This window comes from Stenotrophomonas sp. YJH_SMC_101-4, assembly GCF_059370395.1.
Window position 1 is genome coordinate 227279 of the sequence record NZ_JCAFTP010000006.1, and the last position, 194052, is coordinate 421330.

The 194052-nt window shown below is 66.1% G+C and carries 177 protein-coding genes, 1 tRNA gene, 3 pseudogenes and 2 riboswitches (1 of these 183 running past the window's edge); of the genes and pseudogenes, 91 read left to right on the forward strand and 90 right to left on the reverse strand.

The window, feature by feature from the left end; all coding sequences use genetic code 11:
- Both arsN2 and AC5P8D_RS19620 read right to left on the reverse strand, forming a co-directional pair.
- Window positions 1-366, reverse strand: a pseudogene (gene arsN2, locus AC5P8D_RS19615) (arsenic resistance N-acetyltransferase ArsN2); its annotated part reaches 54 nt to the left of the window's first position; the annotation flags it as partial.
- A 1-nt stretch (window position 367) separates the two neighbouring features.
- Window positions 368-697 carry an ArsR/SmtB family transcription factor gene (locus AC5P8D_RS19620; RefSeq protein ID WP_010487154.1) on the reverse strand — a complete coding sequence of 110 codons (330 nt, stop codon included), beginning with the start codon at window positions 695-697 and terminating at the stop codon, window positions 368-370.
- Window positions 698-714: 17 nt separating this feature from the next.
- Here AC5P8D_RS19620 and arsH point away from each other — a divergent pair, with 17 nt between their 5' ends.
- The gene (arsH, locus tag AC5P8D_RS19625) at window positions 715-1443 is read left to right on the forward strand and encodes an arsenical resistance protein ArsH (protein ID WP_029380128.1); all 729 of its coding nucleotides are present in this window, start codon (window positions 715-717) and stop codon (window positions 1441-1443) included.
- A 23-nt stretch (window positions 1444-1466) separates the two neighbouring features.
- On the opposite strand, the gene AC5P8D_RS19630 is transcribed toward arsH, so the two are convergent.
- The 3 genes from AC5P8D_RS19630 to AC5P8D_RS19640 all read right to left on the reverse strand — a co-directional run bounded on the left by AC5P8D_RS19630 (window position 1467) and on the right by AC5P8D_RS19640 (window position 3746).
- Window positions 1467-2153, reverse strand: a complete 687-nt coding sequence (locus tag AC5P8D_RS19630; protein WP_043034949.1) for a L,D-transpeptidase family protein — start codon at window positions 2151-2153, stop codon at window positions 1467-1469.
- A 157-nt stretch (window positions 2154-2310) separates the two neighbouring features.
- Complete coding sequence (locus tag AC5P8D_RS19635; RefSeq protein WP_010487149.1) at window positions 2311-2583, reverse strand: hypothetical protein; 273 nt, start codon at window positions 2581-2583, stop codon at window positions 2311-2313.
- A gap of 212 nt (window positions 2584-2795) precedes the next feature.
- Window positions 2796-3746 (reverse strand): DUF2268 domain-containing putative Zn-dependent protease, encoded by a 951-nt coding sequence (locus AC5P8D_RS19640; protein WP_043400707.1) that lies wholly within the window; start codon window positions 3744-3746, stop codon window positions 2796-2798.
- A gap of 206 nt (window positions 3747-3952) precedes the next feature.
- Here AC5P8D_RS19640 and AC5P8D_RS19645 point away from each other — a divergent pair, with 206 nt between their 5' ends.
- The 5 genes from AC5P8D_RS19645 to AC5P8D_RS19665 all read left to right on the forward strand — a co-directional run bounded on the left by AC5P8D_RS19645 (window position 3953) and on the right by AC5P8D_RS19665 (window position 7451).
- Window positions 3953-4528 (forward strand): OmpO family porin, encoded by a 576-nt coding sequence (locus AC5P8D_RS19645; RefSeq protein ID WP_004134798.1) that lies wholly within the window; start codon window positions 3953-3955, stop codon window positions 4526-4528.
- A gap of 121 nt (window positions 4529-4649) precedes the next feature.
- On the forward strand, window positions 4650-5417 hold the full coding sequence (locus AC5P8D_RS19650) for a helix-turn-helix transcriptional regulator (protein WP_143993692.1): 768 nt from the start codon (window positions 4650-4652) through the stop codon (window positions 5415-5417).
- A gap of 68 nt (window positions 5418-5485) precedes the next feature.
- Entirely contained in the window at window positions 5486-5854 is a 369-nt protein-coding gene (locus tag AC5P8D_RS19655; RefSeq protein ID WP_043400702.1) for a VOC family protein, read from the forward strand.
- 121 nt (window positions 5855-5975) lie between these two features.
- The gene (locus AC5P8D_RS19660; RefSeq protein WP_010487139.1) at window positions 5976-6950 is read left to right on the forward strand and encodes a Dyp-type peroxidase; all 975 of its coding nucleotides are present in this window, start codon (window positions 5976-5978) and stop codon (window positions 6948-6950) included.
- A gap of 84 nt (window positions 6951-7034) precedes the next feature.
- Window positions 7035-7451 carry a hypothetical protein gene (locus AC5P8D_RS19665; RefSeq protein WP_191850430.1) on the forward strand — a complete coding sequence of 139 codons (417 nt, stop codon included), beginning with the start codon at window positions 7035-7037 and terminating at the stop codon, window positions 7449-7451.
- Window positions 7452-7557: 106 nt separating this feature from the next.
- Here the strand turns inward: AC5P8D_RS19665 and pnuC are convergent, their stop codons facing one another.
- The 7 genes from pnuC to AC5P8D_RS19700 form a co-directional block, all read right to left on the reverse strand.
- A complete protein-coding gene (gene pnuC / locus AC5P8D_RS19670; protein WP_019338380.1) occupies window positions 7558-8127 on the reverse strand; it encodes a nicotinamide riboside transporter PnuC in 570 nt (189 codons plus the stop codon).
- An 8-nt stretch (window positions 8128-8135) separates the two neighbouring features.
- Window positions 8136-10325: a TonB-dependent receptor gene (locus tag AC5P8D_RS19675; RefSeq protein ID WP_010487135.1), complete on the reverse strand. Its 2190-nt coding sequence runs from the start codon at window positions 10323-10325 to the stop codon at window positions 8136-8138.
- Between the two features lie 70 nt (window positions 10326-10395).
- Window positions 10396-10491: riboswitch (TPP riboswitch) on the reverse strand.
- Window positions 10492-10534: 43 nt separating this feature from the next.
- Window positions 10535-11659 (reverse strand): phosphotransferase enzyme family protein, encoded by a 1125-nt coding sequence (locus AC5P8D_RS19680; RefSeq protein WP_329763730.1) that lies wholly within the window; start codon window positions 11657-11659, stop codon window positions 10535-10537.
- A gap of 128 nt (window positions 11660-11787) precedes the next feature.
- Complete coding sequence (locus AC5P8D_RS19685; RefSeq protein ID WP_053442358.1) at window positions 11788-12195, reverse strand: glycine zipper 2TM domain-containing protein; 408 nt, start codon at window positions 12193-12195, stop codon at window positions 11788-11790.
- 246 nt (window positions 12196-12441) lie between these two features.
- Entirely contained in the window at window positions 12442-14433 is a 1992-nt protein-coding gene (locus AC5P8D_RS19690) for an XVIPCD domain-containing protein (protein ID WP_495203586.1), read from the reverse strand.
- A gap of 111 nt (window positions 14434-14544) precedes the next feature.
- On the reverse strand, window positions 14545-15315 hold the full coding sequence (locus AC5P8D_RS19695) for a hypothetical protein (protein WP_495203587.1): 771 nt from the start codon (window positions 15313-15315) through the stop codon (window positions 14545-14547).
- A 378-nt stretch (window positions 15316-15693) separates the two neighbouring features.
- Window positions 15694-16332 carry a response regulator gene (locus tag AC5P8D_RS19700; RefSeq protein WP_010487129.1) on the reverse strand — a complete coding sequence of 213 codons (639 nt, stop codon included), beginning with the start codon at window positions 16330-16332 and terminating at the stop codon, window positions 15694-15696.
- Window positions 16333-16406: 74 nt separating this feature from the next.
- Between AC5P8D_RS19700 and AC5P8D_RS19705 the strand changes: the two genes are divergently transcribed.
- Window positions 16407-20003 carry an ATP-binding protein gene (locus AC5P8D_RS19705; RefSeq protein WP_495203588.1) on the forward strand — a complete coding sequence of 1199 codons (3597 nt, stop codon included), beginning with the start codon at window positions 16407-16409 and terminating at the stop codon, window positions 20001-20003.
- Here AC5P8D_RS19705 and AC5P8D_RS19710 read toward each other — a convergent pair.
- On the reverse strand, window positions 19997-20398 hold the full coding sequence (locus AC5P8D_RS19710) for a c-type cytochrome (protein WP_019338385.1): 402 nt from the start codon (window positions 20396-20398) through the stop codon (window positions 19997-19999). The genes AC5P8D_RS19705 and AC5P8D_RS19710 overlap by 7 nt on opposite strands.
- A gap of 65 nt (window positions 20399-20463) precedes the next feature.
- A complete protein-coding gene (locus AC5P8D_RS19715) occupies window positions 20464-22140 on the reverse strand; it encodes an electron transfer flavoprotein-ubiquinone oxidoreductase (protein WP_019338386.1) in 1677 nt (558 codons plus the stop codon).
- A gap of 257 nt (window positions 22141-22397) precedes the next feature.
- Here AC5P8D_RS19715 and AC5P8D_RS19720 point away from each other — a divergent pair, with 257 nt between their 5' ends.
- Complete coding sequence (locus AC5P8D_RS19720; protein WP_043400717.1) at window positions 22398-23561, forward strand: acyl-CoA dehydrogenase family protein; 1164 nt, start codon at window positions 22398-22400, stop codon at window positions 23559-23561.
- A 105-nt stretch (window positions 23562-23666) separates the two neighbouring features.
- Here AC5P8D_RS19720 and AC5P8D_RS19725 read toward each other — a convergent pair whose 3' ends face one another.
- Both AC5P8D_RS19725 and AC5P8D_RS19730 read right to left on the reverse strand, forming a co-directional pair.
- Window positions 23667-24146, reverse strand: a complete 480-nt coding sequence (locus tag AC5P8D_RS19725; protein WP_005407625.1) for a tRNA (cytidine(34)-2'-O)-methyltransferase — start codon at window positions 24144-24146, stop codon at window positions 23667-23669.
- Between the two features lie 69 nt (window positions 24147-24215).
- Window positions 24216-24692 carry an XAC0231 family protein gene (locus AC5P8D_RS19730; protein ID WP_126928900.1) on the reverse strand — a complete coding sequence of 159 codons (477 nt, stop codon included), beginning with the start codon at window positions 24690-24692 and terminating at the stop codon, window positions 24216-24218.
- Between the two features lie 415 nt (window positions 24693-25107).
- Here AC5P8D_RS19730 and AC5P8D_RS19735 point away from each other — a divergent pair, with 415 nt between their 5' ends.
- The 4 genes from AC5P8D_RS19735 (at window position 25108) to AC5P8D_RS19750 (ending at window position 30627) form a co-directional block, all read left to right on the forward strand.
- Window positions 25108-27957 carry a M16 family metallopeptidase gene (locus AC5P8D_RS19735; protein WP_423159261.1) on the forward strand — a complete coding sequence of 950 codons (2850 nt, stop codon included), beginning with the start codon at window positions 25108-25110 and terminating at the stop codon, window positions 27955-27957.
- A 202-nt stretch (window positions 27958-28159) separates the two neighbouring features.
- Window positions 28160-28477, forward strand: coding sequence for a DUF4156 domain-containing protein (locus tag AC5P8D_RS19740; protein WP_495203589.1), 318 nt, complete (start codon window positions 28160-28162; stop codon window positions 28475-28477).
- A 102-nt stretch (window positions 28478-28579) separates the two neighbouring features.
- A complete protein-coding gene (locus AC5P8D_RS19745; protein ID WP_495203590.1) occupies window positions 28580-29596 on the forward strand; it encodes a 3-oxoacyl-ACP synthase III in 1017 nt (338 codons plus the stop codon).
- 140 nt (window positions 29597-29736) lie between these two features.
- Window positions 29737-30627: an alpha/beta fold hydrolase gene (locus AC5P8D_RS19750; protein WP_197577340.1), complete on the forward strand. Its 891-nt coding sequence runs from the start codon at window positions 29737-29739 to the stop codon at window positions 30625-30627.
- A gap of 76 nt (window positions 30628-30703) precedes the next feature.
- On the opposite strand, the gene AC5P8D_RS19755 is transcribed toward AC5P8D_RS19750, so the two are convergent.
- Window positions 30704-31135: a YkgJ family cysteine cluster protein gene (locus AC5P8D_RS19755; RefSeq protein WP_029380125.1), complete on the reverse strand. Its 432-nt coding sequence runs from the start codon at window positions 31133-31135 to the stop codon at window positions 30704-30706.
- A gap of 104 nt (window positions 31136-31239) precedes the next feature.
- Between AC5P8D_RS19755 and oleC the strand changes: the two genes are divergently transcribed.
- The 3 genes from oleC (at window position 31240) to AC5P8D_RS19770 (ending at window position 34125) form a co-directional block, all read left to right on the forward strand.
- On the forward strand, window positions 31240-32898 hold the full coding sequence (gene oleC / locus AC5P8D_RS19760; protein WP_495203591.1) for an olefin beta-lactone synthetase: 1659 nt from the start codon (window positions 31240-31242) through the stop codon (window positions 32896-32898).
- Window positions 32895-33887, forward strand: coding sequence for a 2-alkyl-3-oxoalkanoate reductase (gene oleD / locus AC5P8D_RS19765; RefSeq protein ID WP_164192515.1), 993 nt, complete (start codon window positions 32895-32897; stop codon window positions 33885-33887). The genes oleC and oleD overlap by 4 nt, the downstream gene beginning before the upstream one ends.
- An 82-nt stretch (window positions 33888-33969) precedes the next feature.
- A complete protein-coding gene (locus AC5P8D_RS19770) occupies window positions 33970-34125 on the forward strand; it encodes a DUF1328 domain-containing protein (RefSeq protein ID WP_004153593.1) in 156 nt (51 codons plus the stop codon).
- A 143-nt stretch (window positions 34126-34268) separates the two neighbouring features.
- Here the strand turns inward: AC5P8D_RS19770 and ddlA are convergent, their stop codons facing one another.
- Window positions 34269-35363 (reverse strand): D-alanine--D-alanine ligase, encoded by a 1095-nt coding sequence (ddlA, locus tag AC5P8D_RS19775; RefSeq protein WP_071306525.1) that lies wholly within the window; start codon window positions 35361-35363, stop codon window positions 34269-34271.
- A 374-nt stretch (window positions 35364-35737) separates the two neighbouring features.
- On the opposite strand from ddlA, the gene AC5P8D_RS19780 reads away from it, so the two are divergent.
- The 4 genes from AC5P8D_RS19780 to AC5P8D_RS19795 all read left to right on the forward strand — a co-directional run bounded on the left by AC5P8D_RS19780 (window position 35738) and on the right by AC5P8D_RS19795 (window position 39459).
- Window positions 35738-36373, forward strand: a complete 636-nt coding sequence (locus tag AC5P8D_RS19780; protein ID WP_019337432.1) for a ubiquinone biosynthesis accessory factor UbiJ — start codon at window positions 35738-35740, stop codon at window positions 36371-36373.
- The gene (gene ubiB, locus AC5P8D_RS19785) at window positions 36370-38025 is read left to right on the forward strand and encodes a ubiquinone biosynthesis regulatory protein kinase UbiB (protein ID WP_099559716.1); all 1656 of its coding nucleotides are present in this window, start codon (window positions 36370-36372) and stop codon (window positions 38023-38025) included. The genes AC5P8D_RS19780 and ubiB overlap by 4 nt, the downstream gene beginning before the upstream one ends.
- 5 nt (window positions 38026-38030) lie before the next feature.
- The gene (locus AC5P8D_RS19790) at window positions 38031-38609 is read left to right on the forward strand and encodes an O-methyltransferase (protein WP_057503921.1); all 579 of its coding nucleotides are present in this window, start codon (window positions 38031-38033) and stop codon (window positions 38607-38609) included.
- A gap of 106 nt (window positions 38610-38715) precedes the next feature.
- Window positions 38716-39459, forward strand: coding sequence for a pseudouridine synthase (locus tag AC5P8D_RS19795; protein ID WP_495203592.1), 744 nt, complete (start codon window positions 38716-38718; stop codon window positions 39457-39459).
- 70 nt (window positions 39460-39529) lie between these two features.
- On the opposite strand, the gene AC5P8D_RS19800 is transcribed toward AC5P8D_RS19795, so the two are convergent.
- Window positions 39530-40057, reverse strand: a complete 528-nt coding sequence (locus tag AC5P8D_RS19800; RefSeq protein ID WP_010487093.1) for a DUF2059 domain-containing protein — start codon at window positions 40055-40057, stop codon at window positions 39530-39532.
- 133 nt (window positions 40058-40190) lie between these two features.
- Here AC5P8D_RS19800 and arfB point away from each other — a divergent pair, with 133 nt between their 5' ends.
- The 3 genes from arfB (at window position 40191) to dcp (ending at window position 43497) form a co-directional block, all read left to right on the forward strand.
- A complete protein-coding gene (gene arfB, locus AC5P8D_RS19805; RefSeq protein WP_005420755.1) occupies window positions 40191-40622 on the forward strand; it encodes an alternative ribosome rescue aminoacyl-tRNA hydrolase ArfB in 432 nt (143 codons plus the stop codon).
- 46 nt (window positions 40623-40668) lie between these two features.
- Complete coding sequence (locus AC5P8D_RS19810) at window positions 40669-41229, forward strand: lysophospholipid acyltransferase family protein (protein WP_224329368.1); 561 nt, start codon at window positions 40669-40671, stop codon at window positions 41227-41229.
- A 111-nt stretch (window positions 41230-41340) separates the two neighbouring features.
- Window positions 41341-43497 carry a peptidyl-dipeptidase Dcp gene (gene dcp, locus AC5P8D_RS19815; RefSeq protein WP_019337438.1) on the forward strand — a complete coding sequence of 719 codons (2157 nt, stop codon included), beginning with the start codon at window positions 41341-41343 and terminating at the stop codon, window positions 43495-43497.
- A 135-nt stretch (window positions 43498-43632) separates the two neighbouring features.
- Here dcp and AC5P8D_RS19820 read toward each other — a convergent pair whose 3' ends face one another.
- Window positions 43633-44079 (reverse strand): 3-dehydroquinate dehydratase, encoded by a 447-nt coding sequence (locus AC5P8D_RS19820; RefSeq protein ID WP_004153636.1) that lies wholly within the window; start codon window positions 44077-44079, stop codon window positions 43633-43635.
- A 3-nt stretch (window positions 44080-44082) separates the two neighbouring features.
- Window positions 44083-44484: a hypothetical protein gene (locus AC5P8D_RS19825; RefSeq protein WP_495203593.1), complete on the reverse strand. Its 402-nt coding sequence runs from the start codon at window positions 44482-44484 to the stop codon at window positions 44083-44085.
- A 257-nt stretch (window positions 44485-44741) separates the two neighbouring features.
- Here AC5P8D_RS19825 and lepB point away from each other — a divergent pair, with 257 nt between their 5' ends.
- The gene (gene lepB / locus AC5P8D_RS19830; protein ID WP_495203594.1) at window positions 44742-45368 is read left to right on the forward strand and encodes a signal peptidase I; all 627 of its coding nucleotides are present in this window, start codon (window positions 44742-44744) and stop codon (window positions 45366-45368) included.
- Window positions 45369-45492: 124 nt separating this feature from the next.
- Window positions 45493-46749 (forward strand): MFS transporter, encoded by a 1257-nt coding sequence (locus tag AC5P8D_RS19835; RefSeq protein ID WP_241874508.1) that lies wholly within the window; start codon window positions 45493-45495, stop codon window positions 46747-46749.
- An 80-nt stretch (window positions 46750-46829) separates the two neighbouring features.
- Here the strand turns inward: AC5P8D_RS19835 and AC5P8D_RS19840 are convergent, their stop codons facing one another.
- A complete protein-coding gene (locus AC5P8D_RS19840) occupies window positions 46830-47738 on the reverse strand; it encodes a LysR family transcriptional regulator (RefSeq protein ID WP_329763736.1) in 909 nt (302 codons plus the stop codon).
- A 332-nt stretch (window positions 47739-48070) separates the two neighbouring features.
- Window positions 48071-49039, reverse strand: a complete 969-nt coding sequence (locus AC5P8D_RS19845) for a LysR family transcriptional regulator (RefSeq protein WP_143994093.1) — start codon at window positions 49037-49039, stop codon at window positions 48071-48073.
- A 109-nt stretch (window positions 49040-49148) separates the two neighbouring features.
- Here AC5P8D_RS19845 and aceB point away from each other — a divergent pair, with 109 nt between their 5' ends.
- From aceB to AC5P8D_RS19865, 4 genes are all read left to right on the forward strand, one after another.
- Window positions 49149-50771 (forward strand): malate synthase A, encoded by a 1623-nt coding sequence (gene aceB / locus AC5P8D_RS19850; protein ID WP_262103089.1) that lies wholly within the window; start codon window positions 49149-49151, stop codon window positions 50769-50771.
- A gap of 65 nt (window positions 50772-50836) precedes the next feature.
- On the forward strand, window positions 50837-52138 hold the full coding sequence (gene aceA, locus AC5P8D_RS19855; RefSeq protein WP_019661879.1) for an isocitrate lyase: 1302 nt from the start codon (window positions 50837-50839) through the stop codon (window positions 52136-52138).
- 417 nt (window positions 52139-52555) lie between these two features.
- Complete coding sequence (locus AC5P8D_RS19860; RefSeq protein ID WP_049410007.1) at window positions 52556-53596, forward strand: GGDEF domain-containing protein; 1041 nt, start codon at window positions 52556-52558, stop codon at window positions 53594-53596.
- A gap of 4 nt (window positions 53597-53600) precedes the next feature.
- Window positions 53601-56099 (forward strand): putative peptide modification system cyclase, encoded by a 2499-nt coding sequence (locus AC5P8D_RS19865; protein ID WP_329837432.1) that lies wholly within the window; start codon window positions 53601-53603, stop codon window positions 56097-56099.
- Between the two features lie 7 nt (window positions 56100-56106).
- Here AC5P8D_RS19865 and AC5P8D_RS19870 read toward each other — a convergent pair whose 3' ends face one another.
- Entirely contained in the window at window positions 56107-56403 is a 297-nt protein-coding gene (locus AC5P8D_RS19870) for an NHLP-related RiPP peptide (RefSeq protein WP_109815138.1), read from the reverse strand.
- A 138-nt stretch (window positions 56404-56541) separates the two neighbouring features.
- Here AC5P8D_RS19870 and AC5P8D_RS19875 point away from each other — a divergent pair, with 138 nt between their 5' ends.
- The gene (locus tag AC5P8D_RS19875; RefSeq protein WP_191863735.1) at window positions 56542-57708 is read left to right on the forward strand and encodes a putative peptide maturation dehydrogenase; all 1167 of its coding nucleotides are present in this window, start codon (window positions 56542-56544) and stop codon (window positions 57706-57708) included.
- A gap of 19 nt (window positions 57709-57727) precedes the next feature.
- Here AC5P8D_RS19875 and AC5P8D_RS19880 read toward each other — a convergent pair whose 3' ends face one another.
- Genes AC5P8D_RS19880 through AC5P8D_RS19890 form a run of 3 tightly spaced genes read right to left on the reverse strand, consistent with a single transcriptional unit; the run spans window position 57728 to window position 62521 of the window.
- Window positions 57728-59728, reverse strand: coding sequence for an acetyl/propionyl/methylcrotonyl-CoA carboxylase subunit alpha (locus tag AC5P8D_RS19880; RefSeq protein WP_447907140.1), 2001 nt, complete (start codon window positions 59726-59728; stop codon window positions 57728-57730).
- Window positions 59729-59736: 8 nt separating this feature from the next.
- Complete coding sequence (locus AC5P8D_RS19885) at window positions 59737-61347, reverse strand: carboxyl transferase domain-containing protein (RefSeq protein ID WP_495203595.1); 1611 nt, start codon at window positions 61345-61347, stop codon at window positions 59737-59739.
- A 10-nt stretch (window positions 61348-61357) separates the two neighbouring features.
- A complete protein-coding gene (locus tag AC5P8D_RS19890; RefSeq protein WP_019337659.1) occupies window positions 61358-62521 on the reverse strand; it encodes an isovaleryl-CoA dehydrogenase in 1164 nt (387 codons plus the stop codon).
- Window positions 62522-62682: 161 nt separating this feature from the next.
- Here AC5P8D_RS19890 and AC5P8D_RS19895 point away from each other — a divergent pair, with 161 nt between their 5' ends.
- The 3 genes from AC5P8D_RS19895 (at window position 62683) to AC5P8D_RS19905 (ending at window position 65775) form a co-directional block, all read left to right on the forward strand.
- Window positions 62683-63300 carry a TetR/AcrR family transcriptional regulator gene (locus AC5P8D_RS19895; RefSeq protein ID WP_019337660.1) on the forward strand — a complete coding sequence of 206 codons (618 nt, stop codon included), beginning with the start codon at window positions 62683-62685 and terminating at the stop codon, window positions 63298-63300.
- A 219-nt stretch (window positions 63301-63519) separates the two neighbouring features.
- Complete coding sequence (locus tag AC5P8D_RS19900) at window positions 63520-64038, forward strand: c-type cytochrome (RefSeq protein WP_043400625.1); 519 nt, start codon at window positions 63520-63522, stop codon at window positions 64036-64038.
- Between the two features lie 291 nt (window positions 64039-64329).
- Window positions 64330-65775, forward strand: coding sequence for an ExeM/NucH family extracellular endonuclease (locus AC5P8D_RS19905; RefSeq protein WP_495203596.1), 1446 nt, complete (start codon window positions 64330-64332; stop codon window positions 65773-65775).
- 301 nt (window positions 65776-66076) lie between these two features.
- On the opposite strand, the gene AC5P8D_RS19910 is transcribed toward AC5P8D_RS19905, so the two are convergent.
- A complete protein-coding gene (locus AC5P8D_RS19910) occupies window positions 66077-66934 on the reverse strand; it encodes an EamA family transporter (protein ID WP_159359660.1) in 858 nt (285 codons plus the stop codon).
- A 43-nt stretch (window positions 66935-66977) separates the two neighbouring features.
- On the opposite strand from AC5P8D_RS19910, the gene AC5P8D_RS19915 reads away from it, so the two are divergent.
- Both AC5P8D_RS19915 and zapE read left to right on the forward strand, forming a co-directional pair.
- Complete coding sequence (locus AC5P8D_RS19915; protein WP_049454316.1) at window positions 66978-67649, forward strand: alpha/beta hydrolase; 672 nt, start codon at window positions 66978-66980, stop codon at window positions 67647-67649.
- Window positions 67646-68746, forward strand: coding sequence for a cell division protein ZapE (gene zapE / locus AC5P8D_RS19920; protein WP_029380119.1), 1101 nt, complete (start codon window positions 67646-67648; stop codon window positions 68744-68746). The genes AC5P8D_RS19915 and zapE overlap by 4 nt, the downstream gene beginning before the upstream one ends.
- A 102-nt stretch (window positions 68747-68848) precedes the next feature.
- On the opposite strand, the gene AC5P8D_RS19925 is transcribed toward zapE, so the two are convergent.
- On the reverse strand, window positions 68849-69685 hold the full coding sequence (locus tag AC5P8D_RS19925; protein ID WP_164192485.1) for a DUF2884 family protein: 837 nt from the start codon (window positions 69683-69685) through the stop codon (window positions 68849-68851).
- A gap of 530 nt (window positions 69686-70215) precedes the next feature.
- On the opposite strand from AC5P8D_RS19925, the gene AC5P8D_RS19930 reads away from it, so the two are divergent.
- Together AC5P8D_RS19930 and AC5P8D_RS19935 are read left to right on the forward strand one after the other, a co-directional pair.
- Window positions 70216-72618, forward strand: a complete 2403-nt coding sequence (locus AC5P8D_RS19930; RefSeq protein WP_049409985.1) for a ribonucleoside-diphosphate reductase subunit alpha — start codon at window positions 70216-70218, stop codon at window positions 72616-72618.
- A gap of 430 nt (window positions 72619-73048) precedes the next feature.
- On the forward strand, window positions 73049-74068 hold the full coding sequence (locus AC5P8D_RS19935) for a ribonucleotide-diphosphate reductase subunit beta (protein WP_005407669.1): 1020 nt from the start codon (window positions 73049-73051) through the stop codon (window positions 74066-74068).
- 144 nt (window positions 74069-74212) lie between these two features.
- Here AC5P8D_RS19935 and AC5P8D_RS19940 read toward each other — a convergent pair whose 3' ends face one another.
- A complete protein-coding gene (locus AC5P8D_RS19940) occupies window positions 74213-74848 on the reverse strand; it encodes a LysE family translocator (protein WP_109815145.1) in 636 nt (211 codons plus the stop codon).
- A 153-nt stretch (window positions 74849-75001) separates the two neighbouring features.
- Here AC5P8D_RS19940 and AC5P8D_RS19945 point away from each other — a divergent pair, with 153 nt between their 5' ends.
- The 3 genes from AC5P8D_RS19945 to AC5P8D_RS19955 all read left to right on the forward strand — a co-directional run bounded on the left by AC5P8D_RS19945 (window position 75002) and on the right by AC5P8D_RS19955 (window position 77531).
- The gene (locus tag AC5P8D_RS19945) at window positions 75002-75403 is read left to right on the forward strand and encodes an acyl-CoA thioesterase (protein ID WP_004153688.1); all 402 of its coding nucleotides are present in this window, start codon (window positions 75002-75004) and stop codon (window positions 75401-75403) included.
- Between the two features lie 55 nt (window positions 75404-75458).
- Window positions 75459-76265: an NAD-dependent protein deacetylase gene (locus AC5P8D_RS19950; protein WP_312719860.1), complete on the forward strand. Its 807-nt coding sequence runs from the start codon at window positions 75459-75461 to the stop codon at window positions 76263-76265.
- 165 nt (window positions 76266-76430) lie between these two features.
- Window positions 76431-77531, forward strand: coding sequence for an oxidoreductase (locus AC5P8D_RS19955; protein WP_099559707.1), 1101 nt, complete (start codon window positions 76431-76433; stop codon window positions 77529-77531).
- 3 nt (window positions 77532-77534) lie between these two features.
- Here the strand turns inward: AC5P8D_RS19955 and AC5P8D_RS19960 are convergent, their stop codons facing one another.
- Window positions 77535-78446 (reverse strand): LysR substrate-binding domain-containing protein, encoded by a 912-nt coding sequence (locus tag AC5P8D_RS19960; RefSeq protein WP_049435484.1) that lies wholly within the window; start codon window positions 78444-78446, stop codon window positions 77535-77537.
- A gap of 114 nt (window positions 78447-78560) precedes the next feature.
- Here AC5P8D_RS19960 and purU point away from each other — a divergent pair, with 114 nt between their 5' ends.
- The gene (purU, locus tag AC5P8D_RS19965; RefSeq protein WP_099559752.1) at window positions 78561-79412 is read left to right on the forward strand and encodes a formyltetrahydrofolate deformylase; all 852 of its coding nucleotides are present in this window, start codon (window positions 78561-78563) and stop codon (window positions 79410-79412) included.
- Between the two features lie 207 nt (window positions 79413-79619).
- Here purU and pncA read toward each other — a convergent pair whose 3' ends face one another.
- Window positions 79620-80246 carry a bifunctional nicotinamidase/pyrazinamidase gene (gene pncA / locus AC5P8D_RS19970; RefSeq protein ID WP_071306318.1) on the reverse strand — a complete coding sequence of 209 codons (627 nt, stop codon included), beginning with the start codon at window positions 80244-80246 and terminating at the stop codon, window positions 79620-79622.
- A gap of 56 nt (window positions 80247-80302) precedes the next feature.
- A complete protein-coding gene (locus tag AC5P8D_RS19975) occupies window positions 80303-80989 on the reverse strand; it encodes an epoxyqueuosine reductase QueH (RefSeq protein ID WP_019337787.1) in 687 nt (228 codons plus the stop codon).
- A 161-nt stretch (window positions 80990-81150) separates the two neighbouring features.
- Window positions 81151-81365: riboswitch (cobalamin riboswitch) on the reverse strand.
- A gap of 154 nt (window positions 81366-81519) precedes the next feature.
- Here AC5P8D_RS19975 and AC5P8D_RS19980 point away from each other — a divergent pair.
- Entirely contained in the window at window positions 81520-83367 is a 1848-nt protein-coding gene (locus tag AC5P8D_RS19980) for a patatin-like phospholipase family protein (protein ID WP_049410081.1), read from the forward strand.
- A 350-nt stretch (window positions 83368-83717) separates the two neighbouring features.
- Here the strand turns inward: AC5P8D_RS19980 and AC5P8D_RS19985 are convergent, their stop codons facing one another.
- Window positions 83718-85085: a helix-turn-helix domain-containing protein gene (locus tag AC5P8D_RS19985; RefSeq protein WP_010487019.1), complete on the reverse strand. Its 1368-nt coding sequence runs from the start codon at window positions 85083-85085 to the stop codon at window positions 83718-83720.
- A 115-nt stretch (window positions 85086-85200) separates the two neighbouring features.
- Here AC5P8D_RS19985 and AC5P8D_RS19990 point away from each other — a divergent pair, with 115 nt between their 5' ends.
- From AC5P8D_RS19990 to mmsB, 5 genes are read left to right on the forward strand one after another with little or no spacing between them, the layout of a single operon-like run.
- Entirely contained in the window at window positions 85201-86706 is a 1506-nt protein-coding gene (locus AC5P8D_RS19990; protein WP_495203597.1) for a CoA-acylating methylmalonate-semialdehyde dehydrogenase, read from the forward strand.
- Between the two features lie 14 nt (window positions 86707-86720).
- Complete coding sequence (locus AC5P8D_RS19995; RefSeq protein WP_049435494.1) at window positions 86721-87887, forward strand: acyl-CoA dehydrogenase family protein; 1167 nt, start codon at window positions 86721-86723, stop codon at window positions 87885-87887.
- Window positions 87884-88681, forward strand: a complete 798-nt coding sequence (locus AC5P8D_RS20000; RefSeq protein ID WP_043401857.1) for an enoyl-CoA hydratase — start codon at window positions 87884-87886, stop codon at window positions 88679-88681. Before AC5P8D_RS19995 ends, AC5P8D_RS20000 begins: the two co-directional genes overlap by 4 nt.
- Entirely contained in the window at window positions 88678-89853 is a 1176-nt protein-coding gene (locus AC5P8D_RS20005) for an enoyl-CoA hydratase/isomerase family protein (RefSeq protein ID WP_241888917.1), read from the forward strand. The genes AC5P8D_RS20000 and AC5P8D_RS20005 overlap by 4 nt, the downstream gene beginning before the upstream one ends.
- Entirely contained in the window at window positions 89850-90740 is an 891-nt protein-coding gene (gene mmsB, locus AC5P8D_RS20010) for a 3-hydroxyisobutyrate dehydrogenase (protein WP_043401854.1), read from the forward strand. The genes AC5P8D_RS20005 and mmsB overlap by 4 nt, the downstream gene beginning before the upstream one ends.
- A 231-nt stretch (window positions 90741-90971) precedes the next feature.
- On the opposite strand, the gene AC5P8D_RS20015 is transcribed toward mmsB, so the two are convergent.
- Together AC5P8D_RS20015 and AC5P8D_RS20020 are read right to left on the reverse strand one after the other, a co-directional pair.
- Entirely contained in the window at window positions 90972-91397 is a 426-nt protein-coding gene (locus AC5P8D_RS20015; protein ID WP_004153735.1) for an organic hydroperoxide resistance protein, read from the reverse strand.
- Between the two features lie 111 nt (window positions 91398-91508).
- The gene (locus AC5P8D_RS20020) at window positions 91509-92489 is read right to left on the reverse strand and encodes a cation diffusion facilitator family transporter (RefSeq protein WP_049435502.1); all 981 of its coding nucleotides are present in this window, start codon (window positions 92487-92489) and stop codon (window positions 91509-91511) included.
- A 209-nt stretch (window positions 92490-92698) separates the two neighbouring features.
- Between AC5P8D_RS20020 and AC5P8D_RS20025 the strand changes: the two genes are divergently transcribed.
- Window positions 92699-94153: a SulP family inorganic anion transporter gene (locus tag AC5P8D_RS20025; RefSeq protein ID WP_495203598.1), complete on the forward strand. Its 1455-nt coding sequence runs from the start codon at window positions 92699-92701 to the stop codon at window positions 94151-94153.
- A 56-nt stretch (window positions 94154-94209) separates the two neighbouring features.
- Here AC5P8D_RS20025 and AC5P8D_RS20030 read toward each other — a convergent pair whose 3' ends face one another.
- Together AC5P8D_RS20030 and AC5P8D_RS20035 are read right to left on the reverse strand one after the other, a co-directional pair.
- Window positions 94210-94518 (reverse strand): addiction module antidote protein, encoded by a 309-nt coding sequence (locus AC5P8D_RS20030; protein ID WP_004136660.1) that lies wholly within the window; start codon window positions 94516-94518, stop codon window positions 94210-94212.
- A 38-nt stretch (window positions 94519-94556) separates the two neighbouring features.
- Complete coding sequence (locus AC5P8D_RS20035; RefSeq protein ID WP_019337795.1) at window positions 94557-94847, reverse strand: type II toxin-antitoxin system RelE/ParE family toxin; 291 nt, start codon at window positions 94845-94847, stop codon at window positions 94557-94559.
- A gap of 247 nt (window positions 94848-95094) precedes the next feature.
- Here AC5P8D_RS20035 and dusA point away from each other — a divergent pair, with 247 nt between their 5' ends.
- The 4 genes from dusA (at window position 95095) to AC5P8D_RS20055 (ending at window position 98920) form a co-directional block, all read left to right on the forward strand.
- On the forward strand, window positions 95095-96126 hold the full coding sequence (gene dusA, locus AC5P8D_RS20040) for a tRNA dihydrouridine(20/20a) synthase DusA (RefSeq protein ID WP_049480013.1): 1032 nt from the start codon (window positions 95095-95097) through the stop codon (window positions 96124-96126).
- Between the two features lie 212 nt (window positions 96127-96338).
- Window positions 96339-96713 carry a hypothetical protein gene (locus AC5P8D_RS20045; RefSeq protein WP_010487000.1) on the forward strand — a complete coding sequence of 125 codons (375 nt, stop codon included), beginning with the start codon at window positions 96339-96341 and terminating at the stop codon, window positions 96711-96713.
- A 73-nt stretch (window positions 96714-96786) separates the two neighbouring features.
- Complete coding sequence (locus tag AC5P8D_RS20050) at window positions 96787-97470, forward strand: response regulator transcription factor (RefSeq protein WP_004136763.1); 684 nt, start codon at window positions 96787-96789, stop codon at window positions 97468-97470.
- A 25-nt stretch (window positions 97471-97495) separates the two neighbouring features.
- Window positions 97496-98920 (forward strand): ATP-binding protein, encoded by a 1425-nt coding sequence (locus tag AC5P8D_RS20055; RefSeq protein ID WP_010486997.1) that lies wholly within the window; start codon window positions 97496-97498, stop codon window positions 98918-98920.
- An 84-nt stretch (window positions 98921-99004) separates the two neighbouring features.
- Here AC5P8D_RS20055 and AC5P8D_RS20060 read toward each other — a convergent pair whose 3' ends face one another.
- Both AC5P8D_RS20060 and AC5P8D_RS20065 read right to left on the reverse strand, forming a co-directional pair.
- Entirely contained in the window at window positions 99005-99793 is a 789-nt protein-coding gene (locus tag AC5P8D_RS20060; RefSeq protein WP_029380115.1) for a M90 family metallopeptidase, read from the reverse strand.
- Entirely contained in the window at window positions 99760-100038 is a 279-nt protein-coding gene (locus AC5P8D_RS20065) for a hypothetical protein (protein WP_010486993.1), read from the reverse strand. The genes AC5P8D_RS20060 and AC5P8D_RS20065 overlap by 34 nt, the downstream gene beginning before the upstream one ends.
- A gap of 143 nt (window positions 100039-100181) precedes the next feature.
- On the opposite strand from AC5P8D_RS20065, the gene birA reads away from it, so the two are divergent.
- From birA to AC5P8D_RS20085, 4 genes are all read left to right on the forward strand, one after another.
- Window positions 100182-101150, forward strand: a complete 969-nt coding sequence (gene birA / locus AC5P8D_RS20070; protein ID WP_100447387.1) for a bifunctional biotin--[acetyl-CoA-carboxylase] ligase/biotin operon repressor BirA — start codon at window positions 100182-100184, stop codon at window positions 101148-101150.
- On the forward strand, window positions 101147-101878 hold the full coding sequence (locus tag AC5P8D_RS20075; RefSeq protein WP_043401841.1) for a type III pantothenate kinase: 732 nt from the start codon (window positions 101147-101149) through the stop codon (window positions 101876-101878). Before birA ends, AC5P8D_RS20075 begins: the two co-directional genes overlap by 4 nt.
- Before the next feature lie 9 nt (window positions 101879-101887).
- Window positions 101888-102736 (forward strand): SPOR domain-containing protein, encoded by an 849-nt coding sequence (locus AC5P8D_RS20080; RefSeq protein ID WP_191850470.1) that lies wholly within the window; start codon window positions 101888-101890, stop codon window positions 102734-102736.
- A 40-nt stretch (window positions 102737-102776) separates the two neighbouring features.
- Window positions 102777-102852: transfer RNA gene (locus AC5P8D_RS20085), tRNA-Thr, on the forward strand.
- Between the two features lie 112 nt (window positions 102853-102964).
- Here the strand turns inward: AC5P8D_RS20085 and AC5P8D_RS20090 are convergent.
- The 3 genes from AC5P8D_RS20090 to AC5P8D_RS20100 form a co-directional block, all read right to left on the reverse strand.
- Complete coding sequence (locus AC5P8D_RS20090; protein ID WP_329760910.1) at window positions 102965-103750, reverse strand: hypothetical protein; 786 nt, start codon at window positions 103748-103750, stop codon at window positions 102965-102967.
- Window positions 103751-103887: 137 nt separating this feature from the next.
- Window positions 103888-104292 carry a hypothetical protein gene (locus tag AC5P8D_RS20095; RefSeq protein ID WP_239682761.1) on the reverse strand — a complete coding sequence of 135 codons (405 nt, stop codon included), beginning with the start codon at window positions 104290-104292 and terminating at the stop codon, window positions 103888-103890.
- On the reverse strand, window positions 104292-104699 hold the full coding sequence (locus AC5P8D_RS20100; protein ID WP_414614445.1) for a hypothetical protein: 408 nt from the start codon (window positions 104697-104699) through the stop codon (window positions 104292-104294). Before AC5P8D_RS20100 ends, AC5P8D_RS20095 begins: the two co-directional genes overlap by 1 nt.
- 594 nt (window positions 104700-105293) lie before the next feature.
- Here AC5P8D_RS20100 and AC5P8D_RS20105 point away from each other — a divergent pair.
- Complete coding sequence (locus AC5P8D_RS20105; RefSeq protein WP_329760908.1) at window positions 105294-106064, forward strand: DUF3011 domain-containing protein; 771 nt, start codon at window positions 105294-105296, stop codon at window positions 106062-106064.
- 24 nt (window positions 106065-106088) lie between these two features.
- Here the strand turns inward: AC5P8D_RS20105 and AC5P8D_RS20110 are convergent, their stop codons facing one another.
- On the reverse strand, window positions 106089-106436 hold the full coding sequence (locus AC5P8D_RS20110) for a hypothetical protein (protein ID WP_010486978.1): 348 nt from the start codon (window positions 106434-106436) through the stop codon (window positions 106089-106091).
- Between the two features lie 132 nt (window positions 106437-106568).
- Here AC5P8D_RS20110 and rocF point away from each other — a divergent pair, with 132 nt between their 5' ends.
- From rocF to AC5P8D_RS20125, 3 genes are all read left to right on the forward strand, one after another.
- The gene (gene rocF / locus AC5P8D_RS20115) at window positions 106569-107489 is read left to right on the forward strand and encodes an arginase (RefSeq protein ID WP_049435516.1); all 921 of its coding nucleotides are present in this window, start codon (window positions 106569-106571) and stop codon (window positions 107487-107489) included.
- Between the two features lie 162 nt (window positions 107490-107651).
- On the forward strand, window positions 107652-107789 hold the full coding sequence (locus AC5P8D_RS20120) for an entericidin A/B family lipoprotein (RefSeq protein WP_014035659.1): 138 nt from the start codon (window positions 107652-107654) through the stop codon (window positions 107787-107789).
- A 203-nt stretch (window positions 107790-107992) separates the two neighbouring features.
- Window positions 107993-108214, forward strand: a complete 222-nt coding sequence (locus tag AC5P8D_RS20125) for a CsbD family protein (RefSeq protein ID WP_004137109.1) — start codon at window positions 107993-107995, stop codon at window positions 108212-108214.
- A gap of 73 nt (window positions 108215-108287) precedes the next feature.
- On the opposite strand, the gene AC5P8D_RS20130 is transcribed toward AC5P8D_RS20125, so the two are convergent.
- A complete protein-coding gene (locus AC5P8D_RS20130; protein WP_049409951.1) occupies window positions 108288-109082 on the reverse strand; it encodes a hypothetical protein in 795 nt (264 codons plus the stop codon).
- Window positions 109083-109190: 108 nt separating this feature from the next.
- Between AC5P8D_RS20130 and AC5P8D_RS20135 the strand changes: the two genes are divergently transcribed.
- The 4 genes from AC5P8D_RS20135 to AC5P8D_RS20150 all read left to right on the forward strand — a co-directional run bounded on the left by AC5P8D_RS20135 (window position 109191) and on the right by AC5P8D_RS20150 (window position 113882).
- Window positions 109191-110486, forward strand: a complete 1296-nt coding sequence (locus AC5P8D_RS20135; RefSeq protein WP_010486969.1) for a tryptophan--tRNA ligase — start codon at window positions 109191-109193, stop codon at window positions 110484-110486.
- A gap of 204 nt (window positions 110487-110690) precedes the next feature.
- Window positions 110691-110987 carry a hypothetical protein gene (locus AC5P8D_RS20140; RefSeq protein WP_191863704.1) on the forward strand — a complete coding sequence of 99 codons (297 nt, stop codon included), beginning with the start codon at window positions 110691-110693 and terminating at the stop codon, window positions 110985-110987.
- Between the two features lie 204 nt (window positions 110988-111191).
- On the forward strand, window positions 111192-112124 hold the full coding sequence (locus AC5P8D_RS20145) for an MBL fold metallo-hydrolase (protein WP_159359670.1): 933 nt from the start codon (window positions 111192-111194) through the stop codon (window positions 112122-112124).
- Between the two features lie 105 nt (window positions 112125-112229).
- Window positions 112230-113882: a M28 family metallopeptidase gene (locus AC5P8D_RS20150; RefSeq protein ID WP_313125558.1), complete on the forward strand. Its 1653-nt coding sequence runs from the start codon at window positions 112230-112232 to the stop codon at window positions 113880-113882.
- Window positions 113883-113970: 88 nt separating this feature from the next.
- Here AC5P8D_RS20150 and AC5P8D_RS20155 read toward each other — a convergent pair whose 3' ends face one another.
- Both AC5P8D_RS20155 and AC5P8D_RS20160 read right to left on the reverse strand, forming a co-directional pair.
- Complete coding sequence (locus tag AC5P8D_RS20155; RefSeq protein WP_010486965.1) at window positions 113971-114267, reverse strand: hypothetical protein; 297 nt, start codon at window positions 114265-114267, stop codon at window positions 113971-113973.
- Between the two features lie 67 nt (window positions 114268-114334).
- Entirely contained in the window at window positions 114335-115669 is a 1335-nt protein-coding gene (locus AC5P8D_RS20160; protein ID WP_010486964.1) for an MFS transporter, read from the reverse strand.
- Between the two features lie 223 nt (window positions 115670-115892).
- Between AC5P8D_RS20160 and yedA the strand changes: the two genes are divergently transcribed.
- Together yedA and rarD are read left to right on the forward strand one after the other, a co-directional pair.
- Entirely contained in the window at window positions 115893-116798 is a 906-nt protein-coding gene (yedA, locus tag AC5P8D_RS20165) for an EamA family transporter (protein ID WP_495203599.1), read from the forward strand.
- The gene (gene rarD / locus AC5P8D_RS20170; protein ID WP_010486962.1) at window positions 116795-117688 is read left to right on the forward strand and encodes an EamA family transporter RarD; all 894 of its coding nucleotides are present in this window, start codon (window positions 116795-116797) and stop codon (window positions 117686-117688) included. Before yedA ends, rarD begins: the two co-directional genes overlap by 4 nt.
- A gap of 118 nt (window positions 117689-117806) precedes the next feature.
- Here the strand turns inward: rarD and AC5P8D_RS20175 are convergent, their stop codons facing one another.
- From AC5P8D_RS20175 to AC5P8D_RS20195, 5 genes are all read right to left on the reverse strand, one after another.
- Window positions 117807-120665 carry a TonB-dependent receptor plug domain-containing protein gene (locus tag AC5P8D_RS20175; RefSeq protein WP_010486961.1) on the reverse strand — a complete coding sequence of 953 codons (2859 nt, stop codon included), beginning with the start codon at window positions 120663-120665 and terminating at the stop codon, window positions 117807-117809.
- 359 nt (window positions 120666-121024) lie between these two features.
- Complete coding sequence (locus AC5P8D_RS20180) at window positions 121025-122347, reverse strand: ABC transporter permease (RefSeq protein ID WP_495203600.1); 1323 nt, start codon at window positions 122345-122347, stop codon at window positions 121025-121027.
- Between the two features lie 13 nt (window positions 122348-122360).
- Window positions 122361-123518: an ABC transporter permease gene (locus AC5P8D_RS20185; protein WP_019338655.1), complete on the reverse strand. Its 1158-nt coding sequence runs from the start codon at window positions 123516-123518 to the stop codon at window positions 122361-122363.
- 14 nt (window positions 123519-123532) lie between these two features.
- A complete protein-coding gene (locus AC5P8D_RS20190) occupies window positions 123533-124222 on the reverse strand; it encodes an ABC transporter ATP-binding protein (RefSeq protein ID WP_495203601.1) in 690 nt (229 codons plus the stop codon).
- Between the two features lie 102 nt (window positions 124223-124324).
- Entirely contained in the window at window positions 124325-125578 is a 1254-nt protein-coding gene (locus AC5P8D_RS20195) for an efflux RND transporter periplasmic adaptor subunit (RefSeq protein WP_461295718.1), read from the reverse strand.
- Window positions 125579-125780: 202 nt separating this feature from the next.
- Between AC5P8D_RS20195 and AC5P8D_RS20200 the strand changes: the two genes are divergently transcribed.
- The 4 genes from AC5P8D_RS20200 to AC5P8D_RS20215 are packed head-to-tail and all read left to right on the forward strand — an operon-like array spanning window position 125781 to window position 129276.
- A complete protein-coding gene (locus AC5P8D_RS20200) occupies window positions 125781-126677 on the forward strand; it encodes an ABC transporter ATP-binding protein (protein ID WP_191850484.1) in 897 nt (298 codons plus the stop codon).
- On the forward strand, window positions 126674-127456 hold the full coding sequence (locus AC5P8D_RS20205) for an ABC transporter permease (RefSeq protein ID WP_329837402.1): 783 nt from the start codon (window positions 126674-126676) through the stop codon (window positions 127454-127456). The genes AC5P8D_RS20200 and AC5P8D_RS20205 overlap by 4 nt, the downstream gene beginning before the upstream one ends.
- Before the next feature lie 6 nt (window positions 127457-127462).
- Window positions 127463-128677 (forward strand): sensor histidine kinase, encoded by a 1215-nt coding sequence (locus AC5P8D_RS20210; RefSeq protein ID WP_495203602.1) that lies wholly within the window; start codon window positions 127463-127465, stop codon window positions 128675-128677.
- Window positions 128674-129276, forward strand: a complete 603-nt coding sequence (locus tag AC5P8D_RS20215) for a response regulator transcription factor (protein ID WP_049480028.1) — start codon at window positions 128674-128676, stop codon at window positions 129274-129276. Before AC5P8D_RS20210 ends, AC5P8D_RS20215 begins: the two co-directional genes overlap by 4 nt.
- Window positions 129277-129853: 577 nt before the next feature.
- On the opposite strand, the gene AC5P8D_RS20220 is transcribed toward AC5P8D_RS20215, so the two are convergent.
- The 10 genes from AC5P8D_RS20220 to AC5P8D_RS20265 form a co-directional block, all read right to left on the reverse strand.
- Window positions 129854-130390, reverse strand: a complete 537-nt coding sequence (locus AC5P8D_RS20220) for a cytochrome b (RefSeq protein ID WP_075675584.1) — start codon at window positions 130388-130390, stop codon at window positions 129854-129856.
- Window positions 130387-131490, reverse strand: coding sequence for a catalase family peroxidase (locus tag AC5P8D_RS20225; protein WP_495203603.1), 1104 nt, complete (start codon window positions 131488-131490; stop codon window positions 130387-130389). Before AC5P8D_RS20225 ends, AC5P8D_RS20220 begins: the two co-directional genes overlap by 4 nt.
- Window positions 131491-131625: 135 nt before the next feature.
- Window positions 131626-132993, reverse strand: coding sequence for a leucyl aminopeptidase family protein (locus tag AC5P8D_RS20230; RefSeq protein ID WP_262102732.1), 1368 nt, complete (start codon window positions 132991-132993; stop codon window positions 131626-131628).
- Between the two features lie 3 nt (window positions 132994-132996).
- Window positions 132997-133716 (reverse strand): HAD family hydrolase, encoded by a 720-nt coding sequence (locus tag AC5P8D_RS20235; RefSeq protein WP_029550770.1) that lies wholly within the window; start codon window positions 133714-133716, stop codon window positions 132997-132999.
- 73 nt (window positions 133717-133789) lie between these two features.
- Window positions 133790-134257, reverse strand: a complete 468-nt coding sequence (locus AC5P8D_RS20240) for a hypothetical protein (protein WP_010486940.1) — start codon at window positions 134255-134257, stop codon at window positions 133790-133792.
- A 91-nt stretch (window positions 134258-134348) separates the two neighbouring features.
- The gene (locus AC5P8D_RS20245) at window positions 134349-135458 is read right to left on the reverse strand and encodes an AI-2E family transporter (RefSeq protein WP_019337635.1); all 1110 of its coding nucleotides are present in this window, start codon (window positions 135456-135458) and stop codon (window positions 134349-134351) included.
- Window positions 135459-135525: 67 nt separating this feature from the next.
- Complete coding sequence (locus AC5P8D_RS20250) at window positions 135526-135993, reverse strand: protein sip-5 (RefSeq protein ID WP_312719961.1); 468 nt, start codon at window positions 135991-135993, stop codon at window positions 135526-135528.
- Window positions 135990-136460, reverse strand: a complete 471-nt coding sequence (locus tag AC5P8D_RS20255; protein WP_010486934.1) for a phage holin family protein — start codon at window positions 136458-136460, stop codon at window positions 135990-135992. Before AC5P8D_RS20255 ends, AC5P8D_RS20250 begins: the two co-directional genes overlap by 4 nt.
- 8 nt (window positions 136461-136468) lie before the next feature.
- A complete protein-coding gene (locus AC5P8D_RS20260) occupies window positions 136469-136834 on the reverse strand; it encodes a hypothetical protein (RefSeq protein ID WP_032128158.1) in 366 nt (121 codons plus the stop codon).
- A gap of 101 nt (window positions 136835-136935) precedes the next feature.
- Window positions 136936-138369 (reverse strand): Do family serine endopeptidase, encoded by a 1434-nt coding sequence (locus AC5P8D_RS20265; protein WP_010486930.1) that lies wholly within the window; start codon window positions 138367-138369, stop codon window positions 136936-136938.
- Between the two features lie 491 nt (window positions 138370-138860).
- Between AC5P8D_RS20265 and AC5P8D_RS20270 the strand changes: the two genes are divergently transcribed.
- A complete protein-coding gene (locus AC5P8D_RS20270; protein ID WP_495203604.1) occupies window positions 138861-139721 on the forward strand; it encodes a histone in 861 nt (286 codons plus the stop codon).
- 107 nt (window positions 139722-139828) lie between these two features.
- Window positions 139829-140521, forward strand: a complete 693-nt coding sequence (locus AC5P8D_RS20275) for a hypothetical protein (protein ID WP_159359678.1) — start codon at window positions 139829-139831, stop codon at window positions 140519-140521.
- 15 nt (window positions 140522-140536) lie between these two features.
- Here AC5P8D_RS20275 and AC5P8D_RS20280 read toward each other — a convergent pair whose 3' ends face one another.
- The gene (locus tag AC5P8D_RS20280; RefSeq protein ID WP_005407745.1) at window positions 140537-140896 is read right to left on the reverse strand and encodes a DUF1428 domain-containing protein; all 360 of its coding nucleotides are present in this window, start codon (window positions 140894-140896) and stop codon (window positions 140537-140539) included.
- A 282-nt stretch (window positions 140897-141178) separates the two neighbouring features.
- Between AC5P8D_RS20280 and AC5P8D_RS20285 the strand changes: the two genes are divergently transcribed.
- The gene (locus AC5P8D_RS20285; RefSeq protein ID WP_010486919.1) at window positions 141179-141751 is read left to right on the forward strand and encodes an OmpO family porin; all 573 of its coding nucleotides are present in this window, start codon (window positions 141179-141181) and stop codon (window positions 141749-141751) included.
- A gap of 190 nt (window positions 141752-141941) precedes the next feature.
- Entirely contained in the window at window positions 141942-142619 is a 678-nt protein-coding gene (locus AC5P8D_RS20290; RefSeq protein ID WP_049403468.1) for a response regulator transcription factor, read from the forward strand.
- 6 nt (window positions 142620-142625) lie between these two features.
- On the opposite strand, the gene AC5P8D_RS20295 is transcribed toward AC5P8D_RS20290, so the two are convergent.
- Window positions 142626-143063: a DUF6165 family protein gene (locus AC5P8D_RS20295; protein WP_049403467.1), complete on the reverse strand. Its 438-nt coding sequence runs from the start codon at window positions 143061-143063 to the stop codon at window positions 142626-142628.
- A 130-nt stretch (window positions 143064-143193) separates the two neighbouring features.
- Here AC5P8D_RS20295 and AC5P8D_RS20300 point away from each other — a divergent pair, with 130 nt between their 5' ends.
- Window positions 143194-143892 (forward strand): TorF family putative porin, encoded by a 699-nt coding sequence (locus AC5P8D_RS20300; protein ID WP_329763755.1) that lies wholly within the window; start codon window positions 143194-143196, stop codon window positions 143890-143892.
- Here the strand turns inward: AC5P8D_RS20300 and AC5P8D_RS20305 are convergent.
- Window positions 143889-145037: an MFS transporter gene (locus AC5P8D_RS20305; RefSeq protein WP_495203620.1), complete on the reverse strand. Its 1149-nt coding sequence runs from the start codon at window positions 145035-145037 to the stop codon at window positions 143889-143891. The two genes, AC5P8D_RS20300 and AC5P8D_RS20305, sit on opposite strands and share 4 nt — an antisense overlap.
- A 144-nt stretch (window positions 145038-145181) precedes the next feature.
- Here AC5P8D_RS20305 and AC5P8D_RS20310 point away from each other — a divergent pair, with 144 nt between their 5' ends.
- Window positions 145182-146069: a LysR family transcriptional regulator gene (locus tag AC5P8D_RS20310; RefSeq protein WP_019337642.1), complete on the forward strand. Its 888-nt coding sequence runs from the start codon at window positions 145182-145184 to the stop codon at window positions 146067-146069.
- On the opposite strand, the gene AC5P8D_RS20315 is transcribed toward AC5P8D_RS20310, so the two are convergent.
- Window positions 146038-146505 (reverse strand): YehS family protein, encoded by a 468-nt coding sequence (locus AC5P8D_RS20315; protein WP_005411992.1) that lies wholly within the window; start codon window positions 146503-146505, stop codon window positions 146038-146040. The two genes, AC5P8D_RS20310 and AC5P8D_RS20315, sit on opposite strands and share 32 nt — an antisense overlap.
- Before the next feature lie 84 nt (window positions 146506-146589).
- On the opposite strand from AC5P8D_RS20315, the gene AC5P8D_RS20320 reads away from it, so the two are divergent.
- Together AC5P8D_RS20320 and AC5P8D_RS20325 are read left to right on the forward strand one after the other, a co-directional pair.
- Entirely contained in the window at window positions 146590-147078 is a 489-nt protein-coding gene (locus tag AC5P8D_RS20320) for a hypothetical protein (protein WP_019337644.1), read from the forward strand.
- A gap of 100 nt (window positions 147079-147178) precedes the next feature.
- Complete coding sequence (locus AC5P8D_RS20325; RefSeq protein ID WP_010486904.1) at window positions 147179-147931, forward strand: SDR family NAD(P)-dependent oxidoreductase; 753 nt, start codon at window positions 147179-147181, stop codon at window positions 147929-147931.
- Window positions 147932-148058: 127 nt separating this feature from the next.
- Here the strand turns inward: AC5P8D_RS20325 and AC5P8D_RS20330 are convergent, their stop codons facing one another.
- From AC5P8D_RS20330 to AC5P8D_RS20345, 4 genes and pseudogenes are all read right to left on the reverse strand, one after another.
- Complete coding sequence (locus AC5P8D_RS20330; RefSeq protein WP_010486901.1) at window positions 148059-148961, reverse strand: SPOR domain-containing protein; 903 nt, start codon at window positions 148959-148961, stop codon at window positions 148059-148061.
- A 21-nt stretch (window positions 148962-148982) separates the two neighbouring features.
- Window positions 148983-150671: an arginine--tRNA ligase gene (gene argS / locus AC5P8D_RS20335; RefSeq protein WP_010486900.1), complete on the reverse strand. Its 1689-nt coding sequence runs from the start codon at window positions 150669-150671 to the stop codon at window positions 148983-148985.
- Window positions 150672-150785: 114 nt separating this feature from the next.
- A pseudogene (locus tag AC5P8D_RS20340) lies at window positions 150786-150974 on the reverse strand (JAB domain-containing protein); the annotation flags it as partial.
- Window positions 150975-151041: 67 nt separating this feature from the next.
- Window positions 151042-151266 carry a helix-turn-helix domain-containing protein gene (locus AC5P8D_RS20345; protein WP_336023773.1) on the reverse strand — a complete coding sequence of 75 codons (225 nt, stop codon included), beginning with the start codon at window positions 151264-151266 and terminating at the stop codon, window positions 151042-151044.
- 622 nt (window positions 151267-151888) lie between these two features.
- Between AC5P8D_RS20345 and AC5P8D_RS20350 the strand changes: the two genes are divergently transcribed.
- A complete protein-coding gene (locus tag AC5P8D_RS20350; RefSeq protein ID WP_495203621.1) occupies window positions 151889-152338 on the forward strand; it encodes a cyclin-dependent kinase inhibitor 3 family protein in 450 nt (149 codons plus the stop codon).
- A 198-nt stretch (window positions 152339-152536) separates the two neighbouring features.
- Window positions 152537-152971: an NIF family HAD-type phosphatase gene (locus tag AC5P8D_RS20355; protein ID WP_495203605.1), complete on the forward strand. Its 435-nt coding sequence runs from the start codon at window positions 152537-152539 to the stop codon at window positions 152969-152971.
- A gap of 268 nt (window positions 152972-153239) precedes the next feature.
- On the opposite strand, the gene AC5P8D_RS20360 is transcribed toward AC5P8D_RS20355, so the two are convergent.
- Window positions 153240-153452, reverse strand: a complete 213-nt coding sequence (locus tag AC5P8D_RS20360) for a hypothetical protein (RefSeq protein ID WP_495203606.1) — start codon at window positions 153450-153452, stop codon at window positions 153240-153242.
- A gap of 153 nt (window positions 153453-153605) precedes the next feature.
- On the opposite strand from AC5P8D_RS20360, the gene AC5P8D_RS20365 reads away from it, so the two are divergent.
- Window positions 153606-154454, forward strand: a complete 849-nt coding sequence (locus AC5P8D_RS20365; RefSeq protein WP_495203607.1) for a hypothetical protein — start codon at window positions 153606-153608, stop codon at window positions 154452-154454.
- A 493-nt stretch (window positions 154455-154947) separates the two neighbouring features.
- On the opposite strand, the gene AC5P8D_RS20370 is transcribed toward AC5P8D_RS20365, so the two are convergent.
- Genes AC5P8D_RS20370 through AC5P8D_RS20380 form a run of 3 tightly spaced genes read right to left on the reverse strand, consistent with a single transcriptional unit; the run spans window position 154948 to window position 160197 of the window.
- Complete coding sequence (locus tag AC5P8D_RS20370; RefSeq protein ID WP_495203608.1) at window positions 154948-157386, reverse strand: site-specific integrase; 2439 nt, start codon at window positions 157384-157386, stop codon at window positions 154948-154950.
- Complete coding sequence (locus AC5P8D_RS20375; RefSeq protein ID WP_495203609.1) at window positions 157367-159013, reverse strand: site-specific integrase; 1647 nt, start codon at window positions 159011-159013, stop codon at window positions 157367-157369. Before AC5P8D_RS20375 ends, AC5P8D_RS20370 begins: the two co-directional genes overlap by 20 nt.
- Window positions 159010-160197 (reverse strand): tyrosine-type recombinase/integrase, encoded by a 1188-nt coding sequence (locus AC5P8D_RS20380; protein WP_495203622.1) that lies wholly within the window; start codon window positions 160195-160197, stop codon window positions 159010-159012. The genes AC5P8D_RS20375 and AC5P8D_RS20380 overlap by 4 nt, the downstream gene beginning before the upstream one ends.
- Before the next feature lie 439 nt (window positions 160198-160636).
- On the opposite strand from AC5P8D_RS20380, the gene AC5P8D_RS20385 reads away from it, so the two are divergent.
- Entirely contained in the window at window positions 160637-162619 is a 1983-nt protein-coding gene (locus tag AC5P8D_RS20385; protein ID WP_495203610.1) for an ATP-dependent nuclease, read from the forward strand.
- 23 nt (window positions 162620-162642) lie between these two features.
- Window positions 162643-164523, forward strand: coding sequence for a UvrD-helicase domain-containing protein (locus AC5P8D_RS20390; protein WP_495203611.1), 1881 nt, complete (start codon window positions 162643-162645; stop codon window positions 164521-164523).
- A 261-nt stretch (window positions 164524-164784) separates the two neighbouring features.
- On the opposite strand, the gene AC5P8D_RS20395 is transcribed toward AC5P8D_RS20390, so the two are convergent.
- Window positions 164785-165936: a DUF3800 domain-containing protein gene (locus AC5P8D_RS20395; protein WP_495203612.1), complete on the reverse strand. Its 1152-nt coding sequence runs from the start codon at window positions 165934-165936 to the stop codon at window positions 164785-164787.
- A 556-nt stretch (window positions 165937-166492) separates the two neighbouring features.
- On the opposite strand from AC5P8D_RS20395, the gene AC5P8D_RS20400 reads away from it, so the two are divergent.
- Window positions 166493-167437 carry a hypothetical protein gene (locus tag AC5P8D_RS20400; protein ID WP_495203613.1) on the forward strand — a complete coding sequence of 315 codons (945 nt, stop codon included), beginning with the start codon at window positions 166493-166495 and terminating at the stop codon, window positions 167435-167437.
- A 79-nt stretch (window positions 167438-167516) separates the two neighbouring features.
- Complete coding sequence (locus tag AC5P8D_RS20405; RefSeq protein ID WP_495203614.1) at window positions 167517-168890, forward strand: hypothetical protein; 1374 nt, start codon at window positions 167517-167519, stop codon at window positions 168888-168890.
- 470 nt (window positions 168891-169360) lie between these two features.
- Here the strand turns inward: AC5P8D_RS20405 and AC5P8D_RS20410 are convergent, their stop codons facing one another.
- From AC5P8D_RS20410 to AC5P8D_RS20430, 5 genes and pseudogenes are all read right to left on the reverse strand, one after another.
- Window positions 169361-170407, reverse strand: coding sequence for a reverse transcriptase family protein (locus AC5P8D_RS20410; RefSeq protein ID WP_495203615.1), 1047 nt, complete (start codon window positions 170405-170407; stop codon window positions 169361-169363).
- Window positions 170358-170678 (reverse strand): helix-turn-helix transcriptional regulator, encoded by a 321-nt coding sequence (locus AC5P8D_RS20415; protein ID WP_495203616.1) that lies wholly within the window; start codon window positions 170676-170678, stop codon window positions 170358-170360. Before AC5P8D_RS20415 ends, AC5P8D_RS20410 begins: the two co-directional genes overlap by 50 nt.
- A gap of 52 nt (window positions 170679-170730) precedes the next feature.
- Complete coding sequence (locus AC5P8D_RS20420; RefSeq protein ID WP_336023801.1) at window positions 170731-170964, reverse strand: hypothetical protein; 234 nt, start codon at window positions 170962-170964, stop codon at window positions 170731-170733.
- Window positions 170965-171537: 573 nt separating this feature from the next.
- Window positions 171538-172053, reverse strand: a pseudogene (gene radC, locus AC5P8D_RS20425) (RadC family protein); the annotation flags it as partial.
- A gap of 70 nt (window positions 172054-172123) precedes the next feature.
- Window positions 172124-172750 carry a response regulator gene (locus AC5P8D_RS20430; RefSeq protein ID WP_019338987.1) on the reverse strand — a complete coding sequence of 209 codons (627 nt, stop codon included), beginning with the start codon at window positions 172748-172750 and terminating at the stop codon, window positions 172124-172126.
- Between the two features lie 228 nt (window positions 172751-172978).
- Between AC5P8D_RS20430 and coaBC the strand changes: the two genes are divergently transcribed.
- From coaBC to AC5P8D_RS20445, 3 genes are read left to right on the forward strand one after another with little or no spacing between them, the layout of a single operon-like run.
- On the forward strand, window positions 172979-174241 hold the full coding sequence (coaBC, locus tag AC5P8D_RS20435) for a bifunctional phosphopantothenoylcysteine decarboxylase/phosphopantothenate--cysteine ligase CoaBC (RefSeq protein ID WP_010486895.1): 1263 nt from the start codon (window positions 172979-172981) through the stop codon (window positions 174239-174241).
- Window positions 174238-174711 carry a dUTP diphosphatase gene (dut, locus tag AC5P8D_RS20440; protein WP_021204751.1) on the forward strand — a complete coding sequence of 158 codons (474 nt, stop codon included), beginning with the start codon at window positions 174238-174240 and terminating at the stop codon, window positions 174709-174711. The genes coaBC and dut overlap by 4 nt, the downstream gene beginning before the upstream one ends.
- A 12-nt stretch (window positions 174712-174723) precedes the next feature.
- Window positions 174724-177069: a phosphomannomutase/phosphoglucomutase gene (locus tag AC5P8D_RS20445; protein ID WP_495203617.1), complete on the forward strand. Its 2346-nt coding sequence runs from the start codon at window positions 174724-174726 to the stop codon at window positions 177067-177069.
- A gap of 302 nt (window positions 177070-177371) precedes the next feature.
- Here the strand turns inward: AC5P8D_RS20445 and AC5P8D_RS20450 are convergent, their stop codons facing one another.
- The 8 genes from AC5P8D_RS20450 to pyrE form a co-directional block, all read right to left on the reverse strand.
- Window positions 177372-178085 carry a response regulator transcription factor gene (locus AC5P8D_RS20450; protein WP_019338804.1) on the reverse strand — a complete coding sequence of 238 codons (714 nt, stop codon included), beginning with the start codon at window positions 178083-178085 and terminating at the stop codon, window positions 177372-177374.
- Window positions 178066-180726, reverse strand: a complete 2661-nt coding sequence (locus AC5P8D_RS20455; RefSeq protein WP_329763758.1) for an ATP-binding protein — start codon at window positions 180724-180726, stop codon at window positions 178066-178068. The genes AC5P8D_RS20450 and AC5P8D_RS20455 overlap by 20 nt, the downstream gene beginning before the upstream one ends.
- A 51-nt stretch (window positions 180727-180777) precedes the next feature.
- On the reverse strand, window positions 180778-181428 hold the full coding sequence (kdpC, locus tag AC5P8D_RS20460) for a potassium-transporting ATPase subunit KdpC (RefSeq protein ID WP_143994446.1): 651 nt from the start codon (window positions 181426-181428) through the stop codon (window positions 180778-180780).
- On the reverse strand, window positions 181425-183482 hold the full coding sequence (kdpB, locus tag AC5P8D_RS20465) for a potassium-transporting ATPase subunit KdpB (RefSeq protein ID WP_053442400.1): 2058 nt from the start codon (window positions 183480-183482) through the stop codon (window positions 181425-181427). Before kdpB ends, kdpC begins: the two co-directional genes overlap by 4 nt.
- 10 nt (window positions 183483-183492) lie before the next feature.
- Window positions 183493-185202: a potassium-transporting ATPase subunit KdpA gene (gene kdpA / locus AC5P8D_RS20470; protein WP_414614451.1), complete on the reverse strand. Its 1710-nt coding sequence runs from the start codon at window positions 185200-185202 to the stop codon at window positions 183493-183495.
- Between the two features lie 12 nt (window positions 185203-185214).
- Complete coding sequence (locus tag AC5P8D_RS20475) at window positions 185215-185307, reverse strand: potassium-transporting ATPase subunit F (protein WP_005407770.1); 93 nt, start codon at window positions 185305-185307, stop codon at window positions 185215-185217.
- A 174-nt stretch (window positions 185308-185481) separates the two neighbouring features.
- A complete protein-coding gene (locus AC5P8D_RS20480; RefSeq protein ID WP_043403150.1) occupies window positions 185482-186144 on the reverse strand; it encodes a hypothetical protein in 663 nt (220 codons plus the stop codon).
- Between the two features lie 18 nt (window positions 186145-186162).
- On the reverse strand, window positions 186163-186822 hold the full coding sequence (pyrE, locus tag AC5P8D_RS20485; RefSeq protein WP_014645675.1) for an orotate phosphoribosyltransferase: 660 nt from the start codon (window positions 186820-186822) through the stop codon (window positions 186163-186165).
- Window positions 186823-186984: 162 nt separating this feature from the next.
- On the opposite strand from pyrE, the gene AC5P8D_RS20490 reads away from it, so the two are divergent.
- The 3 genes from AC5P8D_RS20490 (at window position 186985) to AC5P8D_RS20500 (ending at window position 189463) form a co-directional block, all read left to right on the forward strand.
- Entirely contained in the window at window positions 186985-187785 is an 801-nt protein-coding gene (locus tag AC5P8D_RS20490; RefSeq protein ID WP_005420469.1) for an exodeoxyribonuclease III, read from the forward strand.
- Entirely contained in the window at window positions 187782-189155 is a 1374-nt protein-coding gene (locus tag AC5P8D_RS20495) for a muropeptide MFS transporter (RefSeq protein ID WP_049455489.1), read from the forward strand. The genes AC5P8D_RS20490 and AC5P8D_RS20495 overlap by 4 nt, the downstream gene beginning before the upstream one ends.
- 77 nt (window positions 189156-189232) lie before the next feature.
- Window positions 189233-189463, forward strand: coding sequence for a hypothetical protein (locus AC5P8D_RS20500; RefSeq protein ID WP_005407775.1), 231 nt, complete (start codon window positions 189233-189235; stop codon window positions 189461-189463).
- Between the two features lie 79 nt (window positions 189464-189542).
- Here AC5P8D_RS20500 and AC5P8D_RS20505 read toward each other — a convergent pair whose 3' ends face one another.
- Complete coding sequence (locus AC5P8D_RS20505) at window positions 189543-190670, reverse strand: anhydro-N-acetylmuramic acid kinase (protein ID WP_109815133.1); 1128 nt, start codon at window positions 190668-190670, stop codon at window positions 189543-189545.
- 65 nt (window positions 190671-190735) lie between these two features.
- Window positions 190736-192208 (reverse strand): M23 family metallopeptidase, encoded by a 1473-nt coding sequence (locus tag AC5P8D_RS20510; protein ID WP_010486866.1) that lies wholly within the window; start codon window positions 192206-192208, stop codon window positions 190736-190738.
- A 167-nt stretch (window positions 192209-192375) separates the two neighbouring features.
- On the opposite strand from AC5P8D_RS20510, the gene tyrS reads away from it, so the two are divergent.
- Complete coding sequence (tyrS, locus tag AC5P8D_RS20515) at window positions 192376-193587, forward strand: tyrosine--tRNA ligase (RefSeq protein WP_049480350.1); 1212 nt, start codon at window positions 192376-192378, stop codon at window positions 193585-193587.
- Window positions 193588-194052 lie beyond the last annotated feature (465 nt).

Here is a 194052-nt window from a genome sequence, read left to right on the forward strand (position 1 = left end):
CGCTATCTGCGCGCGATCACATCCGGCATAGCCGTGCCGCGCGAACCACGTGCCTGCCGATGTTGTCAGCAGCACCAGTTCCCTGACCTGCATACGGCGGGCCATCTCTTCGGCCGTTGCCAGCAATGCGCGTCCAAGGCCGGCGCCGCGTCGGTCATCAGACACCACCAGGGAGCGGAGCAGCGCCGAGGCGCCGAAAACCTGCAATCCAACGGCGCCCACGGGGACGCCGTCGAGGTCCGCGACGAAAAACACGACCTTGCTGCTTTCCAGATCGGCCACGGGTAACTGCGCCTGCTGCAGAAGGTCCCGGATCGAGGACAGGTCGTCGCGTGTGCCGGCACGAATCACGGGGTCTGGCTTCATCTCAGCACCTGCATGCCGGTTCGCTCACCGCGCACCGCTCGTCCGGCGAGCCCGCGCAGCAGTTGTGCGTCAGGTACTCGATCAAGCCGTTCATGGCATCGAAGTTGGCCCGATAGCAGACATGGCGGCCCTGGCTTTCACTCTCCACCAGCCCGGCCTGCACCAGCTCCTTCAGGTGGAAGCTGAGCGTGGCTGGGGGCACCTGCAGGGCCGTGGCGATGTCGCCCGCCATGCGCCCTGCCGGGCCAGCCTCCACCAGCAGGCGGAAGGCAGCCAGGCGGGTGGCATGACCGAGCGCGGTGAGGGCGGTGATTGCATTTAACGTTTCCATATTTCTAGAATAATCGAATGAATAAGCCAATCACAAGCCCTGACCTGCCCAATCTGGTGGAATCGTCATTGCCCCAGCCCAATCATCACCAGCTCGCCGCGGCAGATCTGGGGCCGCCACGCATCCTCCTGCTCTACGGCTCGCTGCGGCCGCAGTCGTTCAGCCGCAAGCTGGCGCTGGAAGCCGAGCGATTGCTGCGCCATCTGGGGTGCGAAACCCGCATGTTCGATCCGCATGCGCTGCCCATGCTCGACAGCGTGGACACGAGCCACCCTGAAGTGCAGCGGTTGCGTGCGTGGTCGCAGTGGTCGGAAGGCCAGGTCTGGGTCAGCCCCGAGCGGCATGGCACGGTCACCGGCGTGTTCAAGAACCAGATCGACTGGTTGCCGCTGGAAGATGGCAGCGTGCGGCCCACGCAGGGCAGGACGCTGGCGGTGATGCAGGTGAGCGGTGGCTCGCAGTCGTTCAACACCGTCAATACGCTACGCGTGCTCGGCCGGTGGATGCGCATGCTGACCATCCCCAACCAGTCATCGGTGGCCAAGGCCTGGCAGGAATTCGATGACGATGGGCGCATGAAGCCCTCGCCGTACTACGACCGCGTGGTGGATGTGATGGAGGAGCTTGTGAAGTTCACGCTGCTGACGCGAGGGCGGTCGGACTACCTGGTGGACCGCTACAGCGAGCGGAAGGGCGACGCGCATGCCGCGGTATTGGCGCGGGCCGCAGGGGCTGCGGCTTCCTGAATTCCAATCTGCCGACGAGCGTATTACTTGCTTGCGCGCCGCGCGCCCTTCTCGTCTTCGTCCTTCGCATCCCCGCGGCTCTGCGCGAACTCCGGGAAGGTCTTCGCGATCGAATCCTTGTCCGGCAGGATGTAGAACACGCCGCCCTTCTCGAACATGGGCTGCACGATCTGCCCGTAGAACGCGGGCGAGACATTGATGCAACCGTGGGTGACGCGGTTGTCGTCCGGCGTGGGCGATGCCAGTCGTTCGGCACGCTTTTCCTTCGGGCTGCCCGGCGGCAGCGGGTGCATTGAAACCGCGGAATCGTAATCCACCCACAGCACGCGCCCGGCATCGTCGGAGGGGCCGTAGCCACCGATGAAGCGGCCGGCCGGCGTGGTGCGGTCGTGGCCGGGAATCGCGCTCAGTGCGAGCTTGGCGACGCCGGGTGCGGAATGATCGCCGATAGCCGAACCGAACAGCGCCGGTGCCGCGCCACGCAGCTTGCCGTCACCGCTGAAGATCAGAACCTGCGCCGCCGCCTTGTCCATGACTGCAAACGGATAGCCCTGGTTGTCCTTGCTGGCGACGACCCAGCCGGCCAGTTCGATCACCGTTTCGGACACGCTCTGGTCAGCCGGAAGTTCATCAACGGCGGCTACCGGTGATGCAGGTGCGTCCTTGTCCCTGGCGTTGGCTACGCCGCTGCACGCAACGACCAGTGCCATGGCCAGTGCGGCATGGAGGGCGCGGCGTGCAGGGGAGGAGTAGGTACGAATGAGACGGCTCCTTGCAATGCAGTCTTGGGTGGAAGGACGCCAGTGGCCGGCGAAGGCCACTGGTTCCCGATACAGAGATGGATCAATTCAAGCAGTGAGGGAGCGATTACCCGCGCGGCTTGCGGCCGGCCGGTGCCCTTTCAAGCTGCTGCACGCGGCCTTCGATCTGGTCCAGACGCTGGTTGGCCTGCTGTGCGGACTGGTTGGCGGATTCCGCACTCTGCGCAGCACCCTGCACCTTGACGTCGAGCTGATCGAGACGCGAGTTGATGGTTGCAAACTCGTTCTTGTAAGAGGCGCAGGCGCCAAGGCTGACGGTGGCGATGAGCGCTACAGCAAGTGCGCGGGCCGTCTTCATGTGTTGCGGGTTCAGGTTCATTGCACTCCCTCCTTCGTCTGGGGAAGCTGGAATATAGCGGCGTTTGTTCCCGTCGCTACCAAGCGCTTTCAGCTGGAATTTGAGTACGTGGATGGGCTGTGAAGGCCTGTAAATCAACAAACCTTAACAAGCGGGATCAGGCGAGCTGATCTGCGCCGGCCAAGCGCCTTGTGCCTGTTCAATATCACCCATTCACCAGCATGAAGCCGGCATCACGGTATCTGCGCCTGCGCGCTTTCGCCTGCTCCGCACGCAGGTTGCCATCCACTTGCTTCCAGCAGCGCTGCAGCGTTTCCAGGCTGGACATTCAGCAGTTCGGCGATGGCGTTGCGCGTGTCGGGCGCGCGCGCAACGTAGGCATGGGCAATGCGGCAGCCGATCCAGTAGCCGAGATCTCCACGGCGCGCATCGTCGCCGGGGCCGTTGTACAGCCACCTCGAAAGATCGGTGCCCATGCTGTCCTGCAGGAACGCGCGCTCCAGCGCACACTCATGACCCTGCGTCCAACGCTGCAGATGCGCGTTGGCCGGTTGCCCGGAGATCCGTTCGGCCACGTACTCGGCGCCGCCTTCCAGCAGCGTCTGATAGAGCAGGGTGGGCTGCTCGACCTCCACGCGTGCACCAGGCTGTTGCACGTGCACATACTCATGGGCGATCAGATGCACGAAGCGGTCACTCACATCGGCCTGCATCCAGTCGGCGTTGCACAGCGCTTCCAGGCCGATGACCACGCCTGCTTCGGTGGTCACGCCACCACTGTTGCCGCGGCCCACCAGTACGGTGACCGGGGGAAAGCGCGCAGACGGCAACAAGGCGCCCAGCTGATCGACGGCAGCGGCGACGCGCGTGCGGATCGATGGCAATGCTGTCGCGCAGGTTCCCGCTTTCGCAAACAATGCCGGCTTGTCCTGGATGGCCCTGGCCAGCCGCTCCATCGAGCCGATACGGCTGTCGGTGAAGCTGCGCAGGGCATCCGTACCCGCATCCAGATAGCCGTGTTGCAGTTCATCGGCGCTTGGGCGCCCTTGGTTGGCGTCCATCACCTTGAAGAAGCGCGTGACATCGTCTGTCTGCACGACGATGTGCCCGGCAGAAACGATGCGCTCAGCCGCCTGTGCCTGCAGCAGCGCGACCGGCGAGGCGATCAGGATCAGTGCCCACATCAAGCATCGAGCGTGGTGCGTATAAGAAGCCGGCAGCGGTGCCATGCAGAGTTCCCTGAACGCCAGCCTTATTTATACACCAGTCAGTTCAATATTCAGGGTTGATTAGACCCCCTAACGGATAATTCACACCTGTCGACCGCCTCCTTTCTCTCCCCCTCCCGGGAGGCGGTCGACGAAACCAAAATAATTAAAGGTGTGTCCCGATGAACAAGAATTCGCTGCTTGCCCTGGGTCTTCTGGCTGCCCTGCCGTTCGCTGCATCGGCAACCGATGGCCTGTCGTACAACTACGTTGAAGGCGGCTACGTGAACACCGATGCCAAGGGCGGCGACGCCGATGGCTGGAAGGTGAAGGGTTCCGTTGCGGTGCACCCGAACTTCCACGTCTTTGGCGACTACAGCGCCCAGGAAACCGACAAGTTCAAGAATGACGTCGACCAGTGGCGCCTGGGTGTCGGCTACAACTACGGCATCGCACCGAACACCGATCTGGTGGCCCGTGTTGCGTACCAGAAGTACGACGAGAAGCGCGGCCTGGACTTCAACGGCTACTCCACTGAAGTGGGCGTGCGCACCGCGTTCAACCCGTACGTGGAAGGCTACGTGATGGCCGGCTACGAAGATTTCAGCAAGAAGCACGGTTACAACCCGGACGGCGAGTTCTACGGCCGTGTCGGCGCCACCGCCAAGTTCAACCAGAACTGGGGCCTGAGCGGCGAAGTGAAGCTGGCCAAGGCTGGCGACCGCGAGTGGTTCGTGGGCCCGCGCTTCACCTGGTAACAAACGCCTGTCGTTAGTGCGTGTTGTGCTGGCGTGTGACTCTCTCTCTCCCACACGCCAACCGAAGCCCGGCCTCGCGCCGGGCTTCACTTTTATGGGCCCTGTAGCGCGACAATGCGGCATGGGCGACTCTTCCCCCCTCGCAGGTACTGGCACGGCCTACCAGGAGCATCCGGCGCCTGCGCCGCTGCGCGGCCACTTTGGTCAGCTGTGGCAGAGCCAGCTTCCTGACGATGCCGATGGGCACATCACCGTACTGCCCGATGGCTGCGTGGATATCCTCTGGCGCGACGGTGCGTTGTTCGTGGTCGGCCCGGACCGCGTGGCCGCGCACCCGGCGCTGGCACCCGGTGCGCAGGTGCTGGGGGCACGCTTCCGTCCCGGCCAGGCATTGGCCGCGCTGGGCCTGCCCCTGGCCGAGATCATCGGCCAGGCCGTGCCACTGGCCGATCTGAAGGGCGCGTGGGCGAGCAAGGCGGCGGCCTCCATTGGTGACACCGCGCCTGCACAGCGCCTGCAGCGGATGGCGCACTGCCTGCAACAGCATATGGGTGCGTCCGCGCTCGATACCCCGGCGCAGCGTGCACATGCCCTGTTTCAGGCGCTCGCCATTGGTGACGCCACGCTGGATACGCTGGCGGCACGCCTGAGCCTGAGTCCGCGCAGCCTGCGGCGCTTCAGCCAGTCGCAGTTCGGCTATGGGGCGAAGACGCTGGAGCGGATCCTGCGCCTGCAACGTTTTCTTCGCCACAGCCGCGCGCTGCCACAGCACTCGCTGGCGATGCTGGCCGCCGAGGCCGGCTATGCCGACCAGGCCCATCTCAGTCGCGAGGCGCGTGAGCTGGGTGGCATGACCGCACGCGAACTGCGTCTGGAGTGGGGCCAATGATGGCCGTTTCGTTCAAGACCGCGATGCCACGTTGATTGAAGCTGGGGCTCCCACCACGGAGCCACGCCATGAGCCACGTCGCACCCCACGATGCCGAATGCCGCATCGACAACATTGAATTCAACGTCGCCGACATCGCCCGCAGCAAGCGCTTCTATGGCGAGGTGTTCGGTTGGCAGTTCACCGACTACGGCGCGGCCTATACCGAGTTCGACGATGGCCGCCTGAAAGGCGGCTTCGTGGCCGACGCGCCGGTGCGTGCCCACGGCGGGCCGCTGGTGATCCTCTACTGCGCGGACCTGGCCGATGCACAGCAGCGTGTGACTGCCGCTGGGGGCGAGGTGGTGCAGGCGGTGTTCGCGTTCCCCGGTGGCCGCCGCTTCCAGTTCCGCGATCTGGATGGCTACGAGTTGGCGGTCTGGAGTGATGTGGATTGAGGTCTTCGTACCTTCGCTGGTGGACGGAACGAGAACCGCTCCGTCCCCGGTCAGGTGGTTCCGCTATGATCGCCCGCACATCGCCACGCGATGCGCCCGCCTCAAGCCAGCAGGAACCGCCGTGAACTCCCAGCCCGCACCGATCACCGCCCTCAACCACACGCTCGACAACGAGCCGCAGCAGATCACTGCGCCACTGACCCATTCGGCGGCGTTCCTGGTGCTGAAGGTGAAGGACGACGAGGCGTCGATCGCGAAGGCACGCGAGGTCCTGGCCAGCACCGATGACCTGATCAAGAACACCGCCATCCGCGAGATCGAGCGCACCTTCACCTGCAACGTGGCCATTGGTCACCGCGTGTGGAAGCCGCTGGTGGGCACCACGCCGCCGCGTGAGCTGCAGCCGTTCCGCGAGATCAAGGGCGCGACCCACACCGCCGTGTCCACGCCCGGCGACCTGCTGTATCACATCCGCGCACGCACCATGGACCTGATCGTGGCGTTCGAGCGCAACCTGCTGATGGCCTTCGGCGATGCGGTGGAGACGGTCGATGACGTGGCCGGCTTCCGTTATTTCGATGGCCGCGATCTGCTCGATTTCGTCGATGGCACCGCCAATCCGGAAGGGCTGTCGCTGCCGGAAGCCACCATCGTGGGCGAAGAAGATCCCGAACATGCCGGTGGCAGCTATGTGGTGGTGCAGAAGTACCTGCACAACCTTGATGCCTGGCGCGCACAGAAGACCGAGGCGCAGGAAGCGATCATCGGCCGCACCAAGCACGACAACATCGAGCTGGATGATGCGCCGGCCGATGCACAGAAGTCGCACAAGACCCTGTGCACCATTGAAGACGCCGACGGCGAGCACGAGATCCTGCGCGACAACATGCCGTTCGCCAACCCGGGCCGTGGCGAGTACGGCACCTATTTCATTGGTTACACCCGCCGCCTGTGGGTGATCGAGAAGATGCTCGAGCGCATGTTCATCGGCAATCCCGCGCCGCTGCACGACCGCATCCTCGATTTCTCCACCGCCACCACCGGCGTGACCTTCTTCGCGCCCTCGCGCAAAGTGCTGGCCGATCTGGGCGATTGATCGCGCCGGGCAGCGGCGACCGCCATCTGCCTGTCATCTACCGCCCCGACCATCTGCTGTTGGATGCGAGTGCAGGAGCAGGTGATGGCCATGACAGGGAACAGAACCGGCATGCGCCGCTGGTGGCGGCCGCTGGCCGCGTTGTTCGGTGCGCTGGCACTGGGGAGCGCCGCGGTGTCCGCGCAGGAGGCCCCTGCGCACTGGATGGCCTATGCCGCCGCCGTGGGGGGCCAGCTGCAGCAGCGCCTGCAGCAGGAGCAGGAGCCGCAGGCGCAGCGCGTGCTGGAATGGCTGCAGGCACATCCGGACGCACCGACGCCGCTGCCGGTGAGCGTGTGGATCGCGGCGGATGGCCGCATCTCGAAGCTGGAATTCGATAGCCTGGGCGATGCCCAGGTTGACGCAGACCTGCGCGCGACCCTGCAGGCAGCGCCGTTGCAGGCGGCGCCACCGGCCGACATGCGCCAGCCGCTGCGGCTGGGCCTGGTGCTTACCCAGTAGATCCACACCATGCGTGGATATGCCTGGTAGATGCCGACCTTGGTCGGCAGGCACGCCAACCAAGGTTGGCGACTACCGGTGGCCCCCAGCCACGCATGGCGTGGCTCTACTGCGTTGCCACCTGCGGTTCACGCGCGGCCGCGCTCCATGCGCGCAGGCCGAACACGGCCAGGCCGAGGAAGAACACGTACAGCGCGGCGGTCACGTGCAGCGACTTGAACAGGTACGCACCCACATAGACCACGTCCACCGCGATCCACACCCACCAGCAGGCCACGTGGCGGCGTGCCTGCCACCACTGGCCGACCAGGCTCAGCGCGGTCAGCATCGCGTCCAGCCAGGGCAGTGCGGCATCGGTGAAGGTATGCATGGCCGCACCCAGCGCCACGCCACCACACAGGCCGATGGCCAGGTCGCGCAGCAGCTTGCCGCGCGCCAGCGGCACGATGCGGATGCTGCCCTCATCGGCGGCATGCTGCCGCCAGTTGAGCCAGCCGTAGACCAGGAAGCCACCGAAGGCGACCTGCAGCAGGGTGTCCGAGTACAGCTTGGCCTCGGCGAATACCAGCCCGTACAGCGTCACCGACAGCAGGCCCACCGGCCACGCCACCAGCCGGCGCCGGGCCATCAGCCAGACGCCAAGGATGCTGCACAGTGCGGCGGTCCACTCGAGCATCACGCCGCTCACAGCGCGAACGTCACCGACAGGCGGGCCTGTCGCGGTGCGCCGGGGAACAGGTAGTAGTCACCGCCGCTGCTGCCGGTATCGCGCCAGTAGAAGCGGTTGAACACGTTGTCCACCGACAGGTTCCAGGTCACCGCACGCTCGTGCAGGCGATGCTGGAAGCGCAGACCAGCGTCGAACACCGAGTAGTCCGGTGCGCGCACGCCGCCGTCGGCACGTGCGACGTTGGCACCGGCATAACGCCAGCCGCCAGTGACATCCAGGCCCTGCACGAACGGCAGCGCATAGGCCACATGCACGCTGGCCCGCACCTTCGGCACATTCACCAGCTGATGGCCTTCATAAGCCGGCGTGCCGGTGTCGCGCGCACGCGCCTGCAGCACGCTGGCACTGGCCACGATCTGCAATGCATCGGTCAGCTGGCCGTTGGCGGTCAGCTCCAGGCCGGTGTGGGTCTGGGTGCCTTCCTCGACGAAGGTGTAGCCCACGTCGCTGTTGTCCGGCCTGGCGTACTGGTACGGCTGCGAAATGCGGAACACGGCCGCACCCAGGGTCAACGCCTCGACCGGTACGTACTTCACGCCCACTTCCAGCTGGCGCGACTGCACCGACGGCAGGAAGGTGTCGGCATTGCTGGTCCAGAACGGCGCTTCCTGGCCCAGCGAAATGCCGCGCACGTAACTGGCATAGGCGTTGAGCTGGTCGGTGGCCTTCCACACCAGCGCGGTCTGCGGCAGGAAGCGCGACAGGCGGCTGTGGCGCTGCGGGGTGCCGCGCTTGTCGTAGGCGCGCTCGTCGAGGCGCACGAAGCGGCCACCGGCCAGCCACTGCCAGTCGTCACCGAAGCTGATCCGGTCCAGCGCGAAGAAGGCGGTCTGGCGGCTGTCCAGGCGACGTGCGGACGGGCCGGGCATCTTCGGCGACGGCTCGAACACCGGCACCGGTGCCTCGTGGATGTTGGTGGTGCCGACGTACTCGTTGACGCTGGGGCGCTTGTCCACGGTGCGGCGGAAGTAGTCGGCACCGAGGGTCAGCTCATGGCCGACGCTGCCGGTCTCGAAACGGCCGCGCAGCTCGGCACGGGCCTGCTGGTTGCGGCGGGTGTCGTCCGGGCTGCGGTAGTCGTAGACGTCGTAGTCGCCATTGGGTGCGAAGTAGTTGCCCGGCACGCTGCCGTCGGCGCACTGCGTGGCGTAGTAGCAACCGTAGGCGAAGGCGACGTTGTCATCGATCACCGAGCGGCTGTGGCCGAGCGACACGCGCGACTGCCAGGCGTCATTGAAGTCGTAGGTGTGCAGTGCGGTGATGTTGGTGCTGGCGATATCCACCGGGCGCTGCCACGGCTGGTAGCCGAGCAGGTGCTCGCGGTCGACGCCGCGCGGCAGGTCACGCGCGCCCAGCAGCTGGTAGCCGGACACCGAACGCTGCGAGCTGGTCTGGTAGTTGGCATCCACTTCCAGCTTGCCGCGTTCGCCGATCAGCCAGTCGGCCGCGAGCGAGTAGAAATTGCGGCGGCCATCGGCGTGCTCGACATAGGAATTGCTGGAATCCCACGCGGCATTCAGGCGCAGGCCGAAGCGCGGGGTGATCCAGTGGCCGACATCGACGGCGACGTAGCGCGAGCCTTCCGAATCGGTACCGAGCGTGGCGGTGCGCACTTCGGCCGGGCGCTTGCCGATGTAGTTGATGATGCCGCCGGGCGCCATCACGCCTGCGGCCAGGCCGGCTTCACCCTTGAGGATCTCCACCGACTGCACGTTCTCCAGCGCCAGGCGCTGTTCGCCGGCGATGGACAGGCCGTTGAAGCGGTAGCCGGTGGCGGCGTCCAGCGCGAAGCCACGGATGGCGATGTTCTGGTAGTAGCCCACCGGCGCATACGCATCACCCAGCGAGGCATCGTTGCTGGCCAGCTCGGACAGCGAACGCACCTGGCGGCGATCGAGGTAGTCGCGCTCGAGCACGTTCACCGAGGCCGGCGTGTCCTTCCAGCTGCCGCCACCGAAGGCGTTCACGCGTGAGGTATCGGCCTTCGGTTTGCCGGCCTGCACGCGCACCGCTGCCAGTTCGGTCGGCGAGCGTTCGGCGCCATTGGCAGCCGCATCAGGGGACGCCTCGGCCTCGCTGGCGTGCAGCGGCAGCGCGGCGCAGAGGGCGAGGGAGAGCAGGGTGGGGCGAAGGCAGCGGTTCATTCGATTCGTCTTCGGACAACAAGGGAGACGAAGCGACGGCGCGCAGGTGCACCGGCCCATGACGGGGGTGTGGCTGCGGCTCAAAGCTCCCTACGCCGGTGCAAACCGGATCAGGTTCCAAGGGACTCTCTCAGCCTGGCAGATCCAGGCACCCCCGCTTCAGGTGACCATTTCACTACAAATGGTACGGATTTGCGAGCCGGCGCCCTTCAGGCTGCCGCGTGCAGGGCCTGCAGCAGTGCCTGTCCCGGCGCGCTGTGGAACCACGCCGGGTGCCCCAGCATGAAGGGCTGCCACGCCACGTCGGCATTCGCGGTCGAGCCGGTGACACCTTCGAAGTACTCCACTTCGGACAGTGCGAAGTCGAAATGGACCATCGGCAGCAGGTCGGCCAGCAGGTGCACGCGTGCCGCCGACAGCGGCAGTACCTGGCGGTAGCCGTCGAGCAGGGCCAGCGCGATATCGATGCGCACCGCCTCCATGCCGCGCTCCAGCTCCAGCCACGCCACCGCGTTGCGCTCGATCGCGGTGGCGAGGTCGAACAGTGCGCTGGTGGGCGAGGCCAGGCCGAAATCCAGCACGGTGCTGATCTGCCCATCGCGCCACAGCAGGTTGGAAACATGCCAGTCGTTGTGGGCCCACAGCCGCGGCTCGTCGCGCAGGCGCCTGGCCAGGCCGGCATGCCACGGCAACACGTCACGCTGCAGCTGCGCTTCCCACGGAATGCGCGCGAGATAGCGGGCCAGCCCGGGGCGCTCGTGCAGCCCTGCCTTGATGGCCGCGACCGGATCGTCGGCGCGGATCAGATCGTCGCGCGCGACCAGCACATGGGTGCTGCGCTGGGGCGCGTGGTAGCTGGCTGCGGCACGGTGCAGCTGTGCGAGTGCGCGTCCGGCTTCACGGGCCTGCGCGATATCGGTCAGCAGCGACCACGACACCGCGTCGCGATACAGGTCCTCACCGACGCCAACCGCATGCAGCTCGAAGGTCCATTCGCCATGCTCGACGGCAGTGTGGCCATTGGTGGCCGGCAGCACCTGTACTACCGGCACGCCGGCGGCGGCGAGATGGGCGATGAAGTGGTGTTCTTCTTCCAGGCAGGCCGCACTGCGCACGCTGTGGTGGTGGCGCTTGATGAACAGCGCGCCGTCCACGCCGTCGACGATGGCGGCGGCCGACAGCGGTCGGGGGCTGTGCCAGCGCGGTTGGCTGTGCTCGCCCAGCTGCGGGTAACGCCGGCGCAGCCACGCGATGGCCGCCGCGCTGATCGGTGGCCAGTCGGCAGCGACCTCGTCGTTGTTGAGGCCCTGCACGCGGTGGGAAGAAGAATTCATGCCGCAGCCCCGGTGGGGAAAGTCACATCCAAGGCTGCGCATTCAACGCCATGCACGCGGCCAACGCAAACGGGCGGGTCATCGACCCGCCCGTCCGTGCATCAGCTGCGGTGATGCTGCCGCGCTTCTTACCAGCCGCGATGGCGGCCGCGGTCGTGGTAGTAGCGGTTGTCGTAGTAGCGCTCGCGCTGCCAGCGACGATCATTGCCACGGTCGTAGTAGCCGCTGCGGTAGTAGCCACGGTCGTAACGGCGATCGTAGCGGTCGTCGTAACGGCGATTGTCGTAGTAACGACGGTCGCGGCGGTCGGAGGTCGTCAGGTTGCCGATCGCCCCGCCGGCCACGGCGCCGCCCACGGTGGCGGCAGGATCGCCGTTGGAGAGCAGGTTGCCGGCCACGCCACCGACCACGGCGCCGACCAGGGTGCGCTTGTCCTTCCTCGACATCGCGCTGGCATCGCTGACCACGGCCACACTGGCCACCAGTGCCAGAGCCATCGCCAGACCACGGAAGCTGAGTGCGGAAGTACTGAGCATGTTCGTTCTCCTGTGAGGTGCATGCCACGCTGGGCAGGGAGGGCGCGGGGCGCCCCGGCTGCCGTGGTGTCCACGCTGGCGTTCCAACATTGCCGGAACATTGCCTGGTCCACCGTGCGGCTTGCGCATTCATCTAGCGGCAGGTGGCATGAAGCGAGGCTGAAAGCGGCCTCGGCCGCTCAGCTGGCAGAAAGGGAAAAGGCCACGCGGACGTGGCCCTCCCTTCTCTCCCAAGGCGCTGCGGGCTTAGATGCCCATCGCCTTCTGTGCCTGCCGGGCCTGCTCCTGCTGGGCATCCTGCTGCTGGTGCAGCACGTTGGGCGCACCCTGCACGGCACCACTGCTGAGCGCAAGGCTCTGCTCGCTGGCGGCACGGGTATCCACCGCCACGCGGCTGGCGGCGGGGTCACCGATCGTGCCCTGCACGGCAAACAGGCGCTCACCGTTCGGGCTCGGCACCACCGTGTCGATGCGCTGCAGGCCGGCGGCATGCGCCTCCTTGGTCAGGGCCGCAGCGGCGCTTTCCAGCGCGTGGCGATCCTTGAAGGTGCCTGCCGGCATCAGTTCCAGACCCTTGCTGGCCTGGATGAACAATGGATTGCGCGGGTGCCGCTCGTCGTTCAGCAACGGCCGTTCGCGTGCGTCCTTGATCGCCTCCAGAGTCTTCGCCCCGACAATGCCGTCGGCCACCAGGCCGTTGTCCTTCTGCAGCTGGCGCACCGCCGCGTCGGTGTTGCGGCCGAAGCGGCCATCCTCGACCAGCGGCTTGCCGTCGGCACCGACGTAGCCGAGGTGGCCCAGCTGCTCCTGCACCCTGCGCACGCCCTCGCTGTGCGCACCCTGCTTGTACAGTTCGGCGTGCGGGGTGGCAGCGGCCTTGTGCTCGGCCGCAGGCTTGCCCTGTGTCTGCTCGTGCGACTGGGTGCGGTTTTCCAGCAGGTCGCGCGCCTTGGACAGCGGATCGGAGGCGTACAGCTTCCAGTTCGGGTGCTCCTTCACCTGCTTGAGGTAGTCCTCGACCGGCATGGTGTGCACGCCCTTGCTACCGGTGGACTGGCTGATCAGCAGCTTGTCGGTGTTGGGGGCGCGCACCACCATCACAATGTGGTCGATGCCGTTCCAGTGCTCATGGCGGGTCCTGGCCGTATCCAGGCCGATGATCATGCCTTCCTTCAGCGCATCGGGCTTCAGGATCGCGTCGCGGTCCAGCAGCACGCCGGACTGGTCGAACGCCTTGCGCACGATGCCGCCGGAACCCAGGTTGCCCAGGTCGATGCGATCAGCCTTGCTGAACACCGCATGCCCGGCCTTCTGGTTGATCTCGTCCATGGTCCGGTTCTGCAGCGTGCCGACCCAACCGGAACAGTCGATGTAACCCTGCTCCACGTTCTTGCCGGTCTTGCCCGGCACGTACAGCGCGTGACCCGGGATGTTGATGGCGTACTTGACGTGGTCGTACTTCACGCCGGCCTCGTAGGCGGCCTGCAGTTCGATGCCCGGCTTCGGCGCGGCAGCGGCTGTTGCGGTTGCCGCCAACGTGGCAGCACCGGCCGCTACGGCTGCGCTGACCTGTGCGGGCGCTGCCGCGGTCTGGCCCTGGCCCTGCGCCACCGCCTGCGGTTCGATGTTCTTTTCTGGAATGCTGATCGCCGCGTACTTGTGGATGTAGTAGCTGGAGAACGTCCGCGCCAGGTCACCATCGTTCATGCCGCGCATCTCGGCCAGGGTGTGGCCGGTCAGCGCCTTCGCGTCGGAACCGATCTGGTTCAGCACGTTGCGGCGCATGTTGATCTCTTCGCCGTGGCTGTTGCGCACCACGCCGAAGGTGCCGGTGGCAATGGCGGTCTGCACCGAGCCATAGCCGGCGCTGCCCTGCTGGTGGGCCAGGTACAGGTCCAGGCCGGTGGGCGTGTTGCCACCGGACAGGTACGGGTTGCCGGTGCGCTCGTTGCGGCGCGCCATCGAGTCCAGGTTGTCCTGGTACATCTGCGCGGCCGCCTCGGTGTTGCGGGTGGGGTCGAACTCGTGGCCGGTCAGGTGGTACTGGCGCGCGGAGCCGGGCACGAACTGGAACAGGCCCTTGGCGCCGGATGAGGTGTTGTGGGCGCGCTCGTTGAAGGTGCCGCCCGTCTCGATGTGCGCGAAGCGCATGAAGTCATCGACCGGAATGCCTTTCTGCCGGGCGACCTGCTCGACGATGTCCAGGACTTCCTTTCTGCTGTAGTCATGCTGTGCCATGACGTTTTCCTCGGGGTTGATGGAGCGGCGCATGCCGCGAATCGCCAACCGGACTCATCCGTGAGTCAAGAACATGTCGGTCAACAGGGAACCCGCGCGTGGCGGGTGCTATCAGGGCGCGACGTACTGCTGCGTCGCGCTGTCGAAGGTGTAGTGCACGGTGTCGCTGGCACCCAGGGCGCGGCTCTTGCCGGGGCCTTCGATGGTGGTGCCCTTGAAGGTCACGGTCAGGCGCGGCAGGCCGTTGCCCTCGGCAGCGAAGGCCAGTTCGCCATCGCTGCCGGTGCAGGGCATCACGTTGCCTTCGTCGCAGGCCGCGCTGTTGTCCTCACCGGTGCGCACCGAGCCGACATAGCGCCAGACCTTGCTGTCCACGTCGTCTTCGCTGCGCTTGGGGTTGAACAGCAGCAGCGCATAGCCGGTGCTGCTGATGCCGCGGTCGAAGCTGCGGGTCGGCACCGCCAGCAGCAGGCGGCCGTCGGCGGTGCGATGTTCAAGTGGCTTGCGCCGGGTATCGACATCGTCGGCCTTGTCGTACGCGCCCAGTGCGCCGATGGTCCATTCCTGGCCACGGAACTTCCATGGCTTCCTGGCGTCGGTGCCGGCCAGCACGAAGGTGGCCTCGGCGAGGTTGGCGCGGTCATCCGGACCGGCCGGCGTCTGCTCGCCCGGCTTGCCGTAGTGCTCGCGGGTATCCCAGGAGAAACCCGTGTAGTACGTGGTGCCATCGAGGGTGAAGGTGTGGCCGAACCAGAAGGTCGCCACGCTGCCGTTCTGGACCTCATAGGAGGTCGCGCCATCGCCGTCCATCTGGTAGGTGAAATACATGACGGTCGGCGCGTCGGGCGGGGTGACGGCGGCATCGGGGGTGGGGGTCTGCATCGGGGCAACATCCTGTCGGGGCGCATTGGCAGCCTGCGCAGGAGCGCCGGGCTGGGAGGACGAGGGGGCCGGATCGGCGGCGCTGCAGGCGGCAGCGGAAAGAGAGACGAGCAGGCACGCCGCGAATGCGCGCAGGGGTCGCACCGGCAGGGTCCAACGTAGCTTGGGGGAATGATGCATGCGCCTCTCCATGGTCAGCGTTGCCGGGCCAGACGGCCGGCAGGAAACCGCACCCCATCCACCAGGGACGGGAGCGAGGACATGAGCCGGTCGATTCCTTCGACCTCGCATTGAGAACTCATGCCGGGCCATCTTGGCACAGATCGGCGGCGGGTCAAAGAGGGCGGTGGCAGATGCCCTTCTTGTGTGATCTGGCTCTCAGATATTGCCGTCGCGCAGGTAATCGAACAGCTCGGCGTCGCCCTTCAGGCCCAGTTTGAGCATGGCGTCACCCTTCTGCCGGCTGATGGTGCTGACGCTCTTGTGCAGCTGCAGCGAGATTTCCTTCACGGTCATGCCGGTGCCCAGCAGCCGCAGCACCTCCACTTCGCGTGGCGACAGCGGCTTGCCGTCGCCCTCGCGCATGCGCCAGCTGCCGGCGGCCTCGACCCGCTCGCGCAGGCTTCGGCTGATGTAGGGCTGGCCCCGGTAGACCGACTGGATGGCCTGCGGCAGTTCGTCCATCGACGAACTCTTGTCGACCAGGCCGAGCACGCCGCTGTCGAGCACCATGCGCAGGATCGCCAGATTGTTGGAGACACTGAGCATCAGTACCGGCAGGTCGGGATGGCGGCGGCGGATCATGCCGATCATGGCGAAGCCGTCGGCCTGTGGGCTGCCGGGCATGGAGTAGTCGGTCACCAGCAGGTCGCAGGGCTGGCTGCCAAGCAGGGCCATCAGCGCCTGTGCACTGTCGGCTTCGCCGACCACGCGGCCAACCCCGCTCGATTCGATGACGGCGCGGGTACCGATACGGACCACCGGGTGGTCGTCTGCGATGATGATGCGCAAGCTCATGCTCTAGTATGACCACCGGGCAGGCCGGGCCGCGACCATCGCGGCTCCTGGCAGATTCTAGGAGATCGACGCCGATGCGTAGCTGGGCTGTTCGCGGGCTGGTCCTGCTGCTGGCCGTGCTGGCGTTGCCTGCGGCGCTGGCACAGGCGGTGCCTGGACCGTTGCCGCTCACCCCGCTGCAGCGCGAGTACGTTGCCGCGCATCCGAGCATCGTCGTGGGCCAGTATGACAGTGGCTGGCCGCCGTTCGAGTCCCTCCGTGATGGCCAGCAGGTCGGCCTCGGACCCGATTATCTGTCGCTTCTCGCCCGTCAGCTAGGCATGAAGGTCGAGGCGAGGCGCTATTCCGACTGGACATCCGTGCTGGATGCGGCATGTCGTGGTGAGATCGACGTGGTGATGAATGTCGGTCTCAGTGCCGACCGCACCCGCTGCATGGTCTATACCGCCGCCTATGGCGAGGCGCCGCTGGCCCTGGTGGGACGCCCGGATGACCTGCGTGCCTCCGACATCCCCGACCTGGATGGACTGCGGGTGGTGATCGAGCAGGACTTCCTGACCGGCCCGCAGGTGCGGGCGCGCTTCCCCCGGGCACGACAGCTTGTCGCAAACAGCTCGCTGGCGGCGCTGGAGATGGTCAGAGACGACAAGGCTGACGTTTACATCGGCAATGCGTACGTAGCCACCGAACTGATCGCCCGCGAGGACCTGCAGGGGGTCGTGCTGCTGCGCCCCAGCGATCTGCCGCCCGAACGGCTGCACTTCGGCATTCCCAACAGCAAGCAGCCGCTGGCCGAAGCGTTGGACCTGGCGCTGGCCGCGACCAGCCAGGCCCAGCGCGATGCGCTGGTGCAGCGCTGGCTGCCACCTCCGCGGTGGTCGGCATCGGCACAGCTGGCGCTGAGCCAGGCCGAGAAGCGGGTACTGGAGCAGCCGTTGAAGATCGGCTTCGCGCCGAACGCGGCGCCGCTGTCGTTCGCGGACCACGATGGCAGACCCAGCGGCCTGGCCAGCGAATACCTGCGGCGTTTGCTGCAGGCCGGCGCCAACCTGCAGGTGGAAAACAGCCATGACTGGTACGAGGTGCGCGAGAGGGCACGCCGCGGCGAGCTGCAGGCGGTAATGGGCATTCCTGCCGATTCGCGCTACCTGGGCCCGGACTGGGTGTTCAGCCAGCCCTTCATCAGCGTGCCGAACGTGATCGTCAGCCAGCGTGACAGCCCGGCGCTGCTGGGCCTGTCCGACCTGCAGGGCAGGCGGGTGCTGCTGTCCGATCCGGAGCGTGTGCGTGGCTATGTGCTGCAGCAGGCACCGCAGGCCCGGATCATCGCGGCGCGCAGCGCGGAACAGGCCCTGCAGCGCCTGATCAATGGCGACGCCGATGCCTATGTAGGCAATCTGGCCGTGGTGGACCATCTGCTGCGCAGCCGCTTCCCGGGGCGCCTGCAGGTGGCCGCACCGGCTGGCTTCAACGATCAGCTGGTGCTGGCTGTCGAGCGCCGCCATGCCGCCCTGGCCACTACTTTCGACCGCCTGCTGCTGCAGATGACCCCACGCCAGCGCGAGGCCCTGCGCGGCGACTGGCTGGCCGTCGAATATCGCAACGGGCTCGACTGGACCCGCTTGGCGCGCTGGGGCGTGCCGCTGCTGCTGGTGCTGCTCACTGCGCTGCTGGTGCACGCCATCGGGCATTGGCGGCTGCGCCGCGAGGTGGCCGGGCGACGTCATCTGGAACAGCGCCTGGCCGAAGTCACCGACAACCTGCCCGCCGTGGTCTATCAGGCGCGCCGTGCGGCAGACGGAACCCTCAGCTTCCCGTTCATTGCCGGTGACCTGCAGGCGTTGTTCGGAATCAGCCGGCAGCAGGCCGAACAGGATGCAACGTGCCTGCTGGAGCGCATCGAGGAAGACGACCGCGAGCACATCCTGCATGCGGTCGAACAGGCGGCGCGCCAGTTCGCACCGCTCATTCTGGAATTCCGGCTGCGACCTGAAGGTACCGGCGCGCGCTGGGTGCGCAGCCAGGCCCATCCCTATGCGGCCGAAGCAGGTGCGGTGACCTGGAGTGGTTACTGGGTGGATGTCAGCGAGGCGCGTGCGCAGGCCGAGGCCCTGACTGCGGCCAAGGCCGACGCTGAACAGGCCGCGGAAGCGAAGTCGCGTTTCCTGGCAACCATGAGCCATGAGATCCGCACGCCGATGAGTGGCGTGCTGGGCATGCTGGAGGTGCTGGCGCATTCGCCGCTGGATGCCGAGCAGCAGCGCATCCTGGGGGTGATCGAGGATTCGGCGCAGATGCTACGGCAGATCCTCGACGACATCCTCGATTACTCGCGGCTGGAGGCCGGCGCGCTGCGCCTGGAACCGGTGCCGCAGCCGCTGCGGCCATTGCTGGAAAGCGTGTGCCGGTTGTTGTCGGCGCAGGCCAGTGCGCGTGAGCTGGACCTGCACGTGCAGATCGACCCGCAGCTGGCGGCCGCGCACGAAGTGGATGGTGTGCGCCTGCGTCAGATCGTGTTCAACCTGCTCAGCAACGCCATCAAGTTCATCGTGCGCGGCGAAGTGCGGCTGCAGCTGGAAGTGCTGGGGCCGACCGCCGAGGACGGCAGCCAGCCGCTGTGCCTGAGCGTCACCGACACCGGCATCGGCATCGCACCGGAAAAGCTGCAGCACCTGTTTGCGCCGTTCACCCAGGCCGGTGCGTATATCCAGCGCGACCATGGTGGTACCGGCCTGGGCCTGAGCATCTGCCAGCGCCTGGTGCAGATGATGGATGGCGAGCTGGAGCTGCACAGCACGCTGGGTGAGGGCACCCGCGCCGAGGTGCGGCTGTCGCTGGTGGAAGCCAGCAGTGGTGATGTTGAAGCGTTGGTCGCTGAGCAGGAACAAGCGGCGCTGCTGCCGTCGGCGCTGCGCGAGGCACGCGTGCTGGTGATCGAAGATCATCCGACCAACCAGGCGATGATGGCCTGGCGCCTGCAGCAACTGGGCGTGCCGCATGTGCTGGTCGGCGATGGCCAGCAGGGGCTGGATCGGTTGGCGTCGGAGTCGTTCGATCTGGTCATCACCGATTGCCGGATGCCGGTGCTGGATGGCTTCGCATTCACCCGCCTGCTGCGCGAACGCGAGGGCCGCAACGGCCAGCCGCGGCTGACCGTACTGGCGCTGACCGCCAGTGTGCTGGACGACGATGCGCGTCGTTGCCGCGAGGCCGGCATGGACGAAGTGCTGGCCAAGCCGTTGTCACTGGCCACGCTGCGTACCGCGCTGCTGCGCTGGTTGCCGCAGGCGCAGGGACAGTCGTTTGAGGAGCTGGCCGAGTCCGCTGCCGACGATGGTGGGACGCTGCCCGATCTGGACAGCCTGCAGCGGCGCTTCGGCTCGCGCGCGGTGGCCGAGCAGCTGCGCGACAGCCTGTTGCAGGCCAGCGAAGGTGATCTGGCGGGCGTACGGCGCGCCGTGCAGGCCGGTGACCGCATGTCTGCCGCACTGCACCTGCATCGCCAGGCCGGTGGATTGGGTGCGGTGGGGGCGACGGTGCTGGCCGGGCAGGCCAATGCCCTGGTCGAGCGCCTGCAGGACGCAGCCGAGACCGATCCGGAGCCGTTGTTCGAGGCGGTGGCGGGGTTCGTCGCGCGGCTGCAGCAGCAACTGCGGCGCCTGGCTCACTGAGCCGGCTGCTGCTGCAGGTAGGCGATCACCAGCGCGCGGCGTTCGGCGCTGGGGAAAGCGTTGTACATGCGCGTGCCGGGCACCACGTGGGTGGGCGACTGCAGGAACGCATCCAGGGTCTGCGCGGTCCAAGTGATGTCGGCGCGGCGCATGCCCTCGGAGTAGCCGTAGTCGGGCAGGCTGCCGGCGCGACGACCGATCACGCCGTGCAGGTTCGGCCCGAAGCGGTGGATGCCGCCGGGCTGTACGGTGTGGCAGCCGGCACACAGTTCAAACGCGCGCTGCATGGCCTGCTGGTGCGCCTGTTCCGGCGTGGCCGGAGCCGCAGGCGGGCGCTGGCAGGCCGTGGCCGCCAGGGCCACGACAACGGTGATGGGCAGGCAGAAAGCGCGCACGGGCGGGCAGGATAGCGACGCTGCGGGGCAGGCGGGCTGCGACACGCCGTCGCAGCCCGGAGCAATCACATGCCCGAATAGTTCGGGCCGCCGCCGCCCTGCGGGGTCACCCAGACGATGTTCTGGGTGGGGTCCTTGATGTCGCAGGTCTTGCAGTGCACGCAGTTCTGCGCGTTGATCTGCAGCCGCGCGCTGTCGGCTTCGCCGACGAACTCGTACACGCCGGCCGGGCAGTAGCGCGCTTCCGGACCGGCGTACTCGGCCAGGTTCACCTTCACCGGAATGCTCGGATCCTTCAGCGTCAGGTGGCTGGGCTGGTTCTCGTCGTGGTTGGTGCTGCTCAGGAACACCGAGCTGAGACGATCGAAGGTCAGCACGCCATCGGGCTTGGGGTAGGCGATGCGGGTGTGCTTGGACGCCGGTTCCAGGCAGACATGATCCGGCTGGGTGCGGTGCAGCGTCCACGGCGGATTGCGCACGCCCAGCTTGGGCAGCAGCCACTGCTCCACGCCGGTCATCAGCGTGGCCACGGTCTGGCCCTTCTTGAACCACTGCTTGAAGTTCTTGGCCTGCTGCAGTTCGGTGAACAGCCAGCTGGCTTCGAATGCCTTCGGGTAGGCGCTCAGTTCATCGTGCTGGCGGTCGGCGGCCAGCGCGTCGAACGCGGCGTCGGCGCACAGCATGCCGGTCTTGATCGCCGCGTGGCTGCCCTTGATGCGGCTGGCGTTGAGGTAGCCGGCCTCGCAGCCGACCAGTGCGCCACCCGGGAACACCGTCTTCGGCAGCGACAGCAGGCCACCGGCGGTGATCGCACGCGCGCCGTAACCGATGCGGGTGCCACCTTCCAGGTGCTTGCGGATGGACGGATGTGTCTTGAAGCGCTGGAATTCCTCGAACGGGCTCAGCCACGGATTCTTGTAGTCCAGGCCGACCACGTAGCCGATGGCGACCTTGCCGCCGTCGGCGTGGTACAGGAACGCACCGCCGTAGGTATCGCTGTCCAGCGGCCAGCCGGCGGCATGCACCACCAGGCCCGGCTCATGCTTGGCCGGGTCGATCTGCCACAGCTCCTTGATGCCGATGCCGTAGGCCTGCGGGTCCTTGCCTTCGTCCAGCGTGTAGCGGGCAATCAGCTGGCGGCCGAGGTGGCCGCGCGCGCCTTCGGCGAAGATCGTGTACTTCGCCTGCAGCGCCATGCCGCGTTCGAAAGCCGGGCCGATGCTGCCGTCCTTCTCGATGCCCATGTCGCCGGTGGCCACGCCGATCACTTCACCGTTGTCGCCGTACAGCACTTCGGCGGCGGCGAAGCCGGGGAAGATGGCCACTTCCAGCGCCTCCGCCTGCTGCGCCAGCCAGCGGGTCACTTCACCCAGGCTGATGATGTAGTTGCCTTCGTTGTGGAAGCACTCCGGCAGCAGCGCGTTGGGCGTGCTGCGTGCGCCGGTTTCGCTGAGGAACAGGAATTCGTCGCGGGTGACCTTCTGCTTCAGCGGTGCGCCGCGCTCGGCCCAGTCCGGGAACAGTTCGGTCAGCGCGCGCGGGTCCATCACCGCACCGGACAGCACGTGGGCGCCTGGTTCGGAGCCCTTTTCCAGCACGCACACCGACAGCTCGCGGCCGGCTTCGATCGCGCGCTGGCGCAGGCGGATCGCGGTGGCCAGGCCGGCGGGGCCGGCGCCGACGATCACCACGTCGAACTCCATTACTTCACGCGGGGGCAGGGCGTTGGCTTCAGCGCTCATCGATTGCATGACTCGTGGGTAGGGCCGGCATCGGGGCCACCGGCGGTGCCTGGGAATCGCGCGTGCGGCCACGGGCGAAACGGTTGTTTGAATGTGTCAGGGTACCGGGACGCGCGTGATCGAGCTAGATAGACGCCGTTCACCGCACGATTGCTGCAGCGCAGCGTAGTGCCTCAGCCCTGGTGGGGGCTAACCCTGGTCGGCACGCGCTGCCCGGATGACCGACAATGGCCGGGTCCTGACTGCGTGTGAGTGCCATGGCTTTGCATCCGTACGATCTGTTCGATGTCCGTTCCCTGCTCAACGAGGAAGAGCGTGCGGTGCAGGAGAGTGTCGCCCGCTTCACCAACGAGCGCGTGCTGCCGATCATCGGCGATGCCTTCGACCAGGCCCGTTTTCCGTCTGAACTGGTGCCGGAGATCGCGTCACTGGGCCTGCTGGGTGCAACGCTGCCGGCCGAGTACGGCGGCGGTGGCCTCGGCGCGGTCAGCTACGGCCTGATCTGCCAGGAGCTGGAGCGCGGCGATTCCGGCCTGCGCAGCTTCGTGTCGGTGCAGAGCTCGCTGTGCATGTACCCGATCTACGCCTATGGCAGCGAGGAACAGCGCCAGCAGTGGCTGCCGGCGATGGCACGCGGCGAACTGATCGGCTGTTTCGGCCTGACTGAAGCGCACGGCGGTTCCGATCCGGCCAGCATGAAGACCCGCGCCGTGCGCGACGGCAGTGACTGGCGCATCAGCGGCAGCAAGATGTGGATCACCAGCGGCCCGGTGGCCGATCTGGCCATCGTCTGGGCGCAGACCGAGGACGGTATCCAGGGCTTCGTGCTGGAGAAGGGCATGGCCGGCTTCACCACGCAGGAAATCAAGCACAAGATGAGCCTGCGCGCGTCATTGACCGGCGCGCTGTTCTTCGACGACGTGCGCGTGCCCGACAGCCACCGCCTGCCGAACGTGAAGGGCCTGAAGGGACCGCTGGGTTGCCTGACCCAGGCCCGTTACGGCATCAGCTGGGGCCCGATCGGCGCGGCGATTGCCTGCCTGGACGAAGCGCTGGGCTACGCCAAGGAGCGCGTGTTGTTCGGTCGCCCGCTGGCGGCGACGCAGAGCGCGCAGATCAAGCTGGCCGAGATGGCCCGCCGCATCACCACCGCCCAGCTGCTGGCCCTGCAACTGGGCCGGCTGAAGGAAGCCGGCCAGCTGCAGCCGCAGCAGGTCAGCCTGGCCAAGTGGAACAACTGCCGCATGGCCATCGACATCGCCCGCGAGTGTCGCGATCTGCTCGGTGGGGCTGGGATCACCACCGAGCATGTGGCGATCCGGCATGCGTTGAACCTGGAATCGGTGATCACCTATGAAGGCACCGAGACCGTGCACCAGCTGGTGATCGGCCGCGAGCTGACCGGCATCAACGCGTTCTGAAACCTGGTTCCGGTGGGTGCCAACCTTGGTTGGCACATTCCTTCAGCGCGCGACCGGGCATCGGTGCGGACCAAGGTCCGCACCCACCACAAGCGGTCTGCGGCGTTACGCGCCGCCGGCAAACCCGTGCTGGCGCCAGGCCTCGTACATCACCACGGCAACGGTGTTGGAAAGATTGAGGCTGCGGTTGTCCGGCCGCATCGGCAGGCGCAGGCGGCGGCCATCGGGCAGGGCATCGAGCACGTCCTGCGGCAGGCCGCGGCTTTCGGGGCCGAACAGGAATGCATCACCGTCTTCAAAGGCCACGCTGTCATAGCGGACGCTGGCACGCGTACTCAGGGCGAACAACCGTTTCGGTGCGATCCGCGCCAGCGCGGTATCCAGGTCGGGGTGCACCTGCAGGCGTGAATACTCGTGGTAGTCCAGCCCGGCGCGCTTGAGCTGCTTGTCTTCCAGTGCGAAGCCGAGCGGCTCGACCAGGTGCAGCTGCGCGCCGGTGTTGGCACAGAGCCGGATCACATTGCCCGTGTTGGGCGGGATTTCCGGTTGGAACAGGATCACGTGGAACTGGGGCGCGGCATTCATCGGCGCAGTGTACCTGCGACGGCGGCCGCCTTTACGGCGCACGCCCTGCGCTGGGCAGGGCGGCACCGCTTACGGGCGCAGCAGGACCTGGGCGGTTTCGGTGGCCAGGGCCTGCAGGTCGGCGGCGCTCGGACGCACCTGCAGGGCCGGCAGGTTAACGATGACCGAGTGGGCAACGTTGGTGGCGGCGGCAGCCAGGGTGGCGGCGTAGCGCTGGGCTTCCAGTTCGGCGGCCAGGGCGACGCGCTGTTCCAGGCTCGGGCGCACTTCCACCGAGGCCAGGGTGGTGATCGGCATCGCGGCCGCAACCGGGGCGGCGACGTAGCCGTTGCGCTCGGCCAGCTGGTCGGCGCTCGGGCGCACTTCCACGGTGGCCAGGGTCGGGATGCCGCTGGCCTGTTCCCAGGCCTGCTGGGCCAGCTGGTCGGCGGCCGGGCGGACCTGCACGGTGGACAGCGTCTTGATGGATTCGGAGGCCTGCACCGACGAAACAACCGCGGTGCCGGCAATCAGGGCGATGGCGATGGCAATGGTCTTGGCGTTCATGACGGGGCCTGTTTAGTGTTGGTGATCAGTGGTGTGGTAGTAAGGTAGTACACCAATTCTGGGGATGCAAGGAGAATCTTCAATTTCCTGCATTTGTTCAGTCTTCAGTCAGCTTTCGTCTGAAGCCCTTCCTGGCGCAGGAAGTACCAAGCAATCCCCGTGCCAACTTTTAGTTGTTGATTTATAAGGATTTTATGTTCATCGAAAAGTGTCCGGTGGGCGGACACCTGTCCATTCGATGTGCCGCGGACACTGTCCGGACGTTCCTGGCGGGCGCATGTGACGGGTCAGGCAGGGCAGATCGGCGCCGCGGATGGGGCACAGGGGCAAACACCCCCAGTGACTGCTGGCCGATTCCTGCCGCTCCGTGCGCAGGCTAGGATCGGGGTTCACCTATGTGACCAAGGATCCGGATATGTCTCTCGCCCTTCGCCCGCGCGCTGCACTGCTGGCCGTCGCCCTCAGCACCGCCCTGGGCACGCTTGTGCCTTCCCATGCGCTGGCGGCCAAGCCGGCCGCACCGGCCAAGGTCGATATCCCGTATGAGCAGTTCACCCTGCCCAACGGCCTGCGCGTGATCGTGCATACCGATCGCAAGGCGCCGATCGTCGCGGTCAATGTCTGGTACCACGTGGGCAGCAAGGACGAGCCGGCTGGCCGTACCGGCTTCGCGCACCTGTTTGAACACCTGATGTTCCAGGGCAGCGAAAACCACGACGGCGAATTCTTCGAGCCGTTCAAGCAGGTCGGTGCCACCAACCAGAACGGCACCACCAATACCGACCGCACCAACTACTTCGAGAACGTGCCCACCACCGCGCTGGACATGGCGCTGTGGATGGAATCGGACCGCATGGGCCATCTGGTCGGTGCGATCGACCAGGCGGCGCTGGACGAGCAGCGTGGCGTGGTGCAGAACGAGAAGCGCCAGGGCGAGAACCAGCCCTACGGCCAGGCCTGGGACCAGCTCAACAAGGCGCTGTACCCGGTTGGCCACCCGTACCACCACAGCGTGATCGGTTCGATGAACGATCTGAACGCGGCGTCGCTGGATGACGTGAAGACCTGGTTCCGCACTTGGTACGGCCCGAACAACGCGGTGCTGGTGCTGGCCGGCGACATCGACCTGGCCACCGCCAAGGAAAAGGTCGGCAAGTACTTCGGCGCCATCCCGGCCGGCCCGACCATGGCGCAGCCGGCAGTGAACGTGGCCAAGCGCAGCGCCGACACGCGCGAGACGATGACGGACAAGGTGCCGCAGGCGCGCATCTACCGCGCCTGGAACGTGCCGCAGGTCGGCACCACCGATGTCGATCAGCTGCAACTGTTCGCGCAGGTCCTGGGCGGTGCCAAGTCCTCGCGCCTGAGCCAGCGCCTGCAGCACCAGGACAAGCTGGTGGACAGCATCGCGTCGGGCCTGTCGACGTCGCAGCTGGGTTCGAACTTCGTGATCATGGCGACGGTCAAGCAGGGCCAGGACCCGGCCAAGGTCGAGAAGATCATCGACGAGGAACTGGACCGCCTGATCAAGCAGGGCCCGACCGCGGCCGAGCTGGAGCGCGCCAAGACCAGTGCCCGCGCCGGTTTCATCCGCGGCATCGAGCGCATTGGTGGCTTCGGCGGCAAGGCCGATGCACTGGCCGAGTGCGCGGTGTTCACCGGCGACCCGGGCTGCTTCCGCACCTCGCTGGCCAACATCGAGAAGGCCAGTGCTGCTGATCTGAGCCGGCTGGGCGCGCAGTGGCTGGACACGGGCAGCCACACCCTGGTGATCGCACCGGGTGAGCGCGTGGCGCTGAAGGAAGACCCGAGCCAGGCGCCGAAGCCGTTCAACGTGCCGGCGGTGGACCCCAAGTACAGCACCCTGCCCGAGCAGGTCGACCGCAAGGCCGGCGTGCCGCAGACCCGCGAGTTCCCGCAGTTGAAGTTCCCGGCGCTGCAGCGCGCCACGCTGAAGAACGGCACCCAGGTGATCCTGGCCGAGCGCCACGAGATTCCGGTGGTGCAGTTCAGCTACCAGTTCCCGGGCGGCTTCAGCGCCGACCAGGGCCGCAAGCCGGGCACCGCCAACTTCACCATGAGCCTGATGACCGAAGGCGCCGGCAAGCTCGGCTCGCTGGCCTTCGCCGATGCCGCCGACGCACTGGGTGCCAGCCTGGATGCCTCGGCCGGCCTGGATTCGATGAGCGTGGACCTGTCGGCGCTGAAGGAAAATCTGGCACCGTCGCTGGCGCTGTACCGCGACCTGCTGCGTGAGCCGCGCTTCGAGCAGGGCGAGATCGACCGGGTCAAGGCGAGCTGGATCGCCGGCATCCAGCAGGAGAAGGTCAACCCGGGTGCGGTGGCGATGCGCGTGCTGCCGCCGCTGCTGTACGGCAAGGGCCACCCGTATGCCATTCCGTTCACCGGCAGCGGTGACGAAGCGGCGATCAATGGCCTGACCCGCGAAGACCTGGTCGACTTCCACCACGACTGGCTGCGCCCGCAGAACGGCACCCTGATCGTGGTCGGTGACACCACCCTGGCCGAGATCGTGCCGCTGCTGGACAAGCAGCTGGGCGACTGGAAGGCCAGTGGCGACGCCCCGCAGGTGAAGGCGGCCACCGACGTGGCGCTGCCGAAGGGCCCGCGCGTGTTCCTGATCGACCAGCCGGGCGCGGTGCAGGCCAACCTGTTCGCCGGCCAGGTGGTGGCGCCTTCGAGCGCTGCCAGCTCGACCCGCTTCGACATCGCCAACGGCGTCATCGGCGGTGACTTCACCTCGCGCCTGAACATGAACCTGCGTGAAGACAAGCACTGGTCGTACGGTGCACGCAGCAGCGCGGTCAACTCGGTGGGCCAGCGTCCGTGGATGGCCAGCGCGCCGGTGCAGATCGACAAGACCGGTCCGGCGATGGCGGAAATGCGCAAGGAAATCGCCGCGTTCGCCGATGGCAGCAAGCCGGCCACCGCCGACGAGGTGAACCGCATCCGCAACATCCAGACGCTGAGCCTGCCCGGTGCCTACGAGACCGCCAGCGCGGTGGCGTCGACCATCGGTTCGATCGTGCAGTTCAAGCGCCCGGACGACTACGTGCTGCGCCGCAAGGCCGAGATCGAGGCGATGACCCCGGCGCAGGTGCAGCAGGCCGCTGCCGAGATCAAGCCGCAGGCCCTGACCTGGGTGGTGGTGGGTGACCTCAAGCAGACCGAAGCGGCCGTGCGTGCGCTGAACCTGGGCGAGGTGACGGTGATCGATGCCGAAGGCAACCCGGTCAAGAAGTAAGGGATGTGCCTGCCCGCCTCGGCGGGCAGGCCTCCTGTGGTAGCGCCGGGCCATGCCCGGCGGTTTTTCGGCGGCCAGCGAGGCCGCGCTGCGCGCTCGCCGGGCATGGCCCGGCGCTACCGGGGGATCCGACCCCACCCCCGGCTACCCCCGATTCAGGCTGTTCAGGCAGAATCCCCCCATACCCTTCCAGGATCTGCCCATGCGCGTTCTGCTGCTTTCCTCCCTGCTGCTCACCGTCACCGCCTGTACCTGGGTGCCGATCGAACCGGCCGGCAAGGCGACCCGCGTGCTGCCGGCAGGCCCGGTTCCCGCCGGCTGCATCGCCAAGGGCGAGGTGGTGGTCACCGTGAAGAGCAAGGTCGGCTTCTACAACCGCAACCCGCTGCGGGTGCAGGAAGAGCTGGAAACCCTGGCCCGCAACGAGGCCCCGAGCGCCGGCGCCAATGCCGTGCAGGCCGCTGCGGCCCCGACCGATGGCAGCCAGCGCTTCGCCGCCTTCCAGTGCCCGCCGCGCTGAACGCTTCACCATACGGGCAAGGCTGAATTCGTAAAGATGCGGTGAAAGCCCGGGGGTTATAGAATAGCGCCCCCTTTTGCCTGAGCCTTGGCGCTAACCTCGATGCTCTTCAAGAATGTCTCGATCGCCGGCCTGGCACACGTCGACGCGCCGCATACGCTGACGACCAAGGAAATCAACGAACGCCTGCAGCCGACGTTGGATCGCCTCGGTATCCGCACCGACGTGCTCGGCGATATCGCCGGCATCCATGCCCGCCGCCTGTGGGACAACGACGTGCTGGCGTCGGACGCCGCCACCATGGCCGGCCGCAAGGCACTGGAAGACGCGGGCATCACCGCGACCCAGGTCGGCCTGCTGGTCAACACCTCGGTCAGCCGTGACTACCTGGAGCCGTCCACGGCCTCCATCGTGTCCGGCAACCTCGGCGTCAGCGACGAATGCATGACCTTCGACGTCGCCAATGCCTGCCTGGCCTTCATCAACGGCATGGATATCGCGGCGCGCATGATCGAGCGCGGCGATATCGACTACGCGCTGGTGGTGGATGGCGAGACCGCCAACCTGGTGTACGAGAAGACCCTGGAGCGCATGACCGCCCCGGACGTCACCGCTGACGATTTCCGCAACGAGCTGGCGGCGCTGACCACCGGTTCGGGTGCTGCGGCCATGGTGATGGCGCGCTCGGAACTGGTGCCGGACGCCCCGCGCTACAAGGGCGGCGTGACCCGCTCGGCCACCGAGTGGAACCAGCTGTGCCTGGGCAACCTGGACCGCATGGTCACCGATACCCGCCTGCTGCTGATCGAAGGCATCAAGCTGGCGCAGAAGACCTTCAGCGCCGCCAAGATTGCACTCGGCTGGGCCGTGGAAGAGCTGGACCAGTTCGTGATCCACCAGGTCAGCCAGCCGCACACGGCCGCGTTCATCAAGAATTTCGGCATCGACCCGAAGAAGGTCATGACCATCTTCGGCGAGCACGGCAACATCGGCCCGGCCTCGGTGCCGATCGTGCTGAGCAAGCTCAAGCAGCTGGGCAAGCTGAAGAAGGGCGATCGCATCGCGCTTCTGGGCATCGGCTCGGGCCTGAACTGCTCGATGGCTGAAGTGGTCTGGTAAGCAGCCCGCTGCCCGACCTCCTGTAGAGCCGAGCCATGCTCGGCTCACGCGCGCAGCGCGGCTCTTCCGCAGCGGACCGGAGAGCAGCCGAGCATCGGCTCGGCTCTACACCGCGCCGCGATTCTCCTTAGGTGCTCCGCATGCGCGATCTCCCCGGTTACCCCGCCCACCCGCAGCGCTTCGAAGTGCGCCCTGGCCTGTCGATGAACTATCTCGACGAAGGCCCGCGCGACGGCGAGGTGGTGGTGATGGTGCACGGCAACCCGTCGTGGAGCTATTACTGGCGCACGCTGGTGGCTGGCCTGTCGGACACGTACCGCTGCATCGTGCCGGACCACATCGGCATGGGCCTGTCGGACAAGCCGGACGACAGCCGCTACGAATACACGCTGCAGTCGCGCGTGGACGATCTCGATGCACTGCTGAAGCACCTGGGCATCACCGGCCCGGTGACCCTGGCCGTGCACGACTGGGGCGGCATGATCGGCTTCGGCTGGGCGCTGTCGCACCACGACCAGGTAAAGCGCCTGGTGGTGCTCAACACCGCCGCCTTCCCGATGCCGGCCGCGAAGAAGATGCCGTGGCAGATCGCGCTGGGCCGCCACTGGAAGATCGGCGAGTGGATCATCCGCAGTTTCAACGCATTCTCGTCCGGCGCCTCGTGGCTGGGCGTGGAGCGGAAGATGCCGGCCGACGTGCGCCGCGCCTACGTGTCGCCGTACAACAGCTACGCCAACCGCATCAGCACCATCCGCTTCATGCAGGACATCCCGCTGTCGCCGGCCGACAAGGCGTGGTCGCTGCTGGAGCGTGCCGGCAAGGCGCTGCCGTCGTTCGCCGACCGCCCCGTCTTCCTCGGCTGGGGCCTGCGCGACTTCGTGTTCGACCACCACTTCCTGAAGGGTTTCCAGGCCGCGCTGCCGAAGGCCCAGGTGCATGCCTTCGAGGATGCCGGGCATTACGTGCTGGAAGACAAGCACGAGGTGCTGGTGCCGGAGATCCGGGCGTTCCTGGACAAGAACCCGATCTGAGAGGTATGCCGACCAACGGTCGGCACCCACACGTGGAAGGTATGGGTGGGTGCCGACCGTTGGTCGGCACACCGGACTACGCCGCGACCGGCGCCTGCGGCGGCGAAGACGGGCTGTTGCCGTTGTCGTCCGGATGATCGTCATCATTGTCGGCGTCATCGCGCCAACGCCAGTCGGCCAGCGTCAGTGGATCCAGGCCATAGGCGATGCGCGCCTTGTCGCACTGCGGGCTGGCCTTGCCGTACTCCCACGATGCATCCACCTCACGGCACACGCTGGGCCGGTTGGGGTGGATGGTGCAGCGTGAATACACGCCGATCTGCGCATCCAGCGCCACGCAGCGCACCGGCTTGGAATGGGTGCCGCGCATGCACAGGCGATGCGGGTCCAGCACCTCGGTGAGCTGGTGTGGCACGCCACCGGGGGTGACCTCGTCTGATTCCATCCAGTGGAAGGCCACGCGGTATTGGGTGCAGCAGGCGCCGCAGGTCATGCAGGGATGTTGCATGGGCAAGCCGCCTCGGGCGGCAGTCGGAATCAGGAACGAAGGTGCGGATTTTCCACGAAGTGGGCCGCCGCGCAAGAAATTCCGTTAGCGGCGACAATGAACGGATGAACCGACCCTGCAATATTGCGGCCCGTTTGCCTGAACTGGCGCGTGAACGCCCCGACCAGATCGCCATCCGCTGCCCCGGCCGCCGGGGCGCCGGCAACGGCATGGCCGCCTACGACGTCACCCTGGATTACCGCCAGCTGGACGCCCGCAGCGACGCCATGGCCGCCGGCCTGGCCGGCTACGGGATCGGCCGCGGGGTGCGCACGGTGGTGATGGTGCGGCCCTCGCCGGAGTTCTTCCTGTTGATGTTCGCGCTGTTCAAGCTGGGCGCGGTGCCGGTGCTGGTCGACCCGGGCATCGACAGGCGCGCGCTGAAGCAGTGCCTGGACGAGGCACAGCCGGAAGCCTTCATCGGCGTTCCGCTGGCCCATGTGGCGCGGCTGGTGCTGCGCTGGGCACCGTCGGCGGCGCGCCTGGTGACCGTCGGCCGCCGCCTCGGCTGGGGCGGAACCACCTTGGCCGCGCTGGAGCGCGCCGGCGCCAACGGGGGGGCGATGCTGGCCGCCACCGATGGCGAGGACATGGCGGCGATCCTGTTCACCAGCGGCTCCACCGGCGTGCCCAAGGGCGTGGTCTACCGCCATCGCCACTTCGTCGGGCAGATCCAGCTGCTGGGCAGCGCCTTCGGCATGGAAGCGGGCGGGGTGGACCTGCCGACCTTCCCACCGTTCGCGCTGTTCGATCCGGCGCTGGGCCTGACCTCGGTGATCCCGGACATGGACCCGACCCGGCCGGCGCAGGCCGACCCGGCGCGCCTGCACGACGCCATCCAGCGTTTCGGCGTGACCCAGCTGTTCGGCTCGCCGGCGCTGATGCGGGTGCTGGCGAAGCATGGCCGGCCGCTGCCGACGGTGACCCGGGTGACCTCGGCCGGTGCGCCGGTGCCGCCGGACGTGGTCGCCACCATCCGCAGCCTGCTGCCGGCCGACGCGCAGTTCTGGACGCCGTATGGCGCCACCGAGTGCCTGCCGGTGGCGGTGGTCGAGGGCCGCGAGCTGGAGCGCACCCGTGCTGCTACCGAAGCAGGTGCCGGTACCTGCGTGGGCAGCGTGGTCGAGCCAAACGAAGTGCGCATCATCGCCATCGATGACGCGCCGTTGCCGGACTGGTCGCAGGCACGCGTGTTGGCCGTTGGCGAAGTGGGAGAAATCACGGTGGCTGGCCCGACCGCTACCGACACCTACTTCAATCGCCCGCAGGCCACGGCGGCAGCGAAGATCCGCGAGACGCTGGCCGATGGCAGCACCCGCATCGTCCATCGCATGGGCGACGTCGGCTACTTCGATGCACAGGGCCGCCTGTGGTTCTGCGGGCGCAAGACGCAGCGCGTGGAGACCACGCGCGGACCGCTGTACACCGAACAGGTCGAGCCGGTGTTCAACACCGTGGCCGGGGTGGCGCGCACGGCGCTGGTCGGTGTCGGCGCCCCGGGTGCACAGGTGCCGGTGCTGTGCGTGGAACTGCAGCGTGGCCAGGCAGACAGCCCGGCGCTGCAGGAAGCGCTGCGTGCGCATGCCGCAGCGCGCACGCCTGAGGCCGGCCTGCAGCACTTCCTGGTGCATCCGGCGTTCCCCGTCGATATCCGTCACAACGCCAAGATCGGCCGCGAGAAGCTCGCCGTCTGGGCCAGCGCCGAACTGGAGAAGCGCGCATGAAGATCCTGGTCACCGGTGGTGGTGGTTTCCTTGGCCAGGCGCTGTGCCGCGGGCTGGTCGAACGTGGCCACCAGGTACTGGCGTTCAACCGCAGCCATTACCCGGAACTGCAGGCGATGGGCGTGGGCCAGATCCGTGGCGACCTGGCCGATGCGCAGGCAGTGCTGCACGCGGTGGCCGGCGTTGACGCGGTGTTCCACAACGGTGCCAAGGCCGGTGCGTGGGGCAGCTATGACAGCTACCACCAGGCCAACGTGGTCGGCACTGACAATGTGATCGCCGCCTGCCGCGCGCACGGCATCAGCCGGCTGGTCTACACCTCCACGCCCAGCGTGACGCACCGTGCCACCCACCCGGTGGAAGGCCTGGGCGCGGATGAAGTGCCCTACGGTGAGGACTTCCAGGCCCCGTATGCGGCGACCAAGGCGATTGCCGAACAGCGCGTGCTGGCGGCCAACGACGCCTCGCTGGCGACGGTGGCACTGCGCCCGCGCCTGATCTGGGGCCCGGGCGATCAGCAGCTGGTGCCGCGCCTGGCCGAACGTGCACGGCAGGGCCGCCTGCGTCTGGTGGGCGATGGCAACAATAAGGTGGATACCACCTACATCGACAACGCCGCGCTCGCACACTTTCTCGCTTTCGAGGCATTGACGCCGGGGGCCGCGTGTGCGGGCAAGGCCTACTTCATTTCCAACGGCGAACCGCTGCCGATGCGCGAGCTGGTCAACAAGCTGCTGGCCGCCGTTGGTGCGCCGACGGTGGACAAGGCGATCAGCTTCAAGGCCGCTTACCGCATCGGTGCGCTCTGCGAGCGCCTGTGGCCGCTACTGCGCCTGCGCGGCGAGCCGCCATTGACCCGCTTCCTGGCCGAGCAGCTGTGCACGCCGCACTGGTACAGCATGGAGCCGGCACGCCGTGACTTCGGCTACGTGCCGCAGGTCAGCGTCGAAGAAGGGCTGCGCAGGCTGAAGGCTTCATCTGCTGCATAGATCGCCGTCACTGGCTGCACACCGCCAGATCGGGAGGATGGACCCACGCCATCCAACGGCCCGGACATCTGCGAGGAGCGCCATGCTGCATTACGCCGTCATCTTTTTCGTCATCGCCATCATCGCCGCCGTGCTCGGCTTCTCCGGCATTGCCGGCGCTGCCAGCAACATTGCCTGGATCCTGTTCGTTGTGTTCCTGGTACTGGCAGTGATCTCGATGTTCCGCAAGCGCGGATAGAACCTGCAGGACGTGCCGGTCACCGGCCGGCACGTCGCTTCCCGGTGGGTGCCGACCGTTGGTCGGCACGCCTCCTGTAGAGCCGAGCCATGCTCGGCTGCATCTCCAGGGTCGAGCATGGCTCGACGCTACACACAGCGCCGCTACACGGCGCTGTGCAATCCGCGATCGGCTTCATGGCGCTCCAGCGCCAGTTCGATCAGCCGCGTGATCAGCGTCGTGTAGTCCACACCGCTGGCGCCCCACAGCTTCGGGTACATGCTGATGCGGGTGAAGCCCGGCAGCGTGTTGACCTCGTTGATGACGATGTCACCGTCTGTGGTGAGGAACACATCCACGCGCGCCATGCCCGCACACTCCAGCGCCTGGTAGGCCCGCAGCGCGGTCTGCTGGATGCGCGCCTGGGTTGCAGCATCGATATCCGCCGGCACCACCACCTCGGCGCCGTCGGCGTTGATGTACTTGGTGTCGTAGGCGTAGAACTCGTCGTGCACCACCACTTCCCCACACAGGCTGGCCTGAGGATGTTCGTTGCCCAGCACCGCGCACTCGATCTCGCGACCGACCACCGCCGATTCCACCAGCACCTTGTGGTCGTAGCGCAGCGCCAATGCCAGCGCCTCGGCGAAGCCCGCTGCATCCTTGACCTTGCTCACCCCCACCGACGAACCCTGGTTGGCCGGCTTCACGAACAACGGCAGGCCGAGCTGCGCGATCACCGCATCGACATCGACTGCCGCCGCCTGATGGCGACGGATGCACAGCCACGGTGCCACCTGCAGCCCGGCGTCGCGCAGCAGGCGCTTGGTCACGTCCTTGTCCATCGCCACCGCCGAGCCCAGTACCGGTGAACCGACGAAGGGCAGGTTGGCCATGCGCAGCAGCCCCTGCAGCGCACCGTCCTCGCCCAGCGGCCCGTGCACGATCGGCAGCACCACATCGATCTGGCCGAGCGCGCTGGCCGCATCGGACGGCTGCAGCTGCGCCTGCTCGGCGCCCGGGCGCACCGCCAGCGACGTACCGGACCGATGCAGGGCGATGCGCGACGGATCATCGGCATTGATCAGGAAGGTATCCGGCTGGCTCAGATGCCACTGGCCCTGCTTGTCGATACCGACCAGCACCGGCTCGAAGCGCTCGCGATCGAGCGCATCGAGGATGTTCTTCGCCGACTGCAGCGAAACTTCGTGCTCGGAAGACTTGCCACCGAAGATGATGCCGACCCGGGTCCGTGCCATGGCGAATGCGATGTCCTGTGCGTTGCGTGGCCCCATAGCATGAACCTTCATCGGCCTTCCGCGTGAGGCACAGATGAACCAGAAATCCATCCACGCATGGCGATCTACCGTGTCGACCAAGGTCGACACCCACCAACAACAGCAGGAACCTGTCGAAGGCGGGGTGGGTCCGGTTGCGGGGGCGTGAGCCGCATGGATGCGGCGACCGAGCTTACATGGACGTACTTGCAGCGTCCCCCGCAACCGGACCCACCCCGCCATCCCACGGATAGCCCGCTTTTGATGTTGATCTTGCCGGCCAGCGGCCGGTGCCTCTGCGGGTGCCGGGCGGCAGCCCGGCCCAAGCCCCCCACCCACGCAGGTAGAATGCACACATGGCTCTCTCCCTGCTCAAGTCCCTCAAGCCGGTCGCCGGCCGCGCCCTGCAGATCGCCCTGAACCGCGCGCTGGCGCTGGATCCGGATACCCGCCATGCGCTGACCAGCCTGGATGGCCGGCATATCGATCTGACCCTGGAAGCGCCGTCGCTGGCCATGCGCATCAGCGTCGACGGCGACCAGCTGCGGGTCGGCCCGGTGGATGCGCAGGAAGCCGACCTGGCCGTGCGCAGCAGCCTGGCCGGCGTGCTCGCGCAGCTGCCGCTGCTGGCCAACGCACGGCGCGGTGACAACAACGGCAAGGGCCGCGTGCGCGTGGCCGGCGACGCCGAACTGGCACGCCGCCTGCAGCAGCTCGCCAAGGGCTTCGACCCGGACTGGCAGCAGCCCTTCGTCAGCGTGTTCGGCGAGGTACTGGGCGTGCAGGTCGCCAATACCCTGCGCAGCGCCCTGCAGCACGCACGCCAGGGCGCGGTCGACCTGGCCCACAGCGCCGCAGAATTCATCACCGAGGAATCGCGCGATGTAGTGCCGCGCGCTGAACTGGATGCCTTCCACGATGATGTGGACGTGCTGCGCGACGACGTGGAGCGCCTTGGTGCACGCGTACAGCGCCTGCGGGGTGCCGCATGAAGGCCGTGCTGCGCGCCAGCCGCATCGGCCGGGTGATCCTGCGTTACCGCCTCGACGACCTGCTGCAGGACACACCGGCCGAGCGCTGGTTGCGCCTGGCCAAGCCGTTCGTGCCGCGCGCCTCGGCCGACATCGCCGCACAGTCGCGCGGTGCGCGCCTGCGCCTGGCGCTGCAGGATCTCGGCCCGATCTTCGTCAAGTTCGGCCAGATCCTGTCCACCCGCCGCGATCTGGTGCCGCCGGATGTGGCCAATGAGCTGACTCTGCTGCAGGACCGGGTCAAGCCGTTCGATGGTGAGACCGCGCGTCGCATCGTCGAGGAAGCGCTCGGCCTGCCGGTCAGCGAGGCCTTCGCCAGTTTCGACACCGAACCGCTGGCCTCGGCCTCCATCGCACAGGTGCACGCGGCCACGCTGGCCGATGGCCGCCAGGTGGTGGTCAAGGTGCTGCGCCCGGGCATCGAGAAGCAGATCGACGCTGATATCGCCCTGCTCAATTCGCTGGCCGCCCTGGTCGAGCGCACCCATCCACGCGCCGACAAGATCCGTCCGCGCGAAGTGGTGGCCGAGGTCGAAAACACCCTGTCCGCCGAGCTGGACCTGCAGCGCGAAGGCGCCAATGCCAGCGTGCTGCGCCGCTTCTGGGAAAACAGCGACGACCTGTACGTGCCGGAAGTGATCTGGAGCCACACCGCCGAGCGCGCGCTGACCCTGGAGCGCGTGTGGGGCATTCCGTCCGACGACATCGCCGCGCTGGACAAGGCCGGCATCGACCGCAAGGCGCTGGCCGCCAAGGGCGTGCGGGTGTTCTACACCCAGGTGTTCCGCGACAACTTCTTCCATGCCGACGCGCACGCCGGCAACATCTGGGTCGACACCGATCCATCGCGTCGCGCCAACCCGCGCTTCATCGCGCTGGACTTCGGCATCATGGGCCAGCTCTCGCAGGAAGATCAGTACTACCTGGCCGAGAACTTCATGGCCATCTTCAACCGCGACTACCGCCGCATCGCCGAACTGCATGTGCAGGCGCGCTGGATGCCGGACAACGTGCGCATCGATGACCTGGAAGCGGCCGTGCGTTCGGTGTGCGAGCCGTACTTCACCCGGCCGCTGTCGCAGATCTCGCTGGCCGAAGTGCTGATGAAGCTGTTCCGCGTGGCCCAGCGTTACCAGCTGACCCTGCAGCCGCAGCTGATCCTGCTGCAGAAGACCCTGCTGAACATCGAAGGCGTCGGCCGCCAGCTCGATCCGCAGATCGACATCTGGGCAGTGGCCAAGCCGGTGCTGGCGAAGATCCTGCGCGAGCGCTACAGCCCGCGCCGGGTGGTACGCGAGATCGGCAAGCGCCTGCCGGAAATCATGACCCACGCGCCGGACATGCCGCGCCTGGTACACGCCTGGCTGACCCAGCAGGTGGAAGGCCGCCACGAACTGTCGATGCGTTCGCGCGACCTGGCCGCACTGGATGCCAGCGTGCAGCGCCTGCAGAAGCGTGCGGTGGGCGCGATCACCGGTGTCGGCCTGCTGGCCATCGCCGCGCTGATCTACGTGGTGCAGCCGCCGGGCTGGTACTGGGGCGACCTGCCGATGTGGAGCTGGCTGTCCGGTGTGGTCGGCGTGGTGGCGCTGGCGCGCGCGTGGTGGAAGTAGGTCCCATGCTGCAGGCACTCAAGGACGAACTGGCCCGCTTCGGCGCCGACAACGATGCCCGCGAAAGCGCGCGCGGGCGCCGCATGCTCAACATCACGCCGGAGACGGGTGAATTCCTGTCCGTGCTGGTCCGCTTCGGCGCTGCGCGCCAGGTGCTGGAGATCGGCACCTCCAACGGCTATTCGACGCTGTGGCTGGCCGAGGCTGCCACAGCCATCGACGGCCACGTGACCACGCTCGAATACGCCGAGGACAAGGTGGCGATGGCGCGTGACACCTTCGCGCGCAGTGGCCTGGCCGATCGCATCACGCTGGTCCACGACGATGCGGGACCGTGGCTGGCGCTGGTCGCCGATGCCAGCGTCGACCTGCTGTTCCTCGATTCGGATCGCGGGCAGTACGCCGGCTGGTGGCCGCAGCTGCGCCGCGTGCTGCGGCCCGGCGGCCTGCTGGTGGTGGACAACGCCACCTCGCATGCAGAACAGGTGGAACCGCTGCGGGCGCTGCTGGAGGCTGATCCGGACTTCAGCACCAGCCTGGTGCCGGTGGGCAATGGCGAGCTGTTGGCCGTACGCAGCGCCTGACTGCTCTACAGGCAGGTGCCAACCTTGGTTGGCACGCCGTTGCCGGCGCGCAGAGCCGCCGAGCGCGGGCTCGGCTCTACAGAAGGCAGGCCTTTATAATCCCGCGGTGAGCACCGAACCCGAGACCCTCGCCGCGGTCGAGACCGACACCGCGCCCCTGCAGCTGCTGCACCTGGATGAACGCCTGGCCGTGGTCAACAAGCCTGCCGGGCTGATGGTCCACGACAGCAAGCTGGCCCGTGGCGAAGACGACTTCCTGGCCGACCGCCTGCGCGAGCAGCTGGGCCGCCCGATCTTCCTTGTGCATCGCCTGGACCGGGCCACCAGCGGCTGCCTGCTGTTGGCCTTCGACCGCGAAACCGCCAGCGCGCTGGGCAAGGCGTTGATGGGCGGTGAAGTGCTGAAGGACTACCTGACCGTCTGCCGTGGCTGGCCGGCAGAACTGTCCTGGCGGGTCGACCACGACCTCGACGGTGGCCCGGGCAAGCCGGTGAAGAAGCCGGCGGTCACCGACTTCCAGCGCCTGGCCACCGGCGAGCTGTCGGTCCCGGTCGGTGAGTTCACCCGTTCGCGCTACGCGCTGCTGCGTTGCCAGCCGCAGACCGGGCGCTTCCGGCAGATCCGCCGGCACCTGAAGCATCTCTCGCATCACATGATCGGCGACACCAGCCACGGTGATGGTCGCCACAACCGCATCTTCCGCATGCAGGGCGTGCACCGCATGCTGCTGCATGCCGAGCGCCTGCGTTTCCCGCATCCGGACGGTGGCACGGTGGATGTGCGTGCGCCGCTGGACCGCGAGTTGCAGAAGGCGCTGGGCCTGTTCGGCTGGCAGGTGGACGACGCCTGATGCTGCTGCGGTAAGCCGAGCGTGGGCTCGGCTCTACAGCCAGCGGCTGGGCGTGGCCCGGCGCACCCCGTTATTTCTTTTCCGGCTCGTTGACGATCGCTTCCAGGTCCTTCTGCAGATCCGCGAACAGCGGCTGCATGCGCGCCTGGATGGCCACCATCACGTTCTGCATCAGCGCCGGGGTCTTGTCCAGCAGGCTCTGGCCGGCCGCGCTCTCGTAGAACTCGGCCATCGCCAGCACGTCTTCCTTGCTGAAGGTCTTCTTGTAGAGGTCCACGTACATCGGCCGCAGCTGCTGCCACGACAGGGCCTGGCGCAGGGTCTGGCTGGTCCGCGCCTGGATCCGCTTCAGCTGTTCCTGCTGCTGGGCGTTGAGCTGGCGCTGTGCGGCCACCTGCTGGAACTGCTGCTGCTGCATCGCCTCGATCTGCGGCAGCATGGTGTCGATCATGCTCTGCGCCCGTGACGCGGACAGCAGGCGGTTGATGTCGCCATCGGTCGGTGGCGCGGCCAGGGCCGGAACGCTGGCCACGGCCAGCGCCAGCAGCAGGGCGGCGCGGCGCAGCAGGGACGGCAGGGCGGGTGCGGTGCGGGTCATGCGGGCTTCCTGCGGTACATGGGACGGCCAGCATACCCGCAGCCAAGGCGAAGGCGGCGTGTTCGGTACCTGATCGGCGGCATACGGTGCGCGATGCCGCACTCCGGCACGTGGCTGCCGCTACAATGCGCGGATGGGCAGTGGACCGGTCACCATCAGCGCGCAGCTTGAAATCCCCGACGGCGAGATCGTCGAGCGGTTCGTGCGTGCCAGCGGTGCCGGTGGCCAGAACGTCAACAAGGTCTCCACCGCGGTGGAACTGCGTTTCGATGTGGCCAACTCGCCCTCGTTGCCCGAACCGTTGCGCGCGCGCCTGTTGGCGCGGCGTGACCGGCGCATGACCGGCGAAGGCGTGCTGGTCATCGACGCGCAACGTTTCCGGACCCAGGATCGCAATCGCGAGGATGCGCGCGAGCGGCTGGCGGCCTTCATCCAGGCCGGGCTGAGCGTGCCCAAGCCGCGCAAGGCCACCAAGCCGACCCTCGGGTCGAAACTGCGTCGTCTGGACGCCAAACGCGGGCGCGCGCAGATCAAGCGCGGGCGCTCATCACGTGACTGGGAGTGATTGCTTGAACAACCCGACTTCGTTGCTGCCGGCCGTGCCGCCGCAGATGCCGCAGGTCAAACCCAACGCCTTCCTGCGCTGGCTGGCGCGCTGCACCCTGCGCATGGGCGGCTGGAAGGTGACCGGCACCCTGCCTGACATTCCCCGCCTGGTGTTCATCATCGCGCCGCATTCGTCCAACTGGGACGGCCTGTGGGGCATGGCGGCCAAGATCGCGCTGGGAATGAAGGTCAAGGTGCTGGGCAAGGCATCGCTGTTCTGGTGGCCGCTGGGCCCGCTGCTGCACAAGCTGGGCGTGATCCCGCTGGACCGCAGCTCGCCGCAGGGCACGGTGGGCCAGGCGGTGGACCTGCTGCGCAACAACGAGAAGATGTGGTTCGCCATCACCCCCGAGGGCACCCGCAAGGCCGTGAAGGACTGGAAGGCCGGCTTCCTGAAGATCGCCCGGATGGCCGACGTGCCGATCCTGGCCGCGTATTTCCACTACCCGGAAAAGACCATCGGCATCGGCCCGCTGTTCACGCCCAGCGGCGATGATGCCGCCGACATGGCCGCCATCCGCGAGTTCTACCGGCCGTGGATGGGCAAGACCCGCGGTACGGTCTGAGCCTGCCGCAGGCCGCCGCATAGACGCCACGTCCGGCACATGCCGGGCGAGCGCGACAGGAGTAGGGTGGAGGGCTGGTATCCCGTACCGTCTGCCCAAGGAGTGTTTTACATGTCGCGTACCGTAGTCCTGGCCGCCGCCATCAGCCTGGCGCTGGCGGCCTGTTCCGGCAAGGAGTCCACCCCCGTGTCCGATGCCCAGAAAGCCCCGGCCCAGCAGCCGGCCGAAGCCTCCACCAATCCGCTGCTGAGCGCCAGCACGTTGCCGTTCCAGGCGCCGCAGTTCGACAAGATCAAGGACAGCGACTACCTGCCGGCGTTCGAGGAAGGCATGCGCCAGCACCTGGCCGACGTGCGCAAGATCGCCGACAGCAGCGAGCCGGCCACCTTCGACAACACCATCGTGGCGATGGAGCGCAGCGGCGAGACCCTGAACCGCGTGTCGCGCATTTTCTTCGGCCTGGTCCAGGCCGATACCAACGATGCACGCCAGAAGATCCAGGAAGAAGTGGCGCCGAAGCTGGCCGCGCACCAGGACGAGATCAACCTCGATCCGAAGCTGTTCGCGCGCGTGAAGTCGCTGTACGACCAGCGTGACACGCTGGAACTGGACCCGGTGCAGAAGCGCCTGGTCGAGCATTACTACGACGGCTTGGTGCGCGCTGGCGCACAGCTGTCCGACGCCGACAAGGCGAGCCTGCGCAAGCTCAACGTGGAAGAAACCACCCTTTCCACCCAGTTCCATACCCGTCTGGTGGCCGCCACGGCCGCTGCGGCCGTCGTTGTCGACGACAAGGCCAAGCTGGCCGGCCTGGACGAGAATGCGATCAACAACGCTGCCACCGCCGCCAAGGATCGCAAGCTGGATGGCAAGTTCCTGCTGCCGTTGCAGAACACCACACAGCAGCCGGTGCTCGGCTCGCTGAGCGACCGCGACCAGCGCGCCGCCGTGCTGAAGGCTTCGGAAACCCGCGCCGAGCGCGGCGATGCCAACGACACCCGGCAGACCGTGCAGCGCCTGGCCCAGCTGCGTGCACAGAAGGCCAAGCTGCTCGGCTTCGACACCTTCGCCGACTACCAGCTGGGCGACCAGATGGCCAAGACCCCGGCTGCCGCGCTCAAGCTGCTGACCGACACCGTGCCGGCCGCCACTGCCAAGGCACGCGCCGAAGCCGGCGAGATCCAGAAGGTGATCGACGCGCAGAAGGGTGGTTTCCAGGTCGCCGCTTCGGACTGGGACTTCTACGCCGAGCAGGTGCGCAAGGCCAAGTACGATCTGGACGAATCGCAGATCAAGCCGTACTTCGAACTGGACAACGTGCTGCAGAACGGCGTCTTCTACGCCGCCACCCAGCTGTACGGCATCACCTTCAAGCCGCGTACCGACATTCCGACCTACAACCCGGACATGAAGGTGTACGAAGTGTTCGACAAGGACGGCACCTCGCTGGCGCTGTTCTACACCGACTACTTCAAGCGTGACAGCAAGTCCGGCGGCGCCTGGATGGACGTGTTCGTCGAGCAGGACGGCCTGACCGGTGCCAAGCCGGTGGTCTACAACGTCTGCAACTTCACCAAGCCGGCCGCCGGCCAGCCTGCGCTGATCAGCTTCGACGACGTCACCACCATGTTCCATGAGTTCGGCCATGCGCTGCACGGCATGTTCTCGAACGTGAAGTACCCGTCGATTGCCGGCACCGCCACCTCGCGTGATTTCGTCGAGTTCCCGTCGCAGTTCAACGAGCACTGGGCGCTGGATCCGAAGGTGTTCGCCAACTACGCCAAGCACTACAAGACCGGCGAGGCGATGCCGCAGGAACTGGTCGACAAGATCCTCAAGGCACGCAGCTTCAACCAGGGCTACGCGACCACCGAGTACCTGTCGGCCGCACTGCTGGACCTGGCCTGGCACACGCAGAAGGCCGACGCGCCGCTGCAGGATGTCGGCGCCTTTGAAGCCAGCGCGCTGAAGAAGTTCAAGGTCGACCTGCCGCAGGTGCCGCCGCGTTACCGTACCACCTACTTCGACCACATCTGGGGCGGTGGTTACTCGGCCGGCTACTACGCCTACTTCTGGGCCGAAGTGCTGGACCATGACGCCTACCAGTGGTTCACCGAACACGGTGGCCTGACCGCGGCCAACGGCCAGGAATTCCGCGACAAGATCCTCTCGCGCGGCAACAGTGTGGAGCTGTCGACCCTGTACCGCGATTTCCGCGGCAAGGACCCGTCGGTGGAACCGCTGCTGAAGTTCCGCGGGCTGAAATAAGAAAGCGAAAACGGCGGGGGCAACCCCGCCGTTTTTCTTTGCTCTTCTTGTAGAGCCGAGCCTACGCTCGGCTGCCTTTCGCGCCCTTGTAGAGCCGAGCCCATGCTCGGCTGGTTTCCCACGAAAGGAAGCGCGCTACGTCCCCACATGCACCCGGTTGGCCTGCTCGGCCAGCCCCAGGTGGTCCAGCGCGATATCCAGCGCCAGCACATAGCTCTGTGCACCGTAACCGGCCGCAATGCCCAGGCGCTGGCCGACACCGGCCGGCAGGCACGGCTCGGCCACCGCGCCGTCGTCATGCACTTCCACGTACGCGTTGTGCAGATAGGGCAGCAACCGTTGCAGGCGCAGGCTGTTGGCACATGCACCCGGATCGAGCAGCGTCACCTCGCCGCGACTGTGATCGGCCACGCGCAGCGCGTCCAGCAGTTCCTGTTCCGAACCGCAGGCACGGATCGCCACGCTGGTGCCGGCATCGATCGCGCGATGCACCAGCGACTTCAGTACCGGCGCCGGCAGTGGCATTGCCGTGCGAATCAAGGCGCCGGCGGCTTCCGGGCCGCGGATGATGAAGATCGACATGGCTCAGCTCTCCTGCGCCAGGCGACGGCCGACGATGGCCAGCGACAGCGGATAGCCGGCCTGCTGGCTGCGCTGGTCGACCACCACCGCGGCGGGGCCGTGCTGCAGGCGCAGGCGCGCATCCAGGCCGGGCTCGCTGGGCGACTGCAGCTCGATGTACTGCGCCGGCAGCCGTTCCAGCGCCGCCTGCAGTGCGCCACCCTCGGCCTGCCATTGCGCCTCGTCGGCCACGCCGACATCCAGCAGCACCCAGTCGGCCGAGCGCGCCTGCGGCTGGCACAGGCACTGGCGCACTTCGGACAGACTGGCGCAGTCGCTGCACAGCACGCGATGGCCGCTCAGCTGCGCCGGCAACTGCGGGCGCGGCGCCGACGGAGACGCGTGGCGGATCACCAGGAGGGTCATACAACACCTTGCGGAATGCGCCCTGCGGCGCGGTGGAGACACGATGCGCGTGCTGGCCGTAAAGGTGCGATGCCCGTGGCCGGGGCACGGCGTAAAACCTGCGTAACCCATCCTGTAGAGCCGAGCCTACGCTCGGCTGGCGTGCACCGACGCTTGAAGGGCAGCCGAGCGCGGGCTCGGCTCTACAGCAAGCCGGTGCGGGAACCTCTTCGGCCCGGATGTGGTCTGATGCAGCTACCACTGACCCGGAGCCTGCCATGGACGCTGTTGCCCGCCCTCCCTTTTCCGAACGCGCGCTGGCCTGGCTGAAGAAAGAGGCGCTGCCGTTGCTGGTGATGCTCGGCCTGCTCGCCGCCGCCCGCGATACCCTGGCCAACCACTACGTAGTGCCCAGCGGCTCGATGCAGCCGACCCTGCAGCCCGGCGACCGGGTGGTGGTGGACATGCGTGCCTACGGCCTGCGCCTGCCGTTCACCGGCAAGGAACTGATGGCCACCGGCGTTCCGCAGCGCGGCGAGGTGGCGGTGTTCGATTCGCCGGCCGACGGCACCCGCCTGATCAAGCGGGTGGCCGCGGTGGCCGGTGACCATGTGCAGCTGCACGAAGGGCACCTGAGCATCAACGGCCAGCCACTGCAGACCGCCGACCTGCAGGACGTGGAAGCCTTCGGTGAACGCCGTGCCCGCCTCGATCTGGACATGGGCGGCGGCCCGGACATCGCCGATCTGGTGGTGCCCGACGGTAAGGTGCTGGTGCTGGGTGACCACCGCGGCAACAGCTTCGATGGCCGCTTCTTCGGCTTCGTCGACGCTGACAAGGTCTACGGCCGCGCTGTGGCGGTGTACTACCGCCGGGGCGCCGGCTTCGAGTGGCAGCGCCTGTAAGCTGAATTGATACTTCCTGTGTATCAATCCTGACCTATCAGGTTATGGATCGACTGGATGGACGGGCCTAGTCTGAGGCCCGTTCCCTCCCATACCCGGCCGTCCCCACCGGCCCACCGATCCCATGACTGGCGAAACCGCCGCGACCGTCGAACGCCGCCCCCACGCTGTTGACCCCGCTTCCGACACCCGCATCCAGCAGGGCACGCCGGCTTTCCGCCGCACCGCGCTGGCGCTGTTCCTGGCCGGCTTCTCCACCTTCGGGCTGCTGTACACGGTGCAGCCGCTGCTGCCCGAATTCAGCCGCCACTTCGGCGTGTCCGCCGCCGGCAGCGCAATGTCGCTGTCGCTGACCACCGGCACGCTGGCGGTGGCCATGCTGCTGGCCGGCCTGCTGTCCGACGCGGTCGGCCGCCGCCCGTTGATGATTGCTGCGCTGCTGGCCTCGGCCATGCTGTCGCTGAGCACCGCGCTGGTGGACGACTGGACCACGTTGCTGTTGCTGCGCACCCTGCTGGGCCTGGCGCTGAGCGGCGTGCCGGCCGTGGCGATGACCTACCTGGTCGAGGAAATGGACAGCCGCGCGCTGGGCCTGGCGATGGGCCTGTACATCGGCGGTAACGCCATCGGTGGCATGAGCGGGCGACTGCTGGCAGGCATCATCGCCGACCACTGGGGCTGGCGCTGGGGCATCGGCGTGGTCTCGATCATCGCCGTGGCCAGCACCGTGCTGCTGTGGCTGCAGCTGCCGCCGTCGCGTCACTTCCACCCCCGCCGTGATGGACTGCGCCAGTTGCCGTCACGCTGGCGCATGCTGTTCGCCGACCCGGGCCTGCCGTGGCTGTTCGCCACCTCGTTCGTGCTGATGGGCGTGTTCGTCACCCTCTACAACTACCTGGGCTACCACCTGCTGGCGCCGCCGTACCACCTCAGCCAGACCGTGGTAGGCCTGATCTTCAGCGTCTACCTGGTGGGCACCTTCAGTTCGGCGTGGATGGGCCAGCAGGCTACGCGTTACGGACGCGGCCGCATCCTGTCGATCTCGTTCGCGCTGATCGGTGCCGGCATCGCGCTGCTGGCACTGCCTTGGCTGAGCACGATGGCACTCGGCATCGCGCTGGTCACGTTCGGCTTCTTCGGTGGTCACTCGGTGGCCAGCAGCTGGGTTGGCAGCCGTGCCGGCACGATGCGCGCGGAAGCCTCGGCGCTGTATCTGTTTGCCTATTACCTGGGTTCGAGTGTGCTCGGTGGTTTAGGCGGCCTGGCTTATGCGGCGTGGGACTGGCGGGGTGTGTGCCTGTTCGCCGCCGTGCTGACCCTGATCGGCGGTGGCATTGTCTGGGCGCTGCAGCAGCGCGCCCCGCAGCCGGTGACCGCGTGATCCTGGTCTGATAGAGGCCGACCTTGGTCGGCGTTGTGGTCGTGGGCCAACCAAGGTTGGCCACTACCGGGGGGGCACGCTCAGCCCTCCACGAACGCCTCGCGCAACAACCCGGCGAAATTGCGGATCAGCGGCGTCACCCCCTCGCGGTGCCACGCCAGCTGCACCTCCGAATGCGCACCAGCATCGGCCAGTGCCACGAAGCGCGATCCTTCCACCCGGATGTGATCGCACGACGACGGCAGGATGGCTGCGCCCAGGCCGGCAGCAGCAAGACTGATCAGGGTCGAGGCTTCGCCCGCCTCCTGCGCGATGCGCGGCGTGAACCCGGCGGCCGCGCACAACGCGATCATGTGGTCATGGATGCCCGCACCGGCACTGCGGCGAAATGCCACGAACGGCTCCTGCGCGAAGTCGCGCAGCGACAGCGTTCCTTGTTTCGACAGTTTGCGCAGGGCGGGGTGGTCGGCATGCACGATCAACGCCAGCGGGTCGACGAACAGGCTGTGCGCCACCAGTTCCGGCGGCAACGCGCGCTTGCGGATGATGCCCACGTCCAGGCTGCCATCGAGCAGCGCATCGATCTGCTGCAGCGTGTTCATCTCGCTCAGCTGCAGCCGTACCTGCGGGTACTGCTGGCGGTAGCGCAGGATCGAACGCGGAATCTGCGGTGACAGTGGCGTGGCCCGGGTCAGGCCGATACGCAGTTCGCCCTGCTCGCCGCGCTGCGCGCGCTGCACCTCGTCCACCGCTGTTTCCACCTGCTGCACGATGGCGCGTGCACGCTCCTGCAGCAGCTCACCGGCAGGCGTCAGCTGCACACGACGGTGGCTGCGCACGAACAGGCGCGCCCCGATCAGTTCCTCCAGCTGGCGGATCTGCTGGCTGAGCGGCGGCTGCGACATGCCCAACCGCTCCGCCGCCTGGCCGAAGTGCAGCGTATCGGCGACGGCAAGGAAGTAGCGCAGGTGGCGGAGTTCGACGGACATGGCGCCAGTCTAGCCAGACCGGCACCGTGCCTGGCGTCTTCTTTGATCGTTTTTCCGCCAGTCGAGCATGGCTCGACTCTACAAAAGCCCATTTCGATCATTGATGACGTGTCGACCAAGGTCGACACCTACCAACAGCCGCGGAGAACTGTCAGAGGCGGGGCGCTGTGGGTGGGCAGGACCGTTGGCGCCATGGATGGCGCCATCGAGCCCCCAGGGATGGGTTCACGGCGTGTCCTGCCCACCCACAGCGCACCGCCATCCTACGGATAGCCCGCTGTTGCCGTTGCTTCGGCCTCGGCAGGTGCAGGGCGCAGCCCTGCCGAACACCCCTACCGCTCGGAATGCCCGCTCTGGTCGTAATCGCGCGGACTGAACAACTCCGGCTGGATCAGCTCGATGAACGCCCGCGCCTGCGCCGACAACGCCTTGCCGCGCCGCACGATCACCCCGTAACTGCGTTCCGGGAACCAGCGCTTCATCGACCTCGCCGCCAACCGCTCGCGGTCGGCCTCGTTCAGGCAAAGTGCCGGCACGATGGAAATGCCCATGCCCATCGCCACGTACTGCTTGATCACCTCCCAGCCCCCCACCTCCAGCGCCACGGTGTAGGCGATGCGGTGGCGCTGGAACACCTGGTCCACCAGCCGGTAGGTGATCTGCCGCTTCGGCGGCAGCACCAGCGGATAGCGCGCGATGTCGGCCAACTCCAGCTCGCCGCCCTTGGCCAGCGGATGGTCATGCGGCGCGATCAGCACCTGTTCGAAGCGGTAGGCCGGGGCGTAGGTCAGGTCGGCCGGCACATCGGTCATCGAACCGATCGCCAGGTCGGCGGCATCCTCGCGCAGCAGGTCGGTGCCGTCGGCGCTGATCGCGTTGTGCAGGGTCAGGCGCACGTCCGGGTAGTGCAGGCGGAAGCGTTCGACGATCTTCGGCAGCAGGTACAGGATGGTCGAGCTGTTGGCGGCGATGTTCAGCTCGCCCGCATCCAGGCCGCGTACCTTGTCGCGGAAGCGTGCCTCCAGCCCGTCCAGGTTCTCCACCAGCGGCTGCGCCATTTCGTACAGCAGCTGGCCCTCGCGGCTGGGCACCAGGCGACGCCCGCTGCGCTCGAACAACGGCACGCCCAGCTCCCGTTCCAGGGCCTGCAACTGCAGGCTGATGGCCGGCTGGCTGACGAACAATGCCTCAGCCGCCCGTGAGACAGAGCCCAGACGCACGGTCTGGCAGAACGCGCGCAACGGCTTCAACCGGTCGGATTTGTAGGAAAAACGCGGACTTGGCGAGGGGCGCGTGGTCATGGCGTTACAAGTATTAGCACAACTTATGTAGAGCATTGCAAAAACTGTTTTGCCAAATACTCGGCCCGGGCGGCACCGTGGAGGCGTTCCCCACCGCTGGAGTCGCCCCATGTCCGCCGTCGCTTCCGCTGTTCCCACCCCTGCCAGCAAGGCCACCCCCGGCATCGCCCTGGCGACCCGCGTGGCCGGTCAGGACACCGTGCTGCCGGCGCCGCTGCTGGCCCTGCTGGTGTCGCTGCACCGTGCGGTGGAACCGGGCCGGCAGGCACGGCTGCAGGCCCGCCGTGAACGCCAGGCGTTCTTCGACCAGGGCGGCCTGCCGGACTTCCGTGAAGACACCACCGCGATCCGTAGCGGCGACTGGCGCGTTGCGCCGCTGCCGGCCGCGCTGCAGGATCGCCGCGTCGAGATCACCGGCCCGACAGACCCAAAGATGGTCATCAACGCACTGAACTCCGGCGCCAGGGTGTTCATGGCCGACTTCGAGGATTCGACCTCGCCGACCTGGCGCAACCTGCTGGCCGGGCAGCAGTCGCTGGCGGCGGCGGTGCGTGGTGATCTGGAATTCACCGCCGCCAATGGCAAGCACTACACGCTGCGCCCGTACGACGAACAGGCCGTGCTGATCGTGCGCCCGCGCGGCTGGCATCTGGACGAGAAGCACGTGCGCATCGACGGCCAGTTCATCGCCGGCGGCCTGTTCGACGCGGCGGTGTTCGCCTTCCACAACGCCCGCACCCTGCAGGCCAAGGACCGCGGCCCGTACTTCTACCTGCCCAAGCTGCAGAGCATGGAAGAGGCCGCGCTGTGGGAGACCGCGCTGTCGCACATCGAAGGCATGCTCGGCCTGCCGCACGGCCAGATCAAGGTGACCGTGCTGATCGAAACGCTGCCGGCGGTGTTCGAGATGGACGAGATCCTGCACGCACTGCGTGACCGCATCGTCGGCCTGAACTGCGGGCGCTGGGATTACATCTTCTCGTACCTGAAGACCTTCCGCCGCCACGCCGACCGCGTGCTGCCCGAACGCGGCCAGGTGACCATGACCCAGCCGTTCCTGAAGGCGTATTCGGAACTGCTGATCCAGACCTGCCACCGCCGCGGTGCGCATGCGATGGGCGGCATGGCCGCGCAGATCCCGATCAACAACGATGCCGCGGCCAACGAACAGGCGATGGCCCGGGTGCGCGCCGACAAGCTGCGCGAAGTCACCGCCGGCCATGACGGCACCTGGGTTGCGCATCCGGCGCTGATTCCAGTGGCGATGGCGATCTTCGACGAACACATGCCCGGTGCGAACCAGCACAGCGTGCTGCGCCAGGATGTGCGCGTGGGCCGCGATGAACTGATCGCGCGCCCGCCGGGCACCATCACCCGTGCCGGCTTCGAAGGCAACGTGGAAGTCTGCGTGCGCTACCTGGCGGCGTGGCTGGATGGCAACGGTTGCGTGCCGATCCACCACCTGATGGAGGACGCGGCCACCGCCGAGATCAGCCGCAGCCAGCTGTGGCAGTGGCTGCATACGCCGGGCCAGCAACTGGACGACGGCACCGCGATCGATCTGGCGCTGCTGGATTCCACTCTCTCGCAGCTGCCGGCACGGCTGGGCGATACCGCCGCGCTGCCTGGTGGTACACGCATCGGCGAAGCCATCACCCTGCTCGGCGAACTGAGCCGCAGCGACGAACTGACCGATTTCCTGACCCTGCCGGCCTACGCGCGCATCGATTGACTCCCGCCCGCGTTTCCACGCCGTTTCCCTCCCCGCTGCACGCACGAACCGAACTGGAGAAAGACATGAGCAAGCTGCCCACTGCCGAACAGATCCAGCACGACTGGGATACCAACCCGCGCTGGGAAGGCATCCAGCGCAACTACAGCGCCGCCGACGTGGTGCGCCTGCGCGGCACCGTCCACATCGAGCATTCGCTGGCCCGCCTGGGTGCGGAGAAGCTGTGGGCGTCGCTGCATGAGCGCGAGTTCGTCAACGCGCTGGGTGCGCTGACCGGTAACCAGGCCATGCAGCAGGTCAAGGCTGGCCTGAAGGCCATCTACCTGTCCGGTTGGCAGGTGGCGGCCGACGCCAACCTGGCCGGCCAGATGTACCCGGACCAGTCGCTGTACCCCGCCGATTCGGTGCCGGCGGTGGTCAAGCGCATCAACAACACGCTGCTGCGCGCCGACCAGCTGCACCATGCCGAAGGCAAGGATGACATCGACTTCCTGCAGCCGATCGTGGCCGATGCAGAAGCCGGTTTCGGCGGCGTGCTCAACGCCTTCGAACTGATGAAGGCGATGATCGAGGCCGGTGCCGCCGGCGTGCACTTCGAGGATCAGCTGGCCTCGGTGAAGAAGTGCGGCCACATGGGCGGCAAGGTGCTGGTGCCGACCCGTGAGGCGATCGAGAAGCTCAACGCGGCGCGCCTGGCCGCCGACGTGCTGGGCGTGCCGACCCTGCTGGTCGCGCGCACCGATGCTGAAGCAGCGGATCTGCTGACCAGTGACATCGACGGCAACGACAAGCCGTTCACCACCGGTGAGCGCACCGTCGAAGGCTTCTACAAGACCCGCAATGGCCTGGACCAGGCGATCAGCCGTGGCCTGGCCTATGCACCCTACGCCGACCTGGTGTGGTGCGAGACCGGCAAGCCGGATCTGGAATTCGCACGCAAGTTCGCCGAGGCGATCCATGCGAAGTTCCCGGGCAAGCTGCTGGCCTACAACTGCTCGCCCAGCTTCAACTGGAAGAAGAACCTGGACGACGCCACCATCGCGAAGTTCCAGCGCGAGCTGGGCAGCTACGGCTACAAGTTCCAGTTCATCACCTTGGCCGGCTTCCATGCGCTGAACTACGGCATGTTCAACCTGGCCCACGGCTATGCACGCCGCCAGATGAGCGCGTTCGTGGAGCTGCAGGAAGCCGAGTTCGAAGCGGCCGAGCGTGGCTTCACTGCGGTCAAGCACCAGCGTGAGGTCGGTACCGGTTACTTCGACGCGGTGACCCAGGCGATCCAGCAGGGCCAGTCGTCGACCACCGCGCTGACCGGCTCGACCGAGGAAGAGCAGTTCCACGGCGGGCGCAGCGAACGCGCTGCGTGATGCGGTAGTGCCGGCCGCTGGCCGGCAACCCGTCGATGTTCCCGAGGTCCAGATGGTTGCCGGCCAGCGGCCGGCACTACCGGGCCTCAGAGCGATCAGGGTGGCCAGGGAAGGGCCAGACAACGCCGGCCGGTCGGGGGACCTGCCGGCGTTGTTGTATCGATGCAAAGGCGCGGCCAGCAGGCAGCGTCAATCAGGCGCACCCCGTGTGCCGGCAACTTGGCCGAAACCCTGTGAAACCCGGCATCGGATTGATCCCGCAGGGGTTTTGCCCGGACACCCGTGACCAGAACGGGCCACTACCGATCTTCACATCAATCAAGATCGGCAGAAGGGTCAAAATGAGATAGGGCGCACACTTTAAAGCGGTGCTATGCTCCGCGGCTCACCAGGGGACGCTGGCGGCGGGTGCAGGGAATGACCGGCAGGGGTGCGGCCGAGAACAGTGATGTGACGTCAGGTATCGCCCGGGTGGCGATGGCCGAGATCGTGCACGCGCTGCTGTCCGCTGCCGAGGTGGCATTGTTCGCCAGATTTGCCCGTCCATGCAAGCTTCATGCCGGACAGTGGTTGTTCCAGCGTGGCCATCGCGGCGAACGGATGTATGTGATCCTCCAGGGCCAGATCGAACTGGACTTCGGCGAGGACCTGGTGATCAAGACGCTCGGCCAGCATGAGTTCTTCGGTGAGCTTGGCCTGCTGGTCGGTGATCACCTGCGCAGCGCCAGTGCACGCGCGCTGGCCGACTGCGAAGTACTGGAGCTGGGCCCGGCCGATTTCCATCGCCTGGTGGAATCCGATCCCGGCCTGGTCGCCTACTTCCTGCGGCGCACGATCATGCGCGTGCTGACCAACGAGCAGGCCCTGATCAGCCAGCTGCGCCGGCGCAACCATGATCTGGAAACCGCGCTGGACAATCTGTACATCACCACCCATCAGCTGACCCACACCCGTGAGCTGGTGCGTACCGATGAACTGACCGGGCTGCACAACCGCCGTGGCCTGACCCTGTACCTGCAGGAGTGCCGCGCCGACGGTGGCGGGTTGCCGCAGGCCCTGCTGCTGATCGACTGCGACCGCTTCAAGCAGATCAATGATCGTCACGGCCACCAGGCCGGCGACCGTGTGCTGCAGAGCATGGGCAACATCCTGCGCTCGATGGCCGGTGAGCAGGACCTGGCCTGCCGCCTCGGCGGCGATGAGTTCTGCCTGATCCTGCGCCGTGGCAATCACGAGATCGTGCAGCACGCGGCCGAGTTCATCCTCAGCGCGGTGCATGGCCTGCTCGAACGCAGTCATGGCACGCCGCATGTCAGCCTGGTCAGCATCGGTGCCAGCCTGCTGGCGCCGGAGGCCGGCTGGAGCGAGTGGTATGCCAGTGCGGACCGCGCGCTGTACCAGGCCAAGCGCGATGGCGGCAACTGCCTGCGCTGGGTGGATGCTCCGGACGGCCCATAGGGAGATGCAGGCGATGAATGGCGACAACGGAACGTCAGCCCCGCATAGCCCCCAGCTACGCGCCCTGCTGTTCACCGATCTGTGTGATTCGCTGCAGCTGGTCGAGCGGATCGGCGACGTCGCGGCCGCGAGCCTGTTCCAGGAACACGACCGCCTGGTGCTGGTGTTGCAGCACCGCTGGAATGGCCAGCTGATCGATCGCTCCGACGGCCTGTTCATGCTGTTCGAGCGCGCCATCGATGCGCTCGGTTTCGCGCTGGACTACCAGTGCGAACTGCACACGCTGGGCCAGCAGCGTTCGATTGAACTGCGTGCGCGTGCCGGCCTGCATGTGGGTGACGTACTGACCTGGGACAACAGTCCCGAAGCGGTGCGCGCCGGCGCCAAGTCGATGGAAGTGGAAGGGCTGGCCAAGCCGATGGCGGCGCGCCTGATGATGCTGGCACGGCCTGGCCAGATCCTGTTGTCGGCCGTGGCCGAATCACTGACCCGCCGCGCCACCGATGCGTTGGGCGAGCGCGGCGCGCGCCTGCTGTGGAAGTCGCACGGGCGCTGGCGCTTCAAGGGCGTGCCGGTGGTGCAGGAAGTGATCGAAGTAGGCGAGATCGGCTCGGCGCCGCTGCGCATGCCACGTGCCAATGCCAAGGCGCGCCGCGACCTGCCGCTGTGGCGGCAGCCGTTGGTGCTGGCCGCTGAAGGTCTGGTACTGACGGTGGCGGTGCTGGGCGGCTGGCTGCTGCTGCGGCCGGAGCCGGCGATCGCGTTCGCCGAACGCGACTGGGTGGTGCTCGGGGATGTCGACAATCTCACCGGTGATCCGATCTTCGACGATTCGATGCGGCACGCGATCCGCATCGCGCTGGAGCAGTCGCGCTACGTGAACGTGCTGTCGGAGGGCAAGATCCGCGAAAGCCTGGAAATGGCGCGGCTCTCGGGCGATACCCGGCTCAACCGCGATACCGCGGCCGAGGTGGCGGTGCGCGAGGGTGCGCGCGCCGTGTTGTTGCCGACCGTGCGGCAGAAGATTGGTGGCTATGAGCTGGCCATCGACGTCGCCGCACCCGGCACCGGCCAGGTGATCCAGACGTTCACCGCCACCGTGGATCGATCCGATCAGATGGTGTTCGCGGTGGACGACGTGGTCGGGCGCCTGCGACGTGGCCTGGGCGAATCGGTGGCGAGCCTGGAACAGTCGTTGCCGCTGCCGCGGGCATCGACCCAGGACCTGCGCGCACTGCGTGCGTTTGCCCTGGCCGAAAGCGCACTGGGCCAGCGTCGCTTCGAAGAAGCACGCAACCTCTACCAGGCGGCGATCGATATCGATCCCGGTTTTGCCCTGGCCTACATGGGCGTGGCCAAGCTGCTGGCCCGCACCGCGCAGGTTGCGGACGCGCGTGACGCGCTGGAGCACGCGCTGGCCCAGCAGCAGCGTTTGCCCGCGCGTGAGCGCCTGTACCTGAAGGGCTGGCAGGCCGAACTGGAACCCGGTGGCTGGCCGCTGGAACAGTGGCGTGCACTGGCCAAGATCTATCCGGATTCGTTTGCGGGGCTGTCCAATACCTCCTGGGGGCTGCTGCAGGACAATCGCTTCGCCGAGGCCGCGCCCTACGCGCGCGCCGCGACGGTGCCTCAGGATCCGTTGCGGCTGTATCCGATGATCCATCTGGCGCGGGCACAGTTGGGCCTCGGCCAGCCGCAGCAGGCAATGCGCACCTTGCACCAGGCACAGATGCTGCGCGGCAATGACGAGGCCGACGACCTGGATGTGGACGTGCTGGTTGCGCAGGGCCTGGACGCACAGGCACAGCAGCTGTTGATGCGGTTGCCGCGGGGGGATGACCTGCAACAGCGCATGCGCCTGCGGGCAAACCTGCTGGTGGCTGCGGAGCAGCGTGATTGCAGCAGCCTGCATGCCGCGATCGCTGCGGATGGCCCGGCACCGGATCTGATCGACTACCAGATCCATCAGCGCCTGCAACACGCCACCGTGACCACGTTGTGCACGGCCGGCGATGCAAAGGAGCTTGAATCCATCGCCGCCATGCTGCGACCGCTGCTGCGGAAGAACGACGACTCCGCCGTGGGTAGCCGCAGTCTGCAGTTGCTGGCCCTGACCTATCTGGCCCAGCGCCAGGGCCAGCATGCGCTGGCCGCAGAGTGGCTGCGTGACCACGGCGAACTGCTGGAGCGGCAGCGCAGCCCTGTGGTGGGCAAGTGGCGCCGGGTTGTGCTGGCGATGGCCGAACTGGCGCAACAGCGTCCGCAAGCGGCACGCCATCTGCTCGAGCCCACCTTTGATGGCAGCGAACCGGTGCAGGCCCATGTTGTGCTGCTGCAGGCATTGCGTGCCGAGCAGGACACTGCCGGCGTGCGCCGCGAGCAGGCCTGGCTGGCCCGGCACCACGGTCAGGCCATTGCCGAGGTGGCGTCCATGCAGGTCTGGCAGCCCCTGAATGTGCACGACATCGCCACGGAGGCGACGTCGGTGCGGGTGCCGCGCTGATGCGGACTCAGGCGTTGACGCGCTCGTCGATCCGGTCGGCTTCGAAGCAGAACACCACCGTCATCGAGGCGGTTGAGGCACTCAGGTACGCATGCAGCGAATCGCGGGTGCGGCGCAGCTCCTCGACCGAAGCCAGGGTGCCGATCTTCATGCAGTCGTTCTCGCCAACCGCACCGTCCAGGCCGATCGAGGCCAGGGCCCTGCCCGGCGATGCGGTGAAGTGGTTGCGGAAGTCGTCGTTGCCGATGAGGTGGTCCAGCAGGGTGCTGGCGTCTTCGGCGGAAAGGCGGGGATGGGTGCTCATGGGGATCGTCCGTAGGTTGAGTTTCTCGTATCGGCCGCGACAGCCTGCCATTGAGGGCGGTGGCGTGCATGTCGCTAAAGTTGGCCGCGTCGCGGTCGTTGCTGCTATGCCGGTTGTGCGGCAGAAGGAAGGAAACCCATGCGCCTGCGCCGCTGCGCCAGCCTGATGTTCGAGCCCCGCGAGTCGGTCACCCTGGACCTGCGCGCGATGCTGGCCGGCCAGGCCGAGATGGACAGCCAGATCAGCTGGGTGGCCCTGGCCGCCCATCTGGACCAGCCGCTGCCGGTGGACGCCGAGGAGCGCCAGCTGCTGGGCGAGCTCAGCGCGCACCGCTGGAGCGAACCGCCGGCCGGCACCTCTCCGGCGATGCTGGCGCGCCTGGTCGAGCAGGGGCTGGTGCTGACCGACCCGCCGGATGAGGTCGGGCACCAGATGCGTGATGAGGCATTGCGACGCAGCCAGTGGTGGCCGTTGGCCGCATTGGCCCATCGCCATGCGCGCTGGCAGGCGGTGGACAGCGTGGAGGACATGCGTCGCCAGGGTCTGGATACCGCTGCCGGCCTGCGCCAGCGGCTGGGGCCGCCGCCACCGGTGGTGCAAGCCCTGCAGGGCGACTACCAGCCGCTGCCGCGCAGCGAAGAGGCCGCGTTCGACGCGCTGCTGGCGCAGCGCACGACCTGCCGCAATTTCGACCCGCAGCGTGCACTGCCATTGCCGCTGCTGGCCCAGGTGCTGCAGCGCACGCTGATGGCCCACGCGGTGCAGAAGGTCGAGCGTGATACGGAGTTCCTGAAGAAGAACGTGCCCTCCGGCGGCGGCCTGCATCCCACCGAAGGTTTCCTGCTGGTACAGAACGTGGAAGGGCTGGTACCAGGGCTGTACCACTACCACCCCGTGCAGCACGCGGTACTGCCGTTGCCCTCGCCGCCCCCCGATGCATTGCCCGCGCTGGCACGGCGGATGCTGTCCGGTCAGGAGTGGTTCGCCGATGCACCGGCGCTGCTGGTGCTGGCACCGCGGTACGACCGCTGCTTCTGGAAGTACCGCAACCACGCCAAGGCGTATCGTGCGGTGACGCTGGATGTCGGCCACATCTCGCAGCTGCTGTACCTGTGCGCAACCGAGCGTGGCCTGGCGGCATTCGTCACCGCAGCCATCAACGATGCCGATGTCGATCGTGCCTTCGGTTTCGACGGCATCGGGCAGAGCGCGATGGCCATCTGCGGCCTGGGCTGGCGCAGTGCCACGCTGGACACGGCCGAATTCGATCCTGCTGGCCGGGTGGTGGTGGGCGACGACCGCTGAGCGGTCGCCGCCGCGGCGTTCACGCCGCCTCGAAGTCCACCAGTACTGCACCGTCACCCACCTGGTCGCCGGCCTTGGCGCGGTAACCCTTCACCGTGCCGTCCGCCGGTGCCTGCAGCGTGTGCTCCATCTTCATCGCTTCCAGCACCACCAGCGGCGTGCCGCGCTTGACCTCGGTACCGGCGGCGACCAGCGTCGCAACGATCCTGCCCGGCATCGGCGCCAGCAGGCTGCCGGCGTCGGCCACGGCGTGGTCCGATTCACCCACCGGATCGTGCAGGGTGAAGCGGTGCTGGCCGTCGGCGCCGAACAGGTACAGCTGGTCACCGTCGCGCAGCAGCTGCAACGACCAGCGGCGCTCGCCCAGCTGCACCGTCAGGCCCTGCATATTGGCCGTGCCGATCACCTGCACCGGCGCCGCATCGTCGCACTGCACGCGCCAGCCATCGGCCTGCGCCCACACCTTCAGCGTGTGCCGGCGATCGCCCTGCTGCAGCGGCAGCACGCGTGGTGCCGATGCGCCGAGGCGCCAGCCGTCCTGGGCCTGCCACGGCGAATGCGGGTCGCGCGCGTCGGTGCTGGCACCGGCAGTGCTTGCAACGGCGGCCACGGCGACCAGCTGCCACAGGGCATCATCCGTATCGCCCCCTGCACTCAATGCCGCCTGTTCGCGTTCGATCAGCGCGGTATCCAGCTTGGCGTGCGCGAACGAATCGGTGTTCACCAGCCGGCGCAGGAAGCCGGCATTGGTGGTCACGCCCACTACCTGGCAGTCGGCCAGCGCCTGGCTCATGCGGCGCAGCGCGGCATCGCGGTCCACGTCCCAGACGATCAGCTTGGCAATCATCGGATCGTAGTACGGGGTGATGCTGTCGCCTTCCTCCACGCCGGTATCCACGCGCACATGGGCAGACGGCGCCGGCAGGCGCAGGCGGCGCAGGGTACCGGTGGAGGGCAGGAAGCCGCGGTCGGCATCTTCTGCGTACAGGCGTGCTTCGATGGCATGGCCGTGGATCGCCAGCTGCTCCTGGCGCAGCGGCAGCGGCAAGCCCGAGGCCACGCGCAGCTGCCATTCCACCAGGTCGGTGCCGGTGATGTATTCGGTCACCGGGTGCTCGACCTGAAGGCGGGTGTTCATTTCCATGAAGTAGAAATCGCCGTCCGGGCCGGCGATGAACTCCACCGTGCCGGCACCGACGTAGCCCACCGCGCGCGCGGCATCGACCGCCGCCTTGCCCATTGCAGCACGACGTTCTGCGCTCATGCCCGGGGCGGGTGCTTCTTCCAGCACCTTCTGGTGGCGGCGCTGCACCGAGCAGTCGCGCTCGAACAGGTAGACCGCCTCACCGTGGCTGTCGCCGAACACCTGGATCTCGATATGGCGCGGGCGCTCGACATACTTCTCGACCAGCACGTGGTCGTTGCCGAACGCCGAGGCGGCCTCGCGCTGGCAGCTGGCCAGCGCATCGACGAAGTCCTCGCTGCGCTCGACCTTGCGCATGCCCTTGCCACCGCCACCGGCGCTGGCCTTGATCAGCACCGGGTAACCGATGGCGTCGGCCTGTTCGCGCAGGAAGGACGGTTCCTGCTGGTCGCCGTGGTAGCCCGGCGTCAGCGGCACGCCGGCTTTCGCCATCAATGCCTTGGCCGCGCTCTTGTCGCCCATCGCGCGGATGGCGCTGGCCGGCGGCCCGATGAAGGTGATGCCGGCGGCGGCGCAGGCATCGGCGAAGTCGGCATTCTCGGACAGGAAGCCGTAACCGGGGTGGATCGCCTGCGCGCCGGTCAGGCGTGCGGCGTCGAGCAGGGCATCGCCGCGCAGGTAACTTTCACGTGCAGCGGCCGGACCGATGTGGATGGCTTCGTCGGCCAGGCGCACGTGGCGCGCGTTGCGGTCGGCATCGGAATATACCGCCACGGTGGCGATGCCGAGGCGGCGGCAGGTGGCGATGACGCGACAGGCGATTTCGCCGCGATTGGCGATCAGGACTTTGGTGAACATGGCAACAGGCTCGGTCATGGCACGGGTTACATGCGGAACACGCCGAAGCGCGTCTGCTGCGGGGCGGCGTTGAGGCTGGCCGACAGCGCCAGGGCCAGTACGCGGCGGGTGTCGGCCGGATCGATCACGCCGTCGTCCCACAGGCGCGCGCTGGCGTAGTACGGGTGGCCCTGCTGCTCGAACTGCTCGCGGATCGGTGCCTTGAACGCATCTTCCTCCGCTGCCGGCCACTGGCCGCCCTTGGCTTCGATGCCATCGCGCTTGACCGTGGCCAGAACGCTGGCGGCCTGTTCGCCGCCCATCACGCCGATGCGTGCGTTGGGCCACATCCACAGGAAGTTGGGCGAATAGGCGCGGCCGCACATGCCGTAGTTGCCGGCACCGAACGAGCCGCCGATGACCACGGTGAACTTGGGAACCTTGGCGCAGGCTACTGCCATCACCAGCTTGGCGCCGTCCTTGGCGATGCCGCCCTGTTCGTACTTGCGGCCGACCATGAAGCCGGTGATGTTCTGCAGGAACACCAGCGGGACGTTGCGCTGGGTGCACAGCTCGATGAAGTGCGCGCCTTTCAGTGCCGACTCGGAGAACAGGATGCCGTTGTTGGCGATGATGCCGATCGGGTAGCCGTTCAGATGCGCGAAGCCGGTAACCAGTGTTGCGCCATAGCGCGGCTTGAACTCGTCAAAGCGCGAGCCATCGACCAGGCGTGCGATCACTTCGCGCACGTCGTAGGGCTTGCGCGTATCGGCGGGAATCACCCCATACAGTTCATGCGCCGGCAGCAGCGGTTCCTTGGGCGCCTGCACCGCCATCGCCGGCTCCGGCTTGCGCCAGTTCAGCTGGGCGATGATCGCGCGTACCCGTGCCAGCGCCTGCAGATCGTTGTCGGCCATGTGGTCGGCCACGCCGGAGATGCGCGTGTGTACGTCGGCACCGCCCAGTTCCTCGGCCGTCACCACTTCACCGGTGGCGGCCTTCACCAGCGGCGGGCCGCCGAGGAAGATCGTGCCCTGCTCGCGCACGATCACCGTCTCGTCGCTCATCGCCGGCACGTAGGCACCACCGGCGGTGCAGCTGCCCATCACGCAGGCGATCTGCGGAATGCCCTGCGCCGACAGGTTGGCCTGGTTGTAGAAGATGCGGCCGAAATGATCGCGGTCGGGGAACACCTCATCCTGCAGCGGCAGGAAGGCGCCGCCGGAATCGACCAGGTAGATGCACGGCAGGTGGTTCTGCTCGGCGATCTCCTGCGCGCGCAGGTGCTTCTTCACCGTCATCGGGTAGTAGGTGCCGCCCTTGACCGTGGCGTCGTTGGCCACGATCACGCATTCCACGCCGCTCACGCGGCCGATGCCGGCCACCACGCCGGCGGCGGGCACGGCATCGTCATACATGCCGTGCGCGGCCAGCGGCGCGATTTCCAGGAAGGCGCTGCCGGGGTCGAGCAGGGCGTCGATACGGTCGCGCACCAGCAGCTTGCCGCGCGCGGTGTGCTTGGCGCGTGCCGCCTCGCTTCCGCCCAGTGCAGTGCGGGCAAGCGTGGCGTGCAGGTCGTCGACCACGGCCTGCATGGCCGCGCGGTTGCTTTCAAACGTTTCGCTGCCCGGTTGCAGCTGGCTGTTCAGGACGGTCATCGCGGTGGCCTTACAGGGTGCGCTGGAACAGTTCGCGGCCGATCAGCATGCGGCGGATCTCCGAGGTGCCGGCGCCGATTTCATACAGCTTGGCGTCGCGCCACAAACGGCCGGTCGGGTATTCGTTGATGTAGCCGTTGCCGCCCAGGATCTGGATCGCCTGGCCGGTCAGCCAGGTCGCCTTCTCGGCGGCGTACAGGATGGCACCGGCGGCGTCCTGGCGGGTGGTGCGGCCCTGGTCGCAGGCGCGTGCCACGGCATAGACATACGCACGGCAGGCGCCCAGGCCCACGTACATGTCGGCAATCTTGCCCTGGATCAGCTGGAAGCTGCCGATCGCCTCACCGAACTGGTGGCGCTCGTGCACGTAGGGCATCACCACGTCCATCGCCGCGGCCATCAGGCCCAGCGGGCCGCCGGACAGCACCACGCGCTCGTAGTCCAGGCCGGACATCAGCACGCGCACGCCGCCACCGATCTGGCCCAGCACGTTTTCTTCCGGTACTTCGCAGTCCTGGAACACCAGCTCGCAGGTGGGCGAGGAACGCATGCCCAGCTTGTCCAGCTTCTGCGCGGTGGAGAAGCCCTTCATGCCCTTCTCGACCAGGAACGCGGTGATGCCCTTGGCGCCGGCGTCCATGTCGGTCTTGGCATAGACCACCAGCACGTCGGCATCCGGGCCGTTGGTGATCCACATCTTGTTGCCGTTGAGCACGTAGCGGTCACCACGCTTGTCGGCGCGCAGTTTCATCGACACCACGTCCGAACCGGCACCCGGCTCGCTCATCGCCAGCGCGCCGACCAGGCTGCCGTTGCACAGGCCCGGCAGGAAGCGCTGTTTCTGTTCTTCGTTGCCATTCTTGCGCAGCTGGTTCACGCACAGGTTGGAGTGCGCGCCGTAGGACAGGCCGATGCCGCCGGAAGCACGCGAGATCTCTTCCATCGCCACCACGTGGGCCAGGTAGCCCATGCCGGTGCCGCCGTATTCTTCTTCCACGGTGAGGCCGAGCAGGCCCTGTTCGCCCAGCTTCGGCCACAGGGCCAGCGGGAACTGATTGGTGGCATCGGCCTCAGCGGCCAGCGGCGCGACCTCGGCGGCGGCAAAATGGGCCACGCTCTGGCGCAGCAGGTCGATGTCTTCGCCAAGGTCGAAGTTCAGGGATGGCACGTGCATTGTGGTGGCTCCACGGCGGGATGGCAGGAAATGGACGCACCCGGCGGGGGAGCGGGCGGCGGTCTGCAGGACCGCTGCCCGCACGGGCGATTGGACCCCAGCGTAGCTGGGTTCGGGTAAGAAGTGAATACAAATTCAAAAATTGAAACTAGAATCAAAACATGGCCTACAAACGCTCTGCACTGATGGAAGAACGGCTGGCCGGGGCCCGTGAACGGATCCTGTTGGCCACCCGCGAGCTGGTCGCCACCGGCGGCTGGCGCAATGCTCCGGTAACCGCCGTGGCGACCCAGGCGGGGGTGTCCACCGGCCTGATCTACCGGCACTTCCCGTCCAAGGCCGAGTTGTTCGTGGAGGTGCTCAACGCCGCCGTGGCCCACGAGGTTGCGATCATGGAACGCATCGCCAGCGGCCCGGAGGTGGCCAGCGAGCGCCTGCGGCTGGCGATCACCGCCTTCGTCCGCCGCGCCCTGGCCGGGCCGGGGCTGGCGCACGCCTTCATCGTTGAACCGGTCGACCCGGACGTGGAAGCCGAGCGCATGCGCGGTCGCCGCGCGTTCGGTGACGTGTTCCTGCGGCTGGTGGAGGAGGGCGTGGCGGCCGGTGAGCTGCCGGCGCAGGACGCGCATGTGGCCGCCGCCTGCCTGGTCGGCGCCTTCACCGAAGCCATGGTCGGCCCGACCGCGCCCAGCCGCGAAGCACACCGCGACGAAGACGCACTGGTGGATGCGATCTGCAGCTTCTGCCTGCGTGCGATCGGCGCCCCCGCAAAACGGTAGCGCCGGGCCATGCCCGGCGGCTGTTGCCATCCTCGACCGTTGTTGCCGCGCTTCGCGCTCGCCGGGCACGGCCCGGCGCTACCCGCATGCGGCCACGGCCGCATGTTGCGCCGCACCAGCAGTGACGCCTGTTGTCGCACGCAAAGCGCGTTCTATACTCGGTCCATCACGCAGTCGCTCAGCCGTGGTCCAACGACTATCAGCCAGGGGTAACGAAGAGTGCGGAATTACGATCTGGAGTTCCTGAAACGCTTCTCCATGGTGATCGCGCTGCTGGCGACCATCACCCTCGGCCTCATCCTCCTTGCCGCCTACATCCACACCCGGATTCCGCCCGAGGTGTCGCCGGCCGCGGCCAAGCGCACCGAACAGCGCATCTCGCCCACCGGCGCGGTCTATGCCGGCAGCACCGGCGCCGCCGCGCAGGCCGCCGCCAAGGCCGCCGCGCTGGCCAAGGCCGCGTCGCAGGTGGCCTACGGCGGCACAAAGGACGGCAAGGTCATCTTCGACAACCTGTGCACCGCCTGCCACACCACCGGTGTGGGCATGGCGCCGACGCTGGACCATTCGCACTGGGACAAGCGCATCGCACAGGGCAAGGACACCCTCTACAAGCACGCCATCGAGGGCTACACCGGCCCGGACGGCGGCATCATGCCGCCCAAGGGCGGCAACCCGGCGCTGACCGAGGAGCAGATCCACGCCACCGTGGACTGGATGCTGGGCAACCTGAAGTAGGCGGCGAACGGCGAAAACGTCGAAACATGGAACGGCCGAACGGGATGGCGGAACCGCGGAACGGGGGTAGAGTCGACTGTCAGTCGACTGCTCTTCCCAACGCCACCAAAAATGCCCGCGCTGCGCGCGATAGTCGACTGACAGTCGACGCTACCCGCCGGTCGCCCAATCGCCCCGGTCGTTCTCCGTCCGCCGCCGGCGGCTTTGCCGGCCAAGGCCAAAACCGCGCGCGTCGCTGGGTTTCGCATTTCAGGGTTAGTCTGTGCGCCTCTTCCATGGAGTCGCCCGTCGATGCGCCGCCGTTCCCTCGCCCTTGCCCTGTCCCTGCTGCTGCCGGCCGGCGCCTTTGCCCAGGCCCAGCCGCAGGCCGCACCGGTCGCGTCGCCCTCCACTGCGCGCAGCAGCGCCACCGTGGTGCTGACCGCCGCGCCGGCCGACTGGCGTGTGCTGGATGGCCAGCGCGTGCGCATCGCCGCACCGCTGACCCTGGCCGGTACCGACGGCCTGGAGCGCTTCGGCCAGCTCACCGTGGCCTTCGATGGTCGCCTCTGGCAGCCGACCGAAGTGGCCGCGCCGGGTACTGCCGGCTACGAGCAGGTGATGGCCGACAACCAGCGCCGCCGCTTGGTGCTGGACGACGGCAGCGATGCCCGCGACCCGGCCAGCGTGGCCTACCTGCCGGGCAACCCGGTGCTGCGTACCGGCATGCAGCTGCGCAATGTGGAGGGCATCGTGCGTGTGGACGCACAGGGCCGCCCGCGCCTGCAGGTCGAAGGCGCGCTGAAGCTGCCGGAGCTGAAGCGCCCAGCGGTGCCGACCGTGCCGGGCAGCCTGCACGTGGCGGCCTTCAACCTGGAGAACTTCTTCAATGGTGACGGCCAGGGCGGTGGCTTCCCGACCCTGCGCGGCGCGCGCACGCTGGACGAGCACAAGGCGCAGGTGGTCAAGCTGGTCACCACGGTCAACGCGCTGGGCGCCGATGTCGCCGCGCTGATGGAGCTGGAGAACGACGGCTACGGCCCGCAGTCGGCCATCGCCGAACTGGTCGACGCGCTCAACCGCGATCGCGGCGCGCAGGGCGACTGGCGCTTCGTTGACGCCGGCAACGGCCCGGGCGACAACCCGATCCGCGTCGGCATCATCTACCGCAGCTCGCGGCTGCAGCCGGTGGGCGCGCCGGCCACGCTGACCGGCGGCCCGTTCGTCGAGCACAGCCGCGTGCCGTTGGCGCAGGCCTTCCAGGGCAAGCAGGGTGCGCCGTTCGTGGTGGTCGCCAACCACTTCAAGTCGAAGGGCTGCCGCGATGCGAGCGGCGCCGACGCCGACCGCAACGACAACCAGGGCTGCTGGAACGCCACCCGCGTGACCTCCGCGCAGCAGCTGCACGCCTGGCTGCAGACCGACCCGACCGGTACCGGTGCAAAGGACGCGGTACTGCTGGGCGATTTCAACGCCTACGCGATGGAAGACCCGATCCGCACCCTGCATGACCTGGGCTGGCAGGACGCGTTCAAGGTCGCCAAGGTCGAGCATCCCTACAGCTACGTCTACAACGGCTACACCGGCCGCCTCGACCATGCATTGCTGAGCCCGGGCATGGCCAAGCGCCTGCGCGGCGCCGCCGAATGGCACAGCAACGCCGACGAGCAGGACGCCAGCGGCTACCAGGGCCGCAACGTGCAGGGCCCGTGGCGCAGCTCCGACCACGACCCACTGCTGCTGGGTTTCGACAGATAAGGTTCGCCGGGGATCTGCTCTGGGAGGGACCTTGATCGGCACGGATGCCGCCTTTGCTTTTGATCTACCAGTCCGCCTTCAAGCGAGCCGAGCATCGCAGGTGAATCAGGGGCGAAGAGGCGCCGATGTCTGAGCGCAGCGAGTTCGGCGCCGTCCCCTGGTTCACCGAGAAGCGCAGGGTACCGGTGCACAGCACCGGCTCGCGGCTGGCGGCGCGTTTCTTTTGGTTACTTTTCTTTTCGCGCGAAAAGAAAAGTGACATCCCACCGCGGGCGCGGAAATGGCCCGCCGCAACCAACGCTCACCCCCAGGCGATCAACCCGATCGCCAGCACCGCCAGTGCCAGGCCCGCGCGGTTCCACTTCGTGGTCGCCTCGCCGAACGCGAACACGCCCACCAGTGCACCCAGCACCACCACGCCGATGTTCATGCCGGCGAACACGGTGGCCGGGCTGTCCGGCATCGACTGGTGCGCATGCACATAGAACAGGATGTTGCCGCCGTTGAGCAGGCCCAGCAGCGCACCCGCGCCGAGGTTGCGCCAGGCCAGCCGGCTGCGGCCACTGAAATGCCGCCACAACTGCAGCGCCAGCATCAGCACGAACGCCACGCTGAAGCTGGCCAGCACCGCCGCCATCGACGGGGTGCCGGACAGCGCCACCTGCTTGAGCAGCACGTCGACCACCGCGAACCCGGCCCAGACGCCCAGCAGCCAGCCCCAGCCACCGGGTGAGGACGCCACCGCCGGTCCGCGCGGGCGCAGGCTGATCGCCACCATGGCGACCAGGCCCAGCGCCAGGCCGACCAACTTCCACGGCGTGGCGGTCTGACCGAAGAACAGGAACGCGGCGGCCAATGACAGCAGCAGCGACAGCCGCTGCGCCACGTCGCTGCGGACGATGCCGGCCACCGCCACCGCGCGGCCCAGCACCAGGAAGATCGACGGCAGCACCACCGCCAGCGCCAGCAATGACAGCCACGGCGCATGCGGCGCGCGCAGCGCGTCCAGCGGCGGCTGCAGCACCGCGGCGGTGAGCGTTGCAGCCACCAGATAGTTCCAGGTGACCATCTGCGCGACATCCAGCTGGCGGCGTCCGGCCACCTTCAACACCACCGAAACCAGCACGCTGCAGATCACGGCCAAGGACAGGTAGAGCATGGGGCGGGCACAGGGCGGGGGCAGGGGACGGTATCATGGTGCCATGCACAAGCCTTCGTTCCCCGTCGCCCCTGGCGAAACCGCCTGCCTCGAACTGGACGGCCCGGCCGGCCCGCTGGAAGTGGTCGTCGACCTGCCCAAGGCCGACGCGCCGGTGCAGCCGATCGTGGCCATCGTCTGCCATCCGCTGTCCACCGAGGGCGGCACCCTGCACAACAAGGTGGTCACCATGACCGCCACCACCCTGCGCGAGCTGGGCATCGCCACGGTGCGCTTCAACTTCCGCAGTGTTGGCGCGTCGGCCGGTGAGTTCGACCACGGCGTGGGCGAGCAGGATGACCTGAAGGCCGTCGCCGCCTGGGTGCGCAGCCAGCGTCCGGACGACCGCCTGTGGCTGGCCGGTTTCAGCTTCGGCTCGTTCGTGTCGCTGAAGGCCGCTGCCGCGCTGCAGCCGGAAGCGCTGATCTCGATCGCGCCGCCGGCCGGTCGCTGGGATTTCGATGGCATCGCACCGCCGGCGCGCTGGTTGGTGATCCAGGGCGAGCAGGACGAGATCGTCGACCCGCAGGCCGTCTACCAGTGGCTGGACACGCTGGACTTCCCGCATGAGCTGGTGCGCATGCCCGAGACCAGCCACTTCTTCCACCGCAAGCTGATCGACCTGCGCGGCGCGCTGACCCACGGCGTGAAACATTGGCTGGGCGCAGCGGCATGAGTGCAACCGAGTTGACCCCGTCGCAGCGGTACGCGGAAGGGGTCGCCCGTGGCGACTGGCAGAACGACCCGGCCCAGCATGCGGCGCTGGCCGAGCTGGACCGCATCCACCTGGGCCTGCTGGACAGTGCCGAGGACGGCTGGCTGGACCGCCTGTCCTCGTTCTGGAAAAAGCCCGAGCCGGTGAAGGGCCTGTATTTCTGGGGTGGCGTCGGCCGCGGCAAGACCTTCCTGGTCGACCTGTTCTACGACGGCCTGCCGATCAAGCAGAAGTACCGCACCCACTTCCATCGCTTCATGCGCAGCGTCCACGAGCGCCTGCGCGAGCACCAGGGCCAGAGCGACCCGCTGGCGAAGATCGCCCAGGAATGGCGCAGCAACCTGCGCGTGCTGGTGCTCGACGAGTTCTTCGTCACCGACATCGGCGATGCGATGCTGCTGGCGCGGTTGCTGGAGCGCCTGTTCGCCGAGGGCGTGACCCTGGTCACCACCTCCAACACGGCGGTGGAGAACCTGTACCTCAATGGCCTGCAGCGCGAGAGCTTCCTGCCGGCCATCGGCCTGTTGCAGCGCTTCTGCGTCGAGTTGTACGCCGAAGGCACCGAGGATTACCGCATGCGCGCGCTGACCCGCTCGCCGGTGTACCGCGCACCGCTGGCGGCCGACAGCGATGAGTGGCTGGCCACGCGCTGGAACGAGCTGAGTGGCGGCCAGCCGGCCAAGGCCGGCAACATCGAGATCGAGGGCCGCAAGATCCCGGTCCGTGGCCGCGGCAAGAGCATTGCCTGGTTTGATTTCGCCGCGCTGTGCGAGGGCCCGCGCGGGCCCTCGGACTACATCGAGATCGCGCACGAGTTCAACACGGTGCTGCTGGGCGGCATCCCCGCCTTCGACCGCCTGAACGAAGACGCCGCGCGCCGCTTCGTCAACCTGATCGACGAGCTGTACGACCGCCACGTCAACCTGGTCTGCACCGCCAGCACCTCGCCGATCGAGCTGTACACCGGCCAGCGCCTGCAGGGTGCGTTCGAGCGCACCGCCTCGCGCCTGATCGAAATGCAGAGCGCCGAATACCTGGGCACCCCGCACCGGGCGTGAGGGTAGTGCCGTTTGTAGAGCCGAGCCCACGCTCGGCTGCCTTTGCATGATGTGCCGAAAAGCAGCCGAGCGTGGGCTCGGCTCTACGACAGCACGGCGCGGCTATCGGGTGGGCGCAACCGCGCTCCCCAACGGCCGCTCATCCGGCCCGGCCGACACATGCAGCCCCGAGCCGCTGCCGTGCTCCACCCGAACGCTCTCGCCGCGCTCCAGCAGCCGCAGTGGCTGTCCCTGGTAGCGCACTTCCAGCGCATCGTGGGCCTCTGCCAGTGAACGCACCAGCGGGCAAAGGGCCATTGCCTTGGCTTCCAGCTGCTGGCTGCGCGCTTCCATGCGGCGGTCGACTTCGGCATCGAGGCGATCGGCGCGGCGCTCCATGGCCCCGGCGCGGCCGGTGAACACCTGCCACAGCACGCTGCGGGTCATCGACCCGGCCATCGTCTCGGCCATCTGCTCGATGTGCGCGTCGAAGCCATCGCCGAAGGCTTCCTGTTCCCAGTAGCCGCGGCCCAGGCTGGCGTCGATCCAGTCCTGCATCTCGCCGCGCATCGCCCGCATCTGGCGGTTGCGGGACTTGCCGGTGATGGCCTCGAAGGCAGCGTCCAGCGCATCGAAGGTGACCCCGGAGACTTCGTGGGCCAGTGCGGTGGCCGCCGGCATCAACTGGCGGGCACCGGCCTCCATCTGCCGCAGGCGGGCGGCGTCGGCGGCGCTGACCGTGACCATCCTGCCGTCCAGGCTCAGCTCGCCGTCGTGGAACACCACTTCATGCGGCGCCTGCGGGCCATGCCGCAGCCAGATGCCGCCGCTGTCCACCAGCACGTCATAGTCGGTATGGATGCCGCACTGGTCCGAACGCAGGTCCAGCCCCTCGGCGGCCAGCGCCGGGGCGATGAACAGGGCGGGCAGCAGGGCCAGCGCGGGCAACCGCAGGTGCATCGGAGCATCCTTTTCCGGGAGCGAGCGGCCAGCATCCGCCGTCAGCGCGCGGGCGTCACCGGCCGGAAGTCACCCGTCCACCGGATTCCCACCGGCTGCCCACCATCTATCCACAGGGTTGTCCCTAGCCAGTTTCATCACTGTCATGTGAAGCTGTCATTGTTCCGTTTTCGCGGTGCGTTGTACCACCGCAATGACGCCTTTCGGGCTTGACTGCGCAGCCCGTTCCGGCAGGTCTGAAGCGTCTGATCCGGGCGCCGATGGCACGATCCTTGCGGCGCAAGGGATTGCCGAATTTCACTACATTTGGCGTTGACGGACCCCACTACCCCCACTATCTTGTGGCCGTCGGTCGCAGCAACCCCAATTCCAGGGGATGCCCGGGGTACCCATCCGCGATCGCCAACGGCAGTGGCAGGCGCAGGGTCTCATCCCCTGCGACGCCGTCCTGCCATCCTGGGCTGTCATGTCCCGGGCTGCGTCACCCGATGCATCGAGCACCCACCAATCACGCCAAGAGGACACACGCCGTGACCACCGAATCCAGCGCCACCATCGAGAAGGAAAGCGAATTCCTGTTGACGTCGCCGCCGACGGCCAACGCGATGAGTGTGACCAAGCGCAATGGCACGACCGAACTGGTGGACCTGAACAAGATCGTGCGCGCGGTGCAGCGTTCCTCCGAAGGCCTGCACGCCGTCGATCCGATGCGCGTGGCCACCCGCACCATTTCCGGCCTGTACAACGGCGCCACCACCCGCGAGCTGGACGAACTGTCCATCCGCACCGCCGCCCTGCTGATCGGTGAAGAGCCCGAATACGGCCGCCTGGCTGCGCGCCTGCTGGCCAACTACATCGCCAAGGAAGTCTCCGGCCAGGAAATCTACGCATTCTCGCAGTCGGTCAGCCGTGGCCATGAAGTCGGCCTGATCAACGACCGCCTGCTGAACTTCGTGCAGACCAACGCACGCAAGCTCAACGATGCCATCGACATCTCGCTGGACCTGAACTTCGATTACTTCGGCCTGCGCACCCTGTACGACCGTTACCTGCTGCGCCACCCGCACACCCGCAAGGTGATCGAGACCCCGCAGCAGTTCTTCCTGCGCATCGCCAGCGCGCTGAGCGAGGACGTGTCCGAGACCCTGGCGCTGTACAAGCGCATGGGCAACCTGGACTACCTGCCGTCCAGCCCGACCCTGTTCAACTCCGGCACCACCCACGAGCAGCTGTCCTCGTGCTTCCTGCTGGACTCGCCGCAGGACTCGCTGGAGTCGATCTATTCCAAGTACGGCGACATCGCCCAGCTTTCCAAGTTCTCCGGCGGCATCGGCGTCAGCTACACCCGTGTGCGTTCGCGTGGTTCGCTGATCAAGTCGACCAACGGCCACTCCAACGGCATCGTGCCGTGGCTGAAGACCATGGATTCGTCCGTGGCCGCAGTGAACCAGGGCGGCAAGCGCAAGGGCGCGGCCTGCGTGTACCTGGAAACCTGGCACGCCGACATCGAGGACTTCCTCGAGCTGCGTGACAACACCGGTGACGAAGCCCGCCGTGCGCACAACCTGAACCTGGCCAACTGGGTGCCGGACCTGTTCATGAAGCGCGTCGAGGCCGACCAGGAATGGTCGCTGTTCGATCCGCGCGTCGTGCCGGAGTTCACCGACCTGTTCGGCGAAGCCTTCGAGCAGGCCTACCTGCAGGCCGAAGCCCAGGGCAAGGCCAACCGCACCATCTCCGCGCGCAAGCTGTACGCCCGCATGATGCGTACGCTGGCCGAGACCGGCAACGGCTGGATGACCTTCAAGGACAAGTGCAACCGCGCCAGCAACCAGACCCTGCGTCCGGGCAACGTGATCCACCTGTCCAACCTGTGCACCGAAATCCTGGAAGTCACTTCCAACGATGAAACCGCGGTGTGCAACCTGGGTTCGATCAACCTGGGCAACCACTTCGACGAGCACAACGAGTTCGACTTCGAGAAGCTGGCCGAGACCGTGCGCCTGGCCGTGCGCCAGCTCGACCGCGTCATCGACCTGAACTTCTACCCGATCGAAACCGCCCGCCGCGCCAACCTGCGCTGGCGTCCGGTCGGCCTGGGCTGCATGGGCCTGCAGGACGTGTTCTTCCGCAAGCGCCTGCCGTTCGACAGCGCCGAAGCCCGCGCCCTGTCGAAGAAGATTGCCGAAGCGATCTACTTCCACGCGCTGGAAACCTCCTGCGAGCTGGCCCAGGAACGCGGCAAGCACCCGTCGTTCAACGACACCCGTGCCGCCAGCGGCGAACTGCAGTTCGACGCCTGGAACGTGGTGCCGGAAGACACCGCACGCTGGGATGCCCTGCGTGAGCGCATCAAGGAACACGGCCTGCGCAACTCGCTGATGATCGCGATCGCCCCGACCGCAACCATCGCCTCGATCGCCGGCTGCTACGAGTGCGTCGAGCCGCAGGTGTCCAACCTGTTCAAGCGCGAGACCCTGTCCGGTGACTTCCTGCAGGTCAACCGCTACCTGGTGAACGAGCTGAAGAAGCTGGGCCTGTGGACCGCCGACATGCGCGATGCCATCAAGCTGGCCGAAGGTTCCATCGCCGGCGTGGCGCAGATTCCGGAAACGCTGCGCGAGGTCTACCGCACCGCGTGGGAACTGCCGATGCGCTCGCTGATCGACATGGCCGCCGAGCGTGGCGCCTTCATCGACCAGTCGGCCTCGCTCAACCTGTTCATGGAAAGCCCGAACATCGGCGCGATGTCCTCCATGTACATGTACGCCTGGAAGCAGGGCATCAAGACCACCTACTACCTGCGTTCGCGCCCGGCCACCAAGATCGCCAAGACCACGGTGAGCAGCGCGGCCCCGGCCAAGGTGTTCAGCCCGGACGAAGCCATCGCCTGCTCGCTGGAAAACCCGGAAGCCTGCGAGGCCTGCCAGTAAGCAAAAAAGAAGGGCCCCAAGCGGTAACTTGGGGCCCTTCTGATGCTTCACAAAACCCAAACTCCGTATCCGGATGAGGGTCTAGATCTGCCACTTCCTCTAAGAAGTGGAGCGAGTATAGCAATCCAGATCTCGTTCTGCTGGCGGGTCAAGTTGTAGTCCGGATGCCTTTTTTGTTTAGGTAAATTAACGATGGCTACTAATCCGCCGAAAAACAACGCTCGTATTGGTGCGGTTCGCGACCGCTCGCAGTTCCTGACGCCTTCCGGCCATCACGCAAAGCGTGGACCCGATGGGCGAATCATGGATGTGAAGACTAGCAGCAAGGATCCTTTCAAGGGTGTGCGGCGCGAATACAAGTGATCTACAGCTGGGGAGAGTATTCTCTCCCCAGCTTTCTGCATTTTGAAATTGAGGAAAACTGACACCCATGGCCGACAAGCCCAAGCAGATGCTGCTCGATCCCGGTTTTGAACTGACCCTGCGCCCGATGCGCTACCCGCAGTTCTATGACATGTACCGGAATGCGATCAAGAACACCTGGACGGTGGAAGAGATCAACTTCCAGATCGACATCACCGACCTGCACAGCAAGATGTCGCCGGGTGAGCGCCACCTGATCCACCGGCTGGTCGCGTTCTTCGCCACCGGCGACTCGATCGTGTCCAACAACCTGGTGCTGAACCTGTACCAGCACCTCAATGCGCCGGAAGCGCGCATGTACCTGTCGCGCCAGCTGTATGAAGAAGCGCTTCACGTGCAGTTCTACCTGACCCTGCTCGACAATTACCTGCCGGATCCGGAAGAGCGCGCCAAGGCGTTCTCGGCGGTGGAGAACATCGACTCGATCAAGAAGAAGGCCGACTTCTGCTTCAAGTGGATCGACTCGATCCAGAGCCTGACCCGCATCGAGACCCGCGAACAGCGCCGCCAGTTCCTGCTCAACCAGATCTGCTTCGCCGCTTGCATCGAAGGCCTGTTCTTCTTCGCTGCCTTCGCCTACGTGTACTACTTCCGTTCGCGTGGCCTGCTGCCGGGCCTGGCCTCGGGCACCAACTGGGTGTTCCGCGACGAGAGCGCGCACATGGAGTTCGCGTTTGAGTCGGTGCGTGTGGTGCGTGAGGAAGAACCGGACCTGTTCGACGAAGAGATGAAGCAGCAGGTCTACGACATGCTGGCCGAGGCGATCGAGTGCGAAGTGCAGTTCGCCGAGGACGTGCTGTCCGGCGGCGTGGCCGGCATTTCCACCCGCGACATGCGCCAGTACCTGCAGCACTGCGCCGACCAGCATTTCGCCAAGCTGGGCATGGAAAAGAAGTACAACGTGCGCAACCCGCTGCCGTTCATGGAACTGCAGGACGTGCAGGAACTGACCAACTTCTTCGAACGCCGCGTCTCGGCTTACCAGGTCGGCGTGCAGGGCGAAGTGGCCTTCGACATGAACTTCTGATCGAACCGGTCAAGCCTGTCGCAACGAAAAACCCCGGCGATCGCCGGGGTTTTTTGTTGCGCGCCGGGCTTTTGCAGAGTCGAGCCATGCTCGACTGCTGTCCGCGAAGATCAGTCGAGCATGGCCCGACTCTACAAAGAGCGGCTATCGCCGCCCTTCCACCGTCATGCGCACCGCCAGCCCGGCCAGTACCGTGCCCATCAGCCAACGCTGCACCATCTGCCAGGTGGGGTGCGCGGCCAGGAAGCCGGCGATGCTGCCAGCGGTCAGCGCGATCATGCCATTCACGCTGACACTGACCAGGATCTGGGTGGAGCCCAGCACGATCGACTGCATCAGCACGCTGCCTTCGCTGTCCGGGTGCAGGAACTGCGGCAGCAGCGACAGGTACATCACCGCCACTTTGGGGTTCAGCAGATTGGTCAGAAAGCCCATCGTGAACAACTTGCGCGGGCTGTCCTGCGGCAGGTCGCGCACTGCAAACGGCGAACGGCCACCCGGCTTGAGCGCCTGCCAGGCCAGGTACAGCAGGTACAGCGCGCCGCCAATGCGCAGCGCGTCGTAGGCGAACGGTACCGTCATCAGCAGGGCGGTGATGCCCAGCGCCGCGCACAGCATGTAGAACACGAAGCCCAGCGCCACCCCGCCCAGCGAGATCAGTCCCGCCATCGGCCCCTGGCAGATCGAGCGCGAGATGACGTAGATCATGTTCGGCCCGGGCGTGATCACCATGGCCAGCGAGACCAGTGCAAAGGCCAGAAGGTCGGAAGTGGCGGGCATGGGTGGTCCTGGCGGTGGGCGTGGCGCAGTGTAGCGCCTGCCATGGGCGGGGCCTGCGCAGGCACCGCTGCCAGGTGGCCATTGCACATGCGTTCCGATGGCCGTCACGCCGGTCGCATAAAATTACCGGACCCCACACACCGAAGCACCCCCATGACCCCGATCCCCGAGACCGTGCCGCCCACCGAAGTGCGCATGGCCGAAATCGTCTTCCCGAACCACACCAACCACCTCGGCACCCTGTTCGGTGGGCAGGCACTGGCGTGGATGGACAAGGCGGCCTTCCTGGCCGCCGCCCGCTATTCGCGCCGCACGGTGGTGACCGCGCGCAGCGACCAGGTCGACTTCAAGCTGCCGATCCGCATCGGCCAGATGGTCGAGACCATCGGCCGCATCGTCGAAGTCGGCCGCAGCTCGATGAAGGTCGAGGTGGAGCTGGTCGCCGAAGACCTGCATAGCGGTGAGCGCAAGCTGTGTACCCGCGGCCACTTCGTGATGATCGCGCTGGACGAGGAGGGCCACCCGATCGCGGTGCCACCGCTGCCGGCGGCCTGACCCGGCCAACGGACCGGCGCTTGCGGGGGCGCCGCCGCGCCCCCATCTGGCAGCCATGACCCCGCCACTGACCGACTTCATCGACCGCGCCCAGCGCCTGTTCGTGCTGACCGGCGCGGGCTGCAGCACCGCCTCGGGCATTCCCGATTACCGGGATACCGACGGCCAGTGGAAACGCACGCCGCCGGTGACCTACCAGGCCTTCATGGGCGAGGCGGCCACCCGCCAGCGCTACTGGGCGCGCAGCCTGCTGGGCTGGCCGCGCTTCGGCCTGGCCCGGCCCAATGGCACCCACCAGGCCCTGGCTGCCCTGGAAAGCCGCGGCAAGCTGCAGGTGCTGCTGACCCAGAACGTGGACGGCCTGCACCAGCGGGCCGGCAGCTGCAACGTGATCGACCTGCATGGCCGACTGGATCGGGTGCGCTGCATGGGCTGCGAACGCCGCAGCGGCCGCGAGGACTTCCAGCAGCGCCTGCTGGACGCCAATCCGGGCTGGGACGCGCTGCAGGCCGGTATCGCCCCGGATGGCGATGCCGATCTGGAGACCGATTTCTCCAGCTTCGTGGTGCCCGATTGCCCGTCCTGCGGCGGCCTGCTGAAGCCGGACGTGGTGTTCTTCGGCGAAAACGTGCCCCGTGAACGCGTGGCAGCGGTGCATGAGCACCTGCAGCAGGCAGACGCCGTGCTGGTGGTGGGTTCTTCGCTGATGGTCTATTCCGGTTTCCGCTTCGTGCAGGCGGCGGCCAGGGCAGGGCTGCCGGTGGCGGCGCTGAACCGCGGCCGCACCCGTGCCGACGACCTGCTGCAGTTCAAGGATGAGCGGGACTGCGCTGAGGCGCTTGCAGGGCTCGTTACCGGGTAGCGCCGGGCCATGCCCGGCGGAAACGGGGTGCCGCGCCGCACGTTCGCCGGGCATGGCCCGGCGCTACCCATCATGCGTCCCCGCGAAACAGCGATCCATCCAGATGGTTGATCCGCGAGCCGCGCGGCGGTGCAATACGCACCCCCTACGTCGTTCATCACCGTCTTGAGCCAGCTGTTCTCGCCGATTTCATTCGGCCCCCTGACCCTGTCCAACCGCATCGTCATCGCGCCGATGTGCCAGTACTCCGCCGAAGACGGTCGCGCCAGCGACTGGCACGCCATGCACCTGGGCAACCTGGCGCAGTCGGGCGCTGGCCTGCTGATCCTGGAAGCCACCGCGGTCGAGCCGCGCGGCCGCATCAGCTGGGCCGATCTGGGCCTGTGGGACGACGGTACCGAAGCCGCGTTGGCACAGGTGCTGGCCAGCGTCCGCCGCTGGTCGCCGATGCCACTGGGCATCCAGCTCGGCCACGCCGGCCGCAAGGCCTCGGTGAAGCGCCCGTGGGACGGCGGCGGCCAGTTGCCAGCCGATGATGCGCGTGGCTGGTCCACCGTGGCGCCGTCGTCGCTGCCGTTCCATGCCGGCGATCCGGCACCGCAGGAACTGGACGAGGCCGGCATCGCCGAGGTCATCGCCGCCTTCGCCGCCAGTGCGGTGCGCGCCGAGCGCCTGGGCTTCGAGCTGATCGAGCTGCATGCCGCGCACGGCTATCTGCTGCACCAGTTCCTGTCGCCGCTGAGCAACCGCCGCACCGATGGCTATGGTGGCTCGCTGCCGAACCGCCTGCGCCTGCTGGTGGAAGTGTTCGACGCGGTGCGTGCGGTAGTGTCCGACAAGGTCGCCGTGGGTGTACGCATTTCCGCCAGCGACTGGGTCGACGGTGGTTGGGATCTGGTGCAGAGCGAAGCGCTGGCCCAGGTGCTGGACGCGCGCGGCTGCAATTTCCTGCATGTCTCCAGCGGCGGCCTGGACGAGCGCCAGAAGATCACCGTCGGCCCGGGCTACCAGGTGCCGTTCGCGGCGGCGATCAAGGCCAAGGTGCGCATGCCGGTCATCGCTGTGGGCATGATCACCGAGCCCGAGCAGGCCGAATCGATCCTGCGCCATCGCCACGCCGATGCCGTGGCCCTGGCGCGCGGCATCCTCTACGACCCGCGCTGGCCGTGGCATGCCGCCGCCGCGCTGCGCGACAGCGTGGAACCGGCGCCGCAGTATCTGCGCTGCGAGCCGCGCGACGCGCGCGGCGTGTTCAAGGCGCGCTGAGGCTCACACCCGCCAGGCCGGCGCCATGCCGGCCTGCAGGTGCTCGAACAGCGCGCGGATCTTGGCGGTGAAGTCGCGGCGGTCGCTGACGCAGAAATAGACCTCCATCGGCTCCGGGCGCCACGCCGTGTCGGCGCCGAACACCGCCTGCAGGCGGCCATCGCGCAGGTAGGGCTCGGCCACGAATGCGGCCAGCCGGGTGATGCCGGCACCGGTCGCGGCAAGCGTTGCCAGTGCATCGATGTCATCGCAGACCATGCTTGGTGGCAGCGCGGCGTCCACGCGCTGGCCATCCTTCAGCAGGCCCCAGCGCAGCGGCCGGCCATCGGTGGGGAAGCGGTGCAGCAGCCCGCGATGACCGCTCAGGTCGGAGGGTTGCTGCGGGGTGCCGTGCGCTTTCAGATAGGCCGGCGAGGCACAGAACACGAACGGGACGCGTGCCAGTTGCCGCGCGACCACGCCATCTTCCAGCTGTGCACCGATGCGGATGCTGGCATCCACCGCTTCCGGCCCATGTTGCACGGCGCGGTCGGTCAGGCGCAGCTCCAGCTGCAGTTGCGGGTAGCGCTGCTGCAGCGACGGCAGCAAGGGGGCAAGCACATGGCGGCCGAACGCGCTGCTGCTGGCGATGCGCAGCGGCCCGGCCGGTTCGATGTCACCGGAGGTGACCATCGCCTGCGCGCGCGCCAGGTCGGCTTCGATGTGGCGCACCTGCGCCAGGTACAGCGCGCCGGCCTCGCTGAGGGCCAGCTGGCGCGTACTTCGGTTCAGCAACCGTACCCCCAGATGCGCCTCCAGCCGGTTGATGTTCTGGCCGACTGCGGTGGCGCTGATGCCAAGGATGCGGGCCGCGGCAGCAATGCTGCCGGTCTCTGCGGTGCGGGTGAAGCTGCGGATCAGTTGCAACAGGTTCATGACCGACCAGCTTGCCACGGGGAGTTCCAAGTATCGCTTGGGACTGAACCAAGCAGGTCGGTTGCATCCGTGATCATCCGGCCGCTGGGCAGGGCGCTGCCCTACACTGTGGCGATGCGCCCCGATTCCATCCTTACCCTGTCCTGCCCCGACCGTACCGGTATCGTCTACCGCGTGTCCGGCCTGCTGTTCGACCACGGCTGCAACATCCTCGACGCCCAGCAGTTCGGCGACGAGGAGAGCGGCCGCTTCTTCCTGCGCGTGCATTTCGACCGCGATGCCAGCCTGCCGCTGGAGACCGTGTACGCCGCCATGGCCACGCTTGCCGAAGGCTTCGACATGGACTGGCAGCTGCATGATGGCCGCCGCCGCGCACGCCTGCTGGTGCTGGTCAGCAAGCAGGGGCACTGCCTCAACGATCTGCTGTTCCGTGCCCACAGCGGCCAGTTGAAAGTCGACATCGCGGCAGTGGCGTCCAACCACGCCGATTTCGCGCCATTGGCCGCGTCCTACCAGGTGCCGTTCCACCATCTGCCGGTGACCGCCGATACGCGTGCGGTGCAGGAGCAGCAGATCATCGACCTGGTCGAGCGCGAGCGCATCGATCTGGTGGTATTGGCGCGCTACATGCAGATCCTGTCGCCCACGCTGTGCCGCGCACTGGCCGGCCGTGCGATCAACATCCACCACAGCTTCCTGCCCAGCTTCAAGGGCGCGCAGCCGTATCACCAGGCGCACGCGCGCGGGGTCAAGATCATCGGTGCCACCGCGCACTATGTCACCGAGGATCTGGACGAAGGCCCGATCATCGAACAGGACGTGGCCCGCGTGGACCACGCGATGGCACCGCGCGAACTGGTGCGGCTGGGCAGCGATACCGAATCGCTGGTGCTGGCGCGCGCGGTGCGCCGCCATGTGGAGCACCGCATCCTGCTCAACGGGCACCGAACGGTGGTGTTCCGGTAATCGCCCATCCCGCGTCCGCCGGGCATGGCCCGGCACTACCGAATCCTGATTTCATCCAGTGAAAAGCCCCCGGTTCGGCCGTCCCGCGATCTGTAGGGGGGCGTAGTTGGGGGGCTGGATGAATCGATTGTGTTGTCGTGGGCAGGAGCGCGCAAGCGGCATAAGCGACGTGCGCGGTAGCGCCGGGCCATGCCCGGCGGTCGCCCGTCAGGCGATCGCGATTCCCGCCTTGCCCAGCGCCTCGCGCACCATCGCGTCATTGGCTTCGGTCACCGGCCGGGTCAGCTCCCACAGGAACTTCACCCGGAAGCCGGACTTCACTGCGTCCTGCGCGCTCCACAGCACGCAGTAATCGCGGGCCAGGCCGCACACGTGCACTTCGCGGATGCGGCGCTCGTGCAGCCAGCCGGCCAGGCCGGTAGCTGGGCGCTCGCCATCGGGGCCATGGTTCTCGCGGAAGGCGCTGTACGAATCCACCTGTTGGCGCGTGCCCTTGCGCAGGATCAGGTCGGCCACGGTCCAGTCCACGCCCGGGTGCAGGGCGGCACCGGCGCTGCCCTGCACGCAGTGGTCCGGCCACAGGGTCTGCGGCTGCGCGTGCAGCAGGATGGTCTCGAAGGGGCGTTGGCCGGGGTGCTGGCTGGCGAACGAGGCATGGTCGACCGGGTGCCAGTCCTGTGTCGCCACCACGGTGCGGTAGCGGCGCTGCGCCAGCAGACCGGCAATCGGTACCACCAGCGCATCGCCCTGGTCGCAGGCCAGCGTACCGCCGGGCATGAAGTCTGGCTGCAGGTCGATCACCAGCAGGGCGACATCGGCGGGCAGGGCAGTCATGGCAGGTCCACTACAACGTGAAGGGGCGACCAGCGTGGCCGCCCCGGCGGCACAGGTCAATCGCCCTGCGGCGTCCCAGCGTCCTGCCCGTAGTACAGCAGGCCGATCTTGATCCGCTCACGGCCATTCTCGCGGCGATGGCGGTTGGCATCGCGCAGCGAGTACACGCAGCCGCAGTACTCCTGCTGGTAGAACTGCTCGCGCTTGCTGATCTCGATCATGCGGCTGGCACCGCCGCCCTTGCGCCAGTTGTAATCCCAGTACTGCAGGCCCTCGTAGCGCGACGCGGCGCGGATGCCGCAGTCGTTGATCTGCGCCATGTTCTTCCAGCGCGAGATGCCCAGCGAAGAACTGATGGTGTCATAGCCGTGTTCGTGCGCGTACAGCGCAGTGCGCTCGAAACGCATGTCGAAGCACATCGTGCAGCGGATGCCGCGTTCGGGCTCGTTTTCCATGCCGCGCGCACGGCTGAACCAGTTGTCGGTGTCGTAGTCGCAATCGATGAACGGGATGCCGTGCTGCTCGGCGAAGCGGATGTTCTCCTGCTTGCGCAGCTCGTATTCCTTCACCGGATGGATGTTGGGGTTGTAGAAGAAGATCGCATAGTCGATCCCGGAGGCGGTGATCGCCTCCATCACTTCGCCGGAGCATGGCGCGCAGCATGAATGCAGCAGCAGGCGCTTGCCGTCGTCGGGCAGGGTCAGGGTAGGGCGTTGGAGCTCGGTCATCGTCAGGTACCGCATGGACCGCCGGCAACGGCGGTGGCCCATGCATCAGCGCGTGGGTGAACAGGTCTGGCCGGATACCGTGAACAGGACGCGCGCGGCCGCATCGCCTGCACGCGCAGGACGACGGCGGCCCCGGCAACCTCCCCGCGGAGATTCCAGGTCGAATCAGGGGACGGTCGTGTCCCCCGGCCGGGGCCGGTATTCGGGCTGATGGACACGGGCCGCAGCCCACCTACTACCTGCCGCTTCCCAGGCGCGAGCCCAGTGCTGTTGGCAGGATTCGTTTCCATTCACCGCTGCGGGGCAGCTCCGGAATGGGCGCGCGAGGCGCCTTCACCGGATTCCCGTTTAAATCCCGGCCGCCATTAACGCCACGGCGGGGATACCTTCGGCGTGCCCACGGTGGACGCGTCGACGGCAATGGTCAAGGGCCAATCAAAGCGCAGGGCTGTGGCTCGCTTCTCAGGCTGTGAGAGCCCCTCTTGCCATACTGTGCATCGACAGACGGGAGGTGGCTCGTGGCGGCGAAGTACTGCGATCTGGTCATGAAAGGCGGCATCACCAGCGGCATCGTGTACCCCAATGCGGTACTGGCGCTGGCGCGCGAGTATCGCTTCAAGAGCATCGGCGGCACCTCGGCCGGCGCTATTGCTGCGGCGGTGGCGGCCGCGGCGGCCTGCGGTGATCGCCGCCAGCAGGCTGGCGAGCACCTGCCTGGCGATGCCGGCTATGGCGGGTTGTCGGCGGTGTCGGCGCAGCTGTCGCGGCGCGGCTTCATCTACAGCCTGTTCCAGCCGGCACGGGGCGCGCGTGCGGCCTATCGGCTGCTGGTGGTGCTGACCGGCAATGCCCGCCTGCCGCACAAGCTGCTGTGCCTGGCCGTTGCCGTGTTCGAGATCGCGCCGCTGGAAGTGCTGGTGTCGCTGGCGCTGCTGCTCGGCCTGGGCTGGTGGGGCGGTGGCTGGAGCGGCGTGGCCGCCACGCTGCTGCCGTCGCTGCTGTGCGCTTACGGTGCCGGCGTGGCCGGTGCCGCGCTGCGGGTGGCGCGGGTGGCGCGGCGCAATCTGCTGGGCCTGTGCAGCGGCCTCGGCCGTGATGCACGCAAGCCGGCGTTGACCGAGTGGCTGCACGAGTGCCTGCAGCAGTTGTCCGGCAAGCCGCTGGATGCACCGCTCACCTTCGCCGACCTGCACGATGCGCCGCGCTATGCCGGCGAGCCGGACAGCCCGCATGCGATCAGCCTGCAGATGATCACCACCTGTGTGTCGCACAACGAGCCGCGTACGCTGCCGCTGGGTGGCGCGCAGTTCTGGTTCCTGCGCGAGGAGTTCGAGCAGCTGTTCCCGGCCAGCGTGGTGCAGTGGCTGGTGGATCAAGCTGGCCCGCCGTTGGAGGTGGAGGGGCGACGGTACTACCACCTGCCGCAGGGCCCGAAGCTGCCGGTGCTGGTGGCCACGCGCATGAGCCTGAGCTTCCCGTTGCTGATCAGCGCGGTGCCGCTGCATGAGCCCTCGCGGCGCGAGCGTCGCTGCGAACCCACCGCGCCTGCCGCCGACCAGGAGCACAACGTGGCCGACAGCATGGAAGGGCTGACCAGTGCCGGGCAGACCTGTGGCCCGGTGATCACCGCCTTCCGCATCTGCTGGTTCTCCGATGGCGGCATCAGCAGCAACTTCCCGATCCATCTGTTCGATGCCGCCTTGCCGCGCTGGCCGACCTTCGCCATCAACCTGGTCTACCCGCAGCACGCCGAAGACGTGAGCCACGGCAGCACTGGCCGCCAGTCGCTGGAACACGCGGTGTTCCTGCCCACCGAAAACCGTCATGGCTGGCAGCGCACCTATCAGTCGATCGCCACGCCGTTGGCGGCCGCGGAACTGGGGCGTTTCCTGTTCGCGGTGGTGGCGACCATGCAGAACTGGCGCGATCTGCTGCAGGCGCGCGCGCCGGGTTACCGCGACCGCATCGTGCACGTCAGCCTGCAGGGCGACGAAGGCGGCATGAACCTGGACATGCCGCAGGAGGTGCTGACCCGCATCGCCGACAAGGGCAGCCTGGCGGGCGCGCGCTTCTGCTCATTCTCGTTCGAGAACCACTACTGGATCCGCTGGCGCAACCTGGCCTCGGCCTACCAGCGCTACACGCTGGAAGTGGCGCGCACCGATGACCCGGCGCAGCAGGTGCTGGCCTACCGCGCGGCGTACGCGATGGTTGCCACTGGCCAGCCGACGCCACCGTCATACAAGCTGGGTTCGGAAGACAAGCGGCTGGCCTCGCAGCAGCTGTGGGGGTTGATGGTCGAACAGGGTCGCAGCTGGGAGGACCTCGGCCCCGACCTCACCGACGGCGCACCGCGCCCGTTGCCGCAGATGAAGGTGACGCCGATCTACTGACCCGGTAGTAGATCCACGCCTTGCGTGGATGGAACCCCATCGAAATCGAATATTTCGAACGTTCATCGAAGAACATCCACGCATGGCGTGGATCCACCGTGTCGACCAAGGTCGACACCTACCAGAGCAATACGTCGTTCCAGATGGAAGGAAACTGTCGAAGGCGGGGTGGTGTCGGATTGCGGGGTGTCCGCGGCATGGATGCCGCGGCCAAGCCCCCAAGGACGGGTTTACGGCGTCCCCCGCAACCGGATCCACCCCGCCATCCCACGGAATGCCAGCTTTTTGCCGTTGCCGTTGCCGTTGCTTCGGCCTCTGCAGGTGCAGGGCGCAGCCCTGCCGAACCAACCCTACCGCCCCGGCAATTGCGCGAACGCGCGCTGCATGCAGTCCTCGCGCGGGCACACCCGGCAGCCCGGGCCAATCGACACCGAATTGCCCGGGCTCTGCACATCCAGCCCCAGCGAATACACCAGCCGCTCGGCATGCTGCAGGTCGCAGCCCAGCGCCACCGCGAAGGTCTTGCGCGGCTGGCCATGCCCCACCGGCCCGCTGCTGACCTGCCGTGCCAGCCAGAAATGGCGGCGCCCGTCGGGCATGCGCGCGGTCTGGGTCAGGATGCGCCCGGGCTGGTTGAACGCCTCGTAGACGATCCACAGCGGGCACGACCCACCCACCTGCGAGAAATGGAAATCGGTGGCCGAATGGCGCTTGGACACATTGCCCGCACGGTCCACGCGGATGAAGAAGAACGGCAGCCCCGGCGCACTGCGCCGTGCCAGTGTGCTCAGCCGATGGCACACCGCCTCGAAGCCGACGCCGAACTGATGCGCCAGCAGTTCGATGTCGTAGCTGCTGGCCTCGGCCGCACGCAGGAAGCGCATGTACGGCATCACCAGCGCGCCGGCGAAATAGTTCGACAGGCCGATGCGCGCCTGCGCGATGCGTGCCTCATCGGTGAAGCCGGCACGCGCCACCACCGCATCGATCTGCGGCAGGTAGCCGTGCAGGGCCAGTTCGGCGGCCATCTGGAATGCCTGCTGGCCCGGTTCCAGGTAATCGGGCAGCCACAGCCGCCGTGCACCGGCATCGAACTGGCGCTTCTCGCGCCCGGCCTGCAGCGCCGCCACTTCCACCAGCACGCCATGGCGGTCGGCCAGCAGCTGGCGCAGGCGTGGTGCCACATGCCCGGGCGACAGCCCCCACTCGGCGAACAGGCGCTCGGCCAGTTCGTCCAGCTCGGGGATGTGGTTGTGCATGCGGTTGAAGAACTCGCGCACCTGGTCACCGGCGGGCAGGGTGCTGCCGGCACCCGGCTCGCCCAGCTGGAATTCCAGGGCGGCGGCATGTTCGCGCAGCGCCAGGTGGCGCCGATGCAGGTCCAGCAGGGCGCGGCTGACCTGCGGCAGGTTGCCGGCCAGGGCGCGCAGTTCGGTGGCGCTGACTTCGGCCAGGCCCAGGTCGCGCAGGGTCTCGCCCAGCGCTTCCTGCAGCGCGGCGGGCTCATCCTCGTCGAACAGCGAGGAAACGTCGCCCAACACCTCACCCAGCTTTTTCTGCACCGCCGGCGTCAACGGGCGCTTGTTGCGCTCGATCTGGTTCAGGTAGCTGGCCGACAGCCCCAGCGCCCGCGCCAGGTCGGCCTGGCTGTAACCACGCTGCTCGCGCAGCCGCAGCAGGCGCAGGCCAAGTTGTCGCTGGGTGGCTGAATAATTCACAGAATTAACATGAATCGTCTGGCGTGTTGGCCAGATTAAGCGGATTCAGCCCGGAAATCGAGGTGGGTGCTGTGAATAATGCCAAGCATCTTTCGCACCCTGTGGGATTGTCGTCATGACTGTTGCAGCGCCCCGTATCCGCATGCTGATCGATGGCCAGTTCGTTGAATCGGCCACCTCCCACTGGCAGGACGTGATCAATCCGGCCACCCAGGACGTGCTGGCCAAGGTGCCGTTCGCCACCACCGGCGAAGTGGACGCCGCCGTCGCCGCCGCCAAGGAAGCCTTCAAGACCTGGCGCAAGACCCCGATCGGCACCCGTGCGCGCATCTTCCTGAAGTACCAGCAGCTGATCCGCGAGAACATGAGCGAGCTGGCCCACATTCTCACCGCCGAACAGGGCAAGACCCTGCCGGACGCCGAAGGCGATGTGTTCCGCGGCCTGGAAGTGGTCGAGCACGCCGCCGCCATCGGCAACCTGCAGCTGGGCGAGCTGGCCAACAACGTGGCCAATGGCGTGGATACCTACACGTTCATGCAGCCGCTGGGCGTGTGCGCCGGCATCACCCCGTTCAACTTCCCGGCGATGATCCCGCTGTGGATGTTCCCGATGGCCATCGCCACCGGCAACACCTTCATCCTCAAGCCGTCCGAGCAGGACCCGATGGTCACCATGCGCCTGGTCGAACTGGCGCTGGAAGCCGGCATTCCGAAGGGCGTGCTGAACGTCGTCCACGGTGGCGAGGAAGTGGTCAACGCGATCTGCGACCACCCGGACATCAAGGCTGTCTCGTTCGTGGGTTCCACCCGCGTCGGCACCCACGTCTACAACCGCGCCTCGCTGGCCGGCAAGCGCGTGCAGTGCATGATGGGCGCCAAGAACCACGCTGTGGTGCTGCCGGACGCCAACAAGGAACAGACCCTCAATGCGATGGTCGGTGCCGCCTTCGGTGCCGCTGGCCAGCGCTGCATGGCCGCCTCCACCCTGGTGCTGGTCGGTGAAGCACGCAGCTGGGTGCAGGACCTGGTGACCAAGGCCAAGACCCTGAAGGTCAGCGGCGGCACCGTGTCCGGTACCGACGTGGGTCCGGTCATTTCCTGCAGCGCCCGCGAGCGCGTGGAAGGCCTGATCGCCTCGGGTGTGGAGCAGGGCGCGCAGCTGGTGCTCGACGGCCGCAAGCCGCAGGTCGATGGCTTCGAGAAGGGCAACTTCGTCGGCCCGACCATCTTTGCCGGTGTCACCACCGACATGCGCATCTACCAGGAAGAAATCTTCGGGCCGGTGCTGGTCATCCTCGAAGCGGAAACGCTGGAAGACGCCATCGCGATGGTCAACAGCAACCCCAACGGCAACGGCACCGCACTGTTCACCCAGTCCGGCGCCGCCGCGCGCAAGTTCCAGGAAGACATCGACGTCGGTCAGGTCGGCATCAACGTGCCGATCCCGGTGCCGGTGCCGCTGTTCTCGTTCACCGGTTCGCGCGCCTCCAAGCTGGGCGACCTGGGCCCGTACGGCAAGCAGGTGGTGCTGTTCTACACCCAGACCAAGACGGTCACCGCGCGCTGGTTCGATGACGAGACGCTCAGCCACGGCGTCAACACCACGATCAGCCTGAAGTAACGGCAGGAGCAGCCATGAGCCACTCGATGACGACGGAACTGGAAGAAGCACAGCAGGCGTATCGCGAGGCTGCGCGCGACTTCGCACAGGCCGAACTGGCGCCGCACGCCGCGCGATGGGATGCGGAGGGCATCTTTCCGCGCGAGGCGATCGCCAAGGCCGGTGAACTGGGCTTCTGCGGCCTGTACATGGACCCGGAAGTGGGCGGCAGCGGCCTGAGCCGACTGGACGCCGCCGTCGTCATCGAGGAGCTCGCCAACGTCGATCCGTCGACCGCGGCCTACATCAGCATCCACAACATGGCGTCGTGGATGGTGTCCAAGTGGGGCCAGCCGGCACTGCGCGATGCGTGGGGCACCGACCTGTCTTCGGGCAACAAGCTGGCCTCGTACTGCCTGACCGAGCCGGGCGCCGGTTCCGATGCGGCCTCGCTGAAGACCACCGCCGTGCGCGATGGCGATTTCTATGTGCTGAACGGCTCCAAGGCATTCATCTCCGGCGCTGGTGCCACCGAGCTGCTGGTGGTGATGGCGCGTACCGGCGGTGCCGGTGCGAGTGGGGTCAGCGCCATCGCGGTGCCGGCCGACCTGCCGGGCATCAGCTTCGGCCGCAAGGAAGAAAAGATGGGCTGGAACAGCCAGCCCACCCGTGGCATCACCTTCGAAAACGTCCGCGTGCCGGTCAGCCACCTTCTGGGAGAGGAAGGCGGCGGCTTCAAGCTGGCGATGAAGGGGCTCGATGGCGGCCGCATCAATATCGCGGCCTGCTCGCTCGGTGCTGCGCAGGGTGCGCTGGATGCCGCACGCCGCTACATGGGCGAGCGCCGCCAGTTCGGCAAGGCGCTGGCCGAGTTCCAGGCACTGCAGTTCAAGCTGGCCGACATGGTCACGCAGCTGGTGGCCGCGCGGCAGATGGTGCACACCGCCGCGCGCAAGCTCGATGCCGGTGCCAGCGATGCCAATGTCTGGTGCGCGATGGCCAAGCGTTTTGCCACCGATGCGGGTTTCAACGTCTGCAATGAAGCACTGCAGATCCACGGTGGCTACGGCTACATCCGCGAATACCCGATCGAGCGCCTGCTGCGTGACTGCCGCGTGCACCAGATCCTGGAAGGCACCAACGAGATCATGCGGGTGATCGTTGCCCGTCACCTGCTCAACACCGAAGAGGAACTGCGATGAAGGATTGGCGTACCCAGGAGCACGTGGGCCTGAAGGTCGAGGTGGATGGTCACATCGCCGTGGTCACCCTGCACAACCCGCCCGCGCATACCTGGACCGTGCACAGCCTGTCGGCGCTGCGTGACCTGGTCGGTGCGCTCAATGCGGACCGCGAGATCTACGCGCTGGTGATCACCGGTGACGGCGAGAAGTTCTTCTCCGCCGGTGCCGACCTCAACCAGTTCGCCTCCGGTGACAAGGCCGCTGCACGTGAAGCCGCGCGCCGCTTCGGTGAAGCCTTCGAAGCGCTGTCCGGTTTCCGTGGCGTGTCCATCGCCGCGATCAACGGCTATGCGATGGGTGGCGGCCTGGAATGTGCGCTGGCCTGCGACCTGCGCATCATCGAAGACCATGCCCAGGTCGCGCTGCCGGAGGCCACCGTCGGCCTGCTGCCGTGCGCCGGCGGCACCCAGAACCTGCCGCGCCTGGTGGGCGAGGGCTGGGCCAAGCGCATGATCCTGCTGGGTGAGCGCATCACTGCCGAGACCGCACTGCGCATCGGCCTTGCCGAAGAAAAGGTTGGCAAGGGCGAAGCCAAGGCACTGGCGCTGGAATGGGCGAAGAAGGCCGGCAAGCAGAGCCCAACCAGCATCGCCGCCTGCAAGACCCTGGTGCAGTCCACCCGCACCGGCACCCACGCCTCGGCGCTGGTGGCCGAGCGCGAAGCCTTCGTCGACCTGTTCGACACCGCCGACCAGGTCGAGGGCGTGACTGCCTTCCTGGAAAAGCGCACCGCGCAGTGGAAGAACGCATGAGCACCGACACCGCTGCCGACGACGCACCGGTGCTGTTCGAAGAGCGCGTGGCCGGCAACGGCACGCGTATCGGCATCGCCACGCTCAACGCGCCGCGCACGCTCAACGGATTCTCGCTGCCGATGGCGCACCTGCTGCTGAAGCAGTTGAATGCCTGGGCCGACGACGACGGCATCGCCATGGTGGTGCTGCAGGGCGCCGGCGAAAAGGCGTTCTGCGCCGGCGGCGACCTGCACAGCCTGTACAAGGCCATGGTCGCCTTCCGTGAGGCCGGCCGCAGCGACATCCGCGAGAACGACTACGCCGCTGAGTTCTTCGACGTTGAATACCGCGTCGATTACCTCATTCACACCTACGCCAAGCCGATCCTGTGCTGGGGTCATGGCATCGTGATGGGCGGCGGCATCGGCCTGATGTCCGGCGCCAGCCACCGCGTGGTCAGCGAGCGCTCCAAGTTGGCCTTCCCGGAAATCACTGTTGGCCTGTTCCCCGATGTCGGTGGCAGCTGGCTGCTGCCGCGCGTGCCGGGCAAGGGCGGCCTGTTCCTGGCCCTGACCGGCGCACTGCTCAACCCGGGCGATGCCATCTACGCCGGCTTGGCCGACGTGCACGTGGCCGAAGAGCGCCGCAGTGCAGTGTTCGATGCGCTACTGCAGGTGGCCTGGTCCAGTGATGCCGCACACAACCAAGAACGCCTGACCCATCTGCTGCAGTCGCATGCCAGCGATGCCGCCACCGGTCCACTGCTGGCCCACGCGGCGCAGGTCGATGCGTTGTGCGAAGGCGATGACCTTGAAGCCATCGTTGCGCGCATTGCCGGCCTGCAGACCGACGATGCGTGGCTGCAGGCGGCACAGAAGACCCTCGTTGCTGGTGCGCCGGGTTCGGCGCGGCTGGCCTTTGAACTGCAGCGCCGCAGCGCCGGCCAGGACCTGGCCAGCGTCTACCGGCTGGAGTACATCACCGCGCTGCACTGCGCCGCCCACGGCGATTTCGCCGAAGGCATCCGCGCGCTGCTGATCGACAAGGACCGCAATCCGCAATGGAACCCGGCCACGCTGGCCGAGGCCAGCGGCGCGTGGGCCGACACCTTCTTCGCTTCCCCCTGGGCCGATGCCGCGCATCCGCTGGCCGACCTGGGCACTCCCCTTGTTGAAAGGAGCCTTGCATGAGCCGCATTGCATTCATCGGGTTGGGCAACATGGGTGGCCCGATGGCCGCCAATCTGGTCAAGAACGGCCATACCGTGCGCGTGTTCGATCTGGTCCCGGCCGCGGTGCAGGCCGCCGTCGATGCCGGCGCCAGCGCGGCGGCATCGGCGCGCGAAACCCTGGCCGATGCCGAGGTGGTGATCTCGATGCTGCCGGCCAGCCGCCACGTCGAAGGCGTGTACCTGGGCGACGACGGCATCCTCGCCGCGATTCCCGCCGGTGCACTGGTCATCGACTGCAGCACGATCGCACCGGCCAGCGCCCGCAAGGTTTCTGAAGCCGCCGCCGCGCGTGGCCTGCAGATGCTCGACGCACCGGTGTCCGGCGGTACCGCCGGTGCCCAGGCCGGCACCCTGACCTTCATCGTCGGTGGCGAAGAGGACGCGCTGGAACGCGCCCGTCCGGTGCTGCAGGCGATGGGGAAGAACATCTTCCACGTGGGCGCCAGCGGTGCCGGCCAGGTGGCCAAGCTGTGCAACAACATGGCGCTGGGCGTGATCATGGCGGTGACCGGTGAAGCCATCGCCCTGGGCGTGGCGCACGGGCTGGACCCGAAGGTGCTGTCGCAGATGATGGCAGTCAGCACCGGCCGCAGCTGGGCCACCGAAGTGTGCAACCCGTGGCCGGGCGTGCTGGAGAATGCGCCGGCCTCGCGCGGTTACAGCGGCGGCTTCGGCAGCGACCTGATGCTGAAGGACATGGGCCTGGCGGTGGAAGCGGCGATGAGTGTCGGCGCCTCGATCCCGCTGGGCGAAGTGGCCCGCAACCTGTACTCGATGAACCACCAGGCCGGCCGCGGCAAGCTGGATTTCTCCAGCGTCGTGCAGCTCATCACCAGCGACCGGTAACCGGTCGCTGGTCCGCGCATTCCACCTTATCGCCGCGCCGTTGGCGCACCCCCTTGAACAACAAGGGGGCTCTCCTCCAGAAGGATGGATGCGCGCCGTAGCGAATGCGTCCCTGGCCGCGCGCCGGGGCCCACCCGAGGTGGGATGGGCGGATGCCCGGTTTCGACCGGCATTCGCCCATTTTTTTGCCTTTCATGTTGGTAGTGCCGACCGCTGGCCGGCAGCACCGCATCAGGCAACGATCAGCGTCACGTCGATGTTGCCGCGGGTGGCGTTGGAATACGGGCACACGATGTGCGCCTTCTGCACCAGCTCTTCCACCTGCTCGCGCGGTACGCCCGGCACGTTGATGGTCAGCTCGGCTTCGATGCCGAAGCCGGTCGGGATCTGGCCGATGCCGACCTTGCCGGTCACGGTGGTGTCGGCCGGCAGCGCGACCTTGGCCTGGCCGGCCACGAACTTCAGTGCGCCCAGGAAGCAGGCCGAGTAGCCAGCCGCGAACAGCTGTTCCGGGTTGGTGCCCGGACCGCCGGCGCCGCCCAGCTCGCGCGGGGTCGACAGCTGGATGTCCAGCACGTTGTCGGAGGAGACGGAACGGCCTTCACGGCCGCCGGTGGAGGTGGCCTGGGCGGTGTACAGAACCTTTTCGATGGACATCGGGATGCTCCTGGTCGGTGGGTGGGTGTCGCGTTGGAGCCTACTTTGCCCGGTTTCCGCGTACGTTGGGTTGCAATGCGTACGAAAAACTTGATCGATCGTCCTGTCGGCCTAGATCGTCCATTCGCGGTCGGTGGTGAACATGATGGTCAGCCAGCGGTCCGGCGAAGCCTCGCCCAGCGCATCGCCGATCTCATCACGCAGCTGGTCCCATTCCACCAGCGGCCGCGGCGGGTCGTTTTCCGGCACCACGAAGAACAGCTCGATCTGCTCGCCTCGCCCCACCTGGGCCACGTAGCTGCGGTGCTCGACGAAGCCGTGCTTGGCCACGATGTCCCGCGCCACCGCATCCACGTGCGCCTGCAGCTCCGGCGGGGTGACCAGCAGGATGCCGGCCAGCGCGCGGCGCACGGTACCGAGCGGGGCGATCATCACCAGCACGCAGACGAAGGCGAGGATAGCCGGGTCGATGTACGGCCCGACCCAGGCCCACGAGGTGCCCTGCACCAGCACACCGCCGAGGAAGGCCAGCAGGTAGCAGGCCGACATGCTGGCCGCGATCACCCAGTTCTTTGCATCCAGCGCGATGAACTCCGAGCCGATGCGGCGGTTGGCGCGCAGGATGAACCACGCCAGTGCGCCTTCGCCCACGATCGACAGCCCGGCAAAGGCGATGGCCGGGCCCAGCGCAATGTGGCGACCCCCGGACATCAGTGCATCCACCGCATTGACCAGGGCATACAGTGCCGCACCGATCATCAGCGTGCCGCTGACCCCCAGCACGATCGGCTCCAGGTGCCAGAAGCCCATGGTGAAGCGCTGGTTGAGCCGCGATTGCAGCGCGTCGGTCTGGGTGGACAGCGCGATCAGCCGTGCCACCAGCAGCGACAGCCAGGTCATCACCACGTCGATCAGGCCGTAGATGCCGTCGAAGATGATCAATGACGAATTGGCCAGCAGGCCGAACACCACCGCCGCCGCGGCCAGCAGCAGCGAAGCGGCGATCGACAGGCGCAGCACGCCCTGTTCGGTGGCGGGGTCGAAGAACTGCGGGCGATCAGTAGCCATGCCCCGATTGTAGAGCGGCGCCATGCCCCGCGGCCTTTCGCGGCCGGTCGCGCTACCTTCGTGCGGCCGCTTCCCGTAGACTGCGCCCCTCCCAACGCACCGACGCCCGCCTGCAGTGATCACGCCACCCTGACCCTTGCCGCCCATCGGCAGCCGGCCCGCCCGGCTCAGGAACCCGTGTCTTTCCACTGCAGCGCCATGCGGCCACGCCCGCCTGCGCGCGGAGTTTTCCCATGCAAACGTCCTATCCCCTGCGCCAGCAATGGCTCGGCAACATCCGTGGCGACCTGCTGTCCGGCATCGTCGTCGCCCTGGCCCTGATTCCCGAGGCCATCGCTTTCTCGCTCATCGCCGGCGTCGACCCCAAGGTCGGCCTGTATGCCGCGTTCTCGATTGCCGTCATCACCGCCATCGCGGGTGGCCGCCCCGGCATGATTTCCGCCGCTACCGGTGCAATGGCGCTGGTGATGGTCGACCTGGTCAAGGATCACGGCCTGCAGTACCTGTTCGCCGCCAGCATCCTGGCCGGGTTGCTGCAGGTGCTGGCCGGCGTGTTCAAGCTCGGCTCGCTGATGCGCTTCGTCTCGCGTTCGGTCATCACCGGCTTCGTCAACGCGCTGGCGATCCTGATCTTCCTCGCGCAGATGCCGGAACTGATTGGCCGCGGCCCTACGGTCTACGTGCTGTGCGCCGCCGCGCTGGCGATCATCTACCTGCTGCCGCGCCTCACCCGCGCGGTGCCGTCGCCGCTGGTGGCCATTGTGGTGCTTACCGCCGTGGTGATCGGCTTCGGCGTGGACGTGCGCAGCGTCGGTGACATGGGCCAGCTGCCCGACAGCCTGCCGCATTTCCTGCTGCCTGATGTGCCGCTCAGCTGGGAGACGCTGCGCATCCTGCTGCCGGTGTCGGCCACGCTGGCCGTGGTCGGCCTGCTCGAATCGATGATGACCCTGCAGATTGTCGAGGACATCACCGAGACGCCCAGCGAACGCAACCGCGAATGCGTCGGCCAGGGCGTGGCGAACACGGTCACCGGTTTCCTCGGCGGCATGGCTGGCTGCGCGATGATCGGCCAGTCGGTGATCAACGTGACCTCCGGTGGACGTGGCCGCCTGTCCTGCCTGGTGGCCGGCGTGTTCCTACTGGTGCTGGTGGTGTACGGCAGCGACCTGGTGCGGCAGATCCCGATGGCTGCGTTGGTGGCGGTGATGATCATGGTCAGCATCGGCACCTTCAGTTGGCGCTCGCTGCGCGACCTGCGCACGCATCCGCGCAGCTCGTCCGCGGTGATGCTGCTGACCGTGGTGGTCACCGTGGCTACCCACGATCTGGCCAAGGGCGTGCTCAGTGGCGTGCTGCTGTCGGCGCTGTTCTTTGCGCGCAAGGTGGGCCGTATGCTGGATGTGCAGCGCGACGATGCTGGTGACACACAGGTCTACCGCGTGCGTGGGCAGGTGTTCTTTGCCTCGGCGGGGCAGCTGGGTGCGGCGTTCGATTACCAGCACGTGGCGCCGAAGGTGCAGATTGACCTGCGCGATGCCCACCTGTGGGATCTGACTGCCGTGGCCGCGCTGGAGCGGGCGCGGGAAAAGCTGGCCGCGCATGGTGCGGAGGTGACGGTGGTGGGGCTCAATGCGGCCAGCCAGACGCTGATCGAGCAGGTCGGGGGCGCGCGCGGGGGGCATTGATCGCGTAGGGCATGCTGGTAGCGCCGGGCCATGCCCGGCGGGCGCAGCGGCAGCGATCAGGCGGTGCCAGCGGGTTGCTTGTCGGCTTGCACGATGAGATGCACCCCGAGCGCTGACAGTACCCGCTGCACGGTATCGAAGCGCGGGTGTGCTCCGGGACGCAGCGCCTTGTACAGGCTCTCGCGTCCAAGACCAGAGACCTCGGCAACGCCGCCCATGCCGCGGGCGCGCGCCACAGTTCCGAGCGCCTCCTGGAAGTGGCCCGCATCACCTGCTGCCAAGGCCTCGCTCAGATAGGTGGCGATTGCGACGTCATCATCCAGATAGTCTGCGGGATCGAAGGGAATCGTCTTCAGCTTGCTCATGGGGAGAGTCCTGGCAACGGCATGGAATCAAATGGTGGCTACAGCAGATCCGCGAGCCTGACCGCTTTTTCGATATCGCGACGCTGGCTCGACTTGTCGCCACCGTGCAGGAGTACGACGATGGATCTTCCGCGACGTGTGAAATACACGCGATATCCCGGCCCATGGTTGATTCGCAGTTCGCTCACGCCATGACCCACTGATCGAACATCTCCCTCGAGACCGCGGGAGACCCGCTGCAGGCGTTCCACGATCACTGCTCGGGCGCCGCTGTCGTTGAGCCCGCGCAGCCAGCGCGTGAACGTCTCTGTTGCCTGGAGGGTTGCCATCCACGAATCGTATCCAAAAGGATACACCGTTCAATTGGCATCTGCGTCAATGCGTGGCGTACTGCGCTGGACCCGCTGGTCGTATCCATGGAGAACGCAAACCCCAAGCTCCCCGAGGGCAGGAAGCGTCCGCTGCCACCGCCCAGCCCACCCCGGCCGCCAGCCGGAAGCGGGCCCAACCGGCGCTTGCCGCACGACTGACCGGGCGCATTCAGCCGGGCGGTGTAAACTATTGATCTCACTGGCAATGCCAGTCTCCACGATCAACGCCCCGATGACGTCCGCCACCGCCCGTTACGCCGATTCCCTGCGCCTGTCCGTTGCCCCGATGATGGACTGGACGGACCGCCATTGCCGCGTGTTCCATCGCGTGCTTGCGCCAGGTGCGCGCCTGTACACGGAAATGGTGCACGCCAACGCGGTCATCCACGGCGATCGCGAGCGCCTGCTCGGCTTCGATCGCAGCGAACAGCCGCTGGCGCTGCAGCTGGGTGGCAGTGACCCGGCCCTGCTGGCGCAGGCCGCACGCATCGCTGCCGAGTGGGGCTATGACGAGGTCAACCTCAACTGCGGTTGCCCGTCCGACCGCGTGCAGGCCGGGCGTTTTGGTGCCTGCCTGATGCGCGAGCCGGTGCTGGTGGCCGAGTGTGTGGCGGCCATGGTCGACGCGGTTGATATCCCGGTGACGGTGAAGTGCCGCCTGGGCGTGGATGAGGACAACGACTACGACGTGTTTGCCAGCTTCGTCGACCGCCAGGTTGCCGCCGGTGCGGCGATGGTGGTGGTGCATGCGCGCAACGCGTGGCTGAAGGGCCTGTCGCCGAAGGAGAACCGCGAGGTTCCGCCGTTGAAGTACGACTGGGCCTACCGCCTGAAGCTGGAGCGCCCGGCACTGCCGGTGGTGATCAACGGTGGCCTGGCCAGCATCGAGGCGGTACAGGCGCAGGCCGCGCACGTCGATGGCGTGATGCTGGGCCGCGCGGCCTACCACGACCCCTACCTGCTGCATCAGCTGGAGGCGCTGCACACCGGCGCCCCGCTGCAGGCCCGTGGTGACCTGCTGCGCGCGATGCGCCCCTACATCGAGGCGCGGCTGGGCGAAGGCCTGGCGCTGAAGCACATTACCCGCCACCTGCTCGGCCTGTTCCACGGCCAGCCCGGTGGTCGCGCATTCCGCCAGGTGCTGAGCGAGGGCGCACATCGCCCGGGCGCCGGCTGGAGCCTGATCGAACAGGCCCTGGCGGTCACCGAACGCGAAGCTGATCGGGCCGCAGCGTGACCGCAGTCACATTCCTGGCTTGACAAGGGACGTCGATTCGTCCCGAATGTTCACTTAGCTGAACAACGCGGGCGCAGGGCCGGAAAAGTTCAGACCGGATTCACCGCTGTAAACCAAGAATTTGCAAAAGATTTGTAAAACGCTGGGTTTCGAACCCGGCGCCGGATTTACGACTTTTGAACGAATCGCCGTGCTCGGCTAGGATCGCATCGATGTCTTCCGCTCCCTTCCATCGCCGCATTGCCCTGGCCACCTGCGTGGTGCTGTCGGCTGTGCCGCTGTCTTCGGCGCTGGCGCAACAGCCGCCGCGTGGCGAGCAGGCGCGGGCGGAGATGATGGAGCGGGGCGAGCGTGGCAACCGTGGCGACGAGCGGTCGCTGTCCGATGCCGTGCGCCGCGTGCAGCGCACCACCGGCGGCCACATCCTCGGCGCCGAGCGCGTGCCGTTCGATGGTCGTGATATCAACCGGGTGAAGTACATGGACGATCGGGGCCGGGTCCGCTACATGGACGACCCCGCCCCGTCGCGTTCACAGCCGCGCACGCCGCGGTCGGATATGTCATCACTACGCGGCGATAACCCCTGAACAGGGATAGTTGTCGCTATCAACCCGTACCCCACAGGCCTCCGGGCCACACCCAGGACACTAGGGAGAGTTCATGCGTATCCTTCTGGTCGAAGACGAAGCCCCGCTGCGTGAGACCCTGGCAGCCCGGCTCAAGCGCGAAGGCTTTGCCGTCGATGCTGCGCAGGACGGCGAGGAAGGCCTCTACATGGGGCGCGAAGTTCCGTTCGATGTCGGCATTATCGACCTCGGCCTGCCCAAGATGTCGGGCATGGAGCTGATCAAGGCCCTGCGTGACGAAGGCAAGAAGTTCCCGGTGCTGATCCTGACCGCGCGTTCGAGCTGGCAGGACAAGGTCGAGGGCCTGAAGCAGGGCGCCGACGACTACCTGGTCAAGCCGTTCCACGTCGAAGAGCTGCTGGCCCGCGTCAACGCGCTGCTGCGCCGCGCCGCTGGCTGGAGCAAGCCGACGCTGGAATGCGGCCCGGTTGCCCTGGACCTGGCTGCGCAGACCGTCAGCGTGGCCGGCAGCAATGTCGACCTCACCAGCTACGAGTACAAGGTGCTGGAGTACCTGATGATGCACGCCGGTGAACTGGTCTCCAAGGCCGATCTCACCGAGCATATCTACCAGCAGGACTTCGACCGCGACTCGAACGTGCTGGAGGTCTTCATCGGCCGCCTGCGCAAGAAGCTGGACCCGGATGGCGAACTGAAGCCGATCGAGACCGTGCGCGGCCGCGGCTACCGTTTCGCGATTCCGCGCAACGAGGGCTGAGCCGGCTCACCCTGGCGATAGCACGATGTCCGGCCGTCTGTGGTTCTTCCGACGCTGGCGGCCGCGCTCCCTGCAGGCGCGCCAGATGTTCGCCGCGTCCGTGGGCCTGGTCGCGTTCCTGGCGCTGGCCGGTTACGCGCTCGACGCCGCCTTCGCCGATACGGCGAAGGCGAACCTGCGTGAGCGCCTGAAGAACTACGCCACCGCCTACGCGGCCGGCATCGACTTCACCCGCGACCGCTCGCTGTACATCCGCGAGCAGCCGCCGGATTCGCGCTTCGACGTGCCGGGCAGTGGCCTGTACCTGCAGGTGGTGATGCCGCACGGCAAGGGCAATTCGATGTCCGCCGAAGGTCCGATGCTGCCCACCGCGGGCGGTGGCCTGCTCGCGCCGCGCCAGGAAGTGTTCGAAGGCCCACTGCCGATGATCCAGATCGACGGCAGCCAGGGCTCGGTGTACCGCTATGGCCTGGGCCTGGTGTGGGACGCCGACGCCGACCCTGCCACCGAGTTTCCGTACACCATCTACGTGATGGAAGACTCGCGCGCGCTGGGTGCGCAGCTGCGCGTGTTCCGCAGCCGGGTCTGGTTCTACCTGGGCGGCATCGGCCTGATCCTGCTGCTGCTGCAGACCGTCATCCTGCAGTGGAGCCTGCGCCCACTGCGCCGCGTGATCACCGAGCTGACCAAGGTGCAGCGCGGCGAGACCGAGCGCATGAGCGAGCGCCACCCGCGCGAACTGGAACCGCTGACCGACAGCATCAACGCCTTCATTGAAAGCGAGCGCGAGAACCTGGAGCGCCAGCGCAACACCCTGGCCGACCTGGCGCACAGCCTGAAGACGCCCATCGCCGTGCTGCGCACGCAGATGGACAGCGGCGCCGGGGACGGCGCGCTGCGCGAGGAGCTGGACGTGCAGCTGCAGCGCATGAACAACCTGGTCTCCTACCAGCTGGCACGTGCTGCGTCGTCGGGCCACAAGCTGTTCTCCGCGCCGCTGCCGATTGAATCCAACGCCGAGGAGATCGTGCGTGGCCTGGAAAAGGTCTATGCCTCCAAGGGCGTGCTGTGCGAATTCGACATCGACCCGGCCGCGCGCTTCCACGGCGAACCGGGCGACCTGCAGGAACTGCTCGGCAACCTGCTGGAAAACGCCTTCAAGTGGGCCAACCGCCGCGTGTTGCTGACCGCGCAGCCGCTGCCGGCACCGAACGCGCGTCGCGCCGGCCTGCTGTTGGCGGTGGACGACGATGGCCCGGGTATTGCCCCGGACGACATCGGCAAGGTGCTGCAGCGTGGCGTGCGTGGCGACGAGCGCGTGCAGGGCCACGGCATCGGCCTGTCGATCGTGCAGGACCTGATCAAGGATTACCGCGGCGAACTGACTGTGGGCCGCTCCGAGGAACTGGGCGGCGCTCGTTTCGAAGTGCGCCTGCCGCCGGGGCCGTAGCCTTGTGGAGAGTCGAGCCATGCTCGACTGCTCCGCAAAATGCAGCCGAGCATGGCTCGGCTCTACATAAGCTGCGGTAGTGAATCAGCCGACCATCGTCGGCGGCTCGCCATAGAACCGCCGCAGCTGCGCGGCCACCTCCGGCAATGCCTGCTGCAGCAGATCCGGCGCCGAGAAGTGATACTCGCTCGCTACCGCGAAGAACTCTTCCGGCGCTTCGGCCGCGTACGGATCGATCAGCGTTTCCACACCCGCGTCTACCTGCGCACAGAAGGCATCGTAAGCCTGCTGGAACGTAGCCGCCCACTCGCGCTGCCATTGCCGCGGCAGCGGCGGCGTGCCGTCCATCGCGCCATCCAGCGCATCCAGCTTGTGCACCATCTCGTGCACCGCCACGCAGTAGCCCTCGTGCGGCGCCGACAGGTCGGCCTGCACATCGGCCCAGGACAGGATCAACGGACCGCTGTCCCACGATTCGCCGATCAGTTCGTCATCCCACTCGTGCAGTACGCCGGCCGCATCCATGTGGCTGCGGTGCACGCGGAACGCGTCGGGGTAGACGATCAGCTGCGACCAGCCTTCCAGTCCCACTTCGCCGAACTCCAGCAGCGGCAGGCAGCACAGCGCGGCCAGCAGCACGCCATCGCCGGCCTGCAGCTGCAGATCGCCGATCGGGGTGATGGTCTTCTCGTGCAGGAAGCGCGTGGCCAGCAGGCGCAGTCGCCCACGACGCCCGTCATCCAGGCCGTGCAGCCACGCCGCGCGTTGGCAGGCGTCTTCCCAAAGTGCATCGTCAATCGGCCGCGGTGCAGGCCGCAGCCACTGCAGCAACGACTTGATCAGCGGAACATTCCCGGCAGGTAGCTGTGCCACTTCGGCGCGCGGATGCGCGGCAGCATGTCGTCGTCGCTGCCACCGCCGCCGGTGGTGGTGCTGGCAGCCGGGCGTACCGGTGCCGCCTTGGTGCTGGCAGCCGATGCGCTGGCGGTGGGCGCGCGCTGCGAGGCGGCATCGCCATTGGAGGACACGCATGCCCCACGGCTGTCGTCCAGCGCTGCTGTCGCAGACGCCGCGAAGGGCATCGTCAGCAGGATCAGGCAATGGGCATAACGGCGCATTGACGACATCCACGTTAAGGGAGGGTGAGTTCCCGATTCTAGCCCGAACCCGGCACCCGGTTGGAAGCCCCTGCGGCCCACCGGTGGCGGGCGTCGCTGGCGGCTTTCCCGCATAATTCCTTTCTGACTTCGTGGAAGCTGCCGTGGACGATCGCCAATTGCTGGCCAAACTCGCTGCCGGTCGCCTGTCCGGCGACGCCCTGGCCCGTGAGCTGGGTCAGACCCGGGCGGCCATTTGGAAGCGTATTCAAGGACTTAGGGCCGCCGGTGTGGACATCGAGGGCCGCGCTGGCGAGGGCTATGGCCTGACCCGCCCGGTCGACCTGCTGGACCCGGCCGCGATCCGCGCCGGCCTGCCCGCCCACGTTCAGGCCCTGCTGCACGACCTGCAGGTGGCCTGGACAGTGGACTCCACCAACGCAGAATTGCTGCGTTGCAGCGCGCCCCTGCGCGGGGTGAGCGTCCTGCTGGCCGAACGCCAGACCGGCGGCCGCGGCCGTCGCGGCCGTACGTGGGCGTCGCCGCTGGCCGCGCATATCTACCTGTCGGTGCTGCGCCTGTTCTCCGGCGGCCTCGGCCGCCTGGCCGGGCTGAGCCTGGTGGCCGGCATCGCCGTGGCCGAAGCGCTGCACGACCTGGGCTACACCCAGGCGCAGCTGAAGTGGCCGAATGACCTGATCGTTGATGGCAAGCGCAAGCTGGTCGGCCTGCTCGCAGAAGGCGGTGGCGAATACGCCGGCCCGGCGCGCGCGGTGATCGGCATCGGCATCAACACGCACATGCCGCCGTCGTTCGCCGAGCAGATCACCCAGCCGTGGGTGGATCTGGACACGCTGGCTGGCAAGCCGGTGGACCGCAATGGGGTCGTTGCGGCCGTGTTGACGCGCCTGCTGCCGGCGCTGGAAGAGTTCGATCGCGAAGGTCTCGCTCCGTTCCTGCCGCGCTACGCCGCGTTCGACATGCTGGCCGGCCGCGAAGTACGGGTGGAACTGGAAGGGCAGTGGCAGCATGGCACCGCGCTCGGCCTGGCCGATGACGGCGCCTTGCGCGTGCGCATCGATGGCCGCGAGCGCCTGCTGCACGCCGGCGAAGTCAGCGTGAGGGCGGCATGAGCGATTGGTTGTTCGACCTCGGCAACTCGCGGTTCAAGTTCGCGCCGTTGCAGGGTGACCGTGCCGGTGACGTGCAGGCCTGGGCGCATGGCGCCGAAGGCATGGCCGGGCAGCCGCCGCACAGTCTGCCCAGCGGCACCACCGCGTTCGTGGCCAGCGTGGCCGCACCATCGCTGACCAGCGCCATGCTGGACCAGCTGCAGCGTCGCTTCGAGCACGTGCACGTGGTGCGCACCAGCGCCGAATGCGCCGGTGTGCGCATTGCCTATGCCAAGCCGGAGAAGTTCGGCGTCGACCGCTTCCTGGCCCTGCTGGCCGCGGCCAAGTCGCAGCGCCCGGTGCTGGTGGTCGGGGTGGGCACCGCACTGACGATTGATCTGCTCGACGCCAATGGCCAGCACCACGGTGGCCGCATTTCCGCATCGCCCACCACCATGCGCGAAGCACTGCACGCCCGTGCCGTACAGCTGCCGGCTACCGGTGGTGACTACAGCGAGTTCGCCAACGATACCGCCGATGCGCTGGCTTCCGGTTGCGATGGTGCGGCGGTGGCACTGATCGAACGCAGCGCACAGCAGGCGCAGACGCTGCTGGGTGTTGCGCCCTCGCTGCTGGTGCATGGTGGCGGCGCACCGGCGCTGATGCCATTGCTGCCCGGCGCCGATTACCACCCCTCGCTGGTGCTGGATGGCCTCGCCCGCTGGGCGGTGCACCAGCCCGCAGGCTAGTATCCGCGCATGCTGACCCGTGCCCTGATCGTCGTACTGGCCATCCTCAATCTTGGCGTCGCTTGCTGGTGGCTGCTGCGCGATGCGCCGCAACCGCCTGCGCCGCCGCCGCAACCGGCCGGCGTCGCCGAGCTGCGCTGGGTGCCCGGTGGCGTTGATGCGGCTGAGGCCGCCGATGCCACTGCTGCCGCACCTGTTGCGCCGCTGATGGATCGCGAACCGGCCGAGAAGACGGCTGTGGCTGCCACGCCGGCGCCCGCCGCCCCGGCCAGGCCGGAGATTGCCAAGCCGCAGGTGGCTGAGGCTACGCCGGTTGCTGCCGCTGCCAAGCCCGTAACACCGCCTGCACCCGTACCGGCACCGGAAAAACCCGCAACCCGGCCCGTGGCTGCCGAACCGGCGCGCTGCGTGGCGTTGGGCCCGTTCGCCGACCGCGCTGCCGCGACCAGTGCACAGGGCAAGGCCGGCAGCGTCATCAGTCAGGTACGCCTGCGCGAACAGCCCGCCGCCAGCGGCAGCGCCCGTTTCCGGGTGATGCTGCCCGCCGCCGCCAACCGCGACGAAGCCCAGGCCACGGTGAAGCGCATCGTCGCCGCCGGCCTGAGCGACTACTACATCATCAGCCAGGGCGAGGACATCAACGCCGTGGCGCTGGGCCAGTACCGCAACCGCGAAGGCGCCGAGCGACGCATGGCCGCCGTGCAGGCCGCCGGCTTCCAGCCGCGCCTGGTGGCCAGCGGCGACGCCGGCCAATGGTGGCTGGAAGGGCAGCTGGCCGCGGGTACGCAGCCGGCCCAGGCCCAGCAGCGCAGCGGCGCGGCACAGAGCCGGTCGCTGGAATGCGCAAGGTTGCGCTAGAATCATCGGACCGCGGCACTGCCGCGGGTGAACCACCCATGCCGCTTTAGCTCAGTTGGTAGAGCAACTGTCTTGTAAACAGTAGGTCATCCGTTCGATTCGGATAAGCGGCACCATCTTCGATCCCTTGGCATCCGCGCATGTCCACGGAGAACAATCAACCTGCTGCAATGGCGGGTTTTTTTGTGCGTTGCCGTTCTGGGGAAGAATGGGAGCCTGCAGGCAAGTTCACCGTGGCACCGCAATGCCCCTTTTGAGTTGACTGCAACGTTGGAGCATACGTTCGCCGGATTGCTCCTTGAGTTGAATGCCGCCATCAGCGAGAAGGGGATAGGTCTCGAGACGGACGCGATAGGCCGCTTGCGAAGACAGCTGCACTGCAGCGTCGTCCGTGCCGATGGCGGCTCCAGGTAGCGAATCCTCTCGAACAACGCCATTTACCTGAAGCTGTGCGCAGAGTCCGGCGTAGTAGGCGATGCGTTCATCAAGCGCCTGAGGGTGCCTTGTGGCATGACCTAGCGCATGGAATGTCTCGTGTGCGACCAGATCGACAAGGTTTGCAACCGTCCGTTCGCGGTCGTCATGTATCGAAGCCGCAAGTGCCAACGTCTTCCCACCCGAGAACGATCCAAAAGTACGCGACTGTATCGTCGCGGCGGTATCCGTTGGCGCGAGAAGGATCCGGTATCTGTTCGCCTTTGCTTCTATCCATGATTCGGAGAATTTCGCTGCTGCATCAATGCGCATGCAGGTATCGGCAACGTCAATCTGTGTTCCTGCAGCCATCAAGAGCAGGATTTCGTGCTGGGTGTTGGCGCAGTGAACCGATTCCAGAGCGGGCAGGTCCTTGCGCCCTGGAACAATGGAGAGGGACCGGAAGTAACGGAATGGACCGAGAGGCGTGGACACCAGCTCGGTGTAGCCATCCGGAGGGATGCCTTGTGGCAATCCAATTGTTGCGGCGCAGCCTGCCAGGATGGAGGCGACGAATGCGGCGAGGATGACTCCTTTCATCGCTTCTCCCAAAGGTGCGGGTGCTCAAGGTGCACCCGCATCTCCTGTTGTTTACTACATCTCCATGCACAAGTGCGGCGACGGGTGGTTGACGCAATCCCGTCCTTCGAACTCCCGGTAGTCTGGCGCGAACAGGTTCAATCAAACCGGATGATGCGGATCAACCCTCTTGTCGACGATCCGTCTCCGAAGGCGGCCAATGTGCCACAGGGGAACGCCTCCTTCGCACCGTCGTAGTTGATGAATGAGATCGTGCAGATTGTCCGCGTGCCGGGATGGATTCGGGTGATGGCTCTGTCATTCAAGACGAAGCTATACCACATGAGTTCAGGACTCATGGAACGCGCCATGGGGCGTGCGGTGGACGCGATCATCTCGGCAACAGCGCGGCCACGCGAATCCACTTCGTCCAGCCGCAGCTCAACGAGAACAGGTTTCAGGTTTGGATAAGGTGTGCTCATTCCAGAAGCGGGCCTGCTCGATTCGATAGCCACGGCAGTGACGTTTTGAACCTGTGCAACGGGGATCTCAATGTTCTGCATTATTGAACCCTACCCACCTGCAACGCCACATACTCCGCCAGCCCCCGGCAGGCCAGCATCAGCCCTTCGCGCGTGCCATCGCCGATATCGTCTTTCTCTTCCCCGTCTACGCGCACGCGCTCAGCGGCGTGATACAGCTCCAGCAGCGACACCAGGCCAACCGCAGCGCGATCCCTACGTGCGGCGGCCACGGCGTGGCCAGGTGTGCCTGCCGGCCCCTGCCATGGTTGTCCATCGGCGGCGTCACCGGCCTGGATGCGCTGCAGGCAGCCGGGTAGGTTGATCGGCGCAGGCGCCTCGTTGGCGGCAGCGAAAGCGGCCTCCAACGGCTGCGCCAGTTCGGGCGGCAGGCGCAGGGCAGCCTCGCCCAGGGTTGCAGTCAAGTACGGGTGATGAGTCTTTGGCATGCGGGCATCCTCGTCGGGAACAGAGGTGCCACCCGAAGAGGGTGGCGGGCGATGCGTGGCTTCCAAGACCGGGTCAACGAATCGGCGGGCACGAGGCCCCCACGCACCGCCCGCCGTCGATCGGCGAACGGATTGCCAGCCGGCGCCGTACTTGGGAGGACGACGCCGGCTGGCAAGCGTATACATCGTTGACAACACGGGCTTGGAAGTCCCGGCCACCCTTGCAGGTGGCGATTCATCATGCGCACGTGAAATCACCGCCTGCCAGTCGCTTGTTTCGATGGCATCGGGTGATCTGAAAGGAAAAATGAATTATCGCGTTTAGCCCGTTTCGAGCATCGCAATGCCAGAAGCGACATTTCGCGCGGGGCTGCAACCAACGATGAATCCTGGTGCGCCATTGCTGTCGCACGGCCTTTCATGGCCCAGGAAGTAAAGCTGGCTTAACTTCCCCGGCAGGGCTCCCAGAACACCCTACCAGACATGAATCCCCACGCGCGCCGTCCGGATCTTGATGTTCCTCACGGACAGCCCGCAACGCCCCACCGCATACTGCCGCCACGCGCCCAACCTGGGCCCCTTCGGGATCTGCACATGCGTCGCCATGCCCTGTCGCTCACCGCCGCACTGTTGTCCACCGCCTTCGTGGCCCCGGCCATGGCTGCGGTACCGTTCTTCAACGCCAGCTGCCCGGGCGGCATCGATGTGCACGTCGACGAAGGCGGGCCGGTCTACGTACAAGGCCGCGAGGCCACGTTGAAGCGCTTCAACGACCGCTACTTCGAAGCACGCGATGCCAACAGTGGCATCACGCTGTCGATCAGCAGCAACGAGGACGGCACGCCGCAGATCAGCTATACCGGCCGAGGCGGCGCCAATGGCATCTGCCAGGTCAGTGCCAGTGGAACGCCCGTACCGTCTGAACATCGCGACCACCGTCGCCACGATGACGACAACGACGCGGCGCTGCCGCGCGAAGTCACCTGCGAATCCACCGGCCAGCAGCAGGTGTCGTGCGACATGGATACCCGTGGCAACGTGGAAATCGTGCGCCAGCTCAGCCACACCCGCTGCGAACAAGGCCAGAACTGGGGCCTGTCGCGGCATTCGGTGTGGGTGAATGGTGGCTGCCGTGCGGTCTTCCGCAATGTGTCCAAGGCGGCCAACAGCGCGCCGGCGGGGGATACCGCGCTGGGTTCCTGCAATATGCGCAAGGGTGCGCAAGGCACGCTGGTGACTCAGCTACCGGTGGGCAGCGATTATCAGGAGTTGATCATCGATTATCCCGATGGCCGCTTCCTGTGCATGATGCGCAACAACGGCCAGGTGCAGAGCGTGACGCCTGTTCGCCACCGCGGACGCTGAGCGCGCAGCGGGCTGGGGCAGGCTTCAGCCGCAGGACCTATACAGCAACACCCACGCCAGCATCAGGGCGAACATACCAACGAAGGTCAGGCCGAACCATAGCGCCGCCACCTTCACGTTGCCGATCAACGCCGTCGCCACACGGGGCAGCTCGCTTTTCAGAATCGGGTGTTCGGCGTGTGCTTTGCGCAGACGCTGCCAACCCAACCCGAGGAATACCAGGGTCGAGAACGGCACCAGCAGTAGCGTCGCCTGCATCAGCCAGCGGTTCGGCGACGCATCGATCGAGCTGCTCAACAGAACCGCAAAAGCGGCAATGGGCAGCGCGCCCATGAAGAAGCGTGGCCATGCGGTATTGATGAAGGGCGACATCGCAATCTTCCATGAAGGACGGTCGGGTCCGCGCGGCATCATGCCATGCCAATGCCCTGCTGCACCGCCGCGAGTGGTGTCACACAGCTCTGGCTAGACTGTGCTTCTTTTTCCCCACCGCAGGAGGCACCCATGGCCCATCCCATTTCCGTATCCCTGATTGGCGTTCCCACCGATGTCGGTGCGGGCCATCGCGGTGCACGGCTGGGGCCGGAAGCGCTGCGCGTGGCTGGGCTGCCGGAGGCGCTGGAGGCGCGTGGCGTGGACGTGCGCGACCTGGGCAATCTGGATGGTCCGCGCAACCCGTGGACCGCGCCGGTGGAAGGTTACCGGCACCTGGATGAAGTGGTGGCGTGGAACCACGCGCTGATGGAAGCCAGCTATGCCGAACTGCAGGCCGGGCGCATGCCGATCATGCTCGGCGGCGACCACTGCCTGGGCATCGGTTCGATCACTGCGGTGGCGCGCTGGTGCCGCGAGCAGGGCAAGACCCTGCGCGTGCTGTGGCTGGATGCGCATTCCGATTTCAACACCAGCGATGTCACCCCCTCGGGCAACATCCACGGCATGCCGGTGGCCTGCCTGTGCGGCCTCGGCCCGGACGCGTTGACCCACCTCGGCGGCAGCGCACCGGCGATCACCCCGTCGCAGATGCACCAGATCGGTATCCGCTCGGTGGACCCGGAAGAAAAGCGCCTGATCAAGACCCACAAGGTGGATGTCTATGACATGCGCTACATCGACGAGAACGGCATGAAGCGCACCGTGGAGGCGGCGCTGGCCGGTATCGACGAGAACACCCACCTGCATGTCAGCTTCGATGTGGACTTCCTCGACCCCAGCATCGCACCGGGCGTGGGCACCACCGTGCCGGGCGGGGTGAACTACCGTGAGGCGCAGCTGGTGATGGAAATGATCGCCGACACCGGGCGCATGGGGTCGCTGGACATCGTTGAGCTCAACCCCTTGCTGGACAAGCAGAATGCCACCGCTGAACTGGCCGTTGACCTGGTCGAAAGCCTGTTCGGCAAGTCCACCCTGATGCGCGACTGACCGCCCCTGCTGAACGGATTGCCGAACCGTTCACGCCCGCTCCACGCCCCTGCCGCCAGATTGCACTTCACGCGGCGGCAGTGGGCATTGGTGCCCTCCCGCCGAGCGAAAGAATCCCATCCGCGAATGAAGCGGTATAGCGGCGAACCCAAGGAGAAGCCCATGAAGCGCGTAGTTGCCCTGATGCTGTTGTCGATGTTCTCGGTGGCCCTGCTGGCCGGTTGCAACACCGTGGCCGGTGCTGGCAAGGACGTGCAGAAGGCCGGTGAAAAGGTTGAGGACGCCGCCAAGGGCAAGTAAGCCCGGCGCGGAACGGAAAGAGAAAGGGCCGGGGACATCCCCGGCCTTCTTTTGTGCGTGCTTTTCACTGCATGCTGTCGAAGCGTAGTGAACCATTCAAGCAGGTGAGCATTGTTTTCATGGTCGGTTGACCGGCACCCAACAGCCGCTGCGCGAAGCTGGAGCCACGGTAAGAACGCCGTTGCAGCCAAGGATTCCCAGCAATGAACAAAGACATCATTTCCGGCAAGTGGTCGCAGCTGAAGGGCAAGGCCCAGGCCAAGTGGGGCGATCTGACCAACGACGATTTCGATGTGGCCGAGGGCAATGCCGAGTATCTGGCCGGTCGCCTGCAGGAACGTTATGGCTGGGCCAAGGACCGCGCCGAGAAGGAAGTCCGTGAGTTCCAGGACAGCGTCAGCAAGGACTACCCGGACTACAAGTAAGCGCTTCGGTCTCCCCCACAACACAACGCCCGCACCGAGAGGTTGCGGGCGTTGTGTTGTCTGGGCGGGAGGATCAGCGCGCCGGCGGGTCCGGCACGTAGCGGTTGGGGAAGGCCTGCGGCTCGCGCGGCAGGCGCGAGGGTGAATCCACCAGGATGCCGCGTGCGCGCAGGTTGCGGGCGCTGTCGTAGCGCAGCTGCAGGACTTGGGCGGGGCTGCGGCTGGCGCGTTCGAAGTCGGTATCGCGTACCGACGACTGTTCGCGAGCGCCGTGGCCGGTGCCCAGCGCAGGGGCCTGCGACTTGCTGGCATAGCCCTCGATGCGGCTGGCACTGGCGTCGGCCGCCGCTTCGGCCGTCGGGGCCGGTGCTGGCAGGCTACGGCGCAGGATCGGATCCGGACGCCAGCGGCGCGCTTCCTCGAACACGGCCACGCCCACCACGCCGATGTTGTCCGGGCGGCCGGTGCGGCTGGCATAGCTGCCGCTGGGGCTGCTGAACACGAACTGCGCCACTTCGTCCTGGCTCTTGCGCCAGCCGGTGATGTCGGCGCGCTGGCCGGGGTTGAGCACGTAGCCGGTCTGCGAGGGATCGGCATCCTCGCCGGAGATGGCGTTGACGCCGTCCACCGACAGCACCACCAGCACCCGGCGCGGGCTGTCGTTGTACAGGCGCACGGCGTAGCGGTGGCCGCGCTCGCCGGCCACCCAGCGCTGGCCCTCGGCGGGATAGCTGCGCAGTTCGGTACCGCGGTCGCGGTCGACCAGGGACATGCGCACGGGGCCGCCCTCGTACACCGGCGGCGGCATGGGAGCCGGGCGGAAGCCGGCCAGGGGCAGGATCAGCAGCAGGGGCAGCAGGCGTTTCATCGGGCGTCTCCAGCGGGGTTGCGTGAATGAACGCGCCGCGGGCCCTGACGGGGTTGGTGGCGTGCAAGGTAAACTGGCCCCGTTCATCGAAGGTTACCCCACGCAGTCATGACGACCCGAGTCCTTACCGGCATCACCCCCTCCGGCACGCCCCACCTGGGCAACTACGTTGGCGCCATCCGTCCGGCCATCGCGGCCAGCCGCGCCCCGGGGATCGAGAGCTTCTTCTTCCTGGCCGACCTGCACAGCCTGATCAAGTCCCAGGACCCGCAGCGCACCCAGCGCGCGACCCTGGAGATCGCGGCCAGCTGGCTGGCCTGCGGCCTGGACCCGGAACACGTGTGGTTCTACCGCCAGAGCGACATCCGCGAGACCACCGAGCTGATGTGGTTCCTGACCGCCATCGCCAGCAAGGGCATCCTCAACCGCGCGCACGCCTACAAGGCGGCGGTGGACAAGAACCGCGAGGAAGGCGTGGACGAGGATGCAGGCGTCAGCGCCGGCCTGTTCATGTACCCGGTGCTGATGGCCGCCGATATCCTCATCTTCAAGGCCAACCAGGTACCGGTGGGCCGTGACCAGATCCAGCACATCGAGATGGCGCGCGATTTCGCCCAGCGCTTCAACCACGTGTACGGCAAGGAGTATTTCCCGCTGCCGGACGTGGTGATCGACGAGCAGGTGGCGACGCTGGCGGGCCTGGATGGCCGCAAGATGAGCAAGAGCTACCACAACACCATTCCGCTGTTCGTGCCGCGCGAGGAGCTGAAGAAGCTGGTGTTCTCGATCCTGACTGACTCGCGCGCACCGGGCGAGCCGAAGGACACCGAGGGCTCGGCGCTGTTCCAGATGTACCAGGCCTTCGCCACCCCGGAACAGACCGCCGAATTCGCCAAGGCGTTCGCCGCCGGCATCAGCTGGGGTGATGCCAAGCAGCAGCTGTTCGAGCGCATCGACAGCGAGCTGTCGCCGCTGCGCGAGCGCTACAACGCGCTGATGGCCGAGCCGGAGAAGATCGAAGCGTTGCTCAAGCGCCGTGGCCAGCAGCTGCGCGAGCAGCTGGCGGCACCGCTGCTGGAAGAGCTGCGCCACGCGGTGGGCCTGCGTGACCTGTCCAGCGCCGGCGACATCGCCAGCGAGGATGCCGGCGTGGCCCGCGTGGCACCGCCGCTGTTCAAGCAGTACCGCGAGAAGGACGGCCGCTTCTACTTCAAGCTGACCGCCGGTGACGGCACGCTGCTGATCCAGAGCGAAGGCTTCGATTCGCCGCGTGATGCCGGCCAGCTGATCGCGGTGATCAAGCAGGCCGAGCAGGGCGACCAGCTGCAGAGCGAACTGTTCAAGCTGGAAGCCGAAGTGGACGCCGTGCTGGCCGCGCTGGCCGTGCTGCGCGAAGGGACCTGATCGCCGGGCCTGCCTGCCCTTTGTAGAGTCGAGCCATGCTCGACTTTGCTCCGCCTCTGTAGAGCCGAGCCCATGCTCGGCTGGGCTGCAAAGCAGCCGAGCATGGGCTCGGCTCTACAGGGAAGCACTCCGCCGGCACGACCGTGGCACAGCGCCCGTGGCATGATGTCCGCGCGCCTCCGGCGCGATGACATGGAGTCTGCGATGGCCTGGTTGTCGCTGCTGCTGTTCCTGCCCTGGTTCCTGCTGCTGGGCAGCCTGTACTGGCTGTTCCCGCGCCAGCCGCGTACGGCGCGGCGGCGCCTGTTCGACAGCACCACCCTGGTGCTGGCCTTCGCCCTGAGCATCGTGTCGATGCTGTGGGGCTACCGCATCGGCGTGGTGCAGCCCGGCGCCGGACCCATCTGGCCACAGGTGCTGGCGGTGCTGTATGCCTACGGCGCGTTCCTGGCGGTGCTGGTGCTGGCATTGATGCTGCGGCCGCGATGGCTGGACCGGTAGCCCCGCTTTTGTAGAGTCGAGCCATGCTCGACTTCGCGTGCCGCTGTAGAGCCGAGCCTATGCTCGGCTGATGCCTGACAGAATGGCAGCCGAGCGTGGGCTCGGCTCTACAGTAGAGCGCCCTCCGACCAAAGCCGCATCGAACCCGGGCCGCCTGCGCGCCTACCATGGGTGTCTGTTCCCGATCCTGCCAGGTGCGTGCCGATGCCCGCCGACCCCAGCATCCATACCATCGATACCGGCTTCCAACGCCCCGACTTCGATGCGGCCTACCTGATCGTTGAAAACGGCCGCGCGGCCTTCGTCGACTGCGGCACCGGCCTGTCAGTGCCGGCCATGCTGCAGGCGCTGGCCGACGCCGGGCTGGGCGTGGACGCGGTGGACTGGCTGCTGCTGACCCATGTGCACCTGGACCACGCCGGGGGTGCCGGCCTGCTGATGCAGCAGCTGCCGAATGCAAAGGCGGTGCTGCACCCGCGTGGTGCGCCGCACATGATCGACCCGACCCGGCTGATTGCGGGTGCCACGGCGGTATACGGCGCCGAGGAGATCGCGCGCAGCTATGGCCGCATCGAGGCCATTCCGGAGCACCGAGTGGTGGTGGCCGAAGATGGCCACCGCATCGACCTGGCTGGCCGCGAGCTGGTACTGCTGCACACGCCGGGCCACGCGCTGCACCACTACTGCGTGTGGGATGCGCGCAGCCGCAGCTGGTTCACCGGCGATACCTTCGGCATCTCCTACCGCGAGCTGGACAGCACGCAAGGTGCCTTCATCTTCCCGACGTCGTCGCCGGTACAGTTCGACCCGGAAGCGATGAAGGCCTCGATCCGGCGCATGCTGGGCTACGGCCCGCAGGCGATGTACCTGACCCACTACGGTCGTGTGGAACAGGTGGGGAAACTGGCCGACGACCTGTTCGAGCAGATCGATGCGATGGCCGCCATCGGCCGCCAGTGCGATGGCCGGCCGGACCGTCACCGCTGCCTGCTGGCTGCACTGCAGGCGCTGTACCTGGAACGTGCACAGCTGCATGGCTGTGCGCTGGACGATGCGGCGGTGACTGCGGTGCTGGCGATGGACATCGAACTCAATGCGCAGGGCCTGGCCTGCTGGCTGGATCGCATCAGCAGGTAGATCCACGCCATGCGCGGGTGACGCCACCCCAAGCCGCGCCGTGATGTCACGACCACGTTACACTCTGGTGACTTCCAAGCTAGCCGTGGTACTGCCGTGAATCCGATGCGCGTGTTGCTGCTGTCGTCCTGCCTGTTCGTCGGTGGCCTGGCCCATGCGGCCAATGACCTTCCCGGTGGCGGCATCGATCCGCAGGCACTGTCGCGCCACGTGCGTGTGCTGGCGTCGGATGAATTCGAGGGCCGCGCGCCGGCGACCGAAGGCGAAGAACGCACGGTGCAGTACCTGATCGAGCAGTTCCGCAGCTATGGCCTGCAGCCGGGTGGTGTGGATGGCAGCTGGGTGCAGCCGGTGCCGCTGGTGCGCGCGCAGCTTGATGGGCCGGCCAAGGCCAGCCTGTCGCTGAAGCAGGGCAAGCGCGCGCTGGCCAACGGCGTGGACGTGACCCTGCAGAGCCTGCAGCCGCGCAAGCGCGTGCAGATCAAGAACGCGCCGCTGGTGTTCGTCGGTTACGGCATCGACGCGCCGGAACGCCAGTGGAATGACTACAAGGACGTGGACCTGCACGGCAAGATCGCCGTCATGCTGATCAATGACGCGGATTTCGAAGCCGATGCGCCGGGCGCGTTCGACGGCAAGGCAGTGACCTACTACGGCCGCTGGACCTACAAGTTCGAGGAAGCCGCACGCCGTGGCGCCGAGGGCGTGCTGATCGTGCACGAGACTGCGCCGGCTGCCTATGGTTGGGCCACGGTGAAGAGCTCGGGCACCTCGCCGCTGTTCGACATCCAGCGCAGCCAGGCTGAAGCCATGGCGCAGCACACACCGCTGCGCGGCTGGATGCAGCGCGAGCTGGCTGAGGCGATCTTCGCCGACGCGGGCCTGGACTTCGACGCCGAGAAGCGCAAGGCGATGCGCGCCGACTTCCGTCCGGTGGCGCTGGATAACGCGAAGCTGAGCGTGGACTTCGCACTCAAGCGCGAGCAGGTGGTGACCCGCAACGTGGTGGCCAAGCTGCCCGGCGGCGAGCATGGCGACGAGGCGGTGATCTTCTCCGCGCACTGGGATGCGTTCGGTATCGGCCAGGCCGATGCCAAGGGCGATCGCATCCGCCGTGGTGCGATCGACAACGCCACTGGCGTGGCCACGGTGCTGGAACTGGGCCGCGTGTTCGCCGCCGGCCCGCAGCCGCAGCGCACGCTGTACTTCGTGGCACTGACCGCTGAAGAGAAGGGCCTGCTGGGCGCCAGCTACTACGCCACGCATCCGCTGGCGCCGCTGGACAAGACCGCTGCAGTGCTGAACATCGAAATGTTCAGCCCGGATGGCCCGACCCGTGACATCGCTTCGTGGGGCAAGGGCCGGGTGTCGCTGGAAGGCGATCTGGAACGCGTGGCCAAGGCCCGCGGCCGCAGCTACAGCCCGGACCCGAACCTGGAAGCGGGCTTCTTCTACCGCGCCGACCACTTCGCCTTCGCCCGCCTGGGCGTGCCGGCGATCACCATCGGCCCGGGCCTGGACAAGCTGGACGGCGGTGTTGAAGCCGGCCGTGCGCTGCGCGAGAAGTACTTCGCCGACTGCTACCACCAGGCCTGCGATGCCTGGACCCCGAGCTGGGATCCGAGCGGCCACGCCGCCGATACCCTGCTGGTCTACGACCTGGGTGCCGAGCTGGCCAACAGCCGCCGCTGGCCGACGTGGGAAAAGGAATCGGAGTTCCGCAGCGCACGCGACAAGAGCGAAGCCGCCCGCCGCTGAGGTAGTGCCGGCCGCTGGCCGGCAACCTCGTGAACCTTCGGAAAGAATGTGGAGTCGCCGGCCAGCGGCCGGCACGATCGCGCGCTCGTCAGCGCCGGCGCAACAGCGTCCATGCGCCCCAGCCACTGGCCGCGAGCGCGGCCAGATAGCACGCCACCATCGTACGCAGGCCAACCGGTGATCCTGCGTTGATGCCGCGATGCAGGCGCAGCTGCAGCGAGCTGTGGCCGCTGCCCAGGTCCACCGCCAGCTGCAGCGCCAGCGCGCCGCAGAACACCAGCAGGGCGATCCCGAATCCGATGCGTGGCCACGCGGCCTGCGCGTTGGGACGGCGCAGCAGCCAGGCCAGTGCCGTGGCTGCGGCCAGCGTCGCCGCGATCCACATCAGTGGCGTGGCGGGAGACGCAGCGGCCACCGGCATTGCACCGGTGGCCGCAATTACGGCAACGCGCTTACTTGCGGGTGCCGTCGAGCCAGTTCGGGCCCTTGTTGGTAAGGAAGAACACATAGACCACCAACGATACCGCGATCGTGGCGGTTACGTAGATAGCGAACCAGTCGACATGGCCGGTCTTCAGCGCGCCCTGGTACAGCAGCGGGGCGGTGCCACCGAACAGCGAGTTGGCCAGCGCGTAACCCAGGCCCACGCCCAGTGCACGCACGTGGGTGGGGAACAGCTCGGCCTTCACCACCGCGTTGATCGAGGTGTAGCCGGTGAGGATGACGAAGGCCATGGCCAGGGTCAGGAAGGCCAGGGTGGCGTCATGCTGGTGCGGCAGCTGGGTGATCAGGTACCAGCTGTACAGCACACCGCCCACACCGAAGAACACCAGCAGGGTCTTGCGGCCGATGATGTCCGACAGCCAGCCGCCGACCGGCTGCAGCACCATCAGGAACGCCAGCACGCCCAGGTTGATCAGGGTGCCGGTCATCGGGTCGTTGCCGGCGAAGGCGCTCTGGATCATCTTCGGGCCGTTCACCGAGTAGGTGTAGAAGGCCACGGTGCCACCGGCGGTGATCAGGAAGCACAGCAGCAGCGGCCGCCACTGGTGCACGAACAGCTCGTACATCGAACCGGACTTCTGTGCCTTGCCTTCGCGTGCGGCTTCGATGGACGACTCCGACAGCGATTCGTCCATGCCGCGGCGCAGCCAGAACACCACCACCGCGGCGATGCCACCGATGCCGAAGGCGATGCGCCAGCCCCACTCGGAGATCTCCGGCTTGCCCCAGAAGGTCAGCATCAGCAGCAGGGTCAGCTGGGCCAGCACATGGCCGCCAACCAGGGTGACGTAGTGGAAGGAGGACAGGAAGCCGCGACGGCCGGGAATGGCGGCCTCGGACATGTAGGTGGCGCTGGCACCGTACTCGCCACCGGTGGCGAAGCCCTGCAGCAGGCGTGCGAACAGCAGGATGACCGCGGCCCAGATGCCGATGCTGGCGGCGGTGGGAGTGATGGCGATGAGGAACGAGCACAGCGCCATCAGGGTGACCGAGACGGTCAGCGCCAGGCGGCGGCCGTGGCGGTCGGCGAAGCGGCCGAAGAACCAGGCGCCGATCGGGCGCATCAGGAACGTTGCGGCGAAGATCGCCCACACGTACATCGTGGAGTTCTTGTCGTCCGGCGAGAAGAACTGCGATTCGAAGTACACGGCGAACACCGAGTACACGTAGACGTCATACCACTCCACCAGGTTGCCGGCGGAGCCTTTGAGGGTGTTGGAGATCGACCGCCGCAAGGCGGCGCGGTCATTTGCGGGTACGGCAGGTTGGGACGTGGTGCTCATCTGGGTGGGAATCCTCGATGCGGCGCGTCCGTGCGCAGGGAAAACGGCGCCCGGCCTTGGGGCGGCGCGGCCGGGCAGCCCTCTTGGTACTGCATCGGCCGTCAACACGGGGTAGCAGACCAGAGCAGGGTGCATGGATGGATGACAGCGTGCCACCGTCCGGGGTGCCGGACCATACTCAAAACGTCCTAGAATCCGCCTTCCCCCGGCTCCCTGGTGTGTCATGTCGGCTCCCCCTTCTTCGTCTGCGGCTGCCCCCCGGGGTGGCCTTGTCGCGCTGGCATTGCTGCTGGTCTACGTGGTCTGGGGCTCGACCTACCTGGGCATCGCCAAGGCCCTGCACGGCGGCGCGCTGCCGCTGACGATGGTCTCCGGCAGCCGGTTCATCATTGCCGGTGGCCTGATGTTCCTGGCCTTGCGCCTGTTCTGGAAGATGCCGAACCCGACGCTGCGGCAGTGGCGCAACCTGGTGGTGATGAGCGTGACCATGCTGGTACTGGGCAACGGCATGGTGGTGCTGGCCGAGCGTGAGGTGTCTTCGGGCCTGGCCGCCACCGCGGTGGCCTCGGTGCCGCTGTGGATGGCGCTGTTCTCGGCGCTGCGCGGCCAACATGCCAGCAAGGGTGAATGGCTGGGCATCGCGGTCGGCTTTGTCGGCGTGGTCTGGCTCAATGCCGGCAGCAGCCTGACCGCCTCACCGACCGGGCTGGTGCTGCTGCTGATCGCGCCGATCGGCTGGGCGTTCGGTTCGGTGTGGGCACGTGGCCTGGACCTGCCGGGCCCGTTCATGACCGCTGCCGGGCAGATGATCTGCGGCGGCGTGCTGCTGGTGCTGATCGGCCTGGCCGTGGGCGAACGCCCGACCACGCTGCCCGATACCGGTGGCCTGCTGGCGATGGCCTACCTGTGCGTGTTCGGCTCCATCGTCGCGTTCACCGCCTACGTATGGCTGCTGCAGAACGTGCGCCCGGCGCTGGCGGGCAGCTATGCGTACGTCAATCCGGTGATTGCGGTGCTGCTGGGCGCTGCATTGAATGGTGAACGCTTTGGATGGCGGGACTTCCTCGCCATGGCGGTGATTCTTCTGGGTGTGGTGGTGCTGACAATGGCAAGGACACGAAAGAAATGAGCATGGACGAGAAAGAACAACGCCGGGGCCTGCTGGTCACTGCGTCCACCTTCGTGATCTGGGGGTTGGTGCCGGTGTACTGGCACCTGCTCAACGAGGTCCCCTCGTTCCAGATCATCGCCCACCGCATCATCTGGAGCACCGTGCTGGTGCTGGGCTGGCTGCTGCTCAGTTCGCGCCTGGGCTGGTGGCAGAAGATCGCCGCACAGCCGCGCGCGCTGCCGATCCTGCTGGTGTCGAGCCTGACCATCGCGTTCAACTGGGGCCTGTACATCTGGGCGGTCAACGCCGGCCATGTGATCGAAACCAGCCTGGGTTACTTCATCAACCCGCTGGTGAACGTGCTGCTGGGCGTGCTGGTACTGAAGGAGCGCCTGCGCCGCCTGCAGTGGGTGGCGGTGGCGATGGCGGCGGTGGGTGTGGCCTGGCTGACCATCGATGCGGGCACGCCACCGTGGATCGCGTTGGGCCTGGCCTGTTCGTTCGGCCTGTACGGCCTGCTGCGCAAGCTGGTTTCGGTCGATCCGGTGGCCGGGCTGGGCGTGGAGAGCATGTACCTGTTCCTGCCGGCGCTGGCGTTCGCGATCTGGGCCGAGAACGGCCATGGCGGCGCGTTCTTCCATGGCTGGGGCTGGCACAACGACCTGCTGCTGATCTTTGGCGGTGCGGTGACGGCCGTGCCGCTGATCGGCTTCGCTTACGGCGTGAAGCGCATTCCGCTGTCGCTGGTCGGCATCCTGCAGTACATCGCGCCGAGCCTGCAGCTGCTGCTGGGCGTGTTCTTCTTCCACGAAGCGTTCGATACCGCCAAGGCGATCGGCTTCGCGGCGATCTGGGCCGGCCTGGTGCTGTTCGTCGGCGACAACATCCGCACGATGCGCAAGCGTTAGCGGCGCCGGGAGCCGGCCCCGCTTTCCGCAAAAAAGAGCGGCGCCCCGAGGGGCGCCGCTCTGCTTCCATCCACCGCCAGGAGAGAGAGATGGCGGTGGCGGGAACGCGGTTGCAGGCTTAGAAGCGCTGCTGGTACTTCATGTACATGAAACGACCGATGTCGAAGCCACCGTAGTAGGTGAAGCTGCTGTTCGGCTGGCTGTACATGATCGGACCCTGGTGGTCGAAGACGTTGTTCACGCCCAGCGACACGGTGCCGTCCCACGGCAGGCTGTAACGCACCTGCAGGTCGTGGAAGGTGTTGGAGCCCACCTTGCGGCTCGGCTGCGCATCGGTGTACGGCGAGACGAAGCCGGCCATGTTGCAGTCCGGGCCACCGGCCAGGTCATACGAGCAGGCTTCCTTCATGCCCGAGTAGTAGCGGGCGGTCCAGCCGATGCCCAGATCGCCGTACTGCCAATCCAGGTTGAAGGTCGAACGCACGCGGAAGTTGCCCTGCCAGCCGGTCTTCTGCTCCACCGGCGTGGTAGCGGCGCTGTCGTTGCGCTGCTCCAGGTAGTCGGTGTAGGTGGTGTTCCAGTTGATGGCGAACTTGCCGTACGCGGTTTCCGGCAGGCGGTAACGCACGCCGATGTCATAGCCGGCGGTTTCGCGATAGCCAGCGTTGACCAGCGAACGATCCAGCGCCGAGACCTGGCCACGGGTGGCCGCAGCGGTGGAACGGGTGAAGCGACCGCAGGCCGAATCCACGCCCTGCACGTAGCACTGGTTGAGGATGTCGGTGGCCGACTCGCCGACGATGGCGTTGTTGATGCGGATCTTCCACCAGTCCAGGCTGACGTCCAGGCCCTGCACGAATTCCGGGCTGTAGACCAGGCCGACGGTCCAGGTCTTGGCGGTTTCCGGCTTCAGTTCCGGGTTGGAACCCGAGTTGAAATCGGAGGTGGCCTGCTGGCCCGGGCGGTTGGCAAGGTTGCCGTCCGCGCCGGTCTGCTGACGGAAGTTGGCGGGCACATTCAGCGCCTTGCAGCGTGCTGCCACGGTCGGGCTGCTGGCGGCGATGCCGAACTTCGTATCGCACGGATCGGTGAACGAGTCGCGGCTGGACACGGCGCCGCCGTAGAGATCGTCCACGGTGGGTGCACGGAAGCCGGTACCGTAGGTCGCGCGCACCAGCAGGCTGTCGATCGGCTTCCACTTCAGGCCGAACTTGCTGTTGGTGGTCGAACCGAAGGTGTTGTAGTCGGTGTAACGACCGGCCAGGTCCAGCGACAGTTCACGCGCGAACGGCATGTCGGCCAGCAGCGGCACCTGCATTTCCAGGTAGACCTCGTTGAGCGAGTAATCGCCACGGGTCGGCTGGCCGGTGGTGCCGGCGATCTGGCCCTTCTGCACCATCAGGTCCGGGGTGTAGCTGGCCTCTTCGCTGCGGTGCTCGAAGCCCATCGCACCCATGATGTCACCGGCCGGCAGAGTGAACAGCGAGCCGGAGATGTTGGCGCTGGCCACCTTGGTGGTGCTCTTCATCTTGTCCACGAAGCGGGTGAACAGGTAGTCCTGCACGTCCTGGTTGCCCAGCGAGCCCGGGCCCGCATAGCCCATCGGCGCGGCCGGGTTCCACGGCACGCAGCCGGCGATCACCGCACCCGGAGTGCCGCAGCGTGCCACGGTGCCATCCATGAAGGACGGGCCGACCGCCAGGTCGACGTGCGGCTGGTACATGCTGCCGGTACCGATGCGCTCGCCTTCATTGCGGTTGTACATGTAGCTGACGTTCCAGTCCCAGTAACGCGAACCGGTTTCGAAGCTGCCTTCAAGGCCGATGCTGGCGCGCTTGGTGTCCAGGTTGTTCTCGGTGCCGCGCGGCAGTTCTTCAGTGCGGTGCGAGAACAGGACGTCCTGGCCCCACTTGTTGAAGGTGCTGTCCTTGGACAGGGCAGCACGGGTGCCATTGCGGGCCTGTGCGGCCGATACCGAGTACGGGTAGCCGGCCAGGTGCTTGGTCGACTCGCGCTTGCTGTACAGCGCGTCGGCCACGATGCGCAGGTTGTCGGTGATCGAGAAACCACCGTTGGCGAACACCGAGGTGCGCTCCAGACCGCTCAGCAGGCTCATGTTGGTCTTGGCGTTGGCACCATCAGCCGGGTCCGGGGTGTGGAAGTTGCCAGCCTGGCTCGGATTACCGCCCGGGCCCACGGTCAGCGGCTTGCCGCCGACGGTGACGGTGCCCCACTGGGTGGTCGGGCTCAGCGCGTCGACGTCATCGGCGTGGCGCGGGCCACCCGGGTAACGGCTGAACTCGCGCTCGCTGCCGAGGATCTCGTCTTCCTTGGTGCGCTCGGCGCCGACGCTGAACCAGCCGCGGTCGAAGGTCTTGCCGAAGGTAGCGCTGTAGGAGCGCTTCTGGCCGTCGCCTTCACCGTACTGGCCGACGTAGACGCTGGCTTCGCCGCCGTCGAAGTTCTTGCGGGTGATGATGTTGACCACACCGGCGATGGCGTCCGAGCCGTACAGCGCGGATGCGCCGTCGGTCAGCACTTCCACGCGCTCGACGATGGCGGACGGAATCGAAGCCAGGTCGGAGTAGCCACCGGCGCTGACGCCCATGCGGCGGCCGTCGATCAGCACCAGGCTGCGTTCCGGGCCGAGGTTGCGCAGGCTGACGTACGTGCCGCCGAAGTCGCGCGAAGAACTCAGCGACGACGAGCGGCTCAGGCTCGGAGCACCGGCGGCGGTGACGTCCTGCAGGATGTCGGCGACGTTGATGTAGCCCTTCTTCTCGATCTCGGCGCGGCTGAGCGCGACGACCGGCTGTGCGGTCTCGACGCTGGCCTGGCGGATGCGCGAGCCGGTGATCTCGATGCGGTCGAGGTTGGTCGGGGTATCGCCGGCGCTCTGTGCGAAGGCGGGGGTGGTGCAGCTGGCGGCCAGCGCGATGACGATCGCGTTGCGCAGCGGAGTGGTTTTCAGGGACATCCGTGACATCTCGTGTTTCAGGAAAACAAGCGTCCGTTCTGTGGGCGCGTGGGGTGCTGCAAACCAACGTGGGGGCCGGGATTCTAGAGTGTTTCCATTCGTAACTGTTTGTCGCCATGCCGCTGAATGTGCGCGAAGATGAATCGCAACCAACAATCCACAGATGCGACGTGCGCAGCGTCACGCACGTTGCATGCGCGATGGGCAGAGGCATCGATAGCGGCGGATTTCCGCCGATCTGTAGCAGTGCGTGTGCGCAGGCACCCATCCGCGCCATGCATGGATGATGTGCAAACAAAAAGGGACGGAGCCTTCGCTCCGTCCCTCTGCAGGATGCGCAATCTATCGCTGGGAAATGCTCAGGTTTCGCGCAGCGCCGTGGTGATCGGCAAACGTGCCGCGCGCAGCGCCGGGAACAGGCCGCCGACCAGGCCGATGCCCAGCGCCCATTTCAAACCCGTCCACAGCAGTTCCGGCGACACATGGAACTTGAACACCACTGCGCTGAAGTTGCTGCCGATGGTGGACACGCTGTAGCCATTGAACAGCAGCCATGCCACCGCACAGCCGAGCAGGCCACCCAGCAGCGCCAGCAGCATCGTCTCCAGCATCACCGCGGTCACCACCGGCAGGCCCCGGAAGCCGATCGCGCGCATGGTGGCGATCTCGCGCGCACGCGTGGCCACGGCCGCATACATGGTGTTGAGCGCGCCGAACACCGCACCGACCGCCATGATCGTGCCGATTACCTTGCCGAGGATGTCGATCAGCTTGGTCAGCCCACCGCCCTGCTTGCTGTAGTAGACACGGGTGGTTTCCACGTCCAGCTTCAGGCGTGGATCAGCGGCGACGGCGGCCTTGAACTGCTCGAAGCCGGCCTTGCCATCGGTGCGCACGCTGATCGACTGCCACGCACTGCGCTGGTAGGTGGTGGCCAGCGTATCGGCGTCGGTCCACAGTTCCGAATCATGTGCATCGCCGGTGGCGAAGACGCCCACCACGGTCCAGGTCTGGTTGCCCAGGGTCAGCGTCCTGCCCACATCCAGATCGCGGAACTGGCCCTTGGCGCCCTGGCCGACCACGATCTCCCGCAGGCCAGTGGCGAACGTGCGGCCTTCGACGATCTTGACCTTGTCGTGCACCGCCCACGCCTGCGGGCCGACGCCGCGGAACTGCGCGTTGACGTCGGTGCCATCGGACTTTGACACCAGGTTGACCACCTGCGACAGCTCTGGTGACAGCAGCGGCCGACCTTCGGCATCGCGGGTGATGCCGGGCAGGGTGGACAGCGTGGGAACCTGCTCGCGGGTGATGACCGAGTTGGTCTCGGCCTGCGAGCCACCGCGCAGCACGATGGCGGTGGTGTCATCGCCGGTGTTGTTGAGCGTGGCCTGGAAGCCTTCGCCCATCGCCAGCATCGCCACCAGCACGCCGACCACGCCGGCGATGCCGACCACGATCACCGAGGACGCGCCCCAGCGCTGCGGCAGGCTGGCCACGCCGATGCGGGTGGCGGCCAGTGCCAGCCGGCCGCCACGGGTCAGCAGAAGCCACAGGGCCACCAGCACGGCCACGGCCAGCACGCCGATCCACGGCAGGCTGATCCACAGCACCAGGCCGATCACCATCAGCAGCATCGTCACGCCGTTGCCCAGCCACTTCTTGAGTTTGCTCTTGAACATGTCGGTGTTCTCCTCAGCGGCCGGCCAGTGCGTCGACGATCTTCAGGCGCTTGGCACGCAGCGCCGGCAACAGGCCGACGATGATGCCGATCACCACGATCAGGCCCAGCCCCATCAGCCAGGTCGGCGTCGGCACGTGCGGCGGCAGCATGCCCATGCTTTTCGGCCCGATCGCCGGCAGGATCAGCGCGGCCAGGCCCATGCCGATTAGCCCGCCGAGGCCGATCAGCAGCACCGACTCCACCATCACCAGGGTCAGCACGGTGCTGTCCTTGAAGCCCAGCGTTTTCAGCGTGGCCAGTTCCGGCACGCGCTCGCGCACCGCCTGTGCCATGGTGTTGCCGGTCAACAGCAGCAGGGTGAAGAACACCGCGCCCATGATCGAAGTGACGATCATGCCGATGTCGGCGAACTGCTTGACGAAGGCCTGCTGGAACGCCGATTCGGTCTGGGTCTTGGTCTCGTGGTCGGAGTTGGCCGAGATCGCGTCGATGGCCTGAGCCACCCGCGAGGAGTGGTCCGGGTTGTCCAGCGTCACCGTGTACCAGCTCACCTGGTTCTTGATGTAGTCGTTGGATTCATCGAAGTACTTCCAGTTCATCATCAGCTGGCGTTCTTCATTGGCGGCCAGCGCACGGTCCTTGGAGCGGTAGATGCCCTTCAGCTCCAGCGGCCAGTCGTTGCTGCCGCCACGCGGGAAGATCGTGGCCTGCAGCGGGATGGTGTCGCCGATCTTCCAGCCGAACTGCTTGGCCAGGGTTTCGCCGACGATCGCACCGGTGCGGGTCTGCTTCCAGTCTTCCAGCTGCGCCGGATCGATCTGCAGTTCGCGGTAGACATCGAAGTAGTTGGGCGACACCGAGAAGTTCGGGAAGAAGTTCTTCGGGTCCTGGTAGATGCCGCCGAACCACATGCCATAGGCCACGTCGCGTACGCCGGCCACCTGGCGGATCTGGGTTTCAAGGCGGATCGGCAGCGACTGGGTGATCGACAGCCGCGAGGCCACCACCAGGCGGTTGGCGCCTTCCACGCTGCCGCCGGACGAGAACGCCACGCGCACCGAGTCGAGCATGCCGAACAGCAGGAACGCGGCCACCACCGACAGCAGGGTCAACAAGGTGCGCGTGCGGCTGCGGAACAGCTGCGCCCACACCAACGAGAAGTATTTCATCGCCGTGGCCTCCGTCAGTGGGCCAGCGGCGCGTCGGCCAGCTCGCCCTTGTCCAGGTGCACCGTGTGCGTGGCGTACTCGGCGGCCTTCGGGTCATGGGTGACCATGATGATGGTCTTGCCGTGTTCGCGGTTGAGCTGCTGCAGCAGGCCCAGGATCTCTACGGCGGACTGGCGGTCGAGGTCGCCGGTCGGTTCGTCGCAGATCAGGAATGTCGGGTCGGAGACGATCGCGCGGGCGATCGCCACGCGCTGCTGCTGGCCGCCGGACAGTTCGTTGGGGCGATGGCTGCGGCGGTCGGCCAGGCCGACCAGGGTCAGCGCGATCTCGGCATTGCGCTTGCGCTGCGCCGCGCTGAGGTGGGTCAGCAGCAGCGGCAGCTCCACGTTCTTCTGCGCGGTCAGCATCGGCATCAGGTTGTAGAACTGGAACACGAAGCCGACGTGGTGGCTGCGCCAGGTGGACAGCTGGGCGCCGCTCATCTGGTCGATGCGCTCGCCCTCGATGCTGATCTCGCCGCCACTGGGGTTGTCCAGCCCACCGATCAGGTTGAGCAGGGTGGTCTTGCCCGAACCGGACGGGCCCATCAGCGCGACGAAGTCGCCGCTGGCGATGTCCAGGTCGATGCCGTGCAGCACCTGCACTTTCTCGGGGCCACGCTGGTAGGTCTTGGTGATGTTGCGCAGTGAAACCAGGGTCGACATGGGTTGTTCTCCACGGAAGGCGGGAAACGGGGAAGCGCACCTGCGGTGGCTGCGGGCGTGCGTCGAGCGGTGTTGCCGGCGGCGCCCATGGGCGCCAGGCCGTTACTGCGCTTGTTTCTGTTGCACCTTGGCGCCATCGCGCAGGGTGTCCGGCGGGTTCACCACCACCGATTCACCTGCACTCACGCCCTTGAGGATCTGGCGGTCCTTGCCCATCGCCTGGCCGGCCTCGACCTTGCGCTGCTGTACCCGGTTTTCGTCACCCAGCACGAAGGCCACCGATGCGCCCTCGCGCTGCACCACGGCGCCGCCCGGCACGCGCACACCCTGCGGCTTGGCGGCGGCCTGCGGCTGGGCCTGTTCCAGGAAGCTGACCCGCACGCCCATCTCCGGCACGATGCGTGGGTCCTTCACTTTCAGCGCCACGCGCACCTTCACCGTGGCCTTGCCGCGGTCGGCGGTGGGGATGATGGCGATCACCTCGCCCGGAATCTTCCACTCCGGATAGGCGTTGAGCGTGGCTTCCACCGGCATCTTCGGCTGCACGCGGCCGATGAAGGCCTCGCCCACCTCGACTTCGATCTCCAGCGAGTCCATGTCGACGATGGTGCCGATGCCGGTACGGGTGAAGCCACCGCCTGCCGACAGCGGCGAAACGATTTCGCCGGGCTGCGCGGCCTTGGCGGTGACCACCCCGGAGAACGGCGCGCGCACGATGTTGTTGTCCACGCCCAGATCGGCGATGGCCAGCTGGTCGTTGGCGACCTTGACGTTGCGCTGGGCGGTCTCCAGCTGCGCACGCAGGCTGTCGCGCTGTGCCACGGCCTGGTCGTACTGTGAGCGCGATACCAGCTGCTGGCCGACGAGTGCCTGCAGGCGGCTGGCTTCGGCGGTGGCCTGCTTCTGCTGCGCCTCCAGCCCGGCCACCTGGCTGCGTGCGGCCTGCAGCTGCGAGGCATACAGGCTGCGCTGCGCATCGGCATCGATCGGGTCCAGGGTGGCCATCACCTGGCCGGCTTCGACCCGCATGCCTTCCTCGATCATCACCTCGCGCACCTTGCCGGTGATCTTGGCCGACACCGTGGCCATGCGGCGGGCGACCACATAGCCGCTGGCGTCGAGCACCGAACTGCTGGCGCTGCCCTGCTGGATGGCCACCGCAGGGGCAGTTTCCACTTCCACGGCCGGCGCACGGCCGAACAGGAAGGCGACGGCGGCGGCGATCAGCAGCACGGCCACGATGATCGCGATCCACAACCAACGGCGACCACCGCCGTTGCTGCCACCACCGGAGGCCGGCGGGGGCGATTTGCGGTCGATACGGAGTTCCTTCAACAGCTCGGCAGAAGCGTTCATTCGTTCCATCACAGGCGTTCGGGCGGGTGTGGCCGGAAGGGCAGACGGCGGCGGTTCCGGCGGTGGAGCGTGCGGCACAGCATGAAGGCGGGTACGGCGATGACGGCAGTGACAGCTGTCACCCGATGACACTGACGGCGGCAACTGCGAAATGTGACCACGCCGGTACAGGATGGCAACGTCCCCGCTACCGGTACCGCCCATGGATCCGATCGCCCCGTCGCTGGCCCGCCTGCAGCAGGTGCAGGTGCGCTACCGCGACCATACCGCCCTGCATGGCATCGACCTGCAGGTCCGCGCTGGCCAGGTGCTGGCATTGCTGGGCCGCAACGGTGCCGGCAAGAGTACCGCGATCAGCGTGCTGTTGGGCCAGCGTCGCGCCGATGCCGGCCTGGTCGAGCTGCTCGGTGGCGACCCGCAGCAGCGGGCCAGCCGATTGGGCCTGGGCGTGATGCTGCAGAGCACGAACCTGCCGCCGATGCTGCAGGTGGACGAGCTGGTGGCCCAGGCCAGTGCCTGTTACCCCGACCCGATGCCGTTGCCGGAGGTACTGCAGCGCGCCGGACTGCAGGCGCTGGCGCGCCGCCGCTACGGCCAGCTGTCCGGCGGCCAGCAGCGCGCCGTGCAGTTCGCCATCGCGCTGTGCGGCCGCCCGCGGGTGCTGTTTCTGGACGAGCCCACCACCGGGCTGGACATCCAGGCGCGGCAGGCGATGTGGCAGGCGGTGCGGCAGTTGGTGGCCGAAGGCTGCGGCGTGCTGCTTACGACACACTATCTGGAAGAGGCCGAGGCGCTGGCGCAGCGCGTCGTGGTGCTGGAAGGCGGCCGGGTACTGGCCGACGCACCCTTGGCCGAGCTGCGCCTGGCCGACCGGCCGCGCCGCATCCGCTGCCGCAGCGTGCTGACTGTTGAAGACGTACAGCAATGGCCGGGTGTGCAGCAGGTGCAGCGTGACGGCGAGCATCTGCAGCTGCTGGCCAGCCCGGCCGAGCCGGTGGTGGCGCGCCTGCTGGCCGCCGATGCGCAGCTGCGTGAGCTGGAAGTACAGGGCGCGGCGCTGGCTGACGCCTTCCTCGACATGACCCGGGAGGCCGCATGAACACGATGACCCGTACCGGCACCACACCCGCGCCGCCATCTGCCTGGCGCCAGGCCCTGCGTCCGTACCGCGCTGAACTGGTGGCCGAACTGCGCCGCGCCTGGCGCACGCCGGCCTTCGCGGTGCCCTCGCTGCTGTTCCCGGTGCTGTTCTACCTGCTGTTCGGTGTGCTGCTGGGGCGTGGTCACGCACCGCTGTACCTGCTGGCCACCTACTGCGTGTTCGGTGCGATGGCCCCGGCGCTGTTCGGCTTCGGCGTGCAGCTGGCGCTGGACCGCGAAGGCGGCCTGCTGACCCTCAAGCGCGCGCTGCCGATGCCGCCGGCGGCACCGTTGCTGGCACGACTGGCGATGGCGGTGATGTTCGCGCTGCTGGTGGCCTCGTTGTTGATCGGCGTGGCATCTGTGCTGGGTGGTGTGCAGCTGCACGCCCTGCAGGTGCTGCAGCTGCTGGCGGTGGCGGGCCTGGCAGCGCTGCCGCTGGGGGCGATCGGCCTGCTGATCGGCAGTCATGTCAGTGCCAGCGCGGCACCGGCGATGGTCAACCTGGTCTACCTGCCGCTGGCCCTGCTGTCGGGCCTGTGGCTGCCGCTGTCGGTGCTGCCGAAGCTCTTCTCGACGATGGCCCCACTGTGGCCGACCTGGCATCTGGCACAGCTGGCGCTGCCGGTGGTCGGGTTGCCGTCGGTGGGCAGCATGGCCGGCCATCTGCTGGTGCTGCTGGCGGTCACGGTGGTGGCGCTGCTGCTGGCCCGCCGCCGCCTGCGCCGGATCGGCTGAACTGGCATGATCGGCAGCGATCGTCCCCGCCTGGATCACCCCGTGTCGTCGAGCTGGCTTGCATCCCTGCTGCGCCCTGCGCCGGATTCGGCGGTGGCCGACAACCTGCGCCGCGGCAAGCCGGCCTGGGCCGATGCCATCCACCTGCTGTGGACGGTGTGGGTGTTCATGACGCCGCTGTTTTCAGGGGGGTACACGCTGCGCTGGCTGTGGTTCACCCTGGCCAGCTATCCGTTGTTCCTGCTGTTGTATGCGCGCCTGCTGCTGTCGCCGCGGCACCATGCGCCCCGCTATGCACTGGCGATGACCGCGCTGGCGATCGTGCTGGTGCCCTGGTACCCATCGGGCATCAGCTACTTCATTTTCGGCTGCGTGATGCTGCGGGTCTGCGGTCGCAGCAGCTGGTGGCGTTATCTGTTGCTGCTGGTCGTACTCAACGCGGTGTTCTACCTGGTGGCCTACCTTGCGCACTACCCGTGGCAGAGCCTGGTCTGGGTGCCGGCGGTGTCGTTCATCATCGGCATGGTGGTGAACGTGGAGACGGTGAACAAGGAAAAGGATGCCGCATTGCAGCTTTCGCAGGAGGAAGTACGGCGGCTGGCCACCACCGCCGAGCGCGAGCGCATCGGCCGCGATCTGCATGATCTGCTCGGCCATACCCTGTCTTTGATCACGTTGAAGCTGGAGCTGGCGCGCAAGCTGCACGACCGTGGCGATGCCCGTGCGCGGCAGGAGATCGGCGAAGCCGAGGACATCGCCCGCGAAGCGCTGGCCCAGGTACGCAGTGCGGTCACCGGCATCCGCGCCAGTGACCTGGCCGGCGAACTGGCCTCGGCGCGCCTGCTGCTGGAATGCCAGCAGGTGCACCTGCAGTACGCGCCTCCACCGCCGATGCCGGTGGACGTGGAGCGCGGACTGGCGCTGGTGCTGCGCGAGGCGGCAACCAATATCGTGCGCCACGCGCAGGCGACGCAGGCGCGGGTGGAATTCATGCTGGAAGGACGAATGCTGGCGATGCAGATCCGCGACGATGGCCGTGGCGGCGTACAGGCCGAAGGCAATGGATTGTGCGGCATGCGCGAACGGGCGATGGCGCTGGGTGGACAGTTGTCACTGCAGTCGCCGCGCGGAGAGGGCACGGTAGTGACCGTGCGCGTGCCACTGGTGGCCGCGACCACGCCGCTGTCGCCAGCGTTACTGGCGCAGGATGGTGCTGCATGATCCGCATCCTGCTGGCCGAAGACCAGGCGATGGTGCGTGGCGCGTTGTCGGCACTGCTGAGCCTGGAGCCGGATATCGAGGTGCTGGGCAGCGCCGCCGACGGTGAGGCTGCGTGGCGCATGCTGCAGCAGCTGCAGCCGGACATCCTGGTGACCGACATCGAGATGCCGGGCCTGTCCGGGCTGGAGCTGGCACAGCGCATCGCCCGCCATGAACTGCCGATCAAGGTGGTGATCGTGACCACCTTCGCCCGCGCCGGTTTCCTGCGCCGCGCGCTGGAAGCGGGCGTGCTGGGGTACCTGTTGAAGGACGCACCGGCGGAGAACCTGGCCGATGCACTGCGCAAGGTGAAGCAGGGTATCCGTGCGATCGACCCGCAACTGGCACTCGATGCCTGGTCGCAGGCCGACCCACTGACCGACCGCGAGCGCCGCGTGCTGCGGCTGGCCGGCGAAGGCCGTACCGCCAGCGAGATCGCCGAGCAGCTGGGGCTGTCGCACGGCACGGTGCGCAATTACCTGTCCGAGTGCATCGGCAAGCTGGGTGTGGCCAACCGGATCGAGGCGTACCGGCTGGCGCGGCAGAAGGGGTGGTTGTAGCGGCGTGCGCCGACACACTGGTAGCGTCGGGTGATGCCCGGCGGATCATTCCCGCGCCTGCGGAGGGGTGTCACTTTCTTTGCGCGCAAAGAAAGTAACCAAAGAAACGCTCCGCCGGCCGCGAGCCGGCGTGCTTCGCACGCCGGTGCCCTGCGCTCCTCGGTCCGTCGAGGGACGGCGCGGGAACTCGCTGCGCTCAGACACCCGCGCCTCTTCGCCCTCGCCGGACCTGCGGTGCTCGGCTCGCTCAAGGCGGACTGGAAGGTCAAGATCAACGGCAACAGCATCCACGCATGGCGTGGATCTACTGGGTGCAGCTGTCGCTCTTGATGTTGGGTCCGCCTTGAGCGAGCCGAGCATCGCAGGGGAATCAGGGGCGAAGAGGCGCGGGTGTCTGAGCGTAGCGAGTTCGGCGCCGTCCCCTGATTCACCGAGAAGCACAGGGCACCGGTGCGCAGCACCGGCTCGCGCTCTGGCGGCGCGTTTCTTTTGGTTACTTTTCTTTTCGCGCGAAAAGAAAAGCGACACCCCACCGCAGTCGCGGAAATGATCCGCCGGGAACGCCCGGCGAACCCGATCAATCCTTCCCGCGCGCCATCGCCTGGAACACCCCATCGCGCCGCACCCACAGGTGGAACAGCGCAGCCCCTACATGCATCAGCACCGTGGCGAACAACACATACGCCAGCAGGCTGTGCGCATTGCGCAACGCGGCATACAGCGCCGGGGTGTGCGGCACGATCGGCGGCAGGTGCAGGCCACCCCACAGCACGATCGGGTAGCCGCCCGCCGACAGCATTGCCCAGCCGATCAGCGGCATCGCCAGCATCAGCGCGTACAACATCCAGTGCGAGGCCTTCGCTGCCAGCACCTGCCAGGCGGGCAGGTCGGAAGGCAGCGGCGGCGGGCGATGGCGCAGCCGGTTGTACAGGCGCAGCAGCACCAGTACGCCGATGGCGATGCCCAGTGGGCGGTGCAGGTCGATCAGCATCGGCCGCAGGTGCAGCGAGGCGACCATGGTCACGCCGATGAACAGCATGGCGATGATCATCAGCGCCATGGACCAGTGCAGCACCCGCGCGAGCAGGTTGAAGTGGCCGTTGCCGGTGCTCATCGTGCGGCCTCCTTCGGTTGCTCGACGTTGCCGGAGGCGCGCTCGCGTTCGCGGCGGTTGAAGGACTGCGAATACACCGCCGAGCGGGCGGCCAGGATCGGGTCGTCACTGCCGCGCACACCACTGGGCAGGATCAGTGGATCGAAGTTGATCTGGCCGCAGGCACCCTGTTCCTGCGACTGCATGCGGTCCAGGCTGAGTACGCCGGCCACCACCTGATCACGCGACTCGGGCCACGGTACTGACGGATCGTCGATGGCATCGCCGGGCCCGGCGGTGGTCACGACCAAGTTCCAGCGTACCGGGCCGCTGGCCAGGCGCTGCTGCAGTTCCTGGCTGAGGAAATCGACACTGGCCTGCTTGCGCGTTTCCGCATCCATCTCCACCACCGGCGCCTGTGGCTGCCAGCGCCAGCGCACCGCACGCTTCTGGCCCTGTGCGTTGGTGAACCAGAAGCTGTTGACGCTGTTGAAGGTGGTGTCGGCCCAGCTGCTGGTCCACGGTGCCGTCTTCGCCCACTGCTGGAACGCCTGTGCACTGGGGTACTTCGCCAGCACTGCAGCCATCTTCTGCGGGTCGGGCTTGCCGGTGGCGGGGTCCGGAATGGAGGCGCGTGTCTGCGCGTAGAACGCCTCGGCATCGGGCACGGCGAAGAACGGGAAGCTGTTCATCGCCATCCGCCATTCCTGGCCGTCATCGCTGACCATCTGCACCGCGAGGCTGCGCACGCGTGCGGTGTTGTCGGCGCCGTAGGGGTCACCGCCGCCGATCGAAAGGCGGCCCATCACCGGCACGCGGCGCTGCGAGAACACCCGTGCACTGGACAGGGTGGGCGCCTGCGCGCTCGGTTCGAACCAGCCGCTCACGCACACGCCCTTGCTGTGCGCACGGCGGAACCCGGGATGGGCCGGGCCGGTGGCCTCGATGGTGTCGGTGAAGCGCTGCGCGGTCAGGCGGTTGCCGATCCAGCCGGCCAGCCAGGCGAAGGCCAGCGCGATGGCACCCAGAATGAGTGCGATCAGTGCGATCCAAGGCAGGGGGGAATGCTTGCGTGGTGCGCCCGGCGTCTGGCCAGCGCGGGTGTAGCGGAAGAGCGACATGGTCGGAGTCCTGCCTTCACGGAGCGTGTGGGTGGTCGACCCACACATCCTCGCAGAACCCTTCCAGGCCCGGTATTCAAATTTTCGTCAAGTTTGCCGGGGACGGCGTGCCGACCAAGGTCGGCACCCACCCGATCAGCTGTAACGCGCCTTCAGCATCGCCCACGCCGAACGCAGCGCCAGCGCTTCGCCACCGGCCGGACGGCCCGGGCGCTCACCGTCGTTCCAGGCATACACATCCAGATGCGCCCAGCGCTGGCCGTCTTCCAGGAAACGCTCCAGGTACAGCGCGGCGGTGACCGAGCCGGCCATGCGCGAGCCGGCGTTGGCCAGATCGGCGATGCCGCTGCTCAGGTAACGCAGGTAAGGGCGCCACAGCGGCATGCGCCAGACCGGGTCGCGGGTCGCATCACCGGCCTGCAGCCACTGCTGCGCCACATTGTCGTCATTGCTGAAGAGCGCCGGCAGATCCGGGCCCAGCGCGATGCGCGCGGCGCCGGTGAGGGTGGCAAAGTCCAGCACCAGGTCGGGTTTCTGCTCGCTGGCGAAGGTGAGCGCGTCGCACAGGATCACGCGGCCTTCGGCGTCGGTGTTGTCGATCTCCACGCTCAGGCCCTTGCGGGTGGCGATCACTTCGCCCGGGCGGAATGCATCCGGGCCGATCGCGTTTTCCACCGCCGGCACCAGCAGGGTCAGGCGTACCGGCAGCCCGCGTGCCATCACCAGGCCGGCCAGGGCCAGTGCGTGCGCGGCGCCGCCCATGTCCTTCTTCATGTTGCGCATGCCGTCGGCCGGCTTGATGTCCAGGCCGCCGGTATCGAAGCACACGCCCTTGCCGACTAGCACCAGTGCCGGATCGGTGTCCTTGCCCCAGCGCAGCACGACCAGGCGCGGTGAGCGGTGCGAGGCGCGGCCCACCGCGTGGATGGCCGGGAAGTTCTGCTTCAGCAGTTCGTCGCCGGTAATCGCCTCGACCTGCGCGCCGTGCGCGTCGGCCAGCGCGCGCGCGGCGTCTTCCAGCTGCTGCGGACCCATGTCTTCGGTCGGGGTGTTGACCCAGTCACGCACGCGCAGGCTGGCGGCGATCAGGTCGGCCACTTCGCCGGTCGGCTCGGCCACCAGGCGCGCCGGCGCACGGTGGCGCTTGCGATAGCGGTCGAAGCGGTAGCTGCCCAGGCCCCAGCCCAGCTGCAGCAGCGCCAGTTCGGCGGCCGGCAGTTCGCTGGCCAGCTGCCACACGCTGCCTTCCGGCAGGGCATGCGGGGCATGCGAATAGCTGTAGGCATCGGCACGATCACCGACACCGATCACCGCTCCGGCCAGGCCATCGGCGCCGGGCAGCAACGCCGTGGTGAAGGCACCGGCGGTGAAGCCCTGCGACGCCAGCCATGCCTGGGTGGCAGCCGACTGGCCGTCCTTCCAGGCCGCGAACTGCTCGCGGTCCAGCACGTACAGCGGCAGTGCTGCGGCGGTGTCGGCAGTGAAACCAGTGATCTCGCTCATGCGTCAGGTACTCCGGGATGCGGCAGCGTCGAGGTTGGCGTCCAACCAGTCGGCCAGGCCGGTAAGGGTGTCGAACTGCAGGTCCGGCTGCAGCTGCGGATGGGTCCAGGTGGCTGCGTCGCGGTTGATCCAGCAGCCGCGCAGGCCGGCGGCGATCGCCCCGGCCACGTCCATGTCGGCGTGGTCGCCGACGTGCAGTACCTGTGCCGGTGCCACACCCAGTCGGGTGCAGGCGGCGTGGAAGATGCTCGCCTCCGGCTTGGCCGCGCCGTGCTCGCGCGCGCCCAGCTGGAAGGCGAAATGATGGGCCAGGCCGATCCGCTCCAGATCGGCATTGCCGTTGCTCAGCGCTGCGACCGGTACCCGCGCGGCAATCCGCGCCAGCGCGTCGATCGCATCGGGGTAGCACTCGACCTGATTGCGCGCGGCGAAGAACACTTCATACGCCGGCTCCAGCAGATCCAGGCTGGCGCCACTGGTGTGCAGCGCTTCGTGCAGGGTCAGCCGGCGCAGTGCGCTCAGGTCGTGATGGAGGTGCGGATGGGCGTGGTACAGGCGCTCGCGCAGTTCGCGCATTGCCGCCACCGGATACATCTCGGCCGTGGCGGGGCTGTTTTCACGCATCCACTCGTGCAGGACCAGGTCGATGCGGGCGCCGATCGGAGCGAACGGCCACAGCGTGTCGTCAAGGTCGAGGGTGATGGCTTGGACGGGGAAATTCACCCCGCCATTCTACCCCTGCCCGCGCGGGCTTTCATGCGGCGCGGCGGGCGGGGGGCGCTGGGGCAGGACGGGGTCAGCGCAGGTTGTACGAGCAGGCGATGGTGGTCTGGCCGTCGAACTGCTGCACGTCCAGGTTGTGCCGGCCCACTTCCTTCGTATAGGTGCCCGCCACCGGGTCGGACATCTTCGCCAGTGCCGCGATCTGTTCGACGCTCGCTGAGCTGAAGTACGCAGTGAAACTGTCGATGCCGTCCTCGCCGCTGTCGCCGTCATACGACTGCAGACGGTTCACGGGCTGGCCCAGCACCATCAGCGGCGTGGTCAACCGGAACTCGCCGCTGGATTCGCCGTTCTGCGCCCGCGCCGGGGCCGGTGCCAGCAGCCGGGCCATGGCGTCGAACTGCTTGGGCGTGAGGTGCCGCTTGCAGGTTACCGCGTCGGCAAGCTGGGTGCGTGCCTGGTCGGCAGTCGGGGGTGCAGCGGCGAGCGCGGGAGCGGCAAGGCAGGCCAGGGCAACGCAACGGGTGGCGAAAGAGATCATCCGAACGGATCCATCCGAAAAGGGGGCCATAGTCTGCCACTTCATTCCTGTTTCGGGTTCCGCCATCGGCGTCCTTCATTTACTGATGCCGTTATTCCAGCAGCCGTGCCCAGCCCTGCATGCCGTCCAGGCGTGCCAGCACCAGCTTGATGCAGACCAGCAGCGGCACCGCCAGCAGCAGGCCGATCATGCCCCAGGCCCAGCCGAATACCATCAATGCCAGGATCAGCACCAGCGGTGATAGCTTCATGCGCCGGCCCAGCACGATCGGGGTCACCATCTGCCCTTCCAGGGTATGCAGGGCCAGGTAGGCGGCGGCTGGCAGCAGCGCCTGCAGCGGGTCGCGGAATTCAACGAAGCCCATCAGCAGCATCAGTGCTACGCCGATCAGGGGGCCGACATACGGGGCGAAATTCAGCAATGCCGCTACCGTGCCCCACAGCAGCGCCTCCTGCAGGCCGATGCCGAGCAGCATCAGCACGCCAGCGAACACCAATCCGACCAGCGTATTGATCACGCTGATGGTCAGCACATAGCGCGAAACCTCGCGCTCGATCGAGCGCAGGATGTCACTGGTGAATCGCTGCTGCTGGCGGTTCGGGAACAGGGCGATGGCCGCGCGCTGCAGGCTCTGCCCATAGATCATGAAGAACAGCGTGAGCAGCACCACCGCCAGCACCGAGGCGGCCAGCCGCGGCGCGCGGGTCAGCATGCGATAGGGGTCGTCCATCTGGGTGCGGATCACCTGCACCTTGTGGTTGCTGTCACCACCGGCCACGCGGGCGAAGTTTTCCGCCGCCTGGTTGGCCTGCTGCACCGGTTTGGTCAGGTCCTGCACCTGGCGGGCGACCTTGCGCAGCTGCTGCGGTGCTTCCTGCGCCCATTCCATGGCCGGGCCGATCAGCTGCACCGCCAGCGAACCGGTCACGCCCAGGCCGGCGCCGAGGATCAGCAGTGCGCCGAGTGCGCGTGGAATCCACAGCTTCTGCAGCAGGCGCAGGATCGGATTGCCGACCAGCGCGAAGAACATCGCCAGCAGCACCGGCAGGATGATGTCCTGTGCCGCCCACAGGGTGTAGCCCACCGCCAGGGTGGCCAGCACCACCAGCGACATCGGTCCGCGCGGGCGCGATGCGGGCGGCAGCGGAACGTCGGGCTGTTCGGGGCCGGCCGGTGACGGGGACAGGAGGGACTCGCTCATCGACGCACCAACCGGGAAGGGGAGCGCATTATCCGCCGGCCGCGATCGGCGCGGCGGATTCCATGGTTCAACGTTCGGACAGCTCGGTGGCCGCTTCGGCCGGACGCGGTCCGCGCAGGTCCGGTTCCGGTCCTGGCTTCGGCACGGAGCGTGGTGCCGGTGCCGGACGTGCTTCGGCAGCGGAGGCCGCCGCCTGTGCCTGTTCGCTGGCCTCGTCGGCTTCTTCGGCCGCGTCGTCGGCGGTGGCTGCGGCCTGCGCCGCCATCGCCGTGGCGAACGCCGCCTGTGCACTGGCGAACAGGTTCGAGACCGAGCCCACCATCTGCAGCCAGCGGGCACCGTTGACCTTGCCCGGCACTTCCAGCTTGCCGGCGATGAAGCCACCGGCCAGTCCGACCACCACGATGCGCAGCGGCGACCAGCCTTTTCGCCAGACGTCGCTGAGCGTGGACCAGTGGTCCTGGGTCTCGCCCAGACGCACGGTCACCACCTGTTCGCAGCGTTTCACCCGCCGTTGCAGCGCGCCGAACTTCATGGCTTGCCCTCGGGCAGCTGCACCTCGGCATCGGGATCGTCTTCGCTGGGTTCGTCGAACAGGCCCAGGCGTGACAGCTGGCGCCGGGTAGCGTGCATGCCGGTGTGGTGGAAGAAGTAGGACACCCGCCAGATCGCATAACCGGTGACGGCCAGGCTCAGCAGCGAGGTGATCAGCAGGGCCTGCAGCCAGCTCAGGCCCCAGCTCTGCAGCAGGGCGATGAGGGTGGCGGCCATCAGCAGCCAGGCCGAGGCACCAAACACGATCGCCACGCCGGCCCAGGCCAGTGCACGACCGAACGCACTGCGTGCCATCGCGAAGTCGGCCGAGGCCAACCGGCGCAGCGAGCGCAGCGTGTGCTTGGCCGAATCGGCAGCGGCACGACCGGCCGCACCGACCTGGCGGATGCTCTCATCCAGCGGCGGGGTAGCCGCTGGATCAGGGGCTTGCGCGTTGTCTTCGCTCACGCCGCGGCTTACTTGTCGCTGCTGCCGCGGGCCAGCTTGGCGATGATCCAGCCGGCAGCGAAGGCAACACCGAACGAGGCCAGCGGACGTTCACGGATCAGCTCCGCGGCGCTGTCGATCAGGTCCTTGCCCTTGTCCATCAGCGCATCCACCTGCTCCTTGGCGGCGGCACCACCGAACTCGGCGGCGGCCAGGCCGGACAGTGCGCTGTCGGACAGTTCAGCCTTGACGTTGGCCTTGCCGATACGCAGTTCGTCGCCGGCTGCGCCGGTTGCACCCTTGATCGCACCGCCGGCGGCCGACGCGGCCTGCTTCAGGTGGGAACCGGCTTCACCCAGGTGTTCCTTCAGGTTCTCGGTATTGGTGGGGCTCATCGAATCACTCCTGTTGCGATGGGGGAACGGGTGTCGGCGGTGCCGACCTGGACTGACAGCAATAGCATTGCCGGGGTATAGGGGGTGTTACGGCAGGGCGATCAGCGCATCACGAGCTGGCCCTGCTGCTGGCCATTGTTGCGCAGCACGCGTATCACCAGGGTCGGCGGGCGCTGCTGGAAGTTGGCGCGCCAGCTGGCCAGGTCGGCGAATTCGCCCACCGTGGCATCGGTGATGATGTCGCCCTGCTGCAGGCCGTTGCTGGCCGCGCGGCTGCCGCGCTTGACCTCGCTGACCAGCACGCCGCCGACACCGGACTGGCGCAATGACTCGGGCAGGTCGACGAAGGTGGCCCCGGTCAGGCGCGGGTCCAGGCTCTCGCCGGTGACCGCGCGCGCCTGTTCCTTCAACGTTGCCTTGATCTGCAGCGGCTTGCCCTCGCGGCGCACGTCCAGCGTCAATGCGCTGCCGACCGCGGCCAGGCCTTCCACGTTGTGCAGGGCTTCGGCGCTGTCCACGCGTTGGCCGTTGGCCGAGACCACCACGTCGCCCGGCTTCAGCCCGGCTGCGGCGGCGGCCGAACCGGCCAGCACGCGCGTGATCAGTGCGCCACGGGTTTCGCCCAGGCCCAGGCCCTGCGCGATCTGCGCGGTCAGGTTCTGGCTTTCCACGCCCAGCGTGCCGCGCACCACCACACCGTGCTTGACCAGCTGGTCGACCACGCTGCGTGCCAGGTTGGAGGGAATCGCCAGGCCCAGGCCGATGTTGCCGGCCATGCTGCCCTGCGGGTTGAAGCTGGCGGTATTGATGCCGACCAGCTGGCCCTGCAGATCGACCAGTGCGCCACCCGAGTTGCCCGGGTTGATCGACGCATCGGTCTGGATGAAGTTCTGGTAGCCCAGCCCGCGGATACCGCTGCGGCCCACCGCCGAGACGATGCCCGAGGTGACCGTCTGGCTGAAGCCGAACGGATTGCCGATGGCCACCACGAAGTCGCCCACGCGCAGCTGGTCGCTGTTGCCGAGCTTGATGTCGGTCAGGTTCTGCGCCGGAATGCGGATCAGCGCGATGTCGGTATCGCGGTCCGAACCGAGGAATTCGGCCTTGACCGTGCGCCCGTCGGCCAGTGTCACCTGTACGTCATCGGCGTTGTCGATGACATGGTGGTTGGTCAGCACCAGGCCCTCCTTGGCGTCGATGATCACGCCCGAGCCCAGCGATTCGTTGATGCGTTCCTGCGGGATGTCCGGGAACAGGCGGCGGAAGAACGGGTCGTTGAAGAAGGGGTTGCGCACGCGCACCACCTGCTTGGTGTTGACGCTGACCACTGCCGGCATCGCCTTCTCCAGCATCGGTGCCAGCGACGGCACCGCCTGTCCGGCTACCGAGGCGGGCAATGCCGCCGTGGTCGGCAGCACCGCTGGCAGCGGCGCGGCATCGGCACGGTTGTCCAGGTGGGCATTGATGCCGGTGGCAACGAAGCCACCGAAGGCGGCGGCGATTGCGAGCGTGAGCAGGGTGGGAAGCGGTCGCATGGGAGTCGGTTCGCTGGCGTGGGTGGGGGCGGTTCGGCCCTACGGTAAAACAAGCTGAATGAGTGTGTCGCGATCTGGATAAATGCGCCATGAAAACCCGGCGCCCGGAACGCAGGTCGGCATCGCCATCTGTGGGGCGGTACCGACAACATCGGGCGTGCTTCTCAACGTGCCGACGTCTGCCGAAGCGCATGCGGATACAGGCCGATACTTGCGCAGTTCTGCGCATCCTGGTGCCGCGATGCGCCATATCGCATGCCTTTCGCTGTATTCGGACTGGTGCACGCAGGCAGCACCTGCCGCTACCCGGATCGTGCGGCGCAGCACTGAAAAAAAGGGGTTTCCTGTCAACCCACTGTGCTCGCGAGGGTGCCCGGCTACACCATTGCCGTCGCAGCAGATGCGATTGCTGGTGCATGCCCCGTTCCACGATCGTCAATGTCGGTATAGCATCGCCCCGTTTTGATACTTAAGGCCCCCAGGAGGGCAACATGAGCAACGGTAATGGTGTGTCGGTCGTGACCGACGCCGTCGAGAACGTCAAAGAAACCGCCACCAACGTTGGCGAGACCATCGCCCACGCTGCCGAAGACGCAGTGAAGTCGGTCAAGAAGACCGTCAAGCGCGCCACCAAGGCTGCCGGTACCCGCGTTGCCAAGGCCAAGAAGGCCGTGGCCAAGGTCGAGAAGACCGTTGCCAAGAAGGCCGAGAAGGCTGCCAAGTCGGTCGGCAAGACTGTTGCCAACGCCAAGAAGAAGCTGGAAGCCGCCAAGAAGAACGCCAAGGCCGAAGCCGCTGCCCTGAAGAAGGAAGTGGCCAAGAAGAAGGCCGCTGCAGGCAAGGCTGTGACCAAGAAGGCCGCTGCTGCCAAGAAGACCACCAAGGCCGCCACCAAGGCTGCCGGCAAGAAGGTCGCCACCGTGAAGAAGGCCGCCACCAAGAAGGCTGCCGTCGCGAAGAAGACCGTTGCCAAGAAGACCGCGGCCGCCAAGAAGGTTGTCGGCAAGAAGGTCGCTACCGCCAAGAAGGCCGTGGCCAAGAAGACCGTCGCCGCCAAGAAGGTCGCTGGCAAGAAGGCCGTGGCTGCGAAGAAGGTTGTCGGCAAGAAGGTTGCCGCCACCAAGAAGGTCGCCACCAGGAAGACCGCTGCCGCCAAGAAGGTTGTGGGCAAGAAGGCTGCTGTCGCCAAGAAGGCCGCCGGCAAGAAGACCGCCGTTGCCAAGAAGGCAGTTGGCAAGAAGGTTGCCGCCACCCGCAAGACTGTCGCCAAGAAGGCTGCGCCGCTGAAGAAGGTCGCCGCCAAGAAGGCTCCGGCCAAGAAGGCCGTGCGCAAGGTCGCCAAGCGCAAGTAATCGCGCCGTGACCGAAGGCCCTGCCACCCCCCGGGTGGTGGGGCCTTTCGCGTTTCTGGGACGCGGTCTGGGGCAGGATGCAGGTTCTTCCCGCCGGAGCCCCGGGCATGCGCGGTATCGACTTCAGTTCCTGGCAGGGCGTGCTGTCCACCTTGGCCGGCCTGGTCCTGATCACCCTGCTGGGCGTGGGCATCCGCCTGCTGGTGATGCAGACCCTGCAACAGCGCCGCGAGCGCGAGAACCGGCAGATCAACGAACGGCTGCGCACGCTGATGGCGGCCTACAAGACCCTGGGCGGTTCGTTCACCGGCGAACTCGGTGTGGATCCCAGCCATCGCCGTGACCTGCGCCAGCGCGAGGATGCCGAGGGCATCGCCGAGCCGCGCTCGGATCGCGCGCGCCGCATCCGTGATGCCGTTGAAGCGGCGTTGTCGGACATCCTGCTGCTGGGCACCGACGAACAGGTGCGGCTGGCCGCGCGTGCCGCCAATGAACTGGCACAGGGGCGGCCGGTGCACATCCACGAACTGGTGGTCTCGCTGCGCGACTTCGTGCGCGAAGCGCTGGATCTGGCGCCGATTCCGACCGACCTGCAGATACCGCCGCAGGGGCCGACCCGGCCGGGTGGCGCCAGTGGCGGTGGCAAGGGCCGCAACGAGGGCGATGCCAAGGGCGGTCGTGCGGGTGGAGGAGGTGGCGGTGGCGGAATGGGCGCAGGCATGGGCGGTGTGGGCCTCGGCGCCGGCGCCGCACTGGGCGCCGGCCATGCCTCTGCCAGCGATGAAACGGGCGCGCGCTGAGCACGTCCGCCCGTTTCAGCGCGTCAGTTCGTAGATCGGCACGAAGCCGCCGTAGATCATCCGCGCGCCGTCGAACGGCATCGGATTCGTCGCCGGATCAAACCTTGGGTCTTCCATCATCTTCTTCATGCCGGCGTCGCGGGTCGGCTTGTCCGGCCATTCGATCCAGGAAAACACCACCGTCTCATCCGGCGTGGCTTTCACTGCGCCGAAGAAGTCGGTGGTCTTGCCGTGCGGCACGTCATCGCCCCAGCACTCGACCACGCGCAGCGCGCCGTATTCGATGAAAACGGGATCTCCTGTGCGTGCGTGGGCGAGGAACTTCTCCTTGTTGGCGGTGGGCACCGCCAGGACGAAACCATCGATGTAGCTCATAGCCTGCCTCCGGATGGACCGTGCCGCATGCACGGCCTTCAAGTACCCGACGAACCAGGGCGTCGTGGATCGACATCCTGCAACCGACAGTCGTTGTGCCGATGAAATGCACGCGCGCCGCGCGCGTATGCCAGAGACAGCCTGAATCAAGCCAAAAAATTCAGCAATGCGAAGAACGCTGTTTTCAGGGAGCGTTGTGGCGAATAACGGAGAATTTACATTCCCGATGCGATGGCGCCCTGGCGCTGCTGCACACCATAAGAAAGTAAAAGGTGTACCCCCATGAAGAATTCGCTGATTGCTCTGGCCCTGGCCGCTGCCCTGCCGTTCACCGCCTCGGCTGCTGAGAACCTGTCGTACAACTACGCCGAAGCCGACTACGCCAAGACCGACATCGACGCGTTCAAGGCCGACGGCTGGGGCGTGAAGGGTTCGTACGGCTTCCTGCCGAACTTCCACGCTTTCGGTGAGTACAGCCGCCAGGAAATCGACCACACCAACATCAAGCTGGACCAGTGGAAGATCGGCGCCGGCTACAACGTTGAAATCGCCCCGACCACCGACTTCGTTGCCCGCGTTGCTTACCAGAAGCGCGACCAGAAGCACGGCCTGGACTTCAACGGCTACAGCGCTGAAGCGGGTATCCGCACCGCCTTCGGTGCCCACGCCGAAGTCTACGGCATGGTCGGCTACGAAGATTTCTCGAAGAAGCACGGCATCAATCCGGAAGGCCAGTGGTACGGTCGCTTGGGTGGCCAGGTCAAGCTGAACCAGAACTGGGGCATCAATGGCGAGCTGAAGATGAACCGCGACGGCGACAAGGAATACACCGTCGGCCCGCGTTTCAGCTGGTAATAGCTACCTCGGCGCGCCTGCGCGCTGAAGATGCCTCGACAGGCCCGGCACATGCCGGGCCTGTTGCGTTGTGACGACCCGAAACCGCAGCTGAGCATGTTCCGGGGCCGCTGCTGCGTTGCAATAAATTGGATTCCGCTGCTCCCGGCGCGGGCCTACGGTGGGCACTTCGTACCGTCGGATCCATGTGATGCCGCCTGCCGTTCCCGCTCTGCCCCTCGATCGGCCCCGCCGCCTGGCAATGCTGGCGCCGCATCCCGTGCTGCGCCTGGGGGTGGAGGTGGTGCTTTGCCAGCACGGTGGCGTGCAGGTCTGTGGCAGCTTCACCCGCGAAGGTGATCTGCTCGATCTGCTGCAGCGCCAGCCGGATGGCATCGACCTGTTGCTGATCGACCTGCTGGCGCCGTGCGGACCCGAACAGGGCCTGGCCCTGTTGCGGCTGTTGTCGCGGCGCTGGCCGCTGCTGCCGGTGCTGGTGCTGTCTGCGCACTGCAATGCCAGCACGGTGACCATGGCGATGCAGGCCGGCGCGCGCGGCTTTCTGTCCAAGGGAACCACGCCGGAGATGTTGCGGCGCGCAGTTGACGTACTGGCGCGTGGCGGCCGCTTCGTGCCCCCGGAGTTGCGCACGCAGTTGAGCCGATCGCGCATGCGGCGCACACCGGCGCCGGTGCTCACGCCCTTGAGCCGACGCGAGCGCGAGGTGCTCCGGCTGGTCCTGCAGGGCTGCACCACCGGGGAGGTGGCGCGGCGCTTCGGGCGCACGGCCAGTACGGTCAGCACGCAGAAGCGGACCGCCTACGAGAAGCTGGGCATCCACAGCGATGGTGAGCTGTTCCGCATCCGGCACCTGCTCGAATGCGGATGAGCGGGCTTACTCGCCCTGGTACTGTTTCTCTTCCACCAGCGCCGAACCGGCCACGCGGTTGATCTCGTTCTTCACCTGCACGCGCTCGCCATTGGTGCCATAGACACCGCGTGCCAGCTGGATGAAGGCATCGTCGAATACCTGGGCCGCTTCCTTGTCGCGCAGCTGGTCCTGGATGTCCCACATGCGCTCGTTGATCGCCTTCAGCTGCTGCTGCAGCGCGGCCAGGGCCGGCTGTGCCTGCAGCTGCTGCTGCAACAAGGGCAGCAGGCCGTCCAGTTCGGTGCGCACGTTGGCCAGCTTGGCCGCATCGTCGATGCGCTCGGCCTTGATCTGGAGAATGGTGATCTTGTCGATCAGCTCGCCGATCGATACCGGGGTCAGGATGGCGTCCACGCGGTTGGTTCCTGGAAACAGGGCGCCATGATACCGCGCTGCTGGCATGTGGCCCCGATCCGCGGGATTTACGCCGAATTTGCGCCACGGGCCCGGCAGCACCCTCGATCCGTTACGGCCACCGCCTCGACACTGCGTTCCCGGCGGCGTGACCGCCTTCGACGAGGAACACAGTGCAGTGAACAGCAAGGGGATGATGGCGGCGGTGGTGGCCGCCTTGGCAGGGCTGCTCGGAATCGGCAGCGCGCAGGCACAGGTACAGGTCAGTGGCAGTGCGGCGTTGACCAGTGACTACGTGTGGCGTGGCAGCTCGCAGAGCGACGGCGACCCGGCGGTGCAGGCGGGCGCGAAGGTTTCGATCCCATCGGGTTGGTACGCCAGCGTGTGGGGCTCCAACGTTTCGTTCAAGCCGGACAACGGCGCGCGCAGCGAGTTCGACCTGGTGGCGGGCTGGTCCGGTGCGCTGGCCCCGGACTGGACACTGGATGCCAACCTGACCCGCTACATGTACCCGGGCACCGGCCGCGCGCTGGACTGGACCGAACTCAATACCACCGTGACCTGGAAGCAGCGCGCCTGGTTGCAGGTCGCCCATTCCAGCGATGCATTGGCCGGCGGCCATCGCGGCACCTATGCCCAGTTGGGCGTGCGGGTACCGCTGCACGAGCGGTGCCGCCTGGAGGTGGCGGTGGGCCAGTATTGGCTGGCCACCGCGCAGGGTCCGGATTACCTGCATGGCCAGCTCAGTGCCATCGCCTCGCTGACCCAGGCATGGGAGCTGCGTGCCACCGTGCATGACACTGACAGCGCGGCCAAGCGCCTGTTCCCGGGCAATGCCGGGGGGCGTTGGGAGCTGGCGCTGCAGGGCAGCTTCTAGTTCGACGACACCGCCTGGCGCGCACGCAGCGCGCCGGGCAGCCACAGCAGCAGGGCCAGCACGGCCACCGTGGCACCGGCCACGCAGACGCCGGTCCAGCCGAAGCGCTGGTAGACCTGCGCCGACAGCAGCGAACCCAGCGAACCACCGATGAAGTAGCCGGTCATGTAGCCGGCATTGAGGCGGTTGCGCGCTGCCGGTTGCAGTGCATAGATCAGGTTCTGGTTACTGACGTGCAGCAGCTGCGCGGCCAGGTCCAGCACCACTACGCCGACCAGCAGCGCCAGCAGCGAGTGTGCCGACAGCCCCAGCGGCAGCCACGAGAGCAGCAACAGCGCCAGCGCGATGGCGGTGGCGCGGCCGGTCTGCCCGCGGTCGGACATGCGGCCGGCCAGGCCAGCCGCCAGCGTGCCGGCGGCGCCGACCAGTCCGAACAGGCCGATGGTGGCGTCGCTGTAGGCGTAGGGCGATTGTGCCAGCAGGAACGCCAGTGGCGTCCAGAAGATCGCGAACATGGCGAAGCTGCAGGCGCCAAGCAGCGTGCGCTGGCGCAGCACGGGTTCCTGTACGAACAGCACACCGATCGAGCGCAGCAACGCGAAGTAGCCAAGGCCGGCGCTGTGGTGGAAGCGCGGCAGGCCGCGCTGCAGTGCCAGCGCGGTCAGTACCAGGGTGCCGGCGGCGATCGCGTACACCAGGCGCCAGTCGCCCAGGCTGGAAAGCAGGCCGGCCACGGTACGTGCCAGCAGGATGCCCAGCAGCAGGCCACTCATCAACGTGCCGACCACGCGACCACGATGCTCGGGCGCCGCCAGCGTGGCGGCGAACGGCACCAGCACCTGGGCCACCACCGAGAACAGGCCGGTGATCGCGGTGCCCACCAGCAGCCAGGTCAGCGACGGCGCACAGGCACTGATCACCAACCCGCCCGCCGACAGCAGGCTCATTACCACGATCAGGCGGCGGCGTTCGAACAGGTCTCCCAGCGGCACCAGCAGGATCAGTCCGGCGGCATAGCTCAGCTGTGCGGCAGTAACCACCATGCCAACCTGGCCGAACGGCACACCGAAGGCATCGGCAATGGTGTGCAGCAGCGGCTGCGCATAGTAGTTGCTGGCCACGGCCACGCCGGTAGCCACCGACATCAGCAGCACCTGCCAGCGGTGCAGAGGGGGGTGGGACGGACTCACGCGGTGTTCCAGAGAAGCGGGGTGCACAGTGTCCGCCTGCTGCAGCGATGATGGAAATGAATCATCATCATCCCTGTCATCTGGAAACGAGATAGCAGGGTGAACCTCAAGCAGCTCGAGTTTGCCGTCGCCCTGGCCGAGGAAGGCAACTTCACCCGCGCCGCCGAACGCTGCCATGTGGTGCAGTCTGCACTCAGCCACCAGATCGCCGCACTGGAGCAGGAACTGGGCACGCCGCTGTTTGAACGCCTGCCGCGCCAGGTGCGGGCCACCGCCGCCGGTGAGGCCATGCTGGTGCATGCGCGGCAGGCCTTGGCCAGCCTGCGCCATCTGCGTGCCGACGTGGCGGCGGTGAGTGGCGAGGTGCGCGGGCTGCTGGCGATCGGGCAGATTTCCTCGCTGACCGGCATCGACGTGGTGGCGATGCTGGCCGCCTTCCAGCAGGTGCACCCGCAGGTGGAATTCCAATTGCGGGTGGACAAGAGCGAGGACCTGATCGCGCAGGTGCAGTCGCGCGACCTGGATGTGGCGCTGGTCGGGTTGTCACCCTCGGCCGGCCTGGACGGGGTCTGCCACCAGATGCTGCAGGAAGAAGACCTGGTGGCGGTGCTGGCGCCGTCGCACCGCTTGGCCCGGCGCAAGCGGCTGCCATTGACCGAATTGCAGGACGAGGCGCTGGTCGACTTCCCGCGCGGCACTGGTGCGCGGCGGCAGACCGACGATGCCTTCGCCGCCGCTGGCCTGCCGCACACCGTGCGTTTCGAGGTCAATCTGATGGAGCTGGTCGAACGCTTCGTCCGCCATGGACTGGCGGTCGGCATCGTGCCGGCGTTGATCGCCGAAGGCTTTGAAGGCGTGGTGCGGATTCCGCTGCAGCCGACCCCGACCCGCCGCGTGCACCTGGTCTGGCAGCGGCTGCCGACACCGGCGGCGCGGGTGTTCGTCGAGGCCGTGCTCAGCCGCGCAGGCGCAGGCTCAGGCCCTTGAGGAAATTGCGCAGCATCTGGTCCAGGCAACGCCGGTAGTTGGTGTGGCCGGGCTGGCGGAACAGCGCGCCCACTTCCGACTTGGACACGTTGAAACCGGCGCTGGCGAAGATCTCCATCAGATCGACGTCGCGCAGCTGGAACGCCACGCGCAGCTTCTTCAGCACCAGGTTGTTGTCGATGCGGGTTTCCACCGCACGCTGCGGCTGGCTCTCGTCGCGACCGCGCAGGTGCACGATCAGGCCATCGAGGAAGTGCGCCAGCGCGCTGTCGCTCATCGCCTCGAAACCGGCTTCGTCCTCGCGGCGCAGCCAGGCCTTGACCTGCTCGGGATCCACGGCGAAGGCCGGGTCGGCCATCTGGCACAGGGTCACCACGTGGTGGTCGCCCAGGTCCAGGGAGTAGCGCACGCTGCGCAGGACATCGTTGTTGATCATGGCCCAATTGTAGCGGCCCCTGGCGTGTCACCGGATTGTCATCGAACTGCAGCATCGTGGGCACTCGTTCGCTGGGACCCTTGCATGCGCCGGTATCTGTTTTCCGCACTGCTGCTCGCCAGCAGCTTCGCTGCCTTCGCCCAGGACCGCTTCGTACCCGTCGAGCGGCGCCTCAGTGCATCCCAACTGGCCGAGGTCGGGCTCAGTCCGGCGCAGTTGCAGGCACTGAACCGGGTACTGCGCGAGGCCGAGCGCGCGGCCACCGGGCCGACGGCAGCGGTGGCCCCCGCCGCTGCGCCGCTGCCTGCCAATGTGCCGGCACCGGCAGCAATGCACTTGGGCCTGGAAGAAGGACCGGTCAATGCACGCGTGGTCGGAGAGGTCGCAGGCTGGCAGCCCGGCACGCTGTTCACCCTTGATAACGGCCAGCAATGGCAGGTGATGAAGGGGCAGATGAAGCTGCGCAAGGTGCTGCAGTCGCCGCAGATCGCCGTTGTTCCAGGAATTTCCGGGCGCTGGTTCTTGCAGGTCGACGAAGACCTGCCCAAGGCCCGGGTATTCCGCGTGCGCTGAGCCGCGCACGCCTCGGGCGTGGTCAGCCGGCATCGGCAACGCAGGGGCCGGCCGACGGTGACAGAATGGGCGTCCGGTTTTCCCCCCCTGGAGTTGCCTGATGACCCGCACTGTCCTGATTACCGGCGCCACGTCCGGCTTCGGCGCCGCCGCCGTCCACCGCTTCGCCCAGGCGGGCTGGAAGGTGATCGCCACCGGCCGCCGCGGTGAACGCCTGCAGCCGCTGGTCGAGCGCTACGGCAAGGACGTGGTGCACGCGGCTGCCTTCGACATCCGCGATCCGGTGGCGATGGAAGCCGCGTTGCTGGCACTGCCGCCGGCCTTCGGCGAGATCGATCTGCTGGTCAACAATGCCGGCCTGGCGCAGGGCACCGCGCCGGCACAGAGCGCCAGGCTGTCGGACTGGATCACGATGATCGACACCAACATCACCGCGCTGGTGACCCTGACCCATCGCCTGCTGCCGCAGCTGGTGGAGCGCAAGGGCGCGATCATCAACATTTCCTCGGTGGCCGGCGTCTACCCGTATCCGGGCGGCAACGCCTACGGTGGTACCAAGGCCTTCGTCAGCCAGTTCTCGCTGGGCCTGCGTTCGGACCTGCATGGCACCGGCGTGCGCGTGACCACGATCGAGCCGGGCATGGCCGAAACCGAGTTCACGGTGGTGCGTACCCATGGCGACCAGGCGGCGTCGGACAAGCTCTATACCGGCGCCAACCCGATGACCGCCGAAGACATCGCCGAACAGATCTTCTGGGTAGCCAGCCTGCCGCCGCACCTGAACATCAATCGCCTTGAACTGATGCCGGTCAGCCAGTCCTTCGCCGGTTTCCAGGTCGCCCGCGAAGGCTGACCTGCTTCGCGGGTCCTGTAGAGCCGAGCCTATGCTCGGCTTCGTCTGGATTCAGCCGAGCATGGCTCGGCTCTACAGAAACGAAAAAGCCGGGCAATGCCCGGCTTTTTCGTTCACAGCCGCAGGCTTACTGCGCCTTGATCGCCATCGCCTGCAGGCCGGTGCCGTCCAGCTTCTGCTTGGCTTCGGACAACTCGCCGGCACTGCCATACGGCCCCATGCGCACGCGGTACACGGTCTTGCCGTTGATCTGCGCCGATTCCACGCGTGCCGCCAGGCCCATCATCGCCAGCTTGGCCTTGGTCGCTTCGGCATCGCCGGAGGCACCGAACGCACCCGCCTGCAGGATGTAGCGGGCGTTGTCGGCGGCGGCCGGCGCAGCAGCGGCCGGGGTACTGGCCGCGGTCGGCGGGGTTTCCGCGCGCGCTGCCGGAGTGGCGGCGGCGGCGCTGGTCGACGCCGTCGGCGTGCTGGCCGGAGGCGTTGCCGCAGCCGGGCGTTCGCTCAGCGGTGCCGGCAGCGGACGGCTGGTGGCGGTTACCGGTGCGGTGCTGGCCACGCTGGCGGTTGCTGTCGGTGCCGGTGCAGCGGCGGCGGCCGGAACCGGCTTGCCTTCCAAAGCCGCCTGCGCGCGCTGCGCTTCGGCCTTGGCCCGGCGCTGGTCTTCGGCACGCGCGCTGGCGGCCAGTTCGGCGTCGGACATTTCAACTTCCTTGCCCGGCAGCAGGGTGTAGAAGTCGTACTGGGTGGCGGCCGGCTTCTCCGGTTCGGCCGGCTTCGGCGTGGCCGGCTGCGCGGCCGGCTGGGCGCCAACATCGCTGTCGGCATCCGCGACCGGGGCCGGCTGCGCGTTCGGGTTCGGCTGCGGACCGGCGCGAAGGAAGCCATCGCCTTCGCCCTTGAACAGGTTCGGCGCCGCCAGGAACACCACGGCTGCAATCGCCACGCCAGCGACCAGCCACACCCATCCGGGTGTTCCCTGGCTGCTGCTGTTGCGTCGTGCCTGGTTTTTGCCGCGTCGTGCTGCCATGTGTACTGCGTCTCCTGATGCTTACATTTTTTCCGGGGCGCTGACGCCCAGGAGTTCGAGGCCGTTGGCCAGCACCTGGCGCGCGGCGCAGGCCAGGGTCAGCTTGGCGTTGCGGTCGGCGGCGTCGTCCACCAGCACCGGCGTCCCGTGATACCACGTGTGGAACGCGTGCGCCAATTCACGCAGGTACTGCGCCACCAGATGCGGTTCCAGCGCTACGCCGGCCGCCTCCACCACTTCCGGGTACCGCGAGATCTCGTTCATCAGCAGCAGCGAAGCGTCGTCGGCCAGGCGGCCGAGGTTGGCCAGGCCGTTGCCCTGTTCGTACACCAGGCCCTTCTCCTGCGCCTGGCGCAGCAGGCTGCAGACGCGGGCGTGCGCGTACTGCACGTAGAACACCGGGTTGTCGTTGCTCTGCTGGCGGGCCAGGTCGATGTCGAAGGTCAGCTGCGAATCGGGCTTGCGCGCGATCAGGAACCAGCGGGTGGCATCACGGCCGGCTTCCTCGATCAGGTCGCGCAGGGTGAAGTAGCTGCCGGCACGCTTGGACAGCTTCACTTCCTCGCCGCCGCGCATGACGGTGACCATCTGGTGCAGCACGTATTCCGGCCAGCCCTGCGGAATGCCTACTTCCATCGCCTGCAGGCCGGCGCGCACGCGCGCCAGCGAGCCGTGGTGGTCGGCACCCAGTTCGGTGATCGCGCGCTCGTAGCCGCGCTGCCACTTGGACAGGTGGTAGGCCACGTCCGGCACGAAGTAGGTGAAGGTGCCGTCGGACTTGCGCATCACGCGGTCCTTGTCGTCACCGAAGTCGGTGCTGCGCAGCCACAGCGCGCCACCTTCTTCATAGGTATGGCCCGACGCCTGCAGCTTGGCCACCGCTTCGGCTACCTTGCCGTCGGCGTACAGCGAGCTTTCCAGGAAATAGATGTCGAAGTCGACGCCGAACGCGGCCAGGTCCAGGTTCTGCTCGTTGCGCAGGTAGGCCACCGCAAACCGGCGGATCGCCTGCATGTCGTCCGGGTCCTTGGCGCCGACCACGGTGCTGCCTTCCAGGTCGACGCTGGCGCCGGCCATGTAGGCGCGGGCGACGTCGGCGATGTATTCGCCGCGGTAGCCACCTTCCGGCCAGCCGTCCTGGTCCGGCGCGATGCCCTTGATCCGCGCCTGGGTGGACAGCGCCAGGTTCTCGATCTGCACGCCGGCGTCGTTGTAGTAGAACTCACGCTTGGCGTTCCAGCCGTTGGCGTCGAGCACACGTGCCACGCAGTCGCCGATCGCCGCCGCGCGGCCATGGCCGACATGCAGCGGGCCGGTCGGGTTGGCCGACACGTACTCCACGCCCACCGTGCGGCCATTGCCGGACAGATTGCGGCCGTAGTCGTGGGCTTCCTTGATGACCGAGGCGGCTTCGCGCTGGTACGCGGCCGGGGCCAGGTGGAAGTTGATGAAGCCGGGGCCGGCGATCTCGACCTTGCTGACGTCCTCGCTGCGCGGCAGCGCCTCGACCAATGCCTGTGCCAGTGCGCGCGGATTGCTGCGCGCGGCCTTGGCCAGCAGCATCGCGGCGTTGGTGGCGAAGTCGCCGTGGTCGCGGGTCTTCGGGCGCTCGACCACGAAGTCCGGCGGCAGGGAGTCGGCGGGCAGGGTGCCATTGGCGCGCAAGGCTTCGATGCCTTGGCTGATCAGGGCGCGGAGGAGATTTTTCACGAGGCCTGCTGTGAGAATGAGCGGCGGAATCGCCCATTTTAGCGCAGATACCCGCGCCCACGCTGACCAGAACATGCCTGTGGGGGCGGCCGATGGCGCCTGAAGGGGCCGTGCTCAGCCGAACAGGCGCGGCTGGGGCGTGGACAGAAGTCCCCGTTCAGCAAATGAAACGGGACGGCCCTCGCCCACCACGAAGTGGTCCAGCAGGCGCACGTCCACCATCGCCAGCGCCTGCTGCAGTTCGTCGGTGATGCGGGTATCGGCGCTGGAGGGTTCCGGGTCGCCGGAAGGGTGGTTGTGGCTGTTATGTCGCATGCACCGCAAGTTGTTGCATAGTGAAATCATCTTGAAAATCAAAATGATAGCTGAGTCATATCTCGGCATCTTGGAAGAGTTGCGCGAGAGTTGAGTTCAGGCCGCGGCCAACTCGCTCCAGCGTAGCCAGCGTCATGTTGCGTTGGCCGCGCTCCAAGGCTGCGTAGTACGACCTGTGCATCTCGATGTGATCCGCGAACGAATCCTGGCTGTAGCCAAGTGCAACACGCCTTGAGCGGATCACGCGTGCTAGGGCGGCGGCGACTGTGTCTTTTTCCATCCCGGAAAAATTAGGAGGCAGACACTTTTAACACTACGCCTATATATGTAGTCTACATATATGTATCATTAGGGCTCGCTATGGACCTCTACCTCGTTTGCACAGATCTAGATCTCACCATTGAAATTCCCTTGCCCCAAGACAGAAGTTCGCAGATCGCCAGCCAACTCTCGCGCATCCAGGAACGGGGGGACAGGCGAGGTTTCCAAATTCGGCTTGCAGAAGAGGTCGCGAAGATCATCCCGGACCTGACTGACTGGGATCTCAAGCCTCCTACTAGGGCACAGCTAGCGTTTGCAAGTTCTCTCTGCAATCAACTCGGTTGTGAGATCCCGGCGCCCGCGCTCCATTCCAGGACTTCTATGCAGATATTTATCTCAGAGGCGAGGCTAAAGGTGCGCGCGCACCAAAGCAGAGAGCGGAGCTAGCCATCTACCCTCATCGTAGTACCAAGCGCCAAAGCTTCGGCGTCACTGTTCAATGTTGTACAGAGCTGCCAAAGGCGGAGAACACATTGAAGACAAGTCTTACTGATCCACTGCGGATAGACACTATTCCCGTCGGAAGACAGGGCGGTGCGGTTGGCGTCACCTTCGCGCCCGGCAAGTATCAAGAGACCGGGATGACCGGAGCCTGGGCCAGGGACTTAGACCTTGACCTTTGCGCGATTCGTAAGTGGGGCGCTCGGCACCTCGTCACCCTGATTGAACCGTCGGAGTTCCACGAGTTGCGTATTCCATCTCTGCCTGAGCGTGCTTCGCAGCACGGCTTGGTCTGGCACGGTCTGCCGATCACCGATGGGGCGGCACCAGACAGGCGGTTCCTTGACCCCTGGAGCGCCCTTGGACCGATGCTCTCACGCAAGCTTCTGGCAGGCGCAAAAATCGTTGTGCACTGCAAAGGTGGGCTCGGTCGAGCAGGTACAGTGGCATCGATGCTGTTACTGCAAAGCGGCGCGGCTGCCGACGGTGAAGAAGCAATGCTTCAAGTGCGCTCGGCACGTCCAGGCGCTATTGAGACCCTGGAGCAGGAGGCGTTCATCCGAGCTTGGGCATGCCAAGTTAACGGCTAGCTCATCGCGTTCCTCGGCGACCTCCTACACGGATCGATCTTGGCAGTCGAAAAGCCGCTGTGTCGCGGCAAGCTATCCGTACAAGATGCCGGCCGTTAGGCTGCAACGCTCGATGCAGCACCACGCTACATAGCTCGCGTTGGTGACACGTAACAGTGGTGGTGCAAAAGCGTCGGAACTGAAACGACGGGACATAAAATGAAGCCAACCATTCTGGCGCTTGACCTCGAAGGGACACTCATCTCAAACGCTATCAGCCAGTTTCCACGCCCGGGCCTCTACCAATTCCTCGTAGATGTGGGGACGATTTTTGATCAGCTAGTGATGCTTACCACCGTTCCAAGAGATCGCTTCTACTCCATAGCAGAGTTGCTGGTCCTTGAGGGCGCTGCACCCACTTGGTTTCCAGCAATCACCTACACCGACTGGTACGGGCCGACAAAGGATCTTCGTTTCGTTTCGCCGAAGCTTGGCGATGCGCTCTTGCTGGATGATCACGGTGCATATGTGCACAGTGGGCAAGAGCATCTCTGGGTCGAGATCCCACTCTTTGACTCACCGTATACCGCCGAGGATGATGGCCTCAATCTCGCTCGCCAAGAACTTATCCTACGGATCGAAAGGCTGAGCTAGACGATCGGAGACCTCACCTGTACCGCTTTAAGGACCGCGCTGGCCGATCAATCATTCCACCAGACGGCGATGGACGGCTATGAGGCAAGGACTTGGGCCAAGTGCGGAAGCAACTTCCCAACAGAGACTCCCAACACAGAAGGCCGCGATTTCGCCCTCTCCACAAGCCCGGCAGGTAGTGGTCCGCGGGCGGAAAGCGCCGTGAGCAAGGTGCCATCCGCGGAATGCGCATGGGCGACAAGGCAGAACGACTATTTGCCAGTCACGTCTATTCCTGATTGTCCTCGTCAACGAAGCAAATTGTCACGATCTGAATGTCGTTAGGTTGGTTCTCTTCGTTGACCGGACAGTTCGGATCACGGCAAGCTGAATCCAGCTTTGGCGCGTTGAGATTGTAGGGATCCCCAACTACCGAGATAGAAACGGTGCGGCCGCACTTGGCGCAATCAGCATCATCGATGACGGGGAAGATGTGGTCCATTTCTTGCCTTGTCGAAAAGCCAACGTTGTAAGGTACAGAAGTGAGCGGGTGCCATACAGTGCTTCTGTATTCGACTGGGTGATCTCCAGTGTCGCCCAATCGTAGACCTGCAGGATCTGACTATCAAGAGAGTCCAAGATCAGCGCCGAGTCAATGCAGCCGATTCCGCAGCATAAAGATTTGATAAGAGGCGCCGATAGTACGCTCAAGGAATTCATCGAGCGCGCTATGCACGTAGTTCTAATGCTAACCGTGGTGGGATCGCTGCTTTGGGGATTGATCGCTCTGACCCCATACCTACTTCAAAAGGGATGGCCGCTTGCACTAGCTGTACCCTTCATAGGCCTCATCGACGTCTTCTGGGGCGTATCGATGATCTACATCATTGATCTTCTCAACTCACATTACCGAAAGAACAATGAGTTTTTAAGAAAGTTCTATGCGGAGCTCCATTCCGACCTCCTATCCGTGCTGGCGCTAGCTGTGGTCCTGCTTGTGATCTTCTCTCTTGCCAGGACCAGCTACTCGCTGTCGAGCATCGACGTCGCGTGCTTGGGTCTCCCGATGTTCATCTGTGCACTAGATTCACTGGCGCGGACCAAGGATCCGTCGGGCATACTAAAGATGAGCCTCCCTCGGAGGCTAATTATGATGGCGTTTCCCGCTGGACTACTCGTCGCATCCTGCTGGGTGCTCATCGAGATTCTCTCTAACGAATTCTCCGCTTCTGCGTCTCTCTGGCTTCAGCTCTGCATTCTCTTCGCCGGCTTCGCGTCCTACGTGGGATCCAAGCAGACGCGATATTTCATGCTGCACCGTCGTCTTGGAATCTCCCCGACGATCATGGCCCTTCTCAAAAAAGTACGGGGTAGAGGTGCACCGGCGTTCTACGAGCAGACCGCCCAGATGGCAGAGAAGTTCCAACGTGATCTCAACGTAGCTACCGCTAAGGCGGCCGCGGATAAGCGAAGGTTGGCAAAAGCCTCACGGAAGAAGCGATAGGCCGCTATCTAAGAACGCGCATTCCAGGCGCCGCCCCCTTCGATGACACCACAATGAAGGTGGACTGCCTGGGAAACGGCAGCAATCTCCGCTACCGCCTGCCCGGTCGAGTGGGAGCAACCTCAGGAGGCGTCGGCTCCGTAAAATAGTGCATAGGATCAATCCCGTCGCCTTGAAGTCGTTCACACGCCGACACGATGGCCTCAATAAGGCGTTCTACGTGCGCGCGCAATTGTTCGACTTCCAAGACGAGGACTGCTGACTGTTCCGATGGCCCCCTACGCTTTACCTGGACCCGCCCTGACTTTCGTTTAGCCGTTGCGAGTCTTATCCGTGCGGACAGCTCCGCATCCCGCCACAGCGTCTGACGACTTACTCCGATGAACTCGGCAAGCTGACTCAAATTTCGTTCGGCCCCGACTCCCCTTTCCATGTCCTCTATGACAACGAGTGCTCTCGCCCTCCAGCTAGAAGTCTCGCGCTTCTGCATGGCCTATATGACCTTGATGTCAATGTGTCTGCTATCTGGCGCCTGCGTATCACGGTAGTGCTGTAACACCTGATCACATGAGCGCACGACGTCCAAGAGGAATTCGATGTGCTGATCCAGTGGCTCCCCGTGATCAAGCTCAGCTTCGAGACGCTCGCCTAGCGCATGATAGTTCGGCATCAATACTCCCAACATCCTCTGATGGCTAGCACGCAGCTGTTCGATGTTCCGTCGCGCGTCTTGATCGGTTACATCGACCTGGAATGATCTACAGGCGTCGCTCGTTCCAAAACCTCGAATGCACACGAGCGCCTTATCACAAGGAGAGGTGTACAGCTCGCGTGAGCAGGTGCCGTAGGGCGTGACGTGTAGAATCGATAGCTTGTTGTCGATGATGGATTGGATATCTTCCTCGCTAACGTTCGATGAGCGCAGCTCCCTTACTCTCCTGCCGAGGAAGTCGTTAGGTTCGGATCCCTTCTCAAGGTACATCCAACGGTGTTGCTCAGCGCGTTCCTTCGCGGTTCGATGGTCGTACTGCCTGCCTTGCCGCGGCGTTCGATTCATCCAAGCATCGACAACAAGCTCATTCGCGCCGGCACGTAGCATTGCATCGGTCACCCAATGTCGAATCATATGGGGGCTGAAGGCAACAACTTTTCCGTTATCATCGCGAATGTTCGCCCTTCGAAAGATGCTCTTCTGAATCGAGCTGTCGCTAAGATACCTGTAGATGTCTGGCCTGCGCAGCGGAGATGGTAAGAAACCCTGCCTATTTCCCAGCGATGTTTGCGTGTCCCAGACTACGATAAGGTGTTCACTCAGCCGCCGAGGCACGCCAGCAGGAGGAGACGTTGCGATAAAGCCTCCGCCAGAGTGGCTTCCTTGGGTCGAAAAGTTCTCAGAAAAATGCTGCGACAGAATCTTCGCATATCTTTTCCGAAGAGCGAGCTCAAGCCTACTTAGCACCACTCCTGCTGCATGTGCGCCTCCCCGGCTAGAAAGCCCGGCCCTCCGAATCTTCATCCATCGCAGGCGAAAGCGCTCGATAAGAAGTTCTGAAGGTGCCGCGACAAACGCGCCTTCCACACTCATGTCGCGCAGAAGAGCACGCAGATCGGCGATGAACCAGCTCATCTTTTGAACTGACGCCCGATCCGCGCCGCTTCCTTTAACTAGCCCATCGACGGAGAGGCCGTTGGCTATGTCTCCCTTCACCTTATGGGTAAAGAGGCCCCAGTCCCACGAGGAGAAGCGATCATCTAGCCACTGGACAACTACTGATGCATTCGGCTTAGGGAGATCTATCAGGCATTCTCTATACCGACCGTCAGCATTGAAAATCTTTTGGCTCACGTCGAAGCAGGCGCAGAATTCGTCGATGAAGTACACATCTTCGCAGCCAGAGAGTTTTATCTGGGCGAGTCGTGAGGCCGATAGACCCTGCGAATTGCGGAGGGCATCCAGCTTATCGCGAAGGAAGGCGAACCCTTCCTCCTCAATGAGACGCGCTCTGGCCCTGGCCTCAGCGCACGCTTCCACCAAGTAGCCAACGGATTCCTCCAGCGGTTTTTCCCACACCTCTGGAACTGGGACCGACGTCGCGTCGTTCGACTTCTCCACAGGCTGCCGAAGAAGCGTGTAGCCCGCGCCAACTCTTCTGTCGATGCAGCGCACAGGAAGTGATATGCATTCTCCTATACGTGCACCCACTGCCAATGCCGGAGCAAGAGCCTCTAACCTGATACGGTCGTATCCAGGCGTAGGCTCGATCTCAGGGGTAGTGACGACGGCGTTTCTAGCGCGAGCCAAGGCGATAGCGATGTCTGGCCTGTGCTTTGAGCGGGAGTGCCTGCTGAACTCCCCCGACTCCGGGTCCTCAATTTTTCTAATTGGATTCTCAACTCTATGCTTCCAGATGATGACTTTGCGAAGGAAACGGACTTCCTTCCCGTCTATCCGTGCTTGTAGCCTGTTTAAGTATTCAACGATTGCTTGTAGCGAACCCGCACGGTTGTAGACGGTTGCTTCGCTCATGTATGGGTCGGCCTTGATTCTTGCGATGAGCCGTTCGAACGTAGCCCGCGTGAGTCCACACCAAGAGATCAGCTCTTCATTCACGATCGATGCGAGAAGCCTGAACGTGATGGTCCTGCCCCTGACCAATGCAATGGACGGTCTACACCCTGACGAGATCTGATCAACGACCATCGCCCGTGCGATTCTTCCTGAAAGCGCATCAAGTGCAGGCTGCCTGGCCGAGCCAGAGCGTTTGCCGCCTGCTTCACAGAATAGTACTGATGACCCTCTGTAGGTCCAAGCTGGGTCATCATAGGCGCCGCCAATTTGACCGGAGTCTACAAGTGCCCTGAATCTTGCACGGCTGTCGCATTCAACAGCAGCGAGTACCCGTTCTGCGGAATCATTGAGGTTCTTGATCATTCCCGTCTCCGTCATCGCGGCAAAGATGCTGTACCAAGCTCATGGCCCCCACAACTTCCAGAGAGAGTTGATTCCGTACAGGCCCGGTGCTCTGCTGCCGCATCAGTTCGTCGTACGCCACAATCTCTTTGAGTGCTGCTGAGTGGTCAGCATTCCTGTCTGGATGGAATCGATAGCACGCATAGCAGCTGATGCGTGGGTGTTTCGGACAAGGCGTCTTAAGTGTGCAACGTCCCAGCCCGCCGACAGGTCGATGACCCGTTTCCGGGGTTGCATCTTGTGAGAACCGGCCTTCCCACATGTTGGCCGCTTGGACGATCTGTTGGCTTGAAGCTGCCGTTGCGCTAATTAGATCGTGCGTTTCGGTGCTGTACCGAAAGTAATGTTCCACGGACCAAGGCGTTGCGTGGTCCAAAGCTTCGGCGACTTCCTCACGCGAACAGCCCATGACGACCATCGCTGTGCCCTTGGTTCGCCTCAGCCGATACGCAAGAATTGTGACGAATGAATCTCCGGTTAGATCCGCGATTGCCTCCTCTTGTACAATCGCCAGGGCCTTACCGATGTCTGCAATTTCTCTGCATATCATCCCGCCTGTGGCGTGTAGCGTGTATGGATAGAGTGCAGAATCTTCGCAGAATCTCCTCAGTCCGGGCTCCTGCTTTTCGCGGCGCGGGAACAATGGCAATGGTGCCGAGCATCGCTCTATTCCAAGCTCATTGAGGCACTCCTGCAATTTTTCGCGGAGCATGGACGCCTGTGATTCAGCCTCAGCTACCTGCTTACGAACGACGTCTGCTGCTTGGTCTGAAATGTGTCGTCTAACTAAGTTCCCATCTGCACGGCGCAGCTTGGAACGATGGCCCTTTACGCTCGGTACATCGACATAGGGACCGAAGCTATCCTCGCCAAAGTCACTAGCGCGCATGAGGGCCAGCTGTATTGGTCTAAGCCCCCAATCCCGGCACAGGTAGAACGCTGCCCGTTGTCGATCGCTGACTGCGGCGGAGGAGTTGATTGCGGCTTCAATTCTCGCCAACTCAGGGCGCGTGTACGGGCCGCCAATGGGGTCTTGGAGGGTCGTTAGGTGTCCATGTCTCTTCCTTCTCCCGCCCCAAGCCAGCACCCGTAGCCTGTAAAGTGTCCAGTCGCTGAACCCGGGCACGGCTTGAACCTCTAGCGCCCACTGGTACAGCAGGACGGCGGCCATGGGCACCTCGTCCCGATTCTCAGCCGCACCCGCAGTCGCAATCTCGTCAATCCATGCAGCCAGCGCCGCCTCAATTGACTCCGCGTCAATCGCGGATACTTGCACGTCGGAGATCCTACCTAGGAGCGCTTGGATTGGTCTAATGTGCAGGGATGTCTGGAGTCGGTCGATCAACCAGCTTCTGACGATCCACTCGAGTAGCGGATTACTGTGAATCTGGCCGGCCCATGGAATTTTCTGCGTGCCAGAACCAATCGGCTCGATGAATAGCGTTGGCGGCCAGTGCCCCTCTGGCGTAACGATTTCAATGCTTTGCCCGGTTGGGGACGTGACCCTATAGTCAAATTCATCAACTTCTTCCCCCAGCGCCTTCGCGGCCACCACGCGCAACTGTGCTGGTGGGAGCGCGCGCTTCACTTTGCGTCTCCGGCCGGGTTTGAGCGAAATCCAAGAAGCTGCTCTACCCTCTCTTGAATGGCGAGTCGCGTATAGAGCTGAACAGACTGACTACCCGGTGTCCAACCTCCGTGATAGGAGAGCGCTAGCAGAAGATCAGAGTCAGAAATTGCCGCCATCGACTGCAGACGCTTCCGTTGCATCGTGGTGGAGGTTGCACGAAGTCCGTGCGGATGCAAACGAAGTGCCGCTTCCGCCCCAATCACGTCAGTGACTTTGGAGAACAGCCGGTTGATGGAGGATCCAGACAGGCGTTTTCCGTCCGCAGTGCTGGGGAATAGCGCAGTGCTCACTCTCCCCTTGCCGATGAGTTCCGGCCGGCAACTGTCCAAGTATGTTGCCAAGAGGCTGGCCAGTTCTGAACTCAACGGAAGGGACTTGGTTTGTGTCTTCAGGGCGGACCTGTCGCGGCGCTGTCCGATGACCCGAGGTGTCGGACGCTTAAAGGAGATGGTTGGAGTTCCGGATAGATCCAAGTCCGTTGTTTCCAGTAGTACGAGCTCTGACCGCCGCGGAGCGGCGGCACAGGCGACCTTCAAGATGCAGTAATTGCGTACCCTCATGGCGTAACTTCTGAATGGATTGAGCTCTGACTCCGGATGCATGATGAGATGGATCAGCTCGATCTCTTCTTCGGACAGTACCCTCGAGTGGACAGGGCTCGCGCCACGATTGATGTGCTTTTTGAATGCGCTCGCGAACCTCCTCTCCACTGCACTGAAGTAGACACTGACACCGTGAAGCTCATCCTTGGTTAGATCCTGGGTAGACAGAAGGTGGTCTTGAACCGAACGCAGAAGTGACCGGATAGCTTCCAACCGGCGTGTGCAAGTAGCTCTCGCTAAGCTCCTCCCGTTTCTCACACACAAAAGCTCAACAGCCCCGACAACCTCGTTCTTGGTAATTGATTTCAGATTGACCAAGCGAGACTCAAGATCCACCGCCATGCTAGAAAAGTAGTGGTAAAGGATGCGAGCATCGCGCGCGAACGCATCTCTAGTGTTGTCCTTCTCACTGAGTGATCCGATCCATAGATTTGCAAGTACCGTGGGAACTGCGCGTTGGAGCAGGTATGGACGGATCCCAGTCCTCTGCTTTATGAGCAGAAGCGTTGGCACTTCATTCCACTGAGGGCGATGCTGCATTCCCACTTGAGTCGCCAGGGCCGAAATCGCGGTGAACCCTAGCAACTCGACTTTCCAACCGCTAGATCGTGAGCCTACTGGTACGTTTCAGATGAAACATTTCACACGAAGTTCTATGTATATCAACAGCTTGCTAAATCGCTGAGCGTCTGATTTTGTATTTATGTCGCGATGCAGCATTTGGCGCTTGGGGATTTGCGCACTTACACGGTGACATGACTGGATGGACCAGCGACCCTCCTCCATGTGAAATCTGAGGAGACGGCATGGGAAATGCACAGGAGACAGGAGCGGCTGTGGCGCACCTAGGGCGTAGGGCGGATCGCCTCCACGAGCGGCGGCGCACAGCTCTCTTGCGCTCTTGTCCCGGGTTGTTGGGTGCTCGTGGTCACGGGTTCTATCTATAATTCCGCTTCGTCCAGAAAGGGAAGGGAATCCTATGCGCATCGAATCCGTCCGGATTTCGGGGTTTCGTTGTTTCGGGGCGACACCGACCAAGGTTTCATTGGCCTCGAGTGTCACCGCCATCATTGGTCCGAATGCCGCCGGGAAGACGGCAGTGTTGCAAGCGCTGACCAAGCTGTTTGGCGTGTCTCGCGCGCAGCGCACGATTCATCGATCCGATTTCCATGTAGGACCGAGAGACAATCCGGAAGGCCGTGACTCCAAGGCGCTATTCATCGAAGTAGTCATTGGCTTCCCTGAGCTCAAGGCGGGGGACGCTACCGCCGAGGCAATCGCGCCGTCGTTCCGGCGAATGCAGGTCAGCAAACCGGGTCAGGCACCGGTCTGTCGGATGCGTCTGGAGGCGACATGGCAGGACGACGGCACCGTCGAAGGAGAGGTTTCCCAGGAGCTGTATTGGATGGAGACCTTGGACGATGATCCGGTCGACCCCGTCTTGACCCCGGTCCTTGCATCGGAACGTGGGCTCATCCAGCTCTACTACACCCCCGCGAGTCGGGATCCCATTGCACAGGTCAAGGCTTCGGCCGGCGCACTGGCAGCTCGGCTGCTTCGAGCGATCGAGTGGACGGAGGCAACCACCGGCGCCGTGGAGCAGGCGACGACAGAACTTGCGGCCGTGTTCGGGAGCGAACCGGCGATTCACGCCATCAGTCAGGCTCTTGGCGAGCGCTGGGACACTCTTCACGACGAGGTAGTGGACACGCGTCCCCGGCTTAGTCTGGTTAGCACTCGCTTTGAGGAGGTCGTGAACAGGATTGCCGTGGTCTTTGCGCAAGGCCCCGATGGTCACGAGCGTGGTCTCGAGGCCCTCAGCGATGGACAAAAATCGCTGTTCTACTTTGCGCTAGTCGCGGCCGTGTTCGATCTGGAGCGCCAAGTGGCAGGTGGAACTCTGGCCGGATTTGCCGACGACAGGCTGCGGGTGCCCGCGCTGAGCCTGTTCGCGATCGAAGAGCCGGAAAACCATCTGTCCCCGTTCTTTCTGAGTCGAATCATCGAGCAGGTGCGTTCCCTGACCGAGACTGGTGGTAGTCAGGGGCTGATCACCAGTCATTCGCCAGCCGTGCTAAGCCGTGTGCAACCGGAGGAGGTCAGGTACTGCCGTCAGGATCCGAAAAAGAGAACCTCGACAGTTAAAAAAATCAAGCTGCCGGCCGCAGCAGACGAGGCGGCTAAGTTCGTCCGTGGCGCACTTCTAGCTTACCCGGAGTTGTACTTCGCGCGCTTCGTTGTGCTGGTTGAGGGCGATTCAGAGCGGATCGTCCTGCCGGCGCTGGCAAGATCTCTCGAACTTGCGATCGACCCCGCGTTCGTAGCCATTGTGCCCCTGGGCGGTCGCCATGTTCAGCATTTCTGGCGACTACTAAAGCAGCTGAAAATTCCCTACGCCACTCTGCTGGATCTGGACCTTGGTCGGTTGGGAGGCGGCTTTGGCCGAGTGAAGACCGTCATTGAGTACCTGATCGAAATGGGGGAATCAAGAGACGAACTGCTCCAGACTAAGAGCGGTGTTCTTTCTGATGAGAAGTTCGCGAAGATGCACACATGGCAGACTCCAGAAAAGATGAAAATTCTCTCTGGCTGGGTCCTGATGCTCAGGAAGTACGGTGTGTTCTTCTCCGCTCCACTGGACCTTGATTTGGCAATGCTGAAGGCGTTCCCCGAGGCCTACGAGGCAATTATTCCTCCAGGAGGCGGACCGAAGCTCACAATCGAGAAGGCAGCTGAAGTAGTTCTTGGCACCTCGGGCCCCGGGACGATGCTCTATGTGGATACGCTTGAGCCGTATCCAGAACTTCTCCCGCGCTATCGCTACCATTTCCTTACTCATAGCAAACCGGTTACTCACCTCGAGGCGCTGACGCATATTAGGTCGGCCGACATGGTGGAGAACATGCCGAAGGTGCTGAAGAAGCTGTTGACGTACATCCAGTCTGCGCTGCGAGGCAGTTAAGAATGGTCGCGTCGCCTAGGCGGATGAAGCCCGAACAGTGGATGCCCGTGGGCGTGACGGCATTAGAGGAGAGCGCTTTGGAGGTCGTTCGCTCGACGGGGCATCGCTCGGTGATTGCCGGGCCCGGCGCGGGCAAGACTGAGCTGTTGGCGCAGCGTGCGGCGTTCCTGCTGCAGACAGGAGCTTCGCGATCCCCTCGGCGAATTCTAGCGATCAGCTTCAAGCGTGACGCGGCCGCGAATTTGATGGCACGAGTTCGGGCGCGCTGCCATCCCCGTCAAGCAGAGCGTTTGGATTCGATCACGTTCTCGGCGTTTGCTAAAAGCTTGGTGGATCGATTTGGCCAGGCGCTGCCGCAGGCATGGCGGCCGACCCCCGACTATCAGATCCTGATCCCTCGCAAGGGATTCTACGCAAATTTCCTGAGCGATCTGCGGGAGGTGCCGCCAGAGGTCGGTACAGTCGAAGACATTGGCACCATCTCGCACAAGTCATTTGAAAGAGACTTTGTGCTAGCCGATCCGCTTCAAGAGGACGGTTTCGAGGCACCTACGCCAGGGCAATGGGCCGCCGAGTGCTTCTGGATGGCATCGCTCCATGGGGAGGAGTCAAGCCAACTCACCTTCGAGATGCTGGCGCGCCTGGCAGAGCTGCTCGTCCGGCTAAATCCACAAATCCGAGACGCGCTGCGGGTTACGCACTCCCATGTGTTCATGGACGAGTTCCAAGACACGACGAGGGAACAATACGACTTGGCGCGTGCCATCTTCCTGGGCTCGGACACCGAAATCACTGTAGTTGGGGACAACAAGCAGCAAATCATGCGCTGGGCAGGGGCTATGCGTGACCCCTTTGTGGCCTTCGAGCGAGATTTTGGCGCGCAGCGAGTACCCCTGTTGAACAACTATCGTTCTTCTTCTGATCTAGTAGAAATGCAGACCGTCCTCGCTCGGGCACTTGATCCGCAAGCGGTGGGGCCTGTCTCGATGGCGCCGATGGTGCGAACAGTCGAGACTTGTGAAGTGTGGAATTTCACAACGGCAGAGCGGGAAGCTCAAGGCCTGGCTGAGTTCGTTTCGCGCGTGATTCGTGATGAGGCACTTGATCCCGGCGAGGTGGCGGTTCTTGTCCGTCAGCTCCCTCAGAATTACTTCTCCGATCTGGAGCCTGCTTTCGCAAGCAGGGATCTGAGTTTGTTCAATGCGGCGGGAAAGATTGGTGAGATTGCCCTGCAGGATCTGCTAACCGAGGAAGCCTCTCGGTGGATCATCGATGTGCTTCGCTTGGCGATGGTCACAGATGCTAGGCGACATTGGATCTCGAGTCAGATGACACTGCGCCGGCTGTGGGGGGGCTCGAGTGAAGATGAGCGCGCACAGGCGGTGCTTGCCAGAGATCTGGATGCATTTGTGACTCAACTCAGGGGGCGGCACGCCGCCCCACCAGCGTCGATGAGTATTGCCGCCTCATTGATTGGCGAGATCGCTGACTTCTTGGGGCGAGAACGCATGGCTGCAGCGGTCCCTTCATACGAACAGGGCGGCTGGTTGGAGGAAGTGCTGAGGTGTATTGCCTGTCATCTGCACCAGTGCTCCGAAGGAGGACAGGGATGGAAGGATGCCTTGGATGTGTACGAGGGAGTTGGGGCAACACCCTTGATGACCATCCACAAGAGCAAAGGCCTCGAGTACCACACGGTGATCTTTGTCGGTCTTGATGACCAGGCGTGGTGGAATTTCTCCAAGGACGAGCACGAGGCTAAGGCGAGTCTCTTTGTCGCATTCACGCGCGCGAAACAGCGGGTCATCTTCACCTATTGCCCTGAGCGAGGGCAGCGGACTGAAATCGCTGCACTCTATAAGCTCCTGCAGGAGGCAGGTGTACGCAGTAGGGACGTGGCATAACTGCATGTGGCAGAAGGGCGAAGGTCAATTGCGAAGCCCTCGTCGTACCAGGCGCGCAGGCCGGATCCAAGAGCGATGCGCGGACTCAGAAGGCGTGGGCCCGTGCCCCTGGGGGCTTCGGCCCATACCTGAAGTTCCGTCGATTCCAGAGTCGAGTAAAGCGGAAGGTGGCCGGGCTTCCATCGAGTGCACAGGCCGCCAGACATTGGCAGACTTGGCGCTGGCGAGGTGGCGCTCTAACCCAGGAGCGGACGCGGTTGCCTAGTCCCTATAGTCCTCGGGGTATTCAGCGCTATCTAAGAACCATTCGCTCTTGGCTTGGCTCTCCTTCGGCGCCTGATTGAACAAAAAGGCGGGGCACTCCTCGTAGGCCTTGTCGATCAATTGGGACAGCAGTGTTCGATTGCGGTGCTGCTGATCGGACAGGATCGAGCTCCAAGCCTCCAGCTCGTCAATCGAACTCTTTTCCATACAGCTGAAGTGCTTCCCAAGCAGCCCACACAGGACATCCGAAATCTGAATGGCTAACTCATTCTTGGAGTCCGCAAAACGGAAGTCGATGGCCTTGTCGTCGAGGACCACTCTCCATTCTGCCAGGCGTCGACGAACCTGATTCTCTTCGTCAAATACGTGTTTGGCCTTTGGGAAGGTAGCCATCCGATGGAGAAATACCGTGTCAAATCGATCCACGAGAACGTTGGATTCATTGTCAGTAAGAAAGACGAGCGTGGCATCGTCACCGACCTCTTGCAGGAGGTCGAAGAGTGCCATCGTGTTTAGGTTTCTGAAGAACACGCCTTTGCGAAACAGGAATTTCCGCACGGCACGTAGGAATTCCGTATGTCGTTCCGGTGCGACGTTGGGGTAGTCAAACGTTTTAAGTACCCGGAAGTAGCCGAGGGGATCGGTTCGAACCAGTGCGTGCAGCTCGGTCTTCAGTTCGTCGCGAATTCTGTGATGCGTCCGATAGCGATCGATAGCTAGTAGGGAGTCGACCAGGTCCACGATGGACCAGTTCAGAACGCTGAAGTTGGAGAAGTGCAAGTACACTGGCGCATCCAGCAGCCACGTCAAGAAGTGCTCAAGCTTTGGCTCGTTGAGGCAGGCAGCGTAGTCGCCCTCTGCAAAGTGCTTCAGCTTGATTTCGGATGCCGATGGTTGAATTCGCGCGGCCTTTCTGAGAGGGGCGATATCTGGAACCTGAGCTCCAGGTCCAAGAGCAATGCCACCGAGCACAAAGCAATCCAGCGCCGTATGGTTCAGGCCCGACTCGGTCAGCGCCAAGCGCCGGATGTTGTTCGTTTCGTCGTAATACAACGTATAAGGAGTATTCGCGCTTGGGACCCAGTCCAACTCCGGCGATCTAAAGGGGCGGAGGTCCAAAAGCGGCGGGAAGGGCGGCATAGCGTTCATGGCTGGGAGTAGGGCCTAGTGTACGCAGAGTTTAGACTCTGCATGTACAGAAGTGATGGAGGTTTGGGTCCTCCCTGGTCAGGATAAATGTCAATCAGGTTTCACTGAATTCAGGTCTTTCCGTCGGGGGTTTCCACCTTCGGTGCCAGGCTGGCGGACTAGTGGCCTCGCTCTTCTTGGTGCGGGGAATACCTATCACGGAGCTTCAATTCCAGCAGGGCAACGACCGTCCTTAAGCGGGCACTGATCATGGGCTATGGGACACATGGAAAAGTGGCGGAGTCTTTCCTACTTCGCTCGGACAATGGCCTGGCTTTCACCAGTTGTGATTACACCCGGCTGGTACATGCAGCCGTGGAGCTGGGCGCCGACGTAAATTGGATTCGGCAGTAGCCCCAAACAGGAGGGCACTCCGGCATCGCGTAAATCTTCAACCAATGGCCGCCTCCGATGGCACATACGATTGGCCACCCAACCCATTGCCCTCAAATTCCTCCCATAATAGAGTCGGAGTGATGCGAGTCCCATTCGGGTCGTCTATTCGGAGGAAAGCACAATGTCAAACGGCTCGGCGAATTACACCGAAGAACTGGTCATGGCCTTGGTCACCACGCAGCTTACGATCATGAGCTTTCCATTCTTCAACGTGCAGATCGTGCCGTTCTCGTCAAACTTCGAAAATCTATTCGGCGCGGACGCAAAGATTCCGGGGTCGGCGAAGATCGCGCCATTCTACATGCAGTTCAAGCGCCCCAATCGCTCAAAGCCGACTGGAAATATTTCGAAGGACCGAGTCGCCTTGGGGCTTCACTGCACAACTGGAAGTCTGAACTTCCGCCTCAGGGAGAAGGCAAGTTCCAAGGTTTCTGGCAAAGTTCCTGTTCATAAGCTGCAGCATAATGTCCTGTATCGGATGCGCGCGCGACTCCTGAAACGGGGGATCGGCGACGCTGCCTATGTGTGTTCTCTGTTTCTGAGCTCCAAGGAATACGTGGCACATACTCACCTGCATGCCTTGCTACGGTTGCCGGGCTACTGGTTCAAAGGGCCATATTCGTATCGGGATGTAGTGATTCACGGCACCACATCTCCCCCTTTTCTTGACATCCCCTGGCTTGAAGGACACGTGAGCATTCCACCGCACGACACCGTTGCCTCCGCCAGCCATTCGTATAGTTTCGATCCGAGCGGTGGCGAAGTATGTTTTCACTCGCCACGTCTATTGGATGGGGAGAGACGGACGCTTCCGGCCTGGATTGCCAACTTGGCGAGGTCGATCCAGTTCGACCGGGCGCCTGCCATCGGCCGCTCTGATGAACTGCTGGCCGAGTTGCGCGACATCGTCGGGTTGAGGGCGGAACCGCGAGGTGATCGCGACCGCGAGGGTCTGGCGGAGCAACCAGAGAGGAACCTCGACTACATGTCGGAGTGGATGGCATTCGGTGATCAGCTCGAGGAACACTTCGGCATCTCGCAGTTTGCATTCATCCAGGAGCCGTAGGGGGCGCGCAGTGCCGGCCGCATCAGCCCAGCAGGCCGACACGCAGTTCTATGTTCAATGTGACTATGGAGAGTTCTTGATGCATCCGATCACTCTGGCGCGCTTCGATGCGTTGGCCGCCTACTGCCGCCTGGGGCCTGCCATGGGGTCGATTGAGGAACATTCATGGTACGAATCTGAGGATGGCCGACTGCTAGCTCTGGTGCTTCGCGACCTCACCGATGGCGACTATCAGGCTGTTTTCCTAGCCCGCGACCATGTCGAGCGCTTCCGCTGGATCCACGGGACGGAGTTCTTCGACACGCCGGAGGGCGCGATCGCTGCATTGTATGAGCAGGCTCCAGAGTTGCTGGTCCGGCTGGAGTGCGAGCGCTGCCAAGGTGATGAGCCCGCTCTGGCCGTGGACTTCTTTACCCTACAGGTACCGCCGAATCGCCTGCATCCACACTTCGCCATCCTTCGCAGTGGCGAAGGCTACAGCCCAGCGCGTGAGCTCATCATGGTCATGATGCGCTGGCACGATGACATCGACGGCAATTACGTTGAGCAGTTTCAGTCCACCGCATTCGATGCCCGCTTGCTGGAACTGTACGTGTTCGCGATGCTAGTCGAGAACGGCTTCGTCGTGAGACGTCAAGGCGCCGCTCCCGACTTTCTCGCCAATGATGGACATGGCGAGCTCGCAATCGAGGTCACGACTGTGAATCCCACGGTCGAACGCGGCCAAGTCGTGCCTTGCCCGGACCCCGTGACGTCCGAAGAGACGACGGCTTACCTCAAGCAGTACATCCCGATCAAGTTTGGAAGCGCTTTGTTCTCTAAGTTGCGCCGCAGGTACTGGGAGCTGCCACACGTTGCCGGCAAGCCGCTGCTGTTCGCGATCCAGGACTTCCATGCGCCGCAATCGATGATCCGTGCGCGCACGGGCTTGGGGATCTATCTGTACGCCTACGACCATGAATGGAGCCACGACGTGGAAGGCCGGTTAGTTATTGAGCCGCGGCGGATCACCGAGCATCGCTGGAGCAACAAGGTCATCCCTTCCGGCTTCTTCGACCAAGAAGGCGCCGAGCACGTCAGCGCGGTACTGTTCAATAACAGTGCTACCCTAACTAAGTTCAACAGAATGGGCTTCGTCGCCGGCTTCGGGTCGCGCCGCGTCCAAATGGTACGTACGGGAACGGCCCTCAATCTAGATCCGAACGCGGCCGAACCGCTTCACTTTAAAACCGCTGTGGACGAGGATTACCGAGAGAGCTGGTCCGAAGGGCTGGATATCTTCCATAACCCTCGTGCCTTGCACCCCCTTGACCCGCGCCACTTCCCGACAGCGATGCACCACCATCTCCAGGGCGATGGTCAGGTCCTTTCTCGTAAATTAGTCGAGGGCTTCCATCCACTCGGGTCAATGACGAGCATCGTGGTACCGATGAACGACGAAGCGGCAGGCTAAAATTGTCCACCGCTGTCCCGGGAAAACCATTGTACCCAGGCACTCTTCAGCGATGCGCGATGTCGAGCGATTCGGCTACTTGGCGGAGGAGCGCTTTGGCAGACATATCGTCCTATGGACACATTTAAATGCTGCCGTCCAATCCACTTGGTCTACGGCCCAGAATGCTTGGTGGTGATGTCCAGTTGCTCGGCGATTAGTGCGCAATTGTTCGGCGTTCTACAGGGTTAGTGCGCAGCTACGGCCTGAAGCCGGCGTTCGGCACCCCGCGCTGGCCGCAGTAGAACAGGATGGTGCAAGGTGTGATCCGGACCTTGGAGGAACGGTGCATGCACCGACGTTGCATTGGCAGCCAAACGCACCCACTGCGAGTGATCGATGATCACCTTCTTCAGCTAACGGCACTCTCATCAGGCGCTGAAGAAGATGGCTCTGGATGCGGCCTACGCCGCTACATTAGAAGCGGTGGATCATTGCGTCACTTCCCCGGTCTCATGGTGGACTGGTTCAACCCCAATGACTTCGTCTTGGCTGAAATCGTTCCGCACTCGATGAGATTTCCCAACCTCGTTACGAAGCTTCATGAGCCTTGCTCGTAGCGCTTGCCCTTCATTGGCGTGGAGTCGAGCAAGCCGGCTGACCCGACCAGACACTGAGTTGAGCTCTTTAATCAAAGCAGGGCAGAGAACCCCTCCCGTTACAGCAAAACTTCTCTCCAGTGCGTATACAGCTGCGCGGGTGGCTTGGCGCTCGGCAGTGCCGAGCGCCGCGCGACGATTTACGAGCAACTTGGTGGCTCGCATGCCTCTATGAGCCCTCTGTATCTCCTGCTTGCCACGGTGAGCACGATGGCCGGTGCTCCTGATCATTCCATAGACAAGTGATATATGACGTGCCAAGTCATCGTGAGTCACCGGATGTCGCGAAGAGAGGGTGATATCGTCAACGTAGCGGGAATAGCGGACCCCTTGAGACGCGAGCCTCAAGTAGAGAACGTGTTCTCGGCGCCAGAAAACCAGATTTGCTAAGTGAGAGCTGGTTACAGCCCCCTGAGGCAACAAGTCGTCTTTGGTCGTTAGCAGTGTAAGTAGGTTCGACACATCTTCAGAGAAGCCAAAGAACCCTCGCCAGATATCGAAGATGACTTTGGAAGTCGTACTTGGAAAGAACGATTTAATGTCTTCACAGACGGTGATGGACGCACCCTGATGGAGCTTCGCATTGCGAACCTGATCTTGGCCCTTAAGGCTCCCGGTGAGGTATGCGGGAAAAGTCACCGCCGTCAGTATTCGTTGTTTGATTCGGATCTGAATATCTTTTAATGGGTAGAGCGCGTCAAATGGACGGCGAAAGCTCCCATCTGCCTTCAAAATAGGCTTGGCAAGCCGATAGCGAGAGCTACTGGTTCCGGCAACATGCTTTAGTGTTTCTACCGAGTAGCCCAGTACGCGAGACACAGCAGCGAGGCTATGAATTGGCTTGTGGTGGTACCGAGGGGGGGGCAGAAGCTGGCTCATTCAAGAGATCCAAAGCAGTGATTGCTAGTTGGCCCGCTAACCCTTTGTCGATGCCGGTCAGCTCCCCCTTATCCGCACCCAGGAAGAAAAGAATCTCGACTGGCACTCCAAGGCCGGAGGCGATATTTTCAATCGTCGAAAGCGTTGGGTCGCGCTTGGAGTTCTCTAGCATGGAGAGGTACGAAACCGAACAGCCAGCTAGCTTGGCGAGTTCTGCCTGGCTGAGCTGGCGCCGAATGCGACACATTTGTATCGCGTTTCCAATGTTCATACAAACTCCGAAAAAACATGAAAGGCTTGTTGCGTCGTATCGTCCATCCAAATCAGCTCATCAAATCTGTGATGTTCGAAATAATTCGAAGCACATCACCTATGATGGACAGAACTCGATATGTCAGCGTTTCTGCCGACTTCTTGTCCTGACGATCGCAGCCCGCTTCAAGCGCTGCGATAACTGCGTTGAGTTCTTCGATGACGCTTGCATCGAGTTGGCTTTGATAAGCGTCACGCAGCTGTTTCAGCTGCGCGGCGCTGTTCTCGCAAGTGTGAGTGTCCACGGGGGACTTCTCCTTCAATCCGGGCGAAATTGCCCGCGCCCATTAGCAAAGAAGCCGGAAGGAGCCAACCCGATGCAACAAGCCAATCACCATTCTTCCGCTCTAAGAACGCGCCCCTAAACGAGAACGGTCCTCGTACGTCGATCAAGGATGAGCCCGGACCTGCGTGCGGCGGATATAGCCTCGCCATGGAGCGAGGCGACCCAAGATGAATTGAGTCGATTAGCTAGCTTCTCTGTACTGGAGATCGAAGACGACCACACTGACTCGAACTCAACCGAGCGGTATCACTCGGCCTGGAAGCAGGCTAGAGGAGGTAACTCGCGATGTCAACAAAATTTTACTGTCAGTGAACATGTGTGACGTACAGCACATTCGGGTCGTAGCGGACGGCGCATCCAACGCAATCATCATTCAGATTGACAAGTGGTGCGCGTGTTACCTGTGCAGAGGCGACTTCCTCTACCAGTGTTACGGTCGCGAGCGTTACCGCGCGGTGGTCTGTCAGGAGGAAATGCCATTAAAATCAATTATCTAGATGGCATGGAACATGATGCACTCAACGTAACCCTTGAGGATCACCGCCGCCGCGTTGTGCAGCAGGGCGCGCCGCACCACTTCGCGGGGGTAGACCGGTGCGGCGTTGATGGTGCCGTGGAACAGTTCCTCGCAGGCGATCAGGCGGTGGCGATTGTCCAGGAACAGGGCCATGAAGATCTCCCGTGCCTGCCCCCGCAGGCGGTGCTGCAGATAGCGTCCGACCGCGGCCGGGTTGTTGCCGACCGCTTCGCCGTGTTCCAGCTCGGCGGCCAGGTAGCGGTGGGCCAGTTCCAGCCCAGCAACCAGGGTACAGCTGCGCGCCGGACCCAGACCGGGCAGGCGCGCCAGCTCCCGCGCGGGGCGATCGAGCAGCACCCGTAACGGGCCATGCGCCTGCAGCAGGTCGCGCGCGGTCTGCACGGCATCGCGGCCACCGAACCCGGAGCCGAGAAACAGGGCCAGCAGTTCGGCGTCGGAAAGTGACGTGGGCCCGCGCGCGATCAGCTTCTCGCGGGGGCGTTCCTGTTCGGGCCAGTCGTGGATGGGCATGCCTGCATCATCGCCAGCTTCGGCGGCATCTCCCATCGGGGCTTGCCGCGGGTCCGGGTCGGTCGATGCCTCAGTCGCGCCGGGTCTGCAGGTAGTCGAACAGTTCCTGGTTGTTCTGCAGGCCCAGCTTGCGCTTGGCTTCGGCCTTCTGCCGGCTGATGGTCTTCGGGCTGCGCCCACAGCGCTCGGCGACCTGGTTCACATTGAGACCGGCCGCCAGCAGCTCCAGCACTTCCTGCTCGCGTGCCGACAGCGGCGCCGGCTCGCGCGGAAACAGCAGGTCGCGTGCCTGCAGGTGGTGGCGCAGCTGCTGGGAGACGAATACCTGCCCCGCCATCGCGGCGTTCAGCGCCTGGGGCAGTTCGGCGAAATCGGCGCACTTGTCGACCAGGCCACTGATGCCCTCCCGCAGCAGTCCGTCCAGCAGGCCGGGATGACGGGCGCCGGTCAGCACCACCACCGGCAGGCCAGGGCGGCGCATGCGCAGCGCGTCGATCAGCTCCGGACCGTCCGGGCCGGCACCCGGCATCGAGAGGTCGGTCAGCACCGCATCGCAGTCGTGCTGGTCCACCAGCTCCAGCAGCTGGGCGCCGTCACGCGCACTGCCGACGATGTCCATCAGGTGGGTCTGCAGCACGACACGGATGCCATGCAGGACCACGGGATGGTCGTCGGCGATGATGATGCGTGGATGCACGAGGCTCCTCAAAGGTCGAACAGGCCACGGCGGGCGGCAGCCAATGCCTGATTCTGCAAAAGCACAGAGACGTAGGGGTATAGGAAAGGTCCGAAACTGTTACCGGGTGAATCCCGGGTCAACGCAGGCGGATTCCATCTGCTGATAGCCGCCCGCTATGTGCGCCCTGTACCGGGACATTACCGGCCATCGGGTAAGCTAGCGCCCTCGTTTGCACAGGAATTCCAGGTGGCTGACTCCCCCAACGCTTCCCCCGCGCCGGCGCGCGCGCTGGAAGGTCAGAAACTGCTGTTGTGTGTCGGAGGCGGGATCGCGGCGTACAAGGCGCTGGAACTGGTGCGGCGCCTGCGCGACGCCGGTGCCCAGGTGCAGGTGGCGATGACCGCCGGTGCCCAGCAGTTCGTCACTCCGCTCAGTTTCCAGGCCCTGTCCGGGCAGCCGACCCGCACCACGCTGTGGGACAGCGCCGCCGAACAGGCCATGGGCCACATCGAGCTGGCCCGCTGGGCCGACCGCATCGTGGTCGCCCCGGGCACCGCCGATCTGCTGGCCCGGCTGGCGCAGGGCCATGCCGATGACCTGGTCAGCACGTTGTGCCTGGCCAGCACCGCGCCGTTGACGATCTGCCCGGCGATGAACCACCGCATGTGGCTGCATCCGGCCACCCAGGCGAACATCGCCCTGCTGCGCCAGCGCGGCGCGCAGGTGATCGGCCCGGTCGACGGTCCGCTGGCCGAGGGCGAATCCGGTCCCGGCCGTCTGGCCGAGCCCGGCGACATCGTCGCCGCGCTGGCCGCCAATGGCAGTACCACGGCGGCGGCTGCCGCACCGGAAACCCGCGCGCTGCAGGGCCTGCGCCTGCTGATCAGCGCTGGCCCGACCTATGAAGACATCGATCCGGTGCGCTACGTCGGCAACCGCAGCAGCGGCAAGATGGGCTTTGCCCTGGCCGCGGCCGCCGCGACGATGGGCGCCCAGGTGGTGCTGGTCAGCGGCCCGGTGCAGCTGCCGACGCCGCCCGGCGTGCAGCGCGTGGACGTGCGCTCGGCCGCGCAGATGCGCGATGCCGTGCTGAAGTCGCTGCCGGCCGACATCTATATCGGTGCCGCCGCGGTGTCCGACTACACACCGCGCCAGGTGGCTGCGCAGAAGCTGAAGAAGACCGCCGACAGCCAATCGCTGGTGATCGAGCTGGTGCGCACGCCGGACATCCTGGCCGAAGTCGCCGCGCAGACGCAGTCGCTGAAGCTGGTGGTCGGCTTTGCCGCCGAAACCCACGACGTGGAGAAGTACGCACGCGGCAAGCTGGTCGACAAGCGCCTGGACCTGGTGATCGCCAATCAGGTCGGCATCAGCGGCGGCGGTTTCGAGAGCGACAACAACGCCGCCACTGCCTTCTGGCAGGACGGTGAACAGGTATTCCCGGCCACCTCCAAGCGCGAGCTGGCCGAACAACTGCTGGCGCTGATCGCGCGGAGACTCCAGGCATGACCCAGGCTTTCACTTCCCAACCGCTGCAGGTCAAGCTGCTCGATCCGCGCTTCGGCGACAGCTGGCCGCTGCCGGCCTACGCCACCGAAGCCAGCGCCGGCATGGACCTGCGCGCGGCGCTGGATACCGCGCTGACCCTGCAGCCGGGCGACACCGCGCTGGTGCCCAGCGGCCTGGCCATCCATATCGCCGATCCGAACCTGTGCGCGGTGATCCTGCCGCGTTCCGGGCTGGGTCACCGCCACGGCATCGTGCTCGGCAACGGCACCGGCCTGATCGACGCCGATTACCAGGGCCCGCTGCTGATCAGCGTCTGGAACCGTGGCCGCGAGGCCTTCACCATCGAGCCGGGCGATCGCATCGCGCAGCTGGTGGTCGTGCCGATTGCCCGCGTCAGCCTGCAGGTGGTGGATACTTTCACCGACAGCGTGCGGGGAACGGGTGGATTCGGCCATACCGGGGTGCGTTGACAGGGGACATCGATGAGCGGCATCGGGGAAGGACAGCGGGGACGGTCGTTGGGACGCAGTGCGCCACTACTGGGGGTGCTGCTGGTCCTGCTGGCTGGCTGGTTCGGATGGAGCGCGGTGCAGCAATGGCGCCAGGAGGCCAACGGCCAGGCGCTGGAAGCTGCGCGTGACCAGGCTGTGCAAGGCCTGCAGGAGGCCGCTGCCGGCCAGCTGAAGCAGCTGCAGCAGCAGCTGAAGAACGAGCGCGAGCAGCAGGCGCTGCAGGCCGGCGATGCCGCTGCGGCGGCACTCGCGGTCCGCGAGAGCTGGACCGGCGTCGAGCATGCCGAAGTGCTGACCGCCGATCTGGCCAACGCCTATGCCGACCCGGCGACCTTCGGCTATGCCCGGTTGGCACTGCTGGAAGCCGCATTGGCCGACACCGGCCCCAGCCTGCGCGTGGTCCGCGATGGGGGGGGCAATCGTCTTGGCCTGGCGGCACCGGTGCCGCTGGGCAGCCTGGGCCCGGCAGTGCTCTACGTGCGCCAGCCATTGCTGCGACTGACCTCGCCGCTGGACCAGGTGAGTGCGCCATCGGCCGGTTTCCTTGGCCTGCGCCAGGGCGCGCATGACCTCGTCGCCCAGGGCGATGCCAGCCTGGCCGAAAGTGCCGAAGCATTGGCGCGGCCGATTCCGGGTACGCCGTTGCGGCTGGTGGCGGCGGTACCCAATGTCGAACCCGGTCCGCTGGGCCTGGGTTCGCTGGCCAGCGCCATCGTCGCGCTGCTGCTGGCGTTCATCGCCGTGCTGCTGGTGGTGGGTCGCGGCCGCCTGCCGAAGACGCTGCCGCTGCCGCGCCGTGCGGCCGTGGCGGAAGCGGATCATGGCCCGACCCTGAGCGAGAGCCTGCAGATGGCGCCGCCGCCGGTGGCCGAGGCCAGCACAACTGAAAGTGCACCGCCGCCCCCGCCGCCGGTTCCGGCCGAGGAACTGGCGGCCGGTATCTTCCGCGCCTACGACATTCGCGGTGTGGTGGGCAGCCAACTGACGCCGAAGACGGCGGCGCTGATCGGCCAGGCCATCGGTACCGTGGCACTGGAGCAGGGGCTGCGCGAGGTGGTGATCGGCCGCGACGGCCGCCTGTCCGGCCCGGAACTGGCCGCAGGGTTGGCCGAGGGTCTGAGGCGCGCCGGTTGCGCGGTGATCGACATCGGCTTGGCACCGACCCCGGTCGTGTACTACGCCGCCTTCCATCTGCGCACCGGCACCTGCGTGGCGGTCACTGGCAGTCATAACCCGCCCGAGTACAACGGCTTCAAGGTGGTCATCGGCGGCGAGACGCTGTCCGGCGACGCCATCACCGATCTCTACCAGCGCATCATCGAAGGCCGCCTGGTACAGACCGCCGAGCCGGGCGATTACCAGCAGCGCGATGTCAGTGCCGACTACATCCAGCGCATCGCCGACGACGTGCAGCTGGACCGCCCGTTGAAGGTCGTGGCCGATGCCGGCAACGGCGTCGCCGGTGCGCTCGCACCGCAGCTGCTGGAAGCGATCGGTGCTGAAGTCATTCCGCTGTACTGCGATGTCGACGGTACCTTCCCCAACCATCATCCCGACCCGAGCGAACCGGCCAACCTGGAAGACCTGGTGCAGACGGTCAAGCGCTTCGGCGCCGACCTCGGCGTCGCCTTCGATGGCGATGGCGACCGGCTGGGCGTGGTCACCGGCGAAGGCAGGATCATCTATGCCGACCGCCTGCTGATGCTGTTTGCCGCCGATGTGCTGATGCGCAACCCCGGCGCGATGGTGATCTACGACGTGAAGTGCACCGGCAAGCTGTCCGACCACGTGCTGCGCAATGGTGGCAGCCCGCTGATGTGGAAGACCGGGCATTCGCTGATGAAGGCGAAGATGCGCGAGACCGACGCCGAGCTGGCCGGCGAGATGAGCGGCCACTTCTTCTTCAAGGAGCGCTGGTTCGGTTTCGACGATGGCCTGTATGCGGCGGCGCGCCTGCTGGAGATCCTGGCCCAGCGCGAGGAGACCCCGGATGAGGTACTGGCAGAGCTGCCGGAGATGGTGGCCACGCCGGAACTGAAGGTGCCGGTGGCCGACGGTACGCCACATGCGCTGGTGGCGATGCTGGTGGCGGCGGCGCAGTCGCCGGACAACCCTTATGTGGGCGGCCGCCTGTCGACCATCGACGGCCTGCGTGTGGACTTCCCCGATGGCTGGGGCCTGGTGCGTGCCTCCAATACCACGCCGGTGCTGGTGCTGCGCTTCGAGGGCAACGACGAGGCGGCACTGGAACGCATCCAGGCGCTGTTCCGCAGCCAGCTGCAACCGGTGCTGGGCGAGACCCCGCTGGGGTTCTGAGGTGGGGCCGGGCTGCGCCCGGCACCCGCCGAATCAACGTCAACGTCAAAGGCCGGCTATCCGTGGGATGGCGGGGCGGTGTCGGAGTGCGGGGACGCAGCAAGTACGTCCCTGTAAGCTTGGCAGCCGCTTGCTCGTGTGCGCTGTCCTGCGCACACGGCAAGACCGGGGTTGGGCGTCCTGCCCAACCCGCCCGAGGCATGCCTCGGGCCCATGCGGCTGACACCCCGCACTCCGACACCGCCCCACCCCTGACAATGTCCTGGAGCTGTTGGTAGGTGTCGACCTTGGTCGACACACCCTCACCCCTTGAACCGCAGCCCCACGCCCGGTTCGGTGAACAGGTAGCGCGAATCCAGCGCCGAATCACCCAGCTTGTGCCGCAGCTTGCCGACCAGGATGCGCAGGTAATGGGTGTCGTGCTGGTGGGTCGGCCCCCAGATCTCCTGCAGGATCTGCGGCTGGGTCACCACGCGCCCGGCATTGCGCAGCAGCAGCGACAGCAGCGCGTATTCCTTGCGGGTCAGTGCCACCGGCTCGCCATCGAGTGCCACTTCACGGCGCACCAGGTCCACATGCAGATGGCCATCGTCGAACACCGGCGGGGTGCCGTCGCTGGGCACGCTGCGCGTGCGCAGCAGCGCCCGTACCCGCGCCATCAGCTCCTGGGTACCGAAGGGTTTGGTCACGTAGTCGTTGGCGCCGTTGTCCAGCGCCCGCACCTTCTCGGTTTCGCCGGCGCGAACGGTCAGCATGATCACCGGCACCTGGCTCCATTGCCGCAGCTGCTCCAGCACCTCGTGGCCTTCCATGTCCGGCAGGCCGATGTCCAGGATCACCAGGTCCATGTCTTCGCTGGCGGCCATCTCCAGGCCTTCCTGGCCGGTCGCGGCCTGCCGTACCTGGTAGCCCTGCGCGCGCAGGCTGATATCCAGGAACCGGCGGATCTGGGTTTCATCATCGATCACCAGCACGCGCGCGGCCGGCACGCTGGCATCAATCGGGGTCGGGCTCATCGTGGGAGGCTGGCTTGAGCAGGGGCAGGGTGATGCGGATCAGGGTACCGCGACCGTCGCGTCCGGGCAGCGCCTGCACGCTGCCGCCATGCGCGCCGATCATGCCCTGGCAGATGGTCAGGCCCAGGCCGGTGCCGTGGCGGCCGCGGTCGCCGCGCTCGACGCTGTAGAACATGTCGAAGATGCGCGCACGCTCGTCATCGGGAATGCCGGGGCCGGCATCGATCACGTCGATGCGCAGCTGGCCGTCCAGCTCGCGCGCCTGCACCTGCACGGCGGCATCGGGCGGCGAGAACTTGGCCGCGTTTTCCATCACATTGAACACGGCCTGCTCGACCAGCGCCGGGTGCACCCAGATCGGCGCCAGCGTGGAGGGAATATCCAGCTCCAGCCGTACCTTGGGCTGGTAGCGCTGCAGGCGCCGCGCCGCCGAGCCGATCAGTTCGTCCACGCCGATCCAGTCGCGGTTGATCTTCAATCCTTCGTGGCCGAGGCGGGTCATGTCCAGCAGGTTCTGGATGTAGCGGTCCAGCCGTTCGCCCTCGACCAGGATGGTGTCCAGCAGGGCACGGCGATCGGCTGTATCCATCGCCGTACCGTAGCTGGCCAGGCTGTCGGCCGAACCGATCATCGCCGCCAGCGGCGAGCGCAGATCGTGCGATACCGAAGAGAGCAGGGCCGAGCGCAATCGCTCGGTCTCGTTGCTGACGTGGGCCTGTTCCAGTTCGGCCACCAGCCGCGTGCGCAGCGCGGCCTGCGCGATGTCATCCACCATCGCTTCGGCCAGCTGCCGCTGCTCGGGCAGCAGGCGCGCCTGCGCGCCGGGCAGGTACAGGCCGGCCACGCCGATCGCGCGGTCTTCGCCATCCAGCAGCGGCAGGAACCACCATTGCGCGCCGGCCAGAGTGTCGGTGAAGCGGCCGCTGGGCTGGCCGTGGCGCAGCGCCCAGTCGGCGGCGGCCAGATCGGTATCGCCAGGCTGGCTGCGGCCACCGGTTGCGGTATCGGCGCCGATCCGCAGCCACGCCGGCACGTCCATGGCCTGTTCCAGTGCATGCCGACCCGCCTGCGCCACCTCTCCGTTGCCGGCGGCACTGGCCAGCTGGCGGCCCAACTGCTGGCGCGCACGCGCATGGCGGTTGGCGGCACGCAGCGCGATCACCTGCATGCGCAGGCGCGAGGCCAGGCGTCCGGCCACCAGCGCGGCGGCCAGGAACAGGAACACGGTGATCACGCCCTGGCGCGCGCCGATGGCGAAGGTGAAGCGTGGCGCGATGAACAGGAAGTTGTAGGCCAGGAAGCACAGGATCGCCGCCATCACCGCCACGCTGGCGCGGGTGCGCGCCGCCACCAGCACCACCGCGACGATGAACACCATCGACAGGTCGGCCATGCCCACCCAACGTTCGGCCAGCCAGGCCACCGCACAGGCCAGTGCAGTGGCGATCAGTGCCTGTGCCGGCTCGTAGCTGATGCCACGCATCGGCGGCAGCAGGCCCTCGCGGCGCGAGCGCGCCCGCGCCTGCGGGGTGCTGATGATGGTGATCTCGTAGTGCGCGCCGCGCTGGATCAGCTGCTGGGTCAGGGTGCGGTTGAACATCCGCGCCAGCGGCCGTTCGCGGGTCCGGCCCAGCACCAGGGTCGACACGCCATTGTGCGCGGCGTGGTCGAGCAGGGCATCGGCGATGCTCGATCCGTGCAGCAGTTCGGCGTCGCCGCCCAGGCGCCGTGCCAGCGCGAAGGCTGCATCGATCTCACGCCGGGTCGCCTCGTCCTGGCGTCGCCCCTGCACGGTCACCACCGTCCACGGTGCGTCGCGGCGCTCGGCGATGCGCCTCGCCACGCGCACCAGGTATTCACTCTGACCGCCGCCATCAATGGCCACCAGCACGCCGCGACGCAGCGGCAGGTTGCTCTCGCCGCGTGCGGCGCGTGCTTCGCGCAGGCTGCTGTCGACGCGGTCGGCAGCTTCCTGCATGGCCAGTTCGCGCAACGCGGTCAGGTTGGCCGGCGAGAAGAATGCCTGCAGTGCCTGCGCGGCCTGTTCGGGCACATAGACCTTGCCCTGCTGCAGGCGCGCGATCAGTTCGCGCGGGGGCAGGTCCACCAGCACGATGTCGTGCAGTCGGTCGAGCACACCGTCCGGCACGGTCTCGCTGACGCGCACGCCGGTGATGCGCATCACCACATCGTTGAGGCTTTCCAGATGCTGGATGTTGACCGTGGTCCAGACGTCGATGCCGGCGTCCAGCAGCTCCATCACATCCTGCCAGCGCCGCTCATGGCGGCTGCCCGGCGCGTTGCGATGGGCCAGTTCATCCACTAGTACCAGCGCTGGGTGCCGCGCGAGCACGGCATCCAGGTCCATCTCCTGCAGGGTGTGGCCGTGGTAGGCCACCGCTTTCAGCGACAGCTGCGGCAGGCCCTCCAGCAGCGCCTGGGTATCGGCGCGGCCGTGGGTTTCCACCAGCCCGACCACCAGGTCAACGCCGCGGCGCAGCTGTTCCTGCGCGCGGGTCAGCATGGTGTAGGTCTTGCCCACGCCCGGCGCCGCGCCGAGGAACACGGTCAGCTTGCCGCCGGCTTCGCGTTGCAGGCCTTCGACCAGGGCATCGGCCTGGCGGGTACGCGCATCAGTCATGGGTGCCGCTGTCATGCCCGCCATTGTGCGCGCAGCCGGTGCAGGCCGGCATCACGGCGCCTTGGCCGCGTGGTCCAGCGCGAAGTTCAGCGTCACCACGTTCACCCGCGGCTGGCCGAACAGGCCCCACTGGCGGCCTTCGGTATGCGCCTGCACCAGCGCTTGTACGCGCGCCACCGGCAGGCCACGGGCACGCGCTACGCGTGCCACCTGCAGCTGAGCCGCCGCCGGCGACAGCTGCGGATCCAGGCCGCCTGCGGACTGGGTGACCAGATCCGCAGGCACCTGCGCCGGCGCGACACCTTCGCGTGCGGCTACCGCAGCCGTGCTGGCAGCCACGCGCTCGGCCAGTGCCGGGTTGCTGCGCGCCATGTTGGAACCGGCCGCGGCCATCGGGTCGTAGTTGGCGGCCGACGGGCGCGCCTGGAAGTAGCCGTCACCGGTGAACGGCTGCGACAGCCATGCCGAGCCGCGTACCTGGCCGTTGCCATCGCGCAGCAGGCTGCCCTCGGCCTGGGTCGGGTAGGCCAGGCCGGCGAAACCGGTGGCGATACCGGCGTAGACCGCGCCGGCCAGCAGCAGCGTGGCCAGGCCCAGGCCGATCGCCGGGCGCCAGCTTGCGCCCTCCTGCAGGCTGGCCACGCGGGCCTCGGCTTTCTGTTCGCGGGGAAGGGAAGACGAAGTGGAAACAGTACGGTTCATGCGCCGAATACCAGGACAAGAAGGAGGTCGATCGCCTTGATTGCCGCGAACGGCAGCAGCACGCCGCCGAGGCCGTACACCAGCATGTTCCGGCGCAGCAGCGCCGTTGCGGTGGCCGGGCGGAAGCGCACGCCACGCAGGGCGAGCGGAATCAGGGCGGGAATCACCAGGGCGTTGAAGATCAGCGCCGCCAGCACGGCGTTGCGCGGGCTCGACAGCTGCATCACGTTCAGTGCGGCCATGGTAGGAACGGCAGCGGCGAACAGCGCCGGCAGGATCGCGAAGTACTTGGAGACGTCGTTGGCCAGCGAGAAGGTGGTCAGCGCGCCGCGGGTGATCAGCTGCTGCTTGCCCACTTCCACCACCGCCAGCAGCTTGGCCGGGTCCGAATCCAGGTCGACCATGTTGCCGGCCTCTTTCGCCGCCTGCGTGCCGGAGTTCATCGCCAGGCCGATGTCGGCCTGGGCCAGCGCCGGGGCGTCGTTGGTGCCGTCGCCCACCATCGCCACCAGGCGGCCACCGGCCTGCTCCTGGCGGATGCGCGCCAGCTTGTCTTCCGGCCGCGCTTCGGCGATGTAGTCGTCCACACCGGCCTCGGCAGCGATGGCGGCGGCGGTCAGCGGGTTGTCACCGGTGATCATCACCGTGCGGATGCCCATCGCCCGCAGCTGCGCGAACTTCTCGCGCATGCCGTGCTTGACCACGTCCGACAGCTCGATCACGCCCAGCACGTGGCGGCCCTCGGCCACCACCAGCGGGGTGGCGCCGTTGCGCGCGACCTGCTCGACACGACCGGCCAGCTCGGCCGGCACGTTGCCACCCAGCGCCTGCACGTGAGCACGGATCGCATCGGCGGCACCCTTGCGGATCTGCCGCCCATGTTCCAGGTCCACGCCGGACATGCGGGTCTGGGCAGTGAAGGCCAGGTAGTCGGCATGGTCCGGTTCGGCGGTGGCGCAGCCCTGTTCGCGCGCAAGGCGCACGATCGACTTGCCTTCCGGGGTCGGGTCGGCCAGCGAAGACAGCAGCGCCGCTTCACGCAGCTGGCTGGCATCGATACCGGCCAACGGATGGAAGTGGCTGGCCTGGCGGTCGCCGTAGGTGATGGTGCCGGTCTTGTCCAGCAGCAGCACGTCGACGTCGCCGGCCACCTCCACCGCCTTGCCCGACTTGGCCAGCACATTGGCGGCCAGCGCACGGTTCATGCCGGCGATGCCGATGGCCGGCAGCAGCCCGCCGATGGTGGTCGGGATCAGGCACACCAGCAGCGCGATCAGCAACAGCGGGTCGACCTTGACGCCCACGGAGGCGCCGATCGCAGGCAGCGTCGCCACCACCACCAGGAAGGTCAGCGTCATCGCCGCCAGCAGCAGGGTCAGCGCGATCTCGTTCGGGGTCTTCTGGCGGTTGGCACCCTCCACCAGCGCGATCATCCGGTCCAGGAAGCTGTGGCCCGGCTCGGCGGTCACCCGCACGATGATCTGGTCGGACAGCACCTTGGTGCCGCCGATCACACCGGAACGGTCGGTGCCAGCCTCGCGCAGCACCGGTGCCGATTCGCCGGTCACCGCCGCTTCGTTGATGGTGGCCAGGCCCTGCACGATCTCGCCGTCGGCCGGCACCAGCTCACCGGCACTGACGATCACATGGTCGCCCGGGCGCAGTTCCGCGGCGGGTACCTGGGTTTCGGCCGCGCCCGGCTGCGGCGCAGCCAGCCGGCGCGCCACCAGATCCTGGCGGGCACGGCGCAGCGAGGCGGCCTGGCCACGGCCGCGCGCTTCGGCCACCGCCTCGGCGAAGTTGCCGAACAACACGGTCACCAGCAGGATCGCGGTCACCGCCAGACCGAAGCCCAGCGGCGCATTGCCGGTCAGGGTGACGATGGCGGCGACGATCGTGCCGGCCATCACCACTGCCATCACCGGGCTGCGTACCAGGTGCATCGGTGACAGCTTGCGCACTGCGTCGACCAGCGCACGGCGCAGGCCGGCGCCATCGAGCAGGGCAGGGCGCGGAGCAAGGGAACTGCGGGTGGAACTTGCGTGGGTACTCATCGGGGTGTCCTTAGTGCAGTCCCAGGCTCAGGTGGTCGGCGATCGGGCCGAGTACCAGCGCCGGCATGAACTGCAGCACGGTCAGGATGACGATCACCGAGACCAGGGTCAGGGCGAAGGTCGGGGTTTCGATCTGCAGGCTGCCGGCAGACTCCGGCGCCTGGCGCTTGGCGGCCAGCTGTGCGGCCACCACCAGCGGGATGATCAGCAGTGGGAAGCGGCCCAGCAGCAGCACCAGCGAGCAGCTCAGGTTCCACCACAGCGTGGCGTCACCCAGCCCTTCGAAGCCCGAACCGTTGTTGGCATAGGCCGAGACGTATTCGTAGAAGACCTGGCTGATGCCATGGAAACCGGGGTTGGACGTGCCCGCCAGGCCGGGTACGGCCAGGGTGATCGCGGTGAACACCAGCAGGGTGATCGGCTGCAGCAGCACCAGCAGGGCCAACAGGCGGACCTGTGGCGTCTCCAGCTTGCGGCCGAACAGTTCCGGCGTGCGCCCGGTCATCAACCCGGCCAGGAACACGCCCAGCAGCAGGTACACGATGAACTGCTGCAGGCCACAGCCAATGCCGCCCCAGATCGCGCTGACCAGCATGTTGACCATCGCGATGCCGCCACTGAGCGGCGCCAGCGAATCGTGCATGCCGTTGACCGAGCCGTTCGAGACCTGGGTGGTCACCGCCGCCCACAGCGCAGTGCCGTCGGCACCGAAGCGCACCTCTTTGCCTTCCATCAGCAACGGCGTGGCGGCGCTGGCGCTATGCCCTTCGCTCCACATCATCGCGCCGGTGGACAGCAGCGACATGCCCAGCATGCAACTGAACACCAGGGCGCCGAAGCGGCGCCGGCCGGTGAACGCGCCGATCATGAAGATCACCGCCATCGGCACCAGCAGGATGCCGACGATCTCCAGCGCGTTCGACAGCGGGGTCGGGTTCTCCAGCGGGAAGCTGCTGTTCGGGCCGTACCAGCCGCCACCGTTGGCACCCAGCTGCTTGGCCGCGACCATTGCCGCCACCGGGCCCAACGGCAGCTTCTGTCCGGCCATGCCGGCGCTGGCATCGATCGGCGTGGCCTGTGGCCCACCGGCCATCGTCGACGGCACGCCCTGGCTGGTCAGCACCAGTGTCCACACTAGGCACAGCGGCAACAGGAAGCGCACGCACAGGCGCACCACGTCCACGTAGTAGTTGCCCACCGCCACTTGGCGGTCATCGCCGCTACCGGTGGCGGCCGCAGCCTGCGGCGCACGCGAGAACAGCGCGCGCAGTGTCGCCACCGCCAGCGCCAGGCCCATCATCGGCGTCACCACCTGCAGGCCGGTGATGCCGGTCATCTGCGAGAGGTAGGACAGCTGCGCCTGGCCCGAATAGTGCTGCTGGTTGGTGTTGGTCAGGAACGAGATCATCGTGTGCAGCGCGGTGTCCCAGCGCATGTTCGGGATCTGATCCGGATTCAGCGGCAGCCAGGCCTGGGTCATGAACACCGCCTGGGTCAGCACCGCGACCACCACGTTGCTCAGGACGAAGGCCAGCACGTAGCCGCGCCAGGACATCGAACGTGCCGGATCAACACCGAACATCCGGTACAGCGGCTTCTCGATCCAGTGGAACAGCACGTCGACCTTCATCGGCGTGCCACGCATCACGCGGGCCAGGTACAGGCCCAGCGGCCACGCCAGCAGCAGGCTGGCGGCAACAATCACAAGCATCTCAGTCATGGCCGGCTCCGCTCAGAACGACTCGGGCCGCAGCACGACATAAAGAAGATAGGCGGCGGCGACCAGCACCAGCACGCCACACAACAACGACAGCCAGGGGGACATTGCAATAGCGTCCTGGTGGAACCCCTCCACCTCAGGCCGCCATCGTCGTCCTGCCCCCCATAAACGCACTACGCGCCGGACCGGGCCGACGCGTAAAGAGTGCATAAATTCCGTGGGCCAACCCGTAACCGGGCCCGGGGTAGCGCCGGGCCATGCCCGGCGGCAGGAGCGTCGTCAGCCTGCCGGGGCAGCCGGCGCCACGCCCTTCAGCTCGCGATAGCGCTGCAGGGTGCTTTCAATTTCGGCCTTCAACGCCTGCTGCTGCTGCAGGAACCCGGCCTGCAGGCGCTGCTGCGCCTGCAGCTGCACGTGCCGCTGGCGGATCGCCCCGGCCTGCTTGTCGGCCACCTTGGCGCCGGCCAGTTCGCGATCACCGGCGGCCGACAGCAGGGCCACCAGCGACTCGCGCAGGCTGGTGACGTTGTACTCGGCCGTCTTCAGGTTGTTGTCCAGCACTTCCTGGCGCTCGGCGAACACCCGGCGCAGGTCGTCCTCGCTGCCATAGGTGGTCAGCATCGCCTGCTCGGTGCGCTGGCGGGTCTGCTCGGCCATCAGGTCCAGCTGCTGCTGCGCGGCCACCGTGCTGGCGGCGGCACGCTCTTCGTCGGTCAACGCGCGCTGGACCTGCGCATTGCGCAGGCCACTTTTCGCGTTGAATTCCTCGCGGGCATGGTTGACCGCATCGGCCGGCAGCGAATCACTGCAGATCCGCTCCTTGCCCTCGTTCCAGCAGTACAGCTTCTTCTCGACCTTGTCGCCACCCCGCGATTGCGCCGGCAGCGTGAACGGCATGGCCAGCAGCAGGCCGGCAAAGAGAACAGCAGGAACTCGGGACATGACCTTTCCCCTGGTCGGTCAGCGGATCGAACGGACGCCGTACTGGGCCCGGTAGGCTTCCAGCGGCTGCCGATAGCCCACAAGTTCCGGGTTGCCGGAGGCGAAATCAAGCAGATCGGCCAGCGATGCCACGGCGATCACCGGAATGCCGGCTTCCTCGGCCACCGACTGCGCCGCCGAACGGCGATCGGCTTCCGAAGCGATCTCCTGGCGGTCAAGCGCCACCACGATGCCGGCCGGGGTGCCACCGGCAGCGCGAATGATGCCCAGCGCTTCGCGGATCGCGGTACCGGCGGTGATCACGTCGTCGACGATCAGCACGCGCTTGCCATTCATGTCGGCGCCGATCAGCTGGCCGCCTTCGCCATGGTCCTTGGCTTCCTTGCGGTTGAACGACAGCGGCAGGTCGCGGCCACGCTGGGCCAGCTCACAGGCCATCGCGGTGGCCAGCGGGATGCCCTTGTAGGCCGGGCCGAACACCACGTCGTACTTGATTCCGGTCGCATCGATGGCATCGGCGTAGCAGGCGCCAAGCTGCGACAGCAGCGAACCGGAGTCGAAACGACCGGCGTTGAAGAAATAGGGGCTCAGCCGGCCGGACTTGAGGGTGAACTGGCCGAAGCGCAGGGCGTCGGCGGTCAGGGCCAGCTGCAGGAAACGGTGGCGGTGGTCGCTCATCAAAACTCGATTCATCTTCATTTGGAGCATAAATCCTAATCCAGCTGGGCGTTTCGCGCTCGTCCGGACCCGTGTGAAGGGCGTCGCGGCCTGGCCGGGCAGACTGCGCAGCCCCGCGGGCAACCGGTATGCTTGCCCGGTTTCCTGTCGTAGGTCCCTTGCATGCGCATCATCAGTTTCAACGCCAATGGCATCCGTTCCGCCGCGACCAAGGGCTTCCTCGACTGGTTCCGTGCCCAGGACGCCGACGTCCTGTGCATCCAGGAAACCAAGGCCCAGGAAGACCAGCTGACCGACCCGATGTTCCGCCCGGATGGCCACCATTGCTTCTACCGCGATGCCATCACCAAGAAGGGCTACAGCGGGGTGGCCATCTACAGCAAGCGCGAGCCGGATCAGGTCATCACCTCGCTGGGCTGGGCCCCGTTCGACGACGAAGGCCGCTACATCGAGGCGCGCTACGGCAACCTCAGCGTGGTCTCCTTCTACATCCCGTCCGGCAGCTCGGGCGACCTGCGCCAGGGTTTCAAGTTCGAAGTGATGGAATGGCTGCGGCCGATCCTGGAGGAGTGGGCGCGCAGCGGCCGCGACTACGTGCTGTGCGGCGACTGGAACATCGTGCGTTCGGCGCTGGACATCAAGAACTGGAAGTCCAACCAGAAGAATTCCGGCTGCCTGCCGGAGGAGCGCGACTGGCTCAACGCCCTGTGCGCCGACCACGGCCAGGCCACCGATGTCGCCGCCGGCCGTGGCTGGGCCGATGCCTACCGCCTGCTCAACCCCACCGGCGAGGATTACACCTGGTGGAGCAACCGCGGCGCCGCCCGTGCGAACAACGTCGGTTGGCGTATCGACTACCAGTTCATCACTCCGGGCCTGCGCGACAAACTGCGTAGCTGTTCGATCTACCGCGACGAGCGCTTCTCCGACCACGCCCCGTTCACCGTGGACTACGACCTGTGACCGAGGCCGCCAAGCCGCGCCGACCGTGGCAGCAGGTGTTGTCCAACCTGAGCCAGCGCAAGGTGCTGGCGATGCTGCTGCTCGGTTTCAGTTCGGGCCTGCCCATCTATCTGGTGGGCAACACGCTCGGCTTCTGGATGCGCAAGGAAGGCATCGAGCTGAGCACGATCGGTTTCCTGTCATGGGTCGGGCTGGCCTACACCATGAAGTTCCTGTGGGCGCCGATCGTCGACAAGACCGACGTGCCTCTGTTCGGTCGTTTCGGCCGCCGCCGCGGCTGGATGCTGCTGTCGCAGCTGGTCGTGGTGGTGGGCCTTGTCGGCATGGCGCTGGTCCAGCCCAAGGGCGGCCAGATCCAGTTCCTGGGCATCGCCTGGCAGCACATCGTCGTGTTCGGCGTAATGGCCGTGATCGTGGCGTTTGCTTCGGCCACCCAGGACATCGTCATCGATGCCTGGCGCATTGAAAGTGCTGACAACAGCGAGCAGCTTGGCCTGCTGACCTCATCCTCGGCATTGGGCTACCGCACTGCCTTGCTGGTCACCGATGCGCTGATCCTGATCATCGCGGCCCGTGTTGGCTGGCAGGTCTCCTACGAGATCATGGCCGTGCTGATGGCGCTTGGCGTGGTAGCCGTGGTCATGGCCCGTGAACCCGCGCGGGAAGTGGCTGCCGTGCAGGCACAGGCGACCTCCCTGTGGACGCCGCGCGGCCTGTTCGACGCCGTGGCGGGGCCGTTCATCGCCTTCGTCCGCGAGCATCGCAGCGGCGCGATCCTGATCCTGGTGGCCATCAGCGTTTATCGCATGGCCGACTTCGTCATGGGGCCGATGGCCAACCCCTTCTATGTCGATCTCGGCCTGGACGAGGACACCGTGGGCGCCGTGCGTGGCTCGGTGGGCCTGGTCGCGACCTTCGTCGGCATTGCTGCGGCGGGCCTGGTCTCGGTTCGCTGGGGGGTGCTGGCGGCGCTGATGGTGGGTGCCGTGCTGGGGCCGGCCTCCAACCTGGCATTTGCCTGGTTGGCCTATTCGGGCCCAGACACGACCCATTTTGCTGTGGCCATGGCCATCGACAACTTCGCCAGCGGTTTCGCCGGTACGGCGCTGATCGCCTATATGTCCAGCCTGACCAGCATCGGATACACCGCAACCCAGTACGCGCTGCTGAGTTCGTTCTACGCGATGCCCGGCAAGGCGCTCAAGGGGCTCTCGGGGTGGTCGGTACAGACGCTCGCACAGGGCCGGACGCTGCTGGAAGGCTACGCGCTGTTCTTCGTCGGTACCGCGCTGGTGGCGATCCCGGTAGTGATCCTCTGCGCCCTGCTGATCCTGCAGCAGCGCCGTCGCCAGGCCTCCAGCTCGACCTGATTGCCTGCCCGTCCGGTCTGCGGGATCATCGCCTCGACGCGCCGAGGGGGCGGTGCCTTGCGAACGGGGAAGCGAGCATGGCCGACGTTGTGCTGCGGGACCTGGACCCGCTGCTGCTGGAACGCATCAAACGCGTCGCGGTCGCCCGCGGCTGGACCCACGAACAGACCTGCGCCGCTTTGCTGGAGCAGGGCCTGTTCAGCAGTGAACTGGAGGTCCGCTCCGGCTTCGGTGATCCCGAAGTGGACGCGCTCTCCGACGCCATCGCCGCCCTGCAGGCCTTGCCCGCAGGGCAGGGCTTCGATTAGCGGCCGCGCCACAATGCTGTAGAGCCGAGCCCACGCTCGGCTGCCCGGTAGATCCACGCCATGCGTGGATGACGCCACCTCACGCCAGGTGAATCGCCCCGAGGATCCGCGGCCCCTTGGCCCCGGTCACGCTCGGCAGGTTGCCGGCCAGCCCGTCCATCGTCCGCTGCGCCAGCCACGCAAAGCCCATGGCCTCCACGTACTCCGGGTCCAGCCCGTGCACCGCGCTGGATTCCACCTGCACCCCCGGCAGCCGCGCCGCCAGCCGTTTCATCAGCTGCCGGTTGCGTACGCCGCCACCACAGACCAGCAGGCGCCGGGTCTGTGGCTGCTGCGCCAGCAGCGCATCGGCCACGGTTGCCACGGTCAGCTCCAGCAGGGTGGCCTGCACATCGGCGGCAGCGTATTGGCCTTCGCCCATGTGCACCTCGGCCCAGGCCAGGTGGAACTGCTCACGGCCGGTGCTCTTCGGCGGTGGCAGCGCGAACCACGGGTCCGAGCGCCAGCCGGCCAGCAGGCCCTCGTCTACCGCGCCACTGGCAGCGTACGCACCATCGGCATCGAAGGTACGACCGGTATGGCGCTGGCACCAGGCATCCATCAGCGCGTTGGCCGGGCCGGTATCGAAGCCGCGCACTGCGCCTTCGCGCGGGATCAGGGTCAGGTTGGCGATGCCGCCCAGGTTCAGCACCGCACGGTCCTCATCGGCGGCGCCCAGCATGCCCAGGTGGAAGGCCGGCATCAGCGGCGCACCATGACCCCCGGCGGCCACGTCACGGCGGCGGAAGTCGGATACCGTGGTGATCCCGGTCAGCTCGGCGATGCGGTTGCCATCGCCCAGCTGCACGGTGAAGGCGGGGGTGGCCAGCGGACGATGGCGCACGGTCTGGCCGTGCGAGCCGATCGCGCGGACCTGGCTGCGGTCCACGCCGGCCTCGGCCAGCAGTTGATTGGCGGCTTCGGCGAAGTTGATCGCGATCCGGGCGTCCAGCTCGCCCAGCTCCTCCAGCGAGTCCAGCGGTCCGCCTTCGCCCAGCGCCACCAGCCGCGCACGCAGCACAGGCTCCCAGCGGGCGGTCAGCCCGTGCACGAAGCGGCAGCCTCCGCCAGCGGGGAACTGCACCAGCGCGGCGTCGATGCCGTCGGCGCTGGTGCCCGACATCAGGCCAAGGTACAGGGGGACGTCAGCGTCGGCAGTCGTGTTCATGGCGGGCATAAAAAAAGGACGCGGCAAGCTTGTGCTGCCGCGTCCTTCTTCGTCAACGCAGGGGTTCAGCCGCGCTTGCGGCCGGTCGCCTGCTTGTCCTTGGCGCTGGCCACCTCGGGGGCGGCCTCGTCGCGGCTGGTCGGTGCCGGGCTGGCGTCGGCGTAGATCAGCTTCTCCATGCCCTGGATGCGGGCCATCGCCGGTGCGGTCTGCGCGCGGAAGGCGACCAGCTCGGCGCCCTTCAGCGGCTCCGGCGGCGGCATGGTCACGGTCAGCGGATTGCGGTGCTCGCCGTTGACGCGGAATTCGTAGTGCAGATGCGGGCCGGTGGCCAGGCCGGTCGAGCCGACATAGCCGATCACCGTGCCCTGGGCCACGCGCTGGCCGGTCTTGATGTTCGCAAAGCGCGACATGTGCCCGTACAGGGTGGTGTGGCCGCGGCCGTGGTCGAGGATCACCACGTTGCCGTAGCCGCGCTGCACGCCGGCGAACTGCACGCGGGCATCGCCGGCGGCCATGATCGGGGTGCCGGTGCGCGCAGCGTAGTCCACGCCCTTGTGCATGCGCATCTTGCCCAGCACCGGGTGCTTGCGCGCGCCGAAAGTCGAGCTCAGCCGCGCGAACGGGATCGGCATGCGGATGAAGCTTTTCTTCAGCGAACGGCCGTTGATGTCGTAGTACTCGGACTTGCCGTTGCGGTCGAAGCGGAAGCCGGAATAGGTCTTGCCACCGGTGGTGAAGGTCGCCGCCAGGATCTTGCTGGTGTCCACCTTCTCGCCTTCGCGCCAGGTTTCATCCATCACCACGCTGAAGCGGTCGCCCGGCTGCAGGTCCTTCGAGAAGTCGATGTCGTACTTGAAGATGTCGTCGGTCATCGTCGCGATCGCCGACGGCGACAGCCCGGCGCGTCGGGCCGCGGCATACAGTGAACTGGTGATCTCGCCGCTGGTGACCACGGTGCGCGTGGAGGTCTCGCGCTGGGTCACCTTCTCCTTGATGTCGTCGCCGGTCAGGCTCAGTTCCACCCGGTTGTCGGCATCGCGGTCGAAACGGATGCTGCGCAGGTCACCGGACAGCGGCATGTCGAAGGCGATCTCGGCGCCCGGGCGGAGCTTGGTCAGCGCCTCGCGTGCACCGGGGTGGTCCAGCACCCGGTGCAGGGTGGTGGCCGGGATGCCCGCCTTGTCGAACAGATCGCTCAGGGTCTGGCCGCGCTCCACGCGCAGCACCTGCCAGCTGTCACCGGGCACCTGCTGCTGGCGGGCCATGGTCAGCGGCGGCAACGGCAGTGCCAGGCTGGTATGGCTGTCGGCAAAGGGGGCGTCGATGGTGTGCGAGAAGCCCGGGACGATCGTTGCCACCAGGGCGCCGATGGTCGCGAACAGGCTGGCGTGCATCCAATGGCGGCGGGTCCAGCGCTCATTGAAGGCGGCGGGAAGATGTTGCCTGAGCTTCCGATGCAGGGCGTTGTCGTGCAGGACGTGGAGGCGTTCCTGGAAGCGCTGCTTGCGTGCGCGGCCTTGTTCGGAATTGTGCATCGGCGGTTTTTTCCTGGCAGCCCGGGAGCGCGGGCCTGATCGCCGGTTACCATAGACACCTGAGAAAACCGCGTCAAACCCTTGTGCCCATTGGCTTTTGTGAAGCCAATCGGGTTAACTTTGCTTTAACACCCCACACAAGAATCGGCGTTGCCGGGAGTAGTCACGTGTCCTCGATTGAAGAAGCCCTTGCCCTGATCGGCCGCGGTGCCGACGAGATCCTCAAGCTCGAGGATCTGCGTGCGCGCCTGCAGGAAGGCCGTCCGCTGCGGATCAAGGCCGGCTTCGACCCCACCGCGCCCGACCTGCACCTGGGCCATACGGTATTGCTGAACAAGATGCGCCAGTTCCAGGACCTCGGCCACCAGGTCGTTTTCCTGATCGGCGACTTCACCGGCATGATCGGCGACCCGTCCGGCAAGAGCCTGACCCGCAAGCCGCTCAGCCGCGAGGATGTGCTGGCCAACGCACGTACCTATGAGGAGCAGGTGTTCAAGGTGCTGGACCGCAGCCGTACCGAAGTCCGATTCAACTCGGAGTGGTTCGGCAAGATGGGCGCGGCGGACATGATCCGCCTGGCCGGCCAGCACACCGTGGCGCGCATGCTCGAGCGCGATGACTTCGCCAAGCGCTACGCCGCCCAGCAGTCCATCGCCATCCACGAGTTCCTGTACCCGCTGGTGCAGGGCTACGACTCGGTGGCCCTGGAGGCCGACGTCGAGCTGGGCGGTACCGACCAGAAGTTCAACCTGCTGATGGGCCGTGGCCTGCAGGAACATCACGGCCAGAAGCCGCAGGTGGTGCTGACCATGCCGCTGCTGGAAGGCCTGGACGGCGTCAACAAGATGTCCAAGTCGCTGGGCAACTACATTGGCATCAGCGAGCCGGCCATCGACATCGTCACCAAGACCATGAAGGTGGACGACACCCTGATGTGGCGCTGGATCGAGCTGCTGTCCTTCGACATCAGCCAGGCCGAAGCCGTGCAGCTGCGCGAGCAGGTGGCCACTGGCGGCCTGAACCCGCGTGTGGTCAAGCTGCGCCTGGCGCGTGAACTGGCGACCCGCTTCCACGACGCTGCGGCGGCCGAGCAGGCGATCGCGGGCTGGGAAGCGGCGGTAACCGGGCAGGGTGACATCACCCAGCTGCCGTTGCAGGACGTGGCGATCCCGGCCGAAGGCCTGCGCATCGCCGCACTGCTGACCGCGGCCGGGCTGACCCCGAGTAATTCCGAAGCCAACCGCAAGCTCAAGGAGCGGGCGGTGAAAGTGGACGGCGAAGTGGTGGAAGATGGCCAGCAGGTGCTGCAGCCGGGCTTCGAAGGCCTGCTGCAGGTCGGCAAGCGCACCTTCGCCCGCGTGCGCTTGGTCGCTGGCTGACACCAGAGAAGGGCCGGCGCAGCCGGCCCTTCCTGGATGCTCTTGTAGAGCCAAGCCCGCGCTTGGCTTGCTCTTCGAGCGGTCCTCCCCCAGCGCGACGGCTGAACAGATGCAACATCCGGTGAAAAAAGTCGCCACACCCCCTTCACAAACGATGGGAATAGGGACATACTTCTCCTCCCCCGTCGCAGGGGTCGCCACCAAGGGGCTTCAGCGACATCAGGGTGCCCACCACCGCCGAACGAGATGATCGAACGAAGGTGTTGACGGACTGAAAAAGTCTGGCATAATGGGCGGCTCGCTACGAAGGAAACTTCGCAGCATACGGGAACGGCGCTGAGGCCACTTCCCCGGATCTTTGAAAGTATGCGCAGGTATCTTGTGAAGGCGCCTGCAGGAAGGATGATTGTCCATCTTGCAGACGTTTGATCAAGCAACTATTAATTGTTTTAAAGCAAGCGATAC

What these genes read in the sequence shown, in the direction of transcription:
- AC5P8D_RS19680 (WP_329763730.1), bottom strand. Translation starts at nt 11,659, where the DNA reads ATGAATTCTTCTTCCCACCGCGTGCAGGGCCTCAACAACGACGAGGTC.
- AC5P8D_RS20100 (WP_414614445.1), bottom strand. Translation starts at nt 104,699, where the DNA reads ATGCCAAAGACTCATCACCCGTACTTGACTGCAACCCTGGGCGAGGCT.
- AC5P8D_RS20455 (WP_329763758.1), bottom strand. Translation starts at nt 180,726, where the DNA reads ATGACTGATGCGCGTACCCGCCAGGCCGATGCCCTGGTCGAAGGCCTG.
- AC5P8D_RS20230 (WP_262102732.1), bottom strand. Translation starts at nt 132,993, where the DNA reads ATGAGCGAGATCACTGGTTTCACTGCCGACACCGCCGCAGCACTGCCG.
- AC5P8D_RS20180 (WP_495203600.1), bottom strand. Translation starts at nt 122,347, where the DNA reads ATGTTCAAGAGCAAACTCAAGAAGTGGCTGGGCAACGGCGTGACGATG.
- AC5P8D_RS19635 (WP_010487149.1), bottom strand. Translation starts at nt 2,583, where the DNA reads ATGAACCTGAACCCGCAACACATGAAGACGGCCCGCGCACTTGCTGTA.
- AC5P8D_RS20200 (WP_191850484.1), top strand. Translation starts at nt 125,781, where the DNA reads ATGGATCCGATCGCCCCGTCGCTGGCCCGCCTGCAGCAGGTGCAGGTG.
- AC5P8D_RS19645 (WP_004134798.1), top strand. Translation starts at nt 3,953, where the DNA reads ATGAACAAGAATTCGCTGCTTGCCCTGGGTCTTCTGGCTGCCCTGCCG.
- AC5P8D_RS20395 (WP_495203612.1), bottom strand. Translation starts at nt 165,936, where the DNA reads ATGAACGCTATGCCGCCCTTCCCGCCGCTTTTGGACCTCCGCCCCTTT.
- AC5P8D_RS20215 (WP_049480028.1), top strand. Translation starts at nt 128,674, where the DNA reads ATGATCCGCATCCTGCTGGCCGAAGACCAGGCGATGGTGCGTGGCGCG.
- AC5P8D_RS20225 (WP_495203603.1), bottom strand. Translation starts at nt 131,490, where the DNA reads ATGTCGCTCTTCCGCTACACCCGCGCTGGCCAGACGCCGGGCGCACCA.
- AC5P8D_RS20090 (WP_329760910.1), bottom strand. Translation starts at nt 103,750, where the DNA reads ATGAAAGGAGTCATCCTCGCCGCATTCGTCGCCTCCATCCTGGCAGGC.
- AC5P8D_RS20020 (WP_049435502.1), bottom strand. Translation starts at nt 92,489, where the DNA reads ATGGCGCCGCTCTACAATCGGGGCATGGCTACTGATCGCCCGCAGTTC.
- AC5P8D_RS20325 (WP_010486904.1), top strand. Translation starts at nt 147,179, where the DNA reads ATGACCCGCACTGTCCTGATTACCGGCGCCACGTCCGGCTTCGGCGCC.
- kdpB (WP_053442400.1), bottom strand. Translation starts at nt 183,482, where the DNA reads ATGAGTACCCACGCAAGTTCCACCCGCAGTTCCCTTGCTCCGCGCCCT.
- AC5P8D_RS19945 (WP_004153688.1), top strand. Translation starts at nt 75,002, where the DNA reads ATGACCCCGATCCCCGAGACCGTGCCGCCCACCGAAGTGCGCATGGCC.
- AC5P8D_RS20175 (WP_010486961.1), bottom strand. Translation starts at nt 120,665, where the DNA reads ATGTCCCTGAAAACCACTCCGCTGCGCAACGCGATCGTCATCGCGCTG.
- arsH (WP_029380128.1), top strand. Translation starts at nt 715, where the DNA reads ATGAATAAGCCAATCACAAGCCCTGACCTGCCCAATCTGGTGGAATCG.
- AC5P8D_RS20035 (WP_019337795.1), bottom strand. Translation starts at nt 94,847, where the DNA reads ATGGCAACCCTCCAGGCAACAGAGACGTTCACGCGCTGGCTGCGCGGG.
- AC5P8D_RS20280 (WP_005407745.1), bottom strand. Translation starts at nt 140,896, where the DNA reads ATGAGCTACATCGATGGTTTCGTCCTGGCGGTGCCCACCGCCAACAAG.
- AC5P8D_RS20350 (WP_495203621.1), top strand. Translation starts at nt 151,889, where the DNA reads ATGACCGGAGCCTGGGCCAGGGACTTAGACCTTGACCTTTGCGCGATT.
- AC5P8D_RS20150 (WP_313125558.1), top strand. Translation starts at nt 112,230, where the DNA reads ATGCGCGTGTTGCTGCTGTCGTCCTGCCTGTTCGTCGGTGGCCTGGCC.
- AC5P8D_RS19810 (WP_224329368.1), top strand. Translation starts at nt 40,669, where the DNA reads ATGCCGCAGGTCAAACCCAACGCCTTCCTGCGCTGGCTGGCGCGCTGC.
- AC5P8D_RS20505 (WP_109815133.1), bottom strand. Translation starts at nt 190,670, where the DNA reads ATGAACACGACTGCCGACGCTGACGTCCCCCTGTACCTTGGCCTGATG.
- purU (WP_099559752.1), top strand. Translation starts at nt 78,561, where the DNA reads ATGCGCCCCGATTCCATCCTTACCCTGTCCTGCCCCGACCGTACCGGT.
- AC5P8D_RS20110 (WP_010486978.1), bottom strand. Translation starts at nt 106,436, where the DNA reads ATGTCGCCCTTCATCAATACCGCATGGCCACGCTTCTTCATGGGCGCG.
- AC5P8D_RS19770 (WP_004153593.1), top strand. Translation starts at nt 33,970, where the DNA reads ATGCTGCATTACGCCGTCATCTTTTTCGTCATCGCCATCATCGCCGCC.
- yedA (WP_495203599.1), top strand. Translation starts at nt 115,893, where the DNA reads ATGTCGGCTCCCCCTTCTTCGTCTGCGGCTGCCCCCCGGGGTGGCCTT.
- AC5P8D_RS20185 (WP_019338655.1), bottom strand. Translation starts at nt 123,518, where the DNA reads ATGAAATACTTCTCGTTGGTGTGGGCGCAGCTGTTCCGCAGCCGCACG.
- AC5P8D_RS20190 (WP_495203601.1), bottom strand. Translation starts at nt 124,222, where the DNA reads ATGTCGACCCTGGTTTCACTGCGCAACATCACCAAGACCTACCAGCGT.
- AC5P8D_RS20210 (WP_495203602.1), top strand. Translation starts at nt 127,463, where the DNA reads ATGATCGGCAGCGATCGTCCCCGCCTGGATCACCCCGTGTCGTCGAGC.
- AC5P8D_RS19925 (WP_164192485.1), bottom strand. Translation starts at nt 69,685, where the DNA reads ATGCACCTGCGGTTGCCCGCGCTGGCCCTGCTGCCCGCCCTGTTCATC.
- AC5P8D_RS19720 (WP_043400717.1), top strand. Translation starts at nt 22,398, where the DNA reads ATGGCTTTGCATCCGTACGATCTGTTCGATGTCCGTTCCCTGCTCAAC.
- dut (WP_021204751.1), top strand. Translation starts at nt 174,238, where the DNA reads ATGACCCAGGCTTTCACTTCCCAACCGCTGCAGGTCAAGCTGCTCGAT.
- AC5P8D_RS20015 (WP_004153735.1), bottom strand. Translation starts at nt 91,397, where the DNA reads ATGTCCATCGAAAAGGTTCTGTACACCGCCCAGGCCACCTCCACCGGC.
- AC5P8D_RS19755 (WP_029380125.1), bottom strand. Translation starts at nt 31,135, where the DNA reads ATGCAACATCCCTGCATGACCTGCGGCGCCTGCTGCACCCAATACCGC.
- ubiB (WP_099559716.1), top strand. Translation starts at nt 36,370, where the DNA reads ATGAAGGCCGTGCTGCGCGCCAGCCGCATCGGCCGGGTGATCCTGCGT.
- AC5P8D_RS19685 (WP_053442358.1), bottom strand. Translation starts at nt 12,195, where the DNA reads ATGCTCAGTACTTCCGCACTCAGCTTCCGTGGTCTGGCGATGGCTCTG.
- AC5P8D_RS19895 (WP_019337660.1), top strand. Translation starts at nt 62,683, where the DNA reads ATGGCCTACAAACGCTCTGCACTGATGGAAGAACGGCTGGCCGGGGCC.
- AC5P8D_RS20330 (WP_010486901.1), bottom strand. Translation starts at nt 148,961, where the DNA reads ATGGCAGCACGACGCGGCAAAAACCAGGCACGACGCAACAGCAGCAGC.
- AC5P8D_RS19845 (WP_143994093.1), bottom strand. Translation starts at nt 49,039, where the DNA reads ATGACCACGCGCCCCTCGCCAAGTCCGCGTTTTTCCTACAAATCCGAC.
- oleC (WP_495203591.1), top strand. Translation starts at nt 31,240, where the DNA reads ATGAACCGACCCTGCAATATTGCGGCCCGTTTGCCTGAACTGGCGCGT.
- AC5P8D_RS19630 (WP_043034949.1), bottom strand. Translation starts at nt 2,153, where the DNA reads ATGGCACTGGTCGTTGCGTGCAGCGGCGTAGCCAACGCCAGGGACAAG.
- AC5P8D_RS20095 (WP_239682761.1), bottom strand. Translation starts at nt 104,292, where the DNA reads ATGCAGAACATTGAGATCCCCGTTGCACAGGTTCAAAACGTCACTGCC.
- AC5P8D_RS20365 (WP_495203607.1), top strand. Translation starts at nt 153,606, where the DNA reads ATGCAGCCGATTCCGCAGCATAAAGATTTGATAAGAGGCGCCGATAGT.
- AC5P8D_RS20305 (WP_495203620.1), bottom strand. Translation starts at nt 145,037, where the DNA reads ATGTCGGTGGCTACCGGCGTGGCCGTGGCCAGCAACTACTATGCGCAG.
- kdpA (WP_414614451.1), bottom strand. Translation starts at nt 185,202, where the DNA reads ATGACTGAGATGCTTGTGATTGTTGCCGCCAGCCTGCTGCTGGCGTGG.
- AC5P8D_RS20450 (WP_019338804.1), bottom strand. Translation starts at nt 178,085, where the DNA reads ATGAGCCCGACCCCGATTGATGCCAGCGTGCCGGCCGCGCGCGTGCTG.
- aceA (WP_019661879.1), top strand. Translation starts at nt 50,837, where the DNA reads ATGAGCAAGCTGCCCACTGCCGAACAGATCCAGCACGACTGGGATACC.
- AC5P8D_RS20205 (WP_329837402.1), top strand. Translation starts at nt 126,674, where the DNA reads ATGAACACGATGACCCGTACCGGCACCACACCCGCGCCGCCATCTGCC.
- AC5P8D_RS19995 (WP_049435494.1), top strand. Translation starts at nt 86,721, where the DNA reads ATGAGCCACTCGATGACGACGGAACTGGAAGAAGCACAGCAGGCGTAT.
- ddlA (WP_071306525.1), bottom strand. Translation starts at nt 35,363, where the DNA reads ATGGCACGGACCCGGGTCGGCATCATCTTCGGTGGCAAGTCTTCCGAG.
- AC5P8D_RS20270 (WP_495203604.1), top strand. Translation starts at nt 138,861, where the DNA reads ATGAGCAACGGTAATGGTGTGTCGGTCGTGACCGACGCCGTCGAGAAC.
- AC5P8D_RS19860 (WP_049410007.1), top strand. Translation starts at nt 52,556, where the DNA reads ATGACCGGCAGGGGTGCGGCCGAGAACAGTGATGTGACGTCAGGTATC.
- AC5P8D_RS19840 (WP_329763736.1), bottom strand. Translation starts at nt 47,738, where the DNA reads ATGTCCGTCGAACTCCGCCACCTGCGCTACTTCCTTGCCGTCGCCGAT.
- AC5P8D_RS20005 (WP_241888917.1), top strand. Translation starts at nt 88,678, where the DNA reads ATGAGCACCGACACCGCTGCCGACGACGCACCGGTGCTGTTCGAAGAG.
- AC5P8D_RS19715 (WP_019338386.1), bottom strand. Translation starts at nt 22,140, where the DNA reads ATGAGCGCTGAAGCCAACGCCCTGCCCCCGCGTGAAGTAATGGAGTTC.
- AC5P8D_RS20510 (WP_010486866.1), bottom strand. Translation starts at nt 192,208, where the DNA reads ATGCACAATTCCGAACAAGGCCGCGCACGCAAGCAGCGCTTCCAGGAA.
- AC5P8D_RS19780 (WP_019337432.1), top strand. Translation starts at nt 35,738, where the DNA reads ATGGCTCTCTCCCTGCTCAAGTCCCTCAAGCCGGTCGCCGGCCGCGCC.
- AC5P8D_RS20155 (WP_010486965.1), bottom strand. Translation starts at nt 114,267, where the DNA reads ATGTGGATCGCGGCGACGCTGGCCGCAGCCACGGCACTGGCCTGGCTG.
- AC5P8D_RS19980 (WP_049410081.1), top strand. Translation starts at nt 81,520, where the DNA reads ATGAAAGGCGGCATCACCAGCGGCATCGTGTACCCCAATGCGGTACTG.
- AC5P8D_RS19825 (WP_495203593.1), bottom strand. Translation starts at nt 44,484, where the DNA reads ATGACCCTCCTGGTGATCCGCCACGCGTCTCCGTCGGCGCCGCGCCCG.
- AC5P8D_RS20345 (WP_336023773.1), bottom strand. Translation starts at nt 151,266, where the DNA reads ATGGAAAAAGACACAGTCGCCGCCGCCCTAGCACGCGTGATCCGCTCA.
- AC5P8D_RS20030 (WP_004136660.1), bottom strand. Translation starts at nt 94,518, where the DNA reads ATGAGCAAGCTGAAGACGATTCCCTTCGATCCCGCAGACTATCTGGAT.
- AC5P8D_RS20360 (WP_495203606.1), bottom strand. Translation starts at nt 153,452, where the DNA reads ATGGACCACATCTTCCCCGTCATCGATGATGCTGATTGCGCCAAGTGC.
- AC5P8D_RS19725 (WP_005407625.1), bottom strand. Translation starts at nt 24,146, where the DNA reads ATGAATGCCGCGCCCCAGTTCCACGTGATCCTGTTCCAACCGGAAATC.
- AC5P8D_RS20315 (WP_005411992.1), bottom strand. Translation starts at nt 146,505, where the DNA reads ATGATCAACAACGATGTCCTGCGCAGCGTGCGCTACTCCCTGGACCTG.
- AC5P8D_RS19885 (WP_495203595.1), bottom strand. Translation starts at nt 61,347, where the DNA reads ATGACCGTCCTGAACAGCCAGCTGCAACCGGGCAGCGAAACGTTTGAA.
- AC5P8D_RS19705 (WP_495203588.1), top strand. Translation starts at nt 16,407, where the DNA reads ATGCGTAGCTGGGCTGTTCGCGGGCTGGTCCTGCTGCTGGCCGTGCTG.
- AC5P8D_RS19745 (WP_495203590.1), top strand. Translation starts at nt 28,580, where the DNA reads ATGCTCTTCAAGAATGTCTCGATCGCCGGCCTGGCACACGTCGACGCG.
- AC5P8D_RS19650 (WP_143993692.1), top strand. Translation starts at nt 4,650, where the DNA reads ATGGGCGACTCTTCCCCCCTCGCAGGTACTGGCACGGCCTACCAGGAG.
- AC5P8D_RS19890 (WP_019337659.1), bottom strand. Translation starts at nt 62,521, where the DNA reads ATGCACGTGCCATCCCTGAACTTCGACCTTGGCGAAGACATCGACCTG.
- AC5P8D_RS19950 (WP_312719860.1), top strand. Translation starts at nt 75,459, where the DNA reads ATGACCCCGCCACTGACCGACTTCATCGACCGCGCCCAGCGCCTGTTC.
- AC5P8D_RS19655 (WP_043400702.1), top strand. Translation starts at nt 5,486, where the DNA reads ATGAGCCACGTCGCACCCCACGATGCCGAATGCCGCATCGACAACATT.
- AC5P8D_RS20410 (WP_495203615.1), bottom strand. Translation starts at nt 170,407, where the DNA reads ATGAGCCAGCTTCTGCCCCCCCCTCGGTACCACCACAAGCCAATTCAT.
- AC5P8D_RS20240 (WP_010486940.1), bottom strand. Translation starts at nt 134,257, where the DNA reads ATGATCTCTTTCGCCACCCGTTGCGTTGCCCTGGCCTGCCTTGCCGCT.
- AC5P8D_RS19750 (WP_197577340.1), top strand. Translation starts at nt 29,737, where the DNA reads ATGCGCGATCTCCCCGGTTACCCCGCCCACCCGCAGCGCTTCGAAGTG.
- AC5P8D_RS20265 (WP_010486930.1), bottom strand. Translation starts at nt 138,369, where the DNA reads ATGCGACCGCTTCCCACCCTGCTCACGCTCGCAATCGCCGCCGCCTTC.
- AC5P8D_RS19790 (WP_057503921.1), top strand. Translation starts at nt 38,031, where the DNA reads ATGCTGCAGGCACTCAAGGACGAACTGGCCCGCTTCGGCGCCGACAAC.
- rocF (WP_049435516.1), top strand. Translation starts at nt 106,569, where the DNA reads ATGGCCCATCCCATTTCCGTATCCCTGATTGGCGTTCCCACCGATGTC.
- AC5P8D_RS20445 (WP_495203617.1), top strand. Translation starts at nt 174,724, where the DNA reads ATGAGCGGCATCGGGGAAGGACAGCGGGGACGGTCGTTGGGACGCAGT.
- AC5P8D_RS19870 (WP_109815138.1), bottom strand. Translation starts at nt 56,403, where the DNA reads ATGAGCACCCATCCCCGCCTTTCCGCCGAAGACGCCAGCACCCTGCTG.
- mmsB (WP_043401854.1), top strand. Translation starts at nt 89,850, where the DNA reads ATGAGCCGCATTGCATTCATCGGGTTGGGCAACATGGGTGGCCCGATG.
- AC5P8D_RS20415 (WP_495203616.1), bottom strand. Translation starts at nt 170,678, where the DNA reads ATGAACATTGGAAACGCGATACAAATGTGTCGCATTCGGCGCCAGCTC.
- dusA (WP_049480013.1), top strand. Translation starts at nt 95,095, where the DNA reads ATGCCAGTCTCCACGATCAACGCCCCGATGACGTCCGCCACCGCCCGT.
- AC5P8D_RS20320 (WP_019337644.1), top strand. Translation starts at nt 146,590, where the DNA reads ATGCGCCGGTATCTGTTTTCCGCACTGCTGCTCGCCAGCAGCTTCGCT.
- AC5P8D_RS20250 (WP_312719961.1), bottom strand. Translation starts at nt 135,993, where the DNA reads ATGAAGTTCGGCGCGCTGCAACGGCGGGTGAAACGCTGCGAACAGGTG.
- AC5P8D_RS20135 (WP_010486969.1), top strand. Translation starts at nt 109,191, where the DNA reads ATGACGACCCGAGTCCTTACCGGCATCACCCCCTCCGGCACGCCCCAC.
- AC5P8D_RS20480 (WP_043403150.1), bottom strand. Translation starts at nt 186,144, where the DNA reads ATGTCCCGAGTTCCTGCTGTTCTCTTTGCCGGCCTGCTGCTGGCCATG.
- AC5P8D_RS20055 (WP_010486997.1), top strand. Translation starts at nt 97,496, where the DNA reads ATGTCCGGCCGTCTGTGGTTCTTCCGACGCTGGCGGCCGCGCTCCCTG.
- kdpC (WP_143994446.1), bottom strand. Translation starts at nt 181,428, where the DNA reads ATGAACCGTACTGTTTCCACTTCGTCTTCCCTTCCCCGCGAACAGAAA.
- pnuC (WP_019338380.1), bottom strand. Translation starts at nt 8,127, where the DNA reads ATGCTCGAGTGGACCGCCGCACTGTGCAGCATCCTTGGCGTCTGGCTG.
- AC5P8D_RS20245 (WP_019337635.1), bottom strand. Translation starts at nt 135,458, where the DNA reads ATGAGCGAGTCCCTCCTGTCCCCGTCACCGGCCGGCCCCGAACAGCCC.
- zapE (WP_029380119.1), top strand. Translation starts at nt 67,646, where the DNA reads ATGAGTGCAACCGAGTTGACCCCGTCGCAGCGGTACGCGGAAGGGGTC.
- AC5P8D_RS20220 (WP_075675584.1), bottom strand. Translation starts at nt 130,390, where the DNA reads ATGAGCACCGGCAACGGCCACTTCAACCTGCTCGCGCGGGTGCTGCAC.
- AC5P8D_RS20380 (WP_495203622.1), bottom strand. Translation starts at nt 160,197, where the DNA reads ATGCAGCATCGCCCTCAGTGGAATGAAGTGCCAACGCTTCTGCTCATA.
- AC5P8D_RS20120 (WP_014035659.1), top strand. Translation starts at nt 107,652, where the DNA reads ATGAAGCGCGTAGTTGCCCTGATGCTGTTGTCGATGTTCTCGGTGGCC.
- AC5P8D_RS20385 (WP_495203610.1), top strand. Translation starts at nt 160,637, where the DNA reads ATGCGCATCGAATCCGTCCGGATTTCGGGGTTTCGTTGTTTCGGGGCG.
- AC5P8D_RS20160 (WP_010486964.1), bottom strand. Translation starts at nt 115,669, where the DNA reads ATGAGCACCACGTCCCAACCTGCCGTACCCGCAAATGACCGCGCCGCC.
- AC5P8D_RS20025 (WP_495203598.1), top strand. Translation starts at nt 92,699, where the DNA reads ATGCAAACGTCCTATCCCCTGCGCCAGCAATGGCTCGGCAACATCCGT.
- AC5P8D_RS20000 (WP_043401857.1), top strand. Translation starts at nt 87,884, where the DNA reads ATGAAGGATTGGCGTACCCAGGAGCACGTGGGCCTGAAGGTCGAGGTG.
- AC5P8D_RS20405 (WP_495203614.1), top strand. Translation starts at nt 167,517, where the DNA reads ATGCATCCGATCACTCTGGCGCGCTTCGATGCGTTGGCCGCCTACTGC.
- AC5P8D_RS19960 (WP_049435484.1), bottom strand. Translation starts at nt 78,446, where the DNA reads ATGAACCTGTTGCAACTGATCCGCAGCTTCACCCGCACCGCAGAGACC.
- AC5P8D_RS19690 (WP_495203586.1), bottom strand. Translation starts at nt 14,433, where the DNA reads ATGGCACAGCATGACTACAGCAGAAAGGAAGTCCTGGACATCGTCGAG.
- AC5P8D_RS19875 (WP_191863735.1), top strand. Translation starts at nt 56,542, where the DNA reads ATGCGCCTGCGCCGCTGCGCCAGCCTGATGTTCGAGCCCCGCGAGTCG.
- AC5P8D_RS19730 (WP_126928900.1), bottom strand. Translation starts at nt 24,692, where the DNA reads ATGAACGCCAAGACCATTGCCATCGCCATCGCCCTGATTGCCGGCACC.
- AC5P8D_RS19905 (WP_495203596.1), top strand. Translation starts at nt 64,330, where the DNA reads ATGCGCCGCCGTTCCCTCGCCCTTGCCCTGTCCCTGCTGCTGCCGGCC.
- AC5P8D_RS20045 (WP_010487000.1), top strand. Translation starts at nt 96,339, where the DNA reads ATGTCTTCCGCTCCCTTCCATCGCCGCATTGCCCTGGCCACCTGCGTG.
- AC5P8D_RS20140 (WP_191863704.1), top strand. Translation starts at nt 110,691, where the DNA reads ATGGCCTGGTTGTCGCTGCTGCTGTTCCTGCCCTGGTTCCTGCTGCTG.
- rarD (WP_010486962.1), top strand. Translation starts at nt 116,795, where the DNA reads ATGAGCATGGACGAGAAAGAACAACGCCGGGGCCTGCTGGTCACTGCG.
- aceB (WP_262103089.1), top strand. Translation starts at nt 49,149, where the DNA reads ATGTCCGCCGTCGCTTCCGCTGTTCCCACCCCTGCCAGCAAGGCCACC.
- AC5P8D_RS19675 (WP_010487135.1), bottom strand. Translation starts at nt 10,325, where the DNA reads ATGAACCGCTGCCTTCGCCCCACCCTGCTCTCCCTCGCCCTCTGCGCC.
- AC5P8D_RS20475 (WP_005407770.1), bottom strand. Translation starts at nt 185,307, where the DNA reads ATGTCCCCCTGGCTGTCGTTGTTGTGTGGCGTGCTGGTGCTGGTCGCC.
- AC5P8D_RS20130 (WP_049409951.1), bottom strand. Translation starts at nt 109,082, where the DNA reads ATGAAACGCCTGCTGCCCCTGCTGCTGATCCTGCCCCTGGCCGGCTTC.
- AC5P8D_RS20500 (WP_005407775.1), top strand. Translation starts at nt 189,233, where the DNA reads ATGGCCGACGTTGTGCTGCGGGACCTGGACCCGCTGCTGCTGGAACGC.
- AC5P8D_RS20080 (WP_191850470.1), top strand. Translation starts at nt 101,888, where the DNA reads ATGCTGACCCGTGCCCTGATCGTCGTACTGGCCATCCTCAATCTTGGC.
- lepB (WP_495203594.1), top strand. Translation starts at nt 44,742, where the DNA reads ATGGACGCTGTTGCCCGCCCTCCCTTTTCCGAACGCGCGCTGGCCTGG.
- AC5P8D_RS19700 (WP_010487129.1), bottom strand. Translation starts at nt 16,332, where the DNA reads ATGAGCTTGCGCATCATCATCGCAGACGACCACCCGGTGGTCCGTATC.
- AC5P8D_RS19915 (WP_049454316.1), top strand. Translation starts at nt 66,978, where the DNA reads ATGCACAAGCCTTCGTTCCCCGTCGCCCCTGGCGAAACCGCCTGCCTC.
- AC5P8D_RS20390 (WP_495203611.1), top strand. Translation starts at nt 162,643, where the DNA reads ATGAAGCCCGAACAGTGGATGCCCGTGGGCGTGACGGCATTAGAGGAG.
- pyrE (WP_014645675.1), bottom strand. Translation starts at nt 186,822, where the DNA reads ATGAGCGACCACCGCCACCGTTTCCTGCAGCTGGCCCTGACCGCCGAC.
- AC5P8D_RS20065 (WP_010486993.1), bottom strand. Translation starts at nt 100,038, where the DNA reads ATGCGCCGTTATGCCCATTGCCTGATCCTGCTGACGATGCCCTTCGCG.
- AC5P8D_RS19835 (WP_241874508.1), top strand. Translation starts at nt 45,493, where the DNA reads ATGACTGGCGAAACCGCCGCGACCGTCGAACGCCGCCCCCACGCTGTT.
- AC5P8D_RS19695 (WP_495203587.1), bottom strand. Translation starts at nt 15,315, where the DNA reads ATGCAGACCCCCACCCCCGATGCCGCCGTCACCCCGCCCGACGCGCCG.
- arfB (WP_005420755.1), top strand. Translation starts at nt 40,191, where the DNA reads ATGGGCAGTGGACCGGTCACCATCAGCGCGCAGCTTGAAATCCCCGAC.
- AC5P8D_RS20290 (WP_049403468.1), top strand. Translation starts at nt 141,942, where the DNA reads ATGCCGCCTGCCGTTCCCGCTCTGCCCCTCGATCGGCCCCGCCGCCTG.
- AC5P8D_RS19735 (WP_423159261.1), top strand. Translation starts at nt 25,108, where the DNA reads ATGTCTCTCGCCCTTCGCCCGCGCGCTGCACTGCTGGCCGTCGCCCTC.
- AC5P8D_RS20075 (WP_043401841.1), top strand. Translation starts at nt 101,147, where the DNA reads ATGAGCGATTGGTTGTTCGACCTCGGCAACTCGCGGTTCAAGTTCGCG.
- AC5P8D_RS19910 (WP_159359660.1), bottom strand. Translation starts at nt 66,934, where the DNA reads ATGCTCTACCTGTCCTTGGCCGTGATCTGCAGCGTGCTGGTTTCGGTG.
- AC5P8D_RS20125 (WP_004137109.1), top strand. Translation starts at nt 107,993, where the DNA reads ATGAACAAAGACATCATTTCCGGCAAGTGGTCGCAGCTGAAGGGCAAG.
- AC5P8D_RS19880 (WP_447907140.1), bottom strand. Translation starts at nt 59,728, where the DNA reads ATGACCGAGCCTGTTGCCATGTTCACCAAAGTCCTGATCGCCAATCGC.
- AC5P8D_RS20355 (WP_495203605.1), top strand. Translation starts at nt 152,537, where the DNA reads ATGAAGCCAACCATTCTGGCGCTTGACCTCGAAGGGACACTCATCTCA.
- AC5P8D_RS19640 (WP_043400707.1), bottom strand. Translation starts at nt 3,746, where the DNA reads ATGTGGGCACTGATCCTGATCGCCTCGCCGGTCGCGCTGCTGCAGGCA.
- AC5P8D_RS20490 (WP_005420469.1), top strand. Translation starts at nt 186,985, where the DNA reads ATGCGCATCATCAGTTTCAACGCCAATGGCATCCGTTCCGCCGCGACC.
- AC5P8D_RS20400 (WP_495203613.1), top strand. Translation starts at nt 166,493, where the DNA reads ATGTCAAACGGCTCGGCGAATTACACCGAAGAACTGGTCATGGCCTTG.
- AC5P8D_RS20260 (WP_032128158.1), bottom strand. Translation starts at nt 136,834, where the DNA reads ATGAGCCCCACCAATACCGAGAACCTGAAGGAACACCTGGGTGAAGCC.
- AC5P8D_RS19940 (WP_109815145.1), bottom strand. Translation starts at nt 74,848, where the DNA reads ATGCCCGCCACTTCCGACCTTCTGGCCTTTGCACTGGTCTCGCTGGCC.
- AC5P8D_RS20195 (WP_461295718.1), bottom strand. Translation starts at nt 125,578, where the DNA reads ATGAACGCTTCTGCCGAGCTGTTGAAGGAACTCCGTATCGACCGCAAA.
- AC5P8D_RS20145 (WP_159359670.1), top strand. Translation starts at nt 111,192, where the DNA reads ATGCCCGCCGACCCCAGCATCCATACCATCGATACCGGCTTCCAACGC.
- AC5P8D_RS20370 (WP_495203608.1), bottom strand. Translation starts at nt 157,386, where the DNA reads ATGATCAAGAACCTCAATGATTCCGCAGAACGGGTACTCGCTGCTGTT.
- AC5P8D_RS20105 (WP_329760908.1), top strand. Translation starts at nt 105,294, where the DNA reads ATGCGTCGCCATGCCCTGTCGCTCACCGCCGCACTGTTGTCCACCGCC.
- AC5P8D_RS19740 (WP_495203589.1), top strand. Translation starts at nt 28,160, where the DNA reads ATGCGCGTTCTGCTGCTTTCCTCCCTGCTGCTCACCGTCACCGCCTGT.
- AC5P8D_RS19820 (WP_004153636.1), bottom strand. Translation starts at nt 44,079, where the DNA reads ATGTCGATCTTCATCATCCGCGGCCCGGAAGCCGCCGGCGCCTTGATT.
- AC5P8D_RS19975 (WP_019337787.1), bottom strand. Translation starts at nt 80,989, where the DNA reads ATGCGGTACCTGACGATGACCGAGCTCCAACGCCCTACCCTGACCCTG.
- AC5P8D_RS19620 (WP_010487154.1), bottom strand. Translation starts at nt 697, where the DNA reads ATGGAAACGTTAAATGCAATCACCGCCCTCACCGCGCTCGGTCATGCC.
- pncA (WP_071306318.1), bottom strand. Translation starts at nt 80,246, where the DNA reads ATGACTGCCCTGCCCGCCGATGTCGCCCTGCTGGTGATCGACCTGCAG.
- dcp (WP_019337438.1), top strand. Translation starts at nt 41,341, where the DNA reads ATGTCGCGTACCGTAGTCCTGGCCGCCGCCATCAGCCTGGCGCTGGCG.
- AC5P8D_RS19865 (WP_329837432.1), top strand. Translation starts at nt 53,601, where the DNA reads ATGCAGGCGATGAATGGCGACAACGGAACGTCAGCCCCGCATAGCCCC.
- AC5P8D_RS19990 (WP_495203597.1), top strand. Translation starts at nt 85,201, where the DNA reads ATGACTGTTGCAGCGCCCCGTATCCGCATGCTGATCGATGGCCAGTTC.
- AC5P8D_RS20275 (WP_159359678.1), top strand. Translation starts at nt 139,829, where the DNA reads ATGCGCGGTATCGACTTCAGTTCCTGGCAGGGCGTGCTGTCCACCTTG.
- AC5P8D_RS20050 (WP_004136763.1), top strand. Translation starts at nt 96,787, where the DNA reads ATGCGTATCCTTCTGGTCGAAGACGAAGCCCCGCTGCGTGAGACCCTG.
- AC5P8D_RS19665 (WP_191850430.1), top strand. Translation starts at nt 7,035, where the DNA reads ATGGCCATGACAGGGAACAGAACCGGCATGCGCCGCTGGTGGCGGCCG.
- AC5P8D_RS20285 (WP_010486919.1), top strand. Translation starts at nt 141,179, where the DNA reads ATGAAGAATTCGCTGATTGCTCTGGCCCTGGCCGCTGCCCTGCCGTTC.
- oleD (WP_164192515.1), top strand. Translation starts at nt 32,895, where the DNA reads ATGAAGATCCTGGTCACCGGTGGTGGTGGTTTCCTTGGCCAGGCGCTG.
- AC5P8D_RS19800 (WP_010487093.1), bottom strand. Translation starts at nt 40,057, where the DNA reads ATGACCCGCACCGCACCCGCCCTGCCGTCCCTGCTGCGCCGCGCCGCC.
- AC5P8D_RS19935 (WP_005407669.1), top strand. Translation starts at nt 73,049, where the DNA reads ATGGCCGACAAGCCCAAGCAGATGCTGCTCGATCCCGGTTTTGAACTG.
- AC5P8D_RS20295 (WP_049403467.1), bottom strand. Translation starts at nt 143,063, where the DNA reads ATGCCAGCAGCGCGGTATCATGGCGCCCTGTTTCCAGGAACCAACCGC.